We start from the raw sequence: 230,686 nt of genomic DNA on the forward strand, positions 1-230,686 counted from the left end.
TTCAAGTGTGGTTACCCCAACTTTCTAAACTCACCCTATTCTTGCTAGTCATTCAATTTGTGATGGCAAGTAGCCTCATTTACGAATGGATTGAATGGTTTATTACGATGGGGTTATCACCTGAAGATGCTGAAAACTACAATGGGCAACAAGGTGATATTTGGGACGCGCACCAAGACATGCTTTTAGCCACCGTTGGCGCAATCATCACAGGCATAGCCTGTCTATTGAAAAAGTAGTCATTTTGTCTACCATAAAAAATAACGACAGGACTCATTCAAGTATAAGTGATTTGTGCATCAGCTTTAAAAATACAATAAAAAACACCACGTCAGGCGTGGTGTTTTTAACTCTTAGTCTTTCGCAGACTCATCTGTTGGCACTTCAGTAATTCGGCCACCGCGAGCAAGGAATGCCGCAACTTCGTCTTCAAGTGCTTGGCGTTGTTTTAATTTTGCAGTCACCGTCAGTGTTTCAGCTTCGGCAACATCACCATCGCTTGCAGCATTATCAGAAGAATCTGATGCGCCTTTTTCCGCTGCTTGAGCTTCGTCTTCGTCGACTGCTGAGTCTTCTACATCATCATAATCATTTGAATCAGTCATCTTAATCTCCCCACAAATGACATTTTAGGTTCCCATGAATTACTGGTTTCCAATTATGTTGAAATTTAACAAGCTCTCAGCCTTTCGCATAGTCTTATTCAACGGAAAATCGTATCTTTTTTAATCAAAATCGTAATCTTATTTTACGACTGGCTAAAAATTAACACTTCCTTTCTTAGACAGCATAACGCGTCTCTTTGAGCAACCCTAAACCATTGGCCTGTGCCATAAAAGCATCTTTTAATACAGGTAGTTTTTCAACCTGTTTCAAACCAAAGTTTCGGGCCCACACCACAGGAAAGAGTTGTGTGGTTTCCATCCAACCGATGGCAGACATGCTATGCATCATGGCATCATTTTGTCCTTTACGGCGGTGTTCATAACGCTTCAGTGTTTGCTCATGTGCCCACACGCCACGCGCTAGATCATGTAGTAATACGTCACACAGTACAGCCGCATCAAGACAACCAATATTCACACCTTGCCCCGCCAACGGATGAATCACATGAGCCGCATCACCAATTAAAGCCAAGCCTGCTTTAACATATTGCTGTGCAGTACGTGCTTTGAGTGGGAAAGTGGCACGAGGTGTCGCCTCCAACACTTCGCCTAACATGTGATAACTTTCTCGCGTTAATAGCTGGGTAAATTCAGCATCTGAAAGTGCAGCATATTCTTCTGCATAATCATCGGGGAGCGTCCATACGATAGACTGCCAATGCCCTGCTTGCTCTGGCTTTAAACTCGCCATTGGTAAAAATGCCAAAGGCCCCGTTTCTAAAAAAATCTGACGTGCAACGTGTTGATGAGGCTGTGCAGTACGAATGGCGCAGCTTAAACCAGCCTGTTTGTAGTCCAGCACATCGATATCGATAAACGCTTGTTCCCGTACAAAAGAGTTTGCACCATCTGCACCAATCACCAGTTTGGTTTTCAACACCGTGCCATCTGCCAAATGGATATACCATAGCCCAACACCTTCTTCGACGCGGGCAACTTTAACCTGAGTTCGGTAATCGTTGAGTACAGCAAGCATCTGCTGTTGAATCGCTAAATTAAGTAAACTTGGCTCAACCATAGAACCGAGTGCTTGTTCGCCTTGTGGTTCCTGCTTGGACTCATGACCAAAGTTAATTTCACCATAGCCATTTTTATTCCACACCTGCATGCCGCTATACGGCATCTGGCGGGCAATTTTGTCCCAAACATCAACGGTTTTAAGTAGGTGTATCGTCGCTTGACTGAGTGCCAAAACCCGTGGGTTTGCAACACTTAAGGTCTTTTGTTCATCCAAAATAGGTGCAGCATCCAGTACGGTAGCTTGCACAGCGCCTTGCGCTAAAAGCAAAGCTGTCAGTCCACCAACCAAACCACCGCCAATGATCACCACATCTAAAACATCAGTTTGAACATGACTCATGCTTTTAGCCCCATGGCATAGTTGGCAACGAGCGGTTTAATGCCTGGAATCGTATCAAACGCGACCAAACCAGTATTCCGAATAAACTTTAAGATTGGATTGCTGTTGCTAAAACCTCGTACCACCGAATCACAGAACTTAATTACGCGTTGTTGATCGGTCAAACGTGAAGCCTCATAGGCTTGCAGCATTACGGCATCGCCCAAGTCTGCATTTTGCGCAATTTGCTCCGTCAAATAGCGTACTAAGACGTGTGCATCTCGCATACACAGGTTAAAACCTTGCCCCGCAACGGGGTGAATGGTATGCGCGGCATTGCCCATTAACACCACCCGTCCTACGGCCTGCTTTTCTGCTAACACTTGTGACAATGGAAAACTAAAACGCTTACCTGTTTTTTGGAACTTTCCTGCACGGTCGCCATAGGTTTCTTGCAAAGCATCTAAGAAATGCTGGTCATTTTCATCGCCCAACCATTCACCTTCTGTGCCTTTTTTCACAGGCCAGACCACTGAACGGCGGTATTCACCTGGAAGAGGTAACAGTGCCAATGGCCCTAAGCTACTAAAACGCTCAAAACCCACATGGTGATGTGGTTTTGAGGTTTGTACCGTGGTCACAATAGCGACTTGGTCATAATCATGCTCCGAAGCACCTATCCCTAATGCTTTACGGCAGAATGAATCACGGCCATCTGCAGCAATGACAAGTTGTGCTTGGAGTGACAATTGTTCTGCTCCACGACTCGCTTCTATGTATGCCATATCAGCATCTTGGGTCAGTTGAGTGACTTGTACACCATCAATTAGCTCAATGAATGGTTGCTTTTGAACTTCTGTCAGTAATACACGACCGAGCCATGCGTTTTCTATGACCTGCCCAAAGCTTTCGACTTTTTCTTGTTCTGCTTTGAGTCGTGCCTTCCCAAAGCTACCTTGTTCGGTGATATTCACTTCTAAAATAGGTGTTGCATGTTCTTGTAACGCGCTCCATAAACCCAGTTCTTGGTAAATTTGAACTGTACGACGCGACAGTGCGCTGTTTCGTGCATCAAAGCTAGAATGGTATGGCGCAAGGTTTACATCATCATAATTTGGGTATTTGATTGCCTCTAAAAGCTTCACCGCAATGTTTTGTTTGGCTAACATCAACGCCAGACTCAGTCCGACCATACCACCACCGACTATGATGACTTCTTGTTGCATGCTTCTATCCTTTTTATGGCGTACCTAAAGTAAAAAACTTCAAATACCTATAAGTTTTAATGGATTTATATTACATCAAAGATTTTCTTTTTTATAATGAAATAGGCAATTGTTGGTTGGAGTTTAACTAGAATGATGCATTATTCAAATTATTCCAAACTTGATAGAAGCTCATTCAACCGTTTTTGCGCATCTTCATTAAAATTACTAGCAGCTTGATAATACCAACGTTTTGCAATTTTTAAATCTATATCGAAACCATTTCCATACTCATACATCAAGCCAAGCTTATAAGGTGCAACAGCATTTCTTTGCTTTGCTGCTTTCCGATATAAATTTGAAGCTTCCATAAAACTTTGTTCAACCCCTTTGCCCTTTTCATACATTTCACCAAGAACAGTTTGTGCATCAGCATTGCCTTGAGCGACGGATTTATTTATCCAAAACAATGCTTGCAGATAATCTTTTTGCACACCTTTACCACCAAGATAGAGTAGACCTAAATTAAGTTGCCCAAATTGATCTTTCTTATCAGCAGCTTGTTGATACCAATATTGTGCTAGAGCATAATCCTGAATCAATCCTTCCCCATTTTCATACATCTTTCCAAGCTCATTCTGAGCCACCACATCTCCACTTTGTGCACACTTTAAAATTCGGTCATATGCAGGAATCTTTTTATAATCAATCGTCAACGATTGCTTAATTTTATAATCACAATCAATGATATCAAAACCTAAATAGCTTTCGAATAGCTCAACCAACAATCTGCGAGCCAAGACTGTGTGATAAATTGACTGATTCTTTGAAGCAATGTGATAGTACTTAAAATAGTCTTCTGTAAAGTCGAATGAAGAATCGTAATCTATTATTTTTTCTCTCTTTAATTTACCCTTTTCTAAATATTCACGTTCATAATATATTGAAAAATTAAACCATTCCTTTTCAAAGTCTTGTATCTCTCCTTCAAAGTACAAATCTTTATCCTCTTCCTGCGAAACCCTTCTAACCTCCATATTGTTTTTATAAATCAAATAATTATAACCATCACAACTATCTACACATTCAAAAAAAATCACCCAATCATTTGAAGGCAAATCTTCTAATAATTCTTGCCATAACTCAGGAGCATTGTAAGCAGAATAAAAAATATCTACGTTATCGACAAAAATGAAATTTCCACCAATTTCTTGTATACGAATATTTGTATATGAATCAATAATTTCAACTTCATGCTGCATCCATTTATAAATAATAGCTTTTACTTCTTTAATATCACCTTGGAATGGAAACACCATTCCTGTCATTCGAGTACCCATATTTTTTATTTTTACACTACAAAATTAATTAATTTATCTTACTTCAAAGGTTTTCTTTTTTATAATGAAATGGATATTTTTGCGTACTTTCACCGCAAAGAGCCTTACCATGATTCTGAAAAGACAATCTTTTCGATTTTCATCAAAACTTGTTCAAGCAAACTTATAAAAAATGTGGAGCTTTGATTAAATAGTAGGCGTGGAACGTGAAGAATCAATAAAAAGCCGCTATAGGGTTCAGCGCACTAGATAGAACAGCTTAGGCTAAATATTGATGCTTATAGAAAAACTTCAAGCATTTCATATAAGTGTATTATGTTAATTTTAGGAAATTTAAGAGTTTATAATCATGGTAGCTCATGGACTTGAACAAGCAATCAATAGCTTATCCAAAGAAATTCAAATTAATCATTTTAATAATGTCGAAGAAATTGATGCAAAACTTGCTGAAATTATGGCTTTTAATGATTACTCAGTTATTCGCCCACTTGTGCGATTAATGGAAGATAATGCTCAATATGATGAAGCTGTATTTTCAATTATTCATAGCATAGAATCATTTGAAAATAATGTATATATAATTGAGATTATTAATGAATTTCCATATATAGCAAAGAAAGCACCTAACTGGGCTACTATTTTGCTTATAAGGATACTAAATAGTAAGACTGCAAGAGAATGCATGATTGATAAAGTTTCTTTAACTACTCCAGCAATAAAAAACTCAATTTTATTCCTTTTACAGCGTATCAATGCGGAAAAACCTAATTTTTTTGATAAAACAGCTTCTTTAATGAAAGTAATAACTCCCATTTAACATAATAGAACTGATACGAAACGAGAGTCTTAGAATCTAATCAAAGTTCCTCTAGCTCCTTTAATGCAATCCTCAGCGTCCGAATTGCGGAAGCACGAAAAACAGCATTTGTCCCATCAGCGGAAGGATTTTTATCTGTCCAAGCAATTGCTGCGAGGCATTGAATGCCAACATAGAATAGAAATTTCATTTCAGGCACTGTCTGCTTATATGTACACTCCCAACCTTCTAAAAAAGCATTCAGTAATTCTAAATCAGAGAAATCTATATCCACCCAAACAATTTTGGCTAAATCATAAACCGCATCTCCAATACGAGCAGCATCAAAGTCTATAATACCGGAAATCCGATTTTCACTTTCTACAAGGATATTTCGACCAATATAGTCACAATGCAGTAAATGAAGCTGTGTCGGCTCATATATCGCTTTACCGTATTTTCGTAACTCATTCAATTGGTCACAAAATTCGTGATAATCAGATGACAATGGATTTATACGAGACATCCATTTTGAGATCATTAATTCCAATTGTTGCTTCCACAATACCCAATGTGTTGATAAGCCATCTCGATCTTGCCAAAACCTCATATTCAATAAGCGAGTCTGTGGGATTGCACGATGAAGTTCGCCCAAAGCTCGTCCTGTATTCCTAAGCAAAGAGATTTTTTGTACCCGCGTACAATTCTTCAACACTTGATCGACATGTATGCCTTCTATTGCACTCATGACAAGGATAGAAGAACCTTTCCATTCAAACTTATTTAATACATTTGGCGTTAGTGGAAATTCTTTGAGAGCTTCTAAGATTTCACAGTAACGATCATTAGCCGTTTGATTATTTGCTATTTTGATAAAGATCTCCCCTTGAGAGGATTGCCCTTGATACACTGAAGCCCCATTTCTCTGTGTAACTAAATTTAACGTCTTTGCCTGAACCCTATGCTTTAAATCAGATAAATCTTTCATGCTGCCTAATTTCTATTGTTGGTAAAACGATGATGAAATAATTAATTTTTTTTATTCATAAATATTATAAGTCTCTATTCAACATAAACACCTTATAAAAAATAAAAGCCGATCTCATGATCGGCTTTTATACAGTAAATGATATTTATCGCGCCATTAACGCTTCAATTTCATCTACCGACTTCACCACTTTCGCAGTCAAATTCAGTGGACCGTTTTGGGTTGCTACGATGTCATCTTCAATACGAATACCAATACCACGCCATTTCGCATCGACCGTTTCATCATCAGGTGCAATGTACAAGCCCGGTTCAACAGTCACCACCATGCCTTCTTCATAGGCACGCCACACACCTTCTTGCTTATATGAACCGACATCATGCACGTCCATACCCAACCAGTGTCCTGTACCATGCATATAAAACTGACGGAAACTTTCCTTTTGAATTATCTCTTCAATGTCACCTTGCATAATCCCCAGATCAAGTAGACCTTGGACTAGAATGCGCACAGCAACATTATGTGGTTCTTTATACGAGTTGCCTACACGCACTGCGTCAATTGCAGCAAGTTGTGCATCAAGAATTACATTATAAAGAGCTTTTTGCTCAGGGCTGAACTTTCCATTGACGGGGAAAGTACGGGTGATGTCTGAAGCATAATATTCATATTCACACGCTGCGTCGATCAGCACCAAATCGCCATCTTTTAGCTCTTTGTTATTCTCTACATAGTGCAAAATGCAAGCGTTTTCACCACCACCGACAATGCTGTTATACGACGGCACGCAGCCATTTTGACCAAATACATAATTCAGCTCAGCTTCTAGAGCATATTCCATCATGCCTGGCTTAACGGTTTGCATGGCACGAGTATGAGCTTGTGCAGAAACATCAGAAGCCGTTTGCATCAATGCAATTTCTTGTGCTGATTTAAACAAACGCATTTCATCTAAAATACGGTCTAGCTGTATCACTTGTGCAGGTGCAGCAGTCCCACGACGTGACTCACCATTGGCAGTCGTGATCCATTTTGCTACACGTGCATCAAATTCAGGTTGTTGCCCAATACGATAGAATAATTTTTCTTTGCTTAAGAGTTTTTCAATGATTTCTTCATCTAACAAATCGATCGCATACGCTTCGTCAGCATCATAGTCATCTACCGCACCATCCACACCTGCGCGGTAACCATTCCAGATTTCCATCTCGCGGTCACGCTCACGGCAGAACAAACTGTAGCTATAACCGTCTTCATCATCTTCAGCAAAGGTTTCAATAACCGCTACGGCTTCGGGCTCAGCAAAACCGGTTAGATAAAAGAAGCTGCTATCGGTGCGGTATTTATAGTCTGCATCACGATTACGCATCGCCACTGGACTGGTTGCAATAATAGCAATACTGTTCGGACCCATTTGTGCAGCCAAACGGTCACGGCGTTCCTGAAAATCCACTTGCGTTAGTTTCATGTTTGATCTGTCTTTTTTATACTAGAGAATATAAGTGCCACGCGCACCCTATCATGTACGCGCAGCAAGTCTTATGCCAATCAGCTTGGGCGATGCGGCGTAAACATTTCTACAACATTGTTCGCTTCTGTTACAGAACGATCAATTTGTTGCTTATTATGAAAGTGTTTAAGCAGCGAACTTTCCTCAACCGCAATCTTTTTGCGGCCTACAGATAAGCTCACAGGAATTAAACGTACAAACTCATATAACTCTTGATAGCTCTCCTCACCCTCTTCATCATCATCGGTTTCTTCAAACTCAACTGCCGCGACATCTTGTAAATGTTCGATCAGTTCCATTTCATCTGGACGAATATGACCAGACGCTAAACCAAAGCCCAGTACTACGCCTGCGCACCAATCCGCCAAAGCTTGTACACGGTCTGCTAGCGTATGAGTGTCATCGGGAAGTAAGGGTAAATAGTCCAATTCATCGTCAGAAAGTGCATGTGCGACATCTTCTGCTTCATCGGCTAACAAAGCCAAAGCTTCTTCACTTAACTCTGGAATTTCCAAAGTCGTGAGGATGTGTTGCCACTCTTCACGGCTCGGTGCCTGAGTTACACAAATGATACCTGTGAGTAAACCATGTAACTCACTTGGGCTAGAAATCTCTTCAATTTTAGAAAAATTTGGCTGCCATTCTGACCAACCTGAAATATCGTCTTGCATTCGTTTATCCAATCTCTATACTTCTTATATATTACCTTTGTTTGCAGCACTGTGCGACCACGATATGTTAGAAGAATTACAGCGTCTACAGGCGCATATTGGCGTTTTAAAAACGCGACTTGCTCATTTTGAAAGTGAAAATAGCACTTTAAATGCAGCTAAACTGGATGCTGAAGAACAGCACCGTTCTCAAGTTGTGCAAAAAAATGGCTTAATTACCCAGAAACAAGAACAAATTGATGATTTAACTGAGCAATTAAGCAGCGCTCAGACCCAATATCAACACTTGAACACTGATGCGACCGCTTTGGCCGATCGTTATAGTCGTTTGGAAAAAAGTTGTACGGATTTAAAAAATCGCTTTCAGGAAATCTTGGCTGAACGTAATGAATTACGTGCAATTAAAGAAAAAATGAACAATGATCAGCATCAAGCTCAGCAAGAAATCCAAGCACTTCAGCAAGAACGTGAAAGATTGTTACAAAAAAATGAGCATGCCAAAGCTAAAGTCGAAGCAATCATCCAGCGTTTGGCTGTTTTAGGCACAGAGCAAGATCATCACGCGCAAGAAATTCAACAACTTGCCCACCCTACTGAAGCTGGCGAGGAAGTTTAAACATGAGCGAACCGATTACTGTTGAATTACGTGTTTTAGGTCATAGCTTTCGTTTAGTCACAACGGAAAAACAAAAAGCCGACCTTGAACGTGCAGCTCTGCTTTTAAATGATAAATATGATGAGTTTCGCCGTAAAGCACCACGTGTAGAACCCAGTAAAATTATCATTATGGTGGCACTAGAGTTAATGCAAGAAGTGTTGTCGATGAATAAAACACTGCAAGAGTATGCACACGCAGAACGATTACTAGCAAATATTATCGATGAGGTTGCAGAACTTGTTTAAACTCGACTTAATTGAATAAAGTATCAACACTTACTCCAGTTGTTTACAGTTCGTAGCGGTGTATGAGTTGCCATCAGTGTGATATTCGTTATACTTAAGGCAACTCTGAGGTGTTCGCCAGCGGGTCTATTCCCCTGCCGATACTTAAACTTATGGATGTGTTCTGTATATTTAGAGTGTATGCCCACTTTCATGTGGGAAACCCAGCAAGTATACGTCGCGTCCACCTTGAACTCATCGGGTTCAGGGTAACGACACATGCAGCGGCATCTTCGGAGTACTTTATTTAGTTAAAAATAATAATTACATACATCATTAATACTCTTTCATTTTTATTTTTCAAGTTTATCGTTTTCATCTTGTCTTCCAGCTACCAAACAAAATGATTCTTGAATCTCTCTCTTAAAATAAGGCTTTTATTGGACTATTAAATCTTTATCGAACCATTTTTCTACTTCATTTGTCCATAAGACAAAGCTAACTAGCCCCCAATTTTTAAGCATTTCCAAATGAAAAACCTGACTTAGCTGAATGCTGCATCAGGTTCATTCACATGATTTATTTTTTTAGCAAATCGATCCAATAATATGCTCTGCGTGACAAGTCACTCCCTGCTGAGCTATCAACTGAATTACCCCACTTTGATGTGCAAGTACAGGGACTTCCATTTTCATGGCTTCCATAATCGCCACCACTTGCCCCTCTGCGACCTGCTCCCCGTTTTCTACTTTCCAAGCGCTAATCACGCCATTGATTGGTGCAAGTAAGTGTTCAGCACTCACTGCTGTTTCTGTAGCTGGTTGGTCATGAGATGTAATTGTAGGGTTTTGTGCAAACATACCCGCAGGTAAGCCTAAACGATGTAATTTCCCATCAATTTCAATATAGCTGAGTAACATCGGTTGTTGATGATTAGGAATACTGCGTTTCGTTGGCTTTAAGTCCTGTTTAAAATCATTTTCAATCCAACGAGTATGAACATTAAATGTGTCGGTAAAATCAGCTTCATTTAATACAGCACGGTGAAAGTCTAAAACTGATGCAACCCCTTCAATTTTAAATTGCTTCAGCGCACGTTTAGCCCGAGCGATCGCAATTTCACGGGTTGGGCCTGTGATAATCAGTTTTGCCATGAGCGAATCAAAATGACTCGACACCAAAGAACCAGTACGAACACCTGTGTCTACGCGTACGCCCTGGCCAAACGGTGCTTCAAATAAACTCAATACACCAAATGCAGGAATGAAGCCACGAGCGGGGTCTTCAGCATTGATACGAAACTCAATGGCATGTCCCTGCGCTTTCGGAGTTTCTTTGATTGAAAGTTCATGGCCTTGAGCCACGCGAATTTGCTCAACCACCAAGTCGACATTGGCCGTTTCTTCCGTGACAGGATGTTCCACCTGCAAGCGGGTATTAACTTCTAAAAATGAAAGCTTTCCATCACGGCTCAGCAAATATTCTACGGTACCCGCACCGACATAGTTGGCTGCCTGACAGATATTTTTGGCCGAAGTTAAAATTTCTTCATAAATTGCATCGCTGATAAAAGGCGCTGGGGCTTCTTCAACCAGCTTCTGATTACGACGCTGTAAAGAACAATCGCGTGTACCTAAAACCACTACATTGCCATGTTGATCGGCAATCACTTGCGCTTCGACATGGCGAGGTTGATCTAAGTATTGCTCAACAAAACACTCACCGCGACCAAAGGCAGCTTGCGCTTCTCGTACAGCCGAATCATACAGCTCTTTTACATCTTCTAGTTTCCAAACAACTTTTAAACCGCGACCACCACCGCCAAAAGCGGCTTTAATCGCAATAGGTAAACCAAACTGCTTTGCAAACTCGAGTGCTTCATCAGCATTATTTAAGGGGTCTTGTGTGCCTTGAACTAAAGGTGCGCCCACTGAAGCAGCTATCTTACGTGCTTCAATTTTATCACCCAACTTTTCAATGGCACTTGGTGAAGGCCCGACCCACTTTAAGCCTGCATCAATTACGGCCTGTGCAAATTCAGCACGTTCAGATAAAAAGCCATAACCTGGATGCACCATGGTCGCCTTGGATTTTTTAGCAACCTCAAGAATGGCTGGAATATTCAAATAAGTTTCACGTGCAGTTGCACCCGCCAGCCCCCATGCTTCATCCGCCAGTTCGACATGCATACTGTCCATATCGTCATCGGCATATAACGCAACCGATGAAATACCCATATCACGGCAAGCATGAATAATACGAACGGCAATTTCACCACGGTTTGCAATTAATAGTTTTTCAGTAGTCATCATTCATTCTCAAAATCTGTAAATTCGGTCATTTTTTTAAATTTGATTTGGCACCCTGCTGGAATCTGCGCCACCAAGTCCCAATGATGCTTTGCCACAGCCGCAATGACGGGGTAGCCACCAGTTAAAGGATGGTCATTCATAAACAGTACAGGTTGACCGTTTGGCGGAATCTGTAAGGCACCAATACAAGTACCTTCACTTTCCAACTCATGAGTAATTTTGCGCTGCAATGGCTGCTCACCTGAAAGTCTCAGTCCAACCCGATTGCTTTCATTGGTCACAAGCCAAGCTTGTTGACATAAGCGCTCAATGCTCTCCGCTTCGAACCAATCCGTTCGCGGTCCCATCACAATGTCGAGCTCTACTACATCGCCGACTTTGGGCAAGTTTAACTTCGCAATTTCAGTATTACTGATATTTGAAAATTCAACCTGTCCTTGATAAACCGTATCCCCCATTTTTAGAGGTTCTGGTCCTAATATGGCCAAACTATCAAATGAGGCACTATTCAGCACAGACTGCACATCGATACCACCACGAATCGCCAGATAATTTCTCAGCCCTGCCGTCGGTGCTTGAATCTGAAATTCATCACCTTCATCGAGGGCAATCGCTTGATAACTGTCAAAGTCAGCCTTTTGGCCATTACTAAATTTCACGTGGATGTTTGAAATCGCTCCCGTAACCGTAATGACTGCGGACTGATGCATTTTGGCTTTCAAACCACCATTTAAAACTTCAATCACAGGCGTCGGAGTTGGGTTACCAACAATTCGATTTGCACTGTGCATCGCCGATACATCCATTGCCCCTGCAACACCAACACCAATCTTGGTCTGGTTAAAACGCCCTTCATCCTGAATCAGCATCTGTAGACTCGGTGCTGTTACCGTAAATAAAGGCATGGATTGTTTGGGCTCAACTGTACGCGTAACTTGCTGTGGTACGCTAACCGTGGTCGGTTGATGTGTGACATCTTCAAAATGTACCGTCATCCCCGGTAACAGTAACGCTGGATTTTTACGCTCTAGATCCCACATTTTTTCAGCAGTCGTACCAATCAGCTGCCAGCCCCCCGGACTGTCTTTCGGATAAATCCCTGAATATTGTCCTGCCAGTCCCAAAGAACCCGACGGTATTTTTTTACGTGGCACAGCTAAACGAGGAATATCTGTAAAAGGTCGATCGGGACTGCTCATATAAGCAAAGCCCGGCGCAAAGCCAATAAAAGCCACATTCCAAACACTTTGACGATGCTTCAAAATCACCTCAGCAATTGAAAGCCCTTGTAACTCTGCAACCTGAGCAAGATCTTCGCCCGTATAGCAGATAGGAATAATCAGCTCTTGGACATTACGCTCAACACCTGAACCGATTTTTACAGTCTGAATCGAAGCAACCAGTGTTTTAAAGGTGGTCTCGATTTCATTAAAAAATACCAAAATCGTTTTTGCAGCAGGGACTAAGTCTTTAATTCCATTCAATTGCATCGTGTGCAATTTATTGTACAACGCCAATGTTTCCTCTAGGCTGGCAAGCTCTATGAGAAAACAATCCGCGTTTACCGATAAAAAACGCATATGCCTATCCTTTTAATTGTTCTTTGGTGCCGCTTAACCTATCCATGCACGATCAGGTATGTCGGTAATGAGCATATGACCAGGTGCATGGCTGATGGCAAAAGGAATTTTTGAGTTCATCACCGCTGCTTGTGGGGTTACACCACAAGCCCAAAACACAGGAATTTCCCCAGCCTCAATACGTGAAGCATCACCAAAGTCTGGCTGATTCACATCACGAATGCCTAAACCTTCAGGATGTCCAATATGTACAGGCGAACCATGCACACTTGGCATCCGTGCTGTAATTTTGACGGCATCCGCGATTTGATGGGATGGAATTGGGCGCATAGACACCACCATGTTGCCCGAAATACGTCCCGCAGGCTGACACTGAATATTACTCAAATACATCGGCACATTGGTCTGATCATGGATATGACGAACTTCAATGCCCGCCTCTTGCAGTGCTGTTTCAAAGGAAAAACTACAGCCAATTAGAAACGTCACCAAGTCAGGATGTGCATGATAAATGTCACTCGCATCGGTGACTTCATCGACCATTTCACCCTCTTTCCAGATGCGATAACGTGGAAAGTCGGTGCGTATATCTGAGTTTTCTGCCAGTCTTGTGGCATAAACACCTTCCTCTAGTACATCTAAAACAGGACAGCTTTGCGGATTGCGATGTGCATACAGTAGAAAATCATAAGCCCAATCTTTAGGTACCGAAATCATATTGACCTGCGTCATGCCCGCAGCCATACCCGCCGTTGGTTTGTCAAAGCCTGCACGAATTTTTAAACGTGCCGCTAAAGCGGCTTCAAGCTGTGCTGAATCGACTCGGATATCCTTATACATTGCTTACTTCCTCATGCTTTAAGACAAAGGGACGAATTTCAATATGATGATTTAGCAGTTCAGCTTTAATCGCAGCCGACATCTCTAAAGCACCCACGGTGTCACCATGTAAGCAAATCGTGTCCGCTTGAATAGGGGTAAATACACCATCAATCGAATCAACGCCGCCATTTTTCAACATAGACACCACACGGCTTGCCACAAAGGCTGAGTCATGTAAAACAGCCCCGTCCAAACGTCGTGAAACCAATGAGCCATCACTGTTATAAGCACGGTCTGCAAAAGCCTCAGATACAACCTTTAAGCCTGCTGCACGTGCTTGCTCAACCAAGTGGGAACCTGCCAGTGCCACCAAAACCAGTTCTGGATTATACATCTTGATAGCATCAATCACTGCAGCGGCCTGAGCTTGATCGTGTGCAATGGTGTTATACAGTGCACCATGTGGTTTCACATATTGCACTTGAGAACCAGCCACTTTAGCTAGACCATCTAGTGCAGAAATTTGATACAGCACATCGGCAATCAGCTCATCACGTGACACATCCATATTACGGCGACCAAAACCGACGAGGTCTGGATAAGATACATGCGCGCCAATCGTGACATTTAATTCAACAGCCTTACGCAGTGTTTTTAAAATCCCCAGCGGATCACCTGCATGAAAGCCACATGCAATATTGGCACTCGTCACCACAGGTAGAATTTGGTCATCATTGCCCATTTTCCACGAACCAAAACTTTCACCCAAGTCACTATTTAAATCAACAAACATGGCTTAATTCCTTTATCACTTTACCGTCGTCTGGCTTAAAGTTTGGTTAAATAATTAAAGACTGTGGTAAAGGACATATAGCCCATCCACCATGTCAACATACATGTGAGTACACCCAAAATAAGTAACCATTTTGGATAGTTATAATTCCCCATCATATCTTTACGACAAGCAGCTACATAAACAAAAATAGTCAAACCAATTGGCAGTACCAAACCATTAAAACCACCAACAAAAATCAACAATCCAGCAGGAGTTGCGCCCAGTACGACATACAGCAATAAAGCTAAAGAGATAAATGTAATGGTGGTGTAGTTGGTTTGTTTAGGACTGAGGTTTTTCTTAAATGCGGTAAAGAATGAAACCGAAGTATAAGCGGCGCCAATGGTACTACTGATCCCTGCTGCCCAGAAAATCAGACCAAATAATTTATAACCAAAAGTCCCTGCGGCATATTGAAAAGCTTGCGCTGCGGGATTGGCATCATGGCTGGCTAAATCAATACTTGCACCACTCACCACCACGCCCAAGAAAGCTAAAAACAGCACATAACGCATGATGCCCACAACCACAATACCTTTGGTTGCAGCTCTTGCGACTTCATCAATATTTTCAGGGCCAACCGCGCCTTTATCCAGTAAACGATGGGCGCCTGCATAGCAAATATAGCCGCCGACCGTTCCACCGACAATCGTGGTGATGATGGCAAAATCAATCTGGTCGGGTGCAAACGTTTGATGAACAGCTTGGCCCACAGGTGGCATCACAATGACGGCAACAATGATAATCAAGATGATTTTGAGCAACCCCAAAACGATCATGCTTTTATCCATGGCCAGCGTGGCTTTTCTTGAAGCAAAAATTAAAATGGCTAAAGCACCACTTAAAATGCCGCCCCATTTGGTGTCTAACCCAAATAAGGCATTGAGACCTAAAGCCGCGCCTGCAATATTACCAATACTGAAGAAAAAGCCACCCAAAATGACCAAAAAAGCCAGTAAGTAACCACTGCCCGGCAAGGCTTTATTGGCAATATCCGAGGCACGCATTTGCGTCAGTGTTACGACACGCCAAATATTTTGCTGAACCACATAATCAATCAAAATAGACACGAGAATGGCAAAGCCAAACGCCGCACCTAATTTCACAGTAAAGACCGCGGTTTGAGTTAGAAAACCAGGTCCCATTGCGGAAGTTGCCATCATGAAGATTGAAGCAACAATGGCCCATTGGCGATCTGATAAAAAAGAAGATTTTAATAAAGACATATTTAATGCGTTCCTCGTCCATTTGAGCTTAATAACGCTATTTTCAAGTTGAACCAAGAACATCATTTTGTTTGCAAATTCTGTTCTTAAATCCCTTTAACTGACAAAGATTCCCTGTTGCCCAACCAAAGCCATGGCGGATAAAATCTTCTATTTGAAATAAGAACATAGGCAAGCGCGATGAACAATACGACTTTTTACCTCTATTATTAAAACTAAATAACTGTATTTTATTGTTTTTTATTTATTAAAAGTCTAATGATAAATTTTACTTATCACGCACGATAAGCTGCTTTTATAGTTTTTCAAACAAATTACGTTTTGAGATAAAGAAACATCGCTTGTCAAAAAGCTGCGTGCGCCTCAATTATTTTTTAATTTTCTCAAGCAGTCTTTTCATTGCACTTTCAGAAACAGTGACTGCAACATCGGTTAGTTTTTCTTTTAAGGCTGCATCATTTCCTTGCATATAAATCGAGGTGAAATGAAAAGTTTTGAGTTGGATCGGGGTATTTAAAATTTCTAAACGACCATCGGTAATTTCCTTTAGCGCCGTTAAGGTCGGCACAACGGCGATCCCCAAACCTTGCTCCGCAAGACGCAATAAGGTCGCAAGCGAATAACTGGTAATAGACAGCGGCTCATCTAGTGCCTGCTCTTTCATTTTGGCCTTGAGCTCTTTATAGGGATAGGTAATTTTCGGGTAGGTTAAAATGGTATGAGACATTAATGCCTTAAATGACATTTGCCCCACACCACCTTTAAAAGAAGGCGCTGCCAAGAAACTCAGTTCAAAGTCGCACAGCGCCTGCTCTACACACTCGAAAGCCAAAGTCGGACCCAGCAAAAAGGCCATGTCCAAATCTCCCGTACGCACACCTTCTTGCAAATTTGGGGTTAAATCCACCACAATTTCCACAGAAACTTTGGGAAACTCTTTTTGTACTTTTTCGATATATTCAACCAACCACGTATAAACGATGGTCTCAGAAACACCTAAACGAATTGTTCCTGTTAGGTGTTGGTTTTCAGTCAGCTCAGCCACCAAATCGGTTTCCAAACGCATAAACTTTTCAGCATATTTAAACAGGGTCATGCCTTTATGAGTGGGTTTAAGCTGTCGAAAGCTGCGATCGAGAACTTTAAAACCTAAATCATTTTCAAGAGAGGTGATTTTTTGTGAAACGGCAGGCTGGGTCGTTTGTAATTTTGTGGCAGCCTTATTGAAACTATTTAAAGTCACAACCCAATAAAATGCTTCTAGATTTTTTAAATTCACCCTGAACCCTGCCTTTACTCCATCCCGCTTATAGTACGGCAGTTCCCCCTATTTTTTAAGTTCCTGTTTTATATAATTTCAAAATGACTCAAAAGATGACTCTCATTAAAACTCTACCTCTTACCCAAATACATCTATTTTGCATCTATTACAACCTTACTCGGTCTAACCGGATCAAGGCTCTTTAAATTAAGTTGAATCAAAAAAAGACGCTTGTAAAAAGCAATCTTTATTCGCGCTACGCTTTATTCCATCACGAATCATCATAAAAAAAGCACCTATTTTAAAAAGATGCTTTTTAAAACTCAACTTACAAAAGAGACTGTAAAAATCTAAAAGCGCTTATTTACTCTTCTGTAAACGTAAAGCATTTAAGACTACGGACAATGAGCTCAATGACATCGCCACCGCAGCGAACATTGGGGTGAGTAATAACCCTGTTAAGGGATAGAAAATCCCTGCTGCGACAGGGACACCCAAGCCGTTATACACAAAGGAAAAAGCAAGGTTTTGTTTCATATTACGCACACCCAGTTTCGCCATATGCAGGGCATCGGCTGCACCACGAATATCACCTTTCACCAAGGTGACTTGTGCGGTTTGTTTAGCAATATCAGTTCCGTTGCCCATGGCAATTCCGACATTGGCTTGTGCCAAGGCTGGTGCATCATTAATACCATCTCCCGCCATCGCGACAATTTTACCTTGAGCCTGATATTTCTTCACGATGTCCAGTTTTTCTGTTGGTGTACAGTTGCCATAGACTTGTTGAATACCCAATTCCTTAGCCACCAACTGGGCATTTTGTTCGTGGTCACCTGTTGCCATGACCACTTCAATACCATCATCAATCAGCTGCTGAATGACTTGCTGAGCATTGGCTTTAATCGCATCGTGAATAGCAATATAAGCCAGCACTTCTTGGCTATTACTTAAGAAACTAATCACATTCCCAGTCGCACGCTGCTGGTTCAACTGGCTTTGCAAAGCATCATCTAAAGTGATGCCGAGTTGCTCAAGCAGCTTTTGGCTACCAATATAGAGGGTTTGCTCGCCAATCTGCCCTTTGACGCCAAAGCCAGTCACATCCTCAAAGTCTGCCACTTTAAGCAATTGCTGCGCTGGGACCAACTGTGTCAAAGTCTGGGCAATCGGATGGCTAGAATACTGCTCAATTGAGGCAATCCACTGTTCTACTTGTCCTTGTTCCACATTTGGGCTGAGCAACTGAATTTCTTTAAGGCTTGGTTTACCTTCCGTCAGAGTCCCTGTTTTATCGACAATCAGGGTATTCACTTTACTTAAAGCTTCAATCGCTTCTGCATCTTTAAACAGTACCCCTTTCTGCGCTGCACGCCCTGTAGTAGCCATCACAGACATTGGCGTTGCTAAACCCAGTGCACATGGACAGGCAATAATCAGTACTGCTACCGCACACATCAGTGCCAAATCAAATTGTGCGCCGCCAAACACCATCCAAGCGACAAAGGTCAACACACTAATCAGTAACACCACAATCACAAAATATTTGGCAAACACATCGGCCAAACGTTGTAACGGTGCTTTAGAACGCTGTGCTTCTGCTACCGTTTGAATCATTTTCGCCAAAGTGGTATTCGCCCCGACCGCCGTAGTTTGAATACGGATACTGCCTTGTTGATTGACCGTACCGCCGATCACCGTGTCATGCACTTGCTTTTTCACAGGCACAGGTTCACCGGTCATCATGGCTTCATCGACATAGGTTTTGCCTTCAACCACCACACCATCCAGTGGAATCTGCTCGCCCGAGGAAATCTGTAAAATATCGCCTTGTTTGACCATGCCGATATCTACTTCTACCACTTGATCGTTTTGAACCAACTTGGCCGTATTGGCTTGCAGTTTGAGTAAGGCTTTGAGTGAATCTGCAGTCTTGGCACGTGCTTTTAACTCCATGATTTGCCCAAGTAAACTTAAAGACACGATCATACAAGCTGCTTCAAAGTACACGGCAACGCCATGCCCTGTTTTGGCTTCCATTGGAATTACACTTGGGAAAATCGTTGCCACTACACTATAAATATAGGCCGCCAACACCCCGACACCAATGAGGCTCCACATATTTAAGTTGCGGGTTTTATATGAGGTCCAGCAACGTTCAATAAAGGGTTTACCTGCCCACAGCACCACTGGGGTCGCGAGGACCAGCTCAATCCACGGCTGAATATGCGGTGAAATGAAACTGTGAATATGTGAACCCATCGCCAGTACAAACACGATCAACGTCAGCGGTAAGGTCATCCAAAAGCGATGGCTAAAATCCACCAATTCAGGATTCGGTGCATCATCTAAAGTCGGTTGCATCGGCTCCAGTGCCATACCACAAATCGGACACGTCCCCGGCCCTTTTTGTACAATTTCAGGGTCCATCGGACAGGTATAATCCATATCCGCAGCCCCTTCAGGCACAGGACGCTGATCGGGTGGAATCAAATAAAACTCAGGGTCAGCCTTAAACTTATCTAAGCACGAAGGATTACAGAAATAATAAGTCTGTTGCTGATAATCCGTTTTTAACTCTGTATTCGGATCGACTGACATGCCACAGACAGGGTCAATAAACTCAGGTGATCCCGATTGAACACTGTGTTCATGTTGATGTTTCCCACCACCACAGCAACTACTTTTGGCAACTTCTACTTTCGGCTTGGGTGCACAGCAACTGACTTTGGTATCTGGTTCTATTTGCGGTTTAGGCGCACAACAGGATGCTTTTCTCCCCACCACTTTCGAGGTACAACCTGAGGCTTTAACTACAGAATCTGGACGTTCAGTCTTTATATAAGCCTCTGGAGTTGCAATAAACTTTTGCAAGCATTTTTCACTACAAAAATAGTAGTTCTGCCCCTGCCACTCGGTGTGCGGTTTACTTAAATCTTTTACGGTCATACCGCATACTGGATCAATAAATGTGGTCTTCTCTGTATCTGAAACAGCTTTTGATCCGCAACCACAACCTTTGGAAATAACTACAACACTTTCCTCTTTCGCCTGAGATGAAGCATCGCTTATATCTGTTTGGGATTGACGGCAACAAGCACTGGACGCTTTTTCTGATGTTAAGAAAGCCTCTGGATTGGCCGAAAATTTCTTTAAACAGCCTGAACAACAAAACAAATAACGAACTGCTTGATGCTCATACACATGAGGAGAGTCTTCTGAGACCGTCATCCCACAGACAGGATCGATATTCACCACCATCGGCGCTAATTTCTGTTTAGCACAGCAAGACGTTTTGTGTTGCTCACTCATTCTGACTCACCTTTTATTTTTTGATTGTGTTAGCATAAAGTCTGTACCTAGGTACTGAGTCAAGCCTTTTGGAGATTATTTTATGCTCACTATCGGCAAGCTGGCAAAACACTGTCAGGTGAATGTGGAAACGATTCGTTATTATCAACGGATTGGTCTGATGCGCATTCCTGAAACCACGCAAAACTATCGTTATTACAGCCAACAAGACATTGAAACCTTAAGCTTTATTCAAAAAGGCAAAGATGCGGGCTTACAGCTCAGTGAAATTCAAGATCTATTGCATTTGCAACTGGACGATCGCGAAAAAGTCCGTCATGTGATTCAGCAACGACTGGAAAAAATTGATCAACGGATTCAAGAGCTGAATGCTTTGAAACAACGTCTTTCAACTTGGGTGGATGAATGTAAAACCACCACTGACAGTTGCTGCCCAATTTTGCAAGAACTGAAAAAAGGTTCAACGACTACGCCATAAACAGATGCCATCTTTTAAATTTGGCGCTCACTTTCACACTCACTATTTCGATACTCAGGACTGCGTTCACCATGTCGATTGAACTTGCCCAACTCAGAAAACAGCTTCGCAAACAACGCAGACAAGTTTCCGCCTATCAACAGCAGCAGTCCGAATTGCAAATTTTACAACGTTTAAGACGTGTGCCCGAATTCAAACATGCCACCCGTATTGGGATCTACCTACATGCTTTTGGGGAAATTCAGACCCATAAAATCATTGAATATTGCTTTCATCAAAAAAAGTCGGTGTATTTACCGATGATTTGCAATATGAATCAGCGCTTGGTGTGGGTCAAAGTTTCACGCAATCAATTTCAAAATAAACGCTTTTCACACCATCCGCTGGGTATGCAAGAGCCTATGGCAACACGTGGCCAGCACGTTTCACATTTAGATCTGCTACTCATGCCCTTATTGGTGTGTGATCCTTATGGCACACGCATTGGCATGGGCGGTGGTTTTTATGATAAAACCTTGGGTTCTGCACCCTATCACCGTCCATTTCGTCTTGGTTTAGCGCATCACTTCCAGTTATTACCACAGCGCTTGATTCGAGAAACATGGGATCAGCCTTTAGATGGTCTGCTGACCCCTCAACAACATTTACGCTTCAAGCGCTAAAATTGACATTTTTGACTGTTGAGAATACTTAAAAATCACATGTTTAGTCATTTTTTATACAATTTATTTTGACCTGCCCTTGTATTTTTTAAAATACCCATCACTATAAAAAACATGGCAACACCGTTGTCACTCATTAGGAGTGCCCATGTCTGAAATTATTATGAATCAAGAAACCTTAGAGCCTCAGGTTCCAAGTGTATTACCACTTTTAGCGTTACGTGATGTGGTGGTGTATCCACACATGCAAATCGCGCTATTTGTAGGTCGTGAAAAATCGATCAATGCAGTTGATGTGGCTCGTAACAGTGACAATCTAGTATTTGTAGTTGCTCAAAAAGATTCTCTTTCAGAAGAAATTGATCACGACAACTTATATCAATACGGTACTGTCGCGAAGATTGTGCAAGTTGTGAATCATGAAAATGATGAAAACTGTATAAAAGTATTAATTGAAGGCTTGCATCGTTCAAAGCTAGAAAAAATCATTGATGAAAATGATTATCTAACCGCAGAACATGCGCTTAGCCCAATGTCAGTCCACATTGACGAAACCACGCAAGAAACACGTGTACAAGAATTACGTGCCCTGTTTGCTCAATATGCCGAAGCAAAGCTGCGCAATGCACGTGAACTGATTGCTGCTGCGAACAAGATTGACGATTTACTGCAATTGTTATTCTTCGTAGCGACCCGTGTTCCACTGAATATTGATGTAAAGCAAAAATTCCTCGAACACGATGAGTTTGAGGCCCATCTACAAGAACTGATGACGTATTTATTGCAACAATCTGAAGAACAACAGATTGAGCAAACTTTACATGACTCAGTGAAGCGCCAAATGGAGAAAAATCAACGCGAATACTTCCTCAATGAAAAGATGAAGGTAATTCAGCGTGAGCTTTCTGACATGAATGGCGGCGCGGAAGATGACGTGGCTGAAATTGAAAAACGTCTTGCCGAAGCTGATTTGCCTGAACACGTGCGCAAAAAAGCTGAAAGCGAATTCCGCAAACTCAAAGCAATGCAACCTGCGTCTAGTGAAGCGGCTGTGGTGCGCAATTATATCGAGGCTATCTTAGATACGCCTTGGAATAAAGCCAGCAAAGTCAGCATTAACTTAAGTAAAGCGCAAGAAATTCTCGATGCCGATCATTACGGCTTAGATGACGTGAAAGATCGTATTGTGGAATATCTCGCAGTTCAATCGCGCGTGAAAAAACTCAAAGGTCCGATTCTATGTTTAGTCGGTCCTCCGGGCGTTGGTAAAACCTCACTGGGTGAATCGGTTGCGAAAGCGACAAGTCGTGAGTTTGTGCGTATGGCACTCGGCGGCGTACGTGACGAAGCGGAAATCCGTGGTCACCGTCGTACCTATATCGGTGCGATGCCAGGTAAAATTGTGCAGTCCTTAACGAAAGTTGGCGTGAAGAACCCTTTGTTCTTGCTCGATGAAATCGACAAGATGGCACAAGACTACCGCGGCGACCCTGCTTCTGCGTTGCTTGAAGTACTTGATCCATCACAGAACAGCAAATTTAACGATCACTATTTAGATCTTGATCTGGACTTGTCTGAAGTGATGTTCATCTGTACTGCGAACAGCATGAATATTCCAGAAGCATTGCTTGACCGTATGGAAGTGATTCGTCTACCGGGGTATACCGAAGATGAAAAAGTGAATATTGCTGAGCGTTACCTTGTTCCGAAAGCAATGAAGAACAATGGTTTACGTGCGAAAGAATTGACTGTTCATGAAGAAGCGATTCGTGACATCGTACAACGTTATACACGTGAAGCCGGTGTGCGTAGCTTAGAGCGTGAAGTCTCTAAAATTGCCCGTAAAGTTGTAAAAGAAGCGGTCAGCAAGAAGGCGAAAAACCTACAAGTCGACGTGACTTCGGCTAACCTTCCAGACTACTTAGGTCCACATAAGTTTGACTTTGGTATGGCGGAAGATGAAGCTCAAGTCGGTCGCGTGAACGGTTTGGCGTGGACTTCAGTCGGTGGTGAGTTGTTGACCATTGAAGTTGCAGCGGTTAAAGGTAAAGGTAAATTCATCACCACAGGTTCTCTCGGTGATGTGATGAAAGAATCGATTACCGCAGCCATGACCGTCGTGCGTACTCGTGCAGATGAATTGGGCATCGAGTCGACACGCTTTGAAGAAACAGATGTTCACGTTCACTTACCGGAAGGTGCAACACCAAAAGATGGTCCTTCTGCAGGTTTAGCGTTAACGACTGCATTGGTTTCTGCTTTCACAGGCATCCCAATTCGCCCTGATATTGCCATGACAGGTGAAACCAGTCTCGGTGGTCGTGCAATGCGCATTGGTGGCTTGAAAGAAAAACTTCTGGCTGCACACCGTGGTGGAATTAAGCTGGTCTTCATTCCTCAAGACAACGTCCGTGATTTATCTGAAATCCCAGACAATGTTAAAGAAGGTTTAGAGATTAAAGCGGTGAAATCGATTGATGAGATTTTACCACTGGCGTTGACATCTATGCCTGAGCCTTTGGTAAAAGCGCCAATTGTCAAAGCGGTCGATGAAGGCAAAAAAGCTGCACGCCACTAATTCCGCATCGTAAAAAGAGAGAGCTTCGGCTCTCTTTTTTATTACAATTTACTGTAGATAACACCACACATCTTTATGCTTTTATTTCCTACAATAATTTGATCAAGGGATAGATGTAGGACAACTAAAATGAAAAACCCGATTGGCTGGTTTGAAATTTATGTGGATGACTTATCTCGTGCCAAACAATTTTATGAATCTGTTTTTAATATTCAATTAACTGAATTAACTCCACCAGCGGATGATAACTCACTGCAAATGTGGGCTTTCCCCTCAGACATGCAAGCCTATGGCGCTTCAGGTGCACTGGTGAAAATGCCAGGCCTATCCGCAGGAGGAAACAGTACCTTAATCTATTTTTCATGTGATGATTGTGCGAATGAAGCGAGCCGGCTTGTTGAGTCTGGTGGAAAAATTCATGAAGCAAAAACGGCCATTGGTGAATATGGTTTTATTGTGCTGGCCTTTGATAGCGAAGGAAATATGATTGGCCTACATTCCATGACGTGAAACGGATGAAACTCCAAATTTTTGCTTAGCTTGTTTGAATTTTTGTATTAAACCTTTTCCTCTATCATGACTCAGACTTGAAAAATCGATAAAAAGCCCGATATAAATAATAAGAACAGATACGCGCTGTATGTTTCTTTTATTGATGATTTGAAATTGCATGGTCATCTGATTCTCCAGACGGATGACCTTTTATCGCAGTTCTCGCTACTTGGGAACTGCGTTTTTTATTGCTCAAAATACCTTAAGGTTTCAATAAATGCTGTACCAGCCCATCGATCACATTCGTCATTTTGGTCAAATTCAACGTCGCTAAGCGGTCTGCTTTGGTATGGTAGTGACCATTTCGATAAAATGCCGTATCGGTAATCATCACTGCGGGAATATCAAACTCCCAATAATTCAAATGATCTGAAAAATCAAAAGCATTGGCAAAGCTCGGCGCAACCAAACGCTGACATTCCAGCTGATCAAGTTGCTGCATCGCTGTACAATAGCCTGCGCCTAAGTCACGTGAGCTCACGTTACTCACTGTCGCAATAAAATTACCATGGCTTGGATAAATCCACTTTAAGCCCACAGGATAGCTTTGGATGGGTTGTTCGCTAAAGAACCCGATCATTTCTAAAATATACACACCTTTAATCTTATCTTTTTGTGACTGAACCGATTTCGCATGCACATAACTGCCCATTTGTTCAGTTTTAGAAAACGGTGGTTCTTCTAAACTATAGAACACAAAGTCCACATTGTTAGGCAGTTTAGACTTTTGCTCTGCCAAAATACGCGCCGTTTCAATCACGCCGGCAACACCAGAGGCATTGTCATCTGCACCATCTTGATCGCCAAAGACGTCATAATGCGCCCCAACAATCACGCGGTCTGCCCGTCCGACGTTTAAACTACACACTACATTTCGGTAGATTTGCTGATTGGCCGTAAAGTTTTGATAGTGACACGGAACGCCCAATAAGCGCATTTGTTCTTTGATCCATGCAGAGACACGGTTCAGTTCATCAAGATTTTTATAGTTACGTGCTTTGCCCTGACCAATCACTTGCTCCAAATAAACTTGTAGGTTTTGTTCATCAGCCATTTTGACGTTGTTTGCAAACACCTGCCCTGTGAAAGTACCCAGTACAACAATCAACAAAAAAGCCTGTTTTTTTAAAGTTTTGAGCCACATTGTTATTATTCCAAGTATTTCTTATTCCTCTCATCTGTTGAATTAAGCAACATTAGTTCAGTGAATTCAATTGCATTTTGTTTCGTCTCACTGCAAAGCCTTACTTTCACCGTTATAATGAATCATCTCCTTATACATGACCCATTATGAAAATCCGTATTCTGACCATTGGTCAAAAAATGCCTGCATGGGTACTGACTGGTTTTGAAGATTATTTCAAACGTATTCAACCTTTTGTGCAAACGCAGATTATTGAACTGCCAATGGCAAAGCGCGGTAAAAATGATTCAGAAGCAGATATTTTAAAATACCGTCAAATTGAAGGTGATAGCATTTTAAATGCGATGAAAGGCAACGAAGTACTGATTGCTTTGGAAGTCGGTGGTCGTGAGTTTAGCACCGAAAAACTGGCAGAAACCATGAAAGGATGGATGCTTGAGGGCAATGATATTGTACTGGCAATTGGTGGGCCTGACGGTCACTCTGAAGCAGTACGTAAAGCAGCTGCTTGGCATTGGTCTTTATCCAAACTGACCTTACCTCATCCGATGGTTCGCGTGATACTGATTGAACAACTCTACCGTGCGATGAGTATTAACCATAATCACCCTTATCATCGTGCAGGTTAAGCTCAAGTATTGTTCTTTTTTTGGAACAATACGTTGATATTTCCCCCATTACACAGATGATGAGAATCTGACAAAATTCCTTTCATCTTCCCTTATTAGGCTTTCACAATGAACTTACAAACGCTACCCGGCTTATTCATTTCTCATGGCTCACCCATGCTTGCGTTGAATCCAGAGCAAGTTGGGTCTGCGTTACATCGTTTGGGCCTAAACTTGCCTACACCACAAGCAATTGTGATTATGTCCGCACACTGGGAAAGTAACTCACTTGAAGTAAGTACTGGAGTACGTCCTGAGACATGGCATGACTTTCGAGGCTTTCCTGCTGAGCTTTATGACATTCGCTACCCAGCACCCGGTCAGCCTGTTTTAGCCGAAGAAATTCTACATTTATTGGCAGAAGCGGGTTTTTCAGCTCATGCAAACAGCTCCCGTCCGCGTGATCATGGCGTTTGGATGCCTTTACTCCATATGTATCCAGATGCAGACATCCCTGTGGTGGAAATTTCACTCCCGATGAATCTGTCGGCAGAGGAGATTTATAAAATTGGACAAACCCTTGCGCCACTACGCGAGCAGCAGGTTCTGCTGATTGGCTCAGGGAGTATTACCCATAACTTAGCCGAATTGTCTTGGCATGGTCAGTCACAAGCGGTACCTGAGTGGGCGTCGATGTTTCGTAATCATGTGGTCGCGAAACTTAGCCATCAGGACTTTGACGCCATTTTAGACTGGGAATCGATTCCTTTTGTCCGTCGTAACCACCCAACGCTGGAACACTTTGCCCCAATATTCTTTGCGATGGGTACAGGTCATCGTTTTAATATTGTACATAGCAGTTTTACCATGGGTGCACTGGGCATGGACATTTACCGCTTCGATTAATGTATAAATTTTACTTATATATTAACAAAAAAATATTTATGGATACATTTTGAAACCCAAAAGAACCGAATGTATCCATTCTTTTAAAAAGAACTTCGGATATCATATATCTTGTTATTTAAAATCAAGAACTTGTAACCCATGAAATTAAAATATTTAGCGATTGCCCTTTTCCCACTCGCACTGGCTGCTTGCCAATCATCGGATATTCAAAAAGTAGGAGATTTGGCTGTGTCTGTACTACAACAACAAAATGCAGATCAAACACTCGCAAATTACCATTGGAGCGCGAACACCGCAGATGCGCCTAAACCTTTGGTTTTAAACTTTGACAAACAAGCAGGTCGCTTAGGCATGGCAACCAGTTGTAACGGTATGGGTACCAGTTGGAAAGTTGAGAATAATCAAATCGTGACGGGTAACCTGATGGCGACTCAAATGGCATGTGAACCAAAAGCCATGGCTCAAGAAGGCGTTGCAGCAGATTTATTTGACAACCGTAAAGCACCGTTTGTTTTAAATCTTAATGATCTTGATGCACCAACACTAACCGTGGTATCGGCAAAAGGTGAAAAAATTGTATTCACAGGTAACCAAACTGCTGAATCGAAATATCAAAGCCAAGGTGAAACTGTTTTCTTAGAAATTTCACCAGAGACCAAAACATGTTCTGCAGGTGTTGCCCGTATGGAATGCCTACAAGTTCGTGAAATTAAATATGCTGAAAATGGCGTAAAAACGCAGGTCGATAAAGACTGGACGTTATTCTATAACCATATCGATGGTTTCACCCACAATCCGAAAGAGCGTCAAATCGTACGTGTTAAACGTTTTGAAATTGCCAACCCTGCGGCTGACCAATCAAAATATGCTTATGTTCAAGACATGATTATTGAACGTGAAGCGGTAAAAGGTTCATTGTAATCGTTCAATGACCAATAAAAAACCGAGGCCTAAAGCCTCGGTTTTTTATTGGTCATTTATCTAAGTGTATAAAACTTAGAACACACCTTGAGCTAGCATTGCATCTGCAACTTTTACAAAACCTGCAATGTTCGCACCATTGACATAGTTCACAGTACCATCTGCTTGCGTACCGTATTTCACACAGTTACGGTGAATTTCTTTCATGATCGCATGTAAGCGCTCATCGACTTCTTCAAAAGTCCAACCCAAACGCAAAGCATTTTGTGACATTTCTAGGCCAGAGGTCGCAACACCACCCGCGTTCGATGCTTTACCTGGTGCGTATAAAATTTTCGCTTCAACGAATTTTTCAACTGCATCTAAGGTAGAAGGCATGTTTGCCCCTTCAGCGACACAAATCACTCCATTTGCAAGGAGTACTTCAGCATCCGCCTGATCTAACTCATTTTGAGTTGCGCATGGCAGTGCGATATCACATGGAATAGACCATGGACGCTGCCCTTCTAAGTATTCAAAGCCATGCTTAGACGCAAACTCAGAAATACGACCCCGCTTCACATTTTTCAGTTCCATCACTTCAGCAAGTAAAGCATCGGTAAAGCCTGCTTTTACATATACCGTACCCGCAGAGTCAGACAATGAAACGACTTTTGCACCTAGATACATTGCTTTTTCAGCAGCGTACTGTGCTACGTTACCCGAACCAGAAATCGTGACTGTTTTGCCTTGGAAGCAGTCGCCACGTGTTTTCAGCATTTCTTCAGCAAAGTACACTGTGCCGTAGCCCGTTGCTTCAGGACGCGCCAAAGAACCACCAAAGGTTAAACCTTTACCCGTAAACACAGATGAAGTGTCATTGCTCAACTTCTTCATCATGCCAGCCATATAACCCACTTCACGGCCACCCACCCCAATATCACCTGCAGGGATATCCGTATTTGAACCAAGGTGACGGTATAGCTCAATCATTAGCGCTTGGCAGAAACGCATAATTTCGCCTTCAGACTTACCCTTAGGATCAAAGTCTGAACCACCTTTACCACCGCCCATTGGCAGTGTGGTTAACGCATTTTTAAAGGTTTGCTCAAAGCCTAAAAATTTTAGGATCGAGAGATTCACCGATGGGTGAAAACGCATACCACCTTTAAATGGACCAATCGCCGAGTTGTATTGAACACGGAAAGCACGGTTTACATGGGTTTGACCTTGATCATCCACCCATGAAACACGGAATTGAATCGCACGCTCTGGCTCAACTAAACGCTCCAGCAAACCGTGGTCTGCATAACGAGGATTTTTTTCAATGAACGGCCAAAGGCTGGTCATGACTTCCTCTACCGCTTGTAGAAATTCGGGTTGATGTTCATCACGTGTTTTCACGTAATCTAAAAACTCATTAAGGCTGTTATATTTCAACGCTTAATCCTCAGCAGAAAATGGATCAAAATTGGTCAAATTTTATAAACAATGTTAAATTTTGGCGCAAACAATTAAATATCTTTTACCAACAATTCACAACACATTTCTATAAAAAAACATATTTATCATTTATATAACAATTATTTATATAAAATATACCTAGAAATTTGTTATAAAAAAACACCAATGAAAACACAGGCTTAAAATCTTTTTTTGCTCAAAAATGATGCAGTTAATGAACCATTTTAGAACACAGGATTATTCAAAAAAAACATGGTAAAATTCAGTGATCTACCTATTTCTCCTAATATCTCTGCAAATTCAGTTGCAGGATTGGTTTACGCATGAATTCGCACATTTCCCTGATCCAAAATATCGATGCTCTCCTCCCCCAAACCCAATGTGGACTCTGCGGACATCGTGATGGATGTCTGCCTTATGCCCAAGCCATCAGCGAAGGTGAAGCAGCCAATAAATGTGTACCCGGCGGGCAGCCTGTAGCCGATGCATTGGCTCAGTTGCTAAACCGACCAGCATTAATTGCAGAAGAAAGTGTTTGGCCTATTCAAGCCGATGGCCGCCCACAGAGAATGAAAGCAATCATTCGTGAGGATGAATGCATTGGTTGTACCAAATGTATTAGTGCCTGTCCTGTAGATGCCATTATTGGCTCGGGTAAACTTATGCACAGTATTTTGACTGACCTGTGTACAGGCTGTGAACTGTGTATCCCACCTTGTCCTGTTGACTGTATCGACCTTATTCCAGATGTAAACGTCATACCGACGGAAATCTTGCGTAAAGCTGAGCAAGATGATTTAAGACAACGCTATTACGCACACATTCAACGTGAGGAAAAACAGCGTCTACACCGTAAAGGTCCAGTGGTTCGTGCAGAAATTGATACGGCGTTATTTGCGCAGTTTTCAGCACAGAACGATGCTGTACCTGATATTCAGATCATTGAAAAAGAAACAGAAATGGCAGCAAAGCTCGATGCAAAATCCACCATTGAGTTGGCGAAATTACGTGTACAAATTAAAAAATTAGAAAAGCAGCTCAGTGTTCGTGAAGATGCGAAAAAACGTCTGTTGTTAGATGACTTAACCCAACAGCTTGATCTGTTACAGGGAGCTTAAAACATGCTAACGACAAGCGGAAAACCCGTAAAAAACATGACCAAAAAGCAAATTCAAATCTTTTTTCAACGTTTACGCGCGCAACGTCCAAATCCCAAAACTGAATTGAATTATTCGAGTCCTTTTGAGCTGTTGGTGGCTGTGACCTTGTCTGCTCAGGCGACGGATGTGAGTGTGAACAAAGCTACAGATAAACTCTTTCCAGTCGCCAATACACCTGAAACTATTTATGCCTTAGGGGTCGATGGTTTAAAAACCTATATTAAAACCATAGGTTTATATAATGCGAAGGCAGAGAATGTCATTAAAGCCTGTAAAATACTGATTGAAAAACATAACAGCATCGTGCCAAACAACCGTGCCGATTTAGAAGCTTTGCCCGGTGTAGGACGAAAAACTGCCAATGTGGTGTTAAATACTGCTTTTGGACAACCGACCATGGCGGTCGATACGCATATTTTTCGTTTAGGCAATCGTACGGGTTTAGCGGTCGGCAAAAATGTGCTTGAAGTCGAACACCGTTTAGTGAAAGTCATACCGAAAGAATTTATTGTTGACTCGCATCATTGGCTCATTTTACATGGTCGATACTGCTGTATCGCACGCAAACCGAAATGTCATGAGTGTATTGTTTCAGATGTGTGTAACTGGCCAGATCGTTTTGAATTTGGTGCAGCACGTATTGCCACAAAGACGATAGAAGCTGAACATTAAAGTTCAGCTTTTTATTTTTGATTCGATTTATCTTTTAACTCTTGCTGCAATTTCGGATGCAACTGACGTTCTGGTTGCTTCTTCGACATTTTTTCTTGTTTACTGACATCGCGTAGCATTTTCACACTGATATAAAACAAACCCACCAATACCGCCGCAGCAACAATAATTAAAACAATGATTCCAACTTGCGCCACACGCGACTCCATTTTAAGAGGATCAAGAAAAAGAGCCCTAATATGACTTAGAGCTCTTTCAATGTCAAAACATTGCCATGTTTAAAACATGCAATTATTTGTCTTGATCAAGAATCGCAAACAAATCTGCTTGTACTTCGTCAATTGGACGTAAGCCATTCAGCTTGTCATAGGTTGGTGCATTTTCACCAGACGCTGCGCGACCTTGGTAGAAACCAACCAACTGTTCAGTTTCAGTGTGGTATGAACCTAAACGTTTACGAATTGTTGCTTCTTGGTCATCAGGACGTTGTACCAGCTCTTCACCAGTTTCGTCGTCCTTACCTTCCACTTTAGGTGGGTTGTAAACGATGTGATAAACACGGCCCGATGCAGGGTGCTGACGACGACCAGAAAGACGTTGTACGATTTCTTCGTCAGGTACATCAATTTCGATCACGTGATCAATGTTGATGCCTTCATTTTCAAGCGCTTCGGCTTGAGGAATAGTACGTGGGAAACCATCAAAGATACAGCCATTTACACAGTCAGGTTGCGCAATACGTTCTTTCACTAAACCTATGATCAGTTCATCAGATACAAGACCACCATTGTCCATCACGCTTTTAGCTTGTAGACCGAGTTCAGTTCCTTCACGAATTGCAGCACGGAGCATATCACCGGTTGAAATTTGTGGGACATTGTAGCGCTTACAGATCAACTGAGCTTGTGTACCTTTACCTGCTCCAGGTGGTCCGAGTAAGATAATGCGCATAAAAAAACATCCTCATTTAAACAATATATTTGACGCTTTATACATGCCGACAAATTCGACATATTTTTAGCATCTAATTATAAGAAAGCTACAAACAAATGTATTGTACCCGCAATGAAGCCTGTTACCCCACCCAATAAAATCAAAATCCATTCGTCTTCCTGAAATGCAGGACGTAATAAGTTTTGAAATTCTTTCGGCGTTAGCTCCCGAATACGGTCTCTAAACATTTGATAGATTTTCTGTGCACGGCTCGCATTGAACGCTGGGTCGCATACAGGCACCATCGTAATTTCAATTGAACGATCAATCAAGTCCGTCTTCAGTTTTGCGTATTCACGTGGACCTAAAGACAGTTGCAAAGACGTTCTCACCAATGGTGTTTCCATGATTTGATTGATATGACGTTTAACAATACGACGCGTCTTGTCTTTTTTATTGCCATACATCATTTCAGTCATGATGGATTTTAACGTAATCAGGTCTTCTGTGACTACACTTGCAAACACATCAGACACTTCTTCTTGGCGCTTCATGAAAGCGCCTTGCACATTATAAGTACCAATGCGCGGAATCACAGGCTTAATCCATGGAAACTTACGATCTTTTGTTAATTCAGTCAGTTGCAGATATCGAACATAGTGTGGCTCAATTGGATTAAACACCATCCAAATCGCAATCCAGTTGGTTAAGAAGCCCCATACCGCGGCCCAAAATGGCACGGTCCAATGCCATGGCACCACAAACCAAACAATCATTTGGAAGATACCAAAGAACATCCCGATGAGGGCACTAATATGCCAAATAAAGTTGATTTCTTTCTGACCCACTTTCAAGAACATACGAACCATTAGCCTGCGGTCACCTTCCATTTGGCTGACCACCATATCGCGCATATCCACAAGTGACTCGACGTTCATGGTCAGTTCGGTCACTAATTCTCTGAGCACAGCCGGAAGCTGTTTGTGTGCCTGTGCATAAATTCGACGCTTAATTGAATAAGGTAAGTTTTCCCAAAGTACTGCATTGCGGTCAATCATGACTTCATCAATCAGGTGCTCAAGTTCAAAACCAACTTGCTCACCAATGATCCGCGCCATATCCTCAGGATCCATTGCATCTAAAAATTCACGCAAAGAACCAAGCTTAGATAAGGTGTTATCCGTAATGATGCCTGAAATACGCCCCGCTTTTCTAGGCACAATGCCCTGCCACCCCACAGGCAAAGGCCCAATATGAAAACCCCAAAATGTAATCGGGTAAAAGACCATTTTCAGGGCCATCCAAACGTGCGCCCAAGTCACAAAAGCAGTCACAGGAATAATGCTGAGTACAGCCCAAAAATCGGGTCGATTCAAAAAGGTTTGCCACAACTGATTGACGTACTCAAGCATGCATAACTTCCATATTTAATTTTATTAACTGAATTATATAGCGTTTTAAAAAAGATATTGTGTCTATAAACCGAAACTTAGAGTATAGGAAAATTGTAGTCTCGGTTCAGTTTCTGCAACCACATAGCCCGATTTGGCTTCGAGTTTTTCCCCTGCACCAATCCCCACACTGAAAGTGCTGATTCGTTCAGGACTCAGTAACACATAAGCAAGATCTACACCACCACCAAGGCGAGATTCGTACTCGCCATCCACTTTCTTACTGTCAATATGCCCCGCATAAACACCGAGATAATAACCATTTTTATCTTTACCGGTAAAATGCACTGGAAATCTAAAACCCAGTTGACCACCTACAGGGTAATCATCATTGATAAACACCCCAGCTTTTGCGTATGCAATGCCATAAGGATTGACCCATTCCAGATTGGTGTGCAGTAATTTCTGCGTTACACCAGCCCCTACATTCCACGTTTGAGCACTGCCAGCAGGAATTTTTGCATCTGGCAAAAAGGAATTATCTTGAGCGTAGGCTACGTTTGCACAGGCAACAAGTGCCAACACTGGATAAATTCTTGTCATTATTGTCACCATTATCCGTAATGTTATTTTAGTAATTGGTCCCTTTTTACAGGATTTTGACTGTAGCAGAATTTATAAAACACTTATATACAGCAATTTATATTTTTGATGTCTATAAAGTCAAAATTTAGGCAAAAATGAAAAGCAGAAGCAGCGATAACAAATATCAAAACAGTGTGACATGCGTTAGAATAGCGCGCAGGTATTTTCCTCTTTATCCATGTGTTTAAGTCGATTTGGTATGAAACAGCACTTTCCTTTAAAAAATGTCCAACAAGAAAAGCGCATTTTTCGAAATCGTACCTTTATCTCCATGGGTATTGTGGTTTTCTTCTTGCTGATTTTAGTCACTCGCTATGCCTATTTGCAGCTGGTTCAATTTGATGAGTTTTCAACTGCATCCGATCAAAACCGTATCCGTCTACAACCTTTAGCCCCTGCACGTGGTTATATTTATGACCGCAATGGTGTGCTGTTGGCAGATAACTATCCTGTCTTTACCGCGACGATGAGTCGAGCGGATGTGACGGATATTGATGCCACAATTGAACGTTTAACGCCAATCTTAGAACTCACCCCTGATGATATTGAGCGCTTTAACAGTCGTATTAAAGCCTCACGTAAAACTGAACGCGTTTCAATTAAACTTAATCTCAATGAAAACGATATTGCTCGCTTTAGCGAAGTTAAATATCAATTCCCTGGGGTTAATATCGAAACTCAGATGACGCGCTACTATCCACATGGTGAGCTGTTTGCCCATGTGATTGGTTATGTGGGTCGAATTAACGATAAAGAATTAAATAGCATCAATAAAGATTTGTATGCGGGCACTAACCTGATTGGTAAAATTGGGGTAGAAAAGTCCTATGAAGATTTGTTACATGGTGTACCAGGAAATGAGTCTGTCGAAGCCGATGCACATGGTAACGTGCTGCGCCATTTAGGCCGCAAAGAACCCGTTCGTGGTAATGACTTATATCTTTCACTCGATTATGGTTTGCAGACGGTTGCCTCAGAGCAGCTTGCAGGTCGTCGTGGTGCAATCGTGGCGATGGATCCACGTACAGGTGAAATCCTGGCCTTGGTCTCAAGTCCAAGTTTTAACCCTAACCTGTTTGTCACAGGCATTAGTCATACCGACTATAGTGGTTTACGTGATAACCTCGATCAACCGCTATATAATCGTGCTGTGCAAGGCGCTTATCCACCTGGCTCGACCATTAAACCGATGTTTGGTTTAGGTGGTATTCATTATGGCTTAATTGATTGGGGCACGGCCATTTCCGATCATGGCTATTTCACACTTCCGGGCGATTCGCATAAATTCCGCGACTGGAAAAAGTCAGGACACGGCGTAGTCAACTTGCATAAATCGCAAGTGGTCTCTTGCGATACCTTCTTCTACATTCTGTCGTTCCGTATGGGCATTGAAAAAATGAACACATGGATGCGCCAGTTTGGCTTTGGTGAAAAAACTGGTGTGGATTTACCAAGTGAAAGTACAGGCCTTTACCCAAACCCCGAATGGAAAATGCGTACCCGAGATGCCAAGTGGCTCAAAGGGGAAACCATTTCAGTAAGTATTGGACAAGGTGCTTTTACAGCAACACCGCTGCAATTGGCCATGGCAACAGCCATTACCGCCAACCATGGTTCACATGTGATTCCGCATGTTTTACAAACCAGTAAAGGCGCAAAACCACATAAAGACTTAAATGCACCTGATGGCAGAATCCAGTTCAATGGCACCGATCAAGACTGGATACAAATGCGTGATGCCATGGTCGATGTCATTGAAACAGGGACTGGACGTGGCATTCGCACGCCAATGTATAAAATTGCAGGTAAAACCGGTACTGCACAGGTCAAAAGTATTGCTCAAGGTAAACGCTACAATGAAGCCCTATTGACCGAACGTCAGTTAGACCACGGTTTATTCGTGGGCTTTGCACCTGCGGAAAACCCTGAAATTGCGATTGCAGTGGTTTGGGAAAATGGTCGTCATGGTGGTTCAGCGGCACAGCTGGCTCGTCCGATCTTAGACTACTGGCTGCTCACTCGTCATAAACATCCAATTCGTCCACAAAACCATCAAATTAGTGGCGGCTTGATGACAGCGGGGATTAAACCGGGTGAATTACCAAGTGGTAGCACTCCACCAGCGACCACAACTGGGACAAGTACAGCTACACCAACCAGTACTTCCAATACAGCACCCGCTTCAACAACGGCAAATACAAGCAGTTCAACTACACCGCCTTCTGTACCTGTGGAGTCAGACTAACTATGAAAAATCAACTCCGCATCATTGGAGGCGACTGGAAACGTCGCCAATTGCCTTTTGCCAGTATTGAAGGTTTACGCCCTACGCCTGATCGTGTACGTGAGACTTTGTTTAATTGGCTCATGTGGGATGTGCAAAACACCAATGTTTTGGATATTTGTGCAGGTTCGGGTGCGTTGGCATTTGAAGCCTTATCACGTGGTGCCTCAAAAGTAGTGATAATTGAACCTGACCGCAATCAAGCACAGTTTTTAACAAAAAACTTGGAACTCCTTAAAGTCCCTAAGTCTCGTGCCCAGTTAAAAGTAGCGACTGCACAGCAAACATTACCTACCTTAAAAGAACAGTTTGATTTGGTCTTTTTAGACCCGCCGTATAGCCTAGAGCTATGGGAAGAACTAGCCCTCTTGGCGGATCCGATGATTCAAAATAATGGCTATATTTATGTGGAAGCCGACCGAGATTTGAATCAGTTAAAACTTCCAAGCACTTGGATTCAAATAAAGAACACCAAAGCTGGGTCTGTACGTGCAGGTTTATATCAAAAGAAAGTGGTTGTTTCCCCATAATCTAGACACTTTTATGTCCTTTTGATTGACACCATCACGAAAGAAAGTGGTCTTAGCGCATATTAGTGTGGTTCTGAGCTACGCTATGTATGAAGATCAATATACATATTCAAAATCAAGCTAAGGTTTCAATCATTTTTCATGTCTAAAACTATGTAGACAGATCGAAAAACCATACACTCGCTAAAATTTTAAATATATCGCATATGACTTGGTTGATCTTTATCTTAGGTGCAATGGTGGCGGGTTTTGTACAGGGACTCACGGGCTTTGCATTTGCCTTAATTGCCATGTCATTTTGGGTCTGGATCTTGGCACCTCAGCTCGCAGCGCCCTTGGTGGTGTTCGCCTCAGTCTGGAGTCACCTAATTTCCTTAAAGTCGGAATCTGCCTTTCAACTTGATAAAAGCCTTGTTACGCCTTATATCCTTGCAGGTCTGATTGGCGTTCCATTGGGTACCTATCTGTTAGACATCATTCAAGCACATACCTTTAAACTGGTTCTAGGAATTTTTCTGATTCTTTGGTGTCCATTGATGCTACTTAATCCCCAGATTCACTTCATTCAAAACTCTGGAAAATACGCCGATAGCAGTATTGGTTTTCTTGGAGGTGTATTGGATGGGTTAGGAGGCTTTTGTGGCTCACTGCCTTCAGCTTGGGTCATGTTAAAAAACCTTCCTAAAGAGCAACAGCGCTCAATTTTAAGGCATTTTAATTTCGCCATTCAGCTATTCACCTTACTCACCTATCTGCTCCGCGGAAATTTAAACTTGCAACATTTACCCTATATGGGCATCTTACTTTTGAGTGTGAGTCTACCTGCCATGCTCGGCGCGCAATTGTTTTATAAAATTTCTGAGCGGCAGTTCAAACATACGGTACTGGGTTTATTGTTTAGTTCAGGCTGTTTTCTATGTATCAGCTATCGCTTTCTGTAGTGCTATAAAAACCTGACTCTGCACTTTGGCATTGGCTTGGGTCAGCAATTGTGTGTTTTGTGTCAAAATAGGCTCATCTTTAAACAACTTAGCTCTACTGGGCTTTCTCCAACTCCAAAAATCTTTATACAATTGGCACACCTTCAAACCCACCGTTCACCATATATGAAACTGCCTCTTGCACTACTGAGTATTTGCTTTATCAGTGCCTGCTCCATAAGCTCATCCAAAGAAATAAAACAAGCCGAAAAACTTCTCCAATCTTTTGACTGTCAAAATATAGAGCGCGATCAGGCAGACCACAGCAGTATGACCAGTTATCATGAACAAGTGCTTGCCAGCAGCAAACAAAAAGCCCAATCCTATGTAGAAAGCTATCAACATGGCGATCAAATTTTTGACCTGCCCCTGCCCGAAGTGATTGAAACACAGCTACAAAGTTATACGGCCGCATGCCAGTCACTAGGTGGGGTTTTACCCAATCCCCAGCAAAGTCCTTAAAATACGATTAGCAAATAAAAAAGACAGCTCGAAAGCTGTCTTTTTTTATTTCATATGATTCGAATTTAAGACACAGTTGAGTCGTTGTGATAGCGAGTATCGACACTGAAATCTTGAGGAAATTTAGCAGAAATTTGCGCATAAAATGCCATAATTTCAGCCATATCTTTTTCATAATCACCAGTAGGATAAATAATTTTACCCACTCCAGTTTTTTTCTTCGCATAGTCCATATAGGCCAACGCAATTGGAACACCTGCACTAACTGCAACATGGTAAAAACCTGTTTTCCACTGTTCCTGCTTGGCACGTGTCCCTTCAGGGGTGACCAACATCACCAACTTAGGGTGTTCTTTAAAAAGATCACTCATGAGTTGCACCATACTTGGACGTGGTTCACCTTCATGCTTCGGACGACGGTCAATACCTATCCCGCCCATTGCACGAACAAATGGCCCAAATGGCAGTTTCATATAGCTGTCTTTAATAGTGATACGGACATGCACACCTAAGGCCTTTAATGCCAAACGAGCGTACAGCGCATCCCAATTGCTGGTATGTGGCGCTGCAATCATCACACATTGATCGATATTCAAATCCCAATGATTATCAATCTGCCACCCCATTAAGGCTAAACTTTGTTCTGCAAGCTTTTCGAACACAAAAAATACCACATTACTGAAAATCCGCGCCGATTCTAGCAATGCTGCTGATCAAATACACGGCGAGACGCTCAATAAAACAACAATTAATCTATAAACGTATATTTTATTTAATTCCAAATATTTCAAGAAAAAACAGGGTCTTTGAGATTAAAGGTAAAAATACGTGAATAGTATTCTTTATTGAAGATACAGAAGCACTCACAGATCTTCACAGATTCATTTCCTGCACTACTGTAGTGTAAAACTAAACATTGAATAATATCAGGTGCTGTATATGCAAAAGACTGTTTTAGCACTATGCCTATCTTTCACCATGTTAACTGCATGCTCAAAGCCAAATGAAAACAATCCTCCACCAGATCACAATGTCACGGCATCTCTGGACGACAGTGCTAGCGCAACCGTGATGGATGCACCAGACACAGCAAATGCCTTAGATTGGGTAGGCACATATCAAGGGGTTCTACCCTGTCATGATTGTTCTGGGATCGACACTGAACTTGAACTGACCTTAGATCATCATTTTGTGCTGAAACAAAAATTTTTAGGCAAATCGAATAATAATTATGTCAATGAAGTGAAAGGTTCATTTCAATTTTTGAATGACTCTGATCAACTGATACAGCTCGACTCATCTGGTGATAGCCGTATTTATTATATTGGTGCGCAATTTATTGAAATGCGTGGTGATAAAGGTCAAGTACTGGATCAACCTGAGTCCAACTTTAAACTCACCAAATCCTTAGAATAGACACTCGCAACATCATGCATGATTTAAATTGCTTATTTATATATCACAGCAAAAATTTCACCCAAACATCAAAAAGGTAGCCGAATTACTTCGGCCACCTTTACCAGAGTTTACTACTTTTGAGTCTGCATATTCTTAATTAGCTCGCTAAAATCAAGTGTTGCAGCTTTTTGTACCGGTGGATAATCCATCAAAGATTTAATGTGTGAACCCAGTAATGCCTGTAAGGGTTCAGAAATCCATTGTTTGGTTTGAATAATATCTGAACGGTCTCTGATACTATCAAAAGTCTCAAATGGGTCTTGGCGAAGGTTGTACATCACTGGAAATTTTTGCTTTTGATATTGGTCGTAATAATTTTCACTGGTTTCAAAATGAACTTTCCATTGATTAATACGAACTGCACGTAAAATCGATTCATGATAGTACAGAAAATTATCTCGCATACTCTCTTTTGATTTGCCAGTCCAATAGTCGATATTGTTTACACCATCAATAATTTGCTTACGATTGGTTTTCATCTCCTCGACTACATTTTTATTCCCTGCGACATTCGCCAAAGTTGTAAACAGATCCATATGCGACTGAATGCCATGCTTCACTTGTCTAGCAGGAATATGTCCCGGCCATCGCACCATCATTGGAACACGGACTCCTCCTTCATAGGTCGTCATTTTTTCACCACGGAACGGTGTGGTTCCACCATGATTTTTTGCACTGTGCTCAGGGCCATTATCAGTGGTATAAACAATGATGGTGTTATCCAACACCCCCATCTTCTTCATATCATCCAAGAGTTGACCGACTTGCATATCGTGTTCAACCATACCGCTGCCATATAAATCATCTTCTGAGGTGGCTTTAGCAGCTAAGTAACGATGCTCAGGACGTAAATGGGTAAACATGTGCATACGACTTGGGTTTAACCATACAAAAAACGGCTTGTCTGCTTTTTTACTGCGCTTCATAAAGTCTAAGCTGGCTGCAATGAATTCATCATCCACCGTTTCCATGCGTTTACGCGAAAGTTCACCCGTATCTTTACATTTTTGCTTACCCATTTTACCAAAACGCGGATCATTCGTTTCATCATCTGTAGTGTTTGCATAACAGTGTAGAACGCCACGAGTACCAAATTTTTGACGGAATTCTGGATCTTTTGGATAATCAAATTGCTCAAAAGTCTCCTCAGTATTGAGGTGATACAAATTACCGAAGAACTCATCAAAACCATGTACCGTTGGTAAATGTTCGTTACGGTCACCCAAGTGGTTTTTACCAAACTGACCACTCATATAACCCAAAGGTTTTAGTACTTCTGCCAGCGTTGGTGTTTCTGGTTTAATCCCTAAAGGCGAACCTGGACGACCTACTGTCGTCATACCTGAACGAATTGGATATTGACCCGTAATAAAAGCTGCACGCCCAGCGGTAGAGCTTGGCTGCGCATAATGATCGGTAAACATGATGCCTTCTTTGGCAATACGATCAATATTCGGCGTGTCATAGCCCATCACACCATGACTATAAGCACTGACGTTCTGCCAGCCTACATCATCGGACATAATCACCAAGATATTCGGTGCTTTTGCCATCAGGGCGGTTGAAAGCAAAGCCCCTCCTGCCAGAGCGATGGAACGTGCAATAATTTTTTTACGCATATGTTTTCCTTAACAGTTTTTGGAACAGATAAAAACTCACTTTCAAACAATTGTATCCACACAATCATTTGATACTTCATCATTTATGGGCGACGTCCTGCCCTACGTTATTACGGTTCTTTTAATGTGGTTGTAAGCGTTTCGCAATCTCACTTTTGGAAGTGGTTGCGGTATGAAAAAATTTCTTTAAGCCTGAGCACAGGTAATGTAAGCCAACTTCTCCTTCAGGGGTTTTCAAGAAACGGTCTTTCGGACAATCGCCCCAGCACAGTTGTAAATATGGACATTTGCGGCAGTATTCTGGGAGTGAGTTTGAGTTGGCATAGGCAAATTTCTTTTGTCGCTCTGCAAAAACCAAATCCCCCTGATGGGTCTCTTGAATATTGCCGAGCTTATATTCTGGATAGACAAAGTGATCACAGGAAAATAAATCACCATTGTGCTCCACTGCGAGTGACTTCCCGCAAATCTGTCCAGATACACATTTTTGTGCGCCATATCCAAACATCATCGAAATCACATTCTCAAATTGATCGATAAACACTTGTCCAAAGTCTTGAGCAAACCACTCCTTCCATACAGTAGATAAGAAGCTCCCCCAATCATCCGCTGCAATCGACCAGTCGGTTACTACGGAATCAATAGTTCCGGGTTGTGCTGCGGTACTGCCTAGTTTCGGTAAATCGGCTGGATTCCAGTGTCCTGGCGCTGTTTGTTGGAACTGCGCACTTTCCATGCCTGGAATAAACTGAATCATGTAAGGTTTAACCTGATCACGCAGGAAGCGGTACACATCGAGCGGTCGTTTGCTGTTATCGCGATTGACCACACATAATGCGTTAAAGCGTATTTGGTATTGATGCAGTAGTTGCGCAGCATGCATCACTTTGGCATGGGTAGGTTTACCACCTTTGTTATAACGGTGGATGTCGTGCAAATCGGCTGGACCATCAATGGATAAGCCAACAAGATAATCATGTTTTTTTAGAAAGGCACACCAGTGTTCATCGAGTAAAATACCGTTGGTTTGTAAGTCATTTTCAATGCGTTGATTGGGTTTCTTATATTTATGTTGTAGTGCAGTCACGCGTTTAAAGAAATCCACCCCCATTAAGGTCGGCTCACCGCCCTGCCAACTAAATACAATTTCATCCCCAGTTTGTGCTTCAATATATTGCTTAATATGAAGCTCTAGCATTGACTCCGTCATGCGCGGAGTTTTCGGTTGATGCAGCATATCTTGCTTATGCAAATAGAAGCAATAACTACAGTCCAAGTTACACTGTGCGCCAGAGGGCTTGACCATCACGTGATAGCGATATGTTTGTCCCTGCACTTGCAGGCTTTTTAAAGGCGGAGATTCAGCTTGTATAGGTATCATTCGCATTTTTAGAGTCCTCATTTTTTTCAGCATTCAGGCACAAATTCACAACTGTACAAAACCATGTACACAAGTTATTTTGCGAAAAGAGATCTGGTAGTTTCATTCCATTCACTGCATAAAGTCGGCTAAAGACCCAAGCCATTTTTTGTTTTGAATGGATTAACCAGAGTGACTGTTGCCGCTAAACATGCAACATGAAGGCTGCCATAAGATGACCTTGCAAATCTTTTGATAATTTCAATATTTTATAATTCATTCTCTTCTTGTCCCTAAGCTTAATTTTCATCAGCAAAGCTACTGTGTAAGAGTAAAAATCAACAGCCAATTCCAATTTAGGCATGCTAAAAAATACTGACCCATCTCACACAGTTGCATTGCTTGGTAGAGCACGTTATCAAACTTTGAAAATAGAAAAACCACTCAAAAGAATGGTAATTGCATTTTTTATAGTCGTTATATACTTGAACTACGTCATCCTTCAAACCTAAACACCATTCTGTTGAACCCAAACTAGACATATTTTATAAAATGTGAAGCTTCACTTTTAGAACTTCGACATAGACTATTTTAAGAATTGAGAAGCTGGATAATGAATTTTTAAATGATCCATTTATACCTAATGCGCTGACTCGTCTCCGTCTTATCTTTTGTTTTTATTCACACAGTCAGAAACATCAAAAAGTTCAATAAAAAAGGCCGCTCATGGAGCGACCTTTTTCTTTTCAAATATATGTGAGTAACTATGAATAAATTACAAACATTTATTTAATTAGGGTTGGAATTTACATCATTCCGCCCATACCACCCATGCCGCCCATATCAGGCATTGCAGGCTTGTCTTCTGGAACGTCAGTAATCATACATTCGGTTGTCAACATTAAACCTGCTACAGATGCAGCATGCTCAAGTGCAGAACGCGTTACTTTCGCTGGGTCAAGAATACCCATTTCCAGCATGTCGCCATACTCAGAAGTTGCAGCGTTATAACCGAAGTTACCTTCGCCATTTTTCACAGCGTTGATGACAACTGAAGGCTCATCACCTGCATTGGCAACGATTTGACGAAGTGGCGCTTCAATTGCACGACGTAAAATGTTGATACCAACATTTTGATCATCATTCGCACCGTTTACGCCATCAAGCGCAGCTGCAGCACGTACCAGTGCAACACCACCACCGGCAACTACACCTTCTTCAACCGCAGCACGCGTTGCATGAAGCGCATCGTCAACACGATCTTTCTTCTCTTTCATTTCAACTTCAGTCGCAGCACCAATTTTGATGACTGCAACACCGCCTGCCAATTTAGCAACACGCTCTTGAAGTTTTTCTTTATCGTATTCAGAAGACGATTCTTCAATTTGCGCACGGATTTGAGTAACACGTTCAGCAATTTGAGCTGCATCACCCGCACCATCAACAATTACAGTGTTTTCTTTAGATACAGTGATCTTGTGCGCAGTACCCAAATCTTGAAGAGAAGCTTGCTCTAAAGTCATGCCGACTTCTTCAGAAATCACAGTCGCGCCCGTCAAGATTGCGATATCTTGAAGCATTGCTTTACGACGGTCACCAAAACCTGGCGCTTTAACCGCACATACTTTGATAATTCCGCGCATGTTGTTAACAACAAGTGTAGCTAAAGCCTCACCTTCAACATCTTCAGCGATGATTAAAAGTGGTTTACCTGTTTTAGCAACAGCTTCCAGCACAGTAATTAATTCACGGATGTTGCTGATTTTTTTGTCAACAAGCAAGATGAACGGATTTTCAAGTTCAGCCGTTAATGTATCTTGTTTGTTTGCAAAATACGGGCTGATATAACCACGGTCAAACTGCATACCTTCAACAACGTCCAAAGCATCTTCAAAGCCTGAACCTTCTTCAACGGTAATCACGCCTTCTTTACCTACGCGTTCCATTGCTTGTGCAATGAGTTTACCTACAGTTTCGTCAGAGTTTGCAGAGATTGAACCGACTTGTTCAATCGCTTTAGTATCAGAAGCAGGTTTTGCTGTTGCTTTAATTTCAGCAACCAATGCTTTAACAGCCAGGTCAATACCGCGTTTCAAGTCCATTGGGTTCATGCCCGCTGTTACAGACTTGATGCCTTCATTTAAAATTGCTTGAGCTAGTACAGTTGCAGTTGTTGTACCGTCACCAGCGATGTCATTGGTTTTAGAAGATACTTCACGAACCAATTGAGCGCCCATGTTCTCAAATTTGTCTTTTAGAGAAATTTCTTTCGCAACAGTTACACCATCTTTAGTGATGTGCGGCGCACCGAAAGAACGGTCGATCACAACGTTACGGCCTTTAGGACCTAAAGTTACTTTTACAGCATCTGCAAGCACGTTTACGCCTGCAATCATTTTAGAACGAGCTGAATCACCAAATTTTACGTCTTTAGCTGACATACTAAACTCCAAATATTCTTAAATTTTAATCAATTGTATTGCTTAAACAGCAAATGAACGTTCTGAATTAACCTTCAAGAACCGCTAAAATATCAGACTCTTTCATCACAAGAAGTTCTTCGCCTTCAACTTTAACTTTAGTGCCTGCATATGCACCAAACAGTACATTGTCACCCACTTTTACGTCTAAAGCACGAACGCCATTGTCTGTAATTTTGCCATTGCCTACTGCAATGATTTCACCTTGAGCTGGCTGTTCAGCAGCAGAAGTACTCAAAATTAAACCACCTGCAGTTTTAGTTTCCTTTTCTACGCGGCGAATCACAACGTTGTCATGTAAAGGACGAATTTTGCTCATTTCTTGCTCCATAGACATTTTCAAAATGTCATTGTTTACGATGTGAAGATGACTTCTTATTCCTAGGTCATCAACAAAATTTTGATATGACACTTTTGTGGGGATGGAATAAAACGCTTCAAGGGCAAACACAAAATATTTTTATATTTTTGCGCTCTTTTTAAGCAAACCTCATCAAAGTTTAGACACTCAATTCAATCTGACATATTTTGCTGCATCAACTCGAAGTGATTTGTTTCAGCGTTAAAGCTCAAATGTTGTACATCGGCATTCGGCAAAATAATATTCAAGCTATTGGGCAAGCCCGCATGTAAACGATAAGACGTCGCCGTTCCCGCATGAATATCCAGCACAGGATGCGATACCCCAAGTTGATAAATCTGATTCAAATCATAAACGGCAGCGTGGTGTAAATGCCCATGTAAGAGTCCATTTAAACCATGTTGGCTCCATTGCTCCAACGCAATACGACCAAGCATTGGACAGTCTTTCACACCATGACTATGGTCTGGCGGAGTATAAAAAGGCTGATGCGCGGCGATCAGTTTAATTTTGTGTGCAGGTGCTTGCTGCAACTTCAGGTCAATCTCTTGAATTTGGTTCAGTGAAATATGCCCTCGCGTGTGGTAACGCCGACGAATACTATTCACTCCAATGACATAAAAATGTTCAGTTTCTAAGGTGTTTTCCATCCCCCCAAAAAACAGTTGATAACGTGCAAAGGGGCTGAAAAAACGATTCCACACATGGTACAGCGGAATATCATGATTCCCCGGTACCACCAAATACGGCAGCTTTAAACTGTCTAAAAACTGCCGACAAGCATAAAACTGAATAAACCGTGCACGTTGGGTCAAGTCCCCACTGACCACTACGGCTTCAAAAGGATGTTCCTCACATAACTGACGAATGGCCTGCAAACAGGCTTCGCGTTCGGTCCCAAAGTGTAAATCCGACAAATGTAAAATCATGCGGGAACCATGATATTCAGCGCATGCTTACGTACTGTAATTTTCAGCGGTGGTGCCATCGTGACAATTTCTCCATCTACCGCAACCGTGAGCTTATTACGCTTTGAATGAACAATCACTTCATCTGCTGCAAAGCTATAGACATCGGAAGCCTGATCCAAATTGCCTTTAATCAGCTGCCATAAGGTCTTGAACAAAGTCCGCTTATCACTTTTTGCCACCACCACCCCCGCCACTTTCCCAGCTTCAGCCGCCTCAGCAATACGTAGTTTCATTTCAGCCAGTTGAAGTTGATTGTTTCCAAAGAAAATCAGTGGCGTTTTCACTGGATAGCGTTGTCCATCCACCTCTACCTCAAGTTTTAACTCTTTACGGTCGCGGATGAGAACATCCAATGCCGAGGTATACGCATGCAATGGAAAACGTCCAAAATACTTATTAAACTGTTCTCTTTTTTGAATAAATAAAGGATAAAGCCCTAAACTGGCATTGTTCAGATATATATGTTGATTCAACTGTGCCACATGTACAGAACGTGGCTGCCCTTCACTAATGGCTTTGGCTGCATCTAATAGGTCCAACGGAATATTCAACACTCGTGCAACATAGTTAAAGGTACCTAGAGGCAAGATCCCCATGGGAATATCCGTTCCCATCAATTTAGATGCAACTGCATTTAAAGTACCATCGCCACCTGCAGCAACGACGACCCCTACATTTTCCGCTTGACGATGGCGTAGTAAAATCTCTTGCATCATCTGATCAAAGTTTATGCACTCACTTAACTCAAATGACTGTATTTCAAACCCCGCGGTACTCAGATCGGCTACCAACTGTTCATACACTTCATCTTTATTTGCGGCATGAAAACCTGATTTTTTATTATAAATAAGTGATAAAGGTTTGAGTTGCTCTGACATTTTGCACCTAAACTTGAACTAATTGCTCTATTTTTGTCCAAATATTCAACACTTAACAGTTTTGTTATGTAAAATTCAAATGACTACCATTTATTTAATCAATAATAAATCTCAATCACAAAATAAATGCAAACATTTGATTTTAATACTAATATCTTAAATGAATAATCCTCATAAATATAATAAATACACAAAATAAAAACCAAAAATCAAACCAAACTATTGTTTTTTAATAGTTAAAATGAAGTAGCCACATCGAACTGTTCATAATTTAGATACGCCTTTGGTCTTATTTTTTTTATCAAATTATGCTTTAATACAGCCACTTTTTTTTCATCTTTTCATCTCCGCAGTAAATTTTATTGCTGAGATTGTACTTTGTACAAACGTGTACATATTTGAGATAGGCCTCACCATGACCCAAGTGAACGCACCAGAATTCGTTCGTCACCCTAAGCTTATTGCGTGGGTGGAAGAAATTGCAAAATTAACAAAACCAGCGAAAATTGAATGGTGTGACGGCAGCGAAGAAGAATATCAACGTTATATCAACTTGATGATCGCTAACGGCACAATGCAAGCGCTTAACCAAGAAACGCATCCTGGTTCTTATCTTGCTAATTCTGATCCTTCTGACGTTGCTCGTGTTGAAGGTCGTACTTACATCTGCTCTGAAAAACAAGAAGATGCTGGTGCAACAAACAACTGGGAAGAGCCTGCTGAAATGCGTGCTCGCCTAAATGGTTTGTTTGACGGTTCAATGGCAGGTCGTACTTTATATGTAGTACCGTTCTCTATGGGCCCATTAGGTTCTCATATTGCGCATATTGGTATCGAATTAACTGACTCTCCTTATGTAGCAGTTAGCATGTCTAAAATGGCTCGCATGGGTAAAGCTGTTTATGACGTTCTTGGTACAGACGGTGAATTTATTCCTTGCGTACATACTGTTGGTGCACCGCTTGCGATCGGCGAAAAAGACGTTGCATGGCCTTGCAACCCTGAAAAATACATTGTGCACTACCCAGAAACGCGTGAAATCTGGTCTTACGGTTCTGGTTACGGCGGTAACGCATTGTTAGGTAAAAAATGCTTAGCTTTACGTATTGCATCATCTATGGGTCGTCAACAAGGCTGGTTAGCTGAACACATGTTGATCCTTGGTGTGACTAATCCTCAAGGCGAAAAACACTACATCGCAGCGGCATTCCCTTCTGCTTGTGGTAAAACAAACTTCGCGATGTTGATTCCACCAGCAGGCTACGAAGGTTGGAAAATTGAAACTGTAGGTGATGATATTGCTTGGATCAAACCAGGTGAAGATGGTCGCTTATACGCAATCAACCCAGAAGCAGGTTTCTTCGGTGTAGCACCTGGTACAAATACCAAGACCAACCCGAACTGTATGGCTACACTTCACAAAGACGTGATTTATACCAACGTTGCGGTAACTGACAACGGTGAAGTATGGTGGGAAGGTCTTTCTAAAGAAGCACCTGCCAACCTAACCAACTGGAAAGGTCAACCTCACACTGGCGCAGAAAAAGCGGCTCATCCAAATGCGCGCTTCACTGTTTCAGCAGGTCAATGTCCTTCTATCGATGCTGACTGGGAAAATCCAGCCGGTGTTCCAATTTCAGCGTTCATCTTTGGTGGTCGCCGTGCGGACACAGTGCCTCTAATTTCAGAAGCATTTGACTGGGTAGATGGTGTTTACAAAGCTGCAACTATGGGCTCTGAAACAACTGCTGCTGCTGTTGGCCAACAAGGTATTGTTCGTCGTGACCCATTCGCAATGCTTCCATTTGCGGGTTACAACATGGCGGATTACTTCTCTCACTGGTTAGAGCTTGGTGAAGAAGTTGCAGCGAAAGCTAAAGCTGCGGGCAACAAACTTCCGGGCATCTACAACGTGAACTGGTTCCGTCGTGATGCTGAAGGCAACTTCGTATGGCCTGGTTTCGGTCAAAACATGCGTGTTCTTGAGTGGATCATTGACCGTTGTGAAGGCCGTGCTGATGCAGTTGAAACACCAATTGGTTTAGTTCCAACTTATGAACAGTTGAACTGGACAGGTTCTGACTTCACTAAAGCACAGTTTGACCTTGTGACTTCTCAAGACAAAGATCAATGGATCAAAGAGCTTGAAAGCCATACTGAACTATTCGACAAACTTGGTGAACGCCTACCAGCTGCTCTTAAAGCTCGCCAAAACGAACTTTTAGATGCTGTTAAGCAATCTGCTTAATCTTTAAATTAAGCCAAAAAAAGACCGCGTAAGCGGTCTTTTTTTAATCTATTTATAATTTTAAAACTTTATAACTCAACAAAAATTTATCAAGGGGTAATTCATGCTTAAAAAACTCACACTCACAATTGGTCTACTGGGCCTATCAAGCTTAGTCATGGCTCAAACAGAAGTAGCAACAACTCAGCCAGCACTTCATGTTTGCGCAATCAAAGGCACACCTGACTCAACTCAATTTGAAATCAAAAAGCGTATCAAAGTCGCTAAAGGCACTTATGGCAGCGTGGTTGAACTCTATCCGCGTTTTGCTGAACGTGCACATCAAGTCGGTGGTAACGTCGTCATTAACTACAATGCCAGCCAACGTTTTGGCTTTTGGCCTTGGCGTATTGTCCGCCCAGTTGTTTGGGGAACGGCTGTAAAATGGAAGACACCAGTGGACTGTAAACAGCTCGGTGGTATCGAAATTTAAATCTAAAAAAGCCGCGATAGCGGCTTTTTTAATAGAACAAAATCAAGTGTAACCATGACATGCAATCAACATTATGCAGCATCGCCTTGCATACGACGTAGGTGTAAATCCTGCAAGTAGATGTCTAAAGCTTGAGTTTCTAGTGCATCAAATTTTAAATACAGTTTAGTCCGTCGTTTTAAAATATCTTCACTGCTGATGGCCCACTCACGTTTCACCACATAATCCACTTCTTGCTGATACAAGCCATGGCCAAAAGACTGACCTAAAGTTTGTACATCTTTGTTCTCACCAAGCATATGCCACACTCGACTACCATAACTGTTTGCCCAACGATGTGCTGTTTGAGACTCTAGCCCTTTGATTTCATGCATCAACTCTGCACATAAAACCTCGACTGAACTAAAACCATCTGCACCAGGGAGTTTTGCCTCAGCCGTCCATTCTACTTTCATGTGTGGAAAATAACGTTTTAGCTGTAGCAAAGCCGCTTCCGCCAACTTTCGATAAGTCGTTAACTTTCCACCATAAACAGATAACAATGGCGCTTCATCCGCAACAGATTTAGACATTGCCAGTACATAATCACGTGTCACTTTAGAGGCTTGTGTACTTGCATCATCATACAATGCCCTTACACCTGCAAAGCTTGAGATTACATCTTCTGGCTGTAATTGAAGCTTGAAATGGTCATTAATCACATCAATCAAATAAGCAGTTTCCTGCTCGGTGATATGGACATAATTTGCATCGCCCTCAAACTCTACGTCCGTGGTACCAATCAGGCTGTATTCATCTAAATAAGGAATTACAAACACAATGCGTTGATCATCATTTTGTAGAATAAACGCATGCGGTTCCGGGTATAAACGCTTCACAATAATATGACTGCCCTGAACCAATCGAATGCCTGCCTTTGGGGTTTTGGACAGTTGCTGTTGAATAAAATCCGTGACCCATGCACCCGTTGCATTAACCAAAGTTCGAGCTTTAATTTGGTAATGTTGTTTTTGATGCTCTAAGGTTAGACACCACACACCCTCCTGCTGAACCGCAGAAACACATCGTGTTTGGGTTCGAATTTGAGCTCCCAGCTCATGCGCTTGAATTGCATTAACTACCACCAAACGAGCATCATCCACAGTACAGTCCGAATATTCAAAACCACGCTTAATGGTGTCTTTTAACGGGCTATCGACATTAAAATGAACAAGCTCCGAGCCCTCTAATGTTTCTCGTTTTGCCAAATAGTCATAGATAAACAAGCCTGAACGAATCAACCACGCAGGACGCAAATAAGGTAAATGCGGCATAATAAAACGCATAGGATGGATCAAATGTGGGGCTTTTTTTAACAGTACTTCACGCTCTAATAGCGCTTCACGCACCAAACGAAATTCTTTCTGTTCGAGATAACGCAATCCACCATGAATGAGCTTGCTACTGGCTGAAGACGTATGACTGGCTAAATCATCTTTTTCGCAGACGAAAACACTTAAACCGCGCCCTACAGCGTCATTTGCAATGCCCACCCCATTGATGCCCGCGCCCACAACGGCAATATCATAAATGGCATCTGTGTCTTGCATATCCACCTCTCTCGTTGAGTTATTGTGTTATTTTTGTTCTTCACGCTAAACTTAACATCAAAATTCAACCTTGTCATATTCCAAAGCCAGTCAAATCAGAGAAAATTCGTTATTCTAAATAAATTAATAACCGTATCTATTTTTACAATTTAATTTTTAATTTTGACTATTCAGTGAAAAATCAACTAATTTCCAAGCTAAAAAACACTTTCTTTTCTAAAAATCAACATTCACCATAAAATAAAAAAGCACTATAACCTCTTGTATTTTAATTGACTATTCACACATTAAAAAATCACAAGAATTTGTTTTAGATAAGTAAAATGATAATTTCCCATTAAAATAAAGATATTCATTAGAAAAACTTAACAGCATATAAATCATACCAACTTTTAGACTAAAGTCGAATGAAGTCCAAGGATAAGGGGCGTATAACGAAACAGAATTTTTTGTTTAATCTTAAAATATATTGTTTTAACTTTTTCTACTTAAAAAAGTTAAAAGATGTATTTTCCGAACTTCTCTTTGGGAAATTTTTGTGACTGATCTATCTCCCCAAGCTGCTCCAGTAAGCATCGATAAAAAGACCCGCTTAAAATCGATTCTCGGTGGTTCAGCTGGCAACTTAGTTGAATGGTATGACTGGTATGTCTATGCCGCATTTACCTTATATTTCGCGCCACAGTTTTTCCCTGAAGGGGATGACACGGTAAAACTTTTACAAGCTGCTGCCGTCTTTGCACTAGGCTTCCTGATGCGTCCTATTGGTGCGTGGATCATGGGCATTTATGCAGACCGTAAAGGACGTAAATCAGGTCTTACCCTGTCTGTATCTTTAATGTGTGTGGGATCTTTGATTATTGCTTGTGCACCCACCTATGCCAGTGTGGGTATGCTCGCACCTGCCTTATTGCTTTTTGCCCGTTTATTGCAAGGTTTAAGTGTTGGTGGAGAATACGGTTCAAGCGCAACCTATTTAACGGAAATGGCTGGTAAAAACCATCGTGGTTTCTTCTCTAGTTTTCAGTATGTGACCCTCATTTCTGGTCAGCTCTTGGCGCTGTGTGTGTTGATCATTTTACAACGCACCATGAGCGAAGCACAGTTATCTGAATGGGGCTGGCGTATTCCCTTCTTCATTGGTGCTGTACTTGCCATTGTGGTGTTCTGGATTCGTCGTGGTTTGGTTGAAACCCAATCTTCAAAAGATGCACAGGAACAAGCTAAAAATGGCGGCCCAAAATCAAGTGCACTTGCTTTATTTACTAAATATCCAAAGCAAGCGTTCACTGTGATTATGCTGACTGCGGGTGGAACACTGGCATTTAACACCTTTACTACGTATTTACAAAAATACTTGGTTAACACCTCAGGTTTTGAGAAAACTACAGCAACAGAAATCACCACAGCAGCAATCTTTGTCTTCATGCTATTACAGCCTGTTGTGGGTGCACTGTCTGATAAAATTGGTCGTAAACCAATTATGATCACTTTTGGCGTATTGGGCGTACTCTTCACAATTCCAATTTTCAACGGTCTAGGTTCAACCAGCAGCCCAACAACCGCATTTATGCTATGTATGAGCGGTATGGTAATTGTAACGGGTTATACCGCAATTAATGCCGTAGTCAAAGCAGAGCTCTTTCCAGCACATATTCGTGCACTAGGGGTTGCCCTGCCTTATGCGATTGCCAATACTATCTTTGGTGGTACAGCAGAACTTGTGGCGTTGAGCTTTAAAAATGCAGGACATGAAAACTACTTCTTTTACTACATCACCTTCATGATTGGTTTATCCCTACTGACTTACATCTTTATGAAAGACACCAAAAAGCACAGCATGATTACCGATCATTGATGCTTAAAGTAAGCATGTAAGTTAAGAAGCTAAACATAAAAAATGCCTTCTCGAATGAAGGCATTTTTTTATGTTTGATCAATTTTTTTACCGAAACTTGATTGATTGAAATATCGTGAATTACACCTGTGTATGGCATACTAAGAACAAGAATAATGTTAGGAACTTTTTATATGAAAAATACGTATAAACTTTTAGGCTTAAGCTGTATCGTTTTAGCAGTATCTGCATGTCAAAGCACGCCTCGCCAATACAATGGCAATATTGGCTATCAAATTGAACATCAATCAGCGTCGAGCGCTACCCTTGCTTATACGCTTGCTGCTCGTAAGAACCAGCAACTCGATGAAAACAAATTACAACGTGCTTGCCAAAAGGTTTTAGGCTCACAAAAGAATTATAAATTGGCGATTTTAAGTATTAATGAAATTCCTAACACTGCAGCAGATGTTCCCGAATATGGCCGCCAAATTGGTCAAACCCGTGCCACTTTTGGCTTAAGCAATACACCCGACTTACACCAAGGTGAAAACATTGCAACACGTGAGTCACTTGAAGCACGTCCAAGCACACTCCATGTTGTGCGCTATACCTGTTCTTAAGACCTTCTGATATATAAAAAAAGGGCTTAGTGCCCTTTTTGACCATCCAAAGTTCGATAAAAACTCACATTACGAAACTCTGGTGACTCATCTAGATCTGGCCAAGTCGTGGCACTACGCTCATCGAGCTTCATGTATTGCGGATGACTAAAGTTTTTAACACGACTATCTGCCACCCAAACCTCAGGTGCAAACTTTAAAAACTCATCTAAAAAGAAACGATTACATTGGTCATATAAAACATCGGCAGCCAATAGAACATCGACCTGTTCAGATTGATACAAGTCCTCCAAATACTCTAGCTCTACGTTATTAAGTTCTGCATTGGCACGGCAAGCATCTAAACTAACTGCATCAATATCACAACAAATCACACGTTTTGCACCCGCCATTTTGGCTGCAATCGCCACCACGCCTGAGCCTGCGCCAAAATCCAATACCACCTTATCTTTGACATGATGAGGCTCTGCCAGTAACCACTGCGCCATGGCTAGGCCTGAAGCCCAACAAAAGATCCAATATGGCGTTTCATTCCAAATACGGCGAATGATTTCATCATCCAGTTTATCGGTTGGAAATACAGGAGGAATGAGCCACAAGGAAATAGATGTTTCAGGAAGCTGTTGCGCAAGCAATTCACAGTTTGGAATCACTTCATGCAAGGCTTGAAGTAAATGTTTAGGTGCTTGAGGAAATTGGAAAGTACAGCTCATAGATAAGCCTTGAAAACTTATTAGAATTTACAACGATAATTTGATACACGATATGCCATCTACAGCTGTTCGAGGCAGACCATCATTAAATAATTAATGTTTCTGCGACATATCAAATCAACGATTAAATATGTCGAGTTCTGTAGATGGCAATGGTTTTGGTTACTTTTGCCGAAACAAAAGTAACATACAAGCTTCTTACATCAATAGTTACAACGAAAAAACTCCGTCGTGACCCATATCAATCAAATTAACCTAAAGCTTTTTCAGCAGCTTCAACTGTTTGACGAATTAGTGTCGTAATCGTCATTGGGCCAACACCACCTGGAACAGGTGTGTACGCAGAAGCCACTTCTTCAATACCGACCAATTGAATGTCGCCTACACCACCACCATCACGTGGATGGAAACCAGCATCAACAACCACTGCACCTTGTTTGATCCAATCTTTTTGAATCAATTCTGCCTTACCAACCGCACCCACGATAATATCGGCTTGCTTTACAAAGTCAGCTAAGTTCTGAGTACGCGAGTGACAGATCGTTACAGTTGCATTAGCTTGAAGTAACATCGCAGCCATTGGCTTACCTAAAATTGCAGAACGACCTACAACAACGGCATGCTTTCCAGCAATTTCAATATTGTTTTCTTGCAAAATAGTCATAATGCCGGCAGGCGTCGCAGAACCATATGCTGCTTCACCCATGGCCATACGCCCAAAACCAAGACATGTTACGCCATCCACATCTTTTGCAAGAGAAATTGCGTCAAAACATGCACGCTCATCAATTTGTTCAGGCACTGGATGTTGAAGCAAAATACCGTGAACATCTGGATTTGCATTCAGTTTTTCAATTTCTGCCAACAATTGTTCAGTGGTGGTCTCTTTTGGAAGTTCAACTTTAAGTGAGTCCATACCAACACGACGACATGCATTTCCTTTCATACGCACATAAGTTGCAGATGCGCCATCGTCACCCACCAAAATAGTCGCAAGAATTGGGGTACGACCTGATTTTGCTTTGAGCGCTTCAACGCGAGTTAACAAGTCAGCTTCAATTTGTTTTGCCAATGCACGACCATCTAAAACTAATGCCACGGCACATCTCCAAGTGTTGATATGAATCAATTTTGCACATAATACATGATAATTTTAAATATTTTTCGCTATATGCTGTTTTTATGTGCATACGAATGAAAGCACTATTGTTTTTTTTTCAGAGCTTGCTAATATACGCATCAACAAGACGCGGCGGGGTGGCAGAGTGGTCATGCAGCGGACTGCAACTCCGTGGACGCCGGTTCGATTCCGACCTCCGCCTCCATCTTGTTAAAGCCCGAGTGGTGAAATCGGTAGACACAGGGGATTTAAAATCCCCCGCCCACAAAGCGTGCCAGTTCGAGTCTGGCCTCGGGCACCATTCTTATACTTCTAAGTATGGTGCATATAAAGAATCCAGCGTTAAGCTGGTTTTTTTATGCCTACAGAAAAAGCATAATGCAATGCACAAAAAAAGAGAGCACATTGACTCTCTTAAAAATAATATCTCATTCGTTTATCACGATAAGGGTGGTAATAAGTAATGTTGCAGATCTTGTTCTAATTTTTCTTGAAAATGAGCTGGCTCAATAATTTTAATGTACGGAATCCAATAACGCACCAAAGGTAAAAGTTGCATTTCATGGCAAATTTGACAATCAATTAATAAACCACCTGATGCATCTTCTAGTACGATTTGTTGCTCTGGCAATAACAAACGTTGCTTAAAATATAAAGCAACTTCAGGTCGAACCGATATTTTCACCGTTTGCTTATGCTTTGCAAACCAAATCCCCTTACTGAGCTCTAATTGGGTCAAAACTTCTAAATGGTGTTCGAAAAGCTCCGACTCATGTACAACCACTTGATCTATTTTACTTAAACGATAAGCACGTAATTCATCAACTACAGCTGCAGCCAAATACCAACTTCCCTGATGATGAATTAAACGATACGGGTCAACATGGCGCAAACGATCATTATAAATAAAACTGATTTTTTGACGCTTATGAATCGCGCCCGCAAAAACCTGAAAATGTTCAGCAAATTGCTGTGCATTTTCATAATAATAACCTTTGGCAGAGAACACTTGATTCGCACGCTCATCAAGCAGGCCACGTAGAAAAGACATATCTAGAGATGGATAGAGCTCACTGATCCCCGAAAGCTGCGCAAAGTTCTGAATGTCTTGTAGCTTAAAGCGCCCAAGATAAACAGGATCTAAAAAGTACTTCTTGGTATATTCATCTTGAAGTAAAGGTAAATACGTATTGAGACGATCAAAATCTCGCTCTATTGTCCGAGTACTCACCTGAAATTCATGTGCTAGTTCTGCAACCCCCAATTGATACCCAGTATTTAATTTAGTCAAAATATTTGCTAAACGCTCCGCAAGGCGTTCATGTGTTGAAGCTTTACGCTTCATATTGCCCTCGCTGCACAATCAATGTTGTGTCTTTATTTATAGTTAAATGCCTAAGCATTATATTCAATATAAATCACTGAATAATATTAAGTAAAAGACAAACAGTCAACTTTCAAGCTATGTCATGTTTTTATCAAAAAAAGCGCTCAATGTTTGTTAGATTTCCTCTTCTTTACAGCGGTTTTCTGATGCGCTAATCGCTCTATATAGCGTTCAAAATGAATTAAGGCTTTATACAACTTATGTAACTCATCAGGTAAAACACTATTATAGATAACCGCCTTATGCAAGCGCTTGAGCGCACGGAAACCATGTGCATGTGTATATGATGTCGATAAAATTTTCATGACAACCCTCTTTTCTGTTTTATTTTTCATTTAAAACCACGTAAATTTGTCAGGTTTAAATTTAGTTGCAAATTTACACCACAGTTTTGACAGGTTGTGTCGAACAGTTATCTTTTTTTAATCTTTGTTAAATTATTTTCTATTTTCAGTACATTATTTTTATTTTTTGGAAAAATTTTAGGCAAAAAAAAGCTGACACTAGGTCAGCTCTATTTTTTATACTATAGAAATATTACAAAATTTTTACCACAATTTTACCCACGTGCTCACCCGTATCCATGCACGCATGCGCTGCTTGAATCTGATCGAACTCAAAAGTTTGATAAATCATTGGCAAGCACTCGCCCTTGGCCCATAGTGGTGCTACATGATCTTGTAAACCTTGTGCAATCTCAGCCTTCTCAGCTGTATTTCGTGCACGCATGGTCGAACCCGTGATGGTTAAGCGCTTCATCATAATTTGCCCCAACTTAACCTCTTTGGCTTTTGCCCCACCCAAAAAGGCAATATAAACCAAACGTCCATCGCGGCGGAGCAAGTTCAAATTCTTTTCTAAATACGGTGCACCCACCATATCTAAAATGACATCAACACCAGCATTATCCGTTTTCTCATTGATCTCGTGTTCAAAGTCTTGGGTTTTATAATTGATGGCATCTGTCAAATTCGCAATAGCTTGTACTTTTTCATCGCTGCCGACGGTTGCAAAGGTTTTAATATCCAATGCTTTACATAACATGAGTGCCGTGGTGCCAATACCACTGGTTCCACCATGTACCAACACCACTTCCCCTGCTTTAGCTTTACCCATTTGGAACACATTGGCCCAGACTGTAAAAAAAGTTTCAGGAATAGCCGCCGCTTCCACAAAGCTTACATTTTCTGGAATATGTAAAGTTTGACTTTGCGGAACCACACAATACTCTGCATAACCACCACCATTGGTCAAACCACAAACTTTATCACCCACTTTAAACTGGGTAACTTCAGCTCCAACTTCAACGACCTCACCTGCAACTTCAAGCCCTGGTACTTGTGTTACCCCAGGTGGCATCGGATATAAACCCTGACGTTGTAAAATATCTGGACGGTTAATGCCAAACGCATGGACCTTAACCAAGACCTCGTCTGCTTTTGCTTCAGGGATAGTCACTGTTTCATATGCCAGCTTATCCACACCACCCGGCTCTGTAATAATGACCTGTTGCATCGTTGTTTGTGACATGATTTATTCCTAACTCTTGCGATATTTTTCAAGTTTCATAGACCTATTTGATCATAGAAATAAATTGAAATGAAGAACACCGTACTTATGTATAGTGTGAAGCCTATTTTGCTGCGTGATAACGCTGATCATTGATAAAAAAAGCAAGCTGCGACATCAATGCGACTGAACTCGACACCCCCTCAAACATTACTTAGAACGATTCGGGCCAAATGAAAAGCACAGGTATTCAGTTGCGTGGCTGATCAGGCAAAGATACAAACTGCATTAGAAATTTACGAACCAAAGGCAAAAACACCATAATCAGAGGAAATGCAATCAGCCAAGATAGACTCCAGCTTTTGAGCCAAAGATGGAAAAAATTATGCACTAAGCCTTTATTTAGCAGTAAGTTAAAACCAGAAATAGAACCACTCATCAGGCCGGAAAGCAATAAAGGCATTAACCAATTTAAATGTTTGATATGAATTTTGGGGAGCGTGTTGAACATAATCGACCTGAGTAAATAAAAATTAGCTTTGGCTTTGCGTTTTAACGGTTTGTTTTAAAGCTTTCATAAACTGCCCTAAATGTGGCATAAAGTCTTTAAAGAGTGGAAGGTTTTTATGCTCCAGTATCACCTCACTAAAGAGCTTTAAACCAACAGCAAATGATTTCGCTGCTTCATCATCCAGCATTTGACTGTTTTGAATCACCTGTAACACTTTAAAAATATCGTCGTGGTTATAGCTGTTAAAACTCAAAGTATCGGTATAGGTCGACGGGTTGCCTTGAGCATCTGCAATGTGTTTGAGGGTGACTTCATAAGTATGTTGTTTCATTCTGTTTTCCTAGAGATGTGCAATATTCACCGCTGCTTGATCGATTTGTTCTGCAATAACACGAATTTGTTCAGCGCTCAGCTCACTGTGTTGTAGCTTGAGCTTTAAGGAAGCTTTGAGGTTTTCCATCGCACGTTTGATATCAAGATATTGTTCATTATTTTGAATTTTTTTACGCGTATCAAAACGAGATAAGATCTTTTCCACATTTGCTTGCTCAACCTCAAGATGCTTCAAACCCAAAGCTGTTATACAGTATTGCTTGCGTTCAGCATCATCTAACGCGACCTGAACAAACCGTTGCTCTTCCAAATAATTCAAGGTTGGATAGATCGTTCCTGCACTTGGGCAATAGCCCCCTCCCACAATTTCACCCACCTCTTTAATAAGGTCATAGCCATATTTAGGCGCGAATGAAATGAGATGTAAGGCTAAAAGTTTCATCTGACCCGCTTCAAATAGGCGCTGTTTACGTAACACTGGTGCTGTCTCTAAATCAGCAAAGGGTTCAACTTTTTGTGCTTTAGACATAAAAAAGATACATCTTTAAATTATTAAGATATATCTTAAATAATTTTTTAATGATTGCAACCTCAAGCCCTGAAATAGAACATCAAAATTTAAGATCGAATGGATAAACGTGAAGGATTACTTGATATTTTTAGATAAGATTGCTGAACAGTTGCAATACCGCTAAAATTTAACCTATGTTTTCACATTCCCCCTCAAGTGAACTCTGACAAAACTCCTAAAATTCAGAATTAAATTAAAATGACAGATCAACTTAGAAAAAAATTTGAAAACCTACAACTCAATGCTGGGCAAGGCAAGATCAGTGCATTTCTTTCTGTATCCTTAGGCTTTTTGGGTATTTTTGCTGCTTTATGTTTTTTATTTCCCACTGTGCTCACCACACCAGAGCTACGCCCGCTATATAGCAAACACTATGATGTTTTCTACTATACCTTACTGTTTGGCATTGTAATCAGTGCTGGCTTTGGTACCTATAGTGCGATCATTAAACAGAATAAATATGGTTTTTATGGTTTGTGTATCACCATTTTAGCAGCTATTTTAGGCTGTGGACTGATCAAAGCACCGACATTGCCCGCACTGCCATTTTATGCAGGTTTTGATTATTTCGTTATTACCTTAATTATCCTTGCTTTGGTTTTTATCCCGCTTGAAGGATTTTTTGCAAAGAACACTGAACAGAAAATTCTGCGCGTTGGCTGGGTCACAGACATGAAATATTTCATGTTTAGCCATATTGGCATTCAGCTTTTTTCATTTTTAACGGTCATGCCTATTCAGTATTGGATCACGCATATTCCCAATAACCCGATTGTGCCTTATGTGCAGGCGCAGCCAATTTGGTTGCAGTTTATTGAGTTATTGATTGTGGTGGACTTCACCACCTATTGGTTACACCGTGCGATGCATGAAGTGAACTTTTTATGGCGCTTTCATGCTATTCACCATTCAACGGAACAAATGGACTGGCTAGCCTCTTCACGCTTACACATCGTTGAAGTGTTAATGACCCGTTTTATTGCAACCTTGCCAATTTTCTTGTTAGGTTTTCATACGTCTGCGGTCTTTGCTTATTTGGTCTTTATTTCTTTCCATGCCATTTTTATTCACTCCAACGTGCGTTTTCGCTTTCCCTATCTGCGCTGGCTGATCGCAACACCTGAGTTTCACCACTGGCATCATTCTTCTGAACAGCCTGCGATTGATAAAAACTATGCTGCCTTTATCCCACTTTATGACGTGATTTTTAAATCGATTTATATGCCTAATCATTTGGCCAGTGTATATGGCACCGTCGGCTATAAAATTCCAAACAGTTTTGTGAAGCAGTTTACTTGGCCATTTAAACGTTATGTGAATAAACTGAAAAAGCGCTTAAACAAAGATAATGAGACTTCCTAACAAAACCAATCGATTAACAATCTTAATAATTGAAGCTTGTCTAATCCCTCACCAAAATAGAAAACCTGTATCTCCGCAGGTTTTCTTTCATTTTCCAAGCCTTGTAGATCGAACTTAAATTACGCTCGCCCTTTAAATTCTTTGACCATACGATCACTCACGTCTTCTGGATAACACAGTGGCGCAGCACCACCGACTCGATTGTAAGCACTACGTTTACCACACCGACTTCCATTTCTTGCAGTATTGTAAGGACAAGGACAATTTCCCGAATACGCTTGTATCGATTGTTGAATAATTTCCTTCTTAATCGCTTCATCACTTTGCGTGAACTACTTAGCATCAGCAGCAAAAGTTAAAGTTAAACCAATAAATAATAATATTTTTTTCATAATACCCCTCTACAAAAGAGGCATTCTATAGCACTGAATTTTTATTGAAATATCACATTATTTATTTGAATAATATTTATCCATCTAAAATAGAAATAAAAAACCCACCTTACGGTGGGTTCCTTTTCAAATTCGCTCAATCAGTTACAGGCGAACCAATTCAACAATTTTATCAGCCAGCTCTTCAACCGCATCTTGAGTGAATGCGACATCTGTACCATCGACAAGGTCAGTCACCACAACCACACCTGTTTCACGTACTAGTGCAACCTGATCAGCAGTTAGACCCGCTTTTGCAATCGCAACCACACCTTGTTGAATTAACAAGTTTTCAAGTACTTGTGCATTTTCAAGTGCTTTCACAGATACAGTTACCGCAGCAGGTTTTTGACCTAAACGTGCAGCACGGTCTTCCGCTGTGACAGGGTTGCTATGAGCAGACCATTCCACAGACTCTTCCACCATACCCGCACCAATCGTCACGTTATTTAAACGGTCGATGAAGATAAACGAACCTGTATAACGACTGTCTTGGTAGCGATCAAATACGACAGGCGCATCAAACTCAACGGTAACATTGGCAATCGCGTTAAGCTCAAGGTTGTCCACTTGTACTTTTTCTAATGTATTCACATTGGTACGGTAGTTAATTGCAGTGACTTTAGCAGGAACAGTTTGCGTACCCACTTTTAAGTTATACAACTTACCAATTACCAGCGGTTGATCTGCCATCCAAACCACAGTGGCGTTGACCGAACGCGAAATTTCTGGCGCCGCTTGATCCGCACGCACAATTACGTTACCACGCGAAATATCAATTTCGTCATTCAGCGTCAATGTTATGGCTTGACCTGCAATTGCACGCTCTAAGTTCCCATCATAAGTAACGATTTCTTTAACCGTCGACGACTTACCCGATGGTAAAGCCACGATTTTATCACCTACTGATACATCACCCAGCGCAACCGTACCGCAGAAACCACGGAAGTCGAGGTTTGGACGATTGACATATTGCACAGGGAAACGGAAATCGTTGGTCACTGAACTGCGGTTAATTTCCACAGACTCAAGCGTACCCATCAAAGTTTCGCCTGTATACCATGGCGTATTTGGTGATTTATTAACAACGTTATCACCATTCAATGCTGAAATAGGCGTAAAGATAATGTTGTTTGGCTTACGGTCACCGAGTTGTGCAACAAAACCTGAATACTCTGTCTGAATTTCATTGAAGCGCGCTTCAGAAAATTCAACCAAGTCCATTTTGTTAATCGCAACAATAATGTTCTTAATGCCAAGTAAGCTTGCAATATAAGTATGACGACGCGTCTGAGTTTGTACACCATAACGCGCATCAATCAAGATAATCGCAAGATCACAGGTTGACGCACCCGTTGCCATGTTACGCGTGTATTGCTCATGTCCCGGTGTATCAGCAATGATGAACTTACGTTTTTCAGTTGAGAAATAACGATAAGCAACATCAATGGTAATACCCTGTTCACGCTCAGCTTGTAGACCATCGACAAGGAGTGCTAAGTCAGGTGCATCGCCTGTCGTACCGACTTTTTTAGAGTCACGAGTTACTGCTTGCAATTGATCTTCATAAATCAATTTTGAATCGTAAAGCAAACGGCCAATTAAAGTTGACTTACCATCATCGACGTTACCGCAAGTCAGAAAACGCAATAAGTCTTTATTTTCATGTTGTTTTAGATAGCCCAAGATATCTTGGCTAATCAGTTCTGATTGATGAGACATTGCTCAAAACTCCACATATTCTTTAGAAATCGGTTTTTAATCTCTTTAATCCCTCTAAATCTCCCTTTGTTAAGGGAGACTTTCCCCTTCACAAAAGAAGGGCTTTTCTCCTCTCTTAGAAAAAGAGAGGTTGGGAGAGATTTATCAACAGTTAGAAATAACCTTCTTGCTTTTTCTTCTCCATCGAGCCCGCCTCATCATGGTCAATCATACGACCTTGACGTTCAGAGCTGGTTGCAAGCAACATTTCTTGGATAATTTCAGGTAAGGTATTTGCCGTTGACTCCACTGCACCCGTAAGTGGGTAACAACCAAGTGTACGGAAGCGTACCGATTTCATTTGTGGAACTTCACCTTCTTTTAAAGGCATACGTTCATCATCAACCATAATCAGGGTGCCACTACGCTCAACTACGGGACGTTCTGCCGCTAAGTAAAGTGGAACCAATGGAATGCTTTCCAAGTAGATATATTGCCAAATATCAAGCTCAGTCCAGTTTGATAGTGGGAACACACGAATACTTTCACCTTTGTTCACTTTACCGTTGTAAAGATTCCAAAGTTCAGGACGTTGGTTTTTTGGGTCCCAACGGTGTTTCGAGTCACGGAATGAGTAGACACGTTCTTTCGCTCGTGATTTTTCTTCATCACGACGCGCACCACCAAATGCCGCATCAAAACCGTATTTATCAAGCGCTTGTTTTAAGCCTTGAGTTTTCATGATATCGGTATATTTTGAGCTACCATGATCAAATGGGTTAATGCCCGCATCTTTCCCTTCTTTGTTTTGATGTACGATCAAATCAAAACCATGGGTTTTTGCCATGTTGTCGCGGAAAGCAATCATGTCTTTAAATTTCCAGCCCGTATCTACATGCAGAAGCGGAAATGGAAGCTTGGCAGGATAGAACGCTTTAAGCGCCAGATGCAGCATCACTGCTGAATCTTTACCAATAGAATAAAGCATCACTGGGTTTTCAAACTCAGCAGCTACTTCGCGGATAATATGAATACTCTCAGCTTCAAGCTGTTTAAGATGAGTAAGTCTTTCCTCATTTAATGACATTGACAGCACCAACTCACAAAAATCGTGTACTTATTACACATGTAAAAATATATATGCATTATAAAGATTTAGTTATACACACTATTGCTTGTTTTATTATATTTATATGCAAAAACCTCATATAAAACAAAATTGATAAGTCCTATAAGTTTTATTCAATGATCATATATCACTAAATAAACTCAAATATTACATCAACTTCACTCAAAGTATTCAGCCTGTTCACCCTTCCATGCTTCGATTTTTCATCTATGTTTCTGCTTGGCAATACATTTACAAATACCTAAAGTCGGTTTCATTTAGGTTCTATGTATATGACTTACCAAACTCGCAACCTAGAATACTAAAAATAACACTCAATACAGAACAGCTTGTTGATTGTATATATCAACATGATAACCCAAAGTTTGGATTCCAATTATTTCTAGATTAATCTGTAAAACATAAAAAACCCGCAATAATGCGGGCTTTTTATGTTCAGATCAAACTTAGTTTTTATGACGCATGTGTGGGAACAGGATTACATCACGAATACTTGCTGCATTAGCGAATAACATGACTAAACGGTCAATACCAATACCCTCACCCGCTGTCGGCGGCAAGCCGTACTCAAGTGCTTCAACAAAGTCTGCATCGTAGTGCATTGCTTCATCATCACCTGCGTCTTTTTCTGAAACCTGAGCTTGGAAACGTTCAGCTTGGTCAATAGGGTCATTCAACTCGGAGAAACCATTCGCAAGTTCACGACCACCAATAAAGAACTCAAAACGGTCAGTGATGTGTGGATTATGATCATTACGACGTGCCAATGGCGAAGTTTCAGCAGGATATTCTGTAATGAAAGTCGGTTGACGTAACTGAGTTTCAACAGTTTCTTCAAATACGATGGTTTGAAGTTTGCCCAAACCAAAACCTGGTTTTACCTGCTCTTTCAGCTCTACTTGCACAAATTTTGCCAAGAATTCACGGTCATTGACATTTTCAGGCGTGAACTGTGGGTTATGTGCAAGAATGGCATCAAACATCGAGATTTTCTTGAATGGGCCTTTGAAACTATACACTTCTTCACCATAAGGCACATCAGTTGAACCCAAGATATCAAGCGCTAAGCGTTCAAGCATATTTTCGGTAAGTTCCATCAAGTCTTTATAGTCTGCATAAGCTTGATAGAATTCAATCATGGTGAATTCTGGGTTGTGACGCGTCGAAACACCTTCGTTACGGAAGTTACGGTTAATTTCAAACACACGCTCAAAACCACCAACCACCAAACGTTTTAAGTAAAGCTCAGGCGCAATACGTAAGAAAAGTGGCATATCCAAAGCATTGTGATGTGTTTCAAATGGACGCGCTGACGCTCCACCCGGAATCACATGCATCATCGGTGTTTCTACTTCCATGAAGCGCTGTTCAGTTAAGAACGCACGGATGCCTGAAACCACTTTGGCACGAATTTCAAAAGTCTTACGTGTTTCTTCGTTCACGATCAGGTCAAGATAACGCTTACGATATTTAACTTCAGTGTCATTTAGACCATGAAATTTATCTGGAAGTGGGCGAAGCGACTTGGTTAAAAGCTCAAAATGTTCGATATGCACATAAAGGTCACCTTTACCTGAACGACCGATATAACCTTTCACCGCGATAATATCGCCAAGGTCTAAACTCTTAATGGTTTCTAAGGTTTCAGGTGCTAATTCTTTACGCGCCACATATAACTGGATCCGACCCGTCATGTCTTGGATCACGATGAATGAGCCGCGGTTCAACATCACACGACCCGCTACTGACACATAAACATGCTCTGCTGCTTCAATTTCTTCTTTGCTTTTGTCTGCAAATTGATCTTGTAAGTCTTGCGCATAATGTTCACGTTTAAACGTGTTTGGCCATGGGCTAGTGCCCGTTTGTTTGGCTTGATCTTCAATCTGCTTTAACTTGGCATGACGCTGTGCAATTAAATCGTTTTCGGAAATGGCTTGTTCAGAAGTCGATTGAGCGTTTTGTTGCGTCATCTCTGCCTCGTATATGTATTAAAAAACGGAAGTTGCATAGCATAGCAGAATTCCAGACGAATGAGCATCATCAAAAACCACGCGGTATATAAAAAAGTATACATCCTGTTTATTTCTGAGCTTATACGCCCACCGTATAAAAGGTCTGTCTATTTCTTAGACCAAAAGCTAACTTCATTTCACGGTTAATCCCTCTACAATGGACATTATAAATCGTGGAAAAGTAAACTTTTCTCCACTCATAAAATAATTTAGTTTTTTTAATTGAATGATAAATCATGAGCAGATGCGAATCTAAAATTTTGTTTTTGCATGGATTAGACTCCTCACGTGAGTCCACTAAATTCCATGCCATTGATGCAAAGCAGAAATTTTGTATCGATATCGATTATCGCTATCTCAATTTTTCTACCGTAGCCAGTTTCTACGACGATATTATTGAAAAAATAAAACCTGAAATTATTGTTGGACATTGTATTGGTGCGTATTGGGCATTGAAAATGTCGCTACTGCATCAAATTCCGTGTGTGATTGCCAACCCACGCTTAGCCCCTGACTTCCGCGATGATTACCCGAGCATTAATGATACTGACTTAGATCACAATGTACCGCAAGTGGCCTATTTAGAGCTGGGAGATGAATTAATCGATATGTACGCGGCACAGGAGATTTTAGAAAATTACATGTTGATTCAAACGGTTGAAGGTGGACATCACCGACTACTTAAACCTGAAAATATTAATCAACTGATTGAACATTTAGAACAACAATATTTATATAAATAAAAAAGCCTTGGAGATTCCAAGGCTTTTTTATCTGCTTATGCCGCAACAGATTCTGGTTTTGATTTGTCATCTAATACTGACCAAATCTTTAAACCTAAGTCAGCATGCAAATCAGGCAAATCAAGAAAAATACTGGCACCTAGCACTTCATGATTACATTTTGCCACTAACTGTTTAACGGCTTTTAATGTCCCGCCTGTCGCTAAAACGTCATCTACAATAATCACTTTTTGCGATGGAGTATTGGCTGCCATTTCTAAACGGTCTAAACCGTATTCCAAACTATACCCCACACCCACGACTGGTGGTGGCAGCTTGCCTGCTTTGCGCACCAACAATAAACCTTTACCTAAACGCTGTGCCAATAAGCTCGCAAGGACAAAGCCACGCGCTTCTACAGCAACAAAACTGTCTACTTCCGCTAACTGTTCCGCAGGAATACTTGCAATTAACGCGTCGGTTAAAGGCTCAATATTGCTCATAAACAATGGTGTTAAATCGAAGAAGCAAATCCCAGGTTTTGGAAAATCTTGGACCGTACGAATGTGCGACCACAACGTTGTAGACAAGTTGTTCATAGGAGATCAATAAAATTTGAAAAGGAATAGATGAATTTTACAGCTTTATCTGTGAAAAAAACAGTCAAGCACTGGCTATTCAGCCGACTAAACAACCAAAATCTTTATGTAAGTTATTGTTTTTAATTAAATCATTTTTTTAATAAATATTAGGTATAGATGTACTCAATGTTAAAATAGCAATTTAATTCTACATTTGCATCACGACCATAGTCTATATTTTTAAGGATTTTAAAAGACCAGCTGATTGAAAAAACACAGCTTTTTGACTTGCAATCATCTATATCTTTCACACTTTTGCAAAATACGATCTGGTTTTAAATGATACGTTTTGTCCTGATCATCGCTTTTAGCAGATAGATTCAATCATTAAACTCCGATATTTACTTTACATTCGTATTAGAACTGCGTAAAAATTTAGATTAGCGAAGTATGCTAACCACTCAGATGAATAGCAGCTTGCGTAATGGATTATTTTGCTGAACCCTTTCTTGTTCAGCGTTTTGGAGAGTCAAATGAAGAAGTATCAATGCATCGTTTGTGGATGGATTTATGACGAAGCAGAAGGTTGGCCACAAGATGGCATCGTGGCGGGAACAAAATGGGATGATATCCCTGACGATTGGACTTGCCCAGATTGCGGCGTGTCAAAAATCGATTTTGAAATGGTTGAAATCTAATTCATAGTGTTAAAGACCATGCAGCATGGTCTTTTTTTACGTCTTTAAAATAATCTTTGGAGAACCTTATGCATCCCATCGTCATCATTGGCTCAGGTATGGCAGGCTATGCTGTAGCACGTGAATTTCGCAAGCTTAACCCTGAACAAGAGCTGCTTATGCTATGTGCAGATGATGCGACTAATTATGCCAAACCAACATTGTCCAATGCCTTTGTTGCCAACAAAGCGCCTGAACAAATTGCTTTGGGTGATGCAGAGAAAATGGCAACACAACTGAAAATGCAGATTGCCACGCATACTTGGGTGAAAGAGATTCATGCTGAACAACAGCAGTTAACTCTTGTTAAAGATGGTGCTGAATCTACACAGCCCTACTCTCAATTGGTTTTAGCGGTAGGTGCAAACCCAATTCGCTTAGCCATTGCAGGTGATGGAAGCAATGACATTCAAGTTGTGAACAATCTAGACGACTATAAAGCCTTCCGTGCAGAACTTGAAAAGCGTGCAGACAAACGTGTAGTCATTTTAGGTGCAGGTCTCATCGGCTGCGAATTTGCCAATGATTTACAACATACAGGCCATCAAGCTACCGTCATCGACTTGGCAAACCAGCCTTTGGGCCGTTTATTGCCAGCGCATGTTTCAAGTGCCTTTAAAGAAAACCTTGAAGCAACAGGTATTCATTTTGTCCTTGGCACCACAGTTGAAAAAGTGTCTAAAATTGAAAATGGTGACTATGTTGTGACCTTGGCCAATGGTCAGTCTTTAGTTGCAGATGTAGTCTTATCTGCGATTGGCTTACAACCGAGCATTTCCCTTGCAAAAGAAGCAGATATTCAAACCAGTCGTGGCATTTTGACCAATGCACAACTTGAGACCAATCAACCGCACATCTACGCCGTAGGAGATTGTGCTGAAGTGAACGGACTCTTGCTGCCTTATGTCATGCCAATCATGCAACAAGCACGCGCTTTAGCCAAAACCTTAAATGGTGACACCACTGCGGTGCATTACCCTGCTATGCCTGTAGCAGTTAAAACACCCGCTGCGCCGCTCACTGTTTTGCCTGCGCCAATCGATGCAGAGGTGAACTGGGAAACTGAGGAGTTAGACGATGGCATGATTGCCAAAGCCCTAGACAGTCAAGGTACACTTCGCGGCTTCGTACTGCTCGGTGCAACCGCAGCGAAACAACGTTTAGCATTAACAAAACTGGTTCCAGACTTGATTCCAGCACATGTTTAGAGTTTAAATAAAAGGACATTTATAACAATAGATGTCCTTTATGTGAGGATTACAATAATGAATAGCGCACTCCAATATAATCTTTCACCCTATACCTCTTTCATGCGCGAAACCAAAGTCGACTTAGGCAATGGTATTGAACTCCATGTCGAAATCGGTGGCGAAGACCATCATCCGACCATTGTTTTGATCATGGGCTTAGGAGCACAGCTCTTATTTTGGCCTGATTTCTTCTGCAAATCTCTGATTGATCAAGGGTTTCGTATCATTCGCTTTGATAACCGCGATATTGGTTTATCTTCAAAAATTAAACATCAAGGTCCACGCTTAAACACCCTCAAACTGATGGGGCGTTTTGCTTTAGGTTTAGATAACCGTGGTGCACCTTATGACTTATACGACATGGCTGACGATGTGGCACTGCTTTTAGACCGTTTAGGTTTAGATGAAAGTTATGTGATTGGTGCATCCATGGGTGGTATGATTGGGCAAATTCTAGCAGCGCGTCATCCACAGAAGGTCAAAAAGCTCGGCCTAATGTTCACCAGTAACAACCAACCTTTACTGCCGCCGCCTTTTCCAAAGCAACTCTTTAGTCTAATTGGTCGACCTGAATCGACCGATGAAGAAGGAATTGTGAGTCACTCTTTGAAAGTATTTAAGATCATTGGCTCGCCTGATTATCACAATCCAATCGAGTCAATTCAGACTTCTCGCAAATTATATCGCCGAAGTTATTACCCTGCGGGTGTACTTCAACAGTTTTTAGCAATATTATGTACAGGTTCTTTATTGCAACTGGACAAACAGATTCAACAACCGACCCTTGTGGTACACGGTTCGCGAGACCGTTTACTCCCGCCTAGTCACGGAAAGGCCGTTGCAAAGGCAATTATGGGCGCTAAATTTGAATTAATTGATGGAATGGGGCATGATATCCCACCGCACTTCATTCCAAATCTTAGCGAATTATTTGCACAACACTTTAAATCATAATCATTAGGACACTATGGCTGCATTACCATCCTTAAGACAGCTGTCATATCTCGTTACACTGTCAGAAACGCTGCATTTTACTGAAGCTGCACGACGTTCATTTGTAACCCAATCGACTTTGTCGGGCGGGATTATGGAGCTTGAACGCCTACTCGGTGGCGTACTTGTAGAGCGTGATCGCCAAAATGTGCGCTTAACACCTCTAGGCGAGCAAGTCGTTGCTCGTGCTCGTGTTCTACTGGCAGATGCTCAAGACCTGATGCGTTTAAGCCGAGAAATGAGCGAGCCTTTAACTGGTGATTTACATCTAGGTGTTATTCCAACCATTGCGCCATTTATTTTGGCGCAATTGTTAGATGAAGTGCATAAGCAACTCCCTAAAATTCAACTACATTTACACGAAGCGCAAAGTGAGAAAATTGTAGAAAAACTCGAACATGGTAATTTAGACATGGTCGTTTTGGCTCTACCTTTTGATACACGTGGCTTAAAAGTTGCTGAAGTCGCAAAAGAAAGTTTGTTTTTGGTCTGCAATAAATCAGATATCGCAAGCCAAGCCAAATCGCTGGATGACTTAGACCTTTCACGCTTAATGTTGCTTGAAGAAGGCCACTGCTTACGTGACCACACTCTAAGTGCCTGCCCAATTGGTGAGCGTAAAAACGATCATCGTTTAAAAGCGAGTTCTTTACCGACCCTTGTGGAAATGGTATCGGCTGATCTTGGTTTTACCTTATTACCTGAAATCGCAATTCATACCAATATGATTAAAGCGAATCCAGATTTGATGGTCAAACAAATTGAAGCTGCTCCAAGCCGTATCTTGGCTTTGGTGACACGTAAAAGCACCCCGCTACAAAGCGAATTTGATGTGCTATTACAAATCCTGCAAAAAATTACTCAAAATCTGCACTAAGCTTATTTTTGTGCATAAAAAAGGAGTCAAACATGACTCCTTTTTTTGTGCCTAAATCTTTAGTAGACTCAAGCACAACCCCTAAAGTTATTTAATCACATCTAGCAAATAACGCTGTGCATTATGCTCGGATTCGCCTTCAGCAGGTGTCGCACGAAGCCAAGTTCCATCACCCTGTAGTAACCAAGCTTGTTGATTATCCTGCAAATAGGTCAACAACCCTTGCTGATAAATACGTTTTTTCAAAGCAGGATCTTCAATTGGGAAACAGGCCTCAACACGATTAAATAGATTTCGGTCCATCCAATCGGCACTTGAACCATAAATACGCGCATCGCCATTATTACTAAAATAGAAAACACGAGTATGTTCTAAGAAACGCCCCACGATTGAACGTACACGAATGTTTTCCGAAAGCCCTGGCAAACCTGGACGTAGACAACAAATCGAGCGAATAATGAGATCAATTTGTACACCTGCTTGTGATGCCTCATACAGCTTATTGATCAGTTGCACTTCGGTTAGTGCATTCACTTTCACAATAATTTGTGCTTTCTTACCTGCTTTGGCATTGGCAATTTCATCATCAATAAAGTTTATCAGTTGTGCATGGAGCGTAAACGGCGCATGAAGTAGCTTTTTCAGCTTCGCCATTTTCCCCATACCTGTCAATTCTTGGAAAATACGGTGTACATCTTCACACAACTCTTTATCGGTCGTGAGCAAGCCATAGTCGGTATAAATTCGTGCATTACCCGCATGGTAATTACCTGTTCCCAAGTGCACATAACGAACAAGTTTATTATTTTCGCGGCGTACCACAAGAATCATTTTGGCATGAGTTTTATAACCTACAATGCCGTAAACAACCACTGCGCCCGCTTCTTGCAGTACATTCGCCACTTCGATATTTGACTCTTCATCAAAACGCGCACGCAGCTCAATCACTGCGGTGACTTCTTTCCCATTACGCGCCGCTTCTGCTAGGACTTGTACAATTTCAGAGTCTGCACCACTGCGATAGAGGGTTTGCTTAATCGCCAACACTTGTGGGTCACGTGCCGCTTCACGCAACAAGTTAATCACAGGTGCGAAAGACTCAAACGGATGATGTAGTAAAATATCCTGTTTTTGCATTGCAGAGAACATGCTTTCCGACTTTTTCAACACTTTCGGAATAACAGGAATATGTGCGTCATACCGTAGATGTGGGCGTTTAAAATTGGACAATAAACGCGCCAAGTTCACAGGTCCTTCGACTTTATACAACTGCTCCTGATGCAGATCAAATTCATCTAGCAAGTAGTTATAAATATGTTCTGGACAGTTTTGTGTAACTTCCAAACGTACTGCTCGTCCAAAACGACGTGAACTTAACTCACCTTTCAGTGCTTTGGCTAAGTCTTCAACATCTTCGTTGAGCGCCAAATCGGCATTCCGTGTGACACGGAACTGATAACAGCCTGTTGCTGTCATCCCTGGGAACAAGTCAGAAACATGCTCATGGATGATAGCTGAAAGCATCACATGATGCTCTTTTCCACCTGTGAGTTCATCAGGTAGACGAACCACACGTGGCAATGAACGTGGTGCAGGAACAACGGCCAAATCAATCTGACGACCAAATGCGTCTTTCCCTTCCAAAGTCACAATAAAGTTGAGACTTTTATTCACTAAACGCGGAAATGGGTGCGCAGGGTCAAGGCTAATCGGTGTTAAGACAGGTGCAACCTGTTCTTGGAAATATTTCTTCACCCATGAAGACTGTGCAGGCGTCAGTTCCCCACGGCGTAAGAAGCAAATGTCTTCCTCACGCAGTTTTGGCAAAATTTCATCATTGAGAATACGATACTGACGTTCAATTGCGGCATGTGCAGTTTGCGAAATTTGGTCGAGAACTTGGCGTGGGGTTAAGCCATCGGGGCTACGGCTTTCATTGCCCAGATCTAACTGTTCCATGACGCCCGCAACACGAATTTCAAAGAACTCATCTAAGTTACGTGAAAAAATCAGTAAGAAATTCATCCGTTCTAACAGCGGATGTAAAGGATCTACGGCTTGTTCCAATACACGTAAATGGAAATCTAATATCGATAACTCACGGTTAATATAGCGATCGTTATACGCGTATTCAGGTTGTAGTATCGGAGATGTGCTTGCTGCCGTATTCATAGCTAACCTTTGATTATTTGAATGCGTTTTATCATGATAAGTATGCTTCAATTTTGTGACAATTTCATAAAAAAAAGCCCATAAATTTGGGCTTTTTCAGATCAATCAAATTAAGGGATATCGCTATAGCGCATATACTTTCGAATCATGCGCTCGCGGTTTTGCAACTTACGGTCATTTTGATGGTCTTGGTAGTATTTCGGATTGGGTAAAATGGCCGCTAAAAAGACCGCCTGCTCTCGGCTTAAGCTACGTGAACTTTTACCAAAGTAGTGTTGGGTTGCAGCTTCGACGCCATAGATATTATCGCCAAACTCCACCGAGTTCAGATATACCTCTAAGATGCGTTCTTTGCTCCACATCCGTTCCATCATCCAAGTTGCAACAGCTTCCTGACCTTTACGAATGAATGAACGCTTGTTATATAAAAATAAGTTTTTGGCCAATTGCTGAGAAATCGTCGAACCGCCCGCAACCACTTTGCCCGTGTCATTATTACGTTCAAGCGCCGCTTGAATCCCATCCCAGTCAAAACCATGATGTTGCATAAATTTGCCATCTTCAGCCGCAACAATGGCTTTTTTCATGTACTCACTGATCTCGTCATAATCACGCCATTCGTGTTGAATGGGTTTAGATGGCTCAGACCAATAATCAATCCGCATAAACATGGTGGTTTCCACTGGCTTGTAACGCCACCACACTAGGCTTGCAAAAATCCACAACTGTACCAAAAGCACGAAGCTGACAACGACTAACAAACTACGAACAATAAAAGCTTTCATGCCAGTGGCTTACTCCAAAAATCATTTTTATTCATGCTAAGCTTGGGCAAATATAGCAAAATTTTAGCAAGAATAGCATGACCGAGCTTACACCTCCGCAAATCAAAACAAAATTTGACGTACATTTATGGTGGATTACCGCCGTCATTATTGCCGTGAATGTTGGGTTGTTTTTTTGGCAAGTCCTGCATGGCATGGATGTCAGCAATCCAAGTACAGCTGATGCAATACGCTGGGGAGCAGACTATGCACCGCTCACCTTCTTGGCTGAACCAATGCGTTTATTGAGCAGTATGTTCTTTCATTTTGGCTTGGTTCACCTCATGTTGAACATGTGGGCGCTGTATATTTTTGGCAGTGTGCTGGAACAAATGTTTGGACGTATCTATTTTCTTGCGCTATATGTCCTTGCGGGTCTCATGGGTAGCTTGCTCAGTGGTTATATCGCCATTCAAGACAGTTATGAACTAATTCGTGTGGGTTTAGCAAACCCTGAACTCTTGCCGCGTGTCGGTGCAGGGGCTTCAGGTGCCGTCATGGGGCTGGGTGCAGCGCTGACGGTTCTATCCCTTCTGCCGATGCTCCCACAGCAACGTTTTATTTTAGATAAAAAGACTTTGCTCATCGTGATGGGAATCAACTTAGCCATGGGCTTTATGATTTCAGGTATTAATAATGCCGCACATATTGGCGGCATGTTGATGGGTGCTGTTTTGGCGGCACTTTGGTATCTCTCACAAAAAACGCAGCAGCGTTGGATTATGCCGCTGAGCCTTGTTTTGGCAGCCTGCGGTTCGTATTGGTTTTACTTACACTGCCAAAATCTAGTGGTCTATATTCAACCCTTATGGTCAGAAGTGTTAATGATGATGCGTCAACAGCTCAATTTCTAAGATTCAACTCTTCACGCATTAAGAGATCAATCACGATTGATTGATCTCTCTCAAACTTTGTAAAGGTGGAATATCACTGAGATAACTTAAGCGATAACGCCCAATCAGCGCGCAGAGTAAGGTCAGGAACAGTGGTAAAATGAGCCAGATTTCCCAGTGTGGCTGAATGGCTAATCCCATGCGATAACATGCTACCGCACTTATCGCTTCAGCAAATAGACAAGAAACCACACCTGCCATAAAACCAATAAAGCCAATTTCTAGACTGAGCATGGTTCTGAGTTTTTGCTTGGAACCCCCAAATGAACGTAATAACGCCACTTCTCGTTTACGCTCATCCATAAGTAAGTTCAGGCACGCAATTAAAACCAAAATACCTGAAATACTCACTAAAACTGCAAGGATCGTGACAATCTGCACCAACACCGTCACGATGCGCTTAATTTCATCTAAAATTAAACTGACATCAATAAAGACGGTGTTGGAAAATTGTTGAATGATACTGACCAATTTCGCTTTGTCTGACTCGGGTACATAAAAACTGCCCAAATAACTGCCCGCATTTTCATCCATGGTCTGTGGCGCAAAAATAAAAAAGAAGTTTGGGCTAAAACTTTCCCACTCTACGGTTCGTAAGTTTGCCACTTTGGCGTGAATGACACCCTCTGGTAAGCTAAAAGTCAGTTGATCCCCCACTTTTATCCCAAGCTCTGTTGCGGTATTGGCTTCTACCGAAACTTGTCCTTTTGCTGTGAGTTTTGATGCGCCAGAGACAATCACATTGTCTTTAGGATAACGGTCTGCTTGGGTTAAATTTAATTCGCGCCGTAAGGAATTATTTTGCTTCACCAAATCCTCAGCAAAAGGCTGTCCATTTTTGGCAATCAGTCTACCTCGAATATTCGGATAAAGTGGCGTACTGTTCCAGTGATTCTGCTCAATTTGTGCTTTTAACTCAAGCATGTCAAAGGGCGGTAAACCATATACAAACTGATTTGGGGTTCCCGCAGGAATTTGTTGCTGCCAACGCTCTAACAAATCGGTTCGTAATACGGCTAAGACCGTAATTAAACTAAGTCCCAAAGCCAAAGCAGTAATCTGAAACGCTGTTTGATAAGGTGTTCGGACATAGGCAGAAACCGCATTTTTCAAGCCTCGGATAAACTTCAAACTCAGCCAAACCACACTGTATAGCACTGCACATAGAATGATAATTGCACCAATCACCATGGCTGTCAGTACCATGTTTTCAGTCAGAACGATACTAAACAGCACCAGACTAGCCGTTCCTGCGAGCAACATCCAAAACATCGACGAAACCGATTTTTCTTGGCTGCGAATGACACGGATCGGAGGAGTATTCAAAAGCTCCCAAAAACTCGGTAAGACAAAACCCAGAAGCACTACGGCACTGGTCAACATGGCAATCGGAATCGGCCCGAGCAGCATACCCCACGCTGAAAACGCAATACTTAAGTGTGGAATCAGTTGTAACATCAACTGTAACAGGCCATAACCCAGCCCTACCCCCACGACACTCCCGACCAGCATCGCAAGCAAGAACACCACACCCAACAAGCTGAGATAAGCCCAGAGAATTTGTGACTTCGCCGCCCCCATACAACGCAATAGCGCAATGTGATCTTGATTTTGTTGTACAAAGCGCTGACTGGTCAAAGCAATCGCAATTCCACACAGCAAAATCGTTAAGATATTCGCCAACTGCAAAAAAGTGTCCAAATTTGCAATTGGTTTCATTAAACGGGTATTACCCTCACTGGCATTGCGTAAGCGTAAGCTGTTTTGTGTTTCTTCCGCATTAGGACTTTGAGCGGCCGTACTGGCATCTTCAGAAGATACATTTTGCTTCTTAAAATTTGCTTCAAACTGCTGAGTATTTTTTGCTGTACCTGCCATCAGTAGACGATAGTCAATACGACTACCGACTTGTATGGCATTAGTCTTGGCAATATCCGCTTCTGAAATAATCACCGTCGGTGAGAACCCAGAAAAGCCTAACTCTTGATTGGAGTCATGCTCAATCAAGCCTGTGATCTTAAACACACCATCTGCAATATTGAGTTGATCGCCCAGTTTAACCTGTAGCAAATCCATAGCACGCTGGCTCAACCAAACTTCACCTGAAGCAATATGCTTCGTAGCAGGCTGAATGCGTAACTCTCCACGCAGAGGGAAGGCTTGATCGATAGCTTTGACATTGACCATAACAAACTGATCATCGGTATATGCCATCGAACTAAAGACAGTGACTTCTGATTGTTTTAAATCGAGAGCTGTCGCTTGCGCTTTCCATTTCGGATCGAGCTTTTGATTGTCCGTTAAAACCAAATCCCCTGCTAGCATCTCGGCGGCTTGCAGCGCTACGGCATTTTGAATTTGCTCATTACTAAACTTCAGCGCAGTCGTTGCACTGATCGCGAGAATCAACGCAATAATCAATAAATACACACCGCTACTTTTAAAACTTTGCTTCAGCAAGGGCTGAAATAGAGAATTCATTTTATCCTCCCGTTCGAGGATGTTCGATCAACTGTCCATCGAGTAATTCAAAATGACGCTGGCACTGTTCTGCAAGCGTATGGTCATGCGTCACTAAAATGAGGGTCGTACCCAACTCACGGTTCAATTGAAACAATAATTGCTCAATTTCTCGCGCAGTTTGACTGTCTAAGTTTCCTGTTGGTTCATCGGCAAAGATAATTTTTGGCTCAGCAATCAGTGCACGGGCAATTGCGACGCGCTGCTGCTCCCCACCCGAAAGTACCTTCGGTGTTTGGGTGGCCTGTCGCTCCAATCCAACTTTTTGCAACAAACTCAAAGCGCGTTGCTCCGCTTCAGCGAAGTTAAATGATGCATGAAGCCGTAACGGCAGCATCACATTTTCAACAGCAGTCAGGTGTGGTAGCAGTTGAAAGGACTGAAATACAAAGCCAATATGCTTTAAACGCACCTGTGCACGCTGTTCTTCATTGAGCTTGGAAATACTTTCACCACAAACGATTAACTCACCACCGCTAGCCTGATCTAAAGTCGCCAAAATACCCAGTAAGGTAGATTTTCCTGAACCTGAACGTCCTGTAATTGCGACTTGTTCACCTGCTAATATGCTCAGACTCAAATCTGAGAAAATGGTCAGTTCTTTTTGCGGAAGTTTAATCTTTTGTGTCAGTTGCTGGGCAGAAATAATCACTTGTGGCATGATGCTTACATCACTACGAACTTGGGTCATAACATCCCTATATGCAAATATTCGTGCAAAATCGCAAATTTAAAAAACGTATTAGTTCATACTTGGTTTTGCTTGCACTGTGCCTAAGCCCCACTTGGGTTTTTGCAAAAACCATAATGGTTTTAGGAGATAGCATTAGTGCAGGTTATGGCATAGAACCACAGCAAGCATGGGTGAATTTACTGCAAAAACGGTTAGACCAACAGTATCCGAAACAACACAAAGTGGTCAATGCCAGTGTGAGTGGTGAAACCACCAGTGGCGCTTTGGCTCGTTTACCCAAACTGTTGCAAACGCATAAGCCAAATGTGGTGGTGATTGAGCTTGGCGGGAATGATGGGCTACGGGGTCAACCACCTCAGATGATTCAAAAAAATTTAGCGCAACTGATTCAACAGAGTCAAAAAGCCAATGCAACTGTGGTTGTCTTGGGAATGAAAATGCCACCAAACTATGGCACAGCCTATAGCAAGGCATTTGAAAATAATTACAAAATGGTCAGTCAACAATACAAAGTTAAATTACTGCCCTTCTTTTTGGAAGGTGTAGCGGGAAATAAAAGCTTGATGCAAAAAGATTTAGTTCATCCAAATGGCAAAGCACAGCCTATTTTATTAAATTTAGCTTATCCCTATATAAAAGGCGCTTTATAAAGCGCCTTTTACTCTGATCAGCACATAGGATCAGAAGTCAAAAAAAACCACTTCACCACTTTCAAGTGAGTACTCAGCGCCAACCACTTGTAACTTGCCTTTGGCAATTAAACTTTCAAGCACAGCTGAGCCATGACGTAACTGATTGACAGAGGCAAATACATTTGAACGCACCGCGTGTTTAGACAGTTTGCATAAATCATGTTTCAGTTCAGTTTGCATCAAGGTTTCAACCGAAGGACGGACACGGTTTACAATCGACATCAGGTTTGCAGACGGTGGGCTATCTGGGTTCATCAGGGTGTCAATAGTGGCTTGAATCGCACCACAGTGGCTATGACCAAGTACCACAACGACCGCACAGTCATAACGCTCAGCCGCAAATTCAACACTGCCAACTTGCGAAGGTGCAACCACATTTCCAGCAACCCGAATAACAAACAGATCACCCAAACCTTGGTCAAAGACCATTTCTGCAGGCACACGAGAATCTGAACATCCGAGTACAATGGCAAATGGATTTTGGTCTTCCGCCATCTCTGCTCGTGCTTGGTGAGACAATTGCTTATGGTGGGTTGTCTCACCCGCTACAAAACGTTGGTTACCTTGTTTTAGACGGCTTAAAGCTTCTTGAGCTGTTAGCATTCCCTTTCCCACTCGGTTGTTATTAAGTTGGACTAGTTTAATCCCAGCGAAATTGATTGTCACTTGCAAAAAACATAGCGGCTTCTTTTTTTGCTTAATTTTGAAGTTGCATTTTATATCAATAAAACCATTATACAGTTCACACTTTATCAAAATGCCGCATATCCTTTCAAATAAATAATTAATGACATTTGCATGAAAGCGATTAGAATCAAACAGACCTGTAAATAAACATAAAAACTATTCAAAATCAGAGCATTTTTATCTTATTCGGTCAGTTTTTTCATTCATCTCCGTTTAAGGATGAACCATGATGATGCGCTCAAAATCCATCTTGAAACAAAGTCTAAAGGCCGGTCTATTCGCCTTAGCTTTGTCATTTCCTTTCGCCAGCCATGCGGTCGAAAATACCATCATCAAAGACAAACTCAGTTTACAAAGCTACCTTCTACAAGAACGCGTCACCGCCGGCTTAAAAACCAAAACGCTTAAAGTGGATGACATCGTTTGGAGCTATAACGAAGGCGGTGCAGTTGATAAGCCAACGATTTTGCTGATTCATGGTTTTGCTGGAAATCGAGACAATTGGAACCGTGTAGCACAGTTTCTAACGCCTTATTACCACGTGGTTATCCCTGACCTTCCAACCAACGGCGACACCAAAGTCCCTGATGATTTTGATCTCTCTATGCCAAATGTCACTGAGCGACTTCGTCGTTTTGTTGAAGCCATTCATATACAAGATAAACTGAATGTTGCAGGACATTCTATCGGTGGTTCAATTGCAACTCTATATGCCGCACAATACCCTTTTGACACGCAAAGTTTGTTTTTATTGAACAGTGCGGGCATTTATAAAAACGCCAACACCAACTATGCCAAAGACCCTCAATATTTAAAGCACTTGATTGTGAGCAAGCCGGGCGATTTGGATGATGTGATGCAACGTGTCATGCAAACCCCAATAAAAATGCCCTATTATTTAAAACGCGCCCAAGAAAAACAGTTAATTACTCAGGCTGAAAAAAACAGTAAAGTGATTGATCAATTGGTGACCTTGAACCGAATTTATACCACTGACTCCTTTGCCCGAGTGACCCGTAACATTGAAGCGCCCACCCTCATTTTGTGGGGTAAGCAGGACAAAATTATCAATGTCGAAGTGGCGAATGAACTCAAATCCTTATTGAAACGTGCTGAAGCTCCTGTCATCCTTAACAATGTTGGTCATATGCCACTTTTGGAGGCAGAACAGGCCGTTGCACAGCACTACCTGCCTTTTCTTGCAAAAACACAAAAGTTAAAAAATCCATTGGCTGATAAACTGATTCCACTAAATTAATTTTGTTGAGTACGTATGCAGAAACACCCGATGATTGAGCAGCTCATTGAAGCTCATCTTAATTTTTTAGATCATGAGTTTTCGCAAGCAAGTACCGTACAAAATGAATTCACCCTCTTTTATCACTGGTTTAGAAAACAAACTTTGCAGCAACTGTGGAGCTTTGAAGACATCAATGCGCTGTTGCAAAAACAAATCCTAGCCACACCTGCAACCGATCATCTAATCTCACAAATTGCGGAGCACATCAAGTTTGCTTTAATTCATCCCATCAATGAATCAACAAAAATTGCCGATGTGATTCCTGTACTTACCATCGATAAAATTGCGCAGTATGTCGCGAGTAAAAGTGGGCACCGTCAACGCCTGATTAAAACAGTGGTAAATAACCCAGCTTTTTCGGCCATGATTACTCAGCTGATTCAGCACTCGATTCAAGACTATTTGAATAACTCTGTGATGACTAAACGTGTGCCAGGTGTTTCTAGTTTTATGAAGATGGGCAAGTCGGTACTCGAAACAGTCACAGACTCAAACCTAAATGACACTATTGGGCATTATTTACAAAAGAACATCTTAAAACTCAGTCAAATGAGTGAACAGGTGTTAAATCAAAACTTTAATGATGAAAAGCTATATCACTTTCAAGCCAACCTCTGGCACAAAATCAAAGATATGCCTTTATCAGTTTTGAAAAATTATATTGAAGTACAGGACTTGCCTCAAACCGTCGCTATGGGGCACGAAATTTGGGAGCATATGCGTCAAACAGACTATCTGCAGCAACAGGTGCATGATGGTGTTTACGCTTGGTACATTCGCAACCAAGAACGTCCTTTTGATTTACTACTACGCGACTTAAATATCGACGAAGCCTTAGTCCAAAATCAACTTCAAAATTTGTTGAGTCCTATTATTCAAGAGCTCATTCGTTCTGATTACTTACGTGATCGAGCACGCTATTATTTAGAACAGTTTTATTATTCTGACCAGGTGCAGAGTATTTTAAAGCTATAAAAAAAGCCGCGTTATGCGGCTTTTTTCTTAGAATTTATACGTTAAACCAAGGTTATAACGGCGACCATCGAGCACGTAATCATAGGTATCAGTATCAATCCGCTTATCAAAAAGATTATAAATACCTGCATTAATTTGAATTTGATCGGTTGGTTTGACATTTAAGCCAACATCAATCATCCCATATGCAGGCTTGCCATCAGCCATAGTGGTACGACTCAAATATTCAGAAGTTTTACTGCGGAAATTGTATCGTGCCCACATATTCGTAATATCTGTTGACTGCCAATCTAATGTCGTATTAAACATATGCTTAGGCATTTCATTTAAAGGCTTGCCTTTATTGACGCCACTCTTTTGCTCTGTTTCTGTATAAGTATAATTCGCATTCCAAGCAACATTTGAGGTGATATCCCAACCAAATGTTGCTTCAGCGCCGTACATATTGGCTTTATCTACGTTTTCCCGCAGACTAACAAAATCGAAACTTTCCCCTAACCATGGACAATTTCGTGTTCCTGAATCACCAGAACAGTCTCTGATTTCAGTAATCTTATCTTTAAACTCACTATTAAATACTGTGACACCCGCACTTAAATTATGACCATTATCCCACTGTGCCGAAACTTCATAGTTAATACTGGTTTCAGGTTTTAGATCTGGATTACCAACAATTACGCCTGCACTACTTCCACCACCAGTCACTTGCCCCCACTCAGCAACAGTTGCCCGTAAAGCTGGTGTTTTATAACCTGTAGAAACACCACCTTTTACAACCCATTCATCATTTAATGTCCACACACCGTATAATTTCGGACTCCAATGATCACCAAACTTTTCATCTTTATCCAAACGAATCGATGTTGTTAAAACAAAAGGATCTGCAATTCTCCAGTTATCCTCTAAAAATAATGCCCAGCTATACCGATCCAAATGCGTCAAAATACTGCCATTTACTTTGAGCTGATTGCCCTGATCATCTAATTCTTCTTTTAAATACATTCCCCCAAAACTCAAATCATGACTTCCAAGTTGGATTTGATTGATCGTGTTAAAGGTCGTATTGATCGCTTCCATATCACGGGAAGGATTTTCATTTTCTTCGCGCTGAATATATGAATGAGTCTGAACGCGTCCAATTTCACCGCGGTGAGTTAGGCTATATTCTGTACGGTAATAATCAGTCTTAGAATCTGTTGGAAGTTCACCACGTCTGTTCGGCACATTGGCAATGGTTTTGCCTACAGAACCATTACGGTTTTGAATAGAACGTTGATATTCTAAATCTAATGTATGTTGCTCATTTGGAGTTAAAGTTAAAACTGCTCCTCCTGCTCGCATGGTTTGTTCTTTATAACCGCCAAGAATTTCATCTTCTTCACGCTGTGAATACGTACCATTGGCTCTTAATGACAGTAAATTCGCAATAAGTGGTCCAGAAACATAAGCATTAGTTTGATAAATGTTACCCGAATCTGTGTTCTCTTGAAGCGTCGTATCTACGCGCACAGACCCCGCCCACTCAGTCGCATTCTTTTTCGTAATAATATTAATAACACCGCCCATTGCATCTGAACCATATAGGCCTGACATTGGTCCACGTATCACTTCAATTCGTTCGATTGCTTCGATACCTGGCAACCAGCCTTGCTCAATCCCTGAATTATCACTATTTGGTCTTACTGAGCGCGAATTTACCTTCTTTCCATCGACCATGATGACGGTATATGCACTGCCCATTCCACGAATACTAATATCGGATGAACTTCCACCACCCGTAACTACAACACCGGGCACATCTCTTAGTGCATCAGTAACATCTCGATATGCTTTTTTTCCAATTTCTTCTTGTGACAATACAGAAATAGAAGCCGCAGCCTTCTTAATATCTTGTTCGAAACCACTTGCCGATACAACGATCGTCTGTAATTGTGTTGTTTCTTTCTCTTTCGTGGTTTCAATTGTTTCATTCGCCATCGCAAATGAACTCATTGCCCCTACAACCGCTAAAGCCAAAGTTGATCTCGTTAGATTTTTACCCATAACGCATACACCCAAATACAAAAAAAGGAGAAATTGTGTAAATTTCGTAGGTCATTTTAACAAATGGTAAACATATTGCAATTAATATTAATAATTATTCTCAATTACATTTTAACTTTAGATAAAATATAACCCCCTAATTTAAGGAGGTTATTTGGTAAAGTGGATTGAAATTTATTTGAAGTACGCGCCTTCTGCCTGCGTATGATCCGTCTGGTCAATCACACGACGTAACTCAGGAATGTGTTGTTGCAGAGTCGTTTCAACACCCTGTTTCAAGGTGACATCAATTGCTGAACAACCTTGGCAGCCGCCACCGAATTTCAGTACAGCCGTTAAACCATGTTCTTCATCTTCAATTACTTCAACCAATGCACAGTTACCACCATGTCCTGCTAGACCTGGGTTAATTTCAGATTGAAGAATATACGTAATACGCTCTTCAATCGATGCATCAGGACCGACACGTGGTACTTTCGAATTTGGTGCACGGAATGTTAACTGCCCGCCAAAACGGTCTTTGTTGTAATCAATCACTGCATCCAATAAATATGGAATAGACGGTGTGTCGATATATGCAGGAAAGTCTGGATAATCTTGACGGTAATCGGTTGGGATCACTTCTTCAGGCGCGCTATATGCCATACAACATTCAGCACGTGGTGTACCCGGATTTTCAACAAATACACGTACAGCAATGCCCGGTGTATTTTGTTTTTCTAATAAATCACGTAAATACTCTTGTGCAGTTGGAGTAATCAATAAGTTTGGAATTTCCTCTGCAACTGCAGTGCTGCTGTTCTCAGTCGACATAACAATCATTTCCTCAAGCTGAAGTTGCTATTTTAACTGAAGATGCGGGGTAATTAAAAAAAATCAACCAAAATTGTCGGATTTATTGTGAAAGTTCATCTTTTCGCTCAATTTAATGGCATTATGACCACAAGATAGTTATATGCAGAACATCTCAGAAATGTTAGATTTACCTTTTAATCATACAGTTACGATCATTATTATTACTGTCATTATTTCTATGATGGCATTTTCAAATCAGAACGTGATGAACCGTCTGATTTTCTGGCCTCCTGCGATGCAACGTGGACAATATGATCGTTTTATTACGCATGGCTTTATTCATGCCGATGGTATGCATCTCTTGTTCAATATGTTCACCCTGTTCTTCTTTGGCAGCATTATTGAAAGTTTTTACCGTCAATACTTCTATGAGTTAGGCTTTATTTTGTTTTATTTGGGTGGCTTAATTTTTGCCATTTTACCCAGTTATTTAAAACATAAAAATGATGTGCGCTGGGCAAGCCTTGGTGCTTCTGGTGCGGTCTCTGCGGTATTGTTCGCTTATGTGTTGTTTGAACCTTGGAAGCTAATTTTTGTGTTTTTTATTCCCGTACCTGCGATTATTTTTGCAGTGTTGTACGTGGCATATAGCATCTGGTCAGGTAAAAAAGGCAACTCCAACATCAATCATAGCGCCCATCTTTGGGGAGCTGCTTATGGGGTCATCATGACCTTAATTTTAGAGCCACGTCTTATCCCACACTTTCTGAACAAATTAACCCAGTTACCTATTTAAAGCTCAGCCCCTAGATTGCAAATGGATTGCATCCATACGTATATAGGCTCAGTAACATTTTTTCACAGCAACGGGTGGTTCTGATTTTTACAATAAACATCAGGATCACAATATCCCAAGGAAATTGCGATGAAAATAATATCTATATTGGCAACCTTGATGATCAGCCTCTGTTTTACAGCCTGTGCGGTACATACTCCCGAAGGGAGTATCGTCGTCGATCCTGATCGTTCTTATTATCCTCATGGCCAAGGCGATTTCTGCCCACCGGGACAAGCCAAGAAAGGTCGCTGCTAAACTTAAAAGCCTTCTCTATGAGAAGGCTTTTTATTACATACATTCACACAATTTTGTCATGAAATGCTAAGCAGGAATTTGATTTGGCATAGATAATGTTTACAACTGTATATAAATAGCAAAATTGAGTGAGATTTCTTGCATGTCCAATCCATTAGACGGTCTTCAATTTCCAATTTACTCGAAAACAAAAAAAGTTAGTACCTCACGCACAGGGAAAGAGATTATTGCCGAGGCCTTAGCCAATGTTGATCACCAAACCTCTGTGGCCGCACTTACAGAAAAAAACTGGCGTAAACTCTATCCACGTTATTTTAAATCCTTAGTTGAATTTGGGATTCGCAATCAAATTGCGCCAATTCAAATTGCGCAAGATGGACTCAATAAAGCACATAATGTATTTGAGTTTTATCGGGATGGACAAAAACATCTCCTCAAAGATGTAATGTCACTTAAAACCACACCGCTGCATACCATCAAACTCAAAGGCGAAAGTGATGCTGCACCTGAGTGGTCAGTGCCTTATAAAGGCCAACAACTCAAAGGGGGTGCTTTACTTGCACAAATCCAAACGTGGTTAGATGCAGGTGTGATTGAACCCAGTCACGCTGAAGCACTGATTGCTTGTGTAGAACATCCTGAATGGTTTGATTTATCTGATCGTACGATGGTTTTGTTCGGTGCAGCATCTGAAGCGGGTCCGCTCACATGGTTAGCCCAATGGAAAGCCAATATTGTGGCTGTTGATTTACCCAATAGACGCGTATGGAGCAAAATTTTAGACACCATTCAACACGGCAATGCCACGCTATATGCCCCATCGGTTGAAGCTTTGAGCGCGGAAACACCTGTCGCTGTTTTAAAAGAAAAACTCGGCGTGAACTTACTGACACAAGTGCCTGAAATTGCACAATGGTTGGTACAAAACCCACATCAGTTAGATTTGGCCGCTATTGCGTATTTGGATGGTGAAAAGCATGTCCGCGTTTCCGTCGCGATGGATGCGATCATGCAATATGTCAGTGCGCACAAAGTTGATACCAGCTTAATGTATATGTGTACACCTACCGATGTCTACGCAGTCCCAGAAGAAGTCATTACAGCATCTGAACAAAAGTTCAGTGGTCGCTCTAAAACCCAGCAGATGATCGGCAAGAGTATTTCAACCCTCAGCGGACAACTGTTCTTTAAGAAAAACCTACATGACCTCGTCGAGTCAGATAATGACAAGTCTTATGGCATCACCGACTGTTTAGTGATTGAACAAGGGCCGAACTATGCGTTGGCTAAACGTATTCAACAGTGGCGTGCAACGCTTGCTCGATCAGAAGGTCAGCGTGTCAGCATTAATATTGCGCCATCAACCACCACGCATTCTGTCACCAAAAACCCACTGCTCAAAGCAGCATTTAATGGGGCGAGTTTGTTTGATGTTGAAGCCTTTAAGCCCGCAACCACCAATGCCATTATGGCAGCCTTATGGATCCATGACCTGCGTAATTCTAAGTCTGTAGCCAATCCAGAAAACAAACTTGAACATCCTTTAGAGCTGATGATGCACGGCGCCAATCACGGTGGCTTATGGCGTGTAGCTTATTTGGCACGTACCGCACTGCCGTTTGCTGCGCTTTACGGTTTTGCCGCAGACAAGCTACCACTCAACAAAGTATTTGCTTTACTGAAAAAGTAAGACCTTGAATACCCGCTTCAATAAAATACAGAGCTAAAAAAACGCTACCTTGGGTAGCGTTTTTTTATCATTGGTTTTCACCAATCAGATTAAACAAACTGTAGGAACAACCAAAACAAACCACCTGATAAACAGATCGTTGCTGGCAAGGTAAAGATCCAAGCCGAAAGAATGGTTCTTACTGTTGCAAAGTTCAGACCTGACTTGTTTGCCACCATAGTCCCTGCTACCGCAGAGTTCAAGACGTGTGTGGTCGATACTGGCATACCAAAGCCATCAGCGGCTGCAATCGTAGTCATCGCCACCAATTCTGCTGACATGCCTTGACCATAAGTCATATGGTTTTTACCAATACGCTCACCTACAGTCACGACAATACGCTTCCAACCGACCATCGTACCTAGACCTAAAGCCAATGCCACAGCCACTTTCACCCATGTTGGGATGTACTGCAAGAATGAATCAAGGTTACTACGATATTCTTTTACTGTCTTTTTGCCCGCTTCCGACATCGCTGGCAATTGATCCGCTTTATCCAAACGTTTGAATGCTGTCGTGCTTAAGTACATGTCATTACGTAGTGCAGAAACTTCAGCTTCAGGAATATCTTTAAGATCTCCATAATGGCCGACACGCTCACCCAAATGATCTGTCAAACTGGCTAAAGCAGGTACAACTTCTGGGGTCATTTCTTTAGTTTGAATATATTGCGTGATCACCGTACGGGCTTTTTCATCTGCAATATCGTTATGATTCGGATAAATCACAGCCGCAGTTTGATCTGAAAGTTGAGCAAATGACTGAATGTGCTGTGAATCTAAATTCTTATTTAAAGAATAAGCCAAAGGCACGATACCAATCAAAATCAGCATGATTAGACCCATACCTTTTTGACCATCATTTGAGCCGTGTGCAAAACTCACACCTGTACAGGTAAAAATCAAAATGGCACGAATCAGTGGCGGTGGTGGTTTGTTGCCTTCAGGTGGTTGGAACAGTTCCAGTTGTTTCTTAAAGATTTTTTTCACCAATAAGAACAACACTGCTGCAAAAGCAAAACCGATCATGGGTGAAAACAGTAAAGCTTTACCGACTTTAATCACCTGATCCATATCTACACCCGAAGCACCACTGCCTGAATGCATCAGGTAGTTCATAATGCCCACACCCAAGATTGAACCAATCAAAGTATGTGAACTCGATGCTGGAATACCCAAGAACCATGTGCCCAAGTTCCACAAAATCGCAGCAATCAACATGGCAAACACCATGGCAAAACCTGCGCCTGAGCTGACATTCATAATCAATTCAACGGGCAGCAACGCAATAATACCGTAAGCCACTGCACCACTTGCGACCATAACCCCAAGAAAGTTACAGAAACCTGCCCACATCACCGCAACAGGTGCAGACAGTGCATTGGTATAAATGACCGTTGCAACCGCATTGGCAGTATCGTGAAAGCCATTTACAAACTCAAAACCCAAAGCAATGAACAATGCCGTTGCTAAAAGGATTAAAGAGTAAAGATTCAGTGCAGGAACATGCGATAAGTCAGCAGAAAGCTGAAAGCCAATATAAATTAGCGTTGAAATAATGACCGTTAAAAACACCGGCATAAAAAATTTCGGTGTAGGTACGTGCACATTCGTCGACTTGACCTGTGTCACGTGCACCTGATCTTGGACGGGAGGAATATTAGAATTCATGCAGACGGCTAAAGAGGATATCAATATCCCCTATTGTTCAATTTAATTGTGACAATTATATGACAAATGCGTGTCACATGAAGCCAATTTTTTCATAATTGGCTTATTTTAGATCAGCAGTAAATCGCTTATAAGCCTTGAACGCAATGTACTGGCTCAAAATTTAACTTTTCGGTGCGGATTACGCTGAATTATTTTCTTACATTTGACTATGCTGTCTGTAACAATCTGCTCCAATCAATATTTTTCATCTCTATTTATTCTGATCTATAAACATAGCGGGTCTATATTTCACTTTCGTGAAAACTAAAGCTAAATCAGCCTTTTTTATTTGCCATATAGCCAATACCACTTGAATTAGGCATCAATCAACCTGCTTTTCTGCTAAAATATTGCACGTTTTGAAAACCTGTTTGTGAGTTTTGAATGTCTACACTTGCCACCTTAAAAGCACTTCTTGCCGAGCGCATCCTTATTATCGATGGTGCAATGGGTACCATGATTCAGCGCCACAAGCTCGAAGAAGGAGATTATCGTGGTGAACGCTTTGTAGATTGGGCTTCTGACCTCAAAGGCAATAATGACCTTTTGGTACTGACTCAGCCGCAAATTATTCAAGGCATTCATGAAGCTTACCTCGATGCAGGTGCAGACATTATTGAAACCAACAGCTTTAACGGCACACGTGTTTCAATGTCGGATTACCACATGGAAGATTTGGTTCCAGAGATTAACCGTGAAGCAGCACGTTTAGCTAAAGCAGCTTGTGAAAAGTATTCGACTCCAGACAAACCTCGTTTTGTTGCAGGCGTACTTGGTCCAACCTCCCGTACTTGTTCAATTTCACCAAATGTAAATGACCCAGCGTTCCGTAACATTACCTTTGATGAACTGAAAGAAAACTATATCGAAGCAACGCATGCCTTGATCGAAGGTGGTGCCGACATCATCTTGATTGAAACCGTGTTTGATACCTTGAACTGTAAAGCCGCGATCTTTGCGGTGAAAGAAGTATTCAAACAACTTGGTCATGAACTGCCGTTGATGATTTCAGGTACCATTACCGATGCATCTGGTCGTACTCTTACAGGTCAAACCGCAGAAGCGTTCTGGAACTCGGTGCGTCATGGTGACTTACTCTCAATTGGTTTTAACTGTGCCTTGGGTGCAGATGCCATGCGTCCACACGTTAAAACCATTGCTGATGTTGCAGATACCTTTGTTTCTGCCCATCCAAACGCAGGTTTACCAAATGCCTTTGGTGAATATGATGAAACCCCAGAGCAAACCGCAGCCTTCATTAAAGAATTTGCAGAAAGTGGTTTGATCAATATTACAGGTGGTTGCTGTGGTACAACGCCTGATCATATCCGTGCAATCTACAATGCAGTGAAAGACATTCAGCCACGTCAGATTCCTGAAACCAGACCTGCATGTCGTCTCAGTGGTTTAGAACCATTTAACATCTATGATGATTCATTATTCGTTAACGTCGGTGAACGTACCAACGTTACAGGTTCAAAAAAGTTCCTACGCTTAATCCGTGAAGAAAAATTTGCTGAAGCCCTAGAGGTTGCACAGCAACAAGTCGTTGCTGGTGCACAGATCATCGACATCAACATGGATGAAGGCATGCTCGATTCGCAAAATGCGATGGTACATTTTCTCAATCTGGTGGCATCTGAGCCTGATATCTCTCGTGTACCAATCATGATTGACTCATCAAAATGGGAAATCATTGAAGCAGGCTTAAAATGTGTACAAGGTAAACCTGTCGTGAACTCGATTTCCTTAAAAGAAGGTTATGACGAGTTTGTCGAAAAAGCACGTTTATGTCGCCAGTATGGTGCTGCGATTATTGTCATGGCCTTCGATGAAACTGGTCAAGCAGATACCGCAGAACGCAAGCGTGAAATCTGTAAGCGTTCTTATGATGTTTTAGTCAATGATGTTGGCTTCCCTGCGGAAGATATTATTTTTGACCCGAACGTGTTTGCCGTGGCAACAGGGATTGAAGAACATAATAACTATGGCGTCGATTTTATCGAAGCCACAGGTTGGATCAAACAAAACCTACCGCATGCCATGATCTCGGGTGGTGTCTCTAACGTCTCCTTCTCATTCCGTGGTAATGAACCTGTACGTGAAGCGATTCACTCTGTGTTCCTTTACTATGCCATTAAACAAGGCATGACTATGGGTATCGTAAACGCTGGTCAAATGGCGATTTATGATGATATTCCAAAAGAACTGAAAGATGCGGTTGAAGATGTTGTTCTGAATCAAAACCAAGGTGAATCAGGCCAAAACGCCACAGAAAAATTGCTTGAAGTGGCAGAAAAATTCCGTGGTCATAGTGGCGCGCAGCGCGAAGCTGAAAACTTAGAATGGCGTAATGAATCCGTTGAAAAGCGTCTTGAGTATGCACTGGTTAAAGGCATCACCACTTATATTGATGAAGATACTGAAGAAGCCCGTTTAAAAGCCAAACGTCCACTCGATGTGATTGAAGGCGCATTGATGGATGGCATGAACGTGGTTGGTGATTTATTCGGTTCGGGTAAAATGTTCCTGCCTCAAGTGGTAAAATCGGCACGTGTGATGAAACAAGCTGTAGCTTGGCTGAACCCATACATCGAAGCCGAAAAAGGTAATGCACAATCTAAAGGCCGTGTTTTGATGGCAACCGTAAAAGGTGACGTACATGATATTGGTAAAAATATCGTGGGCGTGGTTTTAGGCTGTAACGGTTATGACATTGTCGATTTGGGCGTGATGGTACCTGCGGAAAAAATCCTGCAAACCGCGATTGATGAAAAATGTGACATCATCGGTTTATCTGGTTTGATCACCCCATCTTTAGATGAAATGGTGTTTGTTGCCAAAGAAATGCAACGCAAAGGCTTTGACATTCCTTTATTAATTGGTGGTGCGACCACCTCTAAAGCGCATACCGCAGTGAAAATTGACCCACAATACTCTAATGATGCGGTGATTTATGTTGCCGATGCTTCTCGTGCAGTCGGTGTGGCAACCACACTACTCTCGAAAGAAATGCGCGGTAATTTTATTGCTGAGCATCGTGCTGAATATGCCAAGATTCGTGAACGTTTAGCCAATAAGCAACCGAAAGCAGCCAAACTCAGTTATGTAGACTCAATTGAAAATGGCTTTAAAGTGGATGCGAATTATGTGCCACCTATTCCAAATACGATGGGTACACATGTCCTCACCAACTACCCACTTGCAACATTGGTGGAATATTTTGACTGGACACCATTCTTTATTTCTTGGAGCTTGGCAGGTAAATTCCCGAAAATCTTAGAAGATGAGATTGTCGGTGAAGCTGCAACGGATTTGTATAATCAAGCGCAAGCCATGCTTAAAGATGTGATCGAGAATAACCGTTTTGATGCCCGTGCTGTATTTGGTCTATACCCTGCACAACGTACAGGTGCAGATACAGTCAGCGTGTTTGATGAAACAGCTCAGAATGTCACGCATACTTTTGAACATTTGCGTCAACAATCGGACAAAGTCACAGGCAAGCCGAATTTATCTTTAGCCGACTTTATTAGCACCTCGAAAGACAATACTGATTATCTCGGTGGTTTCACTGTGTCGATCTTCGGTGCGGAAGAATTGGCGAATGAATACAAAGCCAAAGGTGATGATTACTCTGCAATCTTGGTTCAGTCTTTAGCGGATCGTTTTGCTGAAGCTTTTGCAGAACATTTGCATGAGCGTATCCGTAAAGAGTTCTGGGGCTATAAAGCCGATGAGACTTTGGGTAATGAAGAATTGATCAAAGAGAAGTATGTCGGTATTCGTCCTGCGCCAGGTTACCCTGCTTGCCCTGAGCATTCTGAAAAAGCGGTGTTATTTGACTGGTTAGGTTCTGAAGCGAAGATTGGTACCAAGTTGACTGAACACTTTGCCATGATGCCACCGTCTTCTGTGAGTGGTTTCTATTATTCACACCCTGAAAGTGAATACTTTAACGTGGGTAAAATTTCTCAAGATCAGCTTGAGGATTATGCAAAACGTAAAGGTTGGTCACTGGATGTAGCGAAGCGTTGGTTAGCGCCAAATTTAGATGATTCGATTGTTTAAATCCCCCTCGATCCCCCTAGAGGAAAAAAATTCGTATTAAATAAAAGAATCCCCTCAAATTGAGGGGTTTTTTATTAGCTGAAATTTTTTATTATTTTATTTCTAATAAAGTCAAAATTCCCGAACTCAAGATAAGAATAAATTGTTGCTTCAATTGCATTTGGAGTAGGCCGTACTCGAAAATTATATAAGCAAGGCAGAGTAAAACTTGAAGTGCGACATAAACCACCTAATTAATTTAAAGGGTTTATGGAGTATATAAAATTGTCATACCATCATCTTAACTTTGAAGATCGTACTGCATTAATGCTTGAGTCAAGAAAAGAAGGCTTTTCAGCCAGAAAATTTGCTGAACTCATTAAAAGACATCCTAGTACGATCTATCGTGAGCTTAAAAGAAATAGCATCAATGACGTTTATCAAGCTCGATATGCTTCTGATAACACCTTCGCTAGACGTAGACGTGGTCACAGAAAACTCAAAATCGATTCAATCCTCTGGAAATTTATTGTTGAAGCGATCCGTTGTTTATGGTCTCCTCAGCAAATAGCAAAGCGTTTAAAGACATTTCCTGATTTGGATCAAACAATGAATGTAAGCCATACAACGATTTATTCAACGATACGAGCATTACCAAAGGGTGAGTTGAAAAAAGACTTATTATCCTGTCTGCGTCATGAAAATAAAAAGCGAAAAGCTAACGGTGAACCTAAAAAAGATTCTATATTACAGGATATTAAAACTATTCATGAGCGCCCAGCCGAAGTTCAAGAAAGAAAAATACCGGGTCATTGGGAAGCTGATTTAATTAAAGGTAAAGACAATAAAAGTTCGATAGCAACACTTATTGAACGAAATACACGGCTCTGTATCTTGGCAACATTACCTGATGCAAAGGCAGAATCAGTGCGCAAGGCTTTAACTGAAGCTCTGAAATATTTACCTGCAGAACTGCGTAAAACGTTGACCTATGACCGTGGACGCGAGATGTCAGAACATAAAATACTCGAAGAAGATTTAGGCATAGATGTATATTTCTGTGACCCACATTCACCTTGGCAAAAAGGCACATGCGAAAATATGAATGGTTTAATTAGGCAATATTTACCTAAAGGGATTGATTTAAATCAGGCAGATCAGCATTATTTAAATCAAGTTGCCATGTCACTGAATACTCGTCCTAGAAAGGCGTTAGATTGGCTTACACCATTAGAGAAATTTGCTCAGCTTGTTGATTATCATATGGCTTTTGAAACTGTCGCACCTCATGTTTGAATTCGCCCAACCTTCACTATTCCCTTTTATACACATATCACATTTATATTCATCATTTTGGCAAATTTTGATTTCATTAGTAATAAAGTAACTAATTTTTTCACAAAAAAACTCTAAAAACCATTTACCTTTACATATTTTTTTTAAATATTCAACATCAAACTCTAAGCCAAGCTTGAATGCAAATATTAAATTTCTAATCTTTTCTTGCTGTAATTTGGCTTGAACAATTCTATTTTTAGTTTGATTATAGTTTGACGTATATGTGAATATAGAATCTGCTTCACTATTAATTGATTTCCTTAATGCATCCAAAGATGCCAAATACAAATATTCAGATTCACAATAGAAAAAATCCCAAAATTCATGTAATAATACTTCAGGTATTTTTAATTCAGGGACCCTAATAAAGTTAGAAAATATTTTCTTAATAACGGTATTAGCTATAAAGTGAGTTTCCATCGAATAGTAGTCTGTAACAACTAAGTTATCAATATTACTTAATTCCCCTCTATAATCCTTTACATCTTTATCAACAATTCCAGCAATATACTTTTTAATAAAATCAATATCATAACCTGAATTAACAATTTTTATTATTTTCTCTACACCTCTGCAACCTGGTTCAATTCCATTAATCTGTTCAGATGTATATATTTCAAACTCATCAAGCATAGTTGAAAAAATCTTTTCATATATAGGAATATCACCGATACCTTCAACTACTATAATAGGACATTCTTGCATGATAGAAATTGTTAATAGCTCACTTGCATCAATTACTGATTTCATATCTTACTCTGCTCCAACTTTCAATTTAGCTAAATATTCAGGATTATTTTTAGCTAGGAATGGAGAGTGCGATGCAACAATAATTTGAACATTGGGCAATAGCTCTTTAAACAACTTTATAAGACTTCGCTGCCACTTTATATTTAGCGATATCTCTGGTTCATCAATAATTAAGAAGTTTCTATTATTACCAACAAAAAGCACTAAGGATAAGAATGTTATCATATGCCTTTCACCACTTGATAACTCCTCTATCGAATGTTCAACACCATCAACTTCAATAATTAATTTATCAACACTTACAACTAATTTTTTATTATCACTTAAGAATGAATTAAATATTTCAATTAAGTTATTAATAGTACTTAAATGAATATTTTCGTACTCCAGCTCTAACAACATATTCGCAAATAGTTTTCTTAACAACTTATTATCAAGAATCTGTTGTTGTATTTCATAATTTTTTATGTCCTCAAGAATTTCAATTAACATATTTTTAAATCTATTATCTTCACTACTTATTAAAGCTTCAATTATCCTTTCACTCTTTTCCTGAAGCAAAGGAATTAATTGTTTTTCATAGTAAGAATTACTTTCTTCCACTTTCTCAGTTATCGCAACAGCATCTGATAAAGTATCAAATAAAGCATTTTGAATCCTGTGTGTCGAACGATATTTTGCTTTCCTATAATTTGTGAATATTAAATTCTCAATAACCTCCATTTTAATATCTTGTATAAACAAATGATTTTGATCAAAATCAATTTGAGAATTAACATGCCTTCTTTTTCTATACAATAGATTATATTTTTTTACTCTCTGTGCTAAATCATATGCTATTTCTCTTGCAACAGTTGGGGGGCAGAGTAAAACTTGAAGTGCGACATAAACCACCTAATTAATTTAAAGGGTTTATGGAGTATATAAAATTGTCATACCATCATCTTAACTTTGAAGATCGTACTGCATTAATGCTTGAGTCAAGAAAAGAAGGCTTTTCAGCCAGAAAATTTGCTGAACTCATTAAAAGACATCCTAGTACGATCTATCGTGAGCTTAAAAGAAATAGCATCAATGACGTTTATCAAGCTCGATATGCTTCTGATAACACCTTCGCTAGACGTAGACGTGGTCACAGAAAACTCAAAATCGATTCAATCCTCTGGAAATTTATTGTTGAAGCGATCCGTTGTTTATGGTCTCCTCAGCAAATAGCAAAGCGTTTAAAGACATTTCCTGATTTGGATCAAACAATGAATGTAAGCCATACAACGATTTATTCAACGATACGAGCATTACCAAAGGGTGAGTTGAAAAAAGACTTATTATCCTGTCTGCGTCATGAAAATAAAAAGCGAAAAGCTAACGGTGAACCTAAAAAAGATTCTATATTACAGGATATTAAAACTATTCATGAGCGCCCAGCCGAAGTTCAAGAAAGAAAAATACCGGGTCATTGGGAAGCTGATTTAATTAAAGGTAAAGACAATAAAAGTTCGATAGCAACACTTATTGAACGAAATACACGGCTCTGTATCTTGGCAACATTACCTGATGCAAAGGCAGAATCAGTGCGCAAGGCTTTAACTGAAGCTCTGAAATATTTACCTGCAGAACTGCGTAAAACGTTGACCTATGACCGTGGACGCGAGATGTCAGAACATAAAATACTCGAAGAAGATTTAGGCATAGATGTATATTTCTGTGACCCACATTCACCTTGGCAAAAAGGCACATGCGAAAATATGAATGGTTTAATTAGGCAATATTTACCTAAAGGGATTGATTTAAATCAGGCAGATCAGCATTATTTAAATCAAGTTGCCATGTCACTGAATACTCGTCCTAGAAAGGCGTTAGATTGGCTTACACCATTAGAGAAATTTGCTCAGCTTGTTGATTATCATATGGCTTTTGAAACTGTCGCACCTCATGTTTGAATTCGCCGGGTAACATTTAATTTATTATTAGAAAATCTAAAATAATCATAGATAACTTCTTCTGGTATATTAGTTGTTTGTGCAATCCCTCCTCTTTCTACTCCTAATGACAATGATTTTAAATTATCAAGAATTACACTATTGTTATTCCAAACCAACTCTTGCAATTCTGGATTATTGAAAACTTCAACTTCAACTTCATTGTTATGATAGAAAAGTGTAGCTGTAATTTTCCTAATATTGAGTTTAGTTAACTCCACATCATTTTTTTGTAAAAAGAATGCCAAAGTTTTTAGGAATGTAGTTTTACCACAACCATTATCTCCATATAACACAGTTGCTTCATCATTTGAGAATTTAGCATATATTTCATGATTCAGACCTTTAAATCCTTCTATTTTAAAATCTATAATTTTTACGCTTAAGTCAGCCATTTACACCCCCAAATTACTACTAAATATTTACTATAAATTTTTTCAAATATTATCACAAAAAACAAGCCTCTAAAATATTCTTTAAGCATTTAACTTCTGTAATATTTTTATTCTAAAATTTATTAGAATGCATCCAATAATCCAACTTCTTCATAATTTATGCTATAGTCATTGTTCAGCATCGGTCATATTATTACGTAAATCACGAGATGGCTGTTTTAAGTTCTTGTTATAAAGTTGCATCATAACTCTCTTAATTTTTTTATCTTCTCTTAAGAATCTTGGCATAATATTTACTAGAGAATAACAAAGTACGAAACATCACCATGAATACTACCCAACTTTTTCTCGGTGTTATCTTTAGCTCAATTGGTTTAGGCTATTTTTTGTATGGAAAAAAGCAAAAAATGACTGTGCCTTTTACTGTAGGCCTCGTTTTAATGATTTTCCCTTATTTTATTGAGAGTAATTTCCTACTGAGTGGCACTGGTATTGTGTTATCTATCATTCCCTATTTTTTACGTTTTTAATATCATTCAAAATCAAGCTGTTCTAATTGAATCTCCACCACATTCCAGTGATGCATCATCTCTCGCAGCACAATCAAGTAAACTAAACTAGAAAGACCGTCATCAGCCACTTTAGACACATAGTACTCCCTACGCTCAACAAATGTATTGAAAGCACGTTCAAGTTGCACACGGTCAAGTTGCTGCTGATCTGAGAAAAATAATGCTAAGACTCTTTGGAATAAGGTATCTGAAGTCATGGCAGTCTTAGGTTGGGCATACTTCATCTGAACGGATTCTAAAAGCTCTTCAATCACATAAATCATCGACTCAATCGCAAGCTCATCCAGAAACCCATTGCGCATACTGTTTGACTGTATATAGCTTAAACCTTGATCTAGCTGTATATGCTGTCCATCCATTTCAAATGAAAGTTGGTCTACGCCCAAGGAAAATTTGAGTACAGAATTAAGATCAGTCATCGCATCAATCCTCCAAAGTCAAAACACACATACATTTAATGCCGTTATAACCAATCATAATCATCAGGCCGAAATGCAATCGCGCCATCTTCGTTTGATAAGATAGCGCGATTGAAACTATAGATCAGCAGTATTTAGTTAGTTTGCTTGAGTCTTCGGTAAAAAGAAGGTCGCCAAACCGAGTAAAGGCAATAATGAACACACGCCAAATACCCATTCAATGCCTTTGACGTCAGCCAAATATCCTAAACCTGCTGCGGCAATACCACTTACACCGAACATTAAACCAAACATCAAACCTGCAATCATGCCAACTCGTCCCGGAACGGCTTCTTGTGCATAAACCACCATGGCAGCAAAGGCAGAGGACATTACTAAACCTGTGATAATCGAGAGCACGGTGGTCCAAAATAGGTTGGCATGCGGCATCATCAAAGCAAACGGCGCCATGCCAACAAAAGACACCCAAATCACCGCTTTACGCCCAATTCTGTCTCCAATCGGCCCACCTGCAAATGTACCCAGAGCTACCGCAGCCAAAAAGGCAAATAGATGTAACTGCGCACTTTGCAAACTGAGCTGAAACTTGTGCATTAAATAAAAAGTGAAATAGTTACTGATGCTGGCGATGTAAGTAAATTTGGCAAACATCAACACGCAAATGGTCGACAGCGCGATGACGAGTTGACGCCCATGCAGTTTGCTTTGCACTTGATGCGCTTTGGCAGCCAATTGTTTTTTACTGTGGCTGATGCTCCAACGACTGACACCGAACAGCACCCAAATCGCCAGTAAGGCAAATACAATCAACCATGCCACTGCATGCTGTCCAAAGGGCACAATGATCAGCGCTGCCAATAAAGGCCCAATTGCAGTTCCTGTATTTCCACCGACCTGAAAGGTTGATTGTGCTGTGCCAAAACGCCCGCCCGAAGCCATTCGCGCCACACGTGAGGCTTCAGGATGAAAGGTTGAAGACCCGACACCAATCAATGCCGAAGCCATGAGCAGTACAATAAAATTCGGAGAAAAAGCCAACAGTAAAATGCCGCTAAAAGTCACTACCATGCCGAGTGGCAGTAGATAAGGTTTCGGATGCTTGTCGGTATAGAGTCCAATCCAAGGTTGCAGTAACGATGCCGTAATTTGATAAACCAATGAAATCAGTCCCACTTGCGCAAAGCTTAAGGAAAAATTGGTTTTCAGCATCGGGTAAATGGCTGGCAAAACGGCTTGAATTAAGTCATTGAGCAGATGTGCAATAGCCACAGCCCCCACCACTTTTATGATCATGCCTTGCGGCTGCTCATTGATCGTAGCTTCGCCCATACCCTCTTTCATTTGAATTAAAGACGACATACCTCGCAAACTCCATGTATTTTTCATCAGGCATTGATTGTAAAATGTCATTCATAAGACTATCTTCCAATAATCACTGTATAACTGACAATTTAAAGACACACATGCCAAATTCTCTGATTCAAACCGAAATGTCCGAATTGGTGATTGGACTCTCTTCTGAGCATACCTATCGAGAGATTACCCCTGCGCATACGCATTCACGGGCACAGTTTCTGTATGCTTCGACAGGGATGATTCAGGTGTTCACCCCGAATCATGTCTGGATCGTGCCGCCGATGTGTGCGCTATGGATTCCGACCCATGTCGAGCACAGTGTGATTTCATTGAGTCGAGTTAAACTCAATACTGCATTGGTTCAAGCCGATGCAGCTGCACTGCTGGGGCAACATTGTTTTATTATTCGGGTCAGCAAGTTATTACATGAACTGCTCATCCGGCTCAATGCGATTGAACACATTCCACCTTCCGAGCTGATCAGCTCAGATGAACTGTCTAGATCTTTACAGATTTTAATTTTTGATGAAATTCATAAAGCCAATCTGTTGCCAATTCAGATTCCGTGGCCGCAAGATCGACGCTTAATGAATATTTGCCAAGCGCTATTAAGTACGCCCGATCAGTTAAAAGATTTAAGCACATGGGCCGATGAAATTGGCACCAGCTCCAGAACATTAATGCGCATGTTTCAAAAGGAAACAGGACTGTCTTATCGCGCATGGGTTCAGCAGATGCATATTGCCCATGCCTTAAGTAAAATTGCCAGTGGCGAATCTGTTGCGCAGATTGCAAGATCTCTTGGTTATAGCAATCCGAGTGCGTTTAGTAGCATGTTTAAACGTCATTTGGGACAGACCCCGCAACAGTTTAAATATAAAGATGAATAAAATGACACTCGCGACTAAGCACTCAGGCGATCGACAAATAAAATACCATTGAGATGGTCTATTTCATGCTGCACAATGCGCGCAGGAAAACCTTCAAAACTACTTTCCATTACCTCACCAGTCAAAGTGTGATACAGCACCTTAATACTTTGCGCACGCTGTACCTGACCACGCTCATTCGGTACGCTTAAACAGCCTTCTTCACCTAAGGTCGTTGCTTGAGAAAACTCTAAAATTTCAGGATTGACCATCACTACGGCGTCCATTTCAGGCGCATCGGGATAACGTAAATTTGGCCGTGAAGCCACAATAATAACCCGCTTTGAAATATAAACTTGTGGTGCAGCAATGCCTACACCGCTCCGCTCTAACATGGTCGCAATCATGGTAGAAGCCAACTGCATGAGCCAGTCGCTATTAAATTCTGCATCTGCAACGCGAGCAGCTTTGAGTCTTAAAATATCTTCACCACGTTGTGCAACAGGTAAAATGACACTCATACACAAATCCTAATTTTTATACCTATTTATTCTTTTTATATCATAAGCCTTTTATCTCGCCTGCGTTATATATTTACGTTGACCATCAAATCAACTATGTTGATTCATGTATAATTTTTAGTTCAGTCCCAGTAAAGAAAGATTGATTATTCATTCAAAAAAGACTTCTTTAAAATCAAATATAAACCTTTATTCAGCTTTGGAAATATACGCATGGATGCAACACCACGTTTGACCAGAGAAGACAAACGTACCCTTGGGCTGTCATCACTCGGTGGTGCACTTGAGTTCTATGACTTTGTTATTTATGTTTTTTATGCCAAAATTATTTCAGAGTTGTTCTTTCCCGCAGGGCTCAGCCCATTTTGGGCCATGCTGAATACTTACGGTATTTTTGCCGCAGGCTACTTCTTCCGTCCACTTGGCGGTGTAGTCATGGCGCACTTTGGCGACCTCATCGGGCGCAAGCGTCTATTTAGCTTATCTATTTTGCTCATGGCTTTGCCGACACTAATGATCGGGGTTATGCCAACTTTTGAAACGATTGGTTATGCCGCGCCCTTACTCTTACTCCTTATGCGGGTGGTACAAGGCATCGCAATTGGTGGAGAAATTCCAGCGGCATGGACCTTTGTTTCTGAGCATGTTCCATCTGAAAAAATTGGTTTTGCCAATGGCTTACTTACGGCTGGTTTGTCACTCGGCATCTTGCTCGGTGCTTTAATGTCACTGTTCATTTCTCTTCAGTTTAGTGAAGCAGCTATACATGATTGGGCTTGGCGCATTCCCTTTATTGTGGGCGGTATTTTTGGCTTAGTGGCCTTGTATTTACGTAGTTATTTGAAAGAGACCCCAGTATTCAAAGCCATGCAAGCACGTAAAGAATTATCCAAAGAAATGCCGGTGAAACAAGTCTTAGCCAACCATAAAACCGCCGTTGTGATTGGTATGCTCTTGACTTGGTTCTTAACTGCTTGTGTGGTGGTCCTGATTTTAGCCATGCCAAACTTACTGACGGGTGCCTTTGGCTTTGAACGTAGCGATGCTTTTCAAATGCAAAGTGCTGCGATCATCATGCAAATGCTGGGATGCATACTCGCTGGGACATTAGCTGATCGCTTTGGTGCAGCTAAGGTCTTGATTTTTGGCTCGCTCGGTGTCGCCGCTATCGCAACCATTTTCTATCACAGTTTAGGTGTGGTCAGTCCAACTACGGTGTTTGTACTGTATATGCTTTTGGGATTCTTTTCAGGCACGGTAGGGCTTGTGTCCTATAGCATGGTCAAAATGTTCCCTGCTCCGATCCGCTTTTCAGGCATTTCGTTTTCCTACAATGTCGCCTATGCCATTGCAGGAGGCATCACACTCCCTTTGGTTCAATGGCTCAGTCTCTATAGCAACATTGGCGCGATGTATTATATTTGGCTGGTCTGTTGGGTTTGCTTCTTCACAGCTTTGGTTTATCGAGCTCAATTCGAGACGAAGCACTAAAATGATAAAACCCTTCAATCGAAGGGTTTCTTTTTATGCAAGCTACTTTGAAAGCATGAGGTCAAAACCTTTAGCTTAAAGTTTCTGCATGCAGATTTTGGCGCAGTTCATCTTCTACGATATCAAGCTCGATTTGGCTAAACTTACGAATTTCGCCTTCAGCATGTTTTTCTAACATACCACCAATTAATGGCACTTTCACTTTTACCGTCCATTCCAGTTGAAAGTGAATCTGCTCATCATTACCCGATACACTACGTTGACACACAGCTTCTAAAGGTAAGTTAGGGTCTAAACGGACTTCCGAGCTGAGCACAACTAAATTGCTGACGTCGGTACGTTGTAAACGAAATGCATCTTTTAGAAATTTCTTCGCAATATCGGGAATATTGACATCCAAATTATACGCGCGCTTAAGGGTATAAATATCACCAACTTTATTCGACTCCAAAATTTCCAACTTCTCACCGGGAATACGGCGACAAACATTTTCATGTAAGCTGATATTGGCTGCGAGTCGACGGAAGTCATCCAAAGAAACACCTTTGATGGTGGCATTGACTACAAACTGATGTGCCATAGCATTAAATCCTTTATTTTTTGTTTTTGTAAACATCCATGCCCTGATCAGGACTGAAAACTGGATCTCGTCATCCTGTAGAAAGGTCAAATATAGACGATGTTCCAGCACCGACTATACCGCGATCTAGATTTCAATGTCCGCCATTCTGTATGACAATATCATCTGCAATATAAATAAAAACCACGCGCTCAAAACAGGCCAAGCGAATATCAAAATGCTCTGCCCCATCGTCCAGTCCTGTAACCGCCCAACTTGCACTGCTGGGTAAATCCCCCAGCCAAGTGGCCTGATAAAAATCCGCAACCGAAGCAAAGTCCAAATATTGCTGTGGACTTCCTTTTAACCGTTCAATGACCGACTCAAATTGAGCCAATTGTATTTGTTTAAAATCAATCAACACTACCCAGCCTATACACTTTTGAGCTGTTGTTTATGACGTACCTGTGTCCATTGCCACCAGCCAAAAGCCGCCAAGGCAACAAAGCCTGCATATAAAGCCGCGGTTAGGAACAAATCTTTATAGATAAACATACCGACATAAACTATATCAACAAATACCCACAGCACCCATGTCGCAATATGTTTACGACTGGTCCAATAGGTCGCCAACAGACTAAATGCAGCGAGCTGCGCATCCAGTAGCGGTACAGCTGCATCGGTCAAATACTTTAAGCTCAGACCAAATACTGCACCAGCCACAGCGGCAAGCAGCATTTGCAAAATCACTTGCCGAGCTGTAATCGGTTCAATCCGAATGTCATGATCTTGTTGTTTACCTTTGAGCCAGTGATAAAAACCGTAAAAGTTCACCACCACAAAGAAAAACTGCAAAATGGTTTCGCCATACAACTTATAGGTATAAAACAAATAGGCATATAACAAGAAAGCAGCGAAGTTAAACCACCAACACCACATATTGCGCTTAATGGTCAACGTCACCCCAATTAAGCTAATGATGACTGCAAATATTTCAAGGCTAGACATGGTTCAACTGGTATTCAAAGAAGTGCTGCTATTATGAAAAAAAACTCAATAAAGGCAAGACAATTCCACTCAATCTAAACGTCGTTTTTTTCGGAGAATCTAAGCAAACTATCGAGTCACAGAATGTATACGCATAAGTTTTGACAGTTTTCTAACAATCGTTTAAAAACTTATAAAACGATGCAGGAATAATCAAAATGTCAGAACAACAAGGTCGTGTCAGTCGCGAAGTTCGCGGTTCGTTATTTTTAATTGGTTTAGATCGCGCAGCCAAGCGCAATGCTTTCGATAGTCATATGATTCATGACTTATCACTGGCCCTCACCGAATATGAGGATGATCCTTCACTGCGCTGTGCCGTGATTTTTGCACACGGGGAACACTTTACAGCTGGGCTTGATTTGGTTGAGTTGCAACCCAAGCTCAATGCAGGCGTTTTCGACTTTCCCACGTCACAAATTAACCCTTGGGGCACCAGCTCCAGACCCCGCACCAAACCTGTTGTTGTGGCAGTCCAAGGCTTTTGCTTTACCGCGGGAATTGAACTGATGCTCAATGCCGATGTGGTGATTGCGGATGCCAATACACAATTTGCCCAAATGGAAGTAAAGCGCGGCATTTTACCCTTTGGCGGTGCAACGGTTCGCTTTGTACAAGCGGCGGGTTGGAACAAGGCTATGCGCTATTTACTCACAGGTGACAACTTCAATGCGCAAGTAGCTCTCGATCTCAATTTAATTACCGAGGTCGTAGAAGCATCCACGCCAAACGCTGCATTAGAGCGAGCATTGAGCCTTGCAGAATCAATTGCACAAGCTGCACCACTCGCAGTTCAAGCTACGCTAGCTTCTGCGCAACAAGCAGTACAACACGGCGCAGACTATGCCTTTGCACATTTACAAGAGCACCTCAGCCCACTACTCAAAACCCAAGATGTCCAAGAAGGTGTCATGGCAATGCTACAACGCCGCCCTGCTCAGTTTAAAGGACAGTAAAGCCCAGAAATCTGGAACCGACTTTAGGATTTAACAAAAAAGAAGAAATGATAATGCAAGCCACCGCCCATTTAGATTCGACCCAAATTGAGAAACAAACTGTAAAATTTTCAGCAACCGATGGTTATGTACTCGTTGGTACACGTTATCGCTCATCTGAGCCGATCAAAGCCAACATCATTGTTGCCAGTGCAACAGGTGTACCACAGCAGTTCTATCGCCGCTTTGCCGAGTATGCAGTAGCTCTAGGTTATCAAGTCCTAACTTTTGATTATCGTGGTGTGGGGCTTTCTGCACCGAAGCAACTCAAAGGTTTTAGCATGTCCTATTTGGACTGGGGGCAGCTAGACTTGTCGGCTGCCATTGACTCTATCCGCAAAGATGACAAACCTATTTTTGTGGTTGGACACTCTTATGGAGGCCAAGCACTCGGTTTAACCCGCAACCATGACCAAGTCACTGCGATGTATTGCTTTGGCACAGGTGCGGGTTGGCATGGCTATATGCCGTTTCGGGAGAAAATGAAAGTGCACGTGATATGGAATATTATTTTCCCGCCGATGGTTGCACTAAAGGGCTATCTGCCTTGGAGCCTGCTTAAAATGGGTACCGATTTACCTGTGGATGTCTACACACAGTGGCGAAAATGGTGTAAAAATCCGACCTACTTTTTTGCAGATCCAGAGCAGCAACACTTGCAGGAACAATATGCACAGGTCAAAACTCCAATCTATGCTGTTTCAGCACTGGATGATGACTGGGCTTTACCCAACTCAAGGCATGCATTTATGCAGCATTATCGACATGCGAACATGCATTATCTCAATATTGAAGCCAGCGACTATGGCTTGAAAGAAATTGGACACATGGGATATTTCCGCCAAGGAGCCGAAGCCATCTGGGAAGATATGCTGAACACTTTCAATGGCTATTTATCATTACCAACCACTACGGAACGTTAAAGCTCTATGCGCCCACAAAAACTGAGTAAAGAACAAATCCAGTTGCATTGCATGCAAACCTTTAAAACCCATGGTTATGCAGGCACCAGTATGGATTTACTAGCAAAGTCTTGTGGGCTCAGTAAAGCAGCATTTTATTATTACTATCCCAATAAAGAAGCTTTGGTTTTAGATATTTTGCAAGTTAGCCAGCAATACTTAAACCATAAACTGTTCAGCATCTTGCGGGATACGCACTTAGAGTATTACGTTCGTTTTGAATACGCGCACCAACAAGCGGTCAGCTTTTTTAGTACTGGTGTTCCAGGCTGTTTAGTCGGGATGCTATCGTTGGAAATTCCGCATTTATCCGAACAAATTCATCTCAAAATTCAGTCTATTTTTCAAGATTGGGAGTTGGCGTTGTTGCACTATTTTCAGCAAGTGATGCCTATTGCTCAAGCTGAGGTACTGGCCAAAATTAGTGTTGCCGATTATGAGGGCGCAATTTTAATGACACGCTTAAAACAGGATGACTTCTATCTAACTCATGTTGCAGAACGAATTCTTAAACAGTTATCCATGGCTGTGATGGACGCTGTATAGGCTTAAGCAAGAGATCAATCCCGAGTACGATGGCTTTTTTTATGCTCGCGTCCACTACGGTCGATATGCGTATAAAACATGCCATAACGACTTACATAATATTCAAGCGATTGATCATAGAAGCTCCAAAAAATAGACCATTCATTTAAATCCATTTTGTGAATTTGCGTCTGGGTTTTCGCAGGCATTTTGACCAATAAGGTACTTTGCATCAGCGTTGCATCTTCTTCAGCCGTGAGCAATATCGCTTGATCTAGAAATAGAGTCGCCACGTCATCGAACAGCTCTTGTTCATAAGCATCAACTTCAATAACACGCTCAACCTGAGGTGATATGTTGGTATGCGTTGCCATTAGCGAAGATACTGCTTCCGATTCAACCGCTTTTTTTTGTCGCTTCAGAAAGCGGTGCTTTTTTTGAATTTTGATTACAATAATAGATGCCGCAACCAAAGCAATGAGTATGCAAATCATCAATAAAAATGTCGCCATGCTCTGCTCTCGTAACAAATATTCCCTTTTAAAATACAGTATTATCGCTCAAATAAACACCAAATTAATTAAACAGAGTACGTATGAACTCAAATGCTCAATTCGATGAATTGTGAATGAATATTGATTCTCAGACCAATTCTGGTGATTCAACACATATTCGCACGAATGTGAAAGGCATCACGATATGTGATTTTTCACTCACAAAATCACTATAAAAAATAATCAACTTCGTGTGATTGAACAACAAAGTTACATCCGTACTAACAGTAATTCAATTTAATAAATACAGTCGCTAGCATGAAATAGCTCTTTCTACAGCTCTAAGAAGAAAAGATGATACGGGCAGCCCAACTTCAGGACATTCCTGAAATTTTAAATGTCGTGCACGACAGTATTCGATCATGTATCAAAGACCACCATCGCCATGAAAGTACGATTCAAATTTGGCTAGAAAATAAGACTCAATCCAACCTGATTATGTGGATGCACTATAACGACAGCTGGGTCTATGTACTCAATCAGCACGTAGTGGGTTTTATTATGGTCAGTGACCAAGGGCGTATTTTACTCAATTATATTTCATCCGCTGAACAACAACGCGGCATTGGGAAAGCTTTATTAGAAACTGTTATTGAACATCTTAAACGTAAGAAAATTCGTCAAATGAGTTTAGAAAGCACTCAAACGGCATTTCCTTTTTATCAAAAACATGGCTTTCAAATCCATGCCCAAGACATCCCAAATCCCAAAATGGTGGCTATGGTTAAACTCTTATGCTAAGGGCAATTGACCAAGGCCTGATTCACCTAAAAATCACTCAGTTTCATATGATGCATTCGGCATTTTCATCTGATCACGGCCTGCTTCTTTGGCTTGATACAGTTTTAAATCAGCCGCTTTCATAAGGTCGTGAATATTGGCATAACTCGTTTCACGATCCATCCACGACACTCCCATACTCAAGGTCACATAATCTTTACCATCTAGGCGGTTATGATGCTCAAAACGCGCACTACGCACCGCGTCTAAAACGGTTTGCATAATCTGGCTAATAATCACAAGTGGGACATTATATAAAACAATAGCAAACTCTTCCCCACCATAGCGTGCTAAGTAGGCATTATGTGGCAGTACCGCACCAATCACTTTGACCAGATTTTGCAGGACTTCATCACCCTTTAAATGCCCATAGAAATCATTATAATTTTTGAAATAATCGACATCCATCATGGCAAAAACCAAAGTTGCATGACTATTTTGTTGTGTTTCAACAAAGCGCTGCTGAATTTCTTGATTCAATGCACGGCGATTATAGGCGCCTGTTAAAGCATCAATTTGAATTTGATATTCGAGTTTTTCATTTAAGTCATGTAATTGAGAGGTGCGCTGTTGCACTTTTTGGTCTAGAGAATCATTCAGTTCAATTAAATTATTATTTAAACGTTCGGTATGGTAAGTCTGATAGGCATAGTTACGCGATTGCTGGAACATCACCAAAAGTGCATACAGACTGGTAGAGATGAAAGATAGATGAATCGAATCAATCACATGTAGTGTTAGCAAAAAGTCATGAATAAACGACATACACAACACAATCACGGCGCAAAAATTAAGCTTCGAATACTTTTGTTTGGTCTTTAAGGTTATGTAAAAACCATAAGCAAAATTCAGTAAAATAATAATACTGAAAAATGCACTATAAAAAGCCAGCTGCTCAAAAACTTCCTGCTCAGATAATAAGGTGATGACGATATTCAAGGTCAAAACCAACATGGAAATGGTATAAATCCAATGCTGTAAATAGTGTTGATCAAGCAAATACATATAGCTCAAAAAGAACATGACCGCTAAATAGATAAATAAATATTCTAAACGGATTCCCCACAACCAATTGATATCTAAGAAAGTCGTGTAGGCATAAGGCGCGGTAAAAAGATTGTGTAAGGCAAGAAATAGAATAAAAATGCCAAAGACGAAAATACCTTTACTATTTCGCTCATCCGAACCACGGAAAATAGAAAACATAGTGGTGAACAAGCCTACACCAAACACTGCGCCACAGATCATGGCGATACTCATCATCAATTGTTGATAATGCCGATTGATCGTTTTAGCAATGCCAATATGCATGGGGCTTTCAAGTCCACCACCTAACTTATTAAAGTTTGAGGCCTGTATGCTCAGAGTGAAATAAGGACGATCTGGAACAAAATAAGCAATCCGCGGTGCATTTTCTGTTTGTTGTGCTTCTGCATTATCGGCAACATCTCCCAAACGGACTAAAAAGTCTCCATTGAGATACACCCGATAAGCTCCAGATTGGTTGGGGATGTGAATGGCTAACCTTCGCCCAATAAATTGTTCAGGAATTTTGAAATGTGCAATAAAGGTACCGTAACCTATATTACTGCCAGTAAGTTCCTTAAAAGAAACCGGCAATTCCGTTGCTTTTGAAATTAATTTAGGATTGGGCCGAGTAATCAGTTCATGGTCATAATAAGACCACGTTCCTTTTAAATAACTAGTGGTTTTTTCGCCAAACTGAATAGCGTTGACATTTTTTTGATGTAAATAATACTCTGCGGGTTCGGCTTCATATTGCGCCCACGTCGAAGGTATTAGACTTAAAATTAGCAGACAGCTGAGAATAAACCAGATCAACGGCTGTTTGCTCAATGAGCTATACAAAAGCGACTCTTCCCTTAAATACGCTCTGCCTAAGGATTAATCTACAAATGTTTTTCTTAAAAACCAAGTGTTTTTACAAATGAATCAAATACATCCTTGTAATTGGCTCATTATCACTAATTTTGATTAATCACGTGTTTTTACATCATACAATTCAATTTCAAAAATCAAATTTGAATTGGCAGGAATAATATTGCCCATTTTACGCTCACCATAAGCCAAATGTGATGGCACGATGAGTTTACGTTTACCACCCACTTTCATGCCCATAATCCCTTGGTCCCAACCTTTAATGACACGGCCTGTCCCAATCACAGTTTCAAAGTAGTTCCCGCGATCTAAAGATGAATCAAACTTGGTTCCATCTTCTAACCAGCCCGTATAATGCGTAGTGATTAAAGCACCTTTGACTGCTTCTTTGCCTTCACCGACAACCAAATCAATAATTTCTAATTCTGCGCTCATGTTCTCGCTCCAACCTGTTCAATCAATAAATCTAGTTAAACTGCTTGTTTATTGCAATTGCGTCCACTCAATAATGGCTTGAGCATGGTCACCAATTAAGGTCCACTCTCCATCCATCACATTCAACTGAAGTTGCATGGTACGCTCACATAGGGCTTGAACCGCTTCAGTACTTGCAGTCGACAACTGCCAGATTTCTACATTGTTCAATGTCTTCAACTTACTGTTACGCTTATACCATTCATCGACCGCTGTGCCATAAGTGACAATCGCCACTTGCTTACAACGTGCACTGGCTTTTTTCACTTTATCTTCGTCTGGGCTGCCCACTTCAATCCATTTCACCAACTGACCCGTTAGGTCTTTTTCCCACAGCGCAGGTTCATTGGTTTCAAATAAATCTTTGGTAAACTCTAAAGCTTCATCCGCAAAACGTGCAAACGCTAACAAACGCACCATCAAACGCTCAATGGTTTCTGAAGGATGCAATGCCAAAGTCAGTTGATAGTCCCCATATTGGTGGACATCCATATTGGCAATATTCAAATCTGCCTTATAAATTGTAGCTTTAAGCGCCATACGTACCATCCTCAAATTTGCCGACTAGCATATAAGATTTCGTCCTTTTTTGCTTAAAACAATTTAAGTCATTGCTCAATGCGACATGCAAAAAGTGCGCTTTCAAAACCCATCCAATCTCTTTCATTTTGAACAATCAACTCAACTCGGTTATCAATCCCTTCTTCAACATCTTGATAGTTAAATTGTTCAGGATTGAAATTAAATGCCTTCCACCCCTGATTGGTATGGAAAATTCCTTTAATCCGTCGCCAATCTTGCTGTTCACAAAGTAAATCTAATAAATCGTAAAAGTCAAAAACCCAACGTTTCGGCATTTTCCAACCTGCAACACTATAACCTTGCGCTGTTTCTACATAGTGATACGGCAACTGTTTAATCTCGGGAAAATCTTGTTGAGTCGCTTTCAACTGTTGCTGAACGCTCAGTAAAGGCTGCTTAAATCGTTTTGTTCCGATGTAGTCAAAATCAATTTGTGCAAGCTCAATCTTGCCCTGCTCTGCCATCAGCCACTGCTGAGCATAAGGCTGATATTCGGTTTGCAGTTTTTCAAGAGCCTCTTGATCTGCTTTCTGCATTTGAGCTTGATGTGAAACCACCACAATCTGCGCCGCTTTCAATTGATCCTGATAAAGATTTTGTGCTGTCCATGCATGATCATGTAAACGCGAACCATCCAGCACCGTGATCGGTGCACGCATGTGCAGGGTCGAGTGCCAATGTGGCTCGGTCAGTTGCTCTAGTAACTGTGCGGGATGTCCTAAGCCTGTGGGTTCAATAAACAGCCGATCAGGCTTTTGTTCTGAAAGGAAACGAGACAGTGCAATTTGCATCGGTAGTTGGCTGCTACAACATAAACAACCACCAAGTAATTCTTTCACCGCATAGCCTTCCGTTTTTGGCATGAGCTGTTGATCTACGCCAATTTGCCCAAACTCATTCATAAGTACCGCCCAAACTTCATGTTCAGGTTTCTGACCTAACAAATGCATGAGCAAAGTAGTTTTACCCGCGCCAAGAAAGCCCGAAATAATATGCGTAGGAACCGCCTGCGGCATCGGCATCAGTTTCAAAATTTTATACCTAGCATGGAATATGATAAAAACAGCACAATAAAATAAGCCATCATCTTAATTTAAATAACCAATTTTCTCATCTCAAATCCATGGCATCGAACACTCAGCATTCAATTGACTGACATTTCATTCATCGATACCCGTATTAGACAAACTTCCTTACATTTTACTCAATACTGAAATTAGGGTTTCGCACTTAATTCTCATGCTTTGTACAGTTTATGTGAGTTTTCAAACATTTAAATTGCACATTTATTCCTCACTTCCTCTCAATCTCTTCACAAAAAGCTTCTACTTGTTACTTAAAGCTCACCATTTTTTCATCATCTGTAGTTTTAGGTAATGTGCACTTTTCACATTGTTGCTTCGATTGAACCGCAGATATTCAGGCGATAGCATGAAGCTCAGTTCAAATTGATGTGATGATCAGTCTGAACTATTTTTATCTATAAAATATAAGGATGCCAAAACCATGAAACTTTCTCACTTAATTATTGCAACATCTTTAACAGCTGCGAGCTTTGCAACTTTTGCTGCACCTCAACAAGCGCCAGCTCAAGAAGACAAAGTTGTAGTATCAACCCAAGAAACAGCTGAAACCACAGACTTAAGTGCAAATGCACCAGCTTCGGAAGCATCAGCAGAGCAACCGAATCAAGAAAAAGCCGCTAAATAATCGAAATGTTGCAAGATCCAGTGGCTTTACTCTCCTGCTGGATCACAACAACTTTTTAGCGTTACTTGAAACCAAGACATATCCTGTCTTGGTTTCTTTTTATTTATGCGCATGGACTATAGAAATTCGAGATCAACAGGTGCAGAACGCCAAATTAGCGTAGTTTGCCCATATGGGCCTCTATTCAAAACATCAACGTCAGACATAAAAAAAGATCCCCTATGTAGGAGATCCTTTTTTAAAACTTAACTATGTGAGGCTTTTTTATAAATACTGCACGAAGGATGATGGTTCTCTTGTAAGCGCGCGACCTTACGTTGTTCTGCTGCTTCAAAACGACAACGCTTCCAGTCATTGTCCAAATTCAACGCAGGAATTTGTTTTGGCTTACCATTTTCATCTACCGCGACCATGGTGAAGTAACAACTATTGGTATGACGCACGGTACGCTTTTGAATATTTTGTGCTTCAACACGAATACCAATTTCCATCGAAGTACGGCCGACATGGTTCACACTTGCCAAGAAAGTCACTAACTCGCCCACATGAATCGGCTCTTTAAAATTAACTTTATCAACAGATAAGGTCACCACATAACTTCCTGAAAAACGACTTGCACACGCATATGCCACTTGGTCTAACAGTTTCAAAATGGTGCCACCATGCACATTTCCTGAAAAATTCGCCATATCAGGTGTCATTAAGACCGACATAGTGAGTTCAGACTGGTCATCCGCAGCCGCAGCAATTTGATCTAATGGGGACATCGCGTTCTCTAATTAGTAAGATAATAGGATATGTGACATTTATTATATCGGTTTTGAACGCTAAATTTGGTAACAAAACCATCATTATTATTTATAGTGATTTAAGTATCATTCAAAAAAATATATATAAAGAAGACTAAGCTTTTGAATCTATAAGCCTTCTTTAAATTTTAATTTATTCAAAAACATTGTCGCTGTGATATTTTCACAGCATATAAATGGCTTTTTAGCCTGATTGACTGTATTTCGAGTTATAGAGATGTATAAAAGCCCATTCAGGCTTTTATTTCTACATCACGCGTGATCAATGCGTTCTTACTTGAATACTTTGAATATTCAATTTTTGCTTATAATTTTTCTGCGCAAAAACTTTTTGAATCTGTCCTAACTGCGCAACGGTTGCATCGACCCCAGCTTGCATGGTCAACTCACGTCCGCTGACATCAAAAATATGTACTTTCTCACGCAAGTCTGGCTGAATCACAATATCTGCATTTTTCAGCTCAATTTGTGCAAGGTTCTTTTGCATGATATTGATATTTTGGTTAAACAGCCCCCAAACATTTGAGGTTTCGGTATACATTGGCTGCGCCAGAATATCGACCGCGATAATAATATCCGCCCCTAACTTACGTGCCACATCAACAGGCACGGGACTGACTAAACCGCCATCCACATATTCATCAGCACCAATTTTAGTGGGAATAAACATACTCGGGATCGACACCGATGCCCGAACCGCTTGCCCAGTATTGCCATAGTTAAAGACGACTTTTTTGCCTTCTTTTAACTGCGTGGCCACCACATACATCGGGATAGGTAAGCGTTGAAGTGGAATGTCGTTCACTTGCTCATTGACATAGTCTTCAACTTTTTGACCATCAAAGAAACCTTTCATGTCCAAACGAATATCGCGCACATCATTGGCTTTCATATTCAGCGCAATATCACGAATTTGATTGGCATTTTTTCCGCTAGCATACAGTGAACCAACGATACTACCGGCACTGGTTCCCACTATAAAGTCGGGACGAATCCCCGACTGCTCTAAAACTTGAATTGCGCCAATATGTGCATAACCACGTGCACCACCACTCCCCAACACCAAGGCAATAATTGGACGGTTTTGTTCTTTTTTGAGCTGTTTAAAATTGATCTGGTTGAGTCGCTCTTGGGCTTCCCCTGACTCAGTTTCGGCTGAAAAAGCCTGACTTGGCGTTTCTTGAGCCACTTTGGGCATGCTTTGACAGCCTGCTAAAGCGAGCAATGTAAACGACATAAGGCTAAGTTTAATGTTCAACATGATTCACCGAAGTTGGGATAGCGCGAAATTTTCCAGCAGCATAGTGTATGAAAATCAGCAGTCCAAGTACTGTTGTTTTTCGTAAAAGCGTCATATTCACCTATTATAATCTGTTTCAATTTGTCAGCATAATTCAAAATGCGCACTCAGCATCTCACTTGCATCTTTCTGCACTTTTTAAAATTGGGCTACTTGTCTTTTGGTGGGCCTGCTGCTCATTTGATGTTTTTTCACCGTCATTTTGTACAGCAACTTGGGTGGTTGAATGATGCTGAATATGCCCAACTGGTTGCTCTCGCTCAATTGCTCCCAGGGCCGACCAGCAGCCAAGTGGGTATTGCCATTGGTTATCAACTCCAAGGCTACCGCGGTGCGTGCGCGGCTTGGCTCGGTTTTACTTTGCCGTCTATGCTCCTCATGGCATGTTTCGCGGTACTGGGTCAGCAGTATTTCAATCAACTCAGTGCGATGACACTACATAGCATTCAGTTGATCGTTTTTGCTGTAGTGATCTGGGCCTTTTGGCAAATGTTGACAAGTTTCTGCCAAACTATTTGGCAATATGTGCTGATGTTACTTAGCACCTTGTTTCTTTACTTCGCCCCATGGTCATTCAGCCAAATTATCGTCATCTTAGTTGCTGCTCTCGTCGGTATTTATTTCGCATCAGATTCGACATCAAAGCTCCAAGACAGCAGCTTAAAATCAAAAGTCCAAGCAAAGCAGACTTATCTTTGGCTCATTGCCTTTGTTTTGCCTTTTGTAGTTTTTATGGTGTGGCATTCATCTTCTTCACTCTTCTCACAGAGCCTGTTCAGTTTTTACCAAGCAGCATCTTTGGTTTTTGGCGGTGGGCATATTATTTTGCCACTTTTACATCAGGACTTCGTCGCCAACCATATTTTATCTGCCGAACAATTTGACTTAGGTTATGCGCTGGCTCAACTCATGCCCGGCCCCTTATTTAGTTTCGCCAGTTACTTAGGTGCTTTACTGCCTTTAACGCCCTTTGTTTGGCTGAATGTGGTTCTAGCAACTTTAGCAATCTTTCTGCCCTCATTCTTTTTAATCTTTGCAACCTTACCCTATTGGTCTTGGCTTATGCAGCAAGCTGCAATACGAAAAGCCGTAATTGGGATCAATGCGGCAGTGGTCAGTTTACTGCTGTATTTGGTGCTGCAAATGGGACAAAGTTATTTCAAGCATTGGACTGACTTAGTTTTTGTGGTCGCTGTTATTTTACTGCTTCGAACCAAACTCCCGATTTGGCTAAGCCTGATTTTAAGTTTTGCACTGTATCAGCTGTTCTTTTACTTTAGCGGCTAAATAGCCATAAAAAAGCCCCTATCAATGTAGAGGCTTTTTTATGTACTAAATAATTACCAAATGTCTGATTTCACTTTGTCTTTAAATTTAGGATGATTATCCAATTTAAACACAGGCTCTTTCACACCTTGTTTCAGCTGTGCCAAATAGTCTTTTAACAGCATCAATAAGAATGGTGTTAACAGCAAAATAGCAAACAAGTTAATGGTGGCCATAATGCCCATGAACAAATCGGCAGTGTTCCAAATGAGAGGCACACTCATCACTGAACCGAGATACACCATAATCAAAACAAAGATACGGAAGACAAACATCACCTTGGCATTGTTATTGATAAATTGCACATTCCCTTCAGCATAGGCATAGTTACCAATGACTGATGAAAAGGCAAACATGAATAAAATCGTTGCAAGGAAGTCATCACCCCAAGAACCAATTTGGCTCTCTAAAGCCATTTGGGTGAGCGTTACGCCTTCAAAGCCCGCATCATGATAAAGTCCTGAGGCCAAAATAATAATCGCGGTACATGAACACACCACGAAGGTATCCACAAATACACCGAGCATTTGTACCAAACCTTGGTTTACAGGGTGCTTTACATCCGATGCAGCTGCCGCATTCGGTGCTGAACCCATACCTGCTTCATTAGAGAATAAACCACGTTTAATCCCCATCATCATTGCCATAGAAACCATCGCACCGAAGAAACCACCAGCAGCAGCTTCAAACTCAAAAGCTTTAGAGAAAATGAGTTGGAAAATATCGGGTAAAATAGCGTAATTAATTACGGCGATATATAAAGCAACAGCCAGATACAACAAGGCCATCAATGGCACAAAACTTTCTGCCACTTTGGCAATACGTTTGATTCCACCAAAGATAATCATCGCGGTCAGCAAGACTAAACCTAGTCCAACCCAAGACACTACAATATGAATGCCACCGAGTTCAAATGCTAGATTGGCTTTATCCCATCCCCATGCATGTGCTGTCGCACCCGTAATCGCATTGGCCTGTACTGCGTTAAACACAAAACCATAGGTTGAAATAAGCGCAACAGCAAAGACTACACCCAACCATTTTTGTTTCAGGCCTTGGGTAATATAGTAGGCAGGTCCACCACGGAACTGTTTATTTTCTTGGTCGCGCACCTTGAACAACTGTGCAAGAGATGACTCAACAAAAGCCGAACTCATACCCAAAAATGCAGTGACCCACATCCAAAATACTGCACCCGGTCCACCAATCGCAATTGCGATCGCAACACCCGCAACATTACCTACACCTACACGGCTTGCAAGCCCAGTGACAAAAGCCTGAAAAGGTGTAATGCCATGATCATCATCACATTCCTTACGGCTTGATTTCATGACCTTGATGCTGTGCAAAAATAAGCGAACCTGTACTGCACCCGTAATTAGGGTGTAAAACAAACCGACCGCAACAAGGAAAATCACCAAAAAGTCCCACAGAGGTCCATTCAGTGTATTCACCCACCCGAGTAATGTTTCATTTAATTGATCATTCATCTCGATATCCTAATTATTGTGAGAGACCTGAAAGCAAAAAAGCCCTAGTTTCCTAGGGCAAATTGCATTTCCAATTAGTTAAAATATTGCAAAATAGACTGAATGACAGCAACGTTAATCAAGTCTACAAAGAATGCGCCACATAAAGGCACAATCAAGAATGCCTTGTGCGAAGGACCATACATGTTGGTAATCGCCTGCATGTTTGCAACCGCAGTCGGGGTTGCACCCATACCAAATCCACAGTGACCCGCAGATAGCACCGCAGCATCGTAGTTTTTACCCATCACACGGAATGTCACAAATGCAGCATATAGGCCCATCGTAATCGTTTGTGCACCTAAAATAACCACAAGCGGACCAGCAAGGTCAGCCAATTGCCATAATTTCAATGAAAGCAAAGCCATCGCAAGGTACAACGACAATGATGCATTACCAAATACATCAATCGCACGGTCAAAGATTTGGACTTTGAAAATACCTTCCAACACATTACGTAAAATCACACCGCCTGCAAGCGCCCAAACGAAAGTCGGTAACTCAAGCATTGTGCCTTTCATATGGCCAGTCATAAAGTCAGCAAAAGCCAAACAGCCTGCAAACAAACCTAATGTGGTAATCGCATTATCCGCAGTGATTAAACGCACACGATGTGGATATTCAAACGGTACATATTCTGATGAATTAATATCAGTCAGTGGTGTGTTATCACTCTTTTCAATTTGTTCATTGGTACGTGGCGTCGCCAATTGATAGCGGTTAATGAGTAACTTCGCTAGAGGACCACCAATCAAACCACCAATAATCAAACCAAATGTCGCACTCGCCATACCCAAAGCTAATGCACCTTGGATACCATGTTTAACTTCTAGAATTTCACCCCAAGCACCCGCAGTACCATGACCACCAGTTAAGGTAATTGAACCTGCAATCAAACCAATAAGGGGGTCAATGCCCAATAAGGTTGCAAGGCTAATGCCGACAAAGTTTTGCACCACAATAAATGAAGCGACAGCCATCAAGAAAATAACCAGACCGATCCCGCCCTCACGCAATTTGGCAAAGTTTGCACTTAAACCAATTGAGGAAAAGAAAATCAGCATAAAGCTTGTTTGCAATTCGCTACTGGTCGTGATGCTATAGCCCCAAAGACTATGCACAACCAAGGAGATAATCGCTGCAACTAAACCACCTGCGACAGGCTCAGGAATGTTGTAGCGTTTCAAGAAACCAATTTTATTTACCAAGAAGCGGCCAAGTAACAAAACGATGACAGCAGCAATCAAGGTATAAAAAGCGTTAAAAGTAAATTCCATGACAATTGTCCATAAAGCGGATGCTTAGATTTTGTTATCTGGCTAATAAGCCACCGAATCCATTGATACTTCAAGAGATATTTCGTAAATCTGAGACAAACTCAGTCTTGCGTATGGAAATTCAGGCAACGGGTAAATTGGTAACAAACTAAGCGATCTGATGCATAACATGTTCAGTTCTACACGATGAGTAAACTGAAATAACGTAATGCCCAATAATGTTTGGACACAGATACGGTTTTTTGAAAAAAATCACAAAACCGCCCCATATTGGCTCAAAAACAACCAACAAAAGTACAATATGGGCGAAAGACCGACATTATGCAGATTTTTTATAGATAATCTTTATTTTTTTACAATAATTTCCAACTATTTCTCTTATTCTTTTCTGACTTAATACTTAAGTCTATATTCAAAATGTATTTAGTCTGTATAAATTTCCCTACTCAAACAAAACAGGAGCCTAAAGCTCCTGTTTTTTAAACCGCAACTATTTCATCACATGATTAGAAGCTGTATTTCGCCATTAAGCCAACACGGTTGTCTTTGTAGCTATCGCCAGCAAAGGTATCACGTTTACCATTGATATATTCAACACCTAAGTCCAATGGCTTAACTGGTGAATAGATGAAGTTAATCCATGCTTGATAAACTTCTTCGTTTGCAGCTGTGTTTAAACGCGCGTAATCAGTACCATCATCTGCAAATAGAGCACCATACGCTAAAGTCGAACGTAATTTTTCGTTGAATTTATACGTACCACCGACTTGCACACCAAACGCTTCATTTTGCTCGATATTGCCATTTGCAGGATCTACATAAAATGCAGTGTTGCTTCCGTATAAGTAGTTGCTATTGCCCTGTACATAAGACACATCAGCACTGAGTTTTAACGGATCAATCACTTGATAATTTACACCTGCAGCTAAGCCCCAACCTGTTTTATCATCACCAGATGATTCAGATTTATATTGTTCCACTAAGCCACGAACCGATGCATTCGCTTTACCATCAGCAAAACCTTGCGTTAATTTTGCAGTTAATACTGGTAAGCTATATTTCACATTTGAAGATACATTTTCGCTGTCGGCAGCATCCCACTCTGTAGCAGTACCATTCCCTTCTTCCGCAGCAATAAATAATTTCGTTGCAGGCGCTAAATTAAAGCCATAACGGACTTGTGGAATACGAGTTGTACCACCACCCACGTTAGTCCCAAAGTCAATCATTTCTGGTGCGTGGTTAGACAGGAAGTTAGATGTGGTTTGACCAAACAACCAGTTGTTATAAGTCAAATACGCATGACGAATTCGAAGGGCTTCATTTGTTCCAGCGAAGTCGACTTCTACTTTACCACCCAGTTTGTTATCGCCAGCCACATTGGTATTGAAATCTAAACCTAAGCGTGTAGTTTTCGCTGTTGCACGGAGTTTGTCTTTAGTCTTACCATCTGAACTTGCAACTTTGTTGAAGTCGTCATCATGACCTTCAATAATATAGTTTGCATCGCCACGAACAAAACCATACAGGTTAATGTCTGCGCCAGACTTAGATTTTAACGAAGACAGTGGAGATTCAGCTTTTACAGGAGCTGGCTGTGCTTTGACTTGTTGAATCTGAACGGCTTGTTGTTGTTGAACTTGTTGTTGCTGTTGCATTAAAGCTTTTAACTCAGCAACTTCAGCGCGTAATTGAGCGAGTTCTTGTTGTTCTTTGGTTGCAGCATGAGTTGTTGTCATCATCAGAGCAGCCACACTAAGTGCTAGGCTTTGAGCGATAAATGGCTTTTTATTGAGGGCTAAACGCATACACAAACTTCCTTTATTACATTGTTAATAGTGAATCAAAAATTCCATTTCAGTAAAATTTTTTGCACAAAAGACCACTCCGTTTTGGTCTTTTCATATGCAAAGTAATCTTATAAAGATGAAAAATCGCACATTTCGATGTTTTAAGATATGACCTTTTATTACTCTTGCCACTAAAGTCTAATGCACACAATTTCAAACGATAATTGATGTTATTCGCGATTGGCTTTGAAGCATCAAATTACAATTTAGACAGACTTTTGCAATAATTAAGTAACAATTCTTCATATTTTCTTAAATATAGACTGAGTTTTATTTGAGATCTATATTTTTTTCTTATAACTAAAGTCTTAGTCTAATAGATAGCCATCTATGCGCAATGATGGGTCAAAATCACAGCTTTGCACCAAAAAAGCCTAACTATTCAGACTATTATTGAGCATGATAAATAAAATATCCGCAAGCACGAATACACGATTATGGCAAATAGATGTGCTCATAGGAAAACTCCTAACAAAATGTTTGAGCAAACTCGTCAAACTCAATTTAGACCGTCTGAACATCCTGAAAAAACATCTAATAATAAGAAACTTTTGCATATTATCCAGAAAAATGGATTTCGCCTTTTATTGAGCACCGCAGCGAAAATGGTTAGGGCTCGTATGGCTTGCTTAATATTCAAAAAGGTGAAAAAGCGAAAATCGCACAGCTGCAATCATGTAATGACCAATCTTTTTTAACGCACCTGTCGGACTATTCTTCGCAGTCAATCAAGCCTTAAACATCTGCGCGAAAATGGATATTGCCATGATGAGAAATGTCATGACTTCAGTCAAAGCACAAGGTTCAGACTCTTGTCACGAGCCGTATGGAATCACTTTTATGCTATCAATGTACAAGATGCTGAACTCGTCTGCGGCATGGCACTGGGTTATGCGGATCCTGAGCAGATCGTCAATCGCTTTATAACACATGGCGTACCAGTTGAAGATTTTGCAGTATTCTTAAACAATGAGTGAGATTTAAAGCATTCATTTAAATAACAAAAGAGACTAAAATGAGTCTCTTTTTTTATATAGTCACAACTTCAATTTTTAGGCTTTTTCGTGCTCAAGCTTAAACACATAATACAAAGCCAAAGCCACAAAAATAGCCATGACAATGGCCATATTCAAAAGTGCCGACCAGAGTAGAAAATTAAGAATCACACCACAAAGTAGACCACAACCAAATTGCATACTGCCCATAATCGCACTGGCCGTTCCTGCCCGTGCACCCTGCTCAGACATTGCAATCGCCATGGCATTTGGCCCTGTAAAACCAATTGCTGCGACAGCGAGAAACATCCCTGCACATACGATATATAAGGGCGCATGTGTCATGCTACCCGCTACCAACAGCAGCCCCACACCAGCCAACTGCAAAAAACTGCCTAATTTTAAGCGCTGAAAAACACTTAACTTTTGTGCCAAGCGCTTATTTAAGGTTGAGAACAGCATAATCCCAAGCGCATTGGCACCAAAGGCATAGGCAAAAACTTGCTGACTTAAGCCGTAACCATCCATCAGAATGGCAGCAGAAGCACTGATATAGCAAAAGAGTACAGCCCCAGCAAAACATCCAACAAACATCGGACGTCTAAAGCTCGAATCTTGCAGAATCGCCCCGTAGAGGTTTAAAACTTGATTAAAGTTAAGCTTTAAACGGCGCTTCGGATCTAAAGTTTCTTCAAAGAAAAAGTGTACGCAGCACAGGCTTCCCAAACCAACGACCATCAAAAAGGCAAAAATACTATGCCAACTACTGAAACTCAGCACCAACGCGCCTAAACTCGGTGCAATAATCGGCGCGATGGTGGTCACAATCATCATACTGGCAAATGCTTGAGCTGAGGCTTGCATATCTAAACGATCACGAATCGCAGCACGGGCAATCACCACGCCCACACAACCGCCTAAGGCTTGCAAAACCCGAGCGGCAATGAGACTCCACTCACTGTTTGCAAACACACATAGTAAACTGGCAATAATGTAGAGACTTAGGCCAAAATACAGCGGTTTTTTCCTTCCAATTCGGTCACTTACCGGCCCATAAATCAATTGTCCAATCGCCAAGCCTAAGAAGTAGGCAGGTAAGCTGTTTGCCACCATTTGTGTGCTTACCCCAAAGTCATTCGCCATTTGTGGCAAAGCAGGCAAATACATATCAATAGACAGTGGACCGAGTGCAGTCAGTGAAGCAAGTAAGAGAATCCAAGCGTTGGAATAGACCGCTTTTTCCTGTGTAGTCGACATAGGATTAATTTATGTTTTGGAAGGAGAGTTTGCAGACAAGTTTACACGCTCCATAGTATGATTTATACCAGAGCAGGTGAAATTTCACATATTCTCATATTTGAAAATTGTCCAACCCTAAGCGACAAACAAAGGTGCCCTTTGAAAGCATGGCTGACCAGTCTAAAACAGGCTACTTATAATACAACCTTCATGTATAACCTCCGCATGGTCATTACTTTTGCAGGGACTGCTTTTGTTCCATATTTTATGGGTTTTCAACTGGCAACTATTCCGCTGACACTCGGTGCAGTTGCTGCGGGTTTAAGTGATATTGATGACCGCTTTTCCGTGCGGATCATGAATTTAATTTTTACCTATATTGGCTTTTTCATTACCGCAACGTCTATTTACTTTTTATTTCCGCACCCAATTTTATTCGCACTGGGTCTAATCGTTTCGTGTATTGGTCTGATTTTACTGGGTTCACTGGGACGTCGTTATGCCACGATTTCCTATGGTTGCTTAGTGGTTTCGGTTTACTCCATGCTCGGTGTCGGACTTTTTGACAACTGGTATACACAACCGTCTCTGCTAGTGATTGGGGCAATTTGGTATAGTGTTATTTCAACCATCAGTTTTCTGCTCTTTCCCGTTCGTCAGGTACAGGACAATCTATCGAAGTGTTATTCCTCACTCGCCGATTTTCTGTTTGCAAAATCCAACCTGTTTGATGTCGATATGACAGCAAACAGCTATCAACAGAGCATGATTGAACTGTCGTTGGAAAATGGTAAATTAATTGCAATTTTCAACGACATGAAAACCGCCCTACTCACCCGTTTAAAAGGTGACCGTGGACAACGGGATACCCGTCGCAGCCTGCAATATTATTTTGTGGCGCAAGATATTCACGAGCGTGCAGATTCAGCACATATTGACTATCAAAAACTGGCGAAAATTTTTCAACACAGCGATATCTTATTCCGCTTTCAACGAATTTTATCTATACAAGCCAAAGCCTGTAAAGACTTAAGCAGCAGTATCTTAAACCGGCAAACCTACACCCATAATAAACGCTTTAAACATGCTTTTGAAAACCTCCGTTTATCATTAGAAAAGCTCAGAGACGAACAACAGTATGACCAAATTTGGGTCAATGCTCTGTTTTCACTGTATCAAAACTTAAAATCGATTGATGCACAGCTACGTAACTTAGAAACTGAACGCAATATTAAACTCGATAAAGCTAAGCATATCGAAAGCCAGCTCAAAGATGATGACCTGAAAGGCTGGGATGACATTAAGGTTCGGATTAAACAACATCTCACTCCAGAATCGGTGTTATTTAGACACGCGATTCGTCTGTCTATCGTGCTGTTAGTTGGATATATCTTTGTTCAAGTCACTAACATTGAATATGGGTACTGGATTCTACTTACAGCCCTCTTTGTCAGTCAGCCCAATTTCAACGCAACCAAACGTCGTTTACGTTTACGTATCGTAGGGACGTTGGTCGGGATCATTTTAGGGTATGCCGTGTTGTACTTTGTACCTTCGATTGAAGGACAACTTCTCGTCTTGGTCATCAGTGGTGTGCTTTTCTTTGAGCTCCGCAGTAAACAATACGCTCAAGCCACCGCTTTCATCACCATCTTGGCGCTGATTAATTTCAACTTAGATGGTATGGGATACGAAGCTGCTCTTCCGCGCATGATGGATACCTTAATTGGCTGTGGTCTGGCATGGTTAGGCGTGAGTTTCATTTTCCCTGACTGGAAGTTCCGTCGCCTACCCCGCACAATTTACCGCTCGCTTTCCGCTCAATGTGATTATTTGGCTGAGGTGATTGAACAATATAAGTCTGGACGCAACAATGGCCTGAATTATCGTGTGGTCCGTCGTGCCGCACACAATACCGATGCCGAAGTTGCTTCACTCATTTCAACTTTAGCCACCGAGCCCGACTTTGACCCAACGCAAAAGAGCTTGGCGTTTGAGTTCTTGTGCCTCAATCATACCTTTATTAGCTATATTGCCGCGTTGGGAGCTCATCGTGAAAAAATTGACGACCCAGAAATTTTAGAATTGATGGATCGCGCTTTTGACAATATCCAAGGTGCGCTCCTGCGGGATGAAATGCCTGATTTAACTGCGCAAAATATGCTACAGACCATTCGTCAGCGTTTAAGCCAAAATAATGAGGAAGATCAGAAAGCATTGATTATTTTACAACAGCTTTCGTTGATGTTTAGCATCTTGAATCAGTTCAGTCGTTTGAAGCAAAGTTTAAGCCACGAACGGGATCATGAGGCCACAGAACTGGCTTCATTATAATTTGGGTGATTTTGGAACAATATACTCACTGAAATGCTCTAAATGATGCTAAACTTTTTGCAGTTTTAAATCTGTTACTTTCACTATGACCGCGAAAAATTTATACGCTTATACTTTACAGCCTGTGACCTATGAAATCACTGAAGCTGAACAACGCGATGCTCAATTAAAAATTTGGCGTAGCACAAACAAAATTAGCATGAAAGCTTGGATCATCATGGCTGTCGTTACAGCCCTTTCGATTCTTGGCCTAATTTTACTCAAAAATTATTCAACCATCTTTTGTTGGGTCGCAATCGCCTGCGTCGTGGTTTACCTTTTAGTCCGTAAATTCGGTTTAGAATGGTATGTGAAGCGCAAAATGAATGAGTTTCCAGTTCAGGAAATTAAAGGCATTCGTTTAGGTGTACAACCTCACGGTCTGATTATGCGCCAGCAAATGGGCATGCAAGAAGGTGTCGGTGCAATCGGTTGGAAAGACATCTACGAATGGTACAACACACCTGAGTTTTTGTTGATTAAATTCAAAGTGAAAGGCCAAGAAGGGGCATACATTCTGCCAAAACGCATGGATAGCAAAAACTTCTCGTTTAATACGATTCGTAAACATTTAAAAGAAACAGTTGGTGAAGCGCAGCCACTTTAAGTCTTGCTTTCTCCTCTGTAAAAAAACCTCCAACTTTTGGAGGTTTTTTTATATCCTAAACTCTCGAATACAAATGATAATGAGAATAAATATTAATTTCTAAATCCATATTATCTTCTCAATCTTCAGGTATAATTTCCGCACAACAAATCGCTCACCATTAAGTATCGCCATGTTTAAAAAAACATTTTTCCAAGTGCATTGGTTTTTGGGAATCACTGCGGGTCTTATCCTGTGGCTTATGGGCGTCACAGGGGCCATCTATTCTTATGAACAACAAATCTTAAAATGGATGAACCCAGATAGCTATACCGTTCAAGCAACACAAAACAATAAATTAACCCCTGCTGAGCTGTATCTACATTTCCAAAAACAAGATCCTGCCATCAAGATCAATAGTATTACGATTGCTCAAGAGTCAACCACTTCAAGTACGGTCAATATCGAGAAAGAAGGCGCACGTCGTGGTTATAACATGATGGTGAACCCGTATACTGCTGAAGTCCTACCCGAAGTTAAAGGCCGTGAGTTTTTTAACTTTATTCAACAGTTGCACCGTAATTTAACTGTCGGTCCTGTCGGTAAACAAATTACTGGCGCTTGTACCCTCATGCTTATTTTCTTTGTGTTGAGTGGCCTGTACTTACGTTGGCCCAAACGTCATTCCATCAAACAATGGTTTTTTATTAAACCTAAATTGAAAGGACGCAACTTCATTTGGGATTTGCATGCTGTTGTTGGTACTTGGGTAGTGATTTTTTATCTGATCTTGGCCTGTACAGGACTGTACTGGTCTTATGATTGGTGGCGCGATGGCATGTTTAAAGTCCTCGGCGTTGAACGCCCACAAGCACAAATGCAAGAAGGGCCCCGTCCAAATGCTGGTGCAGCTCAAGGCCCACGTGACGAACAGGCTGGTGCTCGTGGTGGAGAATCACGTGAGCAAGGTCGTGGCGGCCCACAAGGTGAGCACACAGCCCGTGGTGAACGAGGTCAAGGCGAACAACATGGTGAGCGTAAAGGCTTATCTCCAGAACAAGTACAAATTGCTTTAACCCAAACGTGGACAGGATTTAATGCACAAGTTGGTCGAGACTATTCAACCCTGACCCTAAATATTCCGAAAAAGCCCGATGGTACACTTGAGCTTTCATTTGTAGATGCAATTCCACAACATGAGCGGGCGCGAAACTCAGCGGTCTTCAACTATCAAACTGCAAAAATTGAAAAAATGGAGTTGTATGAGCAGAAGAAGCTGAATGAAAAAATCATGAGCAGTATGCTTCCTGTACACCGTGGTAGCTTCTTTGGCCCAATTTATCAATTCTTTGCCATGTTTGCATCACTGATGATGCCACTGTTCTTTGTAACCGGTTGGATGCTATATCTAAAACGTCGTAAGCAAAAGAAACTCACTCAGCAAGCTCGTGGTGGAGCTTTGAATGTTCAGGTTGATCCACATGCGAAACCATGGCTCATTGCTTATGCAACACAAACAGGTGTTTCTGAGCAAATCGCTTGGCGTACTGCAACCAGCTTACAAGAAGCAAGACAACCTGTAAGTGTTAAAGCTGTACAACACTTAACACAGGATGACTTAAAAGCTGCTGAGCAAGTGCTTTTTGTTGCAAGTACTTATGGCACGGGTGAAGCACCTGACTTAGCCAGTAGTTTTGAAAAGAAATTTTTAAATACAACTTTGGATTTGTCACACCTTCACTATGCCGTGTTGGCTTTAGGCTCTCAAGAATATCCTGACTCCTATTGTAGTTTTGGACATCGCATTGATAGTTGGTTAAAAGCCAATGGCGCACATGCTTTGTTTGAAACGATTGAAGTCAACAACGCAGATAACAACGATATTCAACGTTGGAACAGTGCTCTTGCCTCTGCAACCAAACTTGAGCTTCAAGCCATGAATATTGACAAAACCTTTGATCAATGGAACCTGGCACAACGTGAAGTACTCAATCCAAATAGTGTCGGAGCACATGCTTATAATATTGAGCTAAAAACCAACTTCGATGCAACATGGCAAGCGGGTGACATTGCTGAGGTTCAGCCAGGTAACAGCACCGCACGTATCCAAGCCTTTATGCAAAAGCATCACATTGCAGCACAGAGCATCGTTGAGTCTTTAGCCATTTCGATTGAGCAAGCGCTTTGGGATAAGAACCTCAACACAGAGATTGAGCCTTTTGCCAATTTGGAACATTTACTGGAACAGTTGAGCCCTTTACCTACACGTGAATACTCGATTGCAAGTGTACCAACTCAACAAGTGTTACGTTTGGTCGTGCGCCAACAGCAAGATTCAGCAGGTGAACTGGGCTTAGGTTCTGGTTGGTTAACCCAACATGCCGAGCTTCAGCAACCTATCGCACTACGTATTCGTACCAATGAATCATTCCACTTGATCAATGACAACCGTCCTATCATTTGTATTGGTAACGGCACAGGCATCGCAGGCTTAATGAGTCTACTCCATGCACGTACCCGCCTAGACTATACGCAAAACTGGTTGATCTTTGGTGAGCGTCAACGTGAACATGATTTCTTCTATCAAAGTACGATTGAAGCGTGGCAAACCACAGGCATGCTACAACGCTTAGATTTAGCGTTCTCGCGAGATCAGGCAGAGAAAGTCTATGTACACCATAAACTGCGTGAACAAGCCACTGAGCTTAAAACATGGGTTGAAAATGGTGCCGTAATTTATGTCTGCGGTAGCATTAATGGTATGGCGAGCGATGTCGATGCTGCCCTAATTGAAATCTTAGGCGAAGAAAAATTAGATCAACTCCGTCAAGAAGGTCGTTATCGTCGCGATGTTTACTAAACACTAAGTCTAAATGAAAAAACCGAGCCACAGCGCTCGGTTTTTTCATGCGTAAATTTGCTAGAATCATGCAAACGATAACCCACAAGCCTATATGCAAAAATCAAAAAGAGTCATTAGTTTTATTATCGGGTCATTACTGTTCGCAGACGGCTTGTATTTTGTTTTACAACTACGCTTTAATTTTGGCACCCTCTTGCCCTTATTGATTGGACTAGGTCTAATCATTTATGCACTGGCTTATCCTAAACTTATCGCCTATATTCAAACCACTACAATCAGACAATCAATATGGCGTTGGGCTTGGGCAATTTTCTTTGTTTGGGTTTTTAGCTTAGTCATTTTCTTCGTCTTTTTAGGGTTTTCAAATCAACAAAATACCCCTCATGTCGCTGCACCCGCTATTGTAGTTCTTGGGAGTGGTCTGAAGCATGGCAAACCGAGTCCAACATTGGCCAGCCGTTTAGATCAAGCGGCAAGCTATGCCAAACACCATCCCAACAGTATTATGGTCGTCAGTGGCGGCCTCTCCTTTCAGCAAAAAAATAGTGAAGCTGAAGCAATGCGACAATATCTGATTGATGTACACCATATCCCAGCACAGCGTATTTATACCGAAGATCAAAGCACCAGTACTGAGTTAAATCTGATCAATAGCAAAAAGATTTTAGCCAAACAGCATATTTCTCTCCAGCAACCGATTGCTATTGTGACCAGTGATTTTCATATCCCCCGTAGTCGTGCTATAGCCATACGTCAGGGTTATCAAATGCCTATCATGATCAGCGCTCAGACACCTCTTGCCACTCGCTATAATGCATGGTTACGTGAGTATTTTGCATATTGGAGTGGTTGGCTACTCAATGAATACTAAAATGGGATCATCTTGAATTAATGGAGGCGAATTGTCCGTGGCGATGGTAATTGTAATTGTTTAAATAATTCAGGCTTCTGCATTGAAAATTGATATAAATAGTTTTTGATATCTAATAATAATTTTTCTGGAGCAACCAAAACATTTTGCCCTTCTGGGCTTAAATTCATCGAGACCGTGGTTTTTTCTGAACGTAGGAATGGAATCACTTTTTCGACTAAATCGCTAAGACCAATACTTTGGATTTCGTAACCCGCCCAATTATCTTTCACTAAAAGCTGCGCTAAACCTTTACTCTGCCACATCGCAAAAGAACGTTGACCGGTTGGCGTGGCACATAAAGCCCAGCCATCTTGATATAAGGCAATAACATAACCTTGATGCACGATCGTTTCGATAAAAAGACGATAGATTTCAAGAGGATCGTAAGCAGTATTTTGGTTTTTAGACGCAGCTTTGCGTTGATATGGGTTTCTCATAAATCTGTCATATTTTAAAATTATTATTGCACAGAAGTGTATGAAAACAGCTTGAGATAAGCAAGGTTTTTACGATAAGGGAATATGGTGGGCGCTGACGGGATCGAACCGCCGACATTCTGCTTGTAAGGCAGACGCTCTACCAACTGAGCTAAGCGCCCTTGAGAAATAAAAATAGCGACGCTATTTTTATGATGCAAGAAAGAAATCTTGCTTGATTCCATTTACTAGCACAAGGGATCTAGAAAATGGCGCAGCGGACGGGGCTCGAACCCGCGACCCCCGGCGTGACAGGCCGGTATTCTAACCAACTGAACTACCGCTGCAACGGTAATTGCGAATGCAATTAGGGTCATTAAGCTTTACAGCTTGAATATGGTGGGCGCTGACGGGATCGAACCGCCGACATTCTGCTTGTAAGGCAGACGCTCTACCAACTGAGCTAAGCGCCCTGATTTAAGATTGTCAGTCTTAGTGTTCAAATTTAAGCTCAGGGACTTAAATTTATATTTTAAATGGCGCAGCGGACGGGGCTCGAACCCGCGACCCCCGGCGTGACAGGCCGGTATTCTAACCAACTGAACTACCGCTGCGTCGTAAAATATGGTGGGCGCTGACGGGATCGAACCGCCGACATTCTGCTTGTAAGGCAGACGCTCTACCAACTGAGCTAAGCGCCCTGATTAAGATTGTCAGTCTTAGTTTTTAAACTTAAGCTCAGGAACTTAAATTTAATCGATTCTTTGAATGGCGCAGCGGACGGGGCTCGAACCCGCGACCCCCGGCGTGACAGGCCGGTATTCTAACCAACTGAACTACCGCTGCATCGCAAAAAATCTGGTGGGCGCTGACGGGATCGAACCGCCGACATTCTGCTTGTAAGGCAGACGCTCTACCAACTGAGCTAAGCGCCCTCATTAAGGATTTTGTATAAATGGCGCAGCGGACGGGGCTCGAACCCGCGACCCCCGGCGTGACAGGCCGGTATTCTAACCAACTGAACTACCGCTGCACTTACACAAAGTCACTAATGTGGTACAAACAATATTAAAAATCTTAAGTGGCGCAGCGGACGGGGCTCGAACCCGCGACCCCCGGCGTGACAGGCCGGTATTCTAACCAACTGAACTACCGCTGCACGTAAGATCTTTAACGTAAAGGCTTGGTGGGCGCTGACGGGATCGAACCGCCGACATTCTGCTTGTAAGGCAGACGCTCTACCAACTGAGCTAAGCGCCCTTAACGTCTTTATCGTTTGTGAGGTGCATTATAGAGAATCTTTACAGGCTGTCAAACGCTTTTCGGCTTGTTTTCACTTTTTTGCAATCGAGTGATTAAAAAATAGGTCAAATGGTATAAAAACAAGTATTTTCTGTATGTTATTTAACATATTTGCGAAAATTAAAATGATTGTTCGCTAAATTTCTTTTCCTCAAAATACAGATTTTCTATGATTAATCCCCTTCTTCTACTAAATATTCATATTTTAAATTACAGCGCTGAATACTCAATAAAATAAGCTTGCACATTTTTTAACAGCTATTTTTAGATTTCAAGTTTATGTTCGGAAATATAAACCAGTGCATTGCAATCAATTAGTTCAAATAACTCTATGACATCCGTATTACGCATACGAATACAGCCATGCGACATCGGCATCCCCATGGGTTCACTATCTGGTGTTCCATGAATATAGATATAACGTTGATAGGTATCGCAGCCTTCCCCGCGATTGAAGCCCTCTTCTAAACCACTCAGCCATAAAATCCGAGACAAAATCCAGTCTCGCTCAGGAAACTGCTTGGCTAAATCGGTATCGTATACTTCACCTGTAGGCTTTCGAGCAATAAAAACGGCATTTTGAGGTTGCTCAGCACCATGCTTCTCAGCAACCAGATGCCAACCTCGCGGCGTTTTACCACTATTTTCAACTTCGCCAATGCCATTTTTTCCTGACGAGATCAGATAAAATTTATTCTTTTTAGGCAGCGTTAAAGTCTGTTCAGCCAGATCAATCAAGACGTCTGCATCAGCAATTACATAAGACATCAGTTGTCCTCTATTTGTTTTTTATCTATTACCGTATTGGGTTCTGGGCGTAACCATAACCATATTGCGACAAGCAGCATGGTGATATTGGTAAATAATTTCACCAAAAATGGTGCATTGGTCAATAGCATGATCAGCCCACTGATCAACATCATGATACTGGCAAACCATTTCGCTTTACGTGGTACAGTGCCATTGGCACGCCATGCTCTTAACGTTGCGCCATATTTAGGATGGTTGAGTAACCAAGCATCCATTTGTGGCCAGCCCTTAGATGCAGCCCAAGCAGCTAAGATCAGAAAAACAGTGGTTGGCATACCCGGCAACAGTGCACCGATAAAGCCTAGGATGACAAAGATCACCACTAAACAACGCCAAAACAACGTTTTCATACCACTTTCCTGAGCACCGAATTGCGGTAGTATAAAGTGTTTTTTAATTTTATCCGTTGTCCTTCTGCATATTTAGCTTCTTTTTTAAGGCACTCACATGCATCTCATTTCACAGCATCAGTTGTTCGAACCTTGGCTCCAATTCAAACATCCATTGGTTCGCCAGTTGGCTTTTGCTGTAGCAAGTCCAAACATTTTGTCTGCGTTGCCACTAGAGCTCGATATACAACATGCTTTTCATTTTCATCCCTCACATATATGGCAACAGCACTTTAAAACCTATTTACCTCGCCTTAAACAGCTCGATCAAGACCCGAAAGAACTCGAAGACTTTATAGCTCAACTGAAAAGTACCCGCCTGGGTCTGCGCTTTGAAATGTTCATGTGGTTTTGGTTACTGGATCATCGCTATCATGCTTATGAATTATTGGGGCATAGTATTCAAATCATTGAGGGTGCACGGACTACCGGTGAGCTGGACTTTTTAATTAAAAATACCGAAACCAATCAAATTGAGCATTGGGAAGTCGCGCTGAAATATTATTTAGGTGAAACAGATCTAAGCTTAACCACATGGTATGGGTTGAATCGTACCGACACTTTAAATCGAAAATTAAAACACTTTACCCATAAACAGTTTCAATTCCAGCAAGCTTTAGACACAGACATTCAGACGCGCTTTGCCGTTTTAAAGGGGCAACTTTTTCTCCCTCTAATAAATGGTTTTACAGCAGTTGATGCTTTAAACCAATACGCCCTCCCCAATTGGCTCAACCCAGACCGCCGACTGGGCACTTGGGGTAACATCATTCCAACGACCGACTTGAATTACTATCGCCTACAACGTCAAGAGTGGATTTGCCCAAATGCAGAAATCAGCAGCCAAAATGCACATTGGTGGACAAATGGCCTGTACTTACAAAATCAAAACAATCAGTTTTATATGTACCGAAATCCAAATTTGATTTTAACTTGATTTTGCAGAAGTTACTTTATACAAAAATACATAACGCAACATACGCTTACTCATCTCCTGTAAAACGATGCTATTGTTTAAAGTGTTTATTTTTTAATCTTTAAAAACATCAGAACAAAATCATTTGATGACAATACCAAAATTTTGGAGAGTGAAATGAAGAAAATTATTGCTAGTTCATTAGTTATGCTTTTTGTTTTAGCCGGCTGTAATACCGTCAAAGGTATTGGTGAAGATGTCTCTTCAGCAGGTAATGCTGTATCAAATACCGCTGAAAAAACCCAAGATGAAATCCGCAAGTAGTCAATATTTGTGTCAAAACCTTATCCATTGATAAGGTTTTTTTATTGCTAAGTTTCGCATTCCAGAGATTAATCGCCTATTATAGTGCCGACTGTTTTATTGACTTTGAAATGCGCATGACCTCTTCTGCTACTCTCGATTTAAGCCTCCAACTTTTACGTCAGCCATCGGTTACCCCCGTGGACCACAACTGTCAAAATATTATGGCTGAACGCTTAGAAAAAATTGGTTTCAACATTGAATCTATGCGCTTTGATGATGTTGATAATCTATGGGCACGAAAAGGCACTGAAGCACCTGTATTCTGCTTTGCTGGTCATACCGATGTCGTTCCTACAGGTAATTTAGATGCTTGGAACTCAGACCCATTTGCCCCTGAAATTCGTGATGGCAAGCTTTATGGTCGTGGCAGTGCAGACATGAAAACTGCCTTGGCCGCAATGGTGGTTGCTTCTGAGCGCTTTGTTGCAAAACACCCAAATCATAAAGGCTCAATCGCGTTCCTCATCACCTCAGATGAAGAAGGCCCATCGATCAATGGCACGGTCAAAGTGATCGAAACACTCGAAGCCCGTAATGAAAAAATGAAGTGGTGTTTGGTGGGTGAACCTTCAAGTACCCATCAACTGGGTGATATTGTTAAAAATGGTCGTCGTGGTTCACTCAATGCAGTACTGACAGTTAAAGGAAAACAAGGTCACGTGGCTTATCCACATTTGGCTATTAACCCGATTCACATGGCGTCTAAAGCCGTTGCTGAACTTTGTGATACAGTTTGGGATCAAGGCAACGAATACTTCCCTGCGACGTCGTTCCAAGTGTCCAATATTCAAGCTGGTACAGGGGCAACCAATGTCGTCCCAGGTACCATGACCGTGACTTTCAATTTCCGTTATTCAACTGAATTGACCGCTGAAGAATTAAAAGCACGTGTTTTAGAAATTTTGGATCGTCATGGTTTAGTCTACGACATTAAATGGACACATTCAGGCTTGCCATTCCTGACGCCAGTGGGTGAGTTGGTGAATGCGGCTAAAAATGCTATTCGTAATGTGACTGGTGTAGAAACTGAGCTTTCAACCTCAGGCGGAACATCTGATGGTCGCTTTATTGCTCCTACAGGTGCTCAAGTACTTGAACTTGGTGTTCTCAATGCCAGCATCCATCAAATTGATGAGCATGTGAATGTGGCTGATCTTGAACCGCTTGCTGAAATTTACGAACAAATTTTAGAAGGCCTTTTGGCATAAGCGTACAAACCCATATAAAAAAGGAACTCAATTGAGTTCCTTTTTTATTGCATTCAAACTTAAGTAGAAAGACCTAAACTCGCCTGAATTTTATTTAAATTCGGTATGTGGTAAGTCTCACCCCCCATACGCACTAGCTGGAAAATGGTGGGATCATTCACAGGGCTTTCATCATCAACAATTTCAGAAATACGCAAACGAATTGACTTCGGCATTTCATTACACATCAAAGCAAAGCGCTGAGAAGCATCATCCCCCTCAATCACCAGCGCCACGCCTTCCGTTTGGTCGGGACGGTTGATGGCATAAACAGGCAGATGAAGATCATGCCATTCCACTGTTTTCACCTGTGTATCACTATCGAGCGCAGACAGAACAATATTTTGCGGCAAGAGCATGGCATTTTTTCCATGGCATTCAATGATATAAGCATCAATAAAACCCGTTGATACTGTAATCAGATATTGCAATTCTTGCTGACTGATTTGCTCACTCATATTCTTTGAAACATTTGCATTCATTTATTTACCCCTGCTTTTCAGCCAATAACTGCTGAATGTTGGCAAGTAATTCTGCCTCTTGGAATGGTTTGCCCATGTAGTGTGTCACGCCCAAGCTGAAAGCACGTTCACGGTGCTTTTCACCCGTACGCGATGTAATCATAATAATCGGCAAATTCTGGTGAATTTCGTGGTGACGAACCAAGTTCGTTACTTCGAAACCATCCATACGTGGCATTTCAATATCCAGCAACATCAAGTCTGGTTTAACGCTCTCCAGCTGCTCCATCGCATCGACACCGTCTTTTGCAGTTACAATATCAAAGCCTTGACGCTCTAATAAGCGCGATGTGACCTTACGTACCGTAACTGAGTCATCCACAATCATCACTAAACGACGCGTATCCTGATGGCGACCAAAGTCACGGTGATCAGCTGCATGCGTCACACGCTTGGTGCTTAAAATCTGACGTGCAATGTTCTGACCATCTAAAATCAAACACACATGGCCATCACCCAAAATCGTTGCACCCGCAATTGCACCAATGCTGGCAAACTGTTGTCCAACTGGCTTCACTACAATTTGCGCACGTGAACCAATCAGCTGATCGACTAATAATGCAATGGTTTGTCCACTGTTGCCTTTAATCAACAACACCGGCAATGAATGTCCAATATTACTCAAACGCGGAATCGGCTGATTGGATAAAAACTCAGATAAATAGCGCAGTTTATAACTCACACCATCAATTTTGAATTGGTCATCTTTGCTGTGGAAATAGTGATCCAATGCTGTTGGAGCAATACGCACAATACGATCAATCTGCGCCAATGGAATCGCATATTGTTGATCACCGGCTTTCACCATCAAGGCATCGCTCACCGCTACCGTAGTCGGTACGCGAATAATGAAGGTTGTGCCGAATCCAATTTCCGATTCAACCGTGACATGTCCACCCAGTGCTTTAATTTCACTTTGCACCACATCAAGACCGACACCACGTCCAGAAATTTGCGTCACTTCTTTGGCTGTACTGAAACCCGGATGGAAAATAAACTGTAAGATTTCCTGTTTATCTAGCACTTGATCGGCTTTAATTAAACCTAAATTTAGCGCTTTCGCTTTAATCGTACTTTCATCAATACCTTTACCATCATCTTTAAAGCTGACGATAACATCCGTACCTTGACGACTAATGTTTAGTTCAATTTGGCCTGTCGCTGATTTTTTCGCAGCACTACGTTGTTCCGCATCTTCAATACCGTGGTCGATTGCGTTACGTAGCATATGCTCAAACGGCGTAACCAAACGTTCAAGAATTGTACGATCCAACTCACCTTCAGTGTTATGGACGACCAGTTCCGTTGGACGGTTCAAGGTTGATGCGGTCTGACGCACAATACGCTGCAAACGAGGCAACATACGTGAAAACGGCACCAAACGTGTCCGCATTAAGCTTTCTTGAATCTCTGCTTGAATACGGGATTGTTGTAATAACAAACCTTCCGCATCACGAATTTTCTCAGCCAAAGTGCTCTTGAAGTCGACCAAATCCGAAGCTGATTCGGCTAAGGATTTAGACAATTGATTGAGCGATGAATATTGGTCCATTTCCAAGGGATCAAAGTCTGCGTAGCGCGAGTTTTCAGAACCGTGCTTCGCAATAATTTGACTCTCAAGCTCACCTTCCATTCGACGTAACTGATCCGCCAAACGCTTAATGGCAAGCTCCATCTCATTCAACGTATTGCCGAGTTGACCTAAGTCCATTTCAATACGTGAACGGTTAATCGCATTTTCACCTGACAGGTCGATCATTTTCTCAACCAAATCAGCTGAGATACGGATCATCTCGTTACCACCATCCAAGTGAGTCGTTTCTTTCCACTCACCCAGCATTGCTGGCGGCTCAGTACCATCACCCTGCACAAACTCAAAACTTGGTACCGCATTGAGTAAATCAATTTGAGTTACACGCGTCGGTAATTGCGCAATCACATCCACATAATCAATAGATGCTAAGCTGTTTTTCAGACCATCATAATTACTGAAATCACGTTTGAAGATGGCTTGTTTTAACCATTCAAATGCGGTTTGCAATAATGGGTCATACACGTTTGAACTGAAATTATGTACAGCAAATTGCTCAAATGTAGTTTCTAGCTCATAAGCAATCGCACCAACGGGTTCATTCTCCGCCATACGTGCGCCGCCTTTTAAGCTGTGCGCGGCACGTTGCAATTGTAGTAACACACTACGGTCACTACGTTGTTCAGTCCACTGTTTCAGTAAGCCATCCGTAGTCGCTAAAATTTCTTCAGCTTCTTCCAAGAAGGTTTCTTCTACTATTGATAAAAGACTAGCTGCTTCTTCAACAACGCTGATTGCTTCTTGTGCAACTGGTGGAGTATCTAGCTGTTCAACTACAGTAACGTCAGTGTTTTCAACTACACTCGACGCTTCAATCGTAGTTGCTGACTCAACAGCAGCTGTTTCTGTTTCAACTTCAATTATTCTATCTACATTAGATAAAGGTTCTTGAACTGGAGGCTGAGCCTCTTCAATTGCTGCAACAAACACCTCAACCAAAGGCTCAGATGCTGTAGTTGTAACAGCCGTACCCTCAACTAAGCTCTGAATGTTATGCAATACCTTAATGGTCGCTGTTGCTGGGTAATCAACCTTCTCCGTACGAATGACCTGAATTCGGTCTGCGACGTCATCCTGTACTAAGCGAATGATGCTGATCAACTGTGGCGTTGTGGCAATTTGCTGACGAATCACACGCTCATAAATAGACTCTAATTCGTGTGCAATCGAACCAATAAAAGGTGCAGAAATCATATTGGCACCACCTTTTAAGGTGTGCAAATAACGCATTAAATTATTGAGTGCCGCGGTATCATTGCCATTTTTAGACCAAGTATTGAGATCCTGATCCATCCCCATCAATAATTCTTCGGCTTCTTCCAAGAAGATATCGAGCAAATCATCATCAAAATCGGTATTGGCCGTATTCGATTGCTTGTACTGATGATCCGATGCAATTTGCTGCGAAATCTGCGCAAGATCAAGACTTGGTTGTAAAGTATTTCCAGAAACAATAGCCTCAGCAACAGGTTCAATTACCGTCGTCGAAGTCGATTCAACATCTTGCTGTACGAAGGCCATTAATTCATTCAGAACTTTATGCACTTCTTCAGTCAGAATGACACGCTGACCAGCTGCTAAAGTGTCAAATAAATGGATAAATTCTTGATGTGCCTGACCAAATAACTCATATGCATAGTCTACATTGAGTAATTCTGGCTTTTCCAGTAAGGCTTGATAACCAGCATATAACTCAGAAGTAAAGTCATGAATTCCTTGTGCAGCACGGTTATTGGTGAATTCCAGCAATTGTTTGGCTTGTTCACCTAAGTGCTGAATATAGTCTGGATATTCAACCTTAGCCCGCTGATCAAACTCAAACTCGGCATCAAGCAGCAGATCAATATTTAACTCGATCAGCTTCGAAACCATACCTTGTGGGTTCAGTTCATCGTCTACGTCTTCTATACTGAAACCATAGTTATCCCAAGCTGTAGTAAACGTGGCATAAATTACATCAAGCTGTTCGTTGGTACCACGCCCAAGCACATGTAAATAGTCACGTACAAATTCAGCATATTGGGTGAGTAAAGAGATTTCCTTCGAAGTAGAAACGATCTCTTCTTGAACCAAGGTTTTAAATAGATTTTCAACTTTTGAGCTGGCATTAAAGACATGCTCAATTTGCGCCATAGACGAACTACCGCGCAATGTATGTAAAGCACGGATTAAACCATTGTAATCTTGTACCTTGGTTTCATCTGCATTTAAGAACTGATCGATAGTCGCTAAATGGTCTTCCGCTTCTTCAATGAAGATCGCTAAAGTTTCTTCAAGGACATCATGCACTTGATCATCCTGTTCAGAAGCATCTGCAACTTGTAGCTCAGGTTCAGCAACTTCAATATCAATCAACTCTAATCCCGTCACGACATCATTACTATTTAGATGATTAGACAGTTGTAGCAACTCTTCTAGAGCAGGTTCTAAACTTTGATTTTGTTGTAATTGTTGTCCAATTAAAACCAATGGACGAAGATCAAGATCAATTTCCTGCACCGCTTTAAAAGTCGGATACAGTTTAAATTGATACAGTTTGAATACTGTTTTAGCAAATTTTTGAACCGTTGCTGTGAGCGGTACAACCCCTGAAATCACACGATTTAAGGTATCTTCAACTGCCCACGCTGTTTCACCTGCTGACTTTGCCCCCACCATACGACCAGAGCCTTTTAAGGTATGGAAGTGACGACGTATGCTCAACAAGGTTTCTTGATGTGTCGGTTCAGCGTACCACTTTTCAAATAATGGATCTAACTCAACGAAGATTTCTTCAATTTCTTCAACAAAAATTTCAAGAATTTCTGCATCTTGATCTAGATAACTATCTTCCGGAAGCGTTGTCGTTTCAACTAAATGTTTTAATATTTCTTTCATAGCTAAGGCTTCTTGCGTTGTCAGCTACCCAAAAAAGGTGCATAAACTTCATTATAACCATCATCCCAAACCAGTCTTTTTGCTCAAGCTAATTGAGTTGATGTGTATCCTGATTTGGTATGCCACTCAAGCGATGAGCAGCATACCCTCCCCAAAGCAAGTGCTTAATCAGGCAGTTTAAAGTCTGTTACAGACTCACGTAACGCTTCCGCCATGTTCGCAAGTTCAGAGACCGAACGTGCTGTATCGAAAGTCGCAGTGGTGGTTTGTGAGGTAATTTCTTGTACGACGTTCATCGTGGTTGCAATATGACCTGCAGATGCAGACTGTAGCTTTGCTGCATCCGAAATGTTTGCAATCAATTTCGCCAAATTACCCGATACGTTTTGAATCTCATCCAGTGCAACACCCGCATCCTTAGATAAGTTCGCACCGCGTACAACCTCAGACGTGGTTTGTTCCATCGAAATTACAGCTTCATTGGTATCGGTCTGAATGGTTTTTACCAGTGTTTCAATCTGTTTGGTTGCTGAAGCTGAACGCTCTGCAAGACGCTGTACTTCATCCGCAACCACGGCGAAACCACGACCTGCTTCACCTGCCATCGATGCTTGGATCGCTGCGTTTAAAGCCAAGATGTTCGTTTGGTCGGCAATATCGTTAATCAAGGCAACGATGTTACCAATCTCTTGCGAAGATTCACCCAAACGTTTAATACGTTTAGAGGTTTCTTGAATCTGCTCACGAATGATATCCATACCTTCAATTGAACGGTTTACAACGTTCGCGCCATTTGCAGCAATTTTTACTGAACGTTCTGCTACCACCGCTGATTCTTCAGCGTTTGAAGATACTTGGTCAATTGACATTGCCATTTCGTTAATCGCGGCAGATGCACCCGCAATTTCTTGCGCTTGGTGTTCAGATGCTTCGGCTAACTGGTTGGTAATCCCCTGCGTACTTGCCGTATATTGTGCAACCTCTTGAGAGGTTTCAGTAATACGCGAAACAAGGTCTCGTAATTGGTCAATTGCGAAGTTAATCGAATCGGCAATTGCACCCGTGAAGTCTTCAGATACCGTTGCATATGAACGCAAGTCACCATCTGCAAGATCGGCAATCTCATCCAGTAAACGTAAAATCGCGTTTTGGTTACGGTCATATTCATCTTGTAGACGAGATACACGTTTTTTATCAGATTCACCACGAAGTACGAGTAATTTAAATACGCAGAATAAGAAGGCAATCAGGGCTAGAATTAGACCTAAGGCAGGAATTGCAATCGCTAAACCTGTACCACCTGACAATTTATTCAAATTACTTAACAAAGTATCCGACTGTTCAAAAATCGATGATGATGCTTGGCGTACTTTAACGATTTGTGATGAGTTCTTTAAGACTGTTGCTGCTGCTGACTTCAGTACATCATCATATTCAGATTGAATACTGGTTAAAGAGTCACGCATTTCAGGGTCATTAATACGCTCTACACCTAAGTCCGCACTACCATTTAACTGTGCGTTTAGGTATGACGCGAAGGTTTCTGTATCTGAGCTAAAGTCATCCGCAGATTCACGCGAGTTGTCTGAACCGGTTAATACCGAACCAATTGAACGTAAAATACGTTCTGCGATGAATACTTGGTTTTTTGCAATTACGACTTGGTTGGCTGGCACATTTTGACGTGCCATTTGGTCAACCATTAAGTTGTATTCGGCCTGAATCCCCGGAATACTTTCACTAATCGCGATGTTTGTATCGTAAAGTTGGTTAATGATTTTTTGTTGTGATGCAATTAAATCAATATTTTCAGAAACTTTTTTCCACTGTGCATCTACCTCACGCAGTGCATCTGTGCTCGGGTGAATATCTTTTACTGTTTCTAAGTTTTCAGCAAAAGACTTTTGTGATTCTGTTAGTTTTTTAATGGCTTCAGGTGTACCTGATGCTGTTGCTTCAGTTGCCTGACGCGAAATCGTTTGTGATAAAAGACGTAAATCACCCAAGCTACGGGTGAATTCGTTATTTCGAGGTACGCTATAGAATAGGTACAACAGTAAGAAAATTGCCAGTACGATACAAAATGCCGCACCCAAAATTAATGGCTTGGACTTTTCACTATCACCAAATACACGTGAAAACTGTTCCGTCTGTGATTGAAGTTTTGCTACTAAAGCATTTCCACCTGAGCGGTTACTGCTTCCATCCGTATTTTTCTTTTTAAGTTTAAAGCCCATGCAGCTTCTCCCCGATTTACGCCCTTATAATTTCGCGCGCGACAATGATATTAATTTATAAATTTTATAGATGCGTTCATATACTTTGGATTGTCTAATAAGCGACTGAATAAGAAAACATGCCATTGTTGGTTGTGTTGGTGAAAATACCCTTGGCAATATTCTTTTAAATTCCGATCTAAATCTTCATGTTTAGAAAAGAAACTTTTCTTATTAAAGTGCTGAATCCCCAGAACCTGATCTACAACTAAACCGACATAGTGGTCATTGTGACTAATACAGAGTACTTTTTGAGTCGGTGAATACGCACTACGATGCCCTGATACATAGTGCGCTAAATCGGCAACAGAAAGTAAACGTCCTCGAATATTGGCCAAACCCACAACCCAAGGCTGAGTATTTGGCACTAAGGTATATTTCGGAGGATAAATTACCTCAGCAACTTCACCTAATGGCGCAACGAAATATTGCCCCATCATCTCAAAAGCAATGCCCGACCAGCGGTTTACCTCATTTTCGTTTGAAACGTAGTTTTTATTACCACGTTTAGCAAGTCGAAGTAATTCGATAAATCCATTTGCTGCCATAGAGCTTATCCTGCGTTCAGGTGTTGCTTAATCACATCAATCAGTTGGTTTTCATCAACAGGCTTAGTTAAATAATCACACGCACCTTGACGCTTACCCCATACACGATCCGTAGCCTGGTCTTTAGTACTGACGATCACTACGGGAATGTGTTTTGTTGTTGCGCCACGCGCAATTTGACGGGTTGCTTGGAAGCCATTAACGCCTGGCATCACCACATCCATCAACACAAGATCAGGAAGTTCAGCTTGAGCCATGGTTACACCATCGGCACCATTCGACGCTTCAATCACTTCAAAACCATGTTTCCCCAAAATTTCTTTAAAGCGGAATGTCTCTGTAGGTGAGTCATCCACAATTAAAATACGCGCCATAATTTTCCCCAATTACACTTATATTATTTATGCTGAAACGTGATTACGAATCGCATTTAATAATTCATCTTTACTAAACGGCTTTGTTAAATATTCATCTGAACCGACAACACGCCCTTTGGCTTGGTCAAATAGACCATCTTTGCTAGAGAGCATCACGACAGGAATATTTTGATAATTTTGTGAGTTTTTGATTAATGCACACGTTTGATAGCCATCAAGACGCGGCATCATAATGTCGACAAATACGATATCAGGATTGGCTTGAGCAATTTTTGACAATGCGTCAAAACCATCGACTGCAGTCACCACTTCACAACCTTCGCGTTGCAATAATGTTTCAGCTGTACGACGAATGGTTTTTGAATCATCAATGACCATTACTTTTAGATTCTGGAATTTATCGTCCATTTAATATGACCCTTCCCATTTTTAGAATGTTTGTAGAAACAGATTCGTAGACGCTTTACAAGTTACGTACACTTTTAACATATATTTACTTATATTTTCAACGAACAGTTTCCGCATAAAACCACACTTCATCTTCTTTTTAAGAACGGCTTCACACTTTCCCATACCCGTCGATTTTTTTTTGACTGATTATATTTTTTATTCCTAAATTTAGGACTAATATAGCACTATTTATTGCTTGTAAATAAGTAATTTAGTCAACTTTAAACTGGGGGTATCGATGCTTAGGGAGTTTAATCACAAACTTGCTTTGATCGTGAAAAAAAGGATGACTATGAAAGTCATTTTGCTGGCTTTGCTAAGTTTGCAGACCACCTCGATTATGGCCAATCCACCTAAAGCAGTCTGGTATCGATATTACGACAGTAAAGGCATCGCGAACGTCAGTAGCAGTGTCACGCCCAACCATATTCGTTATGGTTATGAAGCACTCGATAGCAACATGCAAGTGATTCAACGGGCACGCCCATACAATGCAGAAAAAGATGCGCAACATGCCCCACAACGTGCAGCAGCAGCCAAGCAGCGCGAGTCTGATCTTAAATTCAAACGCGCTTATACCAATAGCCAAGTAGCCACTCAAAAACGCAATACTGCCCTTTCTTATATCTTAAAGCAGATTCAATTCCAGCAAAATGAATTAAAACAATTACAGAATGACCGTATCGGGTTCTTACGCCAAGAAAAAGAGAACATGCGTAAAGGCAAAAGCAATCCGAAACTACTCCAAGATATGATTGATTACAATTCCAAAAATATTGTGATGAAAAAAGAGCAAATACAATCGTTACAAAGTCACTATCGTAATACCAAGGCTGAATACGACAGAATTATTGCTCGTTTAAAAACACTTGAATAATCTGCGTTTTATTTACAGTGTGCTGACTTTCGCCGCTAGACCAAAGGATTTGACTCAATGCAGGCTGCACTACGTATAAAAAACAAATTAAGCCGCCAAGTGCTCCCTATTTTTAAACTCAGTCCGCTATGTTTGTGCTTACTCCTCTCTGCCTGCCAAAAACAAGACGAGGCCACATCTCCTCCTTCGTCTACAGCTAAAATCGAGCTGATAGCACAAGACTTGATCCAGTTCCAAGAAGGACCTTCAATTCTACGTACAGCCTTTACTGGTAGTATTCGCGCCGTCAATCAAAGTTCCATTCAGGCTCAAGTGACAGCGACAGCCACCGCTGTCTCAGTTCAAGTTGGAGAAGCCGTTCAAAAAGGCCAAGTACTGGTTCGATTGAACAATCAAGATAATGCTGCGCGTCTTGCCCAAGCTCAAGCCAATCTTGCATCAACTCAAGCCCAAGCCAATCTTGCAAAAAGCATGGTTCAAAGAAAAAAACGTTTACTCGATCAGGGCTTTATTTCTAAAGTGGAATATGAACAAAGCCTTGTGGACTATCAAGCTCAATTAGAAAATGTTCGTACACAACAAGCCAATGTCGATATAGCCGAAAAGGCGGATCGCGATGGCACTATTTTAAGCCCAATTTCAGGGGTTATTATTCGACGTCAGGTAGAACCCGGACAAACGGTATCTGCAGGACAAACCCTTTTTGAAATCATTGACCCAAGTCATTTAGAAATACAGGCCAAAATTCCAAGTGATCTACAAGCCGCTTTAAGTTTGGGAGAAAAAATTGAATATCGTCTGCAAGGCAATCCCAAAAAACTGACAGCCAAGCTTACTCGTATTTCCCCGATTGCAGACCCCGCAAGCCGTCAAATTGAGTTTTTTGCTCAGCCAATTGAAAGTATTAATTCATTGAGTATCGGGACCTTTGTGGAGGGCGACATACTTGGTTCACAGTCCATCACAGGCCAAATTATCCCGCTTGATACCATTCAAGATATACAAAATTCGCCTTATGTTTGGGTGATTCGCCACAATAAAATTGAACGTGTTCATATAAAAGTATTGGAACAACGCTATAGCAACAACAGTGCTGTGGTACAGGGATTACAAACTGGCGACCGCATCAGTCGTATAAAGTTTAATGAAAAAGATTTGCATCAAATGGTGACAATCAATCCATAAAATAAGAAAAGGTTGTTGCTATGTGGTTAACCCGTATTAGTGTGAAATATCCTGTTTTTACCATCATGATGATGTTCTGTCTGATGGTTTTGGGCTTAGCCTCTTGGCAAAGAATGGGGGTTGAGGAGTTTCCTGATGTCGATTTCCCCTTCGTGGTGGTTTATACCACCTATCCAGGGGCATCGCCTGAAACGGTGGAGTCTGAAATCACCAAGAAAATGGAAGATCAAATCAATACCATTTCAGGTTTAAAACAGGTCATTTCTCAGTCTAGCGAAGGCTTATCGACCATTATTGCTGAGTTTGATCTCGATGTTTCTTCTGCTATAGCCGCACAAGATGTCCGCGATAAAATTGCACCGGTCACCGCTCAATTTCGAGATGAAATTCAAGACCCGATTGTTGAACGTTACGATCCTTCTACCAATGCCGTGATGTCAATTGTATTTGAATCACAAAACATGTCACTGAAAGAGCTCAGTTCTTATTTGGATCAGCGCATCGTTCCACAGTTTAGAACCGTTTCTGGTGTTGGGACCGTCAACTTGTTGGGTGATGCCAAGCGACAAATTCGCATACAGATTGAACCCCACAAATCACAAAGTTTTGGGATTGGTATTGACCAGATCATCAACACGCTAAAAGCTGAAAATGTCGAGGTTCCGGGTGGAACGTTGAAACATGGTAACAGTGAACTCGTGGTCGAGATAAAGTCTAAAGTGATTCATCCTTTAGCCTTTGGCGATTTGGTGATTGCCAATAAAAATGGTGTACCGATTTATTTGCGCCAAGTTGCAAGCATTTCAGACAACCAAGCCGAACTTGAGTCAAGTGCCTATTTAAATGGTAAAACCGCGGTTGCGATTGATATTTTACGCAGTTCCGATTCAAATGTGATTGACGTGGTCGACGGTGCTTATGAGACCTTAGCAGATATACAAAAACAGTTGCCTGAAGGCACCACCGCAAAAGTCGTGGTAGATTCATCCAAAGGCATTCGTAACAGCATCACCGATGTTGCACGTACCATTATTGAAGGCGCGGCTCTTGCCGTTTTGATTGTCCTGCTGTTTTTAGGCTCATTCCGTTCCACCACCATTACAGGCATGACCTTGCCGATAGCCCTCCTTGGCACTCTGACGTTTATTTGGATCTTTGGCTTTAGTATCAACATGATGACCTTACTGGCACTATCACTCAGTATTGGTCTACTGATTGATGATGCGATTGTGGTCCGTGAAAATATTGTACGACATGCAGACATGGGCAAAGACCCTGTCACAGCAGCCCTTGATGGGACCAAAGAAATTGGACTTGCTGTTTTAGCCACCACCTTAACCATTGTTGCGGTGTTCTTACCTGTGGCATTTATGGGCGGTATTATCGGTCGCTTTTTCTATCAGTTTGGCGTAACCGTAAGTACTGCTGTGCTGATTTCAATGTTTGTCAGCTTTACTTTAGATCCAATGCTATCTGCACATTGGGCTGAACAGCATAATCCACATAAACCACCCAATCGAGTCAAACGTTTCTTCAATTGGATTTCTGGCAAACTAGATAATCTCAGCCATAGCTATGAGAAATTACTCAAGCTTGCTCTGCGCTTCCGATTCATCACCCTCATGATTGCTGTGGCTTCACTGTTCGGTGCATTAGGCTTATCTAAACTGATTGGAACAGAGTTTGTCCCTGTTCCAGATAAAGGTGAGATTCGGATTAAGTTCGAAACACCTGTCGATGCATCTTTGGAATATTCACAAGCCAAACTGCTTCAAGTCGATAAAATTATTCAGCAGCACCCTGACGTTCGAGCAACTTATGCGGTGATTAATGGCGTTACGGATCGTGGTAAAAACCATGTCAGTATTCGCGTAACCGTTACGCCACGTACAGAACGTATGAAAAGCTTAACTGACTTAAACAATGAATTCCGCCAACGCCTGCAACAAGTGGGTGGCATTACTGTGACCTCAATTGCCTCCGCAGATGAAACGGTATCGGGCGGACAAAAGCCAGTGATGATTTCCATCAAAGGTCCAGACTTAGCTGAATTGCAAAAAATTTCAGACCGCTTTATGGCAGAAATTGCGCAAGTCAAAGGCATTGTCGACTTGGAAAGCTCACTTAAAGCCCCTAAACCGACTTTAGGTGTGCATATTAATCGGGTCTTAGCCAGCGATTTGGGCCTATCGGTCAACCAAATTGCCAATGTCATTCGACCACTGATTGCAGGGGATGATGTCACCACATGGCAAGACAACAAAGGTGAAACCTATGACGTTAACCTGCGCTTAACTGAAAATGCACGTAGCTTACCTAGTGATGTACAAAACCTTTACCTCACATCGCAAAAAACGGATGCCAATGGTCAAGCTTTATTGATTCCCCTTTCTAGTGTTGCGCATTTAGAACAAAGTCTGGGGGCATCGCAGATTAATCGTCGCGATCTAGCAAGGGAAGTCTTAGTTGAAGCCAACACTGCAGGTCGACCTGCAGGTGATATTGGTGCAGATATTAAAAAAATTGAAGACAACTTTGACCTTCCTGCAGGTTATAGCTTTGACACACAAGGTTCAAACAAAGACATGGCTGAATCCGCAGGCTATGCCATGACCGCTATTACCTTATCCATTGTGTTTATTTATATTGTGCTAGGTTCGCAGTTTAATAGTTTTATTCACCCTGCGGCGATTATGGCTTCCCTACCCCTATCGTTGGTAGGGGTGTTTTTAGCGCTCTTCTTATTTAACTCCACCATGAACTTGTTTTCCATTATCGGCATTATCATGCTGATGGGCTTGGTGACGAAGAATGCAATTCTATTGATCGATTTCATTAAAAAAGCCATGGATCACGGCGTTGATCGTTATCAAGCGATTATTGATGCGGGTAAAACACGCTTACGGCCTATTTTGATGACTACTAGTGCCATGGTAATGGGCATGGTACCTTTGGCTTTAGGGCTAGGTGAAGGTGGTGAACAAAGCGCACCGATGGCACATGCAGTGATCGGCGGTGTCATTACATCGACACTGCTGACCTTGGTGGTGGTTCCTGTGATCTTCACCTATTTAGATGACTTTAAGAACTTTATGCTGCGTCAAGTACGTAAAATCATGTCATAATAATCAACATTTTTCTGAGGTGGTGTCGACATGCCTCCTCATTTTTTATCGTATAATCTTTGACTTTCAAAGTTTAAAATTTTAGGACAGTTTCCATGCGCGCGAGTCGCTTTTTATTTGCAACGTTAAGAGAAACCCCAAATGACGCAGAAGTGATTTCACATCAACTAATGCTACGTGCTGGGATGATTCGTAAATTGGCTTCAGGTTTATACACTTGGCTGCCGATGGGCGTTCGCGTATTAAATAAAGTTGCAGCGATCGTTCATGAAGAAATGAACAATGCGGGTTCACTAGAAGTCCTGATGCCCGTAACTCAGCCAGCATCTTTATGGGAAGAATCTGGTCGATATGTCCAATACGGCCCTGAACTGCTTCGTTTTAAAGACCGCCATGGCAACCCTTTCGTACTTGGTCCTACCCACGAAGAAGTCATTACCGATCTTGCGCGCAATGAACTCAAAAGCTATAAACAATTGCCTGCAAACTTCTATCAAGTACAAACCAAATTCCGCGATGAAATTCGTCCACGTTTCGGTGTAATGCGTTCACGTGAATTTATCATGAAAGATGCTTATTCTTTCCACGCAAACCAAGAATCACTGCAAGAAACCTATGACATCATGTATGGCGCGTACTGCAAAATCTTTAGCCGTTTAGGTTTAGATTTCCGTCCAGTACAAGCCGATACAGGTTCAATTGGTGGTTCAGGTTCACATGAATTCCACGTATTAGCATCAAGTGGTGAAGATGATATCGCCTTCTCGACTGAATCGGACTATGCAGCAAATATTGAAATGGCTGAGGCCGTTTTAGTCGGTGAACGTGCAGCTCCAACCAAAGCTTTGGAAGTTGTCGATACACCAAATCAAAAAACCATTGCAGACGTCTCTAACTTCTTAAAATCTGATCCTTCATACTCTGTAAAAGCTTTGTTAGTGCAAGGTATTGCAACCGAAGAAGGCCAAGCAACACCGGTAGTGGCATTGTTCTTACGTGGCGATCATGAGCTGAATGAAATTAAAGCGGAGAAGCATCCACATATTGCATCACCATTGACTTTCGCAACAGAAGAACAACTTACTGCACTTGGTTTAACCGCTGGTTTCTGTGGACCACAAGGCTTAGTTGAAAAAGGCTTAACGGTCATTGTTGACCGTGCTGCATCGGTACTGTCTGACTTTGTTGCAGGTGCAAATGAGGTTGATAAACACGTGACTGGTCTAAACTGGGAACGTGATGCACAGTTCACTGAAGTGTATGACTTACGTAATGTGGTTGAAGGTGATCCGTCTCCAGACGGTAAAGGTACGCTGCAAATTAAACGTGGTATCGAAGTCGGTCATATTTTCCAACTTGGTCAAAAGTATTCAGAAGCTTTGGGTTGTAAAGTTTTAGGTGAAGATGGTAAGCCATTTACGGTAACCATGGGTTGTTACGGTATTGGTGTAACACGCGTGGTTGCCTCTGCAATTGAGCAAAACTTTGACGAAAAAGGTATTATTTGGCCTATGGCTATTGCACCATTTGAAGTTGCCATTGTGCCTATGAATGCACATAAGTCTCCACGTACTTTAGAAGCAGCTGAAGCACTGTACGCTGAACTTACGGCAGCAGGTTATGATGTTTTACTGGATGATCGTAACGAACGTCCAGGCGTGAAATTCTCAGACCTTGAGCTTACAGGTATTCCTCACCGTATTGTGATTGGTGAGAAAGGCTTGGATGCAGGTACTTTTGAATATAAAGGCCGTCGTGACGCTGAATCTGTAAACATTTCTAAAGAAGAGTTATTGGCGAAAATTGCAAAATAATTCATTTTAGAATAAAAAATCCCGCGTATATCGCGGGATTTTTTTATTACGTTATATATTTAACAGAACTTTAAACCACCGTAGCAATTGGAAATAACATTTTGGCTTGCTCCTAATGGAATATTATTCAGCGGTAAAGGCAATGCTGGCAATGAGCCTAAATTCACCTCCCCCACGTTACTTACAAGTTTTGACGTAAATACCGCACCTATAGCCTGGCCCGCATCAATATAAAGTGGATTATCGTCAAACCATTGACTTAGATAATCTGCTACATCGGGTAAAATTGGATTAATGTCAACTGCGTAATTTTCACTGGCATTCAATGTTCCGAGCTGTACAGGATCATTTACTGCCAACCACCACCCTGGGTCGGCTACCGCTTGCTCTTTAGGCCAAAAAAGTTTTGATTTTTGAAGTGATAGGCTTACAGGGTTGTTCAGTGGTAGAGAATGGATTAACCCCAAACTTTGATTGAGTGCAATATCTGTTTTTAAGCCTGAAATTTGCATATTTACACGCATATCACTGATAGTAAAATTATTAAAAGGCAAAATATACCCTACCCAAAATCTTCCAGGCACCACGGCTTTCATATTTCCTGAATTTTCGTCCAAAGAAATTTTAGGAACATTTGCAATTGCATTAACGTTTACAGATGTTAATCTGGAGCCATTTAAGATAGCTTCTTTAGTGGTAAAACTCACAGGCATGGATGGAATTTTAATTGTACTATTACTGGTAACAAAGGTTGCTGGGCAACCACTGGTACAACCCCAAACATTTACTTTTCCAGTCAAAGACTGTGTAAATGGCGTTTCTTTGGTCTTAGTCGAACCTGTTGCAGGGGCAATTTTCATATAACCGCTTAATGTATTAATACCATTTTGAGTACCATCATTCGATCCAGTTGTAAGCAAACCCATCACTTTTTCCGCACTTACTCGAAAGCCCATAACCTCTCGTGTCGCAGCACTCGTAGGATTCTTAATGGCAAATTCTATAAATGGATTGGTTAGTTTCGCTGATGTTTCAGGTCTCTCTTTACCTGCCTCAGGTAAGCCGCTTAGACTCAGATTATCAATATCAATATCACAACCAGCTCTTATCGTATTATTGCTCCCACCGCAACCTAGTTGTAACTTCTTAATATTGGCATTCAGTTCTATTTCCGCACTTAAACCTAACTTATAAAAACCAAGATCTGATTGCGTATAAGATTGCCCGAGCGAATCCGTGCCATCTGAACCTGCGGTATATTCCAAATTCATCAGAGCCTGCCCTTCAACTTCTGCCAGCTCTTCATCATTTAAAGCGGTCATCGCATAACTTTGACTCATACCTAAAATCGTTGTGATTAGAATTGAAATTAAAGACTTATTCATTTTATTTATTCCTTGTCATTTTTTTAGCGCGGCGTAATCCCTAATGTGCTACGCATAGCTCCACCCGTAATGGCAATATCTGCAACCTTCTGCATGGTACCCGTTGGAGACAATGCAACCTCCGCTCTAAAGGCAGTTCCTTGTCCACCTGCTAATGCCTTATGGTTAAATTGCACTTGATTATCGATGCCAACTGAGTCCTTTTGCATATGGATTTTTCCATTCAAACCTAAGTGACCTTGCATTTTGTTCAAGTTCATACTGGATGTTTTTGTTGTTGTTCCATTGCTATCGGTATTACTTAGACTAATAAAACTGCCTTTTTTGCTTTCATTACTCAGGTCTGTACTACTCAATGCATTAAATTCAAAATTGGATTTAAATGAGAGATAATTGCTTTGTGGTGTCCCACCTACTGCCTCAAGGCCCGGAATAATAAAGAGTTCACCTTTACCATCTAACATAAAAGCAATCGATGCGAGAACATCATCTTTTTTAGCAAAATTATTAATCGGTACGACTTCTTTGGCACAACTATTTACCCCTGCTGGGCAGTTATACAGTGCCCCCGGAAGCTGCCCAATTGCGATTTCCGCATTGGCAGCAAACAATAAACTATCGGCTTTGATATAGATTTCATTTTCATTAAAACCAATCACACCATTGGCTTTAAAATATGAGTCAATATTACGTAAGCCAGTATAGTAGTTAACTTCTTCGCCATGCTTACTCATCGCACCATCAATAACGATAATAGACGTTGTTTTAGGGTTACCTTGACTATCTTCCCCATAACCATCGGTTGATACCGCGATATCATAGCCCAAGCCATCCTTCACCGTTCCAGCGGTATTGGTATATTTCTTGGCAAAAAATGCAACATTGGCATTCAGGTTATAAATCGGAATACCTAAGCCCCATGTCCCTTCGTTAGTATTGTTTACCACAATAGAATTATCTGAAATAAAGCGAGCTTTACGTGCAATAGCTTGAAAATCGAGTCCACGTACAGCAATAAAAGCCATATTTGAAGCATTGCCTGTTGGCGATGGGTTATAAATCAACTCATAGTTTTGCGCACCCAATATCGTCTTAATTTGGTCATTGACCACAAAACCCATTGAGTTGGTGCGAATGTTATTAATATAAATCTGACCAAAATCAATATAGGCATTTTGACTGTTTATTGCTGAATTGGGGTCTGTGGAAGTACGTACATTGAGCGGAGATAAATTTGAAAATTCGATGGCATAACTGCCTGTACCAGTATGCCCTAATTCAAAAGTTGTCGGTGTCGCAGCGCCCAGCAAACTATTCCCTGCACGTGTAAAGTCAGCCGATACATTTAAATGTAAGCCGCCCGCATTCTTAAAACCATAACCTGCAGATGCAACCACCTCATTTTCTTGAACATTGCCGTTAACACGGTTGACCGTATTAAACTTAGCCACACCAGTTTGATCAGCATTTAATGCGATCTTGCCATTGGTTAATGCACCCGATGCCCCTATCCGAATTAAGTTTCGGTGAGTCGAGTTTGCTGAGCCATAACGTAAATCGACATTTAACCCCGGATTTGTGGCATTACCTACACGGCTGTCATGTACCTCTGTCTTATCTTCTACTCGACCTAAAACAACAATATTATCGCCAACACTGCCCTTTGAGGTGAGAACCACACCTTCCGTTTCATCGATATAGAGATATCCATCAGCAGATAAATTGAAGTTGAAATCTTTTAAGGTTAAATCTTGATTATTTTGTCCATAACTAATACTAGCATTCTGCAATTTAAAATCTAAATGCACCTTTGAGTCGCGATTAAACAAACCATTCGTCGTTGCCAAGTACACTTCAAAAGGTGAAATAGTCGAAAGCTTAAAACTTCCTAAATTTTGATCCGTTTCGCCCGTTGCGCAATTCGGTGAACACATCAGCATGATTTGGGCAGCCGTTGCGGTGAAAGGTGACACACTTGCAGAGAGCTGAATGCCAACCCCTTGCGTACCATTGGCTAATTGTGTTGTTCCCACATCAAAATCGAGTTTGGTTTTAATGTTGTTATAACCCGTTGCCGTTTTCACTTCAATATTATGCAAACCCAGTTTTATCGGTGTTTTTCCGACTTCCGCTGGATCAACCCAATTCAGTTGTTTAATGTCAACTTTTGAAGCTTCATGGGTAATTGAGATACCATCTTGACCCGTTACATCACTTAAAATCTGATCATTCAAAGCTTGTAATGCATAACTTTGATTGGCTGCACAAATACACAGTGTCAGAAGGTTTAGTTTTATTATTTTATGCATCTCAATATCCTTTTGAAACTATATGTCTAACAGCGGCTACCCGCAGTGCCCGAGCAGTTATAGCTAAAGATTTTTAGATTTCCATCTAGATGTAAGTTGCCATGGACATTTAAGCCCATAAAGCCTTGTTCCTGACCTTTATCAAAAGTTGGTACAGTTTTACTCGTACCATAACTGTTATACGTTGAGGTATTGAAATACCCATTTTCACCACTTTCCACTGAAAGGCTAGCAAAGCCCAAGTTACGAATTTTGAGGGGTTTATCATCGAAAAACTTTAACATCATTGCAGTTTGTGGCTTGCCTTCTTTATTCAGAATTGTGGTGCCTTCTAGCGAAAATTTATCAATTTGCATGGTGCCTTGGAACTGCTTAAACACCAGCCATTTTCGTTGCCCATTTTCCTTATGATTATTTGGGGAAATGGCGATACGACACAGTTCTAATAAAGCGCAATCTTGATTTGCGCGCATTTGATAATACGCTTCAGTGACAATAGCCCGCCCATTCGCATCTACACCATTGGTTCTGGAAATCGTATTTAGACTCATATCATTGGCATATTGGTGGTTGATCGATAGCGTTAAGCTCAAATCTGCGCCGCCCTGTCCAGTCACACCAACCAGTTCCGTATTATCCAAATCCACCAAACCCGCTTGAGACAACATAGATCCCGACATCAACAGGGTTACACATAACTTTTTCATCATGTCAGTATCCTATAGCCCTGTGGTCTTAATTTTTAAGTGTTGGATCAATACACCATCTATAGCAACCGAACCGAGATTTACAGGAACTGCTGTTCCAGTCCCACGGAATACCACGCCAGTAGATTCGGTCGCTGTATTGGCTTTGAGCGTATTGGTGGTCGGATCTCGCGTCACACTACCAATCGAAATACTGCTATGTGTTGCGTTATTTCCTTGGTATTGAACCGCGCTAGTCCCTGCCCCAGTTTGAACAAAATTCGAACCACAATAAGCCACATTACAGGTTGATCCTTTATAGTCAGCATTGTTTCCACCTTGTACATCTGGGTAGTAGGTATAAATCTGCTTATAAATCTCAGGCACGTTCGGAATACGTGTGACTTCAAGAATAATATTGCGTCCTTCCGAACCTACAACAAAAGGCTGATACATATTGCCCAAGACCAAATTAATATTTGGGCTGTATAAATAAAGTCCTTCACTGGCATCAAAGATTGGAGCCAATGAACGATCTAATGCGGGTGTGACTGCCGTACCATCATTAGTCGCGGCTGTGCTCAGTCGAAGGACTTTGGCGTTCAACAGCGCTTTATTTGCATCATTGTTGGCATACACCAATCCAGATGGATTATCATTGGTATTGATCCGAAGTAAGGTTGCCATCCCAAAGGTTTTATTCTGCTGGTCTAAGGTAGATGCTTGGGTTTGAAACATACGAACCTGTGAGCCATTTAAACTCAATCCGTTAGCAACCGCTTGTAGACGTACTCTTTGATTTAAACTTAAATCAGGATCCGCAGCCGCGTTGGTTGTTGTCGGTGCACCTGTAATAGGGTCCACTTTATTTTGGGAATTCCAACTGCGTGAAAAAGCATCCCACCATAGACCTAATTTAATATTATTATCTGCGTCACTGGCTACAACAGTTGCTAAAGGCGCTTCTAGCCCTAGAAAACTCACATCTGAACTTGCATTCGACTGGTGAAACTGTTTAATCCCCGTGGCTGTGCCAGCGCGAAATAACCAAGGGTTAACATCGCTTCCCCATGTGAAGCCCTGATTACTGAAACGGCTGTTGGCATTATTATCAGACAGTGAAAGTGCTAAACCATAAATAAAGATGTCCGCTTTGGTCCGTTTAGTGGTCAGATCATCGGCATTGGTATATTTGGAGTAGTTCTCACCCACAGGAATAATACGAATAAAGCCCGTGTCGTATTGTTGTGGATTGGCCACGCCACGATTGTAGCTAGAAGCAGTGGAGAGATCATTGGCTCCTTGAAACACCATCTTGAAGTTTTCAGGAAGTAACGCAATACCTTCACCCGTAGTATCCGCTAGATATTCATCGGAAAGTGACTCAAGGGCAAATGTAGGCTGCGCAAGCATGAGTCCGACAAGACTAGCTAAACAGGATTTTTTCAATCCTGCGGGATATATACGATTCGTCATCTCGACCATCCTTATTATTTGATGCTCCGCATCTTTATGTACTGCATCCTTTGCTTGGCATTCTACTGTGCGCACTATAATTTTTATTTGCGTCAACCAAAGCACTTTAGTTCACAATTGATTATGCTGAAACTCAGCACAAATGCAAAACCAACTGTCCGATAATATTTATTTTCCGATGAATGAATTGACATAAAAAAAGCGGATCAATGATCCGCTTTCTTGAATATCAAAAACTTAGGTCTTCGGTAAAGTCACACCTGTTTGACCTTGGTACTTACCACCACGGTCTTTATACGATGTTTCACACACTTCGTCAGATTCGAAGAACAACATTTGTGCAACACCTTCACCGGCGTAAATACGCGCAGGTAAATTCGTTGTGTTTGAGAACTCTAAAGTAACATGACCTTCCCACTCAGGCTCAAGTGGTGTGACGTTTACGATAATACCGCAACGTGCATAGGTCGATTTACCCAAACACACAGTCAACACATTACGTGGAATACGGAAATACTCAACGGTACGTGCTAAAGCAAATGAGTTCGGCGGAATAATACAAACATCAGCTTCAATGTCGATAAAACTTTTATCATCAAAGTTTTTTGGATCTACAATTGCCGAGTGAACATTGGTAAAAACTTTAAACTCACGCGCGCAACGAACATCATAACCATAGCTCGACACACCATAAGAAATGAGTTTTTGACCATTTTCATCTAAACGAACTTGGTTTTCTGCATACGGTTCGATCATGCCGTGTTTTTCGCTCATTTCGCGAATCCAACGATCGGACTTAATAGCCATTTATTCTTTCCAAAAAGCTTAATTTCAATAATTGCGTTGTACTTTAACTGAAATCGCTTTCAATGAAAATAAGCGCGTTTAAGTTCACAAAATTTCTGTCTTTAATTGCTAAATTAAAAACTTAAAATCGCAGAATAGCTCAGCGGAATCGAGAAACTCATCAAGACCAGCGATGCTGTTTTTTGCAGGTTGGATTGGTTCAGCCAACGAATTTTATTGCTCGCTAAAATTGACCCAATAAAAGTCCAAAAGAAAGCAATCGGAACAATCAACACCAAAAACAGCGACATATGCGACAGGTAATAATCCAGTTTTGTCCAAGCAATGGTTGGGAAAATAGCTGAAGCAAACAATAATGCTTTAGGGTTCAATAATGTTGCCAAAAACAGTTCACGCGCTCGAATAGTCGGTTGATTAAAACTCACCTCGACATCGGCTGTACGCCATAATTTGATGGCCAAATAAATAATATAGCTCGCGCTAAACAGTTTTAAAATGGTCGGCAATAAAGGCAAGTGCACAGACACTTTTCCAATGAGGAAGCCCCATGCCGTGATTGAAATGAGATAGCCAAAAGCTTCTGCTGGAATGAGACGCAATGATTTACGAATACCGACTTGAATGCCTGAAGAGGCAAGTAAGGTATTGGTCGGTCCTGGAGTTAAAAGAATGGTTATCACTAAACCAATAAAAAACCAAGTGACCATATTCACAGACCCACATATATATAGCTATAAGCGTAATGACTTGCCTTGCTGAAAGCAATCAAATTTAGTGAACCGTGATAACAGTTTTTTTAATTTCCATTCAACACTTAACACAAATGAAGCATAAGACCCTTACCCAATCTAGCTTTCAGAAAGATGACACCATATGCTTTATTCTTTTTCTGAATCAATGATTTTATAAATCAAATAAAGACGAGTAATGAAAAAAAACTATTCAAATGATTTTTAATCAGTTACTTTTTAAATCATGCGTATCTTTATTCATCAATCTAATCACGCGAAGTCAAGGATAAAAGAGCCAAGTGAATGGCTTTGAAGATAATAAAACGAGGAAAAGTATATGAAAAAATGGACTCAACTCACGCTACTTTCAATTGCACTTGCGGGTCTAGGAGCATGCTCGAGTGACAATAAAACAACGACTTCAGACGGTGCTCAAACCGAAACCAGTGCACAAGCATCCAACAAACTCCAAAGTAAATTTGTCAACATAGCGACAGGTGGTGCATCTGGCCCATACAACGTGATTGGCACCAGTTTGGCTGAAATTTATAATAAAACCTACGGTGTAAATTCAAAAACTCAAACCACAGGTGCATCGGTAGAAAATCTTAACCTACTCAAACAGAAAAAAGTCGAAATGGCTTTTGTCATGAGTGATAGCTTAACCGAAGCACTAAATGGCACAGGCAGTTTTGCCAGTGGGAAAATTGATAATGTCCAACAAATTGCGGCACTCTATCCCAACTATGTACAAATTGTGGCCTCAAAAAAATCAGGCATTAAAAACCTTGAAGACTTAAAAGGTAAGCGTATTGCTGTCGGTGCCCAAAACTCAGGGGTTGAAGTTAATGCGCGCACCCTCTTAAATGGTTTTGGTATTACTTACAATGACGTGAAGGTCGATTATCTGGGCTATGCAGAAGCCGCCGATGCTTTAAAGGGTGGAAAAATTGATGCTGCATTCTTAACCAGTGGTATCCCCAACTCATCCTTGATGGAACTGCAACAAGGTTTCGATTTACAACTGGTCGGGATCGATCCTGCGAAAGTGAAACAAATCGCCAAAAACCAAACCTATTTTCTATCTCTGAATATTCCGAAAGGCACTTATGGCAATGCAGAAGATATTCCAACTGCGGCCATTATGAATGCTTTAGTGGTACGTTCCGATCTTTCTGAGGATGATGTCTATAAACTGACCAAAACCTTCTTTGATAGTTTAGGACAATTGGCCAACTCACATCAGGCAGCGACAGAAATTAATCTGGAAACGGCTCAAAAAGGCGTAGTTGCACCTCTACACCCTGGGGCTAAACGTTATTACGACGAACTCGCAGCGAAAAAATGAAGCTAAAAAAAAGTGCAGTGTTTACTGCACTTTTTCTACTCGGTTTATGCGGGCTGCTGTTCTTGCCTGTTCGCTATAGCGAAGTGACTGTTGCTCAAATGCAGTGCCGAATTTCAACAGCACAATTTAATTTGCAGTGGAAACATTCAGTCGAAAAAACCCGTTGGATTGAAAACTATCAACGGGAGCAACAGCACTTTATATTGCGCTACACCGACCTGATTTCTTTCGGTGCAGGTACACCGAATGACTATCCCATCATCTTTCAAAAAGACGGTATGGTCAGAATGAAAGTTAATCGGCGAATTGATCAAATCAACTGGATCATTTCCAAGAATATGCAAGGCAGTATCATCATTCACCAGAGCGTCTGGCCTATTTTTCAACAATATCCAGATTACACCTTGGTACAAATTACAGCACAACAACAGCCCTTGTGGAAAGCATGGCAGATCGGAGAATGCCGATGACTCAAAATGAAGACAAAGTTGCCCCTGAACAATTAGATGAGCAGCAACAACAAGCCATTTTAGAAAAATTTGATCGTGAGTCAGTGACTCGTTCCCCAAGCAACAAATCTGTGGCATGGTTCATAGCGGCGATTGCTATTTTCTATTCCTTATTTCATTTATTTATTACCTTTAATCCACTACCCGAACTGATTCAACGTTCCGCCCATGTCGCTATTGGTTTGGTTTTGATCTTTCTACTTTATCCTGCGCGTCAGTCCAGTTCACGACAAAGCATCCCTTGGTTGGATTGGTTCCTTGCCTTAGCCGCTTTAGCAACCTTTTTATACCTTTGGAAAGAATATCAAGCCATTATGACCACACGTGGTGGTATTCCAAACACCTTAGATATTGTTTTTGCCATTTTAGCCGTGGTGCTGGTGGTTGAAGGCGCTCGGCGGGTTATGGGATGGATGCTGCCTATTTTAGGTTTAGTCTTTCTGTCTTATCCGTTTTTTAGCCACTATGACTGGGTCCCTGATCGTTTATTGACGCGTCCATATAGTATTAGTGATATTTTCGGGCAAATGTATTTAAAAACTGAAGGACTATATTCTTCCGCAATCGGTGCTTCAGTCACATTTATTTTCCTGTTCATTTTGTTTGGTGCTTTTCTGGCGAAATCAGGCATGGGAAAACTGTTTAATGATCTTGCGATGGCACTTGCGGGACATAAACAAGGTGGTCCTGCAAAAGTTGCCGTCATTTCCAGTGGATTTATGGGCAGTATTAATGGCACAGCGGTGGCCAATGTCGTGGGGACCGGTTCATTCACCATTCCCCTGATGAAAAAAATTGGTTACCACAAAAATTTTGCAGGTGCTGTTGAAGCCAGTGCTTCTGTAGGTGGACAAATTTTACCCCCTGTGATGGGAGCCAGTGCCTTCATTATGGCTGAAACCACGGGTGTCAGTTATGGCACCATTGCCCTTGCAGCCACGCTTCCGGCTTTGCTCTACTATTTAGGCGTGATGGCTCAAGTTCATTTCCGTGCTGGTAAAGACAATTTAAAAGGTGTCCCGAAAGCGGATTTACCACGGGTTAAAGATGTCCTAAAGGAACGAGGACACTTGCTTATTCCAATCGTGGCTTTGGTATTTTTCCTATTTCAATCCATTCCTGTCAGTTATGCCGCAGTCTACACCATTGTCCTAACTGTGATTGTAGCGAGTTTCCGCAAATCGACCCGTATGGGCTTCAAAGAAATATTAGAAGCGCTCGCCGATGGTGCAAAACAATCTCTTTCGGTCATGGCAGCCTGTGCTGTGGTGGGGATTATTATTGGTGTGGTGAGCCTGACTAGCTTTGGCTCTGTCATGACCTCCTCAATTATGAGCATCGGTGCAGGCAGCCTATTTTTAACGCTGTTCTTTACCATGATTGCATCGATGATTTTAGGCATGGGACTTCCTTCAATTCCAGCCTATATCATCACCGCGACTATGGCTGCACCTGCTTTGGCAAACTTTGATATTCCCACGCTGGTGGCGCATATGTTTGTGTTCTACTTTGGTCTTTTTGCCAATATTACCCCACCTGTCGCCTTAGCCGCCTTTGCAGGTGCGGGAATCGCAGGGGGCGACCCAATGCGCACAGGTTTCCAAGCCTTGAAACTTTCTTTGGCTGGTTTCATTGTCCCGTTCTTGTTTGTCTACAACCCAGCCATGTTGATGATTGATACGGCCAATGTCGCAGTCAATGCACGTGAGTTTGCTTTTCCTGCATGGACGACTATTGTGAGTATTGTCTTTACCTCAGTGGTTGGGATTTTGGCGCTGGGTGCTGCAGTTGAAGGTTACTTTAAAGTTGGTTTGAACTGGTTCTGGCGGATTTTCTTAGGTGCAGGTGCTTTATGTATGATTATCCCTGAAACTGTGACTGATATTATCGGGATTGTGATGGTGGTGGTTGCCATCAGCATTAATATTATGCAAGCCAAAAAACAAAATCAGTCCTATTCAATGTCCTAAAAAGTAAAAAAAAGCCCAACTCAACATGTTGGGCTTTTTTTATGGCTGATTTAGAAAATACGGGTCTGATCTTTTTCAGCCTGAGGCAGTGCGGCTGCAATTTTTTCAGCAATTTGCATATAGCTGTCTGCTGCACTGTCTTCGACTAAAACAGAAGGCTTACCCGCATCCGCATTTTCACGGATTTGTACATTTAAAGGCAGACGCCCCAAAAGCGGAATGTCATATTGCTCCGACAGTTGATCTCCACCGCCTGTACCAAAAATTTGCTCTTCAAATCCACAATTTGAGCAAATATGGGTCGACATATTTTCCACAACACCCATAACTGGAATATGTACGCGGTTAAATAACTCAATACCTTTGGTCGCATCCATAAGTGCCACATTTTGCGGTGTGGTTACAATCACCGCACCTGTAACAGGAATACGTTGCGCAAGCGTCAACTGAATATCACCTGTACCCGGTGGCATATCAATCATCAAGACATCTAAGTCAGGCCATAAGGTTTGATTGAACAATTGCATCAACGCCCCTGTCGCTTTCGGCCCACGCCAAGCCACAGGAGTATTATGATCACCCGTTAAGTGTCCAATCGATAAAACGGCCAAACCATAGGCATCTAAGGGTACAAAATTTTCCGCTTCAATCATCGGTGTTTTGCCCGCATTGCCCAACATGGTCGGAATACTTGGACCATAAATGTCCGCATCTAAGACCCCAACTTTTAAGCCTAGCTTTTGCAAAGCAAGTGCAAGGTTTACCGTGGTGGTGGATTTGCCCACGCCCCCCTTGCCCGAGGACACCAAAATCACATTTTGAATACGCGGATGCTTCGGCACATCACGTTGTTGTGGCGCTGCTTTTTGGATGGGTGGGTTGTTAGGATCAGTTTCAACGGGTTGTGCAGCAACTTGGGCTGCTGAGCCTGAAGCATCAATCACTGGGGGTAAATTGCTTTTCGGTGCAGCCTCTTTTGCTTGGCTTGAACAGCTCTCACCTTCAGCATGCTGATGTCCACAGCCACCTGACTTTTCTTTATGTCCCGTTTTTTGTTGAATCACATGCATGTTTAATTCTTTGATACCGCATGCTTCAAGCGCAACCGCCAAATCATCATGAATCTGTTGTAAATCATCTGCTTCGGCAGGAAAAGTATTGATGGTAATTTGCAGAATATTGCCCTGCACATTCACTTGAGTAATGCGGTCTTTCAACGCATGGTTTGAATTGGGCAAGATATAGTTTTGCAGTACTGTTTGGATTTCTTCTTCCTTTACCTCCTGCGCAGGAGAAAAAACTGATTTAAGAGAAGAAAGCCACGACATATATGTACTCCAAATTCGAGTATTCAGCTGAATGCTATAGTTTAACCACAAAACGAACTTAGGTTAAGTTCAGTATTTATGGATTATGCCATGAAATTTAGTATTCCTAGCTTTTTAGTTGGTTTTATACGCTGAATATCAAAGGGCGAAGCTTAGTCGCTTAAGCTAACTGAAAAAATAAAATCGGTGAATTGGATCAAATTTGAACGTAAAGAATTGTAAGTACAATCCAATCTCCCCATTTAAGGTGATGTTATTGCATAGCAAAATATCTATATTCTGTTGTTCTATCTTTACGCGATTTGGGGGAGAAAAAAATGAAACTTTGGGCCGTGGTTGTTTTGGCTTGCACCATATCTAGCTTTAGTTTTGCAGATACATCAACCAATTCATTTAAAACCCCTGCGGGTCAAACGGTGACTATCGGTGATCAAGTTCAAGACATGCAGAAAAAAATCGATTTATCGCCAATTTCTATGTCCTCTACCCCAATCAGCAGTGCACCGAATAGCCCACTTGAGACGGTATATGTATATGAAATTGCAAACTATCGTTATACCATCCGCACCGTGAACAATCAAATTCAGAGCATCATGTGGTTTAACTTGGACGCAGACCCTGCACTGAGTACACAGTCTACGCCATAGTATTAGCGAACATTTAAGGTCGACATTCGCCATCTCGGACGGATTAAGCTTGGTCGTCTTTTTTAAACTTTTGCAGTGTTTCTGTGGCTTTCTTTTTCAACTCGTCAAACTTTTCAGTGGCTTGCACCTTAAATTCTTCCAGTTTAATTTCAGCCTCATGCTTTAACTCTGTGGCTTTAAGTTTTGCCTCATCCAGTTTATGCCCTGCTTCAACTTTAAAATGATCCAATTTTTCCTGCGCAACTTGTTTCGCATGCTCGGCTTTGGCTTGTGCAGACTCCAACTTTTGCTCAAAAGCTGCATCATCTTCGGCTTTACTTTCTGCTGCTTTTTGCTTTAAGTCAGTCAGCTGCTTTTCAGCATCTAGCTTGGCTTCAGTGGCCTGATGTTTGACATCTTCCAGTACTTTCTCACCTTCCAGTTTTGCCGCTTGAGCTTTCAACTTCAAGTCTTCACCCAACTCAGTCGCTTTGGTTTTTAAATCATCGAGTTTATTGTCATTCGTCATGTCACCGCCCTCTTTCGTATTTAAAATTTTGCTTAACTCAGAGTTATACCTTGCTTTTTAAGTGCTGACCTCATTTGCATCATTTGGAAACAATAGCTGTACAGGATGCAGCAATTTAAACACCATCCTGTACCACTCAACGGAAGAGACTAACGCTTTACGGTACTGAGAAAGCTAATAACTGCAAACAGCCAAATAAACAAAATGAAACTGCGGGCTTGAGTGAAATGGGTCACGTCTGCGCCATGTACCATATTATGACGGCTGGCCGTGACACTAGAACTCGCATCCATTTTCAATGCTTCAAGGCTCAGAAAATACGGATTGATTTCACTGGCAATTTTAACTTTATGCCATAGGCTTTTGACTTCATGGCCTTTCAAACCCGGTACAATTTTATACACATCGACAAACTTGGTTTGATTTTGCTTTAAATACCCATGTTCAATCAGCGCATCCGTCAAAATTCCTTCAATTTGACCATAAAGAACCGTAATACACCCTGCATAACACTGCTGTTGATACAGTTTTAAGGTTTCTTCAATCACGCTGCGGCGTTGGGCTTGGAATGCTCCCAAATCCATCGCGTCGTAAGCGTCAAGCAAAGTCGCTTGGAAATAGTCTGTTTGGATTAAATTAGGCAGCTGAAACTTAGTCATATCAGCTTCTTTTTGATTGGCCATTTGCCAAAAGTACAACAGATTGAGCACGTCATTAGCCATCGGCTCATCACTTTCGTACTCAAGTTGATCGGCCATGACTGCAAAGTACGGATCTTCAGACTCAAGCTGACGGAGCGACTCGACCAATTGTGCATGAGCTTGACTACCCATTGAAGCAAGGTATTGTTCAGCTTGTTGTAAAAGTCGATTGCCCAGTAGTTTGGTCGCTTGTGGATTTTGCGGAATTCGGGTCACGGGTTGGTCGAAATCAAAATCATCATCGATCATGGACGGCATACTCTTAAAAACGGGCTGAATCTAAGTATTATCGCTGTTAATAGCACATGAATATAGAGAAAATATGCATTAGTTTTAAGCTCCATGACTTGAGTTCTGAACAATCCCTTCAATCTTTCATTAAAAGATGAACAAGCTGCTTTATGCCGTTTCAGAAAAGGCATTTCCCATGATTTTTTCAGTATCTTGCTCAAATTAGCGATTGATGCTCAATCTAGCGATCAATTCATACAGGCTTTAGTCTCATTTGAAAACTTTTCACCGATTCACTTGTGCAAGTCGCGGCTATCTAAGGTAAAATCGTTGACCTTATATAAAATACGAATGAGAGAGTCATATCCGTGCGTAATATTTTAGTCACTAACGCCCTACCATACGCCAATGGCCCCATCCATATGGGACACTTACTCGGTTATATCCAAGCAGATATTTGGGTTCGTGCCATGCGTGCAATGGGACACGATGTGACTTATGTATGTGCGGATGATGCTCACGGTACAGCCATCATGCTACGTGCCGAAGCGAATGGTATTTCGCCTGAAGATCAGATCGCCAATGTGCAAAAAGAACACATCCGTGATTTTGACGGTTTTGGCGTGCATTTCGATCATTATGATTCAACTCACAGCAATGAAAACCGCGCGCGCGCTTCTGAAATTTATGTAAAAAACCGTGAAGCAGGCAATATTGCCATCCGCCCTGTCAACCAGCTTTTTGACCCTGAAAAAGGCATGTTCTTATCGGATCGTTTCATTAAAGGCACGTGCCCGAAATGTAAATCGGAAGATCAATATGGCGATGCGTGCGAAGTCTGCGGTACAACATACAATGCGACTGAGCTTTTAAACCCGAAATCAACTTTAAGTGGTGCAACGCCTGTAGAGAAATCTTCAGATCATTACTTCTTTAAACTGCCGAATTTCTCAGAATATCTACAAAAATGGACCCGTGACCAAGGTCGCCTACCTGTTTCAATTGCCAACAAACTCGATGAATGGTTTGAAGCAGGTTTATCAGACTGGGATATTTCACGTGATGCACCGTATTTCGGTTTTGAAATTCCAGATGCACCAAACAAGTATTTCTATGTTTGGGTAGACGCACCAATTGGTTATATGTCGAGTTTTGAAAACTACATTAAAGCGAAACGTCCTGATTTAAGTTTTGACGACTTTTGGAAGAAAGACTCTGACAAAGAAGTCTATCACTTCATTGGTAAAGACATCGTTTACTTCCATGCCCTGTTCTGGCCTGCAATGCTTGAAGGTGCAAACTACCGTACGCCATCAGGTTTATTCGTCAATGGTTTCTTGACGGTAAACGGTCAGAAGATGTCGAAGTCTCGCGGGACATTCATCAAAGCTGAAACGTATTTAGAGCACTTAAATCCTGAATATTTACGTTACTACTTCGCGTCTAAACTGTCAGATAAAGTTGAAGACTCTGATTTGAACTTGGATGATTTCGTTCAGAAAGTAAACTCTGACTTAGTCGGTAAAGTGGTCAACATTGCCAGCCGTTGTGCAAAATTCATCAACACCAAGTTTGATAATAAATTATCAGCCACTTGTGCAGAGCCTGAATTGGTACAAAGCTTTATTGATGCAGGCGACTCAATTGCGAAAGCCTATGAAGCACGTGAGTTTTCTGCTGCGATTCGTGAAATCATGGCGCTTGCAGATAAAGCGAATCAATATATCGATGAGAAAAAACCTTGGGCTTTAGCGAAAGTTGAAGGCGAAGAGCAACAAGTACACGATGTATGTTCGGTCGGGATTAACCTGTTCCGTCAATTGGCTGTGTACTTGGCACCTGTACTTCCGACTTTAGCGGCTCAAGTGCAAGAGTTCTTAAAACTAGACCGCTTTGATTTTGCTTCTGCTCAAACAGCATTGGTCGATCATGAAATTGCATTGTTCCAACCTTTAATGCAACGTGTAGACCCGAAAGCTGTTGCGGCAATGGTCGATGCATCTAAAGACTCTTTAGCGGCTGCGTCTGAACCTGTAAAAGTGGAAAAGAAAAAAGAAAAGAAAGCCGAGAAAAAGCCTGAGCCAAAAGTGGGTGAGGCTGAAATTATTGGTATTGAAGACTTTATGAAAGTTGACCTACGTGTCGCTGAAGTTTTAGAAGCTGCAACGGTCGAAGGCTCGGACAAGTTACTTCAATTGACTTTAAATATCGGCGAAGCTGAACCGCGTAATGTATTCAGTGGTATTCGAGAGTTTTACCAGCCAGAAGACTTAAAAGGCAAATTGGTGGTGATGGTCGCTAACCTTGCACCGCGTAAGATGCGTTTTGGTATTTCAAACGGTATGGTTTTAGCTGCGGGTAATGGCGAAGGTGTTTGGGTGATTTCACCTGAATCTGGTGCTAAAGCTGGTGATAAAGTGTCTTAACTCTAAAATCAATATTAAGCCCTGATAATAATCAGGGCTTATTCTTTTCTTAATAATATAATACTTATGACAAACTTTAATGACTTTTTAAAAAATTTAAATTTAGAAAATAATCCATTTTCTTTTTTTACAACAGAGAATGAGCTAAAACAATCAGTAGATATATTTACACCCGTAAATGACTATGAAAGTATTTTGTCTAACTTTTCCTCTGACAATTCCTTAATCATTTTAGGTGATCGAGGTGCTGGAAAAACAGCTCTTTTAAAAAACTTAGAGTCACTAATTGATAGAAAAAAGATAATTTCAGTCTTTATTACAAATTTTTCTGATTTGCCACTAAACTTTGATTCAAAAGATTTTTATCAATTCTTAATCACACAAATATCTCTACAATTATTCGCTTCTCTTGCCAATGAAAAAAAGCGAATAAATAAACTCGATCAAGAAGAGAAAATATTACTAAGCTACCTACTTCAAAACTTTGTACCTCAAGTTTCAAAAGCATACTTACGAGATCAAATCAAAGCTATTCAAGTTCCTTGGTACAAGTTAACTTATAAAAAATTCGAAAAAATTATAAGAGATTTCTTCAATTACGGTGCTACGGTAGCAAATACAGTCGTCGATGATTTTTTATCTAAACATTTTTCAGGACTTCCTCCAATCACTGAAAATGTCAAAATTAAAGAATATTTCCCTGAACTAGATATAAATTTTGAAGAGAACTTTTTAGACCAAGATATCTCTTATTGTCTTATTGAAAGAATTTTGAAAATCGTAGAAAAACTACAGTTTAATAAAATAATCGTACTCATTGACCGAATTGATGAAGATCAACGATTCGAGAATGATGCAGAATTAATTGCAACTTATACTAAATTAATCTTAACTGATGAAAAATTACTCCTAACACCAAAATTACAGATTGTTTTTACAAGTTGGACAACTCCATTTAATTTTATTAAGCAATATGTGCGAACTCAGAAACATAGTTGTACTATTATTAATTGGTCACATTCAGACTTAGAGAATGTTCTAAACAACCGCTTAAAAGTCTTTTCTAAAAGTAAAATTTCAACTTACAAGGAACTATTTGCAGCTGATGTTACACAAGATGATATAAACCAAATTCTAAAATTAGCAAACTCAACGCCTCGCGATCTTTGGCATATTTTTTCTAATTTACTAAGAATCCAATATGATAAAGACTCTCTCAGTAATAAAATTGAAAAATCCTCTATAGGATTTGCTTTAAATAGATTTATTAAGAATTTTAATTATTTTGAGTACTATCCAAGGAAAACGAATGCACGTTCTAACTCTATGGATATTTTTTCATATATAGATTTGCTACTTAAATTAGATGAAAACACATTTAATGCCAAACAATTAAAAGAAAAAAACCAACTACAACATTCAACTGCTCAAAGCTACATATCTAGTATGGAAAAAATGGGACTAATTAATTTGAGTAATCCTGATAGTGGTTCAGCGCAATACACAATTAAAGACCCTAAAATTTCATATGCTCGTGAAAAAGGAATCAAAATCTATCGTAATTAAAGTTCTATGACCATGCGACATATATCTCGCCCGTTCGTTAAGGGCACACGGACATGCCCTTTAATGAACAATGAGGTTTTGTTACTTTTGCCTAGTCAAAAGTAACGGAAATTTCGTAATCAAAATTTTACGCTCATTATTTCCCTCATCCTGACCTTCTCCCAAAGAGATAAGAAACATTCAGTCAGAACAAATAATAAAATATAGTTTTGTATTAGTTGCTAAAAACAAGATGAAAAAGATCACCTCACATGCTAAAAAATAGACAATTCAACAAATTTTGTGAAACTTTATAAATGAATAAGTTACTTGCTTCCGCTTTAATTATCTCTAGTATCAGCAGTGTTTCAGCCTTCGCTCTTTCCCCACCCGCCCCAATCTCGCAACAAAAACAAGTTTCAGGCTATTACCAATACCAAGCGGGTGATGTACAAATTACAGCCCTGCTCGATGGTACTAACTTCATGTCGCCTAAACTCTTTCAAAACACTCCAGAAAAAGAAGTCCATGAAATTTTAAAGAAATATGCTGCTGACCATTCCAAAGGCGTACAGACCTCTGTCAATGCCTTCCTCGTGAATATAGGTCATTCACTGGTTTTAGTGGATAGCGGCGCTGCGAGCTGTTTTGGCGCACATTTGGGTTCAGTATTGAGCAACTTAAAATCATCAGGCTATCAACCAGAGCAAGTCGATACCATCTTACTGACGCATCTACACCCAGACCATGTGTGTGGTATTAGCCAAAATGGCATGGCAAACTTTCCCAATGCAACGGTTTATGTCTCGAACAACGAAGCAAACTATTGGCTAAACCCGAAACAAGTCGACAAACTCCCAAAAGAGAAACAAGCAGGCTACTTAGGAACTGTTGAAAAAATTAAACAAGCCATTGCGCCCTATCAAGCCAAAAACCGCTTCAAAACGTATCAACTGGGCGATCAAGTTCAAGGCTTTAAAGTGATTAATACCGCGGGGCATACACCTGGACATTTTAGCTATGAGCTGAAAACCAAGGATGAAACGGTGGTCTTTATTGGTGACATTGTGCATTCACATACTGTGCAATTCGACAAGCCAGAAACCGCTATTGATTATGACATCGACCCGAAAAAAGCAGTGCAAACACGCTTAAAACAATTTGCGGAATATGCAAAAGGCGGGCAAACCATTGCAGCACCACACTTGCCATTCCCTGCTATTGGACATATCTATTCGGCAGATGGGAAAAGCTATCAATGGATTCCTGTGCATTTTAAGGATTAATTTATACGAAAATTAACTCTTCTTTTGGCTGAGAGTTAAAAGACTCTTCATCCAAATAGAAGCTTGTTAAATCATAAAAATCCCCTCATTTGAGGGGATTATTTTTTACTGCTGCGGACTCATCGAATTTTGTACAAAATGCGGAGAGCGAGGTCCATATAGCAACCCTTTTTGCTGCATCAACTGCGGAGCATACAACTGCGTACTCACACTGTTAGACAGCACATAGGCTTTGTCCGATAGGTGATTGGAAATTTGGTCAATCAAAGCACCCACTAACATCCCGACCAGACCGGCGTTGCTATTATTATTGGCTTGTTGGATTTTTTCCTGACCTTCCCATAATAATGCTCCGGTTTTTAAATCCACCAATTTCGCCTCTACCGCAACGGTCGAAACGGATTGAATCACCTGATACTTAGAACCATATTCTTTAACTTTGACATACAGTGCGGCATCCGCTCCAAAAATTTCATTGAGTTTCTGAATTGGAATTTGCTGCGCATCATAGCCATTGGTTACGCCGTTTTCTTTAAATAGCGTATCGACCACAGAAATAGGAAACACATAATAGCCCGCTTCTGCTACAGGTAAAGTCACGGTAGACCAATACCCATAAGTTGCCCGTGTATCGGGTGACTCATTTACAGGCGGCAACACCAAAATGGATTTTGGCATATTGGCATGATATGCAGATAAGTCACGTTTACTTTTAGGTGTCGTAGCACAACCTGTGAAGAGTGTCACAGCAAGGCCAAGTACGCATAGTTTTTTGAAATGTTTCACTTCACACTCCCTGCGGCAGACTGGGCTGTCATTTTTTTCAAAAGACGATCCATTAATACTGCCGACTCTGGGTAGGTTTGACGTTCAAGTTCAAAATACTGAACAGCACGTGGCCCATTATTGATATTTAAATTCAACAAACCCAAATGTGCATACAAGCCCGGAGGCACTGCTGCATTTTTGGCTTTGGCTTTTTCAATATCTTTTTCAAGTTTACCAATCTGTTCTTGTGGAGAAGTCTTTTCTGGCAGACTCAACATCAAATAGGTTTGCTGCGGGTATTCGCCCCAGCTGTATAACGATTTTGGTGCTGAAACACAGCCCACCAAAGTCATGGTGCAGATCGCACCTAAAACCAATACGATTTTTTTCATTGATTCAAACCAGTTACTGCGCAGACCACTTATTGGTTTGAATATCCAACACCAAATTATTAACCGCTTCGCGTACAGCCAAATCTAGAACTTTACCGTTTAAAGTTGAGTCATAAGAAGCGGTAGAACCAAAACCTAAAATTTCACGTTCACTGAGTGCATACTCGCCTGCGCCTTGCACAGAGTGAACAATTTCTGCTGTTTTTACATCGACAATATTTAAGTTCACTTTGGCATAAGCAATTTGGGTTTTACCACGCCCCAATATGCCAAATAGCTGGTGATCACCGACTTCTTTACGGCCAAATTCAGACACGTCGCCCGTTAATACATAACGTGCGCCTTTAATGGCTTGAGAGGATTTAGTAAAGCCTGCTTCTTGTTGTAATTCAGCAAGGTTGTCACGGTTTAGGACAGAGAAATAGCCCGATTGCTGTAAATGCGTTTCTAAAATGGTTTTCGCCTGACCACCTAAACGGTCAACATTGTCTGAAAAAATGCCACGCATATAGCTCGAGCGGTTGTCAAATTTTCCTACAGAAACAGGCGTTTTAGTGCCAGCGTATTTAACGGTCGCCACTGCCGCTGTTACTTGCGGTGATTGAATTGTTTTTGACGTTTCTGTTGTTGAACATGCAGATAATGCTAAGCCACTCAAAACGGCCAAAAATATAGATTTATTCAAAATTTATCCCTCAAATCTTTAATTTAAAAATCATTAAAAAAATCAAAGGGATTATAACCATTTAGCTTTTCGTTACCTATACAAAATCCAGTTTTGTTGTTGTAAACCTTATCACTTCATGCCAAAAATAAGTTTCAAACCCAACACCGTCATTACGGCCCCTGCTGCGCGGTCAAATACAGCTTTAAACTTCAAATACACGCGGCGCGGCTTTTCAGCAGACAATGCCACTGCAACCAACGAACACCAACCCGCATCAATAAAGAAACATAGGATAGGCAGTACAAAATAGTAATAGGTTGGGATTTCTTTGGGTAAAAGTGCAGTAAAAATACTGGCTAAAACAATCGCAATTTTAGGGTTGGAGAGCTGGGTAATTAAGCCAGTCATAAAGGCACGGCGTAAAGTCATTGCTTTTGAGCTGGAATGATCTGCCTCAATCGGCTCTTTGGCATGTTTAATAATTTTAAATGCGAGCCAAAGCAAATAGATCCCGCCACAAATTTTTAAGGCCAAATACGCAGACGGCACTGCCAACAAAAAGGCTTGCAAACCAAGTACAGCCAGCAGACCAAAAACAGCTGCGCCTGCTCCAGTTCCCAATGCGGTAAAGAGGCCATGTTTTCGAGAAATCGCAATCGAATTTTTTGCTACATAAATCGACGTCGGTCCAGGGCTCATTGCGCCTAACATTAATGCAAAGGCAATCGAGCCCAAAATCCAAAATGATTCCAAGAGTGACCTCTAAATTGAGAGAATTTATCAGCTGCGATTTTACGCTAAACAAAGTTTTTACGATATTCACTTTATCAGTTATTTTTCACATTTATATCGTAATCAAGCCACAGCTTGTACACCCATTATATTTTTTAATGATAAATAAAAAAGCCTATTTTTAAGGAAATTTAGCATAGGCCATAGTGAAAACAGTAATAGAGCAATTACTCAACAATAAACTGAAACATCAGTTATTTAGATCATATTCAATTTTAATAAAAAGACAAATGTGTATTAAAAATAGCCATCATGTGCTTTTTTTTGATTACAAAATATAATGGGGGAATTGCTTCCCTTTTCATACATTTTTCATATATAAAAAGACTTACTATTTATAAGGTTTTATTTCTAAAAACCACATTTTTTAACTTCATAATTTTTAACATCATAATTAAAGGTGAACCATGCAAAATAAGAAGCGCACCCCATTAGACGCGCAACAGTCCCATCTTTGGATCATTGGTGGTGGTATCGCAGGTATGGCTGCTGCTGCATTTGCGATCCGTGATGCCAAAGTCCCTGCCAAAAATATCCATATTTTAGAAGAACTCGATATTTCAGGTGGCTCGATGGATGGCGGACATACACCGCATGCTGCGCAAGCTTGGGTAACACGTGGTGGGCGGATGCTGACCGATGAAACTTATTTGTGCCTATGGGACTTATTTTCCAGTATTCCATCTTTGGAAAATCCAGACATTTCCGTTCGTGAAGAATGTCGTGAGTTTAATGAAAAAGTGAAAACCCATGCCAATGCACGTTTAATTGATGCCGAACATGTCATTGCGGATGCGGAAAAGCTTGGGTTGAATACGCTACATCGTGCACAGATGCTACGCCTATTGGCTTCAAAAGAAGAAAAAATTGGCAGTCGCCGCATTGATGAGTTTTTTGATGAAGCCTTTTTTGAAACCAATTTCTGGCGCATGTGGCGCACAACTTTCGCTTTTCAAAAATGGCACAGTGCAGCAGAGTTAAGACGCTATTTCTTACGTTTTATCCAAGAATTGCCACGCATTCATACCTTAGCGGGTGTGAAACGTACCAAGTACAACCAATATGATTCGATGATCTTACCCCTACAGCGTTGGCTAGTCGCACAAGGTGTCGATGTGCGTTTTGGACACTATGTTACAGATGCGGACTTCATTACCAATGCTGAAACCCAAGAGCGCCATGCCTCGCGTCTATATGTACAATTGCCTGAAGGCTCAGAGCAAATTAATCTGAAAGCCAATGATTTAGCTATTTTCACTTTAGGCTCTATTACCGCAGACTCGCGTTATGGCGGTAATCATGACATGCCTGCCCTCATTCGTCATCGAGAAGACCATGGCTGGACACTTTGGGAAACTCTGGCACAAAAAGCCCCAGACTTTGGCCGTCCAATGACTTTTTATGGCAATGTCGATGAACATAAGTGGGAGTCTTTCACTCTGACCATGAAAGATGACGTACTGCTTAAACGCATTATTGACTATACGGGGAATGAACCAGGTACAGGCGCACTGATGACTTGGTACGAGTCGGGTTGGCATTTATCCATCGTGGTTCCTGCACAGCCACACTTTGCCGACTTACCTGAAGGTTTATATACCTTATGGGGCTACGGTTTCCAAATTGACCATATGGGCGATTACATCAAGAAGCCAATGTCTGAAGCTACGGGGCAAGAAATCCTGACAGAACTGATTAAACAGCTCGGTTTTGACGACATTTTAGATCATGTTTTGGCAACCACCCATGTAACCACTGCCATGATGCCATATGCCTCTGCCCTATTCGCCTGCCGTAAACCGGGGGATCGTCCACAGGTAATTCCACAAGGCTCACAAAACTTTGCCTTCCTTGGACAGTTTGTGGAAATTGAAGATGACGTGGTCTTTACTGTGGAATATTCAGTTCGTGGAGCGATGCTTGCCATTTATGAATTCTTTGGGGTGGAACGTGAAATCCCTGAAATTTACAATGGTCTGCTTGATCCAAAAGTCGGTTTGAAAGCTTTGGAAACCGTGTTCCACTAAGCTTTTAATCTATAGCGATAAGAGCATGCTTCTGTGCTCTTATCATTTTTGAGCAAAATTTCACTTATTCGAATTACAAAACTCACTTGCAGCTTTGATTGCACAGAGGCAGCATAAGATTCATCTAAAACTTTAAAAATAAATCTATGAAACTAGCAGAAGCACTTTTATTGCGTAGTGACTTACAAACCAAACTCGCTTCTTTACAACAACGGATCAACAATAATGTGCTAATCCAAGAAGGCGATGAACTAAGTGAAGACCCCAATACGCTGATTGGTGAGGCCTTTAGTGTGAATACAGAGTTACATCATCTGATTGAAAAAATTCATGCGACCAATGCTCAAGCTAAAACCAGCACGGGCCAATCCATGCTCAGTATTTTAAACACACGTGATTTGCTCACACAACAGCATCGTATTATTCAACAGGCCATCAACAGCTCACGACGTGAAAATGGTCGTTATAGTTCGAGTGAAATTCGCTGGGTTAAAACCATTACGGTTGCAGACTTGCAAAAACAAGCCGATGCAATTAGCCAGCAACTCAGGCAAAATAACTTAGAGATTCAAGCTTCAAATTGGCAAATCGAACTGATCTAGCCAATTTGAGCCATAACAGTTTGGGCATATTGGGCGAGTACAAGGCCTTTTATACGTTTGTAAGGCTTTAATTCAACAAACGTTTGCAGGAAGTAAGACGTCTACTTCACATTTTTACCAATCTGGCGTAGCACAATGCATCTTTTATACTGCACATCGCACCTTGCACCACCATGTACTGACAATATGCCTCCCTATTTTCACCTATTAGTACGTATCAGCATCAGCCTGTGTAGGCGTTTTCTGATTAAAAGCCATTTCTTGTGATGGAAGTTTATAGTCACGATCATGCACAGGAACACCACCAATAATCATGGTACGAGCCTCAGTTCTAGGCTGATTCAAATCCTTTTTTGCATCACACGCGGTCAGTTGAGTGAGCAATAAAACCAATACTAGGGTAGATAAGGTTTTCATCATATCCCCTCATTTATCATTATTGTGCTTTCAGCATAGCACTTTTATTTTTCCAATCCTATCGACTTTGTTACAACTCTTATCCATCTACATGATGGTTCTCTGCGAATTTTCTTTATAAAATAAATATCAATCATTCATAGATAAAACAATAACATGAGTGATTTAAGCTCACTAAAATTAGACTTAAACATTTATCCGATGTATTGAAAAAAATATCTTGGCGGAGTCTTATCTTGTTTTATTCAATTTCTTCATCAGCCTGCGGCTCGCCCTACTTTTGTTTCGACAAAAGTAGGCAAAACCATTGTCATCTGCAAAACCTGTTCATTTCTTGGATTTATTCAAATATAACGAATAAACATTATCTTATTTACACCATGCAGGTTGCAGATGACGTTTCCGAGTCGCATATTTCTTATCGAAATTAGATTAAATTAGAAAAAGACAAAGGGGTTTACAAAATCTTACAGGATTGAATATTTACAACGGACACTTTTGTCCGTTAAATAATAGCACCCTCAAATCAAATGAAATAATCACCATGACCAGTCGTCAACAGCGTGCTGCACAAAACCGTGAGGAATTGCTCGAAGCCGCAGTTCAGGTTTTTCGCACACACGGGATAAATGCGCCCTTACAGCAGGTAATTGATGCAGCCAATGTCGGACGGGCGACGTTTTATCGTAATTTTGATGACCGTCGTGCCTTAGTGATTGCACTCATGGAGCAAGCTTTGGAACGTCTTGCAGTTCGTGCTGAAGCGTTTTCTCAATATGAAGATGGTTTTATCCGTTTAATTGAAAACCATGTCTACAACTTACCGTATTTAACTGCACTGATGGAATATTGGCGGGTGATTGAGCGTAATGATCCCGTCATGGTTGATATCTATGCGCGCCGCGATGCGATTTTACAGCCTTTGATTGATCAAGCCATTCGACACGGCGTATGCCGCCCCGATTTGACCACTCAAGATTACGCCATGATTACGGCCATTTTAAGGACTTCATTTCAAGGGCTGACCGATACAGAGCAACAACAACTTGCACAACGTGCGATTGAGCTACTCCTCAATGGTATTCGGGCATAAAGGTCACCACTCATGACACAGCCACCGCGTTTACTCGAACCTGTGCCAAACTGGACAGCAGAAGAAAAGCCAACCCTACCCGGCTCTCCTGCCGTGATCGCGCACTCCACGCCTAAGCGCTTCATATATTTTTTTATTGGTTTGTTTGTCGCACTGTCTGCCAGTCTCAGTAACGGTTTTATTACCGCAAATTTACCCTTAATTCAGGGTGAATATGGACTAACACCCTCTGAGGTAGCATGGATCCCCGCAGCTTATGTGATGGCCAATGTCAGTGCTAACCTGATTCTGTTTAAAGCCCGCCAGCAATACGGTCTGCGTCTATTCTCTGAAATTGGCTTACTGATTTTTATTGTGGTTTTAGTTTTACACGTCTTTGTGCATACCTTTGAAATGGCCGTACTGGTACGTTTCATTAGCGGCATGGTTGCCGCACCGCTCAGCTCTTTAGGCATGTATTACATAATGCAGGCCTTTAAGCGGGAAAATTTTGGTCGCAGTATCTATTTGGCTTTAGGCTTCCAGCAGCTCGGTATTCCTTTGGCATGGATCATTTCTCCCTATCTCATTGACGTCAATAACTGGAATGTCCTGTATACCTTTGAAATTGGTTTAGCGCTGTGCTGTTTCGCAATGGTGGTGTCTCTTAAGCTCCCCCGTAGTTTAAGAATTGCTGTTTTTGAAAAGCAAGACTTCTTCACCTTTGCGCTGCTTGCGCCCGGTTTTGCCTTTTTGTGTATTGTGCTGACCCAAGGGCCTATCTTGTGGTGGTTTGAAGTGAAATGGTTAGCCTATTTGCTCATTGCAGGGTTCAGCCTAATTGTCATTGGTTTGGTCTACGAGCATTATCGAGTCAATCCATTGATTATGACACGTTGGCTGGGGACATCATCCACGGTGCGTTTTATCATCGGTGCTTTTGCAATTCGCTTCTTAATGTCGGAGCAAAGTTATGCTGCCGTGAGTTTTCTCAAAACTATGGGCATGGGTCCCGATCAATTTGTCCCGCTCTATGTGGTGATCTTTTTCGGCATCGTGTCTGGAACCTTATTTAGTGCCATCACTTTTTCACGTGAACGGATTATTTGGCACTTACTATTAGCAGAAGTTTTGGTGTTGATTGCTTGCGGGCTAGATTTTCACCTTACCAGCGATATTCGCCCTTCCAACTTTTACGGCAGTCAGTTTTTGGTGGGCTTTGCCAGTGGTGTGTTTATTGGCCCACTCTTGATCACGGGGATCTTAAGCGCCATGCAAAAAGGCCCCACTCATATTGTCACGTTCATTGTTTTATTTTCAGCGACTCAAACATTTGGTGGCTTAGTCGGTTCATCGTTTTACTCTACCTATCAACAAGTCCGAACCCAAAACTATCGTGCTGAGATGATTCAACAACTCCCTGAAACCAATCCATTGATTGCACAGCGTCTTTTAGCGTATCAACAAAGTTCGCATAGTTACACGCTGGATCAGCAGCTAGAGCAACAACAAGCCTTAAGAAATCTAAATCAAGTGGTGACTAGAGAAGCTCAAGTGCGTGCCTATAACGATGTGATTAGTTTCAATGGCGTCGTGGCCATGCTGCTGTTGCTGTGGGGGACATTCCTGATTGCGCGGAATCAATATCAACTGCGGCAACAAGCAAAAATCGGTCCTGTCTAATGCCATTGCTCCCTATTTATTGAGAAATTGTTATGTCTGAAGATCAAAAACCAATAACTCCCGCTGAAACAACAGCAACGTCTGAAAATGCCTCTCAGCCTGAACAGCCCGTGGCAGCAGCAACACCGATTACGCCGCCTTCGAGTAAACTGATTCCAACAGCGAAACGTACGCTGATCTTGATGTTTTTAGTACTGATCATCGGTATTGGAATCATTTTATGGGCATGGAAAATTGGACCATTTGACAGTGCAGTTGAGTCCACTGACAACAGCTATGTCAAAGGTAAAACCACGGTGCTTTCTTCGCAAATTAATGGCTATGTCAAAGATGTGTTGGTCAGTGATTTTGATCACGTCAAAAAAGGACAGGTGTTAATGCATATTGATGCCACGACTTATGACCAAAAAGTCACACAGGCTGAAGCTGGCGTGGATCAAGCCCAAAATAACCTCTCCAATCAAAGCCAAAGTATTGCACAGCGTAAAGCTGATATTGTGGCGGCAGAAGCTAAGGTCGAACAAGCACGAGCAGCGTACCAACTGTCATTGGCACAACAGCAGCGCTATCAACAGTTGGGGGACTCTGGCGCAGCGTCTAAATCGGAACAAGACAAAGCCTTTGCCGATACCCAAAATAATTTAGCCTTACTGCAACAAGCACAGGCCAATGTATTGGTGGCAAAAGAAGCGCTCAAAACCGCACAAGTGGCTGAAACAGGACTCAAAGCACAAGTGACCAATGCCGCTGCGCAACTGGATCAAGCAAAAACCACCAAAAATTACAGCAGCATTATTGCCCCGATGGATGGACAACTGGGTGAAGTTAATCCACGCGTGGGACAATATGTGGCCGCAGGCACACAGTTGCTCTATCTGATTCCACAGCAGACTTGGGTCACCGCAAACTTTAAAGAAACTCAAATTGCCAACATGAAAATTGGGCAAAAAGCATGGTTCACGGTGGATGCCCTCAATCATCAGAAATTTACAGGTCATGTTGAGCAAATTTCCCCAGCGGCGGGTTCAGAGTTCAGTGTACTTAAAGCTGATAATGCAACAGGCAACTTTACCAAAGTGGTACAACGCATTGCGGTACGGATTGCAATTGATCCGAATCAGACAGGAATTGAAAACCTACGTCCAGGCATGTCCGTAATTAGTTCGGTCGATACCCAATCTGCACAGCGTTAATTCTGTGCAGAAACCGCGACTTTTCACTTACACTAAGCACTCAACCTGATTGATTAAAGTCCTATGTTTGAACAGATTGCGCAGTCCATTCCCTATCAGCACATAAGTGTTGGCGGGGTCAATATCAGCATCAAACGTTTAGACTTGGTCCATCCACACATTTCAGGCAACAAATTTTTTAAACTGAAATACAATCTATTGGCGGCACAGCAACAAGGCTATAAAAAACTGCTGACTTTTGGCGGTGCCTATTCCAATCATATTGCCGCAACGGCTTATGCAGCGCAGTTATTTGGTTTTGAGAGTCTGGGCATTATTCGGGGCGAAGAACTGGCAAGTAAACCTTTAAATACAACCTTAAATACAGCACAGCAATTCGGCATGCAGTTGCAGTTTGTGACGCGTGAAACCTATCGACAAAAGCAAAGCCCAGCATACTTAGCGCAGTTACAACAAGATTATCCTGATTATTATGTGATTCCCGAAGGTGGAACCAATCCCCTTGCCATTCAAGGCTGTACAGAAATTCTCTCTGATGCGGATCGACAAAATTTCGATCTGATCTGTTGTGCCGTAGGAACAGGTGGCACCATTGCGGGTCTGATTGAAGCCAGTCATTCACAGCAGCAAGTTTTAGGCTTCTCCGCACTCAAAGGCGATTTCCTGAACACAGAAGTCAAGCAACTCACCCAAAAACGGAATTGGCAAATTACCGATCAATATTGCTGTGGTGGTTATGCCAAAACTAGTGCTGAACTCTTGCAGTTTATCCGTGCTTTTGAGCAGCAATATGACATTCCACTGGAACAGATTTACACAGGCAAAATGCTGTTGGGCTTAAGCGATTTAATTCAACAAGGTACCTTCCCCATAGATCATCGTATTTTGGTGATTCATTCAGGTGGGCTACAAGGTCGTTTAGCCGCACTTTAGATAGTCCTGAAAAAGCAAAAAAGATGGTCTATAATGCCCTGCTTTATTCTCCCGTGAGTGTGTCATGTCCGCAAATCAATATGATGTCTTAGTTTTAGGTGCAGGTGCATCTGGCTTAATGACAGCCTATATGGCAGCTCAACGCGGACGTAAAGTAGTGGTTGTAGAAAAAGCCAATAAAGTCGGCAAAAAAATTCTCATGTCGGGTGGGGGTAAATGTAACTTTACCAACCTCTATGTCGAACCAAACAACTTTATTTCACATAATCCGCACTTTGTGATTTCAGCCCTCACTCGTTATACCAATTGGGACTTTATAGGCATGGTCTGCGAGTATGGTATTGAATATGAAGAGCGTAAACACGGACAGCTGTTCACCCTAAAAGGTGCCAAAGAAATTTTAGCTATGCTGTTGAGCGAGTGTGAAAAAACAGGTTTGGTCGACATTAAAACCAACTGTGAAGTAAAAGCCATTACCGCACTCGATGAGCAGAGTTTTCAAATTGACACGACACTAGGGTATTTTGAAGCCGAATCTGTGGTCATTGCGTCGGGTGGTTTATCTATTCCGACCTTAGGTGGCTCAGGGATTGGCTATGAAATTGCAAAGCAATTTGGGCATCATGTTTATCCAACCCGCGCGGGTTTGGTGCCTTTTACCTTCTCGGATAGCTTCAAAGAAGTGACCACACGCTTAAGTGGCAACGCGGTCGATGCGACTTTATCGAATGATTTAAATTCTTTCACCGAAGCCCTTTTGTTTACCCATCGCGGGCTCAGTGGACCAAGCTCACTACAGCTATCGAATTATTGGGATGTAGGACAAAGCTTCAAAATTGACTTCTTGCCAAGTGTGGATTTGCACGACTATTTAAAAGCCAAGAAACACAGTCAACCCAAAGCCCTACTGCGTACTTTACTGGGTGAACATTTCCCGAAAAGTGTGGTGGTTGAACTGCAAAATCTGATTTGGCCTGAGCTGGCTGAAACAGCGATTGGCCAACTGTCGGATGAAAAACTGGAGCACATTGCAACGCGCTTACATGCGTTTGAAGTCAAGCCATCAGGAACCGAAGGTTACCGTACTGCTGAGGTGACTTTAGGTGGCGTAGACACCACTGAAGTTTCATCGAAAACCATGGAAAGTAAAAAGCAAAAAGGCTTGTACTTTGTCGGTGAAATACTGGATGTTACAGGACATTTGGGCGGATTTAACTTCCAATGGGCATGGTCATCTGCACATGCCGCATCAGAATATGTCTAAGCCATCTGCTTAAATGATAAATTATTCTAAATAATCAGTGCGTAGCAGTACGCACTGCTTTTGCTTCTGCTGACGGGCAAGTGCTAAGTCCATTTTCGCAATGGCAATATGGACATGGCTCGGCTGGATCACTGAACGTTTCGTCATCAATATTTTTTTTAATATTTGCATCATCTGTTTTTTCCTTTTTAAACTGCAATTTATAAAAATAAATCGTGAAATTTCCATGCAGCTATAATAAAAGTATAGGCATGTAAGTATTTCTAATTTATGAAATATCCATATTCCACATGCATCAAACATACCAAATTAAATTTCATTCCACACTATAGACTTTTGTATTATTTTTCATCAGATTCATCCGCATCACGACCTTCAGTTGCCGCAGTCGGCATTCTTTCAGCATTAGCGTGTGTTGTTGTATCGATTGTCGGTTTTGCAAATACAAATTTATAAGCACTCACAAAAAATCCAACCGTAATACCCGCGATGATGATTGGGGCAAAATATTTATTTGGGGCTTTTTTTGACATCTGTTTACTCCAATAAAAAAACACCAACCGCCATCAGCGGTCGGTGTTTAGTGTGATTAATTTAGTCTGGATCTTTGGGGTGAACGTCAATATCTTGTTCAGCCTCACCCGTTGAACCAAAAGGTTTATTTAAAGGTTTATGCGCAGGATCGACCTCTGCTGTAGTTGGAATATCATCTGCATGTTGATATTCCTCTGCAACTGTTGGTGTATCCATTTGCTCTTTCAGTGAGGCATGTTCTTCTTTGTCCTGTGTGGATTGCGTGCTTTCAGTTTTGGCCTGATAAAGTGGATTAGGCTGCGTACCTTCTCTTTTGGCTTTATCTAACAAATCGGTCAAAACTCGTTCTGCAGGTTGACGCCCACCTAGACCAAAAGCCAGTGCAAAAGCAATAGCAACTGCCCCAAGCGTTAAACCAAAAGCCAAGTTTACGATCGAATCTGCTATACCCATTGCACGCAAGCCCATCGCCAATACTAAGCCAATGATCAAGACACGAACAATGTTCGCCACCCAACGAGAACTATTGTATTCACCACGTTCAATCACCTGTGCAACCAAGTTCGCCAACCAGAAGCCCACGCCCAGAATGACTGCACCCAATAGGATGTTTGCACCAAACTGGATAAACATCGCAATCAAACCACTGATCTGTTCAAAGCCAAGTCGATTTGCTGCTTCAGAAACTGCAAATAACATGGTAAAGAACACAATGAAGTAACCCACGACGCAAGAAGCTTTGGTATTTCCTAAGAAACGTTGCAAGCCAACTTTGCTTGGAATGTCATCTACACCTGTTCCCGACAGGACTTCAACCACAAGGCTTGCAACAAATCGTGACACCACATAGGCCAAGATTAAAATTAATGCCGCCGCAATGATGTGCGGAATCGCATTCATAATTTCATATAGCATGGCCGTCGCTGGTTGAGAAATTGCATCGATCCCTAAAGCTTCAAACGCAATAATCAGCGCCGTGATAATGACGATTGCAAAAACAAAAGATCCGAGCACTTTGGCCAAATCTGAGTTTTTAAACAGTCCTACTTTTTCAACCTGTTTTTGTACATCTAGACTTCTCAATAAACCCTCAATAATGCCCCGTACAATTTTTGCTAGAATATAACCCGCAAAAACAATCACACCCGCAATAAAGATATTTGGCAGATACACTACGGCTTCATTGACCATATTTTGGATCGGAAAGAGCAGCCCAGTCAGACCGAGTATCGACAAAACAATAGGTAAGAATAGTAATAAAATCAGCCAATAGACAATTTCACTGATGTTTTGACTCAGCGTACTGACTCCAACATCCTGACTGAGTTTTTCATCTAACTGAGTCCGATCCAATCCTTTTTGTAAACCCACTTTGACCAGATTTGCCACAATCCAGCCAATAAAACCCACAGCAACAGCAGCCAACAGTTGTGGAATAAACAACAAGAACTGTTGAACCATACTACTAAATGGCCCACTTACACTGGTGAGATTGAGAACATTGAGTGCACCAATCACCGCAATGATAAAAATAAGCCAAAACACAACTCGAGAGATAATATTTTCAATATTTGAGCGATGGCCGGTAGCACTGGAAAGTTTTTGGTTGGTTCCGAGTTTGGTTAAAACCTTTTTCACAGCACCTGCAATCAATAATGCAATAATCCAACCAATGATCAGGATGGCGATTGCGGACAGGATCGGGTGAAATTGGTCCCAATAATACATCGCATCAAATCGACCCTGATGCCCTACATAATCATTCATTTTGTTCTCCCTCTTGTTATGTCTACATCACAGCGACCTTTGCTCAAATACAGATTTTAGTTTTGAAGTGATTGTCTGCCATGAGGTATGAATGAGAAATGGAATACCTTTTTGATGACTGCTAAAGAAAAAACCCCTGTACATTACAAGGGCTTTAGTCACATTTAGCGGTCAGTTGCAGTCGCCGTATTGCTATCGGTGGCTACCGCTTCGTCACCTGCTGTTGCAGTGGTGCTGTTATTCGGTGTTGCAGGCTCTGCACTCGGATTCGGATGGCCTGGAGGCGCCTCATTCGGATTTGGCTTGGTATCTGCAAACATATAAAGTAATAATGCGATTAAGAAAATTCCGACCAATGCCAACATATACACGGGCACGCGCTTTTTCTTTTGCCGCTCCTCTGGCGTTTGTACATGGGGCGGTTTATTGAAATCATGTGTCATAGCTCCCCCTCAATTTTCTATTATCAAGTTGTCGAATTTTTATACTAACAACTGCTTGTGTAGCATTGTGTTTCAAAGCATAGTGAGATAGTAAACAAGCGCTTTATTTTAAGGTAAATTATTATTTTATAAGGCTTTAAAAACAGTCATTCATCTGTCAATTCAGTGTTAAAAGTCATATAAAAAGTATTTCACCTAGGCATAGACAAAAAGAGTCTGGCGAACAGCGCTCTTCAACTGAATTTGCGCTATAATTATGCACCTTGTTTTAGCTGTTTTTGGACTTTATGGCATATCGTCAACAAAGTGTAACGCTTGATTTAGACACTGATGTTACGCACCAATGTCATTTGCACTACACGCGAGACCAACATCTTATTGGTATTATTGAATTTTCTAAGCCTAGTTATATTCTAAAATGGGGCGATCTGGAGTTTTTCCGCCGTCGTACTGAAGAGTTTTCAGTGATGCCTTTTCCTGAATGTGTCAATGCCATGATTATTGATATTCGAAATGTGCAAGCCTTTTTAGACAATGAAACACCCATCATTCCTTGGCGCTTACTGGAAGAAGAATGCCCTGTGCGTTTAGTTGTACCTCAAGACCGTTTAGATCACTATATTGGACTGTTTGAGCCAACATGGCTGACGACGGATATTGAAACGGCTATTTCTGAAATTCGTGAATATATGGATATGTTTGTGCACTAAGCACTTCTTGATACACGCCTGCTCATCTCCTCCCCCTGCGATTGTGCCCCGTCATTTGTTCATAACGTACAGTCGCTTTTATTTTTAGTTTTTAATCCTCTGCGGAAAACGTAGGACAGCAACTCAAATTTAACTGATCTTTTATACTGCGTCATAAAACGGATCATCTTCAAAATAAAACATTTTTCTTTGCTATTGCCGTTTTAGCATGTTCTACACAAGCAAAATCCATTCTGTCATGCATCCATAACAAAACGCATAGCCAACCCTGTGGCATTAGACATTAGCCTAATAAAATGAATTAGAAAACTTGAAATGGCACGTATTATGCATAATTTTCTTTTTAATATCAGAGGAATATAGCGATGCACTTATTTAAAGCATTATTAACAAAATATTAAAAATCCCTCTTGAGCAGCAAAAGCAATCTCGATTAAGATGCAGACTAAGCTGTAAAAAAATACCATAAAAAGAACATCTTTTGCACAGAATAAAGCTTTAACCCAATTCTGACGTTTTTGATAAAAACAATGCAATTGATGCTGCAAACAAAAGGAGTTTGTACATGACCATGCAACGTAATCTTTCTGCCCTATTTTGTGCAAGTGCACTTGCGCTGAGCCTCAGTGCATGTAGCGACAACAAAGCACCTGCAACGGATGCAGCTAGCACTGGTGCAGATGCTTCACAGTCAGGCACTTTAGATAAGATTAAAAAATCAGGAACCATTGTTTTAGGTTACCGTGATTCCTCTATTCCATTCTCCTATATCGCAGACAACCCAAATCAACCTGTCGGTTATGCACATGATTTACAGCTCAAAGTGGTTGAAGCTGTTAAACAAAAGCTGAATATGCCTGATTTAAAAGTTCGCTATAACTTAGTCACCAGCCAAAACCGTATTCCTTTGGTTTCAAATGGTACTGTCGATCTTGAATGTGGTTCAACCACAAACAACAAAGAACGTCAGCAGCAAGTTGATTTTTCTGTGGGCTTCTTTGAAGTGGGTTCGCGTTTACTTACTGCAACAGATTCAGGCGTGAAGGACTTTGCTGACTTAAAAGGCAAAAAGTTAGTAACGACAGCAGGGACAACCTCTGAACGCTATATCCGTCAGCATGAAAAAGAACTCGGTATTGGTGAAGTGATTTCTGCCAAAGACCATGCTGAATCATTCTTGATGCTCCAAAGCGGTCGTGCTGCTGCGTTTATGATGGATGACATTTTACTTGCTGGAGAAAAATCGAAAGCCAAAGATCCAAACAAGTGGCACATTGTCGGTACAGCACCAATTCAAGAAGTTTATGGCTGTATGTTACGTAAAGGCGACACAGGCTTTAAGCAAGTGGTTGATGATGCAATTAAAGCCACTTATAGCTCAGGTGAAATTAACAAAATGTACAACAAATGGTTTGAACAACCAATTCCACCGAAAAACATTAACCTGAACTTTGCTATGTCAGACCAACTTAAAGCCTTAATTGCAAACCCACATGACCGTGATCAGTAAACGATAAAGGAAAGATTAATGTTCACTCAGGCAAAGTTTCTTTGCCTGACCTATTTTAGGGGATTGTCATGAATTATACCTGGAACTGGGGCGTCCTTTGGCAATCCACAGGCGTCGGAGATAGCACCTATCTCAGTTGGATTTTAATTGGTTTAGGCTGGCTGGTTGTTATTGCCATTGTGGCTTGGAGCATTGCAATGGTGCTCGGAAGTATTCTCGGCATTATGCGCACGCTTCCCAATAAAACCGCACGTGCTATCGGCACTGGTTACGTCACCATTTTTCGTAATGTACCGCTACTGATCCAATTATTTATTTGGTTTTATGTGGTGCCGAATTTCTTACCTGGCCCGATTAAGTCATGGTGGATTAACGATTTAAGTGCAGGAACAACAGCGCTGATTTCAGCCAGTATTGGTCTGGGACTGTTTACCGCAGCACGTGTCTGCGAACAAGTCCGCACAGGTATTGAAGCTTTACCTACTGGACAGGTCAATGCAGGTTATGCCATGGGTTTTAGTACCGCACAGCTATACCGCTATGTCATTTTACCGCAGTCCTTCCGTACGATTTTGCCGCCTCTGAGTTCAGAGCTGACCAACTGCGTCAAAAATACTTCTGTGGCCTCTTTAGTTGGGGTCTCCGAGATTATTTCGCAGATGAAAACCATCAGCGAATATACGCAGAACACCATCGAAATCTATACCTATGTCACGATTATTTTCATCGTTATCAACGTGTGCTTAATTACCTTAATGACGTTGCTTGAAAAACGTTTACGTGTCCCAGGTTTAATTGCAGGAGCTAAATAATGGAATGGCTCACCGCATTTACCCATGATTTGCAGTTATCTGCACCTGCCCTATGGCATGGTTTAAGTATCACTTTAAAAGTGGTCATCATCGCCACCATTGGTGGTATTTTCATTGGCACGCTGTTGGCACTGATGCGTTTGTCTTCAATTCGCATCTTGAATTTAATTGCCCAAGGCTATGTCAATTTATTCCGCTCGATTCCACTCCTGTTGGTATTGATGTGGTTCTACTTTGCTGTACCGTTCATCTACACCACAGTCACGGGAAATTACCTGACCATTGATACCGCTTTGGTCTCAAGTATTGTGGCCTTCATGTTGTTTGAAGCGGCTTATTTCTCGGAAATTGTACGTGCAGGGATTCAATCAATTCCTAAAGGACAGTCTGCCGCGGCTTATGCACTAGGCATGACCTATGGTCAGTCCATGCGTTTAATCATTTTGCCGCAAGCCTTTCGTAAAATGACACCGCTGCTGTTACAGCAAACCATCATCTTGTTCCAAGACTCGACCATGGTGTACGCCATTGGCCTACTCGACTTTTTCCGCACCAACTACGTGCGGGGCGATTTGATGTCTCTATTAACGCAATATATTTTATTTGCAGGCCTAGTGTATTTCACCATCAGTATGCTAGCCACATATGCAGTAAAACGATTACAAAGGAGGTTAAGCGTATGAGCGACCAAAAAGTAATGATTGACCTCCAAAATGTCAGTAAATGGTATGGCGATTTTCAAGTATTAACCGATTGCACCACACAAATTTGCCAAGGTGAAGTGGTGGTGGTCTGCGGTCCATCCGGCTCAGGCAAATCGACCCTGATTAAAACAGTGAATGGACTGGAAGCTTTCCAACAAGGTCAAATCACAGTCGATGGAATTCCCATCAAAGACCCGAAAACAGATTTGACCAAATTACGCAGTCGCGTAGGCATGGTGTTTCAGCATTTCGAGTTGTTTCCACATCTCAGCATTACTGAAAATTTAACCATTGCCCAAATTAAAGTATTGGGGCGCTCTGAAGCTGAAGCAAAAAAGAAAGGCTTAGGCTATTTAGAACGGGTTGGGCTGAGTGCACATGCACATAAATTTCCAGCACAACTTTCAGGTGGACAACAGCAACGTGTCGCAATTGCCCGCGCCTTAAGCATGGATCCGATTGCCATGTTGTTTGATGAGCCTACATCGGCGCTTGACCCTGAAATGATTAATGAAGTTCTTGATGTGATGGTCGAGTTGGCACATGAAGGCATGACCATGATGTGTGTCACCCATGAAATGGGCTTTGCCCGCCAAGTGGCCAACCGTGTGTTGTTTATGGATCAAGGTAAAATTGTCGAAGACTGTAGCAAAGATGATTTCTTTAACACCAAACGTGGCGATCGTGCTCAACAGTTCTTAGACAAGATCTTGCACTAGCATAGACGTGTTATCCCAAATTAAAAAAGCAGATCACATGATCTGCTTTTTTAATTTACGCTCTAGTCTAAAACCAAGCGCGCATTGGTGGCTTGAACAGGACGGTTATTCGGATATCCCATTAGTACAGCGAAGTTTGCGATTTGCTGCGCTGATGCCTGCTGAATATCTTTTAAGACCACCCAACGTACACCTTCAGTACACGGTGGTGTCGTGAGCGAACCATTAAAGCGGTAGTACTCGCGATGTGTTGGCAGAAATTGATCTGCGTTTAAATTGAGTACTTTCTGAGAGTGCTTGTGCTGCTGCCATAAGCCATCAAGTGCTTGATTCTTTTTCCCTTGTTCATACATCACCGCAACCACAGCCAACTCCCCTTTTTCAGAAGCATGGACTAAATGTAATTCCATAGGAAAGCTTTTGCCGTGGACCGTATTTTCTGAAGGGCTATGTAAATGCATTTGCAATAATTGAAATCGTTCTCCCTCTAAACTTAAATAACTGCCTTGATGAAAATGGGCTTGTAAAGTATGAGGAAGCTTCACGATACTTGTTGCAGCAGTTTTATAATCAAAATCAAGTGGCGCAAGGTCTGCTGAAATCACACGCTCGATATTAATAGGCGATTGATTATGCCCCGCACAAGTTTGGTATTTGCTATTGAGCTGACTCCAATACTGCGGTGCTGTTTGTGCTTGATAACCCCAATCCGAAGTTACTTCACTACTGGCCCAAGCCATCACACATGGGAGAGCAAACAATGTTGCTATTACTTTTTTCTTCATCATAATCCATCAAAAAATATCAGTTAAAACGCCCCAATATCCTCTAAGAAATCACGCTCAAGCAGCAAAACCTAAAATGCCAATTCTGCCTGCTTGTCTTTGTTTTTTGTGCAAACTCTGTAATCATAACTTTTCAGCAAAAAGCCAATATTGCCCGACTATTTTGTCTCGTTTTAGATGTAAAACGATGAAATAGGACTGATCATATATGACAATAATTACAATTAATTACATATAGTTATGTGATTATTCATGTTTTATCAGTGATAAATTAAAATAAGAATGAGAAAATACAATCATGTTTAAAAACTTTCACTGATGCACAATCAGCACGCACATTTCATGGTATGTGCGTTCCAAAAGAGAACAAAGCAACGGAGACTCGGCTCACAATAGCTGCTAACCGAATTTTTTTATCATTTTTTTGTGTTGCTACTTTTTGGGTTTCACTCAAAAGATAAACTATACACCTGTATATTTAAAATAAAGAAACTTAGATAAACATAATATATTCATAAACTTAATATTAACTTATATTTTAACCCATGCACCACTGCAATGCACAAACACCATCATGGTGCATAGTTTTGCTTTATATCGAGTCTTATTATTTTTAAGCAAAACTTAATCAATATTTCCTTTTTGCTGAAATCTTCACGAAATTACAAGCATCAGTATACTGGGTTTCTTTTTGCAAAATTTTGCACTCAAATGGAACCCAAACATGCAAAATATTGACTTACTTTTTCTTCTTCTTGGTGCGGTTTTAGTCCTTGCCATGCATGCAGGCTTTGCTTTTTTAGAACTAGGGACAGTTCGTCATAAAAACCAAGTCAATGCTTTAAGCAAAATTTTAACGGACTTTTCACTTTCTGCAATCGCCTACTTCTTTGTAGGTTACTATATTTCCTATGGACACCATTTTTTCCATATTGGGGATACCTTAGCAGCCGATCATGGTTATAACCTGATGCGCTGTTTCTTCCTGCTCACTTTTGCAGCCGCAATTCCAGCGATTATTTCTGGCGGTATTGCCGAGCGTGCTAAAATGCGCTCACAAGCGATTGCAACCGTGTTATTGGTGGCCTTGGTTTATCCTTTTTTTGAAGGGATCGCGTGGAATGGCAACTTTGGTTTACAGCAATGGCTACAAGACACTTTCGGCGCAAGTTTCCATGACTTCGCAGGTTCCGTGGTTGTACATGCTATGGGAGGCTGGATAGCTTTGGCTGCGGTGGTTTTACTCGGTGCACGTGATGGTCGCTACAAGAAAGATGGTCGTGTCAGTGCGCATCCTCCTTCGTCTATTCCTTTCTTGGCTTTAGGTTCATGGATTTTGATCGTGGGTTGGTTTGGCTTTAACGTGATGAGTGCACAGCGTTTAGATGCAATTTCAGGACTGGTCGCGATTAACTCACTTATGGCCATGGTTGGCGGAACCTTGGCAGCCAACTTCGCAGGAAAAAATGACCCGGGCTTCTTACACAATGGGCCTTTAGCGGGTCTCGTTGCAATTTGTGCAGGTTCAGATGTCGTACATCCGATTGGGGCACTGGTGATTGGCGCCATTGCTGGACTGATTTTTGTCAAACTTTTCACCTACACCCAAAACAAGCTAAAAGTCGATGATGTACTCGGAGTGTGGCCTTTGCACGGCGTATGTGGTGCCTTTGGTGGGCTTGCAGTCGGGATCTTTGGTCAAAAATGGCTCGGTGGTTTAGGCGGTGTTGCGATGATGTCACAGCTGATTGGTACGCTATTGGCTATTGGTATTGCTGTTATTGGTGGATTGGTGGTCTATGGCGCTTTAAAAGCCACGATGGGCATCCGTTTAAGCCAAGAAGATGAATTCCGCGGTGCCGATTTATCCATTCATAAAATCTCTGCCAACTCAGATGACAGTATGTTCTAAAGCATTTCCATTTTAATGCGGCTCACATGGGCCGCTTTTTTTTATTCGTATTGAACATTATAAGAGGCTTTTAGCGCTCTAAATAATCGAAAATCTCGGACAATGCCGTGATACTTGGTGCAGACATCTGTACTGAGGGTACATGAAAGCCAGATAGCCACAGGGCTTGCATTCCAGCCTGCTGCGCACCTTGTACATCATTAATAGGATGATCTCCTATAAATAAGCACTGCTCCACGTCAACAGCCAGTTGCTGTGCGGTGTCAATAAAAATATCAGCTTGGGGTTTGGCTTGACCAAACAATCCAGAGCTATTGATCACATCAAAATAATGCTGAAAGCCCAAGCCATTTAATATAGACAGCCGTGTGGCATGACCGCCATTTGAAATAATGGCGAGTTTATATCCTGCTTGCATTAGACGGGTCAGCGTTTGTTCAGCCTCAGGCATCGCCACTGCACTGGAACCAAACTGAACAAACCAAAAATTGCTTAACGCTTCTAAATGTGGAGGCACCTGCCAGTTTAACTCCTGTAGCAACGCATAAGCCACTGAAGCACCGATGCTGGGATGAGTTAAATACTCTTTTAAGGGATAGCCACCATTGTCGATCCGATTCACAATCGACTCAATCTGCTCCACATCAACGCAGTTAAGTTGGCTTTGATAATAGTCGACAAGGCTTTGACTAAAAGCCGCAACACTTCGCCCACGATGCGTCAAGGTATTATCCAAATCAAATAGAACAGCACGTATCGACATGTTTCAACCCCATGTGTTTGAGAGCAAATGTAACACTGAAACGATACTTTGTATTCGCCTTAAAGCGATAACCAAAGCACAGATCATGCTAAAGCAGATGAAACAGCGTTTATGTTAAGCCTCGTTTAAGCTGACGCTGTTGGAATAGCGCTTATTTTCAGAACATGGCCTCACTTGTGTCGGATCAGCAACGTTTTTTCGTCCTTCAGTTTTTTATTTTGACGCTGGGTTTTGCCATATTGTGGCTGCTCTTCCCTGTGGCGGGCACCATCGACTTACAACTGATTCACCCCTTTATGGATCAAACTGGTCATTTTCCACTAAAGCGCGACTGGGCCTTAGCAGAACTGAATCACCGTTATGTTAAAGACATCATCATCGCGGTGTATGTGATTTATTTACTGAAATGGCTCGCTTCGTATAAATGGTCTGCGTTAAAACCCCAGCGTTGGCAAAATGGTTATTTCATTGGCTTAGTCCTCATTAGTACCAGCCTCATTGGGATTTTAAAATCGCAATCCGCACATGCCTGTCCATGGGACATGACTCTAGCCACGACACATGATTTCTTTTGGGACTTATCAGCCAGCGCAGGACATTGTTTCCCTGGAGGACATGCTGCGACAGGTTTTGCGCTCTTTGTAGGATATTTCGTATACCGTCTAAATGAACCCAAACGCGCATGGTTTTATTTGCTTGCTGCCCTAATTCTAGGCTTTGTCATGGGTTGGGCGCAAATGATGCGGGGTGCGCATTTCCTTAGTCACAATTTATGGACGGCATGGGTGATTTGGCTGGTCAATGTACTGGCATATGCGCTGTGTTATAAGCAGTTTATACAGTCCAGCCCAGATCAAGCCGAAACTACAGTTTAAAGATCACTTGGACCTGTAAACCACCCAGTCCTGTACTTTGTCCAAAGTGCAGTTTGGCACCAATTTTTTCTGCGGCTTTATCGACAATGGATAAACCCAGTCCACTGCCGACTTCCAGATGGTGATGTACGCGATAGAAACGCTTTAAAATATGATCATAAAGTTCTGGCGCAATGCCCGGCCCACTGTCTTCAATTTGAACAATAGCTTGCTGATCTTGCTGATAAATAGAGACATTAATCACGCCCTGTTCAGGCGTATATTTAATCGCATTATCCAAGAGATTATAGACAATGGAATGTAAGGCTGAACTTTGAGTTTCTATCCAAAGTGCTTCATGCTGTTCCAAGCCTAAATCGATGTTTTTCGCTAGCGCCAGCTCCATCAGTTGCTCCATACATTCAACCGCCACATCACTTAATCCTAATCTTTGTGTAGGTTCTAAACTTGGTACGGAAGCATCCTGCTTCGCCAAATTGAGCAGTTGTGACACCAAATGTTGAGTCCGAATTAAGCCTAAACTTAGGTTTTTTAACGCTTGGTGTTCTGGAAATTCATGCAGCAAAATTTTCATTTGCAAATTCAGTGCTGTAATTGGGGTTCTGAGCTCATGCGCGGCATCGGCAATGAATTGCTTTTGTTCTTGTTGAGACAGCGAAATTCGTTCAAATAAACGATTCATTTCATTAATGGTTGGAAGAATTTCCAGTGGATAACCGTCTGGACGAATCTCACTCAGTTCATAAGGTTCACGCTGTGCAAGTTCCGCTTTAAACTCATCCAAGGGCTTTAGGCTGCGTCCAATAATCCAACTCAGCCCCCATAAAGCCAAAGGCATAAACAGTAAATATGGAATCAACATATTAGCCGCCAACTCTAAAGCCAGCTTTTGTCTTACACTACGCTGCTGGCTGACTTGAATTTGATACTTTTCTGTTGGCAGCACATAGGTATTCCATAAACCTTGTGCCGTGTGATGGGTATAAAATCCCGCTTTTTTGACAGGTTGTATTAATAAATCAAACTCATGTTGCCGTTGTTCAGGCAGTCCATACGACCAGACATCTACAAATAAATCTTCTTCGTGATAGTGTCTGTCCGCTTCAAACTCACTCTTAATTGGAGCGGGATCATGCGCTGCAACACGCTCAGCCAAATTACGCATTTGTGCATCGAGTATCTCATTGGTCTCTTCAAGTGCAATGCGATACGCTGCAATCACCAACAAACACCCCATCACAATACTAAATAAAGAGGTATAGGTAATCAGTTGACGCTTTAAAGAAACAGGAGTCGACTTCGCCATCGTTATGCTTCAACCTGCCCCAAACGATAGCCTAAACCTCGAATGGTACGGATAAAGTCTTTGCCAAGTTTGGCACGCAAATGGTGAATATAAACTTCAATAGTATTGCTATTAATTTCCGAATCAAGGTCATAGAGCTTTTCTTCCAAATTGGTTTTGGAAAAAATTTTATTGGGATGACTGACCAGAGGAATTAAAATAGCCCATTCACGGTTCGACAAATCAATGGTCTGCCCTTTGTACTTGGCTAAGTGCAAATTTTCATCTAACTCTAGACCTGCATAACTCAAAGTCTGGCTTTGCTTTTGCTGTTTTAACGCGCCACTACGACGTAATAGCGCATGAATACGTGCCAGCAACTCATCAAACTCATAAGGTTTGATTAAGTAATCATCCGCGCCTTGATTTAAACCATCGACTCTGTTTTGTAATTGATCTCGTGCCGAAATAATCAGCACTGACAAAGTCGGATAAAGCGAGCGAATATTTTTTAGGACTTGCATCCCATCCATCATCGGTAGACCCAAATCCAACAACACCACATCAAATGGATATTGTTGCAATTGCTTTAAACCATCAAAACCATTGTTGACCCACACCACATCAAACTGCTGATAACGCAGCAGCGTTTGTGTGGACTCTGCAATCATAAAATCATCTTCAATAATCAATATTTTTGACATGGTCTAAGCGCTCGCTTTGGTCGCGGTACAGTGTTCTAACATATTATTTTTTGAATCAATCACCGTACTTTTTACCCCAAGTAAACTCAATAAGCTTGGGAACAAATGATCTTGGCTTAATTCTTGGCTTTTTTGTTGCCCTAAGCAAGCGATTTGTTGCGGATTCTGCTTTTGCCATGTTTCTGAAAACCACATCAGCATCGGCACGTGGGTCTGTTGGCTCGGTGCAATGGCATAAGGTGAACCATGTAAATACAGCCCGTGTTCACCAGTCGACTCACCATGGTCAGATAAATACCAAAAACCTGTTTCAAAGTTTGAGTTTTGCTTTAATACACCAATCAGTTGACTCAACACATGGTCGGTATAAACAATGGAGTTGTCATAACTATTTTTCAGCTGTTCAGGTGTGCAGGCTTGAATGGCATTGGTTTCGCACATTGGTTGGAAGGGCTGAAACTTAGGCGTTGAACGCTTATAGTAAGCTGGTCCATGACTGCCCATTTGGTGTAATACAATTAAACGTGGCGTTTTATCATCAGCCGCAATACCAGCCATATAGACTTTTAAGCTATCCACCAAAATTTCATCGGTACATTCACCATCGGCTGAACACCATTTTTTCTGTATCGGTTCAGGAATTTTATACTGCTCAACCCGATCACAAACGCCTTTACAGCCAGAGTTATTGTCAATCCATGTCACTTTGTAACCAGCACGCTGTGCAAGATCTAATAAACCTTCACGGTGATGTGCTAACTGTGCATCGTAGTTTTCACGTGGCATTCCTGAAAACATACAAGGCACTGAAACTGCAGTTGCTGTCCCGCAAGAACTGACTTGATTAAAGTTGATAACATTGAGTTTTTCCAGCTCAGGATTGGTCTTTTTCGCATAGCCATTTAAAGAAAAACTTTCTGCACGTGCCGTTTCACCGACCACTAAAACCATCAATTTCGGCAAGTTTTGCTGTCCGACTTGCTTCACCAAATGGGCATCTTCACCATAAGTCACCAACGGTAAATGCTGCTGTGGTCGATTTTTTTTATAATATGACAGCGTTGAACTAATCGCATTTTGCGGTGAAATCATCCCTTTGAGATCACGATGCTCACGGAAAATCGCGGCATAATCGACAAAGAAAATAAACAACATGCCTGCAATCAGCAAGATAGAAACTGCACTACCGAACAGCTTGTGCAATAACACGGTTTTAAAAGGATCACGGCGGATTTTAACCTTAAATAAAACGACTAAAGGTAGTACTACCATCGCCCCAATCCACAGCACAAGACGCCATGACAACAAGTCGCGCACTTCATTGCCATCGGTTTGCATCATGTTTTGGATCTGATCTGGTGTGATCGAAACGCCTAAGCTGTTAACAAAATATGCACTCATTCCACCAATGACGATCAATAGCGCAGCCAACCCTTTAGCCATCGGTCGCCACTGTAGCAGCTGAAAAACCAAATGATAAAAAGCCAACACCACCAAAATGGTAGCACCGATAAAGGCATACGCTTTGAAACCGTGATACGGCGTAAGCAACTGAACTTGCTTGTAGAACATCACGTTTAAAACCACGGCTAACCACAGCGCCAAATATACGTTAAAGCGCGAAAGTGAAACTTCTTTAAAAATAGACTGCAAATTGAACATTTTAAATCATGTCTTGCTGAGCGGATGCCCCAATGTAGTTTTCTAAACTTAAAACTCGCTTAAATAAAAAAGGCGCTGTGGCCGAATATATAAAGTCATACCGATCAGTTAAGCAATCAGATGCCCTTTTTGAGCCGCCCAATATTATTTGATATACGGAAGCGTCATCCGCAACCTGCATATCCATTTAAAAGGAATGTTTTTGCAAAATGATCATTTAAATGCAGAAAAGGAAAAGGTTTTGCGGAAAACAAATGTTTTTGGTTCTTTTGGCTACGCAAAAGAACGGACGAGCTCCAAATATTGAATTTTAAAATACGAAGATTCCATCGTGAACGAAAAAAAGTTAAGGAGTTTCTATAAAGCTCCTTAACTGATCAGCATTAATCTGTATAGACTTTGCCCTTTTCTATCACTTAAACATTAAAATTTGTACTCGATCCCCGTACCTACTACAGGTTGTTTGGTTTCAAATGATGCTTGTTCAAGCGTCAAAATCCCTGCATAGCCATAAGCTTTGACTTGTTTGGTAAAGGCATAATCAGCACCTGCAATAAACTGCTGTGCATCAAAGTCATCTTTAGATGTTTTAAAGCTGGTTGAGTTTTGGCTATATTGCGCTTTCACTGTCCAAGCTTTGGCAGTCGGTAAGTTATATTCTGCCCCAACCAACCAGCCTTGTGCGTCGTCTATGGCAGCCGCAGCAGCATCATTGCCTTGTACATCCGCCACTTCAGAAGTTTGATATAAGGCTTTCAATGCCAAACCATTATTCAAATTTACTCGACCAATGGCGCGTAAGGTATCTGCTGCTGCAAAGGCACTGCCTGCCACTCCGCCAGTCACCTCAGGCGCTGAAGCATTCAACGTGCCACGTCCTGCAAAAGTTGACGGAATGGCCTTATCATAACCAATCCCTGCAACAAACTTTTTACTGTCATAGACTACTGACGCTGACCAAGCATCGCCCAGACCACGCCCTGCAACTTTTGCGCCGCCTTTAGATTTTTCAATACCACCAGCTTCACCTGTTGCTAACAGTGCCGCAGCTTTCAGTTTACCTGTACCCACTCCCCAAGCAGGTGTTTCATAGACCAGCACGTTATCGACTCGGTTTTCACCCGTGAAAATCCCCGCCACATCGGCTTTGTTGGCCACATAGTTATTAAAGGTATCTACCACTGAAGACAGTTGTTTAACAGGGGTATCAATTTTACCAACTTTTAATGTACCCAATTTCTGGTCTTGTAAGCCAACGAGTAAATTACGCGGAACGAAAGTATCCGTGCTACCGCCATTGTCCACATAGAAGGTAAATTCAGCTTGGTATAGTGCATTTAAGCGATCTGTCAGCTTCTCTTCGCCCTTTAACCCCAAAAAGGAGTTGTTAGAATTCAGCTCGACCACATCGCGGTCTTTATTTGGCGAGGCATTATCTTCAGGTAAATAATCGGCCGTGACATCAATTTCACCATAAAAAGTAGGTGCTGCGAATGTTACCCCTGCCACTAAACTTAAAGCGATTGCGGCTGCAATTTGTGTTTTCATTATCAAAATATCCTACGGTAAATTTGTTACAAATATTACCGTTCAGACATATATGACAGAACAATTAAAAAATTATTTAGTTATATTTTTTAATTGTTTACGTCACTATTTAGCACTTTTTATGATTTATTTATGAATGAATTATGAAAGGTCTGAATGCATCGCAATGCCACGCCATTTGAAGATAAACCACAGGCTCAACATCGCAATGACCACAATCATACACAGATAATTAAAGTAGCCGAGCCAATCTCCCAATAGACCGCTCACACTATACAAACCACCACTGACAGTGGCCATCAGCGCCACTTGAAAAGTAAAGTCCGTGCCTGCCAGATGTTTACGACTGTACTGCATTACTAGGGTGAGCATGACCACCAACAGCATCGATGAAGTCATATCTTCAAAGGCATTGATCAGATAAATCAGCCACGGCTGAATACTGTGCTGGCTTTCATATTGAAAGGCTAACCATGTATAAGCCGCCAGACTGAATATTTTAAGCACCGAATACAGCAATAAAGCCGAGGCACGGCGAATCAACTTCAAACTATAGCCCGCAAGTCCTGCACCTATTAAGGCAGCACATGCACCTAACATGGTGACATAGAGCCCTATCTGAGAAAAACTCAGACCCAAATCGACCATCAAAGGCTTCAAAAGTGGCCCTGCTAAACCATCCGCTATTTTAAAGCTCAATAGCACTGCTAACCATGCTGCGAGTACGGGACTCTGGACAAAATAAGCCAAATAGTTTTTGATCTGTTGGAGATTGAAAGGTGTGGTCTGAGCTGCTGATACCTCTCGATGCTTTGGCTCTGGATAAATTAAAATCGGCAGCGTGTTTAAAAAAACGATTGCAGCCAGCATCAAAAAAGTGCTCTGCCAGCTCAGCCAATCTAATGCCCACAAGATTGCCCCACCACCGACAATAAAACCAAGACGCGATCCAATCACCTGAAAGGTATTACCCCAGTGCTGTTGCTCCCCTTTTAAAATATTGACCGCCAATCCATCGGTTGCAATATCTTGTGTTGCCCCGAGCAAATTCATACTCAGGAGGCCCACAAAGAAAGCCCATAAATAAATAGGTTGATTTAATCCATCAATCGGGAGGAAAGATAGTCCGATCAGCACCAGCACCGTAAGGAACTGTAATGGAATAATCCAACTTCGATAGTGGCCGAAACGAGTGATCCCAAAGCGATCTAACACCGGTGCCCAAAACACTTTGATCGACCACGGCAACATCAGCAGTCCGAAGCCTCCAATCTGTGCCAATGAAACACCCTGTGCTCTTAAAATGACAGGCAAGGCATGGGTCATAAACCCGACGGGTAAGCCCTGCGCCCAATACAATGAAAACAGCAAAATATATACATTGCGAGTTTGTAGCATGCTGTTCCTATATACATGGATTGGTCAAAATGTTCATCTGAGATCACTATCCCTTCACTTTTTTTGCCAATGAATTCAAGCCGATCAGTGCTTATGATGAGAGGATATACATCTTGGTCGATTGAGTATAATAACAATGAACCAATATTTTCCAGTGCTACCAGATCAAGTTCCAAGTCGTAACTCATCTGCATTCACTCGCGCTATTTTTAAGCGGCTTTATTTGGCGCAAGGTTGGCGCTTTGTTGGCGAATTTCCCAACCTGCCTAAAGCGGTAGCAATTATCTCACCGCATACCTCAAATATCGATGCATGGCATGGCTTTACGGCTCTATTGGGCTTAGGCCTGCAAATCACGATTTTTGGCAAGAACAGTTTGTTTCATACCCCACTGAAACCGTTACTTGAGTGGATTGGTGTGATTCCAGTCAATCGTAGCCATGCTCAAGGGTTAACCCATGACATTATCGATATTATTCACAGTAAAGAAAAAATTTGGGTCGGGATGGCGCCTGAAGGCACACGTAAGCAAGCCGAAGCCATCCGTAGTGGCTTTTATCGCATTGCGTATGGTGCACAGATTCCAATTGTGATGTTTTCTTTTGACTATGCACAAAAAACCATCCACTGCTTGGGTGTGTTTCATCCTACTGGGGATTTTGAGCAAGACCTAGAGCATATTTTAGATCTGTATATCGGCAAATTTTCAGCGAAAAACCCAAAATGGTTGGCCAAGCCTTTACAAAAACGCTTAAAAAATAGCTAGTAAATCAAGGTCGAATCTGCTGAGATGTGCACCATTATTTGTTTTGCGTTTTAGTACTTTTGACCATGAATTTTGCTCGTTTATCTCTGATTGGTGCACTCACACTGACTATGGCAGGATGTGATCTTGCATCAAAGAAAACACCAACCACAACTCCCATTCAAGCCCGCGAACCTGTGATTGCGATTGCACTCGGCGGTGGCGGTGCCAAAGGTTTTGCACACATTGGGGTGCTTAAAGTTTTAGAGTCACATGGTATTAAACCTAAAATTGTCACAGGAACCAGTGCGGGAAGTTTTGTGGGCAGTATCTATGCCAGTGGTAAAACGCCTTTCCAGCTTCAGCAAATTGCCTTGACCTTAAAAGAATCGGACATTCGAGACTTAACCCTCAACTCCCAAGGGTTTGTTCAAGGACAAAAGCTGCAAGACTATGTCAATAAACACGTCGGCAACAAACCAATTCAACAGTTCCCTATCCGCTTCGCTGCAGTCGCTACCCGTCTGGATACAGGACGAAAAGCCGAATTTATTAAAGGCAATGCGGGTCAAGCAGTACGTGCTTCATGCAGTATTCCGAACGTTTTTGTCCCTGCGGTGATTGGTGGAACCAAATATGTTGATGGTGGCCTTGTTAGCCCAATTCCAGTCAAAACAGCCAAGGACATGGGCGCGGATATTGTAATTGCGGTTGATATTTCAGCCCGTCCCGTTGGAAACAAGCCACTGAATATGTGGGGTTTGCTCGATCAGACCATTAATATTATGGGGCAGCAAAGCATCAATGAAGAGCTAAGCCAAGCAACTGTAGTGATTCAACCCAAAGTTGGCCACCTAGGTACTTTAGACTTAAAAGCCAGCAATCAATCTATTTTAGAAGGTGAAAAAGCCGCGCAGCTCAAAATTAAATCGATCGAAAAAGCCATAGGCGATTTTAAAAAGACTCCAGCTGCTTTTAAACCTGCGCCCAAAGCCAAATTCTAAAAAATTTGATTTTTAATATTCAAAGACTTATTCATCTGCTAAATTGATATAGATGCTTCTGCATCTATATCCCTATAACGAATATATGAGTAGATGTATGGAATTTGCTTTTGAACCTTGGCACTGGTTTGTATTGGGCGTTCTGTTAATGTTATCAGAGCTGATTCTGCCTGCTTTTGCCGCATTGTGGTTCGGTATTGCGGCCATTATGGTCGGTATTTTGTACTGGATGTTCCCCATGATGGGCGTTACCACGCAGTTTGTGACGTGGATTATTTTGTCGATTTTATGCACTTTACTTTGGTTTAAATTTATTAAACCGCTTTCGACTGACAAAACCAAGGCAGGACTGTCTCGTGAAGCAACCATCGGTCAAATTGGCATGGTGATTCAAGCAAGTCCTGAAAATGAACACATTCGCGTTCGCTTCCCCATTCCCGTACTCGGTTCAGATGAATGGAACTGTCGTACTTTAGATAAAGTCCACGTCGGCGACAGAGTGCGTGTCGTTGAAATACTCGGCAATGATTTAATGGTCAAAGCACATCTCTCAAGCAACGAAAATAGATAAAAGTGAGTTAAGCATATGTCTGGTGGATTTATTGTCGTTTTAGCAATTTTGGCTTTTGCCGCTGTCACCATTTTTAAAGGTGTCCGTATTGTTCCACAAGGTTATAAATGGATCGTACAACGTCTAGGGAAATACCATAGCACCTTGAGTCCAGGTCTCAACTTTGTGATTCCTTATGTCGATGAAGTGGCTTATAAAGTGACGACCAAAGACATTGTATTAGACATTCCCTCTCAAGAAGTGATTACCCGCGATAACGCCGTTTTGCTCATGAATGCAGTGGCATATATCAACATCACCACGCCTGTAAATGCCGTCTATGGGATTGAAAACTATACATGGGCCATTCAGAACTTAGTGCAAACATCACTGCGTTCAATCGTCGGTGAAATGGATCTTGATGATGCATTATCATCTCGTGATCACATTAAAGCCAAACTTAAAGCAGCCATTTCGGATGATATTTCAGACTGGGGAATTACCCTAAAAACCGTTGAAATTCAAGACATTCAACCATCTTCAACCATGCAAGCAGCAATGGAGGCGCAAGCGGCAGCTGAGCGTCAACGTCGTGCGACCGTGACCAAAGCAGACGGTGAAAAACAAGCCGCGATTTTAGAGGCTGACGGCCGTTTAGAAGCGTCTCGCCGTGACGCAGAAGCGCAAGTGGTCTTAGCAGAGTCTTCTCAGCGTGCCATTGAAATGGTCACTTCTGCTGTGGGTGACAAGGAAATTCCTGTGGCTTACTTGTTGGGTGAACAATATGTCAAAGCGATGCAAGACATGTCTAAATCAAACAATGCTAAAACAGTGGTGTTACCAGCCGATATTTTAAGTACCATCCGCGGTGTTATGGGACGTAAAGACATCTAACTGATGCTTGGTTTGATTGAATGAGGACAGCTTTCGAGCTGTCTTTTTTATTGGCATTATGAAAAAACTCAAGCCTCTAAGGAACAAGCATTAAAAAAGAGGACACGCTATGTCCTCTTTTTTAATCTAAACACTGAAACTTAGCTTTGGCGAGCCAATAAAAACTGTGAAATCTGATTCAGTTCTGCTGCCGCATCCGTTGGGAAATAAGCCAAAGCAGCAAAGGCTTGATCATGCAAAGTCTTGGCATAGTCTTGTGCAGCCTCAAGTCCCATTAAGGCTGGATAAGTCGATTTTTCGACTTGCTCATCCTTCCCTGCGGTTTTACCCAGTACATCTGTATTTGAAATGATATCTAAAATATCGTCTTGCACCTGAAAAGCCAAACCAATTGCCTGCGCATATTCACGTAACTTTGGAATCGCTTGATCGCAACCATCAAATACCGTCACGGCAGACATCATCACTGCTGCTGAAATTAATGCACCCGTTTTATTTCGGTGGATATTTTCAAGTGCAGCCTGATCGACGCGTTTACCTTCGGCTTGTAGGTCGAGGACTTGTCCACACACCATTTTAGAACTCGCTGTCGCTAAAATTTGCATCTGCTTCAGTACAATACCCTGATCAACCACTGGGCCAGCATCAAACAGTCGACTACCTAAAATTTCAAATGCCATAGACTGCAAGATATCGCCCGCAAGCAACGCTGTATCTTCACCATAAGCCACGTGACAGGTCGGCTGACCACGACGCAAAAGATCATTGTCCATACACGGCAAATCATCATGTGCCAAGGAGTAACAATGAATCAGTTCCACAGCCACCGCGGCACGGCGCACGGCAGCTGCATTATTGTTTGGATTTAAATGTGCCGTGGCATAGCACAGTGCAGGACGCACACGTTTGCCACCTAACATGACCGCATGATGCACGGCACTCTTTAACGGTTCTGGAATTGAAAAAGCATCAAGTGCCGTCAATAAATCATCGTGAATACGTTGTTGAGCCTGTTGGAGTGCATTTGCTGATACGTCGGTTAGTGCTGACACATTCGCCTCGAATAACAATAGGATAAATTAATCTGGTACTCAGTTTGACTGAATCGATCATTTGAAGTGATCTGTTGGCATGATACTGCTTTCTGCCCGCTTTCTCTATGCCGAAACCACAAACAAGGCACAGTATTCTATTAATTTTTGCAGACTAGGTGATAAGAATGACTTTTCTACTATTTCAAGCAACCATTACACAAGCAATCAGGCTCTAAAATTCACCGCTCATGCTCTTGGTTATTTTTAGCCTTCTTATCACAGACCTAGAGTTGAGATAAAAAAGCCTCTACAGAGAGAGGCTTTTTACATAGCGCTACTCCAAGCTTTCCGCTGGAATACGCACCCAACCTTCCATCAACACGCGAGCACTACGACTCATGACAGCTTTTTTCACTACCCACTGACCGTTTTCTTGTATCGCTTGCGCTCCCACACGTAAAGTCCCTGAAGGATGACCAAAACGAACGGCTTCACGTGCTCCACCACCCGCGGCCAAATTGACCAAGGTTCCAGGTATCGCTGCTGCAGTACCAATGGCAACAGCTGCTGTCCCCATCATCGCATGGTGTAATTTACCCATAGAAAGTGCACGAACCAATAAATCGGTGTCTTGCTCTGTAATGGTTTTACCACTCGAAGAGACATATTGTTTTGGCTTAGAAACAAAAGAAATTTTAGGCGTGTGTTGACGACTGGCAGCTTCAGAAATGTCCTGAATCAGTCCCATCTGTTTTGCACCATGGGCACGAATGGTTTCAAAACGCGCTAAAGCTTTGGCATCGCCATTAATTGCGTCTTGTAATTCACTCCCCGTGTAGCCTATGTCTTCTGCATTTAAGAAAATGGTCGGTATGCCTGCATTGATAAACGTCGCTTGGAAGCGGCCAACATCAGGAACCTCTAAAGTGTCGATCAAATTCCCAGTTGGGAACATGGCACCACCATCTTCACCATCATCGGCTGGATCTAAAAATTCAATTTGCACTTCTGCAGCTGGGAACGTCACGCCATCAAGTTCAAAATCACCTGTTTCTTGAACTTGGCCCTGCGTAATAGGTACGTGTGCAATAATGGTTTTTTGAATATTCACCTGCCAAATGCGGACTGTGCAGATGCCATTTTCTGGAATTCGTGTAGCATCGACCAAACCATTTGAAATCGCAAATGAACCAACAGCAGCCGTTAAGTTACCGCAGTTTCCGCTCCAGTCGACAAAAGGCTGATCAATCGACACCTGCCCAAATAAATAGTCGACATCATGTTCGGGCTGTTGGCTCTTCGCTAAAATCACCGTTTTACTGGTACTCGATGTTGCACCACCCATGCCATCAATCTGCTTTGCATAAGGATCTGGGCTACCAATTACACGGAGCAATAACTGATCTCGAACGCGCCCAGCCTGTTGCGCAGCTTCTGGGAGATCATCTAATTTAAAGAATACGCCCTTACTGGTCCCTCCACGCATATACGTTGCTGGAATTTTGATTTGCGGTGCAAAACTCATTTTTATTGAATCCTTCATATTTATCATTGTGTTAAGTCAAAAGATCTGATTTAACTTAGGCTCATCATACCTTTTTTCCCTATGCCTACGTAAAATACAGACTTAAGTCTAAAAAAACATCATTTGTGAACGTCCGGTTTCCAAATAAAATTCCTGATTTGATAATTTAAATAAAATTAATATATTGATTCGTATGTTTTTTATTTACAATTCATTACACATTATTTTTCATATGAATAATAACTTTTTTTCATGAATTTTGAGCTACTATGCGATTTCTTCGCGATCTATTACAATCGGAAACACTTATCCATTGTCGGGCTGAAATAACTTGAATAAAGAGTCGTCTCAACTTCAGCGTGGCTTAAAGAACCGTCATATTCAATTGATTGCCATGGGCGGCGCAATTGGTACTGGCTTATTTTTAGGTTCCGCACATGTGATTGAATCTGCTGGCCCATCCATTATTTTGGGCTATGCAATTGGCGGTTTAATTGCATTTCTAATCATGCGTCAACTCGGGGAAATGATCGTTGAGGAACCTGTAGCAGGTTCTTTTAGTCATTTTGCAAACAAATACTGGGGCAAATTTGCAGGCTTTTTAGCGGGTTGGAACTACTGGATTCTATATGTTCTAGTGGCCATGACCGAGCTGACCGCTGTTGCGAAGTATATTAACTACTGGTGGCCCCACATTCCTGCGTGGGCATCTGTTCTCACTTTCTTTGTTATCATTACCTTAGTCAATTTAGGTAATGTGAAATTTTACGGTGAATCAGAGTTCTGGCTAGCTATTATCAAAGTCACAGCCGTAGTCGCCATGATTGTATTTGGTCTTTATCTTTTGGCTACGGCAGGCGCAGATTCCACGGCTTCATTCAGCAACCTTTGGTCTCATGGCGGTTTCTTCCCACATGGCGTTGAAGGTCTATTCTATATGCTTGCCTTCCTCATGTTTGCCTTTGGCGGTATTGAATTGATTGGTATGGCTGCAGCAGAAGCTGATAACCCACAAAAATCAATTCCTAAAGCAATCAACCAAGTGGTATTCCGTATCCTCATTTTCTATGTGGGTTCATTAACCATTTTGTTATCGCTTGTACCTTGGAATGAATTGCAACTTGGCGGCTTAGATAAGAGCCCATTTGTAATGATCTTCAGTCAATTAGGTATTGGTTGGGCCGCACATTTGCTGAACTTTATTATCCTGACTGCAGCACTTTCTGTATATAACAGCGGTATGTATGCTAACAGCCGCATGCTGTTTGGTTTAGCACAGCAAGGCAATGCACCTAAAATATTCAGTAAAACCAATAAGCAAGGCGTGCCAATTCCAGCAGTCTTGTTCTCTGCTTTACTGATTTTCGGTTGTGTACTGTTGAATTATTTTGCGCCAGAAGATGCACTCAGCAACTTAATTTACATCGTTGTTGGCGCTTTGGTATTGAACTGGGCCATGATCAGCTTAACTCATCTTCAATTTATGAAGGCCATGAAAAGCGAAGCGAAAAAACCATTGTTTCCTGCACTTTGGTCGCCTTTCAGTAACTACCTTGTTCTTGGCTTTATTGCTGTAGTGCTTTACATCATGTGGACACAAGGTTTAAGTGGCGCTGTGATTATGATCCCAGTCTGGATCGTATTAATGTTCGCTCTATACAAAATTCTGTTTAGAAAAGCATAAAATTTTCATTTTTAAATAGTTATTGTTTCGGCAATAACTATTTTTTTTGAGTAAAATCAGCTACATTAACCGCACTTTTGCGCTCTTAGCTTAACTGGATAGAGCAGTTGCCTCCTAAGCGACCGACGTGGGTTCGAGTCCCGCAGAGCGCACCATTTTATGGTTGTTTTCAATCTCTCTAAGCCTAATCATAAACACTAAAAATTCGATTCATCGCGCCCAGATACTAATAATCCCCCCTCAAACTTGGACGCTGATTCAACAGCCGCTCAAGCTAATGCAAAAAATTCAGCGTGATCAAACTTGCTCGCGGCGACACCTACATCTGGGTTTTCAAATCAGGTTTTAGTAAGTCAAACTGTTCTTGATATTTTACAATTCATTTTCGTACTCGAATCAGTTGCTTGGCTGTTTCATTTTCAAATAGCTGTTCTCAACAGATGCACAGAATGAGCCAAATTTCATACCCAATTTTTCCCTTCTATTTTAGTCCTATAGCACAGAATTCATCCTGAAATCTTGGTATAACAAAGCGCCCCTATTTTAAAATATATTTTTATGAATAATATTAATTTAATTTATAGGTCAATCATTTACCAATTTTATTTATTGCGTAATTAAATTACGTATTGAATAATAATTTAGATCAAGTATGATGAATTAAAACTCCTACACTTGTTCACTCAACATTAAGAATGCTGCTGAACAGGTGCCCCATGTCAGACAAACGGATTTGTCTCTCTCGCTCTAGAATTGTAGCGACCAGTCCGTTGGCTCTGAAAGGAATCGTTAAAAAGATAAGCAATAGGATTGCTTAAAAAAGAAATGAGGACGTTGTATGAATGAATTAGCCAACCCATTAGAACTGTGTGGATTCGAATTTATTGAATTTGTTTCTGAAGATGGTCAACTAGATGCGGTGTTTGAAACCATTGGGTTCAGCAAAGTGGCAAAGCATAAGTCTAAAAATGCGTATTTATGGCGTCAGGGTAAAATTAATATCATTCTAAATTATCAGCCTGAATCGTATGCAGCTTATTTCTATAAAGAACACGGCCCTTCTGCCTGTGCAATGGGTTTTCGCACCAAGAATGCGGCAAAGGCATTTAAAAAGGCAATAGAAATTGGTGCTGAACCAATTTACAACCAAGTTGGCCCGATGGAGCTGAATATCCCAGCAATTAAAGGGATTGGCGGCTCTCCTATTTTCCTCGTCGATTGTGACATTTACCAAAATGACTTCATCTTCTTTGATGATGTGCCATCCCATCCTGTCGGCACAGGTTTATATGAAATCGACCATTTGACCCATAATGTGTATAAAGGCCGTATGCAGTATTGGTCTGATTTCTATGAAAAGATTTTTAACTTCCAAGAAATTCGCTACTTCGATATTAAAGGTGAATATACTGGCCTGACGTCCAAGGCACTGACGGCGCCAGATGGCAAAATCCGTATTCCGCTCAATGAAGATTCGGATAAAGGAAATGGTCAGATTGCCGAATTTCTCAATGAATTTAACGGTGAAGGCATTCAGCATATTGCCTTCATTTGTGATGACCTGATTAGCACTTGGGACAAACTCAACGCTTTAGGTGCCAAGTTTATGACACCTCCACCCAATACCTATTATGAAATGCTAGATGAACGTTTGCCTAACCACGGCGAACCTGCCGATGAGCTACAAAAACGTGGCATCTTGCTGGATGGCAATACTAAAGACGGTAATAAACGTCTCCTCTTGCAAATTTTCTCTCAAAATATGCTAGGCCCTGTCTTCTTTGAATTTATTCAACGTAAAGATGACGACGGTTTTGGTGAAGGCAACTTTAAAGCGCTATTTGAGTCGATTGAACGCGATCAAATTAAACGTGGCGTTTTAGATGTATCGAAAGCTTAAACGATTTCTAGAATTTCCCTGTACATATAGTTTTATGTACAGGGAAATTTAACTTTTGCGCAAAATTATACTCGTAAAAATTAAAGTCCGCTCCGATGACAATATAAAAATAACTAAACATCATCATGGTTCAAGGCTTTATCTCACATGGATGAAGAATAAAAATGCAGCACATTGAACAAGGAAACCTGAAAAAAGGTTTAAGTAATCGTCATATTCAGCTCATCGCCCTCGGTGGTTCTATCGGCACTGGGCTCTTCCTCGGCATTTCACAAACCATCAAACTCGCAGGACCTTCTGTTATTTTAGGCTATGCCATCGCAGGCCTTATTGCCTTTCTCATGATGCGCCAGCTCGGTGAAATGATTGTGCATGAACCCGTGAGTGGTTCTTTTAGTCATTTTGCTTATAAATACTGGGGCAAATTTGCGGGCTTTATGTCTGGCTGGAATTATTGGGTACTGAATATTTTAGTGTGTATGGCTGAACTCAGTGCTGTCGGCCTCTATATCCATTACTGGTGGCCTGATATTCCAACGTGGGTTTCTGCTTTGGGTTTCTTTATTTTCATTAATGTCATTAATTTACTGCACGTGAAATTATTTGGTGAAATGGAGTTTTGGCTAGCCATCATTAAGGTCGTGGCAATTATTGCCATGATTGCTTTTGGGAGTTACTTGCTGGCTAGCGGTAGTGGTCATAGCCAGTCTAGCTTACAAAATTTATGGCAGCTCGGTGGCTTCTTTCCCAATGGTATTACAGGTTTAGTGATGGCTATGGCCATGATTATGTTTGCTTTCGGTGGAATTGAACTGGTAGGTATTGCAGCAGCAGAAACAGATAACCCTCAGAAAACCCTCCCAAAAGCCGTCAATCAAATTGTTTACCGCGTCTTGTTGTTTTATATCTTAAGCCTAGTCGTAATTTTGTCGCTTTATCCATGGAATATGATGGCTGAAGGCGGTAGTCCTTTTGTATTGATTTTCGACTCTTTAGGCAGCCAAACCGTGGCCGCTGTTTTAAATTTTGTGGTTTTGACTGCGGCTGTTTCTGTCTATAACAGCACCAATTACTGTACCAGCCGAATGCTGCTGGGTCTGGCACAACAAGGCAATGCCCCAAAATTTTTAAGCAAAATTAATCCGCGTGGTATTCCTGTAAATGCCATTATGGTTTCAGCTTTCTTTACTTTAATATGTGTTCTGATTAACTATTTATTTCCTGAAAAAGCATTTAACTTACTCATGATGCTGGTCGTAGCAGCTATTGTGATTAACTGGGTCGTGATTTCTTATACACATTTAAAGTTTAAAAAAGCCATGAATCGCATGCAGGTAAAAACCCATTTTCCAAGTGTGGCCTATCCATTTACCAATTATTTATGTATTGCCTTCATGGCGAGTATTCTGCTCATTATGAGTCGTAGCCCAGATATGCAAATTGCAGTTCTCATGATTCCAGTCTGGATCGCGATTTTACTGACAGCTTACCTCTTTAAACGGAAGCAAGAAGATCATGTTGCGTTGCTTGAAAAAAGTAAAATCACTTCCTTACCGGAAGCGTAATATCGTATTTATCATATTAGGATGTATTCATGTTTCAACATATTGATGCCTATGCAGGTGACCCGATTCTTTCTCTGATGGAGGAATTCAGCAAAGATACGCGCCAGAATAAGGTCAATCTCAGTATCGGACTTTATTATAATGAAGATAATATCGTGCCGCAGCTACAGTCGGTTCAAAAAGCCTATACTCATTTAATTCCTGACTATGACAAAGTCCGAGTCTATTTGCCAATGGATGGACTCAAGAGCTTTAATCAGGCTGCACAAGAACTCATTTTCGGTCAGGCTAGCCCTGCTCGTCAGCAAGGACGTGTCGTCACCATTCAGACTTTGGGTGGTTCTGGTGCACTCAAAGTAGGTGCAGACTTCTTAAACAAATATTTCCCGCAGTCCGAGATCTGGGTCAGTCAACCGACTTGGGAAAACCATATCGCGATCTTTAATGGTGCTGGTGTTCAAACCCATTTCTACCCTTATTATGATGCAAATACCAATGCCGTAAATCTAACTGCGATGCTAGATACCTTAAAGCAGCTGCCTGCTCAAAGTATCGTACTACTGCATCCTTGCTGTCATAACCCAACAGGTGCAGATTTAGCACCTCATGAATGGGATCAAGTAATTGAGGTTCTAAAAGCAAATGACTTGATTCCTTTCTTGGACATGGCCTATCAAGGCTTTGGACAAGGATTGGAGCAAGATGCTTATGCGATCCATGCGCTAGATCGGTCTGGTATGAACTTTATTGTCAGCCATTCTTTTTCCAAGATTTTCTCCCTATATGGCGAACGCGTTGGTAGCTTAAGCTTTGTCTGTGATGACGCAAACATTGCCCAAAATGTATTGGGTCAGCTTAAAGCGACAGTCCGCCGCATTTATTCCAGCCCAGCAGCTAACGGTGCGTTATTGGTGAGTCAGGTATTAAATGACACAGCGTTGTCTCAGCTATGGCAGTCTGAATTAGAAGAAATGCGTCAGCGCATTTTACTGATGCGTCGCTTACTTGAAGACAAACTCAGTCAAGCTTTACCAGATATGGACTTTAGCTATCTGACCCAGCAACAAGGCATGTTTAGTTATACAGGCTTAAGTGCAGAACAGGTCGATTTGCTGAAAGACGATTATGGTATTTATTTAGTCCGCAGCGGCCGTATGTGTACAGCTGGCCTGAATTTAAACAATATTGATTATGTGGCTGAGTCGATGGCAATTGTGCTTAAAGCGGCAAGTTCCACTGAGTCTGTGCTTGCTTAAAATAGATCATGTTCACTTAGGCTTCTCACTCTAGGGTTAGAAGCCTTTTTTATCGTGATTTTTCAGAACTTGAATCGAGGCAACCTAAGTCTACGAGTTTCAGCTTAGCTATCTAGTTCGTGATTCCCCCTTCGCCTTTAGACAGCGCGGTAAAAAATCAAATATTTCGACTGCCAACCTCCACAACCCAATAAAAAAATCCACCAAAGGGTGGATTTAAAACTTAATTCATCTTTTCAATGTCATCGACGCTTTTATATGGCAGCGGCGGGATGAAATAAAGCATCGATCTGACGCTGTACGCCAAGAACATAATCAATTGCTTGCTGCATTTGTCCTTCAGGTAACTGATCTTCTGTGCCAATACAAGTAATGACATGATCCAGTTGCTGCGTGAAATTAAAGACTGGAATACTAATCGCATTGATCCCGGCCATCATATCTCCTGTGACTGAAGCATAACCTTGACTCAGGATTTTCGCTTTCAGCTCTAAAAAATCTTCCCAATTTGCAGGATACTGCTCTGGTTTAGCGCTACTTTTCCACTCTTTTTCCAATAATGGCTTGATGATGTGCTCAGGCTGATAGCAGGCATGCAAACGCCCTGTCGCAGATTTCAGCAGAGGCATGCGTGAACCGACTCGGGTAATAATATTAAAGACATGGTTAGATTCTAAAGACTGAACCACGACTGCGCCATCGGCAAACCATTTACTCACATGAATACTGCAATTCAGATGTTGCTGAATGTCCTGAATATAACGCTGGCTTAATTCCAGCATATCTGTTCGCTTGAGTGCATTCACCCCAAAAGCATGTGCGCGCTCACCTAAACTATAACGCCCATCAGTTAATTGCTGAGCATAGCCTTTACGAATCAAACTCACCACATAACGGTGTACTTTGGCCGGATGCATGGATAAAACTTCGGACAGCTCTTTTAACATCATCGGTGCATTATGTACGGTCAATGCATCTAATACGGTTAATCCAACTTCCAGAGACTGAACCCCTCCCTGTATTTTTTCTTCCTCAACACTCATCGCTTTACCCTGCATAGCTGCATTAGTTGTCATGACTCCATTGGTGAATTGTACTACTTAAATCAAAAATGTGAGCCATCTAAACTTGACTCTCTCATTCAGAGTAGTATAGCTCAACAGTTTACACTATTCATAAATAAATTATTTATTGCGTAATTTTAAAATATAAGTATGATTCTATCTAGAACTTAAATTTTCCACGGAAAGGATCAATATCCATGAGCAAACGCTTGAAGTCATTTGTTGAAATCGCTGCACATTCAGATTTCCCGCTAGAAAACCTACCTTATGGCATTTTTAGTGAAAAACACAATTCGCAGCTTCGTGCCGGCGTAGCACTGGGAGAATGGGTGGTTGATCTGGCGATACTGGAAGCACATGGTTATTGCAAACAGGCAGATGGCAAACTGCTCTTTAATCAGCCGACACTGAATATGTTTATTGAATCAGGTCAAGCCAATTGGTCTAAGGTCCGCGCAGAATTACAAGCTTTGTTGTCCGCAGATAATCCTGAACTTCGTGACAATCAGACCCTGCGTGATCAAGTTTTCTTCAAACAATCAGATGTTAAAATGCATATGCCAGTACACATCCTAGGCTATACCGATTTCTATTCATCTAAAGAACATGCCACCAATGTCGGTTGCATGTTCCGTGACCCGAAAAATGCGCTGCTGCCCAACTGGTCAGAACTTCCTGTTGGTTATAACGGTCGTGCCAGTTCGGTCATTGTGAGTGGTACAGACATTGTCCGCCCATCAGGACAAATCAAGCTGCCAGATTCAGAACGTCCTGTATTTTCTGCTTGTCGTAAACTCGACTTTGAACTGGAAACTGGCTTTATCGTAGGTAAATCAAGTCAGCTAGGTCAACCTGTTCCAATTGAAAACGCTTGGGATCATATTTTCGGTATGGTGCTGTTTAATGACTGGTCTGCTCGTGACTTGCAGCAATGGGAATACGTGCCACTTGGTCCGTTTAATGCCAAAACTTTTGCGTCATCTATTTCACCTTGGATTGTGACGCTGGAAGCACTTGAGCCATTTAGAACCAGTTCACCTGAACAAGAACCGAAACCTTTGGCTTATCTGCGTGAAGACAACAGCAGCAACAGCTATGACATTCATCTTTCGGTTGAAATTCAGCCTGAGAATGACGATCAGAGCAATGTGATCTGCACAACCAACTTTAAATATATGTACTGGTCCATGGCTCAGCAGCTGACGCATCATACAATTGCGGGCTGTAACTTGCAGGTTGGTGATTTGATGGGTTCAGGGACCATTTCAGGACCAACCCCAGATTCTTATGGTTCATTGCTCGAAATCACATGGAATGCCACCAAACCTTTAACACTATCAAATGGCGAACAGCGTAACTTCATTCAAGACGGCGATACCGTCATTATGAAAGGCTATTGTGAAAAAGATGATTTACGGATTGGCTTTGGTGAAGTCAGCGGCAAAATTCTGCCAGCAGTGGATTTTGGTTTTACCCAATAATTGCAGCCTAGGATGTTGCCCATGAAACTGTATACCTATTTTCGTAGTTCTGCGGCTTACCGAGTTCGTATTGCCTTGAATTTAAAAGGTCTGACTGCTGAACATGTACCTGTGCACTTAGTCAATAATAGCGGTGAACAGCATAGTGAAAGCTATCGTCAGATCAATGCGAGCGAGCTGGTGCCCACATGGGCAGAGCAAAATTTTGTTCTGACTCAATCGCTAAGTATTCTTGAATATTTGGAAGAAAAATTCCCAGACACGGCCCTGCTCCCTCAAAACTTGCAGCAGCGTGCTTTGATCCGTGCATTTAGTTTGAGTATTGCCTGCGATATCCATCCACTCAACAACCTACGGGTACTTCAGTACCTGATGGGTACATTGGAAATAAGTGATGAGCAGAAAACAGCTTGGTATAAACACTGGGTTTTAACGGGCTTTAAAGCCCTTGAAGCACAACTGGAACAGTCAAATGGCAAATTCTGTTTTGGCAATCAGCCGACCCTAGCGGATTGCTGCCTGATTCCACAAGTCTATAACGCTCTACGTTTTAATCTTGATTTATCCGATTATCCAAAAATTTGTTCGATCTACACCCATTGCAACAGTTTAGAGGCCTTTCAACACGCTGCACCTGAAATGCAGCCTGAAGCCGCTTAAGTTTTTTATAAGGATATAAAAATGACCATTCAAATTGAAAAAATCCACCATGTGGCCTACCGTTGTAAAGATGCCAAAGAAACCGTGGAATGGTACAAAAAAAATCTAAACATGGATTTCATTCTCGCCTTTGCTGAAGACCATGTCCCTTCAACCAAAGCCTTTGATCCCTATATGCACCTCTTCCTAGATGCAGGAAACGGCAATGTGCTGGCTTTCTTTGAGCTGCCAACCCAGCCTGAAATGGGCCGTGATGAAAACACCCCAAAATGGGTGCAACACATTGCACTCAAAGTCAAAGACCGTCAGGCACTGATTGATGCTAAAGAACACCTAGAAGCCAATGGTATAGAGGTCTTGGGCATTACCAATCATGGTATTTTCCACTCAATTTATTTCTTTGATCCAAATGGCCATCGTTTGGAACTGGCCTATGACGATGAAAAAGCGCCACAAAAAATTGCCATGATTACTGAACAAATGAAATATGACATGCTGGAAGAATGGAGCAAAACCAAACGCGCACCGCAGCATACGCATTTCCTACATGCAGATGAATTAAGCCATAACTCTCGTACCGCCAAAGCAGACGCTTAAATCTGGCGGAAGTTGCGCTGATGGGGAGTGCCTTTAGAAGCAACTTCAACCATGATATAACAAACTCAAAGCAGCCTCGGCTGCTTTTCTGATGTAAATAGATAGGTTTTCTTATTTTAATTAGAAACTTAGAATAACTTAATTGCACGGCGAATCCTATCTCAGTCCTCATCCGTATCAAATCAAATCAAATCAAATCAAATCGAATTGTTCATGCATGGAACCTGTCTATGCATCCCTTTAAACTTATAGGTTTAAGCACCAGTCAAATAGGCAGCAATTTCATCTGCCGCAGCTCTTGCTGTTCTGGACACTCCAATTAAAGTCGCCGATGCCATGCCTGTCCACTCACCATAGCCAACCAACCATAAGTTATTTACGTTCATTGAACGTCCATTATGGACAGCAACCGTTTGATCAGGCTCTACCACACCAAGACCTCTTAAATGATTAAGTGCAGGGTTAAATCCTGTACACCAAATGACAGCATCTACCGCTTGTGTTGAACCATCAGCCCAAATAACCGAATGCTCAGCAAATGCTACAAAAGGCTCTCGACTGTGTAACACTCCTCGTGTTCTTGCCTCTTTGACACTATCAATCATGACAATATCTCCAAATCCACCTGCGAGCTGTTCCAAACTCCGACCTTCCAGTTGTGCTTTTAAACGCTCCGTTGCACGAAAAAATAAGACCCGCCCATCCACCTCATCCGATAAAAATGCTGGTGCTGTCGTCGTGACCCAAGTCGTTTCTGCCACTTTTGAAACTTCGGCAAGAATTTGCGCGCCTGAGTTTCCACCACCTACAACGATGATTTTCTTATTCTTAAAAGGTTTTGCATTGACATAGTCCGCTGAATGAAGCTGTATTCCTTTAAATTTCTCACGTCCAATATCACTGGGAATATGAGGCTTGCTCCATGTACCAGTTGCACTAACCACAGCCTTTGCCCGCCAATATTGATCTCCAGCATACACATCTAAATAGCCATCTTCTTGTTCAATATGATCGACATGGACTGGCCGAATGATCGGAAATTGATAGCGTTGCTCGTATGCCGACAAATATTCGATCACTTCATTTCGCGTTGGGTAGGTGTGTTCTGTTGTGGGCATCATCCAACCCGACAACGAACTCCATGTATGCGGTGAAAAAAGACGTAGCGACTGCCAAGCATGCAGCCATGCACCGCCAGCTTGCGATTGATCATCTAAAATCACAAATGGCACTTTTTTACGTTTGAGAAAATAAGCTGTAGCAAGTGCCGACTGACCACCACCAATAATAATCACATCGACTTCTGCTTGTAGTTGTGCCAAAGTAATTCTCATCTTTGTTATAGTGAAGCCATATTCATAATTAAAAAAGCCCAGTCTATTCAACAAACTGAGCGACTTTTAAAAATTGATCAAATCTGTAATTGGGCTTTTCAATTGCACAAGCTACTTTTCAACATCTTTGATCATCTAGAGTTTATAAACTCCGTTGATTAACACGCTTAGATAATTCTTCTGCCGACTCTTTTCGCTCTGAATAACGGTCTGTGAGGTACTGACTTTGCCCACGCGTCAGTAGCGTGAATTTATACAGCTCCTCCATGACATCGACAATTCGATCATAAAAGGCTGAAGGTTTCATTCTGCCATCTTCTTCAAACTCTAAAAAAGCTTTGGGAATAGACGATTGGTTTGGAATGGTGATCATCCGCATCCAACGGCCTAAAATACGCATCTGGTTTAGGCTGTTAAAGGACTGCGATCCACCACTGACTTGCATGAGCGCCAAAGTCTTGCCTTGGGTTGCACGAATCGCACCACCTGCCAGTGGAATCCAATCAATTTGCGATTTAAAAATTGAACTCATGGAGCCATGACGTTCCGGCGAACACCATACCATCCCTTCTGACCAAGCGAGTAAATCATGCAACTCTTTAACTTTGGGATGCTCAGTGTCCGCATCTTCAGGTAAAGGCAAGCCCTTAGGATGAAAGATTTTTACTTCAGCACCAAACTGCTCCAAAATACGCCCGGCTTCCATCACCGCCAATCGGCTGTATGAACGCTCACGGTTAGAACCATACAGCAGCAAAATACGGGGGAGATGATCTAGCGCTTTGGCCTGTACCTTTTCTAAAGTCGGCTGATCCAAAAGATTCATATCCACATTTGGGAGAGTCATAGAAATTACACCTCTGCTTTAAAAAACTTTTTTCTAAGCCACAAAGACACACTGACTAAAGCAATCAACACAGGTACTTCAACCAATGGGCCGATCACCGTGGTAAATGCGACTGGTGAAGCTAAACCAAAGGTCGCAATCGCTACGGCCAGCGCCAATTCAAAGTTATTCCCTGCAGCAGTAAAAGAAATGGCTGTGGTTTTAGGATAGTCATTCCCCATCCACTTGCTCATAAAGAAGCTGATGAAGAACATCACGATAAAGTAAATGGTCAATGGAATCGCAATACGCAAGACATCGAGTGGCAAGCTCACCACATCGTTCCCTTTCAGGCTAAACATCGCCACAATCGTGAACAATAAAGCCAGTAGACTCAGTGGACTAATCTTAGGTAAGAAGACATTTTGATACCAATCCAGACCTTTAGCTCGAACCAGTATGAATCGCGTCATAAAGCCAAGAAAAAATGGAATTCCTAAGTACACCAATACAGCATGAGTAATGGTCCAAAAATCGACATTGATCACTTGCCCTGCAACACCAAAATAAGGTGGCAAGAAGGTTAAGAATAGCCAAGCATAAGTACTGAAGAATAAGATCTGGAAGATACTGTTAAAGGCCACCAATGCAGCAACATATTGGTTATCCCCACAGGCCAAACCGTTCCACACCAAGACCATCGCAATACAACGAGCCAGTCCTATCAGGATTAAGCCTGTCATATACTCTGGATAGCTATGTAGAAAAATAATGGCTAATGTAAACATCAGAACAGGTGCGATGAGCCAGTTTTGTACTAAGGATAGCATCAGCGTTTTCTTATCTTTAAACACCTGTGGCAAAGCAGCATAGTCCACTTTTGCCAAAGGTGGATACATCATCAGAATCAAACCAATCGCAATTGGAATATTGACGGAATCTACACTCATTTTGTCCAATGCCACTGAAGCTTGTGGAAAGAACACACCGATTGCAATCCCTAAAGCCATGGCAATAAAAATCCATAGCGTGAGGTTACGATCTAAAAAGGATAATCTTTGTTGAGCCATGATGATCTCATTCAATATCTGAGATGTGATTGATTGCCGCAATCAAATCTGGGCGAGACATATGTGTTGTATCGAATGCCCATAAAGCATCTAAGCGACGGTTGATATGGTCTACAGTGACTTGGAAAGCTTTGAGCTTTTCTTCTTTCGGCAAGTCTAAATGCGATGGATCCGCCAAACCCCAATGTGCTTTGATCGCTCCACCTAAATACAGTGGGCACGCTTCTTGCGCCGCCGAATCACAAACCGTAATCACTACATCAGCTTGATATTGTTCACAGTCATCAATGGTTTTACTCCACAAACCTTCGGTTGAAAGACCTAAGTTTTCTAGAGTTTCAATGGTCAATGGATGCACCTGTCCAGATGGCTGGCTGCCTGCACTATAGGCTTTCCAACCCTCTGGGGCACGACTATTAAACAACACTTCGGACAAAATGCTGCGACAGCTATTTCCTGTGCATAAAAAAAGGAATTTCATATTGTTCTACTCGCAATAACTCTTTATTTGCGAAAAAGGGCGTTCAATTTGGGGCTGTAAGTCAGCATTTTTGAGGGTATTTAAGACGTCTACGCACCAAGTGGGTAAATTAAGATTGAGACTGTAATAGACCCATTGCCCTTGACGTCGATCTTGTAAAAGACCTGAAGAACGCAGTAAGGCTAAATGCCGCGAAATCTTAGGTTGGCTGAGTTGTAGTTTTTCAGTCAAATCACAAACACACTGTTCATTATTTCCAAGAACCAACATGACAATATTGAATCGCGTTTCATCCGCTAAACATTTAAAAAAATTGATTTGATCCATACTTTCACCTACTCAAACCTCTGGATATAGCAATACTTACAGATACCCAGTACATATTTATTTTAATCGCTGCCCATTTGCATCCAACACTTGTTCACCGTCTTCTTTACTAAAAGCCCCCTTTTGTGGGAGTGGCAGAATTTCTAAAACCAATTCTGACGGACGACTTAAACGAGTTCCTAATTCAGTCACTACGAATGGACGGTTAATCAAAATTGGATGCTGCAGCATAAAATCTAAAAGCTGTTCATCCGTCCAGTCCTCACGGCCCAACTCGAGATCACGATAAGGATCAACATTCTTACGAATCGCTTCTCTCACCGTTAAACCTGCATCCGCGATCATTTGAATGAGTTCATTTTTAGATGGAGGTGTTACAAGGTACTCAATCACTTCAGGTTCAATATTGGCATTACGAATTAATGCCAATGTATTACGTGATGTACCACATTCAGGGTTGTGATAAATCTTAACTTTTGGAGTAGCAGACATGTGCTCAAACTCAATTGAATCTTTATATATACTTATATATGAATAAACATATATATGCAACTCCATATTTTAAGAATAAAAAATGATCTTTTTTGAATATATAGTGATCGAATGAGCATGTTAAAATTAGATAAAATACAAGATTTAGAGGTCAAGCTATGGAAACAGTCATGATTACTTTGATCTTAGTTATTATTTTGATTTTACTAGTCATATTTTATAACAAGAAAAAATAAACTATGGCTTTTGGGTTTATGAATAGACTCAATAATGCCCCCCAATTACTCATTGATCGGTAAAAAGGTAAGACAGCTTTTCGCTCTCTTCTTAGCTTAGGAATTTCTGAATTATAGCCCATAAAATCAGCAACGCCCTCTAACGCTGTCATACAGCTTTAGAGGGCTAATGATCTCAAGATTGTATTGCTTCGGCTGTCAAATTTGCCTTATTAGGCACCATCACTAGCCCAAACCATATCCACTTTTTTTAAGCACTGCTTAATGCACTGGCTAAATCACCAGTACCCTTCAAATCAGACACCTGTCCCTCCAAAGGCTGACTAAATTCAATACGCTGAATCTTTGCTGCCCGCTCTGCGGAGAACACTGGGATTTGACTCATCGCAAATTCAGACAGTGCGGTAATGGTTAGTGAGGGATTCACACCTAAATTTCCAGGTACAATCGAACCATCTAATACGCGTAAATTTTGATAACCAAAGACTTGACCAGTGAAGTCCACAACGCCATTCGACTTGTCATTGCCCATCGCGACACCACTCATAATATGTGCTGTCGTTGGCGTTCCCAGTAAAATTTCGGTGAGTGCAGAACCTGGTTCTCCACCTAACTTTTGTGCAATCATTTTAGTGGCTTCTTCAGCCGCTGGGAATGAAACGGTGAGTGGCGTGTCCCCTTCTTTTTGCACGGCAGTGATACTATTCTGGAATAATCGATACCACTTTCTACGCCATTCAAAATGAATGAATGCTTCAGATTTTTGCATCACCAATAAAATGATAGAGTCTTTGGCTTTATCCTTATAACGCAGTACTTTAAAGGTTTTTAAGGGATGCAACAGTGTATTGAACACAAACTTCATAAAGCGTATAAAGCCCTGACCAGTCACCATCGGCACATATGGAATATAAATCCATGAAGCATCCGCACCTTCAGGGAAACGCGTGACCTCGATATTGGTATCTGCATCGACTGAAATAAAGGAGCTGATTGCCACCCCATCATCCAGTTTTTTTCCTGTGTTGTTTACTGTGGTCAGGGTTTCCGAATTCGTCCGAACTTCCTGTCCCAGCAATGAAGAAATATTGGGTAAAGTCTTATGCTGATCACGCATTTTTAACAACATCGGTACCGTACCCATCACCCCTGCAGATAACACTACCCCACGACTGTGCAAACTATACTGACGAACTTGTTTCCCAAGGGTTTCTTTGACTATTACTTCGTAACCTGCGCTACCATCTTCATTCAGTGGTTTAATTTTCACCACTTCTGAACTTGGACGAATTTCAACGCCATTACGCTCAGCAAAATACAGGTAATTTTTCATGAGGGTATTTTTTGCATTGTTGCGACACCCCAACATACAAGCACCACAATAAATACAGGAGTTACGATCTGGCCCATCTCCATTAAAATACGGGTCTTTCGCTAATTGACCTTCCTGACCAGCTGCTTGCGAAAAGAATACCCCTGTGTTGACCGTTTTAAAAGAGTCTGCATATCCAATTTCACTCGCAACTTCTTTTAACGTGTCATCTGCAATATTGGTATAAGTATTATTCGCTGTACCCAACATACGTTGAGCGAGACCATAAAACGGCTTTAAGGTTTCTTTCCAGTCTTTACGAATCTTGGTCCACGCCTCGGACTCAAAAACAGCATCAGGTGGAATTAAATGTACATTGGCATAAATTTGTGAGCCCCCACCAACGCCTACCCCGTGCAAAATGGTGGTTTTACTGGTGAAAGTAAATTGCATCGTACCTCTGAATCCCAGTTCAGGACGCCACAAATAGTTTTTGGTGTCTAAATTGGTGGTTGGAAAATCCTTATCTTCACGGCGTAAGCCTTTCTCCAAAATCAGGACTTTATAGCCTTTTTCACTAAGGCGTAAAGCACTGACCGATCCACCAAAGCCTGAGCCAATCACAATTTGATCATAATCAAAATCTATTTTATTCATCCTATTAACTCCTTTAATAGTTTTATTTTTCTGTTTTTAAATTTAAGCGCTTATGACTTCATCCGAATCAATAAATTCAACAGCCAATTGGCAAATTTTCCGTAAGGCGGCGCGAGAAACTTCAAGCTTGAAAAACCCGCCTGATAAAACACAGGACGCATTTTGGAAAAAGTCAAAAAGCCTTCATAGCCATGATAGTGCCCCATCCCGCTGGCACCGACTCCACCAAATGGTAAGTCATGCTGCCCGACATGAAATAAGGCATCATTGACCGAAACCCCGCCCGACATAACTCTGCTGATATAAAATTCGACTAAGCTTTTGTTATTGCTAAATGGATAAAAGGCCAATGGACGATCACGCTGAACAATATAGTCAACAACATCTTCAGGCTTTTGGTAGGTTTTGACCATCAAGATCGGGCCAAAGGTTTCACGCGTATCAATTTCCATCTCATCATTACTGTTCAACACCAAAGTCAGTGGAAATTTTCGTGTCGCAGCATCAGGCTCTTGCTGATTTAAATTAATTAAACTAGCCCCTTTGGCTTCAGCATCTGCCAAGCTATGTACTAAGCGCTGAAATGCACGCTCATCAATCACAGAAGTATAATCTTTGCTATGAATATCAGGCACATGTTCCTGCACCCAAACTGATGCCGCTTGAATAAACGCTTGTAACCTCGACTCATGTACAAATAAATAATCGACATTGGTACAAATTTGTCCCGCATTAAACTGTTTCACAAACATAATGCGTTCTACAGCTTTCTCAATAGGGTATTCAGGGTCAATCACCGCAGGAGATTTACCACCCAGTTCCAGAGTCACAGGGGTTAAGTTTTGTGCTGCAGCAGCCATGACTTTACGCCCTGTCGCACCAGAACCAGTAAACATCAGGTGGTCAAACGGCAATTTTGAAAATGCGATACCCACTTCACCAGTCTCATCGAAAATCTGTAATTTTTCCGCTTTAAAATATTTGGGGCTTAACTCAATCAGCAATTCAGCCAAATGTCTTGAATTTTCAGACATTTTAACCATAGCCGTATTTCCCGCAGCAAACACGGCCGACAACTGTGAAAACATCAAATTGATGGGAAAATTCCACGGCACAATAATTCCAATCACCCCCAGTGGCTGAGGAATTACGCGGTTCTTCGCACCAAAATACAAGCTATGATCGACATGTCTTTTTTGTACTTTAGTCCACTGTTTCAAGTGTTTGATGCTGCCGTTAATATCATCTGTGACCGTAATAATTTCTGCCAGTAAGGTTTCATGACGTGAACGATTGCCATAATCGCGATTCAGGGCTTCAATAATTGCTTCACGGTGATCGTTAATCAGTGCTTTTAAATTCAGTAAATGTTGCTTACGTTGCGCAATCGTTTCAATGCCTTGTTGATGAAAGCTTTTGCGCTGCAATTGAAAACAATCGTGTAATGTCTGTTCTATCACTGTTTGCTCGATATGAGGCTGAACCGTAAGTTGCATATGCTTTTCCTTTCACGGCTAAAAATGGTGATTCAATACTTCTTTTCTATGTTGATTGAGACAATCTCTTATCCTACTTTAACAAATGACTTGAATTATGCTTGACTTTTTAGGACACTAAATTGATCTTTTAGGACAACACGGAATGTTGTAATGGGAAGTTATATTCGTGCAGCCAGCCTCGGCGGTTTTGAAGACTTAGTCCGTAGTTATGGCGTAAACCCTATAGAAATCTTGAAAGAGATCGGGATTTTACCTGCTTTACTCCGTGATCCAGATTCATTTATTCATTATGATCATTATTTAAATTTATTGGAAAAAGCGGCCTTAGCTTGTCAGGATGATTGCTTCGGTTTAAAACTCGGTGCACTCCAAAATATTAGCACAATCGGTTTGATTGGCGTCTATATGTCCCGACAAATGACCATACTTGAAGCCTTAAGCGTGGCGCAAAAATATGTCTATTTACATGCTGAAGGCATTGTCTTCCACGTCTCGCAACATAATGCTCTGCTCTGTAAGCTGAACTTTGTGCGTTTAAGTGAATACAACACCGATGTACCACAAAAATCACAACTGGCCATTTGCCTTGTCGCGAATATTTTAAAAGATTTGATTGGCCCGCAGTGGCATGCAGAAAAAATTTGCTTCAAGCAAAAAGCACCACAAAAAGGTGCTCAAACTTTCCAAGCACATTTTTCATGTCAGGTAGAGTTTGAAACCGATGAAGATGCACTTTATTTTCCTGCAAGCTTTTTAAGCTATAAACCCTATAATTTTAATGAAGATGCCATCAATCAGCTGATCGTACAGCAGCTTGAAACACAAAGCAGCACCAAAACTGAAGACAATACCGCACTGATAGAGAGTTCAGTCCGCATGCTGATGGCGACAGGAGACTGCAGCATTGAAAATATCGCACTCTGTATGGGCATGCATCCGAAAAAGCTTCAGCGCGCTTTAAAAATGCAAGGAACAAGCTATCGAGATATACTCGAAAATGTCCGAAAAAAAGAAGCACTGCGTATGCTTGATGCAGGCAATGTGAATTTGACGGATATTGCTCTACAGTTGGGCTATGCAGAGTTATCTATTTTTAGTCGCAACTTTAAAAGTTGGTTTGGCGTTCCTCCAACCGAGTTAAGAGACAAAAGTCGAAGCCATATTGTATGACTTCTGGTTTTGCTACTTTGTTCAATAATGAGCATACCTCTGAGTTTCAAGATCAAACCAAATGGCAATATTTCCACGATTAATGAGAACTCGGTTATATGAGGAGCAATTGCTTGTACGGTCAATTTTAGGTGCTGGCTTCTTCATTCGGAAATTATATTGCTAAAGATGGCTTTAAGAATAGGTTTGTACAACAAAGCCCATCCTTCTAATCATTTATGGTTCACAGTAGAGCGATAGCGAACTAAAACTCTAACTTTTTTAATAAATTATGCTTTTAACGGTATAACAAAATTACAGCTTAATTTAAGCCAAGATTGAGTGCTGATTACACCGCTTAATGACCATCTGTCTTCACTCATCTGTATTTAAAGCTAAAGGTTTTTTGCTCTTAATATTTGATTCAACTTTTATATGTTTTTTTATAACACAACGCAATATATCCGCAACAATTATCATTGCTGCTGTAGACCATATTAATCATGTAAAAACAATAGCTCGATCTTCTAAATAAAAATAATCGATAAATGATCTACAAAATATGGTTTTGTATTATAAAACAGCAAAGAAAAATAGTGATAAGCATCACAAAAAAGATTTATTACCACACTTAATTGAGTAATTTTTAACCAAAAAATAAATTTTATATTTCAAATTATATATTTATATTTTTCATTAACTTAGGTTGTATAAATGTATATTTTTAGTATAAAAACTCTATTGTGATTACTTTTTGAACTGATTAGTTATATCTAGAGTATTTACTCTTATTTTAATTGTGCTATTTTTGTGACACGGAGTAACAAATGATTTCGGTTAACCGACTTCTCCAAAAGCCAAAAAACATAAACACAAAATGAGCAACAAACATTTGCATTTGCACCTCAAGGAAAGACGTAGAATGAAATTAAAGACATTAACGACAGCAATGATTTTAGCAACTGTACCAATGACCGGGGCATTTGCCGCTGCTCTAGATCGTTCAGGTCAGTCAATCTCTGCATTCTTGCAACCTGGTAACTATTTTGAAGCAGGTATTTCTGTATTAGATCCAGATGTATCTGGGAAGGCTATTTCAACTGCAGGTGGCGGCAATCTTTCTGACATGGGAGATGACTACTACTTCCCCTCAGCTGCTCTTAAATTACAAGTAACAGACCATTTTTCATTTGGTCTGATTTATGACCAACCATTTGGTGCGGAAGCTGCATACTCAACAAGTGACCCACTTGTCGGTCTCAATACAGGTTTATTTCACTTAAACGGTGAAGCAACTGAAGTTGAAGTTGACACACAAAGTTTGTCTATGATTTTTGGTTTCCAGCCAAATGAAAATTTCAACATCTATGCTGGTCCTGTTTATCAAACAATTAAAGGCAATGTTCAATTACGTGGTGCTGCATATGGTTCAGCTAATGGCCTCGGCTTATATAATGCTGATTTAGATGAAGATGGTGCAGTTGGCTGGTTAGCTGGCTTTGCTTATCAAATTCCTGAAATTGCCTTAAAAACATCAATCACTTATCGCTCTGAAATTGACCACAAAGCATCTGCTCACGAATATGGTCAAAGTAACGTATTAGCTTTTGTTGGCAGTAGCCCTGTTTACGATGTAGCAACAGACGCAAATATTACAACTCCCCAATCTGTTAACCTTGATTTCCAAACAGGGATCATGGCAAATACAGTTGCCTTTGCAAATGTACGCTGGGTGAATTGGAAAGACTTTTCTATTGACCTAAAACAATTCGGAACTGTTGCAGATACTCTAGGTGCGTTAGGCCAGACTCCAGACAATCCAAATGGCTTTGATATTGTTGGCTATACTGATGACCAATGGTCAGCAAACGTAGGTGTGGGCCGCAAATTTAATGACCTATGGGCTGGTAACGTTTCTGTAGGTTGGGACTCTGGTGCCGGCAATCCTATATCAACTCTTGGGCCAACTGAAGGCTACTGGAATGTGGGCTTAGGACTTCAATATAGTCCAACACCTGCAACCTTTATCGCTGGTGGTGTAAAATACTTCTGGTTAGGCGATGCAAAAGCGCAAGTCGCATCTAACTTTGGATCTGATACTTACGTTGCAGAATTTAATGATAATGATGCTTTAGCTTATGGTTTAAAAATCGGTTACAAGTTCTAATTATTAATGCTGAAAAAACCATCTGCAAAGATGGTTTTTTCATTTTCAACAATGACATCTACGCTCTTTTTTATACACTTGTGATTAATTTGGCTAACAAATAAACACTTAAACATTTTGCATAATATTCAATCAACCACTCAGCATCTAAAAATAAATCTATATAAATCATAAAATTAATATTTTTTTTTAGTGTTTTTACTCTACACAAGTACAATTTTTAACTTTTCAGTTCATTTTACAACCGTAGTTGAGCATTTACTCTTTTTGTATTTATGTTACTTTTCGTGCCAATCACTTACATAA

At 41.4% G+C, this 230,686-nt stretch carries 206 protein-coding genes, 13 tRNA genes, 1 other RNA gene and 3 pseudogenes (1 of these 223 cut by a window edge); 97 read left to right on the top strand and 126 right to left on the bottom strand.

Annotated elements, in window-relative coordinates; genetic code table 11:
- Positions 1-239: the final stretch of a DUF2238 domain-containing protein gene (locus tag AC0KVP_RS11185; protein ID WP_473336695.1), read on the top strand. Its footprint begins 418 nt before the window's first position; 239 of the gene's 657 nt are visible here — the last part of the coding sequence; its start codon lies beyond the left edge, outside the window; the stop codon is at positions 237-239.
- Between the two features lie 114 nt (positions 240-353).
- Here the strand turns inward: AC0KVP_RS11185 and AC0KVP_RS11190 are convergent, their stop codons facing one another.
- From AC0KVP_RS11190 to AC0KVP_RS11205, 4 genes are all read right to left on the bottom strand, one after another.
- Positions 354-605: a hypothetical protein gene (locus AC0KVP_RS11190; protein WP_004694228.1), complete on the bottom strand. Its 252-nt coding sequence runs from the start codon at positions 603-605 to the stop codon at positions 354-356.
- A gap of 175 nt (positions 606-780) precedes the next feature.
- A complete protein-coding gene (locus AC0KVP_RS11195) occupies positions 781-2,025 on the bottom strand; it encodes an FAD-dependent monooxygenase (RefSeq protein ID WP_473336697.1) in 1,245 nt (414 codons plus the stop codon).
- On the bottom strand, positions 2,022-3,230 hold the full coding sequence (ubiH, locus tag AC0KVP_RS11200; RefSeq protein ID WP_473336699.1) for a 2-octaprenyl-6-methoxyphenyl hydroxylase: 1,209 nt from the start codon (positions 3,228-3,230) through the stop codon (positions 2,022-2,024). Before ubiH ends, AC0KVP_RS11195 begins: the two co-directional genes overlap by 4 nt.
- A 149-nt stretch (positions 3,231-3,379) precedes the next feature.
- Complete coding sequence (locus AC0KVP_RS11205; RefSeq protein ID WP_473336701.1) at positions 3,380-4,537, bottom strand: tetratricopeptide repeat protein; 1,158 nt, start codon at positions 4,535-4,537, stop codon at positions 3,380-3,382.
- A 361-nt stretch (positions 4,538-4,898) separates the two neighbouring features.
- Here AC0KVP_RS11205 and AC0KVP_RS11210 point away from each other — a divergent pair, with 361 nt between their 5' ends.
- A complete protein-coding gene (locus AC0KVP_RS11210; RefSeq protein ID WP_473336703.1) occupies positions 4,899-5,366 on the top strand; it encodes an Imm30 family immunity protein in 468 nt (155 codons plus the stop codon).
- 40 nt (positions 5,367-5,406) lie between these two features.
- Here the strand turns inward: AC0KVP_RS11210 and AC0KVP_RS11215 are convergent, their stop codons facing one another.
- The 3 genes from AC0KVP_RS11215 to AC0KVP_RS11225 form a co-directional block, all read right to left on the bottom strand.
- Positions 5,407-6,333 (bottom strand): phosphotransferase family protein, encoded by a 927-nt coding sequence (locus AC0KVP_RS11215; protein ID WP_473336705.1) that lies wholly within the window; start codon positions 6,331-6,333, stop codon positions 5,407-5,409.
- 145 nt (positions 6,334-6,478) lie between these two features.
- Positions 6,479-7,801, bottom strand: a complete 1,323-nt coding sequence (gene pepP, locus AC0KVP_RS11220; protein WP_473336707.1) for a Xaa-Pro aminopeptidase — start codon at positions 7,799-7,801, stop codon at positions 6,479-6,481.
- An 80-nt stretch (positions 7,802-7,881) separates the two neighbouring features.
- Positions 7,882-8,514: a UPF0149 family protein gene (locus AC0KVP_RS11225; RefSeq protein WP_004980864.1), complete on the bottom strand. Its 633-nt coding sequence runs from the start codon at positions 8,512-8,514 to the stop codon at positions 7,882-7,884.
- Positions 8,515-8,578: 64 nt separating this feature from the next.
- Between AC0KVP_RS11225 and AC0KVP_RS11230 the strand changes: the two genes are divergently transcribed.
- From AC0KVP_RS11230 to ssrS, 3 genes are all read left to right on the top strand, one after another.
- Entirely contained in the window at positions 8,579-9,130 is a 552-nt protein-coding gene (locus AC0KVP_RS11230) for a hypothetical protein (protein WP_473336709.1), read from the top strand.
- Positions 9,131-9,132: 2 nt separating this feature from the next.
- Complete coding sequence (locus AC0KVP_RS11235; protein ID WP_473336711.1) at positions 9,133-9,417, top strand: cell division protein ZapA; 285 nt, start codon at positions 9,133-9,135, stop codon at positions 9,415-9,417.
- Positions 9,418-9,516: 99 nt separating this feature from the next.
- A non-coding RNA gene (gene ssrS, locus AC0KVP_RS11240) (6S RNA) lies at positions 9,517-9,700 on the top strand.
- A 283-nt stretch (positions 9,701-9,983) separates the two neighbouring features.
- On the opposite strand, the gene AC0KVP_RS11245 is transcribed toward ssrS, so the two are convergent.
- The 7 genes and pseudogenes from AC0KVP_RS11245 to AC0KVP_RS11275 form a co-directional block, all read right to left on the bottom strand.
- Entirely contained in the window at positions 9,984-11,705 is a 1,722-nt protein-coding gene (locus AC0KVP_RS11245) for an acetyl/propionyl/methylcrotonyl-CoA carboxylase subunit alpha (RefSeq protein ID WP_473340502.1), read from the bottom strand.
- A complete protein-coding gene (locus tag AC0KVP_RS11250; RefSeq protein ID WP_473336713.1) occupies positions 11,705-13,288 on the bottom strand; it encodes a 5-oxoprolinase subunit B/C family protein in 1,584 nt (527 codons plus the stop codon). Before AC0KVP_RS11250 ends, AC0KVP_RS11245 begins: the two co-directional genes overlap by 1 nt.
- A 33-nt stretch (positions 13,289-13,321) precedes the next feature.
- Positions 13,322-14,128 carry a putative hydro-lyase gene (locus AC0KVP_RS11255; protein ID WP_473336715.1) on the bottom strand — a complete coding sequence of 269 codons (807 nt, stop codon included), beginning with the start codon at positions 14,126-14,128 and terminating at the stop codon, positions 13,322-13,324.
- Positions 14,121-14,903, bottom strand: a complete 783-nt coding sequence (locus AC0KVP_RS11260; RefSeq protein WP_473336717.1) for a LamB/YcsF family protein — start codon at positions 14,901-14,903, stop codon at positions 14,121-14,123. Before AC0KVP_RS11260 ends, AC0KVP_RS11255 begins: the two co-directional genes overlap by 8 nt.
- Positions 14,904-14,938: 35 nt before the next feature.
- Positions 14,939-16,193 (bottom strand): annotated as a pseudogene (locus tag AC0KVP_RS11265) (NRAMP family divalent metal transporter).
- A 345-nt stretch (positions 16,194-16,538) separates the two neighbouring features.
- The gene (gene mumR / locus AC0KVP_RS11270; protein WP_004694273.1) at positions 16,539-17,450 is read right to left on the bottom strand and encodes a LysR family transcriptional regulator MumR; all 912 of its coding nucleotides are present in this window, start codon (positions 17,448-17,450) and stop codon (positions 16,539-16,541) included.
- A 342-nt stretch (positions 17,451-17,792) separates the two neighbouring features.
- The gene (locus AC0KVP_RS11275; protein ID WP_473336721.1) at positions 17,793-20,744 is read right to left on the bottom strand and encodes a heavy metal translocating P-type ATPase; all 2,952 of its coding nucleotides are present in this window, start codon (positions 20,742-20,744) and stop codon (positions 17,793-17,795) included.
- An 82-nt stretch (positions 20,745-20,826) separates the two neighbouring features.
- Between AC0KVP_RS11275 and AC0KVP_RS11280 the strand changes: the two genes are divergently transcribed.
- From AC0KVP_RS11280 to AC0KVP_RS11295, 4 genes are all read left to right on the top strand, one after another.
- Positions 20,827-21,222, top strand: a complete 396-nt coding sequence (locus AC0KVP_RS11280) for a MerR family transcriptional regulator (RefSeq protein WP_473336724.1) — start codon at positions 20,827-20,829, stop codon at positions 21,220-21,222.
- A 71-nt stretch (positions 21,223-21,293) separates the two neighbouring features.
- Positions 21,294-21,884: a 5-formyltetrahydrofolate cyclo-ligase gene (locus AC0KVP_RS11285; RefSeq protein WP_473336726.1), complete on the top strand. Its 591-nt coding sequence runs from the start codon at positions 21,294-21,296 to the stop codon at positions 21,882-21,884.
- A gap of 148 nt (positions 21,885-22,032) precedes the next feature.
- Positions 22,033-24,462, top strand: a complete 2,430-nt coding sequence (gene lon / locus AC0KVP_RS11290) for an endopeptidase La (RefSeq protein ID WP_473336728.1) — start codon at positions 22,033-22,035, stop codon at positions 24,460-24,462.
- 129 nt (positions 24,463-24,591) lie between these two features.
- On the top strand, positions 24,592-24,972 hold the full coding sequence (locus AC0KVP_RS11295) for a VOC family protein (protein ID WP_004980894.1): 381 nt from the start codon (positions 24,592-24,594) through the stop codon (positions 24,970-24,972).
- Here the strand turns inward: AC0KVP_RS11295 and AC0KVP_RS11300 are convergent.
- Both AC0KVP_RS11300 and AC0KVP_RS11305 read right to left on the bottom strand, forming a co-directional pair.
- A complete protein-coding gene (locus tag AC0KVP_RS11300; RefSeq protein WP_473336732.1) occupies positions 24,955-25,140 on the bottom strand; it encodes a hypothetical protein in 186 nt (61 codons plus the stop codon). The two genes, AC0KVP_RS11295 and AC0KVP_RS11300, sit on opposite strands and share 18 nt — an antisense overlap.
- Before the next feature lie 76 nt (positions 25,141-25,216).
- Complete coding sequence (locus AC0KVP_RS11305) at positions 25,217-26,158, bottom strand: M28 family peptidase (RefSeq protein ID WP_473336734.1); 942 nt, start codon at positions 26,156-26,158, stop codon at positions 25,217-25,219.
- 146 nt (positions 26,159-26,304) lie between these two features.
- Between AC0KVP_RS11305 and rlmH the strand changes: the two genes are divergently transcribed.
- From rlmH to AC0KVP_RS11320, 3 genes are all read left to right on the top strand, one after another.
- Positions 26,305-26,787, top strand: coding sequence for a 23S rRNA (pseudouridine(1915)-N(3))-methyltransferase RlmH (gene rlmH / locus AC0KVP_RS11310; RefSeq protein WP_473336736.1), 483 nt, complete (start codon positions 26,305-26,307; stop codon positions 26,785-26,787).
- A 108-nt stretch (positions 26,788-26,895) separates the two neighbouring features.
- On the top strand, positions 26,896-27,672 hold the full coding sequence (locus AC0KVP_RS11315) for a dioxygenase family protein (protein WP_473336738.1): 777 nt from the start codon (positions 26,896-26,898) through the stop codon (positions 27,670-27,672).
- Positions 27,673-27,813: 141 nt separating this feature from the next.
- Positions 27,814-28,596, top strand: coding sequence for a DUF4377 domain-containing protein (locus tag AC0KVP_RS11320; protein ID WP_473336740.1), 783 nt, complete (start codon positions 27,814-27,816; stop codon positions 28,594-28,596).
- 75 nt (positions 28,597-28,671) lie between these two features.
- Here AC0KVP_RS11320 and gdhA read toward each other — a convergent pair whose 3' ends face one another.
- Positions 28,672-30,015 carry an NADP-specific glutamate dehydrogenase gene (gene gdhA / locus AC0KVP_RS11325; protein ID WP_004980905.1) on the bottom strand — a complete coding sequence of 448 codons (1,344 nt, stop codon included), beginning with the start codon at positions 30,013-30,015 and terminating at the stop codon, positions 28,672-28,674.
- 347 nt (positions 30,016-30,362) lie between these two features.
- Between gdhA and AC0KVP_RS11330 the strand changes: the two genes are divergently transcribed.
- Positions 30,363-31,157 carry an RnfABCDGE type electron transport complex subunit B gene (locus AC0KVP_RS11330; protein WP_473336743.1) on the top strand — a complete coding sequence of 265 codons (795 nt, stop codon included), beginning with the start codon at positions 30,363-30,365 and terminating at the stop codon, positions 31,155-31,157.
- A gap of 3 nt (positions 31,158-31,160) precedes the next feature.
- Positions 31,161-31,871: an endonuclease III gene (gene nth / locus AC0KVP_RS11335; RefSeq protein WP_473336745.1), complete on the top strand. Its 711-nt coding sequence runs from the start codon at positions 31,161-31,163 to the stop codon at positions 31,869-31,871.
- Between the two features lie 11 nt (positions 31,872-31,882).
- Here the strand turns inward: nth and AC0KVP_RS11340 are convergent, their stop codons facing one another.
- The 4 genes from AC0KVP_RS11340 to AC0KVP_RS11355 all read right to left on the bottom strand — a co-directional run bounded on the left by AC0KVP_RS11340 (position 31,883) and on the right by AC0KVP_RS11355 (position 34,798).
- Positions 31,883-32,080 (bottom strand): hypothetical protein, encoded by a 198-nt coding sequence (locus tag AC0KVP_RS11340; protein WP_473336747.1) that lies wholly within the window; start codon positions 32,078-32,080, stop codon positions 31,883-31,885.
- A gap of 82 nt (positions 32,081-32,162) precedes the next feature.
- The gene (adk, locus tag AC0KVP_RS11345) at positions 32,163-32,822 is read right to left on the bottom strand and encodes an adenylate kinase (RefSeq protein ID WP_004980915.1); all 660 of its coding nucleotides are present in this window, start codon (positions 32,820-32,822) and stop codon (positions 32,163-32,165) included.
- A gap of 77 nt (positions 32,823-32,899) precedes the next feature.
- The gene (locus AC0KVP_RS11350) at positions 32,900-34,216 is read right to left on the bottom strand and encodes a DUF445 domain-containing protein (RefSeq protein ID WP_332477496.1); all 1,317 of its coding nucleotides are present in this window, start codon (positions 34,214-34,216) and stop codon (positions 32,900-32,902) included.
- A 63-nt stretch (positions 34,217-34,279) separates the two neighbouring features.
- A complete protein-coding gene (locus AC0KVP_RS11355; RefSeq protein ID WP_004980918.1) occupies positions 34,280-34,798 on the bottom strand; it encodes a hypothetical protein in 519 nt (172 codons plus the stop codon).
- Between the two features lie 241 nt (positions 34,799-35,039).
- Here AC0KVP_RS11355 and mrdA point away from each other — a divergent pair, with 241 nt between their 5' ends.
- The 4 genes from mrdA to AC0KVP_RS11375 all read left to right on the top strand — a co-directional run bounded on the left by mrdA (position 35,040) and on the right by AC0KVP_RS11375 (position 39,096).
- A complete protein-coding gene (gene mrdA, locus AC0KVP_RS11360) occupies positions 35,040-37,085 on the top strand; it encodes a penicillin-binding protein 2 (protein WP_473336750.1) in 2,046 nt (681 codons plus the stop codon).
- Positions 37,086-37,087: 2 nt separating this feature from the next.
- Positions 37,088-37,654 carry a 16S rRNA (guanine(966)-N(2))-methyltransferase RsmD gene (rsmD, locus tag AC0KVP_RS11365; protein ID WP_286406890.1) on the top strand — a complete coding sequence of 189 codons (567 nt, stop codon included), beginning with the start codon at positions 37,088-37,090 and terminating at the stop codon, positions 37,652-37,654.
- Between the two features lie 206 nt (positions 37,655-37,860).
- Positions 37,861-38,595, top strand: a complete 735-nt coding sequence (locus AC0KVP_RS11370) for a sulfite exporter TauE/SafE family protein (protein WP_473336752.1) — start codon at positions 37,861-37,863, stop codon at positions 38,593-38,595.
- A gap of 165 nt (positions 38,596-38,760) precedes the next feature.
- Complete coding sequence (locus AC0KVP_RS11375; protein ID WP_010326292.1) at positions 38,761-39,096, top strand: hypothetical protein; 336 nt, start codon at positions 38,761-38,763, stop codon at positions 39,094-39,096.
- Between the two features lie 65 nt (positions 39,097-39,161).
- Here the strand turns inward: AC0KVP_RS11375 and AC0KVP_RS11380 are convergent, their stop codons facing one another.
- On the bottom strand, positions 39,162-39,758 hold the full coding sequence (locus AC0KVP_RS11380; RefSeq protein WP_010326291.1) for a 1-acyl-sn-glycerol-3-phosphate acyltransferase: 597 nt from the start codon (positions 39,756-39,758) through the stop codon (positions 39,162-39,164).
- A 277-nt stretch (positions 39,759-40,035) separates the two neighbouring features.
- Between AC0KVP_RS11380 and AC0KVP_RS11385 the strand changes: the two genes are divergently transcribed.
- Positions 40,036-40,512 carry a copper resistance protein NlpE gene (locus AC0KVP_RS11385; protein WP_286406888.1) on the top strand — a complete coding sequence of 159 codons (477 nt, stop codon included), beginning with the start codon at positions 40,036-40,038 and terminating at the stop codon, positions 40,510-40,512.
- Between the two features lie 113 nt (positions 40,513-40,625).
- Here the strand turns inward: AC0KVP_RS11385 and AC0KVP_RS11390 are convergent, their stop codons facing one another.
- From AC0KVP_RS11390 to AC0KVP_RS11415, 6 genes are all read right to left on the bottom strand, one after another.
- Positions 40,626-42,173 (bottom strand): arylsulfatase, encoded by a 1,548-nt coding sequence (locus tag AC0KVP_RS11390; protein WP_473336755.1) that lies wholly within the window; start codon positions 42,171-42,173, stop codon positions 40,626-40,628.
- Positions 42,174-42,294: 121 nt separating this feature from the next.
- On the bottom strand, positions 42,295-43,560 hold the full coding sequence (locus AC0KVP_RS11395; protein ID WP_473336757.1) for an anaerobic sulfatase maturase: 1,266 nt from the start codon (positions 43,558-43,560) through the stop codon (positions 42,295-42,297).
- Positions 43,561-44,339: 779 nt separating this feature from the next.
- A complete protein-coding gene (gene groL / locus AC0KVP_RS11400; protein WP_004694331.1) occupies positions 44,340-45,974 on the bottom strand; it encodes a chaperonin GroEL in 1,635 nt (544 codons plus the stop codon).
- 67 nt (positions 45,975-46,041) lie between these two features.
- Complete coding sequence (locus AC0KVP_RS11405) at positions 46,042-46,332, bottom strand: co-chaperone GroES (RefSeq protein ID WP_010326285.1); 291 nt, start codon at positions 46,330-46,332, stop codon at positions 46,042-46,044.
- A 194-nt stretch (positions 46,333-46,526) separates the two neighbouring features.
- Positions 46,527-47,303 (bottom strand): metallophosphoesterase family protein, encoded by a 777-nt coding sequence (locus AC0KVP_RS11410; RefSeq protein WP_473336760.1) that lies wholly within the window; start codon positions 47,301-47,303, stop codon positions 46,527-46,529.
- Positions 47,300-48,223, bottom strand: a complete 924-nt coding sequence (locus tag AC0KVP_RS11415) for a diacylglycerol/lipid kinase family protein (RefSeq protein ID WP_473336761.1) — start codon at positions 48,221-48,223, stop codon at positions 47,300-47,302. Before AC0KVP_RS11415 ends, AC0KVP_RS11410 begins: the two co-directional genes overlap by 4 nt.
- 415 nt (positions 48,224-48,638) lie before the next feature.
- On the opposite strand from AC0KVP_RS11415, the gene AC0KVP_RS11420 reads away from it, so the two are divergent.
- Positions 48,639-50,471, top strand: coding sequence for a phosphoenolpyruvate carboxykinase (GTP) (locus AC0KVP_RS11420; RefSeq protein WP_473336763.1), 1,833 nt, complete (start codon positions 48,639-48,641; stop codon positions 50,469-50,471).
- A 103-nt stretch (positions 50,472-50,574) separates the two neighbouring features.
- Positions 50,575-50,943, top strand: a complete 369-nt coding sequence (locus AC0KVP_RS11425) for a hypothetical protein (protein WP_078390144.1) — start codon at positions 50,575-50,577, stop codon at positions 50,941-50,943.
- 71 nt (positions 50,944-51,014) lie between these two features.
- On the opposite strand, the gene glpD is transcribed toward AC0KVP_RS11425, so the two are convergent.
- On the bottom strand, positions 51,015-52,532 hold the full coding sequence (glpD, locus tag AC0KVP_RS11430) for a glycerol-3-phosphate dehydrogenase (protein WP_473336765.1): 1,518 nt from the start codon (positions 52,530-52,532) through the stop codon (positions 51,015-51,017).
- Positions 52,533-53,070: 538 nt separating this feature from the next.
- Here glpD and AC0KVP_RS11435 point away from each other — a divergent pair.
- Together AC0KVP_RS11435 and AC0KVP_RS11440 are read left to right on the top strand one after the other, a co-directional pair.
- The gene (locus tag AC0KVP_RS11435) at positions 53,071-54,390 is read left to right on the top strand and encodes an MFS transporter (protein ID WP_062034098.1); all 1,320 of its coding nucleotides are present in this window, start codon (positions 53,071-53,073) and stop codon (positions 54,388-54,390) included.
- Positions 54,391-54,563: 173 nt separating this feature from the next.
- Positions 54,564-54,992 (top strand): hypothetical protein, encoded by a 429-nt coding sequence (locus tag AC0KVP_RS11440; protein WP_473336768.1) that lies wholly within the window; start codon positions 54,564-54,566, stop codon positions 54,990-54,992.
- A gap of 26 nt (positions 54,993-55,018) precedes the next feature.
- Here AC0KVP_RS11440 and AC0KVP_RS11445 read toward each other — a convergent pair whose 3' ends face one another.
- Entirely contained in the window at positions 55,019-55,705 is a 687-nt protein-coding gene (locus AC0KVP_RS11445) for a class I SAM-dependent methyltransferase (protein WP_473336770.1), read from the bottom strand.
- Positions 55,706-55,955: 250 nt separating this feature from the next.
- Positions 55,956-56,804: a bifunctional methylenetetrahydrofolate dehydrogenase/methenyltetrahydrofolate cyclohydrolase FolD gene (folD, locus tag AC0KVP_RS11450; RefSeq protein ID WP_010326278.1), complete on the bottom strand. Its 849-nt coding sequence runs from the start codon at positions 56,802-56,804 to the stop codon at positions 55,956-55,958.
- Positions 56,805-56,956: 152 nt separating this feature from the next.
- On the opposite strand from folD, the gene AC0KVP_RS11455 reads away from it, so the two are divergent.
- Together AC0KVP_RS11455 and AC0KVP_RS11460 are read left to right on the top strand one after the other, a co-directional pair.
- Positions 56,957-57,030: transfer RNA gene (locus tag AC0KVP_RS11455), tRNA-Cys, on the top strand.
- Positions 57,031-57,040: 10 nt separating this feature from the next.
- A tRNA-Leu gene (locus AC0KVP_RS11460) sits at positions 57,041-57,126 on the top strand.
- A 138-nt stretch (positions 57,127-57,264) separates the two neighbouring features.
- Here AC0KVP_RS11460 and AC0KVP_RS11465 read toward each other — a convergent pair.
- The 6 genes from AC0KVP_RS11465 to AC0KVP_RS11490 all read right to left on the bottom strand — a co-directional run bounded on the left by AC0KVP_RS11465 (position 57,265) and on the right by AC0KVP_RS11490 (position 61,094).
- Complete coding sequence (locus AC0KVP_RS11465) at positions 57,265-58,170, bottom strand: helix-turn-helix transcriptional regulator (protein WP_473336772.1); 906 nt, start codon at positions 58,168-58,170, stop codon at positions 57,265-57,267.
- Between the two features lie 146 nt (positions 58,171-58,316).
- Positions 58,317-58,547 carry a hypothetical protein gene (locus AC0KVP_RS11470; RefSeq protein ID WP_371746419.1) on the bottom strand — a complete coding sequence of 77 codons (231 nt, stop codon included), beginning with the start codon at positions 58,545-58,547 and terminating at the stop codon, positions 58,317-58,319.
- A 202-nt stretch (positions 58,548-58,749) separates the two neighbouring features.
- On the bottom strand, positions 58,750-59,742 hold the full coding sequence (locus AC0KVP_RS11475) for an NAD(P)H-quinone oxidoreductase (protein ID WP_473336775.1): 993 nt from the start codon (positions 59,740-59,742) through the stop codon (positions 58,750-58,752).
- Positions 59,743-59,971: 229 nt separating this feature from the next.
- A complete protein-coding gene (locus tag AC0KVP_RS11480) occupies positions 59,972-60,232 on the bottom strand; it encodes a DUF2798 domain-containing protein (RefSeq protein WP_004694355.1) in 261 nt (86 codons plus the stop codon).
- Positions 60,233-60,254: 22 nt separating this feature from the next.
- Positions 60,255-60,563 carry a DUF3861 domain-containing protein gene (locus AC0KVP_RS11485; protein ID WP_473336777.1) on the bottom strand — a complete coding sequence of 103 codons (309 nt, stop codon included), beginning with the start codon at positions 60,561-60,563 and terminating at the stop codon, positions 60,255-60,257.
- Between the two features lie 9 nt (positions 60,564-60,572).
- Positions 60,573-61,094: a PadR family transcriptional regulator gene (locus AC0KVP_RS11490; protein ID WP_473336781.1), complete on the bottom strand. Its 522-nt coding sequence runs from the start codon at positions 61,092-61,094 to the stop codon at positions 60,573-60,575.
- A gap of 240 nt (positions 61,095-61,334) precedes the next feature.
- Here AC0KVP_RS11490 and AC0KVP_RS11495 point away from each other — a divergent pair, with 240 nt between their 5' ends.
- On the top strand, positions 61,335-62,498 hold the full coding sequence (locus tag AC0KVP_RS11495) for a sterol desaturase family protein (protein WP_473336783.1): 1,164 nt from the start codon (positions 61,335-61,337) through the stop codon (positions 62,496-62,498).
- A gap of 119 nt (positions 62,499-62,617) precedes the next feature.
- Here the strand turns inward: AC0KVP_RS11495 and AC0KVP_RS11500 are convergent.
- The 4 genes and pseudogenes from AC0KVP_RS11500 to lysS all read right to left on the bottom strand — a co-directional run bounded on the left by AC0KVP_RS11500 (position 62,618) and on the right by lysS (position 67,732).
- Positions 62,618-62,890, bottom strand: a pseudogene (locus tag AC0KVP_RS11500) (hypothetical protein).
- Positions 62,891-63,034: 144 nt separating this feature from the next.
- A complete protein-coding gene (gene cysN, locus AC0KVP_RS11505; protein WP_473336785.1) occupies positions 63,035-64,651 on the bottom strand; it encodes a sulfate adenylyltransferase subunit CysN in 1,617 nt (538 codons plus the stop codon).
- A gap of 151 nt (positions 64,652-64,802) precedes the next feature.
- On the bottom strand, positions 64,803-65,717 hold the full coding sequence (gene cysD / locus AC0KVP_RS11510; protein WP_004694369.1) for a sulfate adenylyltransferase subunit CysD: 915 nt from the start codon (positions 65,715-65,717) through the stop codon (positions 64,803-64,805).
- Between the two features lie 488 nt (positions 65,718-66,205).
- A complete protein-coding gene (gene lysS, locus AC0KVP_RS11515) occupies positions 66,206-67,732 on the bottom strand; it encodes a lysine--tRNA ligase (protein WP_428855221.1) in 1,527 nt (508 codons plus the stop codon).
- A 278-nt stretch (positions 67,733-68,010) separates the two neighbouring features.
- Between lysS and AC0KVP_RS11520 the strand changes: the two genes are divergently transcribed.
- On the top strand, positions 68,011-68,517 hold the full coding sequence (locus AC0KVP_RS11520; RefSeq protein WP_062034108.1) for a YqiA/YcfP family alpha/beta fold hydrolase: 507 nt from the start codon (positions 68,011-68,013) through the stop codon (positions 68,515-68,517).
- A gap of 35 nt (positions 68,518-68,552) precedes the next feature.
- On the opposite strand, the gene AC0KVP_RS11525 is transcribed toward AC0KVP_RS11520, so the two are convergent.
- Positions 68,553-69,095: an adenine phosphoribosyltransferase gene (locus AC0KVP_RS11525; protein WP_058869209.1), complete on the bottom strand. Its 543-nt coding sequence runs from the start codon at positions 69,093-69,095 to the stop codon at positions 68,553-68,555.
- A gap of 515 nt (positions 69,096-69,610) precedes the next feature.
- Here AC0KVP_RS11525 and rubA point away from each other — a divergent pair.
- The 4 genes from rubA (at position 69,611) to oxyR (ending at position 72,934) form a co-directional block, all read left to right on the top strand.
- A complete protein-coding gene (rubA, locus tag AC0KVP_RS11530; protein ID WP_004694381.1) occupies positions 69,611-69,775 on the top strand; it encodes a rubredoxin RubA in 165 nt (54 codons plus the stop codon).
- Between the two features lie 68 nt (positions 69,776-69,843).
- Positions 69,844-71,022: an NAD(P)/FAD-dependent oxidoreductase gene (locus AC0KVP_RS11535; RefSeq protein ID WP_062034110.1), complete on the top strand. Its 1,179-nt coding sequence runs from the start codon at positions 69,844-69,846 to the stop codon at positions 71,020-71,022.
- A gap of 57 nt (positions 71,023-71,079) precedes the next feature.
- Entirely contained in the window at positions 71,080-72,018 is a 939-nt protein-coding gene (locus AC0KVP_RS11540) for an alpha/beta fold hydrolase (RefSeq protein ID WP_004694383.1), read from the top strand.
- Positions 72,019-72,031: 13 nt separating this feature from the next.
- Positions 72,032-72,934 carry a LysR family transcriptional regulator OxyR gene (oxyR, locus tag AC0KVP_RS11545; protein ID WP_058869206.1) on the top strand — a complete coding sequence of 301 codons (903 nt, stop codon included), beginning with the start codon at positions 72,032-72,034 and terminating at the stop codon, positions 72,932-72,934.
- An 87-nt stretch (positions 72,935-73,021) separates the two neighbouring features.
- Here oxyR and ppk1 read toward each other — a convergent pair whose 3' ends face one another.
- Entirely contained in the window at positions 73,022-75,106 is a 2,085-nt protein-coding gene (gene ppk1 / locus AC0KVP_RS11550; protein WP_062034111.1) for a polyphosphate kinase 1, read from the bottom strand.
- A gap of 110 nt (positions 75,107-75,216) precedes the next feature.
- Positions 75,217-75,891: a monofunctional biosynthetic peptidoglycan transglycosylase gene (mtgA, locus tag AC0KVP_RS11555; protein ID WP_168158328.1), complete on the bottom strand. Its 675-nt coding sequence runs from the start codon at positions 75,889-75,891 to the stop codon at positions 75,217-75,219.
- A 77-nt stretch (positions 75,892-75,968) separates the two neighbouring features.
- On the opposite strand from mtgA, the gene AC0KVP_RS11560 reads away from it, so the two are divergent.
- Positions 75,969-76,784 carry a rhomboid family intramembrane serine protease gene (locus AC0KVP_RS11560; protein ID WP_473336790.1) on the top strand — a complete coding sequence of 272 codons (816 nt, stop codon included), beginning with the start codon at positions 75,969-75,971 and terminating at the stop codon, positions 76,782-76,784.
- A 30-nt stretch (positions 76,785-76,814) separates the two neighbouring features.
- Here AC0KVP_RS11560 and AC0KVP_RS11565 read toward each other — a convergent pair whose 3' ends face one another.
- Both AC0KVP_RS11565 and AC0KVP_RS11570 read right to left on the bottom strand, forming a co-directional pair.
- Positions 76,815-79,304 (bottom strand): ABC transporter permease, encoded by a 2,490-nt coding sequence (locus AC0KVP_RS11565; protein ID WP_473336792.1) that lies wholly within the window; start codon positions 79,302-79,304, stop codon positions 76,815-76,817.
- Position 79,305: 1 nt separating this feature from the next.
- Positions 79,306-80,034 carry an ABC transporter ATP-binding protein gene (locus AC0KVP_RS11570; RefSeq protein WP_062034414.1) on the bottom strand — a complete coding sequence of 243 codons (729 nt, stop codon included), beginning with the start codon at positions 80,032-80,034 and terminating at the stop codon, positions 79,306-79,308.
- Positions 80,035-80,045: 11 nt separating this feature from the next.
- Between AC0KVP_RS11570 and AC0KVP_RS11575 the strand changes: the two genes are divergently transcribed.
- The gene (locus AC0KVP_RS11575) at positions 80,046-80,687 is read left to right on the top strand and encodes an arylesterase (RefSeq protein ID WP_473336794.1); all 642 of its coding nucleotides are present in this window, start codon (positions 80,046-80,048) and stop codon (positions 80,685-80,687) included.
- A 30-nt stretch (positions 80,688-80,717) separates the two neighbouring features.
- Here AC0KVP_RS11575 and AC0KVP_RS11580 read toward each other — a convergent pair whose 3' ends face one another.
- Positions 80,718-81,332, bottom strand: a complete 615-nt coding sequence (locus AC0KVP_RS11580) for a carbonic anhydrase (protein ID WP_004981036.1) — start codon at positions 81,330-81,332, stop codon at positions 80,718-80,720.
- 310 nt (positions 81,333-81,642) lie between these two features.
- Between AC0KVP_RS11580 and AC0KVP_RS11585 the strand changes: the two genes are divergently transcribed.
- The gene (locus AC0KVP_RS11585) at positions 81,643-82,674 is read left to right on the top strand and encodes an alpha/beta fold hydrolase (protein ID WP_473336796.1); all 1,032 of its coding nucleotides are present in this window, start codon (positions 81,643-81,645) and stop codon (positions 82,672-82,674) included.
- 15 nt (positions 82,675-82,689) lie between these two features.
- The gene (locus tag AC0KVP_RS11590) at positions 82,690-83,691 is read left to right on the top strand and encodes a hypothetical protein (RefSeq protein ID WP_473336798.1); all 1,002 of its coding nucleotides are present in this window, start codon (positions 82,690-82,692) and stop codon (positions 83,689-83,691) included.
- Positions 83,692-83,718: 27 nt separating this feature from the next.
- Here AC0KVP_RS11590 and AC0KVP_RS11595 read toward each other — a convergent pair whose 3' ends face one another.
- Together AC0KVP_RS11595 and nfuA are read right to left on the bottom strand one after the other, a co-directional pair.
- Positions 83,719-85,734: a ligand-gated channel protein gene (locus tag AC0KVP_RS11595; protein ID WP_473336800.1), complete on the bottom strand. Its 2,016-nt coding sequence runs from the start codon at positions 85,732-85,734 to the stop codon at positions 83,719-83,721.
- Positions 85,735-85,908: 174 nt separating this feature from the next.
- The gene (gene nfuA / locus AC0KVP_RS11600) at positions 85,909-86,547 is read right to left on the bottom strand and encodes a Fe-S biogenesis protein NfuA (RefSeq protein WP_087527190.1); all 639 of its coding nucleotides are present in this window, start codon (positions 86,545-86,547) and stop codon (positions 85,909-85,911) included.
- A 160-nt stretch (positions 86,548-86,707) separates the two neighbouring features.
- Here nfuA and AC0KVP_RS11605 point away from each other — a divergent pair, with 160 nt between their 5' ends.
- The 3 genes from AC0KVP_RS11605 (at position 86,708) to AC0KVP_RS11615 (ending at position 89,312) form a co-directional block, all read left to right on the top strand.
- Positions 86,708-87,325 (top strand): rhomboid family intramembrane serine protease, encoded by a 618-nt coding sequence (locus AC0KVP_RS11605; RefSeq protein ID WP_473340504.1) that lies wholly within the window; start codon positions 86,708-86,710, stop codon positions 87,323-87,325.
- A 159-nt stretch (positions 87,326-87,484) separates the two neighbouring features.
- Positions 87,485-87,622: a hypothetical protein gene (locus tag AC0KVP_RS11610; protein ID WP_473340506.1), complete on the top strand. Its 138-nt coding sequence runs from the start codon at positions 87,485-87,487 to the stop codon at positions 87,620-87,622.
- Positions 87,623-87,764: 142 nt separating this feature from the next.
- Complete coding sequence (locus AC0KVP_RS11615; RefSeq protein ID WP_473336802.1) at positions 87,765-89,312, top strand: hypothetical protein; 1,548 nt, start codon at positions 87,765-87,767, stop codon at positions 89,310-89,312.
- Between the two features lie 89 nt (positions 89,313-89,401).
- On the opposite strand, the gene AC0KVP_RS11620 is transcribed toward AC0KVP_RS11615, so the two are convergent.
- On the bottom strand, positions 89,402-91,021 hold the full coding sequence (locus AC0KVP_RS11620; RefSeq protein WP_005399885.1) for an inorganic phosphate transporter: 1,620 nt from the start codon (positions 91,019-91,021) through the stop codon (positions 89,402-89,404).
- Positions 91,022-91,447: 426 nt separating this feature from the next.
- Here AC0KVP_RS11620 and metH point away from each other — a divergent pair, with 426 nt between their 5' ends.
- Together metH and AC0KVP_RS11630 are read left to right on the top strand one after the other, a co-directional pair.
- Positions 91,448-95,134: a methionine synthase gene (gene metH, locus AC0KVP_RS11625; RefSeq protein ID WP_473336804.1), complete on the top strand. Its 3,687-nt coding sequence runs from the start codon at positions 91,448-91,450 to the stop codon at positions 95,132-95,134.
- Between the two features lie 249 nt (positions 95,135-95,383).
- A complete protein-coding gene (locus AC0KVP_RS11630; RefSeq protein WP_004994718.1) occupies positions 95,384-96,409 on the top strand; it encodes an IS30-like element ISAba125 family transposase in 1,026 nt (341 codons plus the stop codon).
- Here the strand turns inward: AC0KVP_RS11630 and AC0KVP_RS11635 are convergent.
- Complete coding sequence (locus AC0KVP_RS11635) at positions 96,344-97,201, bottom strand: DUF4435 domain-containing protein (protein WP_473336806.1); 858 nt, start codon at positions 97,199-97,201, stop codon at positions 96,344-96,346. The two genes, AC0KVP_RS11630 and AC0KVP_RS11635, sit on opposite strands and share 66 nt — an antisense overlap.
- A 3-nt stretch (positions 97,202-97,204) precedes the next feature.
- Positions 97,205-98,095 carry an AAA family ATPase gene (locus AC0KVP_RS11640; protein ID WP_473336808.1) on the bottom strand — a complete coding sequence of 297 codons (891 nt, stop codon included), beginning with the start codon at positions 98,093-98,095 and terminating at the stop codon, positions 97,205-97,207.
- A gap of 20 nt (positions 98,096-98,115) precedes the next feature.
- On the opposite strand from AC0KVP_RS11640, the gene AC0KVP_RS11645 reads away from it, so the two are divergent.
- On the top strand, positions 98,116-99,141 hold the full coding sequence (locus AC0KVP_RS11645) for an IS30-like element ISAba125 family transposase (RefSeq protein WP_004994718.1): 1,026 nt from the start codon (positions 98,116-98,118) through the stop codon (positions 99,139-99,141).
- Here AC0KVP_RS11645 and AC0KVP_RS11650 read toward each other — a convergent pair.
- Entirely contained in the window at positions 99,132-99,575 is a 444-nt protein-coding gene (locus AC0KVP_RS11650; RefSeq protein WP_473336811.1) for an AAA family ATPase, read from the bottom strand. The two genes, AC0KVP_RS11645 and AC0KVP_RS11650, sit on opposite strands and share 10 nt — an antisense overlap.
- Positions 99,576-99,901: 326 nt before the next feature.
- On the opposite strand from AC0KVP_RS11650, the gene AC0KVP_RS11655 reads away from it, so the two are divergent.
- Entirely contained in the window at positions 99,902-100,105 is a 204-nt protein-coding gene (locus AC0KVP_RS11655) for an amino acid transport protein (protein ID WP_473336814.1), read from the top strand.
- A 2-nt stretch (positions 100,106-100,107) separates the two neighbouring features.
- Here AC0KVP_RS11655 and AC0KVP_RS11660 read toward each other — a convergent pair whose 3' ends face one another.
- Positions 100,108-100,566: a hypothetical protein gene (locus tag AC0KVP_RS11660; RefSeq protein WP_473336816.1), complete on the bottom strand. Its 459-nt coding sequence runs from the start codon at positions 100,564-100,566 to the stop codon at positions 100,108-100,110.
- 138 nt (positions 100,567-100,704) lie between these two features.
- On the bottom strand, positions 100,705-101,925 hold the full coding sequence (locus AC0KVP_RS11665; protein ID WP_473336818.1) for an MFS transporter: 1,221 nt from the start codon (positions 101,923-101,925) through the stop codon (positions 100,705-100,707).
- Positions 101,926-102,029: 104 nt separating this feature from the next.
- On the opposite strand from AC0KVP_RS11665, the gene AC0KVP_RS11670 reads away from it, so the two are divergent.
- Positions 102,030-102,812: an AraC family transcriptional regulator gene (locus tag AC0KVP_RS11670; RefSeq protein WP_279739591.1), complete on the top strand. Its 783-nt coding sequence runs from the start codon at positions 102,030-102,032 to the stop codon at positions 102,810-102,812.
- 14 nt (positions 102,813-102,826) lie between these two features.
- Here the strand turns inward: AC0KVP_RS11670 and def are convergent, their stop codons facing one another.
- Positions 102,827-103,312, bottom strand: a complete 486-nt coding sequence (gene def, locus AC0KVP_RS11675) for a peptide deformylase (RefSeq protein WP_473336820.1) — start codon at positions 103,310-103,312, stop codon at positions 102,827-102,829.
- A gap of 213 nt (positions 103,313-103,525) precedes the next feature.
- Here def and AC0KVP_RS11680 point away from each other — a divergent pair, with 213 nt between their 5' ends.
- Entirely contained in the window at positions 103,526-104,803 is a 1,278-nt protein-coding gene (locus AC0KVP_RS11680; RefSeq protein ID WP_473336823.1) for an MFS transporter, read from the top strand.
- A 70-nt stretch (positions 104,804-104,873) separates the two neighbouring features.
- On the opposite strand, the gene AC0KVP_RS11685 is transcribed toward AC0KVP_RS11680, so the two are convergent.
- From AC0KVP_RS11685 to pnuC, 3 genes are all read right to left on the bottom strand, one after another.
- Complete coding sequence (locus AC0KVP_RS11685; protein ID WP_183174019.1) at positions 104,874-105,383, bottom strand: DUF2505 family protein; 510 nt, start codon at positions 105,381-105,383, stop codon at positions 104,874-104,876.
- A gap of 133 nt (positions 105,384-105,516) precedes the next feature.
- Positions 105,517-105,786, bottom strand: coding sequence for a hypothetical protein (locus AC0KVP_RS11690; RefSeq protein ID WP_473336826.1), 270 nt, complete (start codon positions 105,784-105,786; stop codon positions 105,517-105,519).
- 8 nt (positions 105,787-105,794) lie between these two features.
- Positions 105,795-106,370 (bottom strand): nicotinamide riboside transporter PnuC, encoded by a 576-nt coding sequence (gene pnuC, locus AC0KVP_RS11695; RefSeq protein WP_473336828.1) that lies wholly within the window; start codon positions 106,368-106,370, stop codon positions 105,795-105,797.
- 197 nt (positions 106,371-106,567) lie between these two features.
- On the opposite strand from pnuC, the gene AC0KVP_RS11700 reads away from it, so the two are divergent.
- From AC0KVP_RS11700 to AC0KVP_RS11710, 3 genes are read left to right on the top strand one after another with little or no spacing between them, the layout of a single operon-like run.
- Positions 106,568-107,365, top strand: coding sequence for a crotonase/enoyl-CoA hydratase family protein (locus AC0KVP_RS11700; protein WP_473336830.1), 798 nt, complete (start codon positions 106,568-106,570; stop codon positions 107,363-107,365).
- Positions 107,366-107,418: 53 nt separating this feature from the next.
- Complete coding sequence (locus AC0KVP_RS11705) at positions 107,419-108,327, top strand: alpha/beta hydrolase family protein (protein WP_473336831.1); 909 nt, start codon at positions 107,419-107,421, stop codon at positions 108,325-108,327.
- Positions 108,328-108,333: 6 nt separating this feature from the next.
- Entirely contained in the window at positions 108,334-108,912 is a 579-nt protein-coding gene (locus AC0KVP_RS11710; RefSeq protein WP_473336833.1) for a TetR/AcrR family transcriptional regulator, read from the top strand.
- A gap of 14 nt (positions 108,913-108,926) precedes the next feature.
- Here the strand turns inward: AC0KVP_RS11710 and AC0KVP_RS11715 are convergent, their stop codons facing one another.
- Positions 108,927-109,403, bottom strand: a complete 477-nt coding sequence (locus AC0KVP_RS11715) for a hypothetical protein (RefSeq protein ID WP_348937990.1) — start codon at positions 109,401-109,403, stop codon at positions 108,927-108,929.
- Between the two features lie 336 nt (positions 109,404-109,739).
- Between AC0KVP_RS11715 and AC0KVP_RS11720 the strand changes: the two genes are divergently transcribed.
- Positions 109,740-110,186, top strand: a complete 447-nt coding sequence (locus tag AC0KVP_RS11720) for a GNAT family N-acetyltransferase (protein WP_473336835.1) — start codon at positions 109,740-109,742, stop codon at positions 110,184-110,186.
- Positions 110,187-110,219: 33 nt separating this feature from the next.
- Here AC0KVP_RS11720 and AC0KVP_RS11725 read toward each other — a convergent pair whose 3' ends face one another.
- The 4 genes from AC0KVP_RS11725 to AC0KVP_RS11740 all read right to left on the bottom strand — a co-directional run bounded on the left by AC0KVP_RS11725 (position 110,220) and on the right by AC0KVP_RS11740 (position 114,202).
- Positions 110,220-112,094: a sensor domain-containing diguanylate cyclase gene (locus AC0KVP_RS11725; protein WP_473336837.1), complete on the bottom strand. Its 1,875-nt coding sequence runs from the start codon at positions 112,092-112,094 to the stop codon at positions 110,220-110,222.
- 126 nt (positions 112,095-112,220) lie between these two features.
- Entirely contained in the window at positions 112,221-112,559 is a 339-nt protein-coding gene (locus AC0KVP_RS11730) for an FKBP-type peptidyl-prolyl cis-trans isomerase (protein WP_004981094.1), read from the bottom strand.
- Between the two features lie 48 nt (positions 112,560-112,607).
- A complete protein-coding gene (locus AC0KVP_RS11735; RefSeq protein WP_004981095.1) occupies positions 112,608-113,138 on the bottom strand; it encodes a YaeQ family protein in 531 nt (176 codons plus the stop codon).
- Positions 113,139-113,206: 68 nt separating this feature from the next.
- On the bottom strand, positions 113,207-114,202 hold the full coding sequence (locus AC0KVP_RS11740) for a CobW family GTP-binding protein (RefSeq protein ID WP_473340508.1): 996 nt from the start codon (positions 114,200-114,202) through the stop codon (positions 113,207-113,209).
- A gap of 484 nt (positions 114,203-114,686) precedes the next feature.
- On the opposite strand from AC0KVP_RS11740, the gene AC0KVP_RS11745 reads away from it, so the two are divergent.
- Positions 114,687-114,890 (top strand): hypothetical protein, encoded by a 204-nt coding sequence (locus AC0KVP_RS11745; protein ID WP_004694446.1) that lies wholly within the window; start codon positions 114,687-114,689, stop codon positions 114,888-114,890.
- A gap of 245 nt (positions 114,891-115,135) precedes the next feature.
- Here the strand turns inward: AC0KVP_RS11745 and AC0KVP_RS11750 are convergent, their stop codons facing one another.
- On the bottom strand, positions 115,136-115,657 hold the full coding sequence (locus AC0KVP_RS11750; RefSeq protein ID WP_004694449.1) for an acyl-CoA thioesterase: 522 nt from the start codon (positions 115,655-115,657) through the stop codon (positions 115,136-115,138).
- Between the two features lie 304 nt (positions 115,658-115,961).
- Positions 115,962-116,960: a patatin-like phospholipase family protein gene (locus tag AC0KVP_RS11755; RefSeq protein WP_078388427.1), complete on the bottom strand. Its 999-nt coding sequence runs from the start codon at positions 116,958-116,960 to the stop codon at positions 115,962-115,964.
- A 138-nt stretch (positions 116,961-117,098) separates the two neighbouring features.
- Between AC0KVP_RS11755 and chrA the strand changes: the two genes are divergently transcribed.
- Positions 117,099-118,286 (top strand): chromate efflux transporter, encoded by a 1,188-nt coding sequence (gene chrA / locus AC0KVP_RS11760; RefSeq protein ID WP_473336840.1) that lies wholly within the window; start codon positions 117,099-117,101, stop codon positions 118,284-118,286.
- Positions 118,287-118,339: 53 nt separating this feature from the next.
- Here the strand turns inward: chrA and AC0KVP_RS11765 are convergent, their stop codons facing one another.
- The 3 genes from AC0KVP_RS11765 to AC0KVP_RS11775 form a co-directional block, all read right to left on the bottom strand.
- Positions 118,340-119,815: an alanine/glycine:cation symporter family protein gene (locus tag AC0KVP_RS11765; protein ID WP_473336842.1), complete on the bottom strand. Its 1,476-nt coding sequence runs from the start codon at positions 119,813-119,815 to the stop codon at positions 118,340-118,342.
- A gap of 74 nt (positions 119,816-119,889) precedes the next feature.
- The gene (gene gltS / locus AC0KVP_RS11770) at positions 119,890-121,131 is read right to left on the bottom strand and encodes a sodium/glutamate symporter (protein WP_473336843.1); all 1,242 of its coding nucleotides are present in this window, start codon (positions 121,129-121,131) and stop codon (positions 119,890-119,892) included.
- Positions 121,132-121,637: 506 nt separating this feature from the next.
- Positions 121,638-122,939 carry a DcaP family trimeric outer membrane transporter gene (locus AC0KVP_RS11775; RefSeq protein WP_473336845.1) on the bottom strand — a complete coding sequence of 434 codons (1,302 nt, stop codon included), beginning with the start codon at positions 122,937-122,939 and terminating at the stop codon, positions 121,638-121,640.
- 854 nt (positions 122,940-123,793) lie between these two features.
- Between AC0KVP_RS11775 and AC0KVP_RS11780 the strand changes: the two genes are divergently transcribed.
- The gene (locus AC0KVP_RS11780; protein WP_431605163.1) at positions 123,794-123,958 is read left to right on the top strand and encodes a nitroreductase family protein; all 165 of its coding nucleotides are present in this window, start codon (positions 123,794-123,796) and stop codon (positions 123,956-123,958) included.
- A 75-nt stretch (positions 123,959-124,033) separates the two neighbouring features.
- Here the strand turns inward: AC0KVP_RS11780 and AC0KVP_RS11785 are convergent, their stop codons facing one another.
- A complete protein-coding gene (locus AC0KVP_RS11785; protein ID WP_168158357.1) occupies positions 124,034-125,233 on the bottom strand; it encodes a multidrug effflux MFS transporter in 1,200 nt (399 codons plus the stop codon).
- A 141-nt stretch (positions 125,234-125,374) separates the two neighbouring features.
- On the opposite strand from AC0KVP_RS11785, the gene yccS reads away from it, so the two are divergent.
- The 4 genes from yccS (at position 125,375) to AC0KVP_RS11805 (ending at position 131,908) form a co-directional block, all read left to right on the top strand.
- Positions 125,375-127,549, top strand: a complete 2,175-nt coding sequence (gene yccS / locus AC0KVP_RS11790) for a YccS family putative transporter (protein WP_125280406.1) — start codon at positions 125,375-125,377, stop codon at positions 127,547-127,549.
- A gap of 85 nt (positions 127,550-127,634) precedes the next feature.
- Positions 127,635-128,195, top strand: a complete 561-nt coding sequence (locus tag AC0KVP_RS11795) for a YcxB family protein (protein WP_004981126.1) — start codon at positions 127,635-127,637, stop codon at positions 128,193-128,195.
- Positions 128,196-128,367: 172 nt separating this feature from the next.
- Positions 128,368-131,034, top strand: coding sequence for a PepSY domain-containing protein (locus AC0KVP_RS11800; RefSeq protein ID WP_473336847.1), 2,667 nt, complete (start codon positions 128,368-128,370; stop codon positions 131,032-131,034).
- Positions 131,035-131,128: 94 nt separating this feature from the next.
- Positions 131,129-131,908 carry a YdcF family protein gene (locus tag AC0KVP_RS11805; protein WP_473336849.1) on the top strand — a complete coding sequence of 260 codons (780 nt, stop codon included), beginning with the start codon at positions 131,129-131,131 and terminating at the stop codon, positions 131,906-131,908.
- Positions 131,909-131,925: 17 nt separating this feature from the next.
- Here AC0KVP_RS11805 and AC0KVP_RS11810 read toward each other — a convergent pair whose 3' ends face one another.
- The 13 genes from AC0KVP_RS11810 to AC0KVP_RS11870 all read right to left on the bottom strand — a co-directional run bounded on the left by AC0KVP_RS11810 (position 131,926) and on the right by AC0KVP_RS11870 (position 134,828).
- Positions 131,926-132,387 (bottom strand): DUF2750 domain-containing protein, encoded by a 462-nt coding sequence (locus AC0KVP_RS11810; protein WP_473336851.1) that lies wholly within the window; start codon positions 132,385-132,387, stop codon positions 131,926-131,928.
- 85 nt (positions 132,388-132,472) lie between these two features.
- Positions 132,473-132,548: transfer RNA gene (locus tag AC0KVP_RS11815), tRNA-Val, on the bottom strand.
- An 88-nt stretch (positions 132,549-132,636) separates the two neighbouring features.
- Positions 132,637-132,713: transfer RNA gene (locus tag AC0KVP_RS11820), tRNA-Asp, on the bottom strand.
- Positions 132,714-132,763: 50 nt separating this feature from the next.
- A tRNA-Val gene (locus AC0KVP_RS11825) sits at positions 132,764-132,839 on the bottom strand.
- A 64-nt stretch (positions 132,840-132,903) separates the two neighbouring features.
- Positions 132,904-132,980, bottom strand: a tRNA-Asp gene (locus tag AC0KVP_RS11830).
- A gap of 11 nt (positions 132,981-132,991) precedes the next feature.
- Positions 132,992-133,067: transfer RNA gene (locus AC0KVP_RS11835), tRNA-Val, on the bottom strand.
- A 68-nt stretch (positions 133,068-133,135) separates the two neighbouring features.
- Positions 133,136-133,212 (bottom strand) — tRNA-Asp (locus tag AC0KVP_RS11840).
- 13 nt (positions 133,213-133,225) lie between these two features.
- Positions 133,226-133,301, bottom strand: a tRNA-Val gene (locus AC0KVP_RS11845).
- 21 nt (positions 133,302-133,322) lie between these two features.
- Positions 133,323-133,399, bottom strand: a tRNA-Asp gene (locus AC0KVP_RS11850).
- Positions 133,400-133,448: 49 nt separating this feature from the next.
- Positions 133,449-133,525: transfer RNA gene (locus tag AC0KVP_RS11855), tRNA-Asp, on the bottom strand.
- A gap of 25 nt (positions 133,526-133,550) precedes the next feature.
- A tRNA-Val gene (locus AC0KVP_RS11860) sits at positions 133,551-133,626 on the bottom strand.
- Between the two features lie 306 nt (positions 133,627-133,932).
- Positions 133,933-134,436: a cell wall-recycling L,D-carboxypeptidase ElsL gene (gene elsL / locus AC0KVP_RS11865; protein ID WP_473336853.1), complete on the bottom strand. Its 504-nt coding sequence runs from the start codon at positions 134,434-134,436 to the stop codon at positions 133,933-133,935.
- The gene (locus tag AC0KVP_RS11870; protein WP_473336855.1) at positions 134,436-134,828 is read right to left on the bottom strand and encodes a YbaN family protein; all 393 of its coding nucleotides are present in this window, start codon (positions 134,826-134,828) and stop codon (positions 134,436-134,438) included. Before AC0KVP_RS11870 ends, elsL begins: the two co-directional genes overlap by 1 nt.
- Positions 134,829-134,925: 97 nt before the next feature.
- On the opposite strand from AC0KVP_RS11870, the gene AC0KVP_RS11875 reads away from it, so the two are divergent.
- The 3 genes from AC0KVP_RS11875 (at position 134,926) to dapE (ending at position 137,357) form a co-directional block, all read left to right on the top strand.
- On the top strand, positions 134,926-135,804 hold the full coding sequence (locus AC0KVP_RS11875) for a DUF1853 family protein (protein ID WP_473336857.1): 879 nt from the start codon (positions 134,926-134,928) through the stop codon (positions 135,802-135,804).
- Between the two features lie 156 nt (positions 135,805-135,960).
- Positions 135,961-136,107 (top strand): entericidin A/B family lipoprotein, encoded by a 147-nt coding sequence (locus AC0KVP_RS11880; RefSeq protein WP_126035781.1) that lies wholly within the window; start codon positions 135,961-135,963, stop codon positions 136,105-136,107.
- Between the two features lie 116 nt (positions 136,108-136,223).
- On the top strand, positions 136,224-137,357 hold the full coding sequence (gene dapE, locus AC0KVP_RS11885; RefSeq protein WP_242760200.1) for a succinyl-diaminopimelate desuccinylase: 1,134 nt from the start codon (positions 136,224-136,226) through the stop codon (positions 137,355-137,357).
- A 59-nt stretch (positions 137,358-137,416) separates the two neighbouring features.
- Here the strand turns inward: dapE and AC0KVP_RS11890 are convergent, their stop codons facing one another.
- The 6 genes from AC0KVP_RS11890 to pilG all read right to left on the bottom strand — a co-directional run bounded on the left by AC0KVP_RS11890 (position 137,417) and on the right by pilG (position 145,994).
- Positions 137,417-137,878 carry a hypothetical protein gene (locus AC0KVP_RS11890; RefSeq protein ID WP_473336859.1) on the bottom strand — a complete coding sequence of 154 codons (462 nt, stop codon included), beginning with the start codon at positions 137,876-137,878 and terminating at the stop codon, positions 137,417-137,419.
- A gap of 4 nt (positions 137,879-137,882) precedes the next feature.
- Complete coding sequence (locus AC0KVP_RS11895) at positions 137,883-142,385, bottom strand: hybrid sensor histidine kinase/response regulator (RefSeq protein WP_473336861.1); 4,503 nt, start codon at positions 142,383-142,385, stop codon at positions 137,883-137,885.
- 164 nt (positions 142,386-142,549) lie between these two features.
- Complete coding sequence (locus AC0KVP_RS11900) at positions 142,550-144,622, bottom strand: methyl-accepting chemotaxis protein (RefSeq protein ID WP_473336864.1); 2,073 nt, start codon at positions 144,620-144,622, stop codon at positions 142,550-142,552.
- Positions 144,623-144,672: 50 nt separating this feature from the next.
- Positions 144,673-145,209 (bottom strand): chemotaxis protein CheW, encoded by a 537-nt coding sequence (locus AC0KVP_RS11905; protein WP_004694490.1) that lies wholly within the window; start codon positions 145,207-145,209, stop codon positions 144,673-144,675.
- Between the two features lie 5 nt (positions 145,210-145,214).
- Positions 145,215-145,583 carry a response regulator gene (locus AC0KVP_RS11910; protein ID WP_004694491.1) on the bottom strand — a complete coding sequence of 123 codons (369 nt, stop codon included), beginning with the start codon at positions 145,581-145,583 and terminating at the stop codon, positions 145,215-145,217.
- 27 nt (positions 145,584-145,610) lie between these two features.
- Positions 145,611-145,994 carry a twitching motility response regulator PilG gene (pilG, locus tag AC0KVP_RS11915; protein ID WP_004694493.1) on the bottom strand — a complete coding sequence of 128 codons (384 nt, stop codon included), beginning with the start codon at positions 145,992-145,994 and terminating at the stop codon, positions 145,611-145,613.
- Between the two features lie 280 nt (positions 145,995-146,274).
- Here pilG and AC0KVP_RS11920 point away from each other — a divergent pair, with 280 nt between their 5' ends.
- The 4 genes from AC0KVP_RS11920 to AC0KVP_RS11935 all read left to right on the top strand — a co-directional run bounded on the left by AC0KVP_RS11920 (position 146,275) and on the right by AC0KVP_RS11935 (position 153,037).
- A complete protein-coding gene (locus AC0KVP_RS11920; protein ID WP_473336866.1) occupies positions 146,275-146,913 on the top strand; it encodes a hypothetical protein in 639 nt (212 codons plus the stop codon).
- A 57-nt stretch (positions 146,914-146,970) separates the two neighbouring features.
- Positions 146,971-148,098, top strand: a complete 1,128-nt coding sequence (locus AC0KVP_RS11925; protein WP_473336868.1) for an efflux RND transporter periplasmic adaptor subunit — start codon at positions 146,971-146,973, stop codon at positions 148,096-148,098.
- Between the two features lie 20 nt (positions 148,099-148,118).
- Complete coding sequence (locus AC0KVP_RS11930) at positions 148,119-151,223, top strand: efflux RND transporter permease subunit (RefSeq protein WP_473336870.1); 3,105 nt, start codon at positions 148,119-148,121, stop codon at positions 151,221-151,223.
- Positions 151,224-151,318: 95 nt separating this feature from the next.
- Positions 151,319-153,037: a proline--tRNA ligase gene (locus AC0KVP_RS11935; RefSeq protein ID WP_473336872.1), complete on the top strand. Its 1,719-nt coding sequence runs from the start codon at positions 151,319-151,321 to the stop codon at positions 153,035-153,037.
- A 59-nt stretch (positions 153,038-153,096) separates the two neighbouring features.
- Here the strand turns inward: AC0KVP_RS11935 and AC0KVP_RS11940 are convergent, their stop codons facing one another.
- The 6 genes from AC0KVP_RS11940 to AC0KVP_RS11965 form a co-directional block, all read right to left on the bottom strand.
- Positions 153,097-154,422 (bottom strand): hypothetical protein, encoded by a 1,326-nt coding sequence (locus tag AC0KVP_RS11940; RefSeq protein ID WP_473336874.1) that lies wholly within the window; start codon positions 154,420-154,422, stop codon positions 153,097-153,099.
- 23 nt (positions 154,423-154,445) lie between these two features.
- Positions 154,446-156,731, bottom strand: coding sequence for a DUF6160 family protein (locus AC0KVP_RS11945; RefSeq protein ID WP_473336876.1), 2,286 nt, complete (start codon positions 156,729-156,731; stop codon positions 154,446-154,448).
- Between the two features lie 26 nt (positions 156,732-156,757).
- Positions 156,758-157,441, bottom strand: a complete 684-nt coding sequence (locus AC0KVP_RS11950) for a hypothetical protein (RefSeq protein WP_332477640.1) — start codon at positions 157,439-157,441, stop codon at positions 156,758-156,760.
- A gap of 9 nt (positions 157,442-157,450) precedes the next feature.
- A complete protein-coding gene (locus AC0KVP_RS11955) occupies positions 157,451-158,893 on the bottom strand; it encodes a hypothetical protein (RefSeq protein WP_473336878.1) in 1,443 nt (480 codons plus the stop codon).
- A 237-nt stretch (positions 158,894-159,130) separates the two neighbouring features.
- Positions 159,131-159,700, bottom strand: a complete 570-nt coding sequence (gene dcd / locus AC0KVP_RS11960) for a dCTP deaminase (RefSeq protein WP_004694514.1) — start codon at positions 159,698-159,700, stop codon at positions 159,131-159,133.
- A 113-nt stretch (positions 159,701-159,813) separates the two neighbouring features.
- The gene (locus AC0KVP_RS11965) at positions 159,814-160,407 is read right to left on the bottom strand and encodes a LysE family translocator (RefSeq protein WP_087010438.1); all 594 of its coding nucleotides are present in this window, start codon (positions 160,405-160,407) and stop codon (positions 159,814-159,816) included.
- A gap of 361 nt (positions 160,408-160,768) precedes the next feature.
- Here AC0KVP_RS11965 and AC0KVP_RS11970 point away from each other — a divergent pair, with 361 nt between their 5' ends.
- The 3 genes from AC0KVP_RS11970 to AC0KVP_RS11980 are packed head-to-tail and all read left to right on the top strand — an operon-like array spanning position 160,769 to position 164,258.
- On the top strand, positions 160,769-161,779 hold the full coding sequence (locus AC0KVP_RS11970) for a TAXI family TRAP transporter solute-binding subunit (RefSeq protein ID WP_332669139.1): 1,011 nt from the start codon (positions 160,769-160,771) through the stop codon (positions 161,777-161,779).
- Entirely contained in the window at positions 161,776-162,249 is a 474-nt protein-coding gene (locus AC0KVP_RS11975) for a DUF1850 domain-containing protein (RefSeq protein ID WP_078425389.1), read from the top strand. The genes AC0KVP_RS11970 and AC0KVP_RS11975 overlap by 4 nt, the downstream gene beginning before the upstream one ends.
- Positions 162,246-164,258 (top strand): TRAP transporter permease, encoded by a 2,013-nt coding sequence (locus AC0KVP_RS11980; RefSeq protein ID WP_473336881.1) that lies wholly within the window; start codon positions 162,246-162,248, stop codon positions 164,256-164,258. The genes AC0KVP_RS11975 and AC0KVP_RS11980 overlap by 4 nt, the downstream gene beginning before the upstream one ends.
- Before the next feature lie 50 nt (positions 164,259-164,308).
- On the opposite strand, the gene apbC is transcribed toward AC0KVP_RS11980, so the two are convergent.
- Positions 164,309-165,586 carry an iron-sulfur cluster carrier protein ApbC gene (apbC, locus tag AC0KVP_RS11985; RefSeq protein WP_473336883.1) on the bottom strand — a complete coding sequence of 426 codons (1,278 nt, stop codon included), beginning with the start codon at positions 165,584-165,586 and terminating at the stop codon, positions 164,309-164,311.
- Between the two features lie 317 nt (positions 165,587-165,903).
- Here apbC and AC0KVP_RS11990 point away from each other — a divergent pair, with 317 nt between their 5' ends.
- Positions 165,904-166,233, top strand: a complete 330-nt coding sequence (locus AC0KVP_RS11990) for a hypothetical protein (RefSeq protein WP_004694526.1) — start codon at positions 165,904-165,906, stop codon at positions 166,231-166,233.
- A 43-nt stretch (positions 166,234-166,276) separates the two neighbouring features.
- Here the strand turns inward: AC0KVP_RS11990 and AC0KVP_RS11995 are convergent, their stop codons facing one another.
- Together AC0KVP_RS11995 and AC0KVP_RS12000 are read right to left on the bottom strand one after the other, a co-directional pair.
- Positions 166,277-166,741: a hypothetical protein gene (locus AC0KVP_RS11995; protein WP_184118671.1), complete on the bottom strand. Its 465-nt coding sequence runs from the start codon at positions 166,739-166,741 to the stop codon at positions 166,277-166,279.
- A gap of 149 nt (positions 166,742-166,890) precedes the next feature.
- Positions 166,891-167,691: a hypothetical protein gene (locus AC0KVP_RS12000; RefSeq protein ID WP_473336886.1), complete on the bottom strand. Its 801-nt coding sequence runs from the start codon at positions 167,689-167,691 to the stop codon at positions 166,891-166,893.
- Between the two features lie 350 nt (positions 167,692-168,041).
- On the opposite strand from AC0KVP_RS12000, the gene metG reads away from it, so the two are divergent.
- The 3 genes from metG to AC0KVP_RS12015 all read left to right on the top strand — a co-directional run bounded on the left by metG (position 168,042) and on the right by AC0KVP_RS12015 (position 172,930).
- Positions 168,042-170,099: a methionine--tRNA ligase gene (gene metG, locus AC0KVP_RS12005; protein WP_473336888.1), complete on the top strand. Its 2,058-nt coding sequence runs from the start codon at positions 168,042-168,044 to the stop codon at positions 170,097-170,099.
- A gap of 66 nt (positions 170,100-170,165) precedes the next feature.
- On the top strand, positions 170,166-171,665 hold the full coding sequence (locus AC0KVP_RS12010; RefSeq protein WP_473336889.1) for a P-loop ATPase, Sll1717 family: 1,500 nt from the start codon (positions 170,166-170,168) through the stop codon (positions 171,663-171,665).
- Between the two features lie 296 nt (positions 171,666-171,961).
- Positions 171,962-172,930, top strand: coding sequence for an MBL fold metallo-hydrolase (locus tag AC0KVP_RS12015; protein WP_473336892.1), 969 nt, complete (start codon positions 171,962-171,964; stop codon positions 172,928-172,930).
- A gap of 105 nt (positions 172,931-173,035) precedes the next feature.
- On the opposite strand, the gene AC0KVP_RS12020 is transcribed toward AC0KVP_RS12015, so the two are convergent.
- The 4 genes from AC0KVP_RS12020 to AC0KVP_RS12035 form a co-directional block, all read right to left on the bottom strand.
- Positions 173,036-173,716 (bottom strand): DUF799 domain-containing protein, encoded by a 681-nt coding sequence (locus tag AC0KVP_RS12020; protein ID WP_151837190.1) that lies wholly within the window; start codon positions 173,714-173,716, stop codon positions 173,036-173,038.
- A complete protein-coding gene (locus tag AC0KVP_RS12025; RefSeq protein ID WP_058952154.1) occupies positions 173,713-174,090 on the bottom strand; it encodes a DUF4810 domain-containing protein in 378 nt (125 codons plus the stop codon). Before AC0KVP_RS12025 ends, AC0KVP_RS12020 begins: the two co-directional genes overlap by 4 nt.
- 13 nt (positions 174,091-174,103) lie before the next feature.
- Positions 174,104-174,775 (bottom strand): CsgG/HfaB family protein, encoded by a 672-nt coding sequence (locus tag AC0KVP_RS12030; RefSeq protein WP_058869141.1) that lies wholly within the window; start codon positions 174,773-174,775, stop codon positions 174,104-174,106.
- Positions 174,776-174,886: 111 nt separating this feature from the next.
- A complete protein-coding gene (locus AC0KVP_RS12035) occupies positions 174,887-175,510 on the bottom strand; it encodes a LysE family translocator (protein WP_473336895.1) in 624 nt (207 codons plus the stop codon).
- Positions 175,511-175,956: 446 nt separating this feature from the next.
- Here AC0KVP_RS12035 and AC0KVP_RS12040 point away from each other — a divergent pair, with 446 nt between their 5' ends.
- Positions 175,957-177,576, top strand: coding sequence for an oleate hydratase (locus AC0KVP_RS12040; RefSeq protein ID WP_473336897.1), 1,620 nt, complete (start codon positions 175,957-175,959; stop codon positions 177,574-177,576).
- 146 nt (positions 177,577-177,722) lie between these two features.
- On the top strand, positions 177,723-178,178 hold the full coding sequence (locus AC0KVP_RS12045; RefSeq protein ID WP_473336900.1) for a DIP1984 family protein: 456 nt from the start codon (positions 177,723-177,725) through the stop codon (positions 178,176-178,178).
- Positions 178,179-178,385: 207 nt separating this feature from the next.
- Here AC0KVP_RS12045 and AC0KVP_RS12050 read toward each other — a convergent pair whose 3' ends face one another.
- Positions 178,386-178,595 carry an NF038215 family lipoprotein gene (locus AC0KVP_RS12050; RefSeq protein WP_473340510.1) on the bottom strand — a complete coding sequence of 70 codons (210 nt, stop codon included), beginning with the start codon at positions 178,593-178,595 and terminating at the stop codon, positions 178,386-178,388.
- Between the two features lie 544 nt (positions 178,596-179,139).
- Here AC0KVP_RS12050 and AC0KVP_RS12055 point away from each other — a divergent pair.
- The 5 genes from AC0KVP_RS12055 (at position 179,140) to AC0KVP_RS12075 (ending at position 184,740) form a co-directional block, all read left to right on the top strand.
- A complete protein-coding gene (locus AC0KVP_RS12055; protein ID WP_178905302.1) occupies positions 179,140-179,688 on the top strand; it encodes a TetR/AcrR family transcriptional regulator in 549 nt (182 codons plus the stop codon).
- Positions 179,689-179,700: 12 nt separating this feature from the next.
- Entirely contained in the window at positions 179,701-181,350 is a 1,650-nt protein-coding gene (locus AC0KVP_RS12060; RefSeq protein WP_473336903.1) for an MFS transporter, read from the top strand.
- Positions 181,351-181,382: 32 nt separating this feature from the next.
- Positions 181,383-182,543 (top strand): HlyD family secretion protein, encoded by a 1,161-nt coding sequence (locus tag AC0KVP_RS12065; protein ID WP_473336906.1) that lies wholly within the window; start codon positions 181,383-181,385, stop codon positions 182,541-182,543.
- A gap of 63 nt (positions 182,544-182,606) precedes the next feature.
- On the top strand, positions 182,607-183,476 hold the full coding sequence (locus AC0KVP_RS12070) for a 1-aminocyclopropane-1-carboxylate deaminase/D-cysteine desulfhydrase (protein WP_473336908.1): 870 nt from the start codon (positions 182,607-182,609) through the stop codon (positions 183,474-183,476).
- Between the two features lie 64 nt (positions 183,477-183,540).
- A complete protein-coding gene (locus tag AC0KVP_RS12075; RefSeq protein ID WP_473336911.1) occupies positions 183,541-184,740 on the top strand; it encodes a BaiN/RdsA family NAD(P)/FAD-dependent oxidoreductase in 1,200 nt (399 codons plus the stop codon).
- Positions 184,741-184,761: 21 nt separating this feature from the next.
- On the opposite strand, the gene AC0KVP_RS12080 is transcribed toward AC0KVP_RS12075, so the two are convergent.
- From AC0KVP_RS12080 to AC0KVP_RS12095, 4 genes are all read right to left on the bottom strand, one after another.
- Positions 184,762-184,914: a hypothetical protein gene (locus AC0KVP_RS12080; RefSeq protein WP_473336913.1), complete on the bottom strand. Its 153-nt coding sequence runs from the start codon at positions 184,912-184,914 to the stop codon at positions 184,762-184,764.
- Between the two features lie 167 nt (positions 184,915-185,081).
- Positions 185,082-185,273 (bottom strand): hypothetical protein, encoded by a 192-nt coding sequence (locus AC0KVP_RS12085; protein WP_473336915.1) that lies wholly within the window; start codon positions 185,271-185,273, stop codon positions 185,082-185,084.
- A gap of 61 nt (positions 185,274-185,334) precedes the next feature.
- Positions 185,335-187,041 carry a mechanosensitive ion channel gene (locus AC0KVP_RS12090; RefSeq protein WP_473336917.1) on the bottom strand — a complete coding sequence of 569 codons (1,707 nt, stop codon included), beginning with the start codon at positions 187,039-187,041 and terminating at the stop codon, positions 185,335-185,337.
- Between the two features lie 164 nt (positions 187,042-187,205).
- Positions 187,206-187,484 carry a hypothetical protein gene (locus AC0KVP_RS12095; RefSeq protein ID WP_058952166.1) on the bottom strand — a complete coding sequence of 93 codons (279 nt, stop codon included), beginning with the start codon at positions 187,482-187,484 and terminating at the stop codon, positions 187,206-187,208.
- A gap of 287 nt (positions 187,485-187,771) precedes the next feature.
- Here AC0KVP_RS12095 and AC0KVP_RS12100 point away from each other — a divergent pair, with 287 nt between their 5' ends.
- The 5 genes from AC0KVP_RS12100 to AC0KVP_RS12120 all read left to right on the top strand — a co-directional run bounded on the left by AC0KVP_RS12100 (position 187,772) and on the right by AC0KVP_RS12120 (position 191,939).
- Positions 187,772-188,194, top strand: a complete 423-nt coding sequence (locus AC0KVP_RS12100; protein ID WP_004694572.1) for a hypothetical protein — start codon at positions 187,772-187,774, stop codon at positions 188,192-188,194.
- Between the two features lie 565 nt (positions 188,195-188,759).
- Entirely contained in the window at positions 188,760-189,704 is a 945-nt protein-coding gene (locus AC0KVP_RS12105; protein ID WP_010326225.1) for a transporter substrate-binding domain-containing protein, read from the top strand.
- A 68-nt stretch (positions 189,705-189,772) separates the two neighbouring features.
- Positions 189,773-190,516 (top strand): amino acid ABC transporter permease, encoded by a 744-nt coding sequence (locus AC0KVP_RS12110; protein WP_004981232.1) that lies wholly within the window; start codon positions 189,773-189,775, stop codon positions 190,514-190,516.
- Positions 190,516-191,199 (top strand): ABC transporter permease subunit, encoded by a 684-nt coding sequence (locus AC0KVP_RS12115; protein ID WP_005399959.1) that lies wholly within the window; start codon positions 190,516-190,518, stop codon positions 191,197-191,199. The genes AC0KVP_RS12110 and AC0KVP_RS12115 overlap by 1 nt, the downstream gene beginning before the upstream one ends.
- A 14-nt stretch (positions 191,200-191,213) precedes the next feature.
- Positions 191,214-191,939 carry an amino acid ABC transporter ATP-binding protein gene (locus AC0KVP_RS12120; protein ID WP_010326224.1) on the top strand — a complete coding sequence of 242 codons (726 nt, stop codon included), beginning with the start codon at positions 191,214-191,216 and terminating at the stop codon, positions 191,937-191,939.
- A gap of 62 nt (positions 191,940-192,001) precedes the next feature.
- Here AC0KVP_RS12120 and AC0KVP_RS12125 read toward each other — a convergent pair whose 3' ends face one another.
- Positions 192,002-192,724 carry a carbonic anhydrase gene (locus tag AC0KVP_RS12125; RefSeq protein ID WP_473340513.1) on the bottom strand — a complete coding sequence of 241 codons (723 nt, stop codon included), beginning with the start codon at positions 192,722-192,724 and terminating at the stop codon, positions 192,002-192,004.
- A gap of 724 nt (positions 192,725-193,448) precedes the next feature.
- Here AC0KVP_RS12125 and AC0KVP_RS12130 point away from each other — a divergent pair.
- Positions 193,449-194,636: an ammonium transporter gene (locus AC0KVP_RS12130; protein ID WP_058952170.1), complete on the top strand. Its 1,188-nt coding sequence runs from the start codon at positions 193,449-193,451 to the stop codon at positions 194,634-194,636.
- A 70-nt stretch (positions 194,637-194,706) separates the two neighbouring features.
- Here AC0KVP_RS12130 and AC0KVP_RS12135 read toward each other — a convergent pair whose 3' ends face one another.
- A complete protein-coding gene (locus AC0KVP_RS12135; RefSeq protein WP_473336921.1) occupies positions 194,707-195,399 on the bottom strand; it encodes an HAD family hydrolase in 693 nt (230 codons plus the stop codon).
- A gap of 164 nt (positions 195,400-195,563) precedes the next feature.
- On the opposite strand from AC0KVP_RS12135, the gene AC0KVP_RS12140 reads away from it, so the two are divergent.
- Positions 195,564-196,274: a phosphatase PAP2 family protein gene (locus AC0KVP_RS12140; RefSeq protein WP_473336923.1), complete on the top strand. Its 711-nt coding sequence runs from the start codon at positions 195,564-195,566 to the stop codon at positions 196,272-196,274.
- Here AC0KVP_RS12140 and AC0KVP_RS12145 read toward each other — a convergent pair.
- The 5 genes from AC0KVP_RS12145 to AC0KVP_RS12165 form a co-directional block, all read right to left on the bottom strand.
- Complete coding sequence (locus AC0KVP_RS12145; protein WP_279676748.1) at positions 196,264-197,580, bottom strand: ATP-binding protein; 1,317 nt, start codon at positions 197,578-197,580, stop codon at positions 196,264-196,266. The two genes, AC0KVP_RS12140 and AC0KVP_RS12145, sit on opposite strands and share 11 nt — an antisense overlap.
- A gap of 2 nt (positions 197,581-197,582) precedes the next feature.
- Positions 197,583-198,263 (bottom strand): response regulator transcription factor, encoded by a 681-nt coding sequence (locus AC0KVP_RS12150; RefSeq protein WP_473336925.1) that lies wholly within the window; start codon positions 198,261-198,263, stop codon positions 197,583-197,585.
- A 3-nt stretch (positions 198,264-198,266) separates the two neighbouring features.
- Positions 198,267-199,925 carry a phosphoethanolamine transferase gene (locus tag AC0KVP_RS12155; RefSeq protein WP_473336927.1) on the bottom strand — a complete coding sequence of 553 codons (1,659 nt, stop codon included), beginning with the start codon at positions 199,923-199,925 and terminating at the stop codon, positions 198,267-198,269.
- A gap of 423 nt (positions 199,926-200,348) precedes the next feature.
- Positions 200,349-201,473, bottom strand: coding sequence for a porin (locus AC0KVP_RS12160; protein ID WP_473336930.1), 1,125 nt, complete (start codon positions 201,471-201,473; stop codon positions 200,349-200,351).
- A 141-nt stretch (positions 201,474-201,614) separates the two neighbouring features.
- Positions 201,615-202,871: an MFS transporter gene (locus tag AC0KVP_RS12165; RefSeq protein WP_473336932.1), complete on the bottom strand. Its 1,257-nt coding sequence runs from the start codon at positions 202,869-202,871 to the stop codon at positions 201,615-201,617.
- Between the two features lie 136 nt (positions 202,872-203,007).
- On the opposite strand from AC0KVP_RS12165, the gene AC0KVP_RS12170 reads away from it, so the two are divergent.
- From AC0KVP_RS12170 to AC0KVP_RS12185, 4 genes are all read left to right on the top strand, one after another.
- Positions 203,008-203,637, top strand: coding sequence for a 1-acyl-sn-glycerol-3-phosphate acyltransferase (locus AC0KVP_RS12170; RefSeq protein ID WP_473336934.1), 630 nt, complete (start codon positions 203,008-203,010; stop codon positions 203,635-203,637).
- A gap of 65 nt (positions 203,638-203,702) precedes the next feature.
- Positions 203,703-204,620: a patatin-like phospholipase family protein gene (locus tag AC0KVP_RS12175; protein ID WP_473336935.1), complete on the top strand. Its 918-nt coding sequence runs from the start codon at positions 203,703-203,705 to the stop codon at positions 204,618-204,620.
- A gap of 97 nt (positions 204,621-204,717) precedes the next feature.
- On the top strand, positions 204,718-205,191 hold the full coding sequence (locus AC0KVP_RS12180) for an NfeD family protein (protein ID WP_058869116.1): 474 nt from the start codon (positions 204,718-204,720) through the stop codon (positions 205,189-205,191).
- 15 nt (positions 205,192-205,206) lie between these two features.
- Positions 205,207-206,064: an SPFH domain-containing protein gene (locus AC0KVP_RS12185; protein WP_151836515.1), complete on the top strand. Its 858-nt coding sequence runs from the start codon at positions 205,207-205,209 to the stop codon at positions 206,062-206,064.
- Between the two features lie 140 nt (positions 206,065-206,204).
- Here the strand turns inward: AC0KVP_RS12185 and AC0KVP_RS12190 are convergent, their stop codons facing one another.
- Together AC0KVP_RS12190 and prpF are read right to left on the bottom strand one after the other, a co-directional pair.
- The gene (locus AC0KVP_RS12190) at positions 206,205-207,116 is read right to left on the bottom strand and encodes a polyprenyl synthetase family protein (RefSeq protein WP_473336940.1); all 912 of its coding nucleotides are present in this window, start codon (positions 207,114-207,116) and stop codon (positions 206,205-206,207) included.
- Between the two features lie 316 nt (positions 207,117-207,432).
- Complete coding sequence (prpF, locus tag AC0KVP_RS12195) at positions 207,433-208,623, bottom strand: 2-methylaconitate cis-trans isomerase PrpF (protein ID WP_473336943.1); 1,191 nt, start codon at positions 208,621-208,623, stop codon at positions 207,433-207,435.
- A 331-nt stretch (positions 208,624-208,954) separates the two neighbouring features.
- On the opposite strand from prpF, the gene AC0KVP_RS12200 reads away from it, so the two are divergent.
- From AC0KVP_RS12200 to AC0KVP_RS12220, 5 genes are all read left to right on the top strand, one after another.
- Positions 208,955-210,307, top strand: coding sequence for an amino acid permease (locus AC0KVP_RS12200; RefSeq protein ID WP_473336946.1), 1,353 nt, complete (start codon positions 208,955-208,957; stop codon positions 210,305-210,307).
- Positions 210,308-210,386: 79 nt separating this feature from the next.
- Positions 210,387-210,462: transfer RNA gene (locus tag AC0KVP_RS12205), tRNA-Arg, on the top strand.
- A gap of 683 nt (positions 210,463-211,145) precedes the next feature.
- Positions 211,146-212,207 (top strand): 4-hydroxyphenylpyruvate dioxygenase, encoded by a 1,062-nt coding sequence (gene hppD / locus AC0KVP_RS12210; RefSeq protein WP_473336948.1) that lies wholly within the window; start codon positions 211,146-211,148, stop codon positions 212,205-212,207.
- 164 nt (positions 212,208-212,371) lie between these two features.
- Entirely contained in the window at positions 212,372-213,772 is a 1,401-nt protein-coding gene (locus tag AC0KVP_RS12215) for an amino acid permease (protein ID WP_004981288.1), read from the top strand.
- A gap of 29 nt (positions 213,773-213,801) precedes the next feature.
- Positions 213,802-215,028 (top strand): amino acid aminotransferase, encoded by a 1,227-nt coding sequence (locus AC0KVP_RS12220; protein ID WP_473336951.1) that lies wholly within the window; start codon positions 213,802-213,804, stop codon positions 215,026-215,028.
- A gap of 254 nt (positions 215,029-215,282) precedes the next feature.
- Here the strand turns inward: AC0KVP_RS12220 and AC0KVP_RS12225 are convergent, their stop codons facing one another.
- Complete coding sequence (locus AC0KVP_RS12225; protein WP_473336953.1) at positions 215,283-216,104, bottom strand: IclR family transcriptional regulator; 822 nt, start codon at positions 216,102-216,104, stop codon at positions 215,283-215,285.
- A gap of 185 nt (positions 216,105-216,289) precedes the next feature.
- On the opposite strand from AC0KVP_RS12225, the gene fahA reads away from it, so the two are divergent.
- From fahA to AC0KVP_RS12240, 3 genes are read left to right on the top strand one after another with little or no spacing between them, the layout of a single operon-like run.
- Entirely contained in the window at positions 216,290-217,573 is a 1,284-nt protein-coding gene (fahA, locus tag AC0KVP_RS12230; protein WP_473336955.1) for a fumarylacetoacetase, read from the top strand.
- Positions 217,574-217,594: 21 nt separating this feature from the next.
- Positions 217,595-218,233 (top strand): maleylacetoacetate isomerase, encoded by a 639-nt coding sequence (gene maiA, locus AC0KVP_RS12235; protein WP_473336957.1) that lies wholly within the window; start codon positions 217,595-217,597, stop codon positions 218,231-218,233.
- Between the two features lie 21 nt (positions 218,234-218,254).
- Positions 218,255-218,830 (top strand): VOC family protein, encoded by a 576-nt coding sequence (locus tag AC0KVP_RS12240; protein ID WP_004981298.1) that lies wholly within the window; start codon positions 218,255-218,257, stop codon positions 218,828-218,830.
- A gap of 254 nt (positions 218,831-219,084) precedes the next feature.
- Here the strand turns inward: AC0KVP_RS12240 and AC0KVP_RS12245 are convergent, their stop codons facing one another.
- The 8 genes from AC0KVP_RS12245 to AC0KVP_RS12280 all read right to left on the bottom strand — a co-directional run bounded on the left by AC0KVP_RS12245 (position 219,085) and on the right by AC0KVP_RS12280 (position 227,061).
- Positions 219,085-220,152 carry an ArsO family NAD(P)H-dependent flavin-containing monooxygenase gene (locus AC0KVP_RS12245; protein WP_473336960.1) on the bottom strand — a complete coding sequence of 356 codons (1,068 nt, stop codon included), beginning with the start codon at positions 220,150-220,152 and terminating at the stop codon, positions 219,085-219,087.
- Between the two features lie 154 nt (positions 220,153-220,306).
- Entirely contained in the window at positions 220,307-221,011 is a 705-nt protein-coding gene (gene arsH, locus AC0KVP_RS12250; protein WP_473336962.1) for an arsenical resistance protein ArsH, read from the bottom strand.
- Between the two features lie 5 nt (positions 221,012-221,016).
- On the bottom strand, positions 221,017-222,060 hold the full coding sequence (arsB, locus tag AC0KVP_RS12255) for an ACR3 family arsenite efflux transporter (protein ID WP_473336964.1): 1,044 nt from the start codon (positions 222,058-222,060) through the stop codon (positions 221,017-221,019).
- 7 nt (positions 222,061-222,067) lie between these two features.
- Entirely contained in the window at positions 222,068-222,541 is a 474-nt protein-coding gene (locus AC0KVP_RS12260; protein WP_473336966.1) for an arsenate reductase ArsC, read from the bottom strand.
- 6 nt (positions 222,542-222,547) lie between these two features.
- The gene (locus tag AC0KVP_RS12265; RefSeq protein ID WP_473336968.1) at positions 222,548-222,868 is read right to left on the bottom strand and encodes a metalloregulator ArsR/SmtB family transcription factor; all 321 of its coding nucleotides are present in this window, start codon (positions 222,866-222,868) and stop codon (positions 222,548-222,550) included.
- Positions 222,869-222,925: 57 nt separating this feature from the next.
- Positions 222,926-223,360: an arsenate reductase (glutaredoxin) gene (gene arsC / locus AC0KVP_RS12270; protein ID WP_279736540.1), complete on the bottom strand. Its 435-nt coding sequence runs from the start codon at positions 223,358-223,360 to the stop codon at positions 222,926-222,928.
- A gap of 486 nt (positions 223,361-223,846) precedes the next feature.
- Complete coding sequence (locus tag AC0KVP_RS12275; protein WP_473336970.1) at positions 223,847-225,565, bottom strand: GMC oxidoreductase; 1,719 nt, start codon at positions 225,563-225,565, stop codon at positions 223,847-223,849.
- A 50-nt stretch (positions 225,566-225,615) separates the two neighbouring features.
- Complete coding sequence (locus AC0KVP_RS12280) at positions 225,616-227,061, bottom strand: coniferyl aldehyde dehydrogenase (RefSeq protein WP_005399985.1); 1,446 nt, start codon at positions 227,059-227,061, stop codon at positions 225,616-225,618.
- A gap of 153 nt (positions 227,062-227,214) precedes the next feature.
- Between AC0KVP_RS12280 and AC0KVP_RS12285 the strand changes: the two genes are divergently transcribed.
- Positions 227,215-228,234, top strand: coding sequence for an AraC family transcriptional regulator (locus AC0KVP_RS12285; RefSeq protein WP_005399986.1), 1,020 nt, complete (start codon positions 227,215-227,217; stop codon positions 228,232-228,234).
- A gap of 30 nt (positions 228,235-228,264) precedes the next feature.
- On the opposite strand, the pseudogene AC0KVP_RS12290 reads toward AC0KVP_RS12285, so the two are convergent.
- A pseudogene (locus AC0KVP_RS12290) lies at positions 228,265-228,381 on the bottom strand (IS5/IS1182 family transposase); the annotation flags it as partial.
- Positions 228,382-229,135: 754 nt separating this feature from the next.
- On the opposite strand from AC0KVP_RS12290, the gene AC0KVP_RS12295 reads away from it, so the two are divergent.
- Positions 229,136-230,380, top strand: a complete 1,245-nt coding sequence (locus AC0KVP_RS12295) for an OmpP1/FadL family transporter (protein ID WP_473336973.1) — start codon at positions 229,136-229,138, stop codon at positions 230,378-230,380.
- The last annotated feature ends 306 nt before the right edge of the window (positions 230,381-230,686 follow it).

The sequence above is a fragment of the Acinetobacter sp. DL27 genome, assembly GCF_055810995.1.

What these genes read in the sequence shown, in the direction of transcription:
- AC0KVP_RS12090 (WP_473336917.1), bottom strand. Translation starts at nt 187,041, where the DNA reads ATGAATGATTATGTAGGGCATCAGGGTCGATTTGATGCGATGTATTAT.
- AC0KVP_RS12025 (WP_058952154.1), bottom strand. Translation starts at nt 174,090, where the DNA reads ATGAAAAAAATCGTATTGGTTTTAGGTGCGATCTGCACCATGACTTTG.
- AC0KVP_RS11315 (WP_473336738.1), top strand. Translation starts at nt 26,896, where the DNA reads ATGAACTTACAAACGCTACCCGGCTTATTCATTTCTCATGGCTCACCC.
- AC0KVP_RS11655 (WP_473336814.1), top strand. Translation starts at nt 99,902, where the DNA reads ATGAATACTACCCAACTTTTTCTCGGTGTTATCTTTAGCTCAATTGGT.
- AC0KVP_RS11280 (WP_473336724.1), top strand. Translation starts at nt 20,827, where the DNA reads ATGCTCACTATCGGCAAGCTGGCAAAACACTGTCAGGTGAATGTGGAA.
- AC0KVP_RS11375 (WP_010326292.1), top strand. Translation starts at nt 38,761, where the DNA reads ATGAAACTGCCTCTTGCACTACTGAGTATTTGCTTTATCAGTGCCTGC.
- AC0KVP_RS12215 (WP_004981288.1), top strand. Translation starts at nt 212,372, where the DNA reads ATGCAGCACATTGAACAAGGAAACCTGAAAAAAGGTTTAAGTAATCGT.
- AC0KVP_RS11670 (WP_279739591.1), top strand. Translation starts at nt 102,030, where the DNA reads ATGCCAAATTCTCTGATTCAAACCGAAATGTCCGAATTGGTGATTGGA.
- arsB (WP_473336964.1), bottom strand. Translation starts at nt 222,060, where the DNA reads ATGGCTCAACAAAGATTATCCTTTTTAGATCGTAACCTCACGCTATGG.
- AC0KVP_RS11930 (WP_473336870.1), top strand. Translation starts at nt 148,119, where the DNA reads ATGTGGTTAACCCGTATTAGTGTGAAATATCCTGTTTTTACCATCATG.
- ubiH (WP_473336699.1), bottom strand. Translation starts at nt 3,230, where the DNA reads ATGCAACAAGAAGTCATCATAGTCGGTGGTGGTATGGTCGGACTGAGT.
- elsL (WP_473336853.1), bottom strand. Translation starts at nt 134,436, where the DNA reads ATGTCTTATGTAATTGCTGATGCAGACGTCTTGATTGATCTGGCTGAA.
- AC0KVP_RS11680 (WP_473336823.1), top strand. Translation starts at nt 103,526, where the DNA reads ATGGATGCAACACCACGTTTGACCAGAGAAGACAAACGTACCCTTGGG.
- AC0KVP_RS11710 (WP_473336833.1), top strand. Translation starts at nt 108,334, where the DNA reads ATGCGCCCACAAAAACTGAGTAAAGAACAAATCCAGTTGCATTGCATG.
- AC0KVP_RS11300 (WP_473336732.1), bottom strand. Translation starts at nt 25,140, where the DNA reads ATGACCATGCAATTTCAAATCATCAATAAAAGAAACATACAGCGCGTA.
- AC0KVP_RS12185 (WP_151836515.1), top strand. Translation starts at nt 205,207, where the DNA reads ATGTCTGGTGGATTTATTGTCGTTTTAGCAATTTTGGCTTTTGCCGCT.
- AC0KVP_RS11355 (WP_004980918.1), bottom strand. Translation starts at nt 34,798, where the DNA reads ATGACAAGAATTTATCCAGTGTTGGCACTTGTTGCCTGTGCAAACGTA.
- AC0KVP_RS11730 (WP_004981094.1), bottom strand. Translation starts at nt 112,559, where the DNA reads ATGAGCGCAGAATTAGAAATTATTGATTTGGTTGTCGGTGAAGGCAAA.
- AC0KVP_RS12105 (WP_010326225.1), top strand. Translation starts at nt 188,760, where the DNA reads ATGACCATGCAACGTAATCTTTCTGCCCTATTTTGTGCAAGTGCACTT.
- AC0KVP_RS12115 (WP_005399959.1), top strand. Translation starts at nt 190,516, where the DNA reads ATGGAATGGCTCACCGCATTTACCCATGATTTGCAGTTATCTGCACCT.
- AC0KVP_RS11420 (WP_473336763.1), top strand. Translation starts at nt 48,639, where the DNA reads ATGACCCAAGTGAACGCACCAGAATTCGTTCGTCACCCTAAGCTTATT.
- nth (WP_473336745.1), top strand. Translation starts at nt 31,161, where the DNA reads ATGCTAACGACAAGCGGAAAACCCGTAAAAAACATGACCAAAAAGCAA.
- AC0KVP_RS11980 (WP_473336881.1), top strand. Translation starts at nt 162,246, where the DNA reads ATGACTCAAAATGAAGACAAAGTTGCCCCTGAACAATTAGATGAGCAG.
- AC0KVP_RS11735 (WP_004981095.1), bottom strand. Translation starts at nt 113,138, where the DNA reads ATGGCGCTTAAAGCTACAATTTATAAGGCAGATTTGAATATTGCCAAT.
- AC0KVP_RS12140 (WP_473336923.1), top strand. Translation starts at nt 195,564, where the DNA reads ATGGCCTCACTTGTGTCGGATCAGCAACGTTTTTTCGTCCTTCAGTTT.
- AC0KVP_RS12280 (WP_005399985.1), bottom strand. Translation starts at nt 227,061, where the DNA reads ATGCAACTTACGGTTCAGCCTCATATCGAGCAAACAGTGATAGAACAG.
- AC0KVP_RS11755 (WP_078388427.1), bottom strand. Translation starts at nt 116,960, where the DNA reads ATGTTGAACATTAAACTTAGCCTTATGTCGTTTACATTGCTCGCTTTA.
- AC0KVP_RS11870 (WP_473336855.1), bottom strand. Translation starts at nt 134,828, where the DNA reads ATGAAAACGTTGTTTTGGCGTTGTTTAGTGGTGATCTTTGTCATCCTA.
- AC0KVP_RS11615 (WP_473336802.1), top strand. Translation starts at nt 87,765, where the DNA reads ATGTCCAATCCATTAGACGGTCTTCAATTTCCAATTTACTCGAAAACA.
- fahA (WP_473336955.1), top strand. Translation starts at nt 216,290, where the DNA reads ATGAGCAAACGCTTGAAGTCATTTGTTGAAATCGCTGCACATTCAGAT.
- AC0KVP_RS11410 (WP_473336760.1), bottom strand. Translation starts at nt 47,303, where the DNA reads ATGATTTTACATTTGTCGGATTTACACTTTGGGACCGAACGCGAAGCC.
- AC0KVP_RS11740 (WP_473340508.1), bottom strand. Translation starts at nt 114,202, where the DNA reads ATGCCGATGCCGCAGGCGGTTCCTACGCATATTATTTCGGGCTTTCTT.
- AC0KVP_RS11975 (WP_078425389.1), top strand. Translation starts at nt 161,776, where the DNA reads ATGAAGCTAAAAAAAAGTGCAGTGTTTACTGCACTTTTTCTACTCGGT.
- AC0KVP_RS11415 (WP_473336761.1), bottom strand. Translation starts at nt 48,223, where the DNA reads ATGTCAGAGCAACTCAAACCTTTATCACTTATTTATAATAAAAAATCA.
- AC0KVP_RS11385 (WP_286406888.1), top strand. Translation starts at nt 40,036, where the DNA reads ATGCAAAAGACTGTTTTAGCACTATGCCTATCTTTCACCATGTTAACT.
- AC0KVP_RS12055 (WP_178905302.1), top strand. Translation starts at nt 179,140, where the DNA reads ATGACCAGTCGTCAACAGCGTGCTGCACAAAACCGTGAGGAATTGCTC.
- AC0KVP_RS11900 (WP_473336864.1), bottom strand. Translation starts at nt 144,622, where the DNA reads ATGGGCTTTAAACTTAAAAAGAAAAATACGGATGGAAGCAGTAACCGC.
- chrA (WP_473336840.1), top strand. Translation starts at nt 117,099, where the DNA reads ATGCGCACTCAGCATCTCACTTGCATCTTTCTGCACTTTTTAAAATTG.
- AC0KVP_RS12095 (WP_058952166.1), bottom strand. Translation starts at nt 187,484, where the DNA reads ATGACACATGATTTCAATAAACCGCCCCATGTACAAACGCCAGAGGAG.
- metH (WP_473336804.1), top strand. Translation starts at nt 91,448, where the DNA reads ATGTCTACACTTGCCACCTTAAAAGCACTTCTTGCCGAGCGCATCCTT.
- AC0KVP_RS11560 (WP_473336790.1), top strand. Translation starts at nt 75,969, where the DNA reads ATGACCGAGCTTACACCTCCGCAAATCAAAACAAAATTTGACGTACAT.
- adk (WP_004980915.1), bottom strand. Translation starts at nt 32,822, where the DNA reads ATGCGCATTATCTTACTCGGACCACCTGGAGCAGGTAAAGGTACACAA.
- AC0KVP_RS11275 (WP_473336721.1), bottom strand. Translation starts at nt 20,744, where the DNA reads ATGAGTGAGCAACACAAAACGTCTTGCTGTGCTAAACAGAAATTAGCG.
- AC0KVP_RS11425 (WP_078390144.1), top strand. Translation starts at nt 50,575, where the DNA reads ATGCTTAAAAAACTCACACTCACAATTGGTCTACTGGGCCTATCAAGC.
- AC0KVP_RS11645 (WP_004994718.1), top strand. Translation starts at nt 98,116, where the DNA reads ATGGAGTATATAAAATTGTCATACCATCATCTTAACTTTGAAGATCGT.
- AC0KVP_RS12160 (WP_473336930.1), bottom strand. Translation starts at nt 201,473, where the DNA reads ATGAAAACACAAATTGCAGCCGCAATCGCTTTAAGTTTAGTGGCAGGG.
- AC0KVP_RS12075 (WP_473336911.1), top strand. Translation starts at nt 183,541, where the DNA reads ATGTCCGCAAATCAATATGATGTCTTAGTTTTAGGTGCAGGTGCATCT.
- AC0KVP_RS12220 (WP_473336951.1), top strand. Translation starts at nt 213,802, where the DNA reads ATGTTTCAACATATTGATGCCTATGCAGGTGACCCGATTCTTTCTCTG.
- AC0KVP_RS11650 (WP_473336811.1), bottom strand. Translation starts at nt 99,575, where the DNA reads ATGGCTGACTTAAGCGTAAAAATTATAGATTTTAAAATAGAAGGATTT.
- AC0KVP_RS11370 (WP_473336752.1), top strand. Translation starts at nt 37,861, where the DNA reads ATGACTTGGTTGATCTTTATCTTAGGTGCAATGGTGGCGGGTTTTGTA.
- cysD (WP_004694369.1), bottom strand. Translation starts at nt 65,717, where the DNA reads ATGTCATTAAATGAGGAAAGACTTACTCATCTTAAACAGCTTGAAGCT.
- AC0KVP_RS12175 (WP_473336935.1), top strand. Translation starts at nt 203,703, where the DNA reads ATGAATTTTGCTCGTTTATCTCTGATTGGTGCACTCACACTGACTATG.
- AC0KVP_RS12010 (WP_473336889.1), top strand. Translation starts at nt 170,166, where the DNA reads ATGACAAACTTTAATGACTTTTTAAAAAATTTAAATTTAGAAAATAAT.
- AC0KVP_RS11890 (WP_473336859.1), bottom strand. Translation starts at nt 137,878, where the DNA reads ATGAATGCAAATGTTTCAAAGAATATGAGTGAGCAAATCAGTCAGCAA.
- AC0KVP_RS11575 (WP_473336794.1), top strand. Translation starts at nt 80,046, where the DNA reads ATGCAAATATTCGTGCAAAATCGCAAATTTAAAAAACGTATTAGTTCA.
- AC0KVP_RS12295 (WP_473336973.1), top strand. Translation starts at nt 229,136, where the DNA reads ATGAAATTAAAGACATTAACGACAGCAATGATTTTAGCAACTGTACCA.
- mtgA (WP_168158328.1), bottom strand. Translation starts at nt 75,891, where the DNA reads ATGAAAGCTTTTATTGTTCGTAGTTTGTTAGTCGTTGTCAGCTTCGTG.
- AC0KVP_RS11250 (WP_473336713.1), bottom strand. Translation starts at nt 13,288, where the DNA reads ATGCGTTTTTTATCGGTAAACGCGGATTGTTTTCTCATAGAGCTTGCC.
- AC0KVP_RS11660 (WP_473336816.1), bottom strand. Translation starts at nt 100,566, where the DNA reads ATGACTGATCTTAATTCTGTACTCAAATTTTCCTTGGGCGTAGACCAA.
- AC0KVP_RS12050 (WP_473340510.1), bottom strand. Translation starts at nt 178,595, where the DNA reads ATGAAAACCTTATCTACCCTAGTATTGGTTTTATTGCTCACTCAACTG.
- glpD (WP_473336765.1), bottom strand. Translation starts at nt 52,532, where the DNA reads ATGCAAGACACAGATGCCATTTATGATATTGCCGTTGTGGGCGCGGGC.
- arsC (WP_279736540.1), bottom strand. Translation starts at nt 223,360, where the DNA reads ATGTCTGCTACTCCAAAAGTTAAGATTTATCACAACCCTGAATGTGGT.
- AC0KVP_RS11745 (WP_004694446.1), top strand. Translation starts at nt 114,687, where the DNA reads ATGAAACTTTCTCACTTAATTATTGCAACATCTTTAACAGCTGCGAGC.
- AC0KVP_RS12045 (WP_473336900.1), top strand. Translation starts at nt 177,723, where the DNA reads ATGAAACTAGCAGAAGCACTTTTATTGCGTAGTGACTTACAAACCAAA.
- AC0KVP_RS11445 (WP_473336770.1), bottom strand. Translation starts at nt 55,705, where the DNA reads ATGAGCTGTACTTTCCAATTTCCTCAAGCACCTAAACATTTACTTCAA.
- AC0KVP_RS11700 (WP_473336830.1), top strand. Translation starts at nt 106,568, where the DNA reads ATGTCAGAACAACAAGGTCGTGTCAGTCGCGAAGTTCGCGGTTCGTTA.
- AC0KVP_RS11920 (WP_473336866.1), top strand. Translation starts at nt 146,275, where the DNA reads ATGCTTAGGGAGTTTAATCACAAACTTGCTTTGATCGTGAAAAAAAGG.
- AC0KVP_RS12165 (WP_473336932.1), bottom strand. Translation starts at nt 202,871, where the DNA reads ATGCTACAAACTCGCAATGTATATATTTTGCTGTTTTCATTGTATTGG.
- AC0KVP_RS11330 (WP_473336743.1), top strand. Translation starts at nt 30,363, where the DNA reads ATGAATTCGCACATTTCCCTGATCCAAAATATCGATGCTCTCCTCCCC.
- AC0KVP_RS11305 (WP_473336734.1), bottom strand. Translation starts at nt 26,158, where the DNA reads ATGTGGCTCAAAACTTTAAAAAAACAGGCTTTTTTGTTGATTGTTGTA.
- AC0KVP_RS11195 (WP_473336697.1), bottom strand. Translation starts at nt 2,025, where the DNA reads ATGAGTCATGTTCAAACTGATGTTTTAGATGTGGTGATCATTGGCGGT.
- AC0KVP_RS11215 (WP_473336705.1), bottom strand. Translation starts at nt 6,333, where the DNA reads ATGAAAGATTTATCTGATTTAAAGCATAGGGTTCAGGCAAAGACGTTA.
- maiA (WP_473336957.1), top strand. Translation starts at nt 217,595, where the DNA reads ATGAAACTGTATACCTATTTTCGTAGTTCTGCGGCTTACCGAGTTCGT.
- AC0KVP_RS11910 (WP_004694491.1), bottom strand. Translation starts at nt 145,583, where the DNA reads ATGGCGCGTATTTTAATTGTGGATGACTCACCTACAGAGACATTCCGC.
- apbC (WP_473336883.1), bottom strand. Translation starts at nt 165,586, where the DNA reads ATGTCGTGGCTTTCTTCTCTTAAATCAGTTTTTTCTCCTGCGCAGGAG.
- AC0KVP_RS11245 (WP_473340502.1), bottom strand. Translation starts at nt 11,705, where the DNA reads ATGACTACTGAAAAACTATTAATTGCAAACCGTGGTGAAATTGCCGTT.
- AC0KVP_RS12085 (WP_473336915.1), bottom strand. Translation starts at nt 185,273, where the DNA reads ATGTCAAAAAAAGCCCCAAATAAATATTTTGCCCCAATCATCATCGCG.
- mrdA (WP_473336750.1), top strand. Translation starts at nt 35,040, where the DNA reads ATGAAACAGCACTTTCCTTTAAAAAATGTCCAACAAGAAAAGCGCATT.
- AC0KVP_RS11785 (WP_168158357.1), bottom strand. Translation starts at nt 125,233, where the DNA reads ATGTCGACTACACAGGAAAAAGCGGTCTATTCCAACGCTTGGATTCTC.
- AC0KVP_RS12040 (WP_473336897.1), top strand. Translation starts at nt 175,957, where the DNA reads ATGCAAAATAAGAAGCGCACCCCATTAGACGCGCAACAGTCCCATCTT.
- AC0KVP_RS12120 (WP_010326224.1), top strand. Translation starts at nt 191,214, where the DNA reads ATGATTGACCTCCAAAATGTCAGTAAATGGTATGGCGATTTTCAAGTA.
- AC0KVP_RS11630 (WP_004994718.1), top strand. Translation starts at nt 95,384, where the DNA reads ATGGAGTATATAAAATTGTCATACCATCATCTTAACTTTGAAGATCGT.
- AC0KVP_RS11340 (WP_473336747.1), bottom strand. Translation starts at nt 32,080, where the DNA reads ATGGAGTCGCGTGTGGCGCAAGTTGGAATCATTGTTTTAATTATTGTT.
- cysN (WP_473336785.1), bottom strand. Translation starts at nt 64,651, where the DNA reads ATGTCTCATCAATCAGAACTGATTAGCCAAGATATCTTGGGCTATCTA.
- AC0KVP_RS12225 (WP_473336953.1), bottom strand. Translation starts at nt 216,104, where the DNA reads ATGACAACTAATGCAGCTATGCAGGGTAAAGCGATGAGTGTTGAGGAA.
- AC0KVP_RS11895 (WP_473336861.1), bottom strand. Translation starts at nt 142,385, where the DNA reads ATGAAAGAAATATTAAAACATTTAGTTGAAACGACAACGCTTCCGGAA.
- AC0KVP_RS11925 (WP_473336868.1), top strand. Translation starts at nt 146,971, where the DNA reads ATGCAGGCTGCACTACGTATAAAAAACAAATTAAGCCGCCAAGTGCTC.
- AC0KVP_RS12275 (WP_473336970.1), bottom strand. Translation starts at nt 225,565, where the DNA reads ATGAATAAAATAGATTTTGATTATGATCAAATTGTGATTGGCTCAGGC.
- AC0KVP_RS12285 (WP_005399986.1), top strand. Translation starts at nt 227,215, where the DNA reads ATGGGAAGTTATATTCGTGCAGCCAGCCTCGGCGGTTTTGAAGACTTA.
- AC0KVP_RS11635 (WP_473336806.1), bottom strand. Translation starts at nt 97,201, where the DNA reads ATGAAATCAGTAATTGATGCAAGTGAGCTATTAACAATTTCTATCATG.
- AC0KVP_RS11955 (WP_473336878.1), bottom strand. Translation starts at nt 158,893, where the DNA reads ATGACGAATCGTATATATCCCGCAGGATTGAAAAAATCCTGTTTAGCT.
- AC0KVP_RS12125 (WP_473340513.1), bottom strand. Translation starts at nt 192,724, where the DNA reads ATGAAGAAAAAAGTAATAGCAACATTGTTTGCTCTCCCATGTGTGATG.
- AC0KVP_RS11190 (WP_004694228.1), bottom strand. Translation starts at nt 605, where the DNA reads ATGACTGATTCAAATGATTATGATGATGTAGAAGACTCAGCAGTCGAC.
- AC0KVP_RS11495 (WP_473336783.1), top strand. Translation starts at nt 61,335, where the DNA reads ATGACAGATCAACTTAGAAAAAAATTTGAAAACCTACAACTCAATGCT.
- AC0KVP_RS11285 (WP_473336726.1), top strand. Translation starts at nt 21,294, where the DNA reads ATGTCGATTGAACTTGCCCAACTCAGAAAACAGCTTCGCAAACAACGC.
- AC0KVP_RS11320 (WP_473336740.1), top strand. Translation starts at nt 27,814, where the DNA reads ATGAAATTAAAATATTTAGCGATTGCCCTTTTCCCACTCGCACTGGCT.
- oxyR (WP_058869206.1), top strand. Translation starts at nt 72,032, where the DNA reads ATGGCTGCATTACCATCCTTAAGACAGCTGTCATATCTCGTTACACTG.
- rlmH (WP_473336736.1), top strand. Translation starts at nt 26,305, where the DNA reads ATGAAAATCCGTATTCTGACCATTGGTCAAAAAATGCCTGCATGGGTA.
- AC0KVP_RS11685 (WP_183174019.1), bottom strand. Translation starts at nt 105,383, where the DNA reads ATGGCACATCAGTTTGTAGTCAATGCCACCATCAAAGGTGTTTCTTTG.
- AC0KVP_RS11795 (WP_004981126.1), top strand. Translation starts at nt 127,635, where the DNA reads ATGACCGCGAAAAATTTATACGCTTATACTTTACAGCCTGTGACCTAT.
- hppD (WP_473336948.1), top strand. Translation starts at nt 211,146, where the DNA reads ATGAATGAATTAGCCAACCCATTAGAACTGTGTGGATTCGAATTTATT.
- AC0KVP_RS12015 (WP_473336892.1), top strand. Translation starts at nt 171,962, where the DNA reads ATGAATAAGTTACTTGCTTCCGCTTTAATTATCTCTAGTATCAGCAGT.
- AC0KVP_RS11775 (WP_473336845.1), bottom strand. Translation starts at nt 122,939, where the DNA reads ATGCGTTTAGCCCTCAATAAAAAGCCATTTATCGCTCAAAGCCTAGCA.
- AC0KVP_RS11440 (WP_473336768.1), top strand. Translation starts at nt 54,564, where the DNA reads ATGAAAAATACGTATAAACTTTTAGGCTTAAGCTGTATCGTTTTAGCA.
- pnuC (WP_473336828.1), bottom strand. Translation starts at nt 106,370, where the DNA reads ATGTCTAGCCTTGAAATATTTGCAGTCATCATTAGCTTAATTGGGGTG.
- AC0KVP_RS12150 (WP_473336925.1), bottom strand. Translation starts at nt 198,263, where the DNA reads ATGTCAAAAATATTGATTATTGAAGATGATTTTATGATTGCAGAGTCC.
- AC0KVP_RS11970 (WP_332669139.1), top strand. Translation starts at nt 160,769, where the DNA reads ATGAAAAAATGGACTCAACTCACGCTACTTTCAATTGCACTTGCGGGT.
- pilG (WP_004694493.1), bottom strand. Translation starts at nt 145,994, where the DNA reads ATGGACGATAAATTCCAGAATCTAAAAGTAATGGTCATTGATGATTCA.
- AC0KVP_RS11595 (WP_473336800.1), bottom strand. Translation starts at nt 85,734, where the DNA reads ATGGGTAAAAATCTAACGAGATCAACTTTGGCTTTAGCGGTTGTAGGG.
- lon (WP_473336728.1), top strand. Translation starts at nt 22,033, where the DNA reads ATGTCTGAAATTATTATGAATCAAGAAACCTTAGAGCCTCAGGTTCCA.
- AC0KVP_RS11935 (WP_473336872.1), top strand. Translation starts at nt 151,319, where the DNA reads ATGCGCGCGAGTCGCTTTTTATTTGCAACGTTAAGAGAAACCCCAAAT.
- ppk1 (WP_062034111.1), bottom strand. Translation starts at nt 75,106, where the DNA reads ATGAATACGGCAGCAAGCACATCTCCGATACTACAACCTGAATACGCG.
- AC0KVP_RS11470 (WP_371746419.1), bottom strand. Translation starts at nt 58,547, where the DNA reads ATGAAAAATAAAACAGAAAAGAGGGTTGTCATGAAAATTTTATCGACA.
- AC0KVP_RS11205 (WP_473336701.1), bottom strand. Translation starts at nt 4,537, where the DNA reads ATGACAGGAATGGTGTTTCCATTCCAAGGTGATATTAAAGAAGTAAAA.
- AC0KVP_RS11705 (WP_473336831.1), top strand. Translation starts at nt 107,419, where the DNA reads ATGCAAGCCACCGCCCATTTAGATTCGACCCAAATTGAGAAACAAACT.
- AC0KVP_RS11260 (WP_473336717.1), bottom strand. Translation starts at nt 14,903, where the DNA reads ATGTTTGTTGATTTAAATAGTGACTTGGGTGAAAGTTTTGGTTCGTGG.
- AC0KVP_RS11475 (WP_473336775.1), bottom strand. Translation starts at nt 59,742, where the DNA reads ATGTCACAAACAACGATGCAACAGGTCATTATTACAGAGCCGGGTGGT.
- AC0KVP_RS12000 (WP_473336886.1), bottom strand. Translation starts at nt 167,691, where the DNA reads ATGATCGATGATGATTTTGATTTCGACCAACCCGTGACCCGAATTCCG.
- AC0KVP_RS12265 (WP_473336968.1), bottom strand. Translation starts at nt 222,868, where the DNA reads ATGGATCAAATCAATTTTTTTAAATGTTTAGCGGATGAAACGCGATTC.
- AC0KVP_RS11990 (WP_004694526.1), top strand. Translation starts at nt 165,904, where the DNA reads ATGAAACTTTGGGCCGTGGTTGTTTTGGCTTGCACCATATCTAGCTTT.
- AC0KVP_RS11610 (WP_473340506.1), top strand. Translation starts at nt 87,485, where the DNA reads ATGATCAGCCTCTGTTTTACAGCCTGTGCGGTACATACTCCCGAAGGG.
- AC0KVP_RS11540 (WP_004694383.1), top strand. Translation starts at nt 71,080, where the DNA reads ATGAATAGCGCACTCCAATATAATCTTTCACCCTATACCTCTTTCATG.
- AC0KVP_RS12080 (WP_473336913.1), bottom strand. Translation starts at nt 184,914, where the DNA reads ATGATGCAAATATTAAAAAAAATATTGATGACGAAACGTTCAGTGATC.
- AC0KVP_RS11880 (WP_126035781.1), top strand. Translation starts at nt 135,961, where the DNA reads ATGAAGAAAATTATTGCTAGTTCATTAGTTATGCTTTTTGTTTTAGCC.
- AC0KVP_RS11810 (WP_473336851.1), bottom strand. Translation starts at nt 132,387, where the DNA reads ATGAGAAACCCATATCAACGCAAAGCTGCGTCTAAAAACCAAAATACT.
- AC0KVP_RS11225 (WP_004980864.1), bottom strand. Translation starts at nt 8,514, where the DNA reads ATGCAAGACGATATTTCAGGTTGGTCAGAATGGCAGCCAAATTTTTCT.
- AC0KVP_RS12155 (WP_473336927.1), bottom strand. Translation starts at nt 199,925, where the DNA reads ATGTTCAATTTGCAGTCTATTTTTAAAGAAGTTTCACTTTCGCGCTTT.
- rubA (WP_004694381.1), top strand. Translation starts at nt 69,611, where the DNA reads ATGAAGAAGTATCAATGCATCGTTTGTGGATGGATTTATGACGAAGCA.
- prpF (WP_473336943.1), bottom strand. Translation starts at nt 208,623, where the DNA reads ATGAGTTTTGCACCGCAAATCAAAATTCCAGCAACGTATATGCGTGGA.
- AC0KVP_RS11580 (WP_004981036.1), bottom strand. Translation starts at nt 81,332, where the DNA reads ATGCTAACAGCTCAAGAAGCTTTAAGCCGTCTAAAACAAGGTAACCAA.
- AC0KVP_RS12135 (WP_473336921.1), bottom strand. Translation starts at nt 195,399, where the DNA reads ATGTCGATACGTGCTGTTCTATTTGATTTGGATAATACCTTGACGCAT.
- AC0KVP_RS12180 (WP_058869116.1), top strand. Translation starts at nt 204,718, where the DNA reads ATGGAATTTGCTTTTGAACCTTGGCACTGGTTTGTATTGGGCGTTCTG.
- dapE (WP_242760200.1), top strand. Translation starts at nt 136,224, where the DNA reads ATGACCTCTTCTGCTACTCTCGATTTAAGCCTCCAACTTTTACGTCAG.
- AC0KVP_RS11570 (WP_062034414.1), bottom strand. Translation starts at nt 80,034, where the DNA reads ATGACCCAAGTTCGTAGTGATGTAAGCATCATGCCACAAGTGATTATT.
- AC0KVP_RS11235 (WP_473336711.1), top strand. Translation starts at nt 9,133, where the DNA reads ATGAGCGAACCGATTACTGTTGAATTACGTGTTTTAGGTCATAGCTTT.
- AC0KVP_RS11585 (WP_473336796.1), top strand. Translation starts at nt 81,643, where the DNA reads ATGATGATGCGCTCAAAATCCATCTTGAAACAAAGTCTAAAGGCCGGT.
- gltS (WP_473336843.1), bottom strand. Translation starts at nt 121,131, where the DNA reads ATGGAATTTACTTTTAACGCTTTTTATACCTTGATTGCTGCTGTCATC.
- AC0KVP_RS12110 (WP_004981232.1), top strand. Translation starts at nt 189,773, where the DNA reads ATGAATTATACCTGGAACTGGGGCGTCCTTTGGCAATCCACAGGCGTC.
- AC0KVP_RS12170 (WP_473336934.1), top strand. Translation starts at nt 203,008, where the DNA reads ATGAACCAATATTTTCCAGTGCTACCAGATCAAGTTCCAAGTCGTAAC.
- AC0KVP_RS12145 (WP_279676748.1), bottom strand. Translation starts at nt 197,580, where the DNA reads ATGGCGAAGTCGACTCCTGTTTCTTTAAAGCGTCAACTGATTACCTAT.
- AC0KVP_RS11995 (WP_184118671.1), bottom strand. Translation starts at nt 166,741, where the DNA reads ATGACGAATGACAATAAACTCGATGATTTAAAAACCAAAGCGACTGAG.
- AC0KVP_RS12100 (WP_004694572.1), top strand. Translation starts at nt 187,772, where the DNA reads ATGGCATATCGTCAACAAAGTGTAACGCTTGATTTAGACACTGATGTT.
- rsmD (WP_286406890.1), top strand. Translation starts at nt 37,088, where the DNA reads ATGAAAAATCAACTCCGCATCATTGGAGGCGACTGGAAACGTCGCCAA.
- lysS (WP_428855221.1), bottom strand. Translation starts at nt 67,732, where the DNA reads ATGACGCAACAAAACGCTCAATCGACTTCTGAACAAGCCATTTCCGAA.
- arsH (WP_473336962.1), bottom strand. Translation starts at nt 221,011, where the DNA reads ATGACTCTCCCAAATGTGGATATGAATCTTTTGGATCAGCCGACTTTA.
- AC0KVP_RS11945 (WP_473336876.1), bottom strand. Translation starts at nt 156,731, where the DNA reads ATGCATAAAATAATAAAACTAAACCTTCTGACACTGTGTATTTGTGCA.
- AC0KVP_RS11395 (WP_473336757.1), bottom strand. Translation starts at nt 43,560, where the DNA reads ATGCGAATGATACCTATACAAGCTGAATCTCCGCCTTTAAAAAGCCTG.
- AC0KVP_RS11525 (WP_058869209.1), bottom strand. Translation starts at nt 69,095, where the DNA reads ATGAACAACTTGTCTACAACGTTGTGGTCGCACATTCGTACGGTCCAA.
- AC0KVP_RS12065 (WP_473336906.1), top strand. Translation starts at nt 181,383, where the DNA reads ATGTCTGAAGATCAAAAACCAATAACTCCCGCTGAAACAACAGCAACG.
- AC0KVP_RS11905 (WP_004694490.1), bottom strand. Translation starts at nt 145,209, where the DNA reads ATGGCAGCAAATGGATTTATCGAATTACTTCGACTTGCTAAACGTGGT.
- AC0KVP_RS12130 (WP_058952170.1), top strand. Translation starts at nt 193,449, where the DNA reads ATGCAAAATATTGACTTACTTTTTCTTCTTCTTGGTGCGGTTTTAGTC.
- AC0KVP_RS11590 (WP_473336798.1), top strand. Translation starts at nt 82,690, where the DNA reads ATGCAGAAACACCCGATGATTGAGCAGCTCATTGAAGCTCATCTTAAT.
- AC0KVP_RS11295 (WP_004980894.1), top strand. Translation starts at nt 24,592, where the DNA reads ATGAAAAACCCGATTGGCTGGTTTGAAATTTATGTGGATGACTTATCT.
- AC0KVP_RS12240 (WP_004981298.1), top strand. Translation starts at nt 218,255, where the DNA reads ATGACCATTCAAATTGAAAAAATCCACCATGTGGCCTACCGTTGTAAA.
- AC0KVP_RS11750 (WP_004694449.1), bottom strand. Translation starts at nt 115,657, where the DNA reads ATGTCCCCATTAGATCAAATTGCTGCGGCTGCGGATGACCAGTCTGAA.
- AC0KVP_RS11715 (WP_348937990.1), bottom strand. Translation starts at nt 109,403, where the DNA reads ATGGCGACATTTTTATTGATGATTTGCATACTCATTGCTTTGGTTGCG.
- groL (WP_004694331.1), bottom strand. Translation starts at nt 45,974, where the DNA reads ATGTCAGCTAAAGACGTAAAATTTGGTGATTCAGCTCGTTCTAAAATG.
- AC0KVP_RS11665 (WP_473336818.1), bottom strand. Translation starts at nt 101,925, where the DNA reads ATGTCGTCTTTAATTCAAATGAAAGAGGGTATGGGCGAAGCTACGATC.
- AC0KVP_RS11405 (WP_010326285.1), bottom strand. Translation starts at nt 46,332, where the DNA reads ATGAGCAAAATTCGTCCTTTACATGACAACGTTGTGATTCGCCGCGTA.
- AC0KVP_RS11520 (WP_062034108.1), top strand. Translation starts at nt 68,011, where the DNA reads ATGAGCAGATGCGAATCTAAAATTTTGTTTTTGCATGGATTAGACTCC.
- AC0KVP_RS11620 (WP_005399885.1), bottom strand. Translation starts at nt 91,021, where the DNA reads ATGAATTCTAATATTCCTCCCGTCCAAGATCAGGTGCACGTGACACAG.
- AC0KVP_RS11940 (WP_473336874.1), bottom strand. Translation starts at nt 154,422, where the DNA reads ATGAATAAGTCTTTAATTTCAATTCTAATCACAACGATTTTAGGTATG.
- AC0KVP_RS11255 (WP_473336715.1), bottom strand. Translation starts at nt 14,128, where the DNA reads ATGTATAAGGATATCCGAGTCGATTCAGCACAGCTTGAAGCCGCTTTA.
- AC0KVP_RS11535 (WP_062034110.1), top strand. Translation starts at nt 69,844, where the DNA reads ATGCATCCCATCGTCATCATTGGCTCAGGTATGGCAGGCTATGCTGTA.
- AC0KVP_RS11765 (WP_473336842.1), bottom strand. Translation starts at nt 119,815, where the DNA reads ATGAATGATCAATTAAATGAAACATTACTCGGGTGGGTGAATACACTG.
- AC0KVP_RS11565 (WP_473336792.1), bottom strand. Translation starts at nt 79,304, where the DNA reads ATGAATTCTCTATTTCAGCCCTTGCTGAAGCAAAGTTTTAAAAGTAGC.
- AC0KVP_RS12070 (WP_473336908.1), top strand. Translation starts at nt 182,607, where the DNA reads ATGTTTGAACAGATTGCGCAGTCCATTCCCTATCAGCACATAAGTGTT.
- pepP (WP_473336707.1), bottom strand. Translation starts at nt 7,801, where the DNA reads ATGAAACTAACGCAAGTGGATTTTCAGGAACGCCGTGACCGTTTGGCT.
- def (WP_473336820.1), bottom strand. Translation starts at nt 103,312, where the DNA reads ATGAGTGTCATTTTACCTGTTGCACAACGTGGTGAAGATATTTTAAGA.
- AC0KVP_RS12060 (WP_473336903.1), top strand. Translation starts at nt 179,701, where the DNA reads ATGACACAGCCACCGCGTTTACTCGAACCTGTGCCAAACTGGACAGCA.
- AC0KVP_RS11800 (WP_473336847.1), top strand. Translation starts at nt 128,368, where the DNA reads ATGTTTAAAAAAACATTTTTCCAAGTGCATTGGTTTTTGGGAATCACT.
- AC0KVP_RS11875 (WP_473336857.1), top strand. Translation starts at nt 134,926, where the DNA reads ATGCATCTCATTTCACAGCATCAGTTGTTCGAACCTTGGCTCCAATTC.
- AC0KVP_RS11390 (WP_473336755.1), bottom strand. Translation starts at nt 42,173, where the DNA reads ATGCGTAAAAAAATTATTGCACGTTCCATCGCTCTGGCAGGAGGGGCT.
- AC0KVP_RS11805 (WP_473336849.1), top strand. Translation starts at nt 131,129, where the DNA reads ATGCAAAAATCAAAAAGAGTCATTAGTTTTATTATCGGGTCATTACTG.
- AC0KVP_RS11480 (WP_004694355.1), bottom strand. Translation starts at nt 60,232, where the DNA reads ATGTTCAACACGCTCCCCAAAATTCATATCAAACATTTAAATTGGTTA.
- AC0KVP_RS11465 (WP_473336772.1), bottom strand. Translation starts at nt 58,170, where the DNA reads ATGAAGCGTAAAGCTTCAACACATGAACGCCTTGCGGAGCGTTTAGCA.
- AC0KVP_RS11210 (WP_473336703.1), top strand. Translation starts at nt 4,899, where the DNA reads ATGGTAGCTCATGGACTTGAACAAGCAATCAATAGCTTATCCAAAGAA.
- nfuA (WP_087527190.1), bottom strand. Translation starts at nt 86,547, where the DNA reads ATGTCGACTGAGAACAGCAGCACTGCAGTTGCAGAGGAAATTCCAAAC.
- AC0KVP_RS11965 (WP_087010438.1), bottom strand. Translation starts at nt 160,407, where the DNA reads ATGGTCACTTGGTTTTTTATTGGTTTAGTGATAACCATTCTTTTAACT.
- AC0KVP_RS11950 (WP_332477640.1), bottom strand. Translation starts at nt 157,441, where the DNA reads ATGATGAAAAAGTTATGTGTAACCCTGTTGATGTCGGGATCTATGTTG.
- AC0KVP_RS11490 (WP_473336781.1), bottom strand. Translation starts at nt 61,094, where the DNA reads ATGTCTAAAGCACAAAAAGTTGAACCCTTTGCTGATTTAGAGACAGCA.
- dcd (WP_004694514.1), bottom strand. Translation starts at nt 159,700, where the DNA reads ATGGCTATTAAGTCCGATCGTTGGATTCGCGAAATGAGCGAAAAACAC.
- AC0KVP_RS11720 (WP_473336835.1), top strand. Translation starts at nt 109,740, where the DNA reads ATGATACGGGCAGCCCAACTTCAGGACATTCCTGAAATTTTAAATGTC.
- AC0KVP_RS11605 (WP_473340504.1), top strand. Translation starts at nt 86,708, where the DNA reads ATGTTAGATTTACCTTTTAATCATACAGTTACGATCATTATTATTACT.
- AC0KVP_RS12260 (WP_473336966.1), bottom strand. Translation starts at nt 222,541, where the DNA reads ATGAAATTCCTTTTTTTATGCACAGGAAATAGCTGTCGCAGCATTTTG.
- AC0KVP_RS11230 (WP_473336709.1), top strand. Translation starts at nt 8,579, where the DNA reads ATGTTAGAAGAATTACAGCGTCTACAGGCGCATATTGGCGTTTTAAAA.
- AC0KVP_RS11350 (WP_332477496.1), bottom strand. Translation starts at nt 34,216, where the DNA reads ATGCTTGAGTACGTCAATCAGTTGTGGCAAACCTTTTTGAATCGACCC.
- AC0KVP_RS11485 (WP_473336777.1), bottom strand. Translation starts at nt 60,563, where the DNA reads ATGAAACAACATACTTATGAAGTCACCCTCAAACACATTGCAGATGCT.